159 protein-coding genes and 1 riboswitch are annotated in these 194381 nt (G+C 39.8%); of the genes, 103 read left to right on the top strand and 56 right to left on the bottom strand.

Annotated features, from left to right (window positions below; genetic code table 11):
- Positions 1 to 652: 652 nt before the first annotated feature.
- The 3 genes from PaeCFBP13512_RS16475 (at position 653) to PaeCFBP13512_RS16465 (ending at position 2772) form a co-directional block, all read left to right on the top strand.
- Complete coding sequence (locus tag PaeCFBP13512_RS16475) at positions 653 to 1159, top strand: hypothetical protein (RefSeq protein WP_137224637.1); 507 nt, start codon at positions 653 to 655, stop codon at positions 1157 to 1159.
- A 108-nt stretch (positions 1160 to 1267) separates the two neighbouring features.
- Positions 1268 to 1498: a hypothetical protein gene (locus PaeCFBP13512_RS16470; protein ID WP_137224636.1), complete on the top strand. Its 231-nt coding sequence runs from the start codon at positions 1268 to 1270 to the stop codon at positions 1496 to 1498.
- Between the two features lie 137 nt (positions 1499 to 1635).
- Positions 1636 to 2772 (top strand): threonine aldolase family protein, encoded by a 1137-nt coding sequence (locus tag PaeCFBP13512_RS16465; protein ID WP_137224633.1) that lies wholly within the window; start codon positions 1636 to 1638, stop codon positions 2770 to 2772.
- Positions 2773 to 3130: 358 nt separating this feature from the next.
- Here the strand turns inward: PaeCFBP13512_RS16465 and PaeCFBP13512_RS16460 are convergent, their stop codons facing one another.
- A complete protein-coding gene (locus PaeCFBP13512_RS16460) occupies positions 3131 to 4636 on the bottom strand; it encodes an FAD-dependent oxidoreductase (protein ID WP_241669412.1) in 1506 nt (501 codons plus the stop codon).
- A 148-nt stretch (positions 4637 to 4784) separates the two neighbouring features.
- Here PaeCFBP13512_RS16460 and PaeCFBP13512_RS16455 point away from each other — a divergent pair, with 148 nt between their 5' ends.
- The 6 genes from PaeCFBP13512_RS16455 (at position 4785) to PaeCFBP13512_RS16430 (ending at position 12055) form a co-directional block, all read left to right on the top strand.
- Positions 4785 to 5447 (top strand): peptide-methionine (S)-S-oxide reductase MsrA, encoded by a 663-nt coding sequence (locus PaeCFBP13512_RS16455; RefSeq protein ID WP_137224630.1) that lies wholly within the window; start codon positions 4785 to 4787, stop codon positions 5445 to 5447.
- Between the two features lie 718 nt (positions 5448 to 6165).
- Complete coding sequence (locus PaeCFBP13512_RS16450) at positions 6166 to 7164, top strand: LacI family DNA-binding transcriptional regulator (RefSeq protein ID WP_069329734.1); 999 nt, start codon at positions 6166 to 6168, stop codon at positions 7162 to 7164.
- 12 nt (positions 7165 to 7176) lie between these two features.
- Positions 7177 to 8178 carry an N-acetylglucosamine kinase gene (locus tag PaeCFBP13512_RS16445; RefSeq protein WP_137224627.1) on the top strand — a complete coding sequence of 334 codons (1002 nt, stop codon included), beginning with the start codon at positions 7177 to 7179 and terminating at the stop codon, positions 8176 to 8178.
- A gap of 66 nt (positions 8179 to 8244) precedes the next feature.
- On the top strand, positions 8245 to 9576 hold the full coding sequence (locus PaeCFBP13512_RS16440; protein ID WP_137224625.1) for a 6-phospho-beta-glucosidase: 1332 nt from the start codon (positions 8245 to 8247) through the stop codon (positions 9574 to 9576).
- 164 nt (positions 9577 to 9740) lie between these two features.
- Entirely contained in the window at positions 9741 to 10949 is a 1209-nt protein-coding gene (locus PaeCFBP13512_RS16435; protein ID WP_241669414.1) for a glycosyl hydrolase family 8, read from the top strand.
- A gap of 263 nt (positions 10950 to 11212) precedes the next feature.
- Positions 11213 to 12055, top strand: coding sequence for an endonuclease/exonuclease/phosphatase family protein (locus PaeCFBP13512_RS16430; protein WP_137224621.1), 843 nt, complete (start codon positions 11213 to 11215; stop codon positions 12053 to 12055).
- 88 nt (positions 12056 to 12143) lie between these two features.
- Here PaeCFBP13512_RS16430 and PaeCFBP13512_RS16425 read toward each other — a convergent pair whose 3' ends face one another.
- The 6 genes from PaeCFBP13512_RS16425 to PaeCFBP13512_RS16400 all read right to left on the bottom strand — a co-directional run bounded on the left by PaeCFBP13512_RS16425 (position 12144) and on the right by PaeCFBP13512_RS16400 (position 19400).
- Positions 12144 to 12701 (bottom strand): type II toxin-antitoxin system RelE family toxin, encoded by a 558-nt coding sequence (locus PaeCFBP13512_RS16425; protein ID WP_137224618.1) that lies wholly within the window; start codon positions 12699 to 12701, stop codon positions 12144 to 12146.
- A 3-nt stretch (positions 12702 to 12704) separates the two neighbouring features.
- Positions 12705 to 13022, bottom strand: coding sequence for a type II toxin-antitoxin system Phd/YefM family antitoxin (locus PaeCFBP13512_RS16420; RefSeq protein ID WP_137224616.1), 318 nt, complete (start codon positions 13020 to 13022; stop codon positions 12705 to 12707).
- A 73-nt stretch (positions 13023 to 13095) separates the two neighbouring features.
- Positions 13096 to 16119 carry a DEAD/DEAH box helicase gene (locus PaeCFBP13512_RS16415; protein ID WP_137224614.1) on the bottom strand — a complete coding sequence of 1008 codons (3024 nt, stop codon included), beginning with the start codon at positions 16117 to 16119 and terminating at the stop codon, positions 13096 to 13098.
- Positions 16116 to 17372, bottom strand: a complete 1257-nt coding sequence (locus tag PaeCFBP13512_RS16410) for a hypothetical protein (protein WP_137224611.1) — start codon at positions 17370 to 17372, stop codon at positions 16116 to 16118. Before PaeCFBP13512_RS16410 ends, PaeCFBP13512_RS16415 begins: the two co-directional genes overlap by 4 nt.
- A 177-nt stretch (positions 17373 to 17549) precedes the next feature.
- Positions 17550 to 18683, bottom strand: coding sequence for an MFS transporter (locus tag PaeCFBP13512_RS16405; RefSeq protein ID WP_137224608.1), 1134 nt, complete (start codon positions 18681 to 18683; stop codon positions 17550 to 17552).
- Positions 18684 to 18851: 168 nt separating this feature from the next.
- The gene (locus PaeCFBP13512_RS16400) at positions 18852 to 19400 is read right to left on the bottom strand and encodes a TetR/AcrR family transcriptional regulator (RefSeq protein ID WP_441343336.1); all 549 of its coding nucleotides are present in this window, start codon (positions 19398 to 19400) and stop codon (positions 18852 to 18854) included.
- A gap of 150 nt (positions 19401 to 19550) precedes the next feature.
- Between PaeCFBP13512_RS16400 and PaeCFBP13512_RS16395 the strand changes: the two genes are divergently transcribed.
- The 10 genes from PaeCFBP13512_RS16395 to PaeCFBP13512_RS16350 all read left to right on the top strand — a co-directional run bounded on the left by PaeCFBP13512_RS16395 (position 19551) and on the right by PaeCFBP13512_RS16350 (position 36760).
- On the top strand, positions 19551 to 20189 hold the full coding sequence (locus PaeCFBP13512_RS16395) for a LysE family translocator (protein WP_137224602.1): 639 nt from the start codon (positions 19551 to 19553) through the stop codon (positions 20187 to 20189).
- A gap of 287 nt (positions 20190 to 20476) precedes the next feature.
- Positions 20477 to 22054, top strand: a complete 1578-nt coding sequence (locus tag PaeCFBP13512_RS16390; RefSeq protein ID WP_137224599.1) for a response regulator transcription factor — start codon at positions 20477 to 20479, stop codon at positions 22052 to 22054.
- A 182-nt stretch (positions 22055 to 22236) separates the two neighbouring features.
- Entirely contained in the window at positions 22237 to 24027 is a 1791-nt protein-coding gene (locus PaeCFBP13512_RS16385; RefSeq protein ID WP_069329720.1) for a cache domain-containing sensor histidine kinase, read from the top strand.
- A gap of 553 nt (positions 24028 to 24580) precedes the next feature.
- Positions 24581 to 25864 (top strand): ABC transporter substrate-binding protein, encoded by a 1284-nt coding sequence (locus PaeCFBP13512_RS16380; protein WP_069329719.1) that lies wholly within the window; start codon positions 24581 to 24583, stop codon positions 25862 to 25864.
- Between the two features lie 191 nt (positions 25865 to 26055).
- On the top strand, positions 26056 to 26958 hold the full coding sequence (locus PaeCFBP13512_RS16375) for a carbohydrate ABC transporter permease (protein ID WP_069329718.1): 903 nt from the start codon (positions 26056 to 26058) through the stop codon (positions 26956 to 26958).
- Positions 26951 to 27775 (top strand): carbohydrate ABC transporter permease, encoded by an 825-nt coding sequence (locus PaeCFBP13512_RS16370; protein WP_069329717.1) that lies wholly within the window; start codon positions 26951 to 26953, stop codon positions 27773 to 27775. The genes PaeCFBP13512_RS16375 and PaeCFBP13512_RS16370 overlap by 8 nt, the downstream gene beginning before the upstream one ends.
- A 799-nt stretch (positions 27776 to 28574) precedes the next feature.
- On the top strand, positions 28575 to 31658 hold the full coding sequence (locus PaeCFBP13512_RS16365; protein WP_137224596.1) for a glycoside hydrolase family 2 TIM barrel-domain containing protein: 3084 nt from the start codon (positions 28575 to 28577) through the stop codon (positions 31656 to 31658).
- A gap of 218 nt (positions 31659 to 31876) precedes the next feature.
- A complete protein-coding gene (locus tag PaeCFBP13512_RS16360) occupies positions 31877 to 32497 on the top strand; it encodes a VC0807 family protein (protein ID WP_241669411.1) in 621 nt (206 codons plus the stop codon).
- A 125-nt stretch (positions 32498 to 32622) separates the two neighbouring features.
- A complete protein-coding gene (locus tag PaeCFBP13512_RS16355; protein WP_137224593.1) occupies positions 32623 to 33171 on the top strand; it encodes an MOSC domain-containing protein in 549 nt (182 codons plus the stop codon).
- Between the two features lie 136 nt (positions 33172 to 33307).
- Complete coding sequence (locus tag PaeCFBP13512_RS16350; protein WP_137224590.1) at positions 33308 to 36760, top strand: DEAD/DEAH box helicase; 3453 nt, start codon at positions 33308 to 33310, stop codon at positions 36758 to 36760.
- 50 nt (positions 36761 to 36810) lie between these two features.
- Here the strand turns inward: PaeCFBP13512_RS16350 and PaeCFBP13512_RS16345 are convergent, their stop codons facing one another.
- Positions 36811 to 37875, bottom strand: coding sequence for an HD-GYP domain-containing protein (locus PaeCFBP13512_RS16345; RefSeq protein ID WP_083243678.1), 1065 nt, complete (start codon positions 37873 to 37875; stop codon positions 36811 to 36813).
- A 486-nt stretch (positions 37876 to 38361) separates the two neighbouring features.
- Here PaeCFBP13512_RS16345 and PaeCFBP13512_RS16340 point away from each other — a divergent pair, with 486 nt between their 5' ends.
- Positions 38362 to 39150, top strand: coding sequence for an SDR family oxidoreductase (locus PaeCFBP13512_RS16340; RefSeq protein WP_137224587.1), 789 nt, complete (start codon positions 38362 to 38364; stop codon positions 39148 to 39150).
- Between the two features lie 19 nt (positions 39151 to 39169).
- Here the strand turns inward: PaeCFBP13512_RS16340 and PaeCFBP13512_RS16335 are convergent, their stop codons facing one another.
- Positions 39170 to 39493, bottom strand: coding sequence for an MGMT family protein (locus tag PaeCFBP13512_RS16335; protein ID WP_137224584.1), 324 nt, complete (start codon positions 39491 to 39493; stop codon positions 39170 to 39172).
- A gap of 304 nt (positions 39494 to 39797) precedes the next feature.
- Here PaeCFBP13512_RS16335 and PaeCFBP13512_RS16330 point away from each other — a divergent pair, with 304 nt between their 5' ends.
- Complete coding sequence (locus PaeCFBP13512_RS16330) at positions 39798 to 41309, top strand: methyl-accepting chemotaxis protein (protein WP_441343338.1); 1512 nt, start codon at positions 39798 to 39800, stop codon at positions 41307 to 41309.
- A 186-nt stretch (positions 41310 to 41495) separates the two neighbouring features.
- Here the strand turns inward: PaeCFBP13512_RS16330 and pyk are convergent, their stop codons facing one another.
- Positions 41496 to 42911 carry a pyruvate kinase gene (gene pyk, locus PaeCFBP13512_RS16325; RefSeq protein WP_069329703.1) on the bottom strand — a complete coding sequence of 472 codons (1416 nt, stop codon included), beginning with the start codon at positions 42909 to 42911 and terminating at the stop codon, positions 41496 to 41498.
- A gap of 291 nt (positions 42912 to 43202) precedes the next feature.
- Here pyk and PaeCFBP13512_RS16320 point away from each other — a divergent pair, with 291 nt between their 5' ends.
- Positions 43203 to 43985, top strand: a complete 783-nt coding sequence (locus tag PaeCFBP13512_RS16320; protein ID WP_137224579.1) for a helix-turn-helix transcriptional regulator — start codon at positions 43203 to 43205, stop codon at positions 43983 to 43985.
- A 14-nt stretch (positions 43986 to 43999) separates the two neighbouring features.
- On the opposite strand, the gene PaeCFBP13512_RS16315 is transcribed toward PaeCFBP13512_RS16320, so the two are convergent.
- On the bottom strand, positions 44000 to 44863 hold the full coding sequence (locus tag PaeCFBP13512_RS16315; RefSeq protein ID WP_241669410.1) for an AraC family transcriptional regulator: 864 nt from the start codon (positions 44861 to 44863) through the stop codon (positions 44000 to 44002).
- A 175-nt stretch (positions 44864 to 45038) separates the two neighbouring features.
- Between PaeCFBP13512_RS16315 and PaeCFBP13512_RS16310 the strand changes: the two genes are divergently transcribed.
- The 5 genes from PaeCFBP13512_RS16310 (at position 45039) to PaeCFBP13512_RS16290 (ending at position 51581) form a co-directional block, all read left to right on the top strand.
- Positions 45039 to 46337: an alpha-glucosidase/alpha-galactosidase gene (locus PaeCFBP13512_RS16310; protein WP_069329700.1), complete on the top strand. Its 1299-nt coding sequence runs from the start codon at positions 45039 to 45041 to the stop codon at positions 46335 to 46337.
- A 101-nt stretch (positions 46338 to 46438) separates the two neighbouring features.
- On the top strand, positions 46439 to 47482 hold the full coding sequence (locus PaeCFBP13512_RS16305; RefSeq protein WP_137224578.1) for a C40 family peptidase: 1044 nt from the start codon (positions 46439 to 46441) through the stop codon (positions 47480 to 47482).
- Positions 47483 to 47705: 223 nt separating this feature from the next.
- Positions 47706 to 48272 (top strand): hypothetical protein, encoded by a 567-nt coding sequence (locus tag PaeCFBP13512_RS16300; protein WP_137224575.1) that lies wholly within the window; start codon positions 47706 to 47708, stop codon positions 48270 to 48272.
- Positions 48265 to 48900: a DUF4411 family protein gene (locus tag PaeCFBP13512_RS16295; protein WP_137224573.1), complete on the top strand. Its 636-nt coding sequence runs from the start codon at positions 48265 to 48267 to the stop codon at positions 48898 to 48900. Before PaeCFBP13512_RS16300 ends, PaeCFBP13512_RS16295 begins: the two co-directional genes overlap by 8 nt.
- A gap of 296 nt (positions 48901 to 49196) precedes the next feature.
- On the top strand, positions 49197 to 51581 hold the full coding sequence (locus PaeCFBP13512_RS16290) for a LamG-like jellyroll fold domain-containing protein (RefSeq protein ID WP_137224570.1): 2385 nt from the start codon (positions 49197 to 49199) through the stop codon (positions 51579 to 51581).
- A gap of 208 nt (positions 51582 to 51789) precedes the next feature.
- On the opposite strand, the gene PaeCFBP13512_RS16285 is transcribed toward PaeCFBP13512_RS16290, so the two are convergent.
- Positions 51790 to 53418 carry a tetratricopeptide repeat protein gene (locus PaeCFBP13512_RS16285; RefSeq protein ID WP_161594290.1) on the bottom strand — a complete coding sequence of 543 codons (1629 nt, stop codon included), beginning with the start codon at positions 53416 to 53418 and terminating at the stop codon, positions 51790 to 51792.
- 200 nt (positions 53419 to 53618) lie between these two features.
- Here PaeCFBP13512_RS16285 and PaeCFBP13512_RS16280 point away from each other — a divergent pair, with 200 nt between their 5' ends.
- The 4 genes from PaeCFBP13512_RS16280 to PaeCFBP13512_RS16265 all read left to right on the top strand — a co-directional run bounded on the left by PaeCFBP13512_RS16280 (position 53619) and on the right by PaeCFBP13512_RS16265 (position 59469).
- Entirely contained in the window at positions 53619 to 54287 is a 669-nt protein-coding gene (locus tag PaeCFBP13512_RS16280; protein WP_161594289.1) for a TetR/AcrR family transcriptional regulator, read from the top strand.
- A gap of 31 nt (positions 54288 to 54318) precedes the next feature.
- A complete protein-coding gene (locus PaeCFBP13512_RS16275; RefSeq protein WP_083243675.1) occupies positions 54319 to 55794 on the top strand; it encodes an efflux RND transporter periplasmic adaptor subunit in 1476 nt (491 codons plus the stop codon).
- Position 55795: 1 nt separating this feature from the next.
- Positions 55796 to 58891, top strand: a complete 3096-nt coding sequence (locus PaeCFBP13512_RS16270; RefSeq protein ID WP_069329696.1) for an efflux RND transporter permease subunit — start codon at positions 55796 to 55798, stop codon at positions 58889 to 58891.
- Positions 58892 to 59133: 242 nt separating this feature from the next.
- Positions 59134 to 59469: a DUF4870 domain-containing protein gene (locus PaeCFBP13512_RS16265; protein WP_069329695.1), complete on the top strand. Its 336-nt coding sequence runs from the start codon at positions 59134 to 59136 to the stop codon at positions 59467 to 59469.
- A 141-nt stretch (positions 59470 to 59610) separates the two neighbouring features.
- Here PaeCFBP13512_RS16265 and PaeCFBP13512_RS16260 read toward each other — a convergent pair whose 3' ends face one another.
- Positions 59611 to 60054: a DUF6376 family protein gene (locus PaeCFBP13512_RS16260; protein WP_069329694.1), complete on the bottom strand. Its 444-nt coding sequence runs from the start codon at positions 60052 to 60054 to the stop codon at positions 59611 to 59613.
- 138 nt (positions 60055 to 60192) lie between these two features.
- Here PaeCFBP13512_RS16260 and PaeCFBP13512_RS16255 point away from each other — a divergent pair, with 138 nt between their 5' ends.
- From PaeCFBP13512_RS16255 to PaeCFBP13512_RS16250, 3 genes are all read left to right on the top strand, one after another.
- On the top strand, positions 60193 to 60438 hold the full coding sequence (locus tag PaeCFBP13512_RS16255; RefSeq protein ID WP_069329693.1) for a DUF6953 family protein: 246 nt from the start codon (positions 60193 to 60195) through the stop codon (positions 60436 to 60438).
- A 198-nt stretch (positions 60439 to 60636) separates the two neighbouring features.
- A complete protein-coding gene (locus PaeCFBP13512_RS23255) occupies positions 60637 to 60810 on the top strand; it encodes a hypothetical protein (RefSeq protein ID WP_161594288.1) in 174 nt (57 codons plus the stop codon).
- Positions 60811 to 61065: 255 nt separating this feature from the next.
- Entirely contained in the window at positions 61066 to 61419 is a 354-nt protein-coding gene (locus PaeCFBP13512_RS16250; RefSeq protein WP_083243674.1) for a hypothetical protein, read from the top strand.
- A gap of 145 nt (positions 61420 to 61564) precedes the next feature.
- Here the strand turns inward: PaeCFBP13512_RS16250 and PaeCFBP13512_RS16245 are convergent, their stop codons facing one another.
- A complete protein-coding gene (locus PaeCFBP13512_RS16245; protein ID WP_069329692.1) occupies positions 61565 to 61789 on the bottom strand; it encodes a hypothetical protein in 225 nt (74 codons plus the stop codon).
- Positions 61790 to 61959: 170 nt separating this feature from the next.
- On the bottom strand, positions 61960 to 64011 hold the full coding sequence (gene pbp4, locus PaeCFBP13512_RS16240) for a penicillin-binding protein PBP4(5) (protein WP_137224564.1): 2052 nt from the start codon (positions 64009 to 64011) through the stop codon (positions 61960 to 61962).
- Between the two features lie 193 nt (positions 64012 to 64204).
- Between pbp4 and PaeCFBP13512_RS16235 the strand changes: the two genes are divergently transcribed.
- The 3 genes from PaeCFBP13512_RS16235 to PaeCFBP13512_RS16225 are packed head-to-tail and all read left to right on the top strand — an operon-like array spanning position 64205 to position 68530.
- The gene (locus PaeCFBP13512_RS16235; RefSeq protein ID WP_069329690.1) at positions 64205 to 64906 is read left to right on the top strand and encodes an FHA domain-containing protein; all 702 of its coding nucleotides are present in this window, start codon (positions 64205 to 64207) and stop codon (positions 64904 to 64906) included.
- Positions 64903 to 66681 carry an ABC transporter ATP-binding protein gene (locus PaeCFBP13512_RS16230; protein WP_137224562.1) on the top strand — a complete coding sequence of 593 codons (1779 nt, stop codon included), beginning with the start codon at positions 64903 to 64905 and terminating at the stop codon, positions 66679 to 66681. Before PaeCFBP13512_RS16235 ends, PaeCFBP13512_RS16230 begins: the two co-directional genes overlap by 4 nt.
- Before the next feature lie 28 nt (positions 66682 to 66709).
- Positions 66710 to 68530, top strand: coding sequence for an ABC transporter ATP-binding protein (locus PaeCFBP13512_RS16225; RefSeq protein WP_441343337.1), 1821 nt, complete (start codon positions 66710 to 66712; stop codon positions 68528 to 68530).
- A 27-nt stretch (positions 68531 to 68557) separates the two neighbouring features.
- Here the strand turns inward: PaeCFBP13512_RS16225 and PaeCFBP13512_RS16220 are convergent, their stop codons facing one another.
- The 4 genes from PaeCFBP13512_RS16220 to PaeCFBP13512_RS16205 form a co-directional block, all read right to left on the bottom strand.
- Positions 68558 to 68920 (bottom strand): DUF1304 domain-containing protein, encoded by a 363-nt coding sequence (locus tag PaeCFBP13512_RS16220; RefSeq protein ID WP_069329687.1) that lies wholly within the window; start codon positions 68918 to 68920, stop codon positions 68558 to 68560.
- A 146-nt stretch (positions 68921 to 69066) separates the two neighbouring features.
- On the bottom strand, positions 69067 to 69552 hold the full coding sequence (locus tag PaeCFBP13512_RS16215; protein WP_241669409.1) for an NINE protein: 486 nt from the start codon (positions 69550 to 69552) through the stop codon (positions 69067 to 69069).
- 1 nt (position 69553) lies between these two features.
- On the bottom strand, positions 69554 to 69898 hold the full coding sequence (locus PaeCFBP13512_RS16210) for a TM2 domain-containing protein (RefSeq protein ID WP_069329767.1): 345 nt from the start codon (positions 69896 to 69898) through the stop codon (positions 69554 to 69556).
- A gap of 191 nt (positions 69899 to 70089) precedes the next feature.
- Complete coding sequence (locus PaeCFBP13512_RS16205; protein WP_069329683.1) at positions 70090 to 70593, bottom strand: antibiotic biosynthesis monooxygenase family protein; 504 nt, start codon at positions 70591 to 70593, stop codon at positions 70090 to 70092.
- Positions 70594 to 70780: 187 nt separating this feature from the next.
- Here PaeCFBP13512_RS16205 and PaeCFBP13512_RS16200 point away from each other — a divergent pair, with 187 nt between their 5' ends.
- Positions 70781 to 70972 carry a PspC domain-containing protein gene (locus PaeCFBP13512_RS16200; protein WP_069329672.1) on the top strand — a complete coding sequence of 64 codons (192 nt, stop codon included), beginning with the start codon at positions 70781 to 70783 and terminating at the stop codon, positions 70970 to 70972.
- A gap of 254 nt (positions 70973 to 71226) precedes the next feature.
- On the top strand, positions 71227 to 72468 hold the full coding sequence (locus PaeCFBP13512_RS16195; RefSeq protein WP_137224554.1) for a DUF445 domain-containing protein: 1242 nt from the start codon (positions 71227 to 71229) through the stop codon (positions 72466 to 72468).
- Between the two features lie 91 nt (positions 72469 to 72559).
- Here PaeCFBP13512_RS16195 and PaeCFBP13512_RS16190 read toward each other — a convergent pair whose 3' ends face one another.
- The 4 genes from PaeCFBP13512_RS16190 to PaeCFBP13512_RS16175 all read right to left on the bottom strand — a co-directional run bounded on the left by PaeCFBP13512_RS16190 (position 72560) and on the right by PaeCFBP13512_RS16175 (position 78668).
- A complete protein-coding gene (locus tag PaeCFBP13512_RS16190; RefSeq protein ID WP_137224552.1) occupies positions 72560 to 74296 on the bottom strand; it encodes a glycoside hydrolase family 13 protein in 1737 nt (578 codons plus the stop codon).
- Positions 74297 to 74524: 228 nt separating this feature from the next.
- Complete coding sequence (locus PaeCFBP13512_RS16185; protein WP_137224549.1) at positions 74525 to 75970, bottom strand: family 43 glycosylhydrolase; 1446 nt, start codon at positions 75968 to 75970, stop codon at positions 74525 to 74527.
- Positions 75971 to 76205: 235 nt separating this feature from the next.
- On the bottom strand, positions 76206 to 76730 hold the full coding sequence (locus PaeCFBP13512_RS16180) for a GNAT family N-acetyltransferase (RefSeq protein ID WP_137224546.1): 525 nt from the start codon (positions 76728 to 76730) through the stop codon (positions 76206 to 76208).
- A gap of 120 nt (positions 76731 to 76850) precedes the next feature.
- A complete protein-coding gene (locus tag PaeCFBP13512_RS16175) occupies positions 76851 to 78668 on the bottom strand; it encodes an ABC transporter substrate-binding protein (protein ID WP_137224543.1) in 1818 nt (605 codons plus the stop codon).
- Between the two features lie 159 nt (positions 78669 to 78827).
- Here PaeCFBP13512_RS16175 and PaeCFBP13512_RS16170 point away from each other — a divergent pair, with 159 nt between their 5' ends.
- Positions 78828 to 79538, top strand: coding sequence for a hypothetical protein (locus PaeCFBP13512_RS16170; protein ID WP_137224541.1), 711 nt, complete (start codon positions 78828 to 78830; stop codon positions 79536 to 79538).
- A 78-nt stretch (positions 79539 to 79616) separates the two neighbouring features.
- Here the strand turns inward: PaeCFBP13512_RS16170 and PaeCFBP13512_RS16165 are convergent, their stop codons facing one another.
- On the bottom strand, positions 79617 to 81140 hold the full coding sequence (locus tag PaeCFBP13512_RS16165) for a peptide ABC transporter substrate-binding protein (RefSeq protein WP_161594287.1): 1524 nt from the start codon (positions 81138 to 81140) through the stop codon (positions 79617 to 79619).
- 280 nt (positions 81141 to 81420) lie between these two features.
- Between PaeCFBP13512_RS16165 and PaeCFBP13512_RS16160 the strand changes: the two genes are divergently transcribed.
- Positions 81421 to 82401 carry a magnesium transporter CorA family protein gene (locus PaeCFBP13512_RS16160; RefSeq protein ID WP_137224535.1) on the top strand — a complete coding sequence of 327 codons (981 nt, stop codon included), beginning with the start codon at positions 81421 to 81423 and terminating at the stop codon, positions 82399 to 82401.
- Between the two features lie 37 nt (positions 82402 to 82438).
- Positions 82439 to 82858, top strand: coding sequence for a universal stress protein (locus PaeCFBP13512_RS16155; protein WP_137224533.1), 420 nt, complete (start codon positions 82439 to 82441; stop codon positions 82856 to 82858).
- A gap of 153 nt (positions 82859 to 83011) precedes the next feature.
- On the opposite strand, the gene PaeCFBP13512_RS16150 is transcribed toward PaeCFBP13512_RS16155, so the two are convergent.
- The gene (locus tag PaeCFBP13512_RS16150; protein WP_069329662.1) at positions 83012 to 83566 is read right to left on the bottom strand and encodes a hypothetical protein; all 555 of its coding nucleotides are present in this window, start codon (positions 83564 to 83566) and stop codon (positions 83012 to 83014) included.
- Between the two features lie 365 nt (positions 83567 to 83931).
- Here PaeCFBP13512_RS16150 and PaeCFBP13512_RS16145 point away from each other — a divergent pair, with 365 nt between their 5' ends.
- The gene (locus tag PaeCFBP13512_RS16145; protein ID WP_137224531.1) at positions 83932 to 86652 is read left to right on the top strand and encodes a copper amine oxidase N-terminal domain-containing protein; all 2721 of its coding nucleotides are present in this window, start codon (positions 83932 to 83934) and stop codon (positions 86650 to 86652) included.
- Positions 86653 to 86861: 209 nt separating this feature from the next.
- Positions 86862 to 87839 (top strand): aldo/keto reductase, encoded by a 978-nt coding sequence (locus PaeCFBP13512_RS16140; protein ID WP_137224528.1) that lies wholly within the window; start codon positions 86862 to 86864, stop codon positions 87837 to 87839.
- A 74-nt stretch (positions 87840 to 87913) separates the two neighbouring features.
- Here PaeCFBP13512_RS16140 and PaeCFBP13512_RS16135 read toward each other — a convergent pair whose 3' ends face one another.
- Positions 87914 to 88996, bottom strand: coding sequence for a GGDEF domain-containing protein (locus PaeCFBP13512_RS16135; RefSeq protein WP_137224525.1), 1083 nt, complete (start codon positions 88994 to 88996; stop codon positions 87914 to 87916).
- Positions 88997 to 89137: 141 nt separating this feature from the next.
- Between PaeCFBP13512_RS16135 and PaeCFBP13512_RS16130 the strand changes: the two genes are divergently transcribed.
- The 8 genes from PaeCFBP13512_RS16130 to PaeCFBP13512_RS16095 all read left to right on the top strand — a co-directional run bounded on the left by PaeCFBP13512_RS16130 (position 89138) and on the right by PaeCFBP13512_RS16095 (position 96849).
- Positions 89138 to 89689 (top strand): DUF6985 domain-containing protein, encoded by a 552-nt coding sequence (locus PaeCFBP13512_RS16130; protein ID WP_137224522.1) that lies wholly within the window; start codon positions 89138 to 89140, stop codon positions 89687 to 89689.
- A 366-nt stretch (positions 89690 to 90055) separates the two neighbouring features.
- Positions 90056 to 90256, top strand: a complete 201-nt coding sequence (locus PaeCFBP13512_RS16125; RefSeq protein ID WP_069329657.1) for a cold-shock protein — start codon at positions 90056 to 90058, stop codon at positions 90254 to 90256.
- Between the two features lie 106 nt (positions 90257 to 90362).
- Complete coding sequence (locus PaeCFBP13512_RS16120) at positions 90363 to 90581, top strand: cold-shock protein (protein ID WP_069329656.1); 219 nt, start codon at positions 90363 to 90365, stop codon at positions 90579 to 90581.
- 240 nt (positions 90582 to 90821) lie between these two features.
- Positions 90822 to 92003: a GntR family transcriptional regulator gene (locus PaeCFBP13512_RS16115; RefSeq protein WP_137224520.1), complete on the top strand. Its 1182-nt coding sequence runs from the start codon at positions 90822 to 90824 to the stop codon at positions 92001 to 92003.
- 176 nt (positions 92004 to 92179) lie between these two features.
- Positions 92180 to 93496, top strand: a complete 1317-nt coding sequence (locus PaeCFBP13512_RS16110) for a glycoside hydrolase family 125 protein (RefSeq protein ID WP_137224517.1) — start codon at positions 92180 to 92182, stop codon at positions 93494 to 93496.
- A gap of 95 nt (positions 93497 to 93591) precedes the next feature.
- Complete coding sequence (locus PaeCFBP13512_RS16105) at positions 93592 to 94953, top strand: extracellular solute-binding protein (RefSeq protein WP_137224515.1); 1362 nt, start codon at positions 93592 to 93594, stop codon at positions 94951 to 94953.
- Between the two features lie 116 nt (positions 94954 to 95069).
- The gene (locus tag PaeCFBP13512_RS16100; RefSeq protein WP_069329652.1) at positions 95070 to 95978 is read left to right on the top strand and encodes a carbohydrate ABC transporter permease; all 909 of its coding nucleotides are present in this window, start codon (positions 95070 to 95072) and stop codon (positions 95976 to 95978) included.
- Positions 95979 to 95991: 13 nt separating this feature from the next.
- Positions 95992 to 96849: a carbohydrate ABC transporter permease gene (locus tag PaeCFBP13512_RS16095; RefSeq protein WP_371748122.1), complete on the top strand. Its 858-nt coding sequence runs from the start codon at positions 95992 to 95994 to the stop codon at positions 96847 to 96849.
- A gap of 62 nt (positions 96850 to 96911) precedes the next feature.
- On the opposite strand, the gene PaeCFBP13512_RS16090 is transcribed toward PaeCFBP13512_RS16095, so the two are convergent.
- Positions 96912 to 97535 (bottom strand): DJ-1/PfpI family protein, encoded by a 624-nt coding sequence (locus PaeCFBP13512_RS16090; RefSeq protein ID WP_137224512.1) that lies wholly within the window; start codon positions 97533 to 97535, stop codon positions 96912 to 96914.
- A 222-nt stretch (positions 97536 to 97757) separates the two neighbouring features.
- Between PaeCFBP13512_RS16090 and PaeCFBP13512_RS16085 the strand changes: the two genes are divergently transcribed.
- From PaeCFBP13512_RS16085 to PaeCFBP13512_RS16075, 3 genes are all read left to right on the top strand, one after another.
- A complete protein-coding gene (locus tag PaeCFBP13512_RS16085) occupies positions 97758 to 98786 on the top strand; it encodes an agmatine deiminase family protein (protein WP_137224509.1) in 1029 nt (342 codons plus the stop codon).
- Between the two features lie 45 nt (positions 98787 to 98831).
- Positions 98832 to 99707: an N-carbamoylputrescine amidase gene (gene aguB, locus PaeCFBP13512_RS16080; protein ID WP_069329649.1), complete on the top strand. Its 876-nt coding sequence runs from the start codon at positions 98832 to 98834 to the stop codon at positions 99705 to 99707.
- Between the two features lie 220 nt (positions 99708 to 99927).
- The gene (locus tag PaeCFBP13512_RS16075; protein WP_137224506.1) at positions 99928 to 100785 is read left to right on the top strand and encodes an aldo/keto reductase; all 858 of its coding nucleotides are present in this window, start codon (positions 99928 to 99930) and stop codon (positions 100783 to 100785) included.
- Here PaeCFBP13512_RS16075 and nadS read toward each other — a convergent pair.
- Complete coding sequence (gene nadS / locus PaeCFBP13512_RS16070; RefSeq protein WP_137224503.1) at positions 100778 to 101101, bottom strand: NadS family protein; 324 nt, start codon at positions 101099 to 101101, stop codon at positions 100778 to 100780. The genes PaeCFBP13512_RS16075 and nadS overlap by 8 nt on opposite strands.
- 23 nt (positions 101102 to 101124) lie before the next feature.
- The gene (locus tag PaeCFBP13512_RS16065; protein ID WP_137224501.1) at positions 101125 to 101460 is read right to left on the bottom strand and encodes a type II toxin-antitoxin system RelE/ParE family toxin; all 336 of its coding nucleotides are present in this window, start codon (positions 101458 to 101460) and stop codon (positions 101125 to 101127) included.
- Between the two features lie 132 nt (positions 101461 to 101592).
- Between PaeCFBP13512_RS16065 and PaeCFBP13512_RS16060 the strand changes: the two genes are divergently transcribed.
- The 10 genes from PaeCFBP13512_RS16060 (at position 101593) to PaeCFBP13512_RS16020 (ending at position 111096) form a co-directional block, all read left to right on the top strand.
- Entirely contained in the window at positions 101593 to 102090 is a 498-nt protein-coding gene (locus PaeCFBP13512_RS16060) for a hypothetical protein (protein WP_069329647.1), read from the top strand.
- Positions 102091 to 102125: 35 nt separating this feature from the next.
- Entirely contained in the window at positions 102126 to 102587 is a 462-nt protein-coding gene (locus PaeCFBP13512_RS16055) for a hypothetical protein (RefSeq protein ID WP_137224498.1), read from the top strand.
- Between the two features lie 241 nt (positions 102588 to 102828).
- The gene (locus tag PaeCFBP13512_RS23250; protein WP_161594286.1) at positions 102829 to 102996 is read left to right on the top strand and encodes a hypothetical protein; all 168 of its coding nucleotides are present in this window, start codon (positions 102829 to 102831) and stop codon (positions 102994 to 102996) included.
- 201 nt (positions 102997 to 103197) lie between these two features.
- The gene (locus tag PaeCFBP13512_RS16050; RefSeq protein WP_137224495.1) at positions 103198 to 103788 is read left to right on the top strand and encodes a TetR/AcrR family transcriptional regulator; all 591 of its coding nucleotides are present in this window, start codon (positions 103198 to 103200) and stop codon (positions 103786 to 103788) included.
- 14 nt (positions 103789 to 103802) lie between these two features.
- Positions 103803 to 104681, top strand: a complete 879-nt coding sequence (locus tag PaeCFBP13512_RS16045; protein WP_137224492.1) for a transporter substrate-binding domain-containing protein — start codon at positions 103803 to 103805, stop codon at positions 104679 to 104681.
- Between the two features lie 87 nt (positions 104682 to 104768).
- The gene (locus tag PaeCFBP13512_RS16040) at positions 104769 to 105413 is read left to right on the top strand and encodes an amino acid ABC transporter permease (RefSeq protein WP_137224489.1); all 645 of its coding nucleotides are present in this window, start codon (positions 104769 to 104771) and stop codon (positions 105411 to 105413) included.
- 21 nt (positions 105414 to 105434) lie between these two features.
- Complete coding sequence (locus PaeCFBP13512_RS16035; RefSeq protein ID WP_137224486.1) at positions 105435 to 106181, top strand: amino acid ABC transporter ATP-binding protein; 747 nt, start codon at positions 105435 to 105437, stop codon at positions 106179 to 106181.
- Positions 106182 to 106214: 33 nt separating this feature from the next.
- The gene (locus tag PaeCFBP13512_RS16030) at positions 106215 to 106640 is read left to right on the top strand and encodes an OsmC family protein (protein WP_069329641.1); all 426 of its coding nucleotides are present in this window, start codon (positions 106215 to 106217) and stop codon (positions 106638 to 106640) included.
- Between the two features lie 205 nt (positions 106641 to 106845).
- Positions 106846 to 110313 (top strand): PAS domain S-box protein, encoded by a 3468-nt coding sequence (locus tag PaeCFBP13512_RS16025; RefSeq protein ID WP_241669408.1) that lies wholly within the window; start codon positions 106846 to 106848, stop codon positions 110311 to 110313.
- 12 nt (positions 110314 to 110325) lie between these two features.
- Positions 110326 to 111096: an NAD-dependent epimerase/dehydratase family protein gene (locus PaeCFBP13512_RS16020; protein ID WP_137224483.1), complete on the top strand. Its 771-nt coding sequence runs from the start codon at positions 110326 to 110328 to the stop codon at positions 111094 to 111096.
- A gap of 104 nt (positions 111097 to 111200) precedes the next feature.
- Here the strand turns inward: PaeCFBP13512_RS16020 and PaeCFBP13512_RS16015 are convergent, their stop codons facing one another.
- Positions 111201 to 112787 carry a methyl-accepting chemotaxis protein gene (locus PaeCFBP13512_RS16015; RefSeq protein ID WP_137224481.1) on the bottom strand — a complete coding sequence of 529 codons (1587 nt, stop codon included), beginning with the start codon at positions 112785 to 112787 and terminating at the stop codon, positions 111201 to 111203.
- 253 nt (positions 112788 to 113040) lie between these two features.
- Here PaeCFBP13512_RS16015 and PaeCFBP13512_RS16010 point away from each other — a divergent pair, with 253 nt between their 5' ends.
- Positions 113041 to 113322: a GNAT family N-acetyltransferase gene (locus PaeCFBP13512_RS16010; RefSeq protein ID WP_137224477.1), complete on the top strand. Its 282-nt coding sequence runs from the start codon at positions 113041 to 113043 to the stop codon at positions 113320 to 113322.
- A gap of 109 nt (positions 113323 to 113431) precedes the next feature.
- Entirely contained in the window at positions 113432 to 113998 is a 567-nt protein-coding gene (locus PaeCFBP13512_RS16005; protein ID WP_137224475.1) for a DUF420 domain-containing protein, read from the top strand.
- Positions 113999 to 114088: 90 nt separating this feature from the next.
- Here PaeCFBP13512_RS16005 and PaeCFBP13512_RS16000 read toward each other — a convergent pair whose 3' ends face one another.
- Entirely contained in the window at positions 114089 to 114391 is a 303-nt protein-coding gene (locus PaeCFBP13512_RS16000; RefSeq protein ID WP_069329636.1) for a hypothetical protein, read from the bottom strand.
- A gap of 612 nt (positions 114392 to 115003) precedes the next feature.
- On the opposite strand from PaeCFBP13512_RS16000, the gene PaeCFBP13512_RS15995 reads away from it, so the two are divergent.
- Both PaeCFBP13512_RS15995 and PaeCFBP13512_RS15990 read left to right on the top strand, forming a co-directional pair.
- Positions 115004 to 115795: a formate/nitrite transporter family protein gene (locus PaeCFBP13512_RS15995; protein WP_069329635.1), complete on the top strand. Its 792-nt coding sequence runs from the start codon at positions 115004 to 115006 to the stop codon at positions 115793 to 115795.
- A 201-nt stretch (positions 115796 to 115996) separates the two neighbouring features.
- On the top strand, positions 115997 to 116542 hold the full coding sequence (locus PaeCFBP13512_RS15990; protein ID WP_069329634.1) for a glutathione peroxidase: 546 nt from the start codon (positions 115997 to 115999) through the stop codon (positions 116540 to 116542).
- 312 nt (positions 116543 to 116854) lie between these two features.
- Here PaeCFBP13512_RS15990 and PaeCFBP13512_RS23400 read toward each other — a convergent pair whose 3' ends face one another.
- Positions 116855 to 117013 carry a hypothetical protein gene (locus PaeCFBP13512_RS23400; protein ID WP_175425245.1) on the bottom strand — a complete coding sequence of 53 codons (159 nt, stop codon included), beginning with the start codon at positions 117011 to 117013 and terminating at the stop codon, positions 116855 to 116857.
- A 281-nt stretch (positions 117014 to 117294) separates the two neighbouring features.
- On the opposite strand from PaeCFBP13512_RS23400, the gene PaeCFBP13512_RS15985 reads away from it, so the two are divergent.
- The 5 genes from PaeCFBP13512_RS15985 to PaeCFBP13512_RS15965 all read left to right on the top strand — a co-directional run bounded on the left by PaeCFBP13512_RS15985 (position 117295) and on the right by PaeCFBP13512_RS15965 (position 122028).
- The gene (locus tag PaeCFBP13512_RS15985; protein ID WP_069329633.1) at positions 117295 to 118128 is read left to right on the top strand and encodes a sensor histidine kinase; all 834 of its coding nucleotides are present in this window, start codon (positions 117295 to 117297) and stop codon (positions 118126 to 118128) included.
- Positions 118121 to 118783 (top strand): response regulator, encoded by a 663-nt coding sequence (locus tag PaeCFBP13512_RS15980; protein WP_069329632.1) that lies wholly within the window; start codon positions 118121 to 118123, stop codon positions 118781 to 118783. The genes PaeCFBP13512_RS15985 and PaeCFBP13512_RS15980 overlap by 8 nt, the downstream gene beginning before the upstream one ends.
- A gap of 202 nt (positions 118784 to 118985) precedes the next feature.
- Positions 118986 to 120650, top strand: a complete 1665-nt coding sequence (locus PaeCFBP13512_RS15975) for a copper resistance CopC/CopD family protein (RefSeq protein ID WP_137224472.1) — start codon at positions 118986 to 118988, stop codon at positions 120648 to 120650.
- Between the two features lie 69 nt (positions 120651 to 120719).
- Entirely contained in the window at positions 120720 to 121484 is a 765-nt protein-coding gene (locus tag PaeCFBP13512_RS15970; protein ID WP_069329630.1) for a YcnI family copper-binding membrane protein, read from the top strand.
- Positions 121485 to 121680: 196 nt separating this feature from the next.
- Entirely contained in the window at positions 121681 to 122028 is a 348-nt protein-coding gene (locus PaeCFBP13512_RS15965) for a hypothetical protein (RefSeq protein WP_069329629.1), read from the top strand.
- 72 nt (positions 122029 to 122100) lie between these two features.
- Here PaeCFBP13512_RS15965 and PaeCFBP13512_RS15960 read toward each other — a convergent pair whose 3' ends face one another.
- Entirely contained in the window at positions 122101 to 123987 is a 1887-nt protein-coding gene (locus PaeCFBP13512_RS15960) for a hypothetical protein (protein ID WP_137224469.1), read from the bottom strand.
- On the bottom strand, positions 123984 to 124943 hold the full coding sequence (locus PaeCFBP13512_RS15955; protein WP_137224466.1) for a hypothetical protein: 960 nt from the start codon (positions 124941 to 124943) through the stop codon (positions 123984 to 123986). The genes PaeCFBP13512_RS15960 and PaeCFBP13512_RS15955 overlap by 4 nt, the downstream gene beginning before the upstream one ends.
- 665 nt (positions 124944 to 125608) lie before the next feature.
- Here PaeCFBP13512_RS15955 and PaeCFBP13512_RS15950 point away from each other — a divergent pair.
- From PaeCFBP13512_RS15950 to PaeCFBP13512_RS15885, 14 genes are all read left to right on the top strand, one after another.
- Positions 125609 to 127378 carry a vWA domain-containing protein gene (locus PaeCFBP13512_RS15950; protein ID WP_137224463.1) on the top strand — a complete coding sequence of 590 codons (1770 nt, stop codon included), beginning with the start codon at positions 125609 to 125611 and terminating at the stop codon, positions 127376 to 127378.
- A 489-nt stretch (positions 127379 to 127867) separates the two neighbouring features.
- A complete protein-coding gene (locus PaeCFBP13512_RS15945) occupies positions 127868 to 131257 on the top strand; it encodes a tubulin-like doman-containing protein (protein ID WP_069329625.1) in 3390 nt (1129 codons plus the stop codon).
- Between the two features lies 1 nt (position 131258).
- Positions 131259 to 133682 carry a transcription initiation factor TFIID gene (locus tag PaeCFBP13512_RS15940; protein ID WP_137224461.1) on the top strand — a complete coding sequence of 808 codons (2424 nt, stop codon included), beginning with the start codon at positions 131259 to 131261 and terminating at the stop codon, positions 133680 to 133682.
- Positions 133683 to 134200: 518 nt separating this feature from the next.
- Entirely contained in the window at positions 134201 to 135478 is a 1278-nt protein-coding gene (locus tag PaeCFBP13512_RS15935) for a vWA domain-containing protein (protein ID WP_137224458.1), read from the top strand.
- A 64-nt stretch (positions 135479 to 135542) separates the two neighbouring features.
- Positions 135543 to 136205 carry a beta-mannanase gene (locus PaeCFBP13512_RS15930; protein ID WP_137224456.1) on the top strand — a complete coding sequence of 221 codons (663 nt, stop codon included), beginning with the start codon at positions 135543 to 135545 and terminating at the stop codon, positions 136203 to 136205.
- Between the two features lie 16 nt (positions 136206 to 136221).
- A complete protein-coding gene (locus PaeCFBP13512_RS15925; protein ID WP_069329621.1) occupies positions 136222 to 137484 on the top strand; it encodes a TRAFAC clade GTPase domain-containing protein in 1263 nt (420 codons plus the stop codon).
- Entirely contained in the window at positions 137481 to 140714 is a 3234-nt protein-coding gene (locus tag PaeCFBP13512_RS15920; protein ID WP_137224454.1) for a GAP1-N2 domain-containing protein, read from the top strand. The genes PaeCFBP13512_RS15925 and PaeCFBP13512_RS15920 overlap by 4 nt, the downstream gene beginning before the upstream one ends.
- Positions 140715 to 140866: 152 nt before the next feature.
- Complete coding sequence (locus tag PaeCFBP13512_RS15915) at positions 140867 to 142552, top strand: FAD-dependent monooxygenase (RefSeq protein ID WP_137224451.1); 1686 nt, start codon at positions 140867 to 140869, stop codon at positions 142550 to 142552.
- Positions 142553 to 142711: 159 nt separating this feature from the next.
- Positions 142712 to 146350, top strand: coding sequence for a TerB N-terminal domain-containing protein (locus PaeCFBP13512_RS15910; protein ID WP_137224449.1), 3639 nt, complete (start codon positions 142712 to 142714; stop codon positions 146348 to 146350).
- A gap of 7 nt (positions 146351 to 146357) precedes the next feature.
- On the top strand, positions 146358 to 147773 hold the full coding sequence (locus PaeCFBP13512_RS15905; RefSeq protein WP_137224447.1) for an ATP-binding protein: 1416 nt from the start codon (positions 146358 to 146360) through the stop codon (positions 147771 to 147773).
- On the top strand, positions 147770 to 149977 hold the full coding sequence (locus tag PaeCFBP13512_RS15900; RefSeq protein WP_137224444.1) for a DEAD/DEAH box helicase: 2208 nt from the start codon (positions 147770 to 147772) through the stop codon (positions 149975 to 149977). Before PaeCFBP13512_RS15905 ends, PaeCFBP13512_RS15900 begins: the two co-directional genes overlap by 4 nt.
- Before the next feature lie 204 nt (positions 149978 to 150181).
- On the top strand, positions 150182 to 151291 hold the full coding sequence (locus PaeCFBP13512_RS15895; RefSeq protein ID WP_137224441.1) for an FAD-dependent monooxygenase: 1110 nt from the start codon (positions 150182 to 150184) through the stop codon (positions 151289 to 151291).
- Positions 151292 to 151369: 78 nt separating this feature from the next.
- Positions 151370 to 152116, top strand: a complete 747-nt coding sequence (locus tag PaeCFBP13512_RS15890) for a GTP cyclohydrolase II (protein ID WP_137224438.1) — start codon at positions 151370 to 151372, stop codon at positions 152114 to 152116.
- A 209-nt stretch (positions 152117 to 152325) separates the two neighbouring features.
- Positions 152326 to 152514, top strand: coding sequence for an aspartyl-phosphate phosphatase Spo0E family protein (locus tag PaeCFBP13512_RS15885; RefSeq protein ID WP_069329613.1), 189 nt, complete (start codon positions 152326 to 152328; stop codon positions 152512 to 152514).
- 143 nt (positions 152515 to 152657) lie between these two features.
- Here PaeCFBP13512_RS15885 and PaeCFBP13512_RS15880 read toward each other — a convergent pair whose 3' ends face one another.
- The 3 genes from PaeCFBP13512_RS15880 to PaeCFBP13512_RS15870 all read right to left on the bottom strand — a co-directional run bounded on the left by PaeCFBP13512_RS15880 (position 152658) and on the right by PaeCFBP13512_RS15870 (position 155571).
- Complete coding sequence (locus PaeCFBP13512_RS15880; protein WP_069329612.1) at positions 152658 to 153488, bottom strand: aldo/keto reductase; 831 nt, start codon at positions 153486 to 153488, stop codon at positions 152658 to 152660.
- Positions 153489 to 153565: 77 nt separating this feature from the next.
- Positions 153566 to 154801, bottom strand: coding sequence for a CynX/NimT family MFS transporter (locus PaeCFBP13512_RS15875; RefSeq protein WP_137224435.1), 1236 nt, complete (start codon positions 154799 to 154801; stop codon positions 153566 to 153568).
- Positions 154802 to 154869: 68 nt separating this feature from the next.
- A complete protein-coding gene (locus PaeCFBP13512_RS15870; protein WP_137224644.1) occupies positions 154870 to 155571 on the bottom strand; it encodes a FadR/GntR family transcriptional regulator in 702 nt (233 codons plus the stop codon).
- A 211-nt stretch (positions 155572 to 155782) separates the two neighbouring features.
- On the opposite strand from PaeCFBP13512_RS15870, the gene PaeCFBP13512_RS15865 reads away from it, so the two are divergent.
- The 3 genes from PaeCFBP13512_RS15865 to PaeCFBP13512_RS15855 all read left to right on the top strand — a co-directional run bounded on the left by PaeCFBP13512_RS15865 (position 155783) and on the right by PaeCFBP13512_RS15855 (position 159804).
- The gene (locus tag PaeCFBP13512_RS15865; protein WP_137224434.1) at positions 155783 to 156853 is read left to right on the top strand and encodes a GGDEF domain-containing protein; all 1071 of its coding nucleotides are present in this window, start codon (positions 155783 to 155785) and stop codon (positions 156851 to 156853) included.
- Between the two features lie 112 nt (positions 156854 to 156965).
- On the top strand, positions 156966 to 158024 hold the full coding sequence (locus PaeCFBP13512_RS15860; RefSeq protein ID WP_161594285.1) for a GGDEF domain-containing protein: 1059 nt from the start codon (positions 156966 to 156968) through the stop codon (positions 158022 to 158024).
- A gap of 271 nt (positions 158025 to 158295) precedes the next feature.
- Positions 158296 to 159804, top strand: coding sequence for a DUF6359 domain-containing protein (locus tag PaeCFBP13512_RS15855; protein ID WP_371748235.1), 1509 nt, complete (start codon positions 158296 to 158298; stop codon positions 159802 to 159804).
- A gap of 94 nt (positions 159805 to 159898) precedes the next feature.
- On the opposite strand, the gene PaeCFBP13512_RS15850 is transcribed toward PaeCFBP13512_RS15855, so the two are convergent.
- The 4 genes from PaeCFBP13512_RS15850 to PaeCFBP13512_RS15835 are packed head-to-tail and all read right to left on the bottom strand — an operon-like array spanning position 159899 to position 162405.
- Complete coding sequence (locus PaeCFBP13512_RS15850; protein ID WP_069329606.1) at positions 159899 to 160303, bottom strand: DUF350 domain-containing protein; 405 nt, start codon at positions 160301 to 160303, stop codon at positions 159899 to 159901.
- Between the two features lie 32 nt (positions 160304 to 160335).
- Entirely contained in the window at positions 160336 to 161688 is a 1353-nt protein-coding gene (locus PaeCFBP13512_RS15845; RefSeq protein WP_137224425.1) for a glutathionylspermidine synthase family protein, read from the bottom strand.
- A 4-nt stretch (positions 161689 to 161692) separates the two neighbouring features.
- Positions 161693 to 161923 carry a hypothetical protein gene (locus PaeCFBP13512_RS15840; protein WP_069329604.1) on the bottom strand — a complete coding sequence of 77 codons (231 nt, stop codon included), beginning with the start codon at positions 161921 to 161923 and terminating at the stop codon, positions 161693 to 161695.
- Positions 161920 to 162405, bottom strand: coding sequence for a hypothetical protein (locus PaeCFBP13512_RS15835; protein ID WP_137224422.1), 486 nt, complete (start codon positions 162403 to 162405; stop codon positions 161920 to 161922). Before PaeCFBP13512_RS15835 ends, PaeCFBP13512_RS15840 begins: the two co-directional genes overlap by 4 nt.
- 298 nt (positions 162406 to 162703) lie before the next feature.
- Here PaeCFBP13512_RS15835 and PaeCFBP13512_RS15830 point away from each other — a divergent pair, with 298 nt between their 5' ends.
- Positions 162704 to 163975, top strand: coding sequence for a hypothetical protein (locus PaeCFBP13512_RS15830; RefSeq protein ID WP_137224420.1), 1272 nt, complete (start codon positions 162704 to 162706; stop codon positions 163973 to 163975).
- 61 nt (positions 163976 to 164036) lie between these two features.
- Entirely contained in the window at positions 164037 to 164546 is a 510-nt protein-coding gene (locus PaeCFBP13512_RS15825; RefSeq protein ID WP_137224417.1) for a GrpB family protein, read from the top strand.
- A 100-nt stretch (positions 164547 to 164646) separates the two neighbouring features.
- Here the strand turns inward: PaeCFBP13512_RS15825 and PaeCFBP13512_RS15820 are convergent, their stop codons facing one another.
- Both PaeCFBP13512_RS15820 and PaeCFBP13512_RS15815 read right to left on the bottom strand, forming a co-directional pair.
- The gene (locus PaeCFBP13512_RS15820) at positions 164647 to 165219 is read right to left on the bottom strand and encodes a thymidine kinase (RefSeq protein WP_069329602.1); all 573 of its coding nucleotides are present in this window, start codon (positions 165217 to 165219) and stop codon (positions 164647 to 164649) included.
- A 138-nt stretch (positions 165220 to 165357) separates the two neighbouring features.
- Positions 165358 to 165711 (bottom strand): Hpt domain-containing protein, encoded by a 354-nt coding sequence (locus tag PaeCFBP13512_RS15815; protein WP_069329601.1) that lies wholly within the window; start codon positions 165709 to 165711, stop codon positions 165358 to 165360.
- A gap of 46 nt (positions 165712 to 165757) precedes the next feature.
- Between PaeCFBP13512_RS15815 and PaeCFBP13512_RS15810 the strand changes: the two genes are divergently transcribed.
- The 5 genes from PaeCFBP13512_RS15810 to nfsA all read left to right on the top strand — a co-directional run bounded on the left by PaeCFBP13512_RS15810 (position 165758) and on the right by nfsA (position 170451).
- Entirely contained in the window at positions 165758 to 166141 is a 384-nt protein-coding gene (locus PaeCFBP13512_RS15810) for a response regulator (protein ID WP_069329600.1), read from the top strand.
- Between the two features lie 288 nt (positions 166142 to 166429).
- On the top strand, positions 166430 to 166786 hold the full coding sequence (locus tag PaeCFBP13512_RS15805) for a metal-sensitive transcriptional regulator (RefSeq protein ID WP_083243668.1): 357 nt from the start codon (positions 166430 to 166432) through the stop codon (positions 166784 to 166786).
- Positions 166787 to 166819: 33 nt separating this feature from the next.
- A complete protein-coding gene (locus PaeCFBP13512_RS15800) occupies positions 166820 to 167032 on the top strand; it encodes a copper ion binding protein (RefSeq protein WP_069329599.1) in 213 nt (70 codons plus the stop codon).
- Between the two features lie 153 nt (positions 167033 to 167185).
- Positions 167186 to 169621, top strand: a complete 2436-nt coding sequence (locus PaeCFBP13512_RS15795; protein ID WP_137224414.1) for a heavy metal translocating P-type ATPase — start codon at positions 167186 to 167188, stop codon at positions 169619 to 169621.
- 86 nt (positions 169622 to 169707) lie between these two features.
- Positions 169708 to 170451 (top strand): oxygen-insensitive NADPH nitroreductase, encoded by a 744-nt coding sequence (nfsA, locus tag PaeCFBP13512_RS15790; RefSeq protein WP_069329597.1) that lies wholly within the window; start codon positions 169708 to 169710, stop codon positions 170449 to 170451.
- Positions 170452 to 170540: 89 nt separating this feature from the next.
- Here nfsA and PaeCFBP13512_RS23395 read toward each other — a convergent pair whose 3' ends face one another.
- Together PaeCFBP13512_RS23395 and PaeCFBP13512_RS15785 are read right to left on the bottom strand one after the other, a co-directional pair.
- Positions 170541 to 170690, bottom strand: coding sequence for a hypothetical protein (locus PaeCFBP13512_RS23395; RefSeq protein ID WP_193555960.1), 150 nt, complete (start codon positions 170688 to 170690; stop codon positions 170541 to 170543).
- Positions 170691 to 170747: 57 nt separating this feature from the next.
- Positions 170748 to 172208: an MDR family MFS transporter gene (locus tag PaeCFBP13512_RS15785; RefSeq protein WP_275094492.1), complete on the bottom strand. Its 1461-nt coding sequence runs from the start codon at positions 172206 to 172208 to the stop codon at positions 170748 to 170750.
- A 259-nt stretch (positions 172209 to 172467) separates the two neighbouring features.
- Here PaeCFBP13512_RS15785 and PaeCFBP13512_RS15780 point away from each other — a divergent pair, with 259 nt between their 5' ends.
- Positions 172468 to 174789: an ATP-binding protein gene (locus PaeCFBP13512_RS15780; protein ID WP_137224410.1), complete on the top strand. Its 2322-nt coding sequence runs from the start codon at positions 172468 to 172470 to the stop codon at positions 174787 to 174789.
- A gap of 54 nt (positions 174790 to 174843) precedes the next feature.
- Here PaeCFBP13512_RS15780 and PaeCFBP13512_RS15775 read toward each other — a convergent pair whose 3' ends face one another.
- The 5 genes from PaeCFBP13512_RS15775 to PaeCFBP13512_RS15755 are packed head-to-tail and all read right to left on the bottom strand — an operon-like array spanning position 174844 to position 178603.
- Positions 174844 to 175644, bottom strand: a complete 801-nt coding sequence (locus tag PaeCFBP13512_RS15775; protein ID WP_137224407.1) for a TatD family hydrolase — start codon at positions 175642 to 175644, stop codon at positions 174844 to 174846.
- Positions 175641 to 176459 carry an ABC transporter ATP-binding protein gene (locus tag PaeCFBP13512_RS15770; RefSeq protein ID WP_137224404.1) on the bottom strand — a complete coding sequence of 273 codons (819 nt, stop codon included), beginning with the start codon at positions 176457 to 176459 and terminating at the stop codon, positions 175641 to 175643. Before PaeCFBP13512_RS15770 ends, PaeCFBP13512_RS15775 begins: the two co-directional genes overlap by 4 nt.
- On the bottom strand, positions 176446 to 177243 hold the full coding sequence (locus PaeCFBP13512_RS15765; RefSeq protein WP_069329760.1) for an ABC transporter permease: 798 nt from the start codon (positions 177241 to 177243) through the stop codon (positions 176446 to 176448). The genes PaeCFBP13512_RS15770 and PaeCFBP13512_RS15765 overlap by 14 nt, the downstream gene beginning before the upstream one ends.
- An 8-nt stretch (positions 177244 to 177251) precedes the next feature.
- On the bottom strand, positions 177252 to 177542 hold the full coding sequence (locus PaeCFBP13512_RS15760) for an MTH1187 family thiamine-binding protein (protein WP_069329593.1): 291 nt from the start codon (positions 177540 to 177542) through the stop codon (positions 177252 to 177254).
- A gap of 20 nt (positions 177543 to 177562) precedes the next feature.
- Positions 177563 to 178603, bottom strand: a complete 1041-nt coding sequence (locus PaeCFBP13512_RS15755; RefSeq protein ID WP_137224402.1) for an ABC transporter substrate-binding protein — start codon at positions 178601 to 178603, stop codon at positions 177563 to 177565.
- Positions 178604 to 178719: 116 nt separating this feature from the next.
- A riboswitch (TPP riboswitch) is annotated at positions 178720 to 178831 on the bottom strand.
- A 238-nt stretch (positions 178832 to 179069) separates the two neighbouring features.
- Here PaeCFBP13512_RS15755 and PaeCFBP13512_RS15750 point away from each other — a divergent pair.
- The 4 genes from PaeCFBP13512_RS15750 (at position 179070) to PaeCFBP13512_RS15735 (ending at position 183835) form a co-directional block, all read left to right on the top strand.
- Positions 179070 to 179486 (top strand): pyridoxamine 5'-phosphate oxidase family protein, encoded by a 417-nt coding sequence (locus tag PaeCFBP13512_RS15750; RefSeq protein ID WP_069329591.1) that lies wholly within the window; start codon positions 179070 to 179072, stop codon positions 179484 to 179486.
- A gap of 290 nt (positions 179487 to 179776) precedes the next feature.
- Positions 179777 to 179953 carry an aspartyl-phosphate phosphatase Spo0E family protein gene (locus PaeCFBP13512_RS15745; protein ID WP_069329590.1) on the top strand — a complete coding sequence of 59 codons (177 nt, stop codon included), beginning with the start codon at positions 179777 to 179779 and terminating at the stop codon, positions 179951 to 179953.
- 330 nt (positions 179954 to 180283) lie between these two features.
- Positions 180284 to 182563: a bifunctional 2',3'-cyclic-nucleotide 2'-phosphodiesterase/3'-nucleotidase gene (locus PaeCFBP13512_RS15740; RefSeq protein WP_137224399.1), complete on the top strand. Its 2280-nt coding sequence runs from the start codon at positions 180284 to 180286 to the stop codon at positions 182561 to 182563.
- A 243-nt stretch (positions 182564 to 182806) separates the two neighbouring features.
- Complete coding sequence (locus PaeCFBP13512_RS15735) at positions 182807 to 183835, top strand: EAL domain-containing protein (RefSeq protein ID WP_137224396.1); 1029 nt, start codon at positions 182807 to 182809, stop codon at positions 183833 to 183835.
- A 138-nt stretch (positions 183836 to 183973) separates the two neighbouring features.
- Here PaeCFBP13512_RS15735 and PaeCFBP13512_RS15730 read toward each other — a convergent pair whose 3' ends face one another.
- The 6 genes from PaeCFBP13512_RS15730 to PaeCFBP13512_RS15705 all read right to left on the bottom strand — a co-directional run bounded on the left by PaeCFBP13512_RS15730 (position 183974) and on the right by PaeCFBP13512_RS15705 (position 194086).
- Positions 183974 to 184372 carry a hypothetical protein gene (locus PaeCFBP13512_RS15730; RefSeq protein WP_137224394.1) on the bottom strand — a complete coding sequence of 133 codons (399 nt, stop codon included), beginning with the start codon at positions 184370 to 184372 and terminating at the stop codon, positions 183974 to 183976.
- Positions 184373 to 184505: 133 nt separating this feature from the next.
- On the bottom strand, positions 184506 to 185660 hold the full coding sequence (locus PaeCFBP13512_RS15725) for a mannitol-1-phosphate 5-dehydrogenase (protein ID WP_137224391.1): 1155 nt from the start codon (positions 185658 to 185660) through the stop codon (positions 184506 to 184508).
- 149 nt (positions 185661 to 185809) lie between these two features.
- Positions 185810 to 187780, bottom strand: coding sequence for a PTS mannitol transporter subunit IICBA (locus PaeCFBP13512_RS15720; protein WP_137224388.1), 1971 nt, complete (start codon positions 187778 to 187780; stop codon positions 185810 to 185812).
- The gene (locus PaeCFBP13512_RS15715) at positions 187777 to 189903 is read right to left on the bottom strand and encodes a BglG family transcription antiterminator (RefSeq protein ID WP_069329585.1); all 2127 of its coding nucleotides are present in this window, start codon (positions 189901 to 189903) and stop codon (positions 187777 to 187779) included. The genes PaeCFBP13512_RS15720 and PaeCFBP13512_RS15715 overlap by 4 nt, the downstream gene beginning before the upstream one ends.
- A gap of 627 nt (positions 189904 to 190530) precedes the next feature.
- Positions 190531 to 192276 (bottom strand): alpha-glycosidase, encoded by a 1746-nt coding sequence (locus PaeCFBP13512_RS15710; RefSeq protein ID WP_137224385.1) that lies wholly within the window; start codon positions 192274 to 192276, stop codon positions 190531 to 190533.
- Positions 192277 to 192562: 286 nt separating this feature from the next.
- Positions 192563 to 194086 (bottom strand): CoA transferase, encoded by a 1524-nt coding sequence (locus tag PaeCFBP13512_RS15705; protein WP_241669407.1) that lies wholly within the window; start codon positions 194084 to 194086, stop codon positions 192563 to 192565.
- Positions 194087 to 194381 lie beyond the last annotated feature (295 nt).

Genomic DNA, 194381 nt, shown 5'->3' with positions numbered 1-194381 from the left:
ATATTCAAACATTTGAACTTATTTTATACGAAATGCCTGATGTAACAATATTAAACGAAAAAGTGAAGCAACTATCTCAGGAATTAGAATTTAAGAAGGAGAATAATAAATTGAAATTAATGATATCTGGAAAGGTTCTAATTATTTCTAACTGATTAAAATAATAAAAGAAAGAGCCTATTTAAAATAGATAGGCTCTTTCTTTTATTCAATTCTAAAAATGTAAATATCTTATAGAGTCTCAAAAAATCGTCGATATAAAATAATGAGGTGAGTACTCTTGTTATTATCTAATTTAAGAAAAAAATATAGAGTCTTATGTTCTAAATGCCATCAAGAACTTTACGGAGTAGGATTTGGAAGCGAGTCAGATAAACTAAAATGTTTTAACTGTAACGTGTATTATGACTACAATTGGAAAAGCAAAATTTTAAAAGAGGATAATGATTATATTAAACTTTTAAAAAAATGGGATACAGGTAGTGGCGAATATCCTGGTATACTTACAAGCCAAATGTATAGTCCATGGTATTTGAAAATATATATTAGATAAATAAATGTAAAAAAATAGGTCGCTGGATATTTATCTATTTTATAATACTACATAGTATAGTTTTTACTGGTTTTTTAATATGAAAAAAGAGGAATTCAAATGTTTAATATGCAGCTAATTTTGAAAAACGTACCTTCTATAAATAGAGTATCAATAACGGATTCATCATTTGAAATGGAACTGGATGGTCCACTAGCCATTTTGATTGACATATGTGAAGTTTTTGAAATTTCAGAATCGATTGTATTTCTTGTTTCTGGTTTCGGACAAGAGCAATGGCCTGTCGATTGTAGAACTGATCTGTTAACAGTAATCGAACAAATTCCATTTATTTTAAAGAAAATAAGTAAAAAAGATTTCTCATTTCAATTGGATTTTTATGAACAAGGGATTGAACGATTGCTTATTTTTGAAGAAGAGAATAATCAGGTCAGAGTAACCTGTGTAAGTCATACCAATTGGACACCTGATGATGCTATTTATATAGAAAAAGACGAGCTTTTAATGATGTTTGAACATTTTTATGATCATTTTTTAGAATATAGTCAAATCTTATGCCCTAATCTAGCAGATCACATTTTACTAAATGATTGGAAAAAAGGGTGAGAACGAACACATCTTATATTGAAAAAAGATATAACAGTGTATGTTTGTATATTGATGCTATATTAGTAAAGATACATATCACACAATAAGAACTTAGGAGGAATGATCATGGATCAGCAAGAAATATTTATGCCAGCATATCTAGATAGAGATATTAAAATAACCTTTCTTGATAATTTGTTTGTAATCGGATTGTATGTTCATTATTACTATTTCAATGATGTTATTGCGATTTGTCCTGAAGAAGCTCACGATGATACAAGAATGCTTATTCCTATGACTGCTATCAAAAAAATAGAGCCTTGGTACTCTTCTGGAGATTATGAATTAGAAGATTAGAATATGCTACTGTGGATCATGAATAGATAATGATTTTTCGTATAATACATTACGCATTTATAGATAGATATGATAACGTTAACTCAAAGCTATAGTGAAAAACTCACTTCATCTGACATCCAAAGGAGCTTACATCCATGTACAATAATCCTGAATCGACTTCAGCCCAGCAACCTTCTTTAACATTACGAGAAGCGTTTGCGCAAACAAATTACATTTTAGCAGGGAATGGTGATCGGAATATACATGTGTTGCAACAAGCATTTGCAGATATCAATGGAGACCTTGCAAGTGATATGTATGGTCGGGGACCAGTGATCGAAGATTTCCAGAAACAGATGGCAGATGTGTTAGGCAAAGAAAGCGCAGTGTTTTTCCCAACAGGTACGATGGCACAACAGATTGCTTTACGTATCTGGTGTGATCGCAAGAATAACCGTAACGTTGCGTACCATCCTTTGTGCCATTTAGAAATTCATGAAGAAGACGGATTGAAAGAATTGCATCATATCCATTCGATTTTACTAGCGGATCAAGATCGCCTGATTACACTTGCAGATGTACAGCAAATGGATCAAAAGGTTGCTTGTCTGTTACTGGAACTACCTCAACGCGAAATTGGAGGACAATTACCAGCCTATAGTGAACTACAAGCCATTTCAACATATTGCCGGAAACAAGGAATTTTACTGCATTTAGATGGAGCTAGATTGTTTGAAATTTTACCGTATTACCAAAAAACAGCCGCTGAAGTATGCGAATTATTCGATAGTGTCTACATATCCTTTTACAAAGGTATCGGGGGTATTGCAGGGGCTATCCTAGCAGGGCCAAGCGACTTTACCGCAGAATCTAAAGTCTGGAAAAGAAGACACGGTGGCGATCTGATCAGCTTGTATCCTTATATCCTGAGCTCCAAATATTACTACGAACAACGTATTGGCAAAATGGAACAATACTACAAAGAAGCAGTGCAACTGGCTCATGAAATTAACCAGTGTACAGCGGTTCACACGCTACCAGAAGTGCCTGTCTCCAACATGTTCCATATCTATTTTGAACTACCCAAAGAACAAATCGAACCGATCTTGATCGAAATGTGTCAGGCTACTAATGTTGGATTAGCTCCTTATCTCACTGACAAAAAGGATGGAACACAGTGCTCTACCGAACTTAGCATCGGCGACCGCTATGGACAGATTCCTTTGGAGCACATCCAACAAGCTCTACACTGGCTAGATCAACGCTTGAAAGAAGTCTCAGCAAACCAATAGAAAGAGAGTGCCCCGCCAATTCCAGTTGAATGGAAGAGATAGAGTGATCTACATCATTTTAATAGAAAAACAAAAAAGCTAAGTCGTTGATCCTACACATCTTTCAACGACTTAGCTTTTTTAATGATGCCAATACTTCTCTAATCCTGTTCAAACTCACAAATTCTTTCCTCAAAAGCTTAACTCCACTACCAAAATAAAAAAAGAGAGCCACATTAGCAACGTTGCCAATGCCACCCTCTCTACAAGAACGGTTTTCAATATTGAGAATATTCTCTCCACACAGCGACGGCAAGAACAATATTTTTGCTGAAGCGGTTTCCCTCAGAACATTTTCCTTGTGTAAAACCAACCTAACTCAGTCTAATTTAATATTATAATCTTCGCTCAAATACTGATGAATCCGTTTGAAATCTTCTTCATTTAGATCACGTAATTTTTTCGTTTCATGCCCTAAAATAATGCCGATCGTCTCGGCTGCAAGTGCAGTGGTGGGTGTAATACGTGCGCTACCATAAGCTTTGATCGAAGCACCGATATTTTTACCAGCGACTAGAACGTTGTCGTAAGACTTTAACTCAAATGAACGCAGTGGAATCCCATAGAAATCAGGTTTACCGTATCCTTTACCGGTTGGGACAGAACGTGTGCCTTGAATGTCCATCGGATACCCACCAATACTGACATTATCCCAGAACATTTTACTAGCAACCACATCTTCGTAAGGCAATACATAATCTGTTTCAAATCGATTGTAGTCTCGAATATACAAGTAATCCGGGAACCCGTTTAACTCTGCATGTTCATATCCCGGAATATTTTCTTTGAGAAACGTTAATACACGTGGCGCTTCTGCTTTGCCTTTGGCTATAGCGGCTTGGACAGATTCTGGATTCGCAGGATCGACATCATAGATTAGTAGCGCATTGATAATGACATCACCATCTTTCTGATACGTCGAGTTGATGCCACGCAATTTGAGCTGTGGATCTAGTGATTTGAAGTTTTCTGTGATTTTGTTAAAGCCTGTTCCAAAATCATAATCGACATACGTATTGGTTCCATATTTCGCTTCTAGATTAGTCAAAGGATAATCTAACAATGTGGCACTATGCAGCTTCAGCCAATCGACCCCTTTGAACCGTAACATATAAGTCGCCGCCATATATTCAGGCTTATCGCCACCGAAAATAGATTCTACACCTGGAATACGAGTGACATGAAGCTTAGACGTTAATGCGTTATAATCGCTATTTTCGACCCAATATTTTGCTGCGATCGTATGAGATTGTTGATCTTTTGTTTTGTACGTTAATGAAGTGATCGCATAGTTAGCATCGGTATCGGTTTGCTGAATCTGATCAATTTGAATCCCACTTTCTAGCGGAATCCCTTGAATTAAGCTGTTATAATAGTCTGTAAATTGTTCTTCCGTACGGATATCGCCTGCATTATAAGCGTTGTACAGCTTTTTCATTTCGCCTTGTACCAGACTTTTCTTTTTGTTTGTATTGGGTTCATCCAGTACAAGCATTTGTCCTTGAATTAATTGTCCCCCTGGCTTTTCCCGTGGATCGATAATCAGCACCTTTTGACCTTCATCATGTGCAGCTTTTGCCATTAAGATTCCTTCGACTTCACTACCGATCACTACAAGATCGTATGTCTGGGAAATAGTAGGTGTAGCAGGTTGGGGTGTCGGTATATCTGCTGAATCATATGTAGAATCTGTTGTCGTTTCACCGGGTGGAGATGCTTGCTGAGTAGGATTAGATGCGGAGAATAGATTCATTCCTACAGGAATAAGTGCAATAATAACGATAAGTAATAGACCCCACAAAAGTAAATATTTCTGTCTTTTCACTGTTGATATAACCACCTTATGTATAATTTTCATTGTACGGATTAAGGCTTGAAGCAAAATGCCGTATCTATTCTAGTGTACTGTAAAAGAGAGCCAGCAAGGTTACAAAATATAAATATCTACCTATAGAGCAAAGGAGCACAGCATAATGAATCCAACATCAACAGATAATCTATCTTTATACTCTGAGCAATTAACGTTAGCAATGGGATGCTTTTGGAGCCCTGAAGCTTTGTTCGGACAATTCAACGGTGTGATCCAGACGGCAACCGGATATGCAGGAGGAACTACAACGCATCCAACATACCGTAATCTAGGAGACCATTCGGAAAGTATAGAGATTACATTTCATCCGCAACAGATATCTTTAGAACAATTACTTCATACTTTTTGGACTCATCATCGTCCTGAAGCGATCAATGGATATAAAGGAAGACAGTATATGTCGATTCTTTTTTATCGCAATATAGAGCAGTATGAAATAATGGTACATGTTCAACAACAATATGCACCCCAATCGCTTCATACAGAAATCTTAGCGTATACCGATTTCACACGAGCAGAAGAGCGTCACCAGAAATATTACTTGCAACGGAAACCAGAGCTATTGAAGCAAGGGGTAAAACATTTAGATTCACAAGAAAATCTTTTTCATTCAATGATAGGTGCACGATTAAATGCATGGGTTAAAGGATACTTATCTGAGGCAGAACTTATACAAGAAGTGAAAAAGAATGAATATAATCATATTACCAAAAGGCAACAACATGAAATATTAGAATCGATTCAGCAATATTCATCAAAACAATAATTACTGCTAAACTGTATATTAAATAACGATCGCTATGATATTACGGATAACTTTTTAACTCATAATAAGGTAAATATATAATAAAAAGGCAGAAATGAGCCTATTTTTAACCGATTTTGCTTATAAAGTGGTCAAAATAAGCTTGTAATCAGGTCTGAAATCATCTATGATAGTTCCAATATCAAAAGTTAAAGCGCTATAACTTATATAAAATCGTTTTGTTTCGTGGAAACATAGAAGTGGAGAAATACTATTTATCTCTTGAATACCTTCACAATCGTTATGCATAATTATGAATTTATATTCTTCGATGCAAAAAGTGATAGGAGAATGATATTAACTATAGGAGGTGAAAATAATACGATTTATTCCAGATATTAATCTAGCGTGTATTGTTTATTATTTCGAAAGTTAAAGCGTTATAACTTTTATTAAAGCAGAAAAGATAGACTCTCTTCAAAAGAAAGATAGCATCTACAGCCGTCTTCTGATCACAAGCATGATGCTCCTATTGTTGAAAAGAAATCTATATCTAGTCGTTCAGTGCAATATAATAAAAACGCTTATTCATACAAGAAATAACGATTTAGCGCATTACAGTGTAGTCCCTATCCTATATCATCCTGTATAATGAGCAAAAACAGGATGTTCGTTTTTTAAATAGTTGGTATATCTATGTCCTACTTTCGAAAAACGGCATCAATTAGGAGAATACAAAATGAAAGCCAGTATATTTGATGTTGCTAAAAGATCAGGATTATCAGTTGTTACCGTTTCACGTGTGCTTAATGGCGCAGGAACCGTGCGAGAAAATAATCGTCAAAAAGTAATGGATGCGATTAAAGAGTTAGATTACCGTCCAAGTGCTGCGGCTCGTTCACTCGCTCGTGGACGTACAGGAATTATCGGACTGATTGTTACCACGCTACAAGATTCATTTTTCGATGCTGTTGCTAAAGAGATCAATGATGCTTTAGCTCTGCAAGGTTATTTTTTAGCGGTATCCGTATCCCGTAGCTTTGGCAATCAAGAAAGTCATTATTTGATTCAAGAAGATCGGGTAGATGGATTGATTTTATTATCTCCCGTAGAAGAAGAACGTTTCGTATCGGAATTGAAAAAGCGTAATATTCCGTATGTGCTTATTGATAATCAGTTGTCTGAAAATAATGCTTCTGCGATCACTGTCGACAATTACAACGGTGGTTATGAAGCGACTCGTCATCTTCTGGAATTGGGGCATACAAAGATCGCTCATTTGTGTGGATTAGATGTATTTACGAGTACCAAAGAGCGCCGACAAGGATTTATCGATGCTCTACAAGAAGCAGAATTAGAACCGTTTGCGATTGTCGAAGGGGATTACAGTATGGATTTCGGTTATCAGACTGCAAAAAAATGGTTAGCAGAAAATAATCTGCCTACAGCTGTTTTTGCAGGGGATGATTATATTGCGATTGGTCTGATCAATGCCCTCATGGAAGAAGGTATTCGTATACCTGAGCAGATATCTGTAGTCGGATATGACGATCAAAATATCGCTTCGCAATTGCGTCCTTTTTTGACGACGATGAGACAACCGGCTGATCGGATTGGACTGGCGGCGGCGGATATGATTTTGCGTAAGATTAGTAATCAGAGTAAGCGTACGACAGGACTCAAATTAAAATCAGAATTGATTATAAGGCAATCTACAGCACAATGTAACCAGGATTAGAGGTGACTCATATTGGAGTATTACCTTGGTATAGATGCAGGGGGTAGTAAAACGCTTGCTTATATTACCAATGAACACGGACAGTTGCTTGGACAAGGACTTGCTGGCGGTGGGAATCATCAGACAGCAGGATTACTGGCTGGAGAACAGATTGGATCTGCGATTGAACAAGCATTACAACAAACGGGTATTCAGCGTGAACAATTAACATCCAGTTGTTTTGGCTTAGCAGGCGCCGATCGACCAGCCGATTATGCTATTTTACATCCGATGATTCGTAGCCTTGGATTTGCAAAGTATGATCTAGTTGGGGATACGCTGATAGGGCTTCGCGCTGGAACAACGCAACCATATGGTATTGCTGTGATCTGCGGTACAGGAACGAACAGTGCGGGTATTCATCCATCAGGCGAAAGGTATCAGTGTGGTGGGTTCGATTACAAGTATGGAGACTTCGGCGGTGGTGGCTCATTATGTATCGAAGTCTTTCGTTCTGTGATTCGAGCATGGGATGGAAGAGAGCATCCTACGGTGCTAACAGAATTGTTATTAGATATGTTGAATTATAGAGATGTAGAGACACTGTTTCACGATTATTTGGATCATGATTATGACGTGCCTTTACGTGCGGCAGAATTATTATTTACCGCTGCTGCATGGGGAGATGGAGTTGCTTTAGACATTTTAACCAAACAAGGACAGGAAATCGGAAAGTCGATCACAGCGATTATACATCGACTCGCTATGCACACGTTAACATTCGATGTGGTGATGGCTGGAAGTCTATTAACACGTGGAGATCGGGGTTGGATTCGCCCTCAGATCGAGCAAGCACTACAACAATCTGCTCCACATGCCTCATTAGTTAAGTTAGAAGTTGAACCTGTGATCGGAGCGATATTACGAGCTATGGAGCAAGCAGGACGTTATATTACACCACAAGTATATACGCAGTTGCATGATATTGGGCGCTTGAATACAGTGCCTGGAACAGAGCGATCGATCCAATCTTAATTACAACCATCATAGGATACCACACGTTAATGTCTACTATTTTATAAATACAGGATGTGATCATGAATGAGTAGAGGGTTAAAGGTAGCTGTAATCGGCGGGGGTTCTTCGTATACGCCAGAGTTGGTCGAAGGATTTATTCGCTATTATCATGATCTACCGATTCGTGAATTGTGGTTAGTCGATATTGAAGAAGGACTTCATAAGTTAAATATTGTTGGCGAACTGGCTAAACGCATGGTTACTGCTTCAGGATTGCCGATCACGATACATTTAACAACGAATCGAAGAGAAGCTATTAAAGATGCTGATTATGTAAGTACACAAATGCGAGTAGGTATGTTAGAAGCGAGAAGTGTAGATGAACGCATTCCGTTGCAATATGGAGTGATCGGACAGGAAACGACTGGCCCTGGTGGAATGATGAAAGCGCTACGAACGATTCCAGTATTGCTTGAGATTTGCCGTGATATCGAGGAGTTAGCGCCACAAGCATGGTTGCTGAATTTCACTAATCCAGCAGGTATGGTCACTGAGGCGATCCATAAGTATAGTAAAGTACGCAGTATTGGCTTATGTAATGCACCGATCGGTCTAATCAAATGGTTAACAGCACATTATCAAGTAGAAGCAGATCGGATCTATGCTGAATTTGTAGGACTGAATCATCTACACTGGGTGACCCGAATTGATGTCGATGGGCAACCGAAATTAACAGAATTATTAGAACAACGCGAACAATATGCAGCTGCTAATGTTCCACAGCAAGGTTGGGATGCTGATTTTCTTCTCTCTTTGCAAGCTTTACCTTCGTATTACCTCAAGTATTTCTATATGACACCTCAAATGCTTCAAGATCAATTGCTGTCTTTTGAAAATGAAGGATCACGCGCTCAAGTGGTACAGCAAGTCGAACAGGAATTATTCCAGCTGTATCGAGATCCTGAGTTGAAAGAAAAACCAAAACAATTGGAGCAACGTGGAGGTGCTTATTACTCGGAAGCGGCAGTCAATCTGATGCGCTCTCTGCACAATGGCACAGGCGATATACAGACACTGAATGTTCCTAATCGAGGAACGATAGATTTTTTACCACATGATGCTTGTATTGAAGTCAACTGTATCGTGACTCAAAATGGCCCGTTACCAATTCAATTGTCAACTGTACCCGAGCCTATTAAAGGCTTAATGCATGCCGTCAAAACCTATGAACAATTAACGATCCAAGCTGCGATGACAGGAGATCGTCAAGTCGCTTTGCAAGCAATGGTACATCATCCTTTGGTGCCTTCGATTGCGATTGCCAAAGACATGCTAGATGAAATGTTAGAAGCCAATCGAGCCTATCTACCTTTATTTTTTCAAAAAGAGAATATAGCTGTAGCAGAGACGATTTAAGGAAATTTCAAAATATCTAAATATCAAAAAAGTTAGATAGCTTTACCCAGTTCAGAATATGAAAGTCTACCCTATGATAAGGAGGAATTACTATCATGCGTACTCTATTGCCTGTATCTATTGCAACACGTTTAATAAGTCTTTCCCTTGTGGTTGTATTATTCATGATCTCGTTCTTGGGAATGTTTGGAGTATCCACTTCTGCTTATGCTGCAAATGAGAAGAAACCTTTTCCACAACAAATCAATTATACAGGGGTCATCAAGCCCAATCATGTGACCCAAGCCTCGATGAATCAATCGGTCGCTTCCTATTATAGTTACTGGAAATCTACGTATATCAAAAATAACTTGTCTTCTTTGCCGGGTGGTTATTATGTACAAGGTGATATTACAGGCGATGCAGAAGGGTTTGAACCGCTAGGAACATCAGAAGGTCAAGGATATGGCATGGTCATCACGGCTCTTATGGCAGGACAAGATACGAATGCACAAACCTTCTACAATGGACTATTCAAAACAGCTAGAGCATATAAAAGTTCAGGTAATCCTGCACTGATGGGCTGGGTGGTAGCAGATGATGTAGCTGCTCAAGGTCATTTTGGTTCAGCCACCGATGGAGATCTGGATATTGCGTACTCTTTATTACTAGCACATGATCAGTGGGGCTCTTCAGGAGCGATCAATTATTTAGCTGAAGCGAAAAAAATGATTGGTGCGATCAAGTCCAGTTATGTCACCTCTAACAATGGAATTAATCTAGGCGATTGGGATAGCAAAAATAGTTATGATACCCGCCCATCGGATTGGATGCTCAGTCATTTTCATGCTTTTTACGATGCGACAGGAGATCAGACCTGGTTAAATGTAATCAACAATCTGTATAGCAAATATACTCAGTTCAGTAGTGCATATTCTCCTAGTACAGGGTTGATTTCAGACTTTGTTGTCGGCAATCCAGCCAAGCCTGCACCACAGTGGTTTTTGGATGAATTTAAAGAAACCAACGAATACAATTACAACGCTTCTCGGGTACCGCTTCGGATCGTAATGGATTATGCGATGTATGGAGATACTCGCGGCAAAACAATAGCTAACAAAATGGCGGTCTGGATCAAAGGTAAAACAAGTGGCAAGCCTTCCAGTATCAAAGATGGATATCAGTTAAATGGTACAGCACGAGGTACGTATGCGACGGCTGTGTTTGTGGCTCCATTTATCGCAGCAGGGGTGACTGATAATGCTCATCAAGCATGGGTCAATACAGGATGGGATTGGATGAAGAATAGCAAAGAAAGTTACTTTAGTGATTCGTATAATCTACTCAGTATGTTATTTATTTCGGGTAACTGGTGGAAGCCAGCAGGAGTATGATCTTGGATCATAGTATTAGATGATAGCTCATCAAAGATGGGTTCAAGCGTAGATGCAAGTTAACGATTGATTGAGATAGGTTCATCATAAAAAACTTCAGTCCTTGCTAAATAAGCATCGGTTGGAGTTTTTTGCTGTATTTTGTATTTTTCTACATCATGACTTCTGTATCTCAGTAAGATGTCTATTTGGGATTATGGTATAGTGAGATAAAGTATTAACCGGAGCAATATAATGAAAATAGATGGAGCAGGTGACAATCATTGAAATGTTTAACACTGAACACACACTCATGGCATGAGACCAATCAATTAGAAAAAATCAGTCAATTAGCAGACTATATCAATCAACAACAGTTCGATATTATTGCATTACAAGAAGTCAATCAATCCATGAGTGAATCAGCTGTAGATGAAGTGACCTTAGAAGAATCACGTTATTACGCTACTGATGCTCATGTGATGATTCGGCAAAATAATTTCGCCTATGTCTTGTTACAACAATTATCGTCAGACTATCACTGGACATGGGTTCCCACTCATCAGACAAGACATACGTATGATGAAGGATTAGCGATATTAACCCGTACACCGATCGTACAAGCCAGTTATGATTTCGTTTCGCAACTACAAGATTATAACAATTACCGTACACGTCGTTTGTTAATGGTGCAGACGGAGATCAATGGACAGCCAGTATGGATAGCTGATGGACATTATGGATGGTGGCATGATGAAGAACATTTCAGAGGACAATGGGATCGTACAGAAGAGTTATTAGCGCCGTATCAAGATCAATTGATCTTCATGTTAGGTGATCTGAACAATGTAGCCGAGATTCGAGACGAAGGTTATGACTATGTAATGAGCAAAGGCTGGTTCGATACGTATACGTTAGCCAAAGTAAAAGACGATGGGCATACAGTTGTCAAAGCAATCGCTGGGTGGGAAAATAACGCGACCCATCTGCGGATCGATTACATTTTAACGAATCGCTCGTTGCCTGTTCATTCTTCTACGGTAGCATTGAATGGGGTAAACGGAGCTATTGTATCAGATCATTTGGGAGTGGCTGTAGAGTTAGACTTGGAGTCATTCTATGAGTAGGATAGAACATTCCCCAAAATATAGTTCATTCAGATAGTAAGAAAAAGAGACCTCAACTAGCAGGTCTCTTTTTTGATTGTTATAAAAGTTATTCTTTATTTAAATCTTGAACAGCTTCGTACCAAATTTGATATGCTGTTGCTACTTCACCATAAGAAAAATGATGTAAAATTTGATTTTTAATAGATTCTTCTAAATCATCAAAATGGTCATCAAATATCTTATCTATCATACTATCTTGTTCTAAATCTTGATTAGCAATTGTATCTGTCTTCCAAATGAAAGGTGAGTTTTTCTGAGGTAGTTCAATAGCATTTTTTGTTTCTTGATAACGAATTTCAGCTTCCATATACAGTTCTGTATCATTCTTTTTAAAATCAATCAGAAGAATGTTTACAATAGCGAGAATATCTACATATTGATCGGTAATTTGATAAATAATACGTACCCCAGAACGTCTTAATTTCTTTTCTTTAGTACCTTTTAGATGAATTTGTCTTTTATTGCCTAGTAGTTTCCCTACTTGATCTGCTCTTTGTTCTAACGATTCCAGAGCTGCATTGACTTCTTCTATAATTGATCCGTCTAAGGCTTCATATTCTTTAAGAGATTTTTTGGTGAATTGAACTAAGAATCGTTTTTCCATTGCTTATTCTTTAGAACTGCGTCGAACTGTCTGCCAGTCTACAGAAGATTCAGGTTTAGCCGTTGCTTCTTCTGCACGATAATCTAGAACTTCTTGCTCTAGCGATTGGATACGATTATACATTTCTTCGTACGCTTCGTAGCTCAAAAGTACAGAATCTACATTTCCATTGTCTGTGATAAACAAAGGTTTTACTTTAGCTAACAATTTAACTTTGCTGAATTGACGTGAAATCGTAGCGGTATTTACTAATTGATCTCGTCCAAAAAGAATCGGCTGTTCTAGAGATACACCTTTTTGAGGTTCTAATAATTTAGCCATCATTTTCCTCCTAACAAAAACACATGATTATACGTTTAATTATACGTACAATCATGTGTAATGTCATGCTTTATTATTCCGCCCATTCACGACGTAACGCAAATAAGTCTTTTAACGCATCGTTAGATAGTTCAGTGATCCAGCCTTCTGAATTGGAAATCACATTGTCGCTTAGCTGTTGCTTACTTTCCAGCATTTCATCGATTCGTTCTTCCAGTGTACCGAGTGAGATAAATTTGTGCACTTGGACATCGCGTGTCTGTCCCATACGATAAGCACGGTCAGTGGCTTGATTTTCGACCGCAGGATTCCACCAGCGATCCACATGGAACACATGATTGGCAGCTGTTAAATTTAGACCTACTCCACCAGCTTTGAGCGATAAAATAAACACAGATGGCTTGGTGGAATCGCCTTCTACCGCAGGTGCTTGGAACTGCTCGATCATCCGATCACGCGCTGTTTTGGATGTACTTCCATTTAGATATAATACATTTTCCTGTAACTCTTCTTCCAAAATCTTTTGCATCAGCTGACCCATCCCAATATATTGGGTGAAAATCAGACATTGTTCGCCTTCTTCACGTAATTCTTTGACCATCGCCAGCAATCGCTCTAATTTGGCAGACCGACTGACCCATGCTTCGGTATTGAATCGTTTGCCTTTTTCCGGTTCAGGCAACGCTTCTTTGGTCACAAGAATCGGATGGTCACACAGTTGTTTGAGCTGAGTGAGTGCAGACAGGATGGCACCTTTACGCTTAATGCCATCCAGATCGTTCATTTGTTGCATTAAGCTATTGACTGCTTGATCATACAGTACTCCTTGTTCAGCTGTAAGATGAATATAGGTTTTCATTTCATTTTTCTCAGGCAAATTCAATTGAATATTAGGATCTTTTTTGGTACGACGTAACATAAATGGCTTAACCAGACGCTGTAAATGTAATGTTCGTTCTTCATCATGATCTTTTTCAATCGCATTGCTAAACCGTTCTTGAAATCCTTTAGCGGTTCCTAGGTAACCTGGCGTAATAAAGTCATATATCGACCATAATTCAGCCAATCTATTTTCGATCGGTGTACCAGTTAGCGCAACCCGATGCATAGCGGATAGACTACGAACCGTTTGCGATTGCCTTGTTTGTGCATTTTTAATATTTTGCGCTTCATCCAGACAAATGGTTGCCCATGTATAACTTTGAAGCAGTTCTTGATCGAGTGATGCTGTTGCATATGACGTTAGAATAACATCAGCTTGATCGATCAACTGCTGGAACTCTTCTCCTGAACGGCGCTTACTGCCATAATGGAGCGCTACTGTAAGTGAAGGTGCAAAGCGACTGATTTCTTTTTGCCAGTTCCCCAGTACAGAAGTGGGACAGATGACAAGGGAAGTCGGGCTGAAAATGGTCTCTTGATGCATCTGTTGCATTTCTTCGGTCTGATGGAATTGTTCGGCTAGTTGATGAATAGCGATCTCTGCATGTTCTTTAATATGAAGTAAATACGTGATTAATTGCACCGTTTTACCGAGTCCCATATCATCAGCCAGACAAGCACCCAGACCGAATTTTCTTAGAAAAGATAACCATGAATATCCTTCATGCTGATAAGGACGCAATTGCGCCTGTAGTCCTGCTGGAATCGGAGTGAGTGGAAGATCCACTTGCTGATTGATCTTTTCGATTAAAGAAGTCAGATGTTCATTCAATTCGACTTCCAGTTCTACACGTGTACTTTCTTCCTCAACTGCTTCTTCGGCAACTTGAGCCGCACGATGCTGGCGCATCAGATGGAGTTGCAATACATCTTGAAAAGATAATCCACGTCGCTTATCGATCCCGTTCATCGCTCGCCGGATCTGTTCCAATAACTCAGGATCAAGCGCAATCCATTGTCCACGGAAAAGTACCAATCGTTCATTACGAGCCGCTAGTTCCAGAAACTCTTCTTCCGAAAGATCTGTATCTCCAATCGATACCCGCCAATCAAAGTCGATCAGTGCATCTAAGCCGAAAAAGGATTTGCCGTCCCGTTTTTCTTTATCTTCGCTAACTTTAGCACGCAATTTAGGCTTTTTGCGCCTTGCCGCTTCCCACCATGCAGGAAGTAACACTAACCAACCTGCTTGAAGCAGTCGATTACTTTCTGTAGTCAGAAAGCGCCATGCGGTTTCATTGTTCATCGGACGCTGTAAAATATCAGACGTTTCGGCGAATTGGGCTCGTGGTAAAGTGGCTCGTAGATGTTCGAGCCAGCCAGAAGCCCGATCTTGCACATGAATATTCCATGGCTCAGGCCATTTACCAGTCACATGTCCGTCAATTCCCAATTGTACAGGGACAAGAACCGTTTCATCGGCTTTGTCTTGTAGTACAAATTGGAGTCGCCAACCACTGTTTGAATCTTCCGGTTCCAGCAATTGAAGTGCCGGGCGAAAAGGAGCTGTATCGCTTTTCCAACCGATCGACACCAGCCATGTTTCTTCATCTAGCCCTGCTGTACTCTGATTGCGATCAAATAATTGCGGATATTCACGTCTTAGATCAGCGGCTTCTGCTTCGCTGTTATAATATTGGCGGAACACAGTAGCAGAGAATGCCGCTTGTAATCCTTGTACAAATTGGAGTTGAGACGCATTTTTGAGCAAAGATCGTATCTCACGTTCGGCCCCATCTTCTTGCGCCCACTCTAAGAGCACATCTTGATCCCAGCTCCATTGCAATTTCCCTTTCCGATATGAAGCTAGACTGGGAAGATATTTACGTTCTTCCAGACAACGTTCCAGATAGGGAGCCAACTTCCGAATCTGAGCGGTCTCGCCTTCCCAATTCCACTGCACATGATGAAGCAGAGGAGCTGATGCAAAATACGGAATCACCTGTTCAGCAGGGAGCACAATTAGTTCCACTTCGGGTGTTTCTTCTACTTCTAACTCTGTTCCGTAAAAAGAATCTTCATGCCATGCAAATAGTAGATGTTTGAGATAGGTTGCAGGCACGAATCCATAAGCTTCTTTGGAGCCATAGATTAGAGCATCGCCATACTCGCTGAGTCCCATTTGGACAGTGATGTGTTGAAGATAATGACTCATGGTATCAGCTTCCCTTTCCGCAATTCTTCTTGAAGCGCACGTAGACGACTATTTCGCTGAGCAAATTGCTCGATAAAGTCATTCCAACGTGGTTCTTGCTTTATTTTTTTGTACAATTTAGCTAGACGTTTGAGTAATTTGACAGCGGCTTTATAGCCCTGTCTGTTTTTGTGCGCCATATGTCGTTCCACCGCTTGATGGTAAAAAGGAAGTAGCATTTCTGGTGCATTATTTTCGAGTGGTTGCAGTTCGGTGACTTTATAATTGGCAGGATCATTACCCGCAGACAACTGATAATCCATCCATAATTGCCATTTCCCGTACGATAACAATTTTTGCTCGTAGATGCGTCCACCGACAGGTAATAATTTTTCCAGTGCTGTCCACATTTGAGGCTCAGCTTCTGGTAGTTGGGTGATCACTTGTTCCCAATAAAGTGCATAATCCTGTAAATTAGATTGTTGCTGGCGTAATACATCAGCAAGTTCAGTCAGCCAATACGCTAATCGTGTCCAGTTCGCTTGATCGCTTAGACGCTCCAAGTAATCAGGTAAACGATCTGGATAGAAATCCTGCTTGGTCGCAGCAGTACGAATAAGAGCAAGAGATGCTTCATCTTGCTCTGCTCCACGTTCAAACTGAATATAACTTTGCGCTAGCCACCATGCTTGCTTGAGCGCCGAATGGCCGGAACGTGGTTCTAATTGTTCGAGAAGCTTAACTTCAGCTTGTAGTGTTAGTTCGGTATCGTCTGCAACAGAATGAGTAAGCACTGGCAAAATCCAGTTGATCCATATCCGCATATAACTATTGAAAAAGGTAAAAGAATCGCGTGATTCACTAAGCATCTCGACACGAATATAAGACAGTGTACCGCTTAACCATTCACGTTGTTCTATAGAAGTAACAGATGTGAGAGGAAGAGGTTCTGCAAAAAGAGATTCGATAGATTTTTGCAATTCAGCTACTGCCAGATGAGTATGATACCCAAGTGAAGACATCGTGCGACTCAGTTTATTTTGAACAGGTTGGACAACAATCTGTAGCATATACAGATAGGTATTCAGCTTAAATAACGCCTGTTCTACTGGATCATTCGGCAACCCTTTTTGGAAAATAAGAGCGAGCGCTTCTGTCGTATATTGCACATTCCGAATCCCTTGCCCCAGCGGAGCGATATCTTCAGCAAACTGTTCATGCCACTGTTGTACGGAACGATCTATATCTTGCTTTATATTCAATATCAACGTCATATCCTCTATTCTCCTAAGCGTGGTTCTCTATTCACGAATCTCTTTATTATACCATGATCTAGAGAAAGCTAGACAGTCTAACTAGAACTTGCACAACAAAAAAAGACACTATTCAGTGTCTTTATATTATGCGTTGCTTCTATAGAAATAAAGTATTTACTCCTATAAAGAGATTGACTATGCAGTCGTATTTGTTTTGATTTTAATCAACAGTCCGACCAGTCCGAGTCCGGCAAAGATCACAAATCCTACCGAATATGAAAATAGATCAATCACATTCCCCGCAATCAAAGCACCTACAAATTGCCCTGCACCAATCATCAAAAAAGAAAGGCTGATCCCCATAGAAGGTTGCTTGGTATAGACACGAGTAGACCACACAATACAGATACAGCTTAAAAAGATAAACGAAATTCCGAATAAGATAGCTGAAGCAAAGTTAAATCCAACAGACGGGATAATAAGCACTATGATTCCAATACTCATCATAAACATACCCAGACGATATGAGGCAGAAAGTCCAAGCCGATTGATCCATTTTCCAGAACTACCGGCAATCATACCTGATATCCCCATCACAATCCAAAACCAGATCGCTGTCGTATAAGATAATCCTTGTTCTACCGTCAAAAAGCTACGTGAAAACGTCCAATATATTGCAGAACTGCTTCCAATAAGTAATGAACCTACACACAATGCTAGACTGTGTGGCTGAAATAATTGGAATTGGTGCTGATCTTTAGTCGTAGCAGATGCAATAGGATGCCGATGCGGTATATTTTTGCTATTCCAATATAGGGTGATCAGAGCAATGATAGCGAATAGTCCATAACTTAAGCGCCAGTATTCGGTAAATAATAAAGCGATGGGACCGGATAACACCATCCCAAAGCTTGTTCCGCTATTGATCCAAACATTGCCACGATCCCGATCGGCAACAGGAAGTTCAGTAGAAGCCGCATTGCCTAGAGCAGGCGATATCCAACCTGTACTTAATCCAGCAAAGAACAGACTGATCGTTAATATTAATGTATTTGGCGCCAAAGCCACACCGGCAATCCCAACCACTACACTGATTCCAGATAAGCGGATTACCTGATAATGTCCCCATTTGTGAATAAGAAAGGGTGCTGTTAATAATGCCAGACAATATGCAATATACATCACTGAACTGATCCAGCCTGCATCAGTAGTGGATAAAGAAAGAGAAGCAGAAATCTCAGGTAGAAATAGTCCAAAGCTGTATCTGCCTAATGTGTAGCAAACAGCGATCATCGCTATACCGGGAAATATAATTTTTTTAGCGTTCATAGGGTAACACTCCTTTATGTATTATAAATATATAGAACGATCATTATACTTTTGCTTAAATAAAAAGTGAGTATCTATATACTCACTGCGATCAGATATACTTTTGAACTGATAGAAATGATTGATCTTGGGTGCCAATAGTATGGCTATAACAGAATACTTACTTGTTTAAGCCGCACGTACAAATAGTTTTTCGGTCATATCAATTAATTGGGCGCATACGGTGGCTGTATCTTCTGTCTCAGCCAGAGCAGTAGATCCTTCTAACAACAGCGAAAATTGTAAAATTTGTTGCGAAGTCAGGGAGGAGTCCAATTGCTCGATAAATTTCATCACATTTTCTTTATGACGATTCACAGTCTGTACGACTGGATGCGTTGGATCACCAGCAAATTCTTCTTTTGCCCGTAAAAACATACATCCACGTGATTGAATATCCATTAAACGTTGCGCATGCCCTTTAGCCAAATTCAATAAAATAGCTTCATGATCATCCGTCAGAAAACGATGCAGATACTCCATATATTGTTGCTCACGTCGCTTCAACACTTCTACGATCAATTCATCTTTGGAAGCAAAATGGTTGTAGAGCGTCATAATCGCAATATCTGCTTCTGTAATAATCTGCTTCAGACCAATCGCATGAAATCCATGTTCATAAAAAAGCTTTTCAGCTACAATCAGTAACGTTTCTCTTTTTTTACTCAATTGATACACTCCTTTATATAGAACGATCATTATATTTATTGTGAAGGAAAAGAAGGATATTGTCAAACCACTTACATAAAGGTTAACGAATTGACTACAAAAGCGTATACTGTATAACAATCTTACATATGCAAAACTATAAAAAGGAGAGACGGACACATGATTAGTTTTGGAACGATGATTGCTTTTGCCGCTGTCGCTTTAGGGATGGTATGTGCGCCAGGACCGAATATGATCTATTTGATTTCGCGTTCGGTAACACAAGGAAAGTTAGCAGGCATGATTTCTTTGTTCGGCGTGATGCTCGCATTTGTCGTGTATATTGTAGCGACCATGATGGGATTATCTGCGTTATTTCTGACAGTTCCTATATTCTACAGTATGATTAAATGGGCAGGAGCAGTGTACTTGCTGTGGTTAGCGTGGAAAGCGATTCGTCCTGGAAGTGGAAGTGATCGTAATATACTGGAACCTCAATCATTAGCGATCGAATCGCCTAAAAAGCTATTTATAATGGGATTTATGACAAATTTACTTAACCCCAAAGCAGCTGTATTGTATGTATCGTTGTTACCACAATTTATAGATCCTGCACGGGGATCGGTATTGATGCAGAGTGCCACTCTAGGCCTGCTTCAGATTAGCATCAGCTTTATCGTTAATCTATTGATTATACTGGTAGCGAGTCAAGTGGTATCATGGTTCGGTAAACGTCCGATTTGGATGAGTATCCAGCGCTGGGTCATGGCAAGTGTGCTAACAGCACTTGCAGCAAGAATGGCATTCGATCGCAAATAAATAAGATGTAGCAGCATTGAAAAGAAATTCACATCATCCAATACAGAAATTCTCGAAACAGCCTAATGTGCATCCAACACGTTAGGCTGTTTTGATGATTTGGAAGAGGAGTTCTAAGATTTGCGATCATTATCTTCTTCAAATATTTTGTCCCATGATTCTCTATTCTGTGTTAGCATAAAAATACTAATAGATAAATAATAAACTATACGTTTGAAAACGCTACCATAAATGGTATTCTGTAAGATTCTTGTAGTCTTCAGTAGAGTTATATAGGGAGTGTCATAATGAAAGAACTGTGTAGAATTTTGATCGTAGATGATGAAATTCTGGTAAGACAAGGAATTAAACACTATATGGTCTGGGAACAATTTGGATTTCAGATTGTTGGTGAAGCATCTAATGGAAAAGAAGCGCTCGAACTGGTAGATCAATTGCAACCTCATATTGTGATTACCGATATCGTCATGCCAATTATGGATGGCGAAGAATTCACACGAATTGTGAAGCAAAGATATCCTCATATTGAAGTCATTGTACTGAGCAGCTATGGTGAATTTAGCTATGTACGTTCCACTTTTCAAAGCGGGGTAGCTGATTATATTTTGAAGCCAAAGTTAGAAACGCAAGAGTTGTTGCAAGTTCTACAAAAGACAGCACGTCGTATTCCTTCTCTTCAATATAATGAAGATAATGATCAAGAGTTATTGTCGATTGATCATATTATAGAAAAAGTGATCTCCGGATATGAAGTGAATTATGGACAAGAACTGATCAAACAAGCTTTCCCGTATGAGCATTATTGTCTGATCGGCGTTCAGCCTTCCGGTTATATTGCGAACAACCATACGTCTGCGGCTGTACAAAGTCACTTATCTACTCTAGGAATGAGACTGGCAGAAGTGCTTGAATCGCTAGGAACATCGATTGTATTTCGACCTGCACCGGTCAGTGATTCCGGTCTAATTGTATTTCTGGTGAATCTGGAAGAGTCTCAATATTCAACGTTAGTGACCGTTATTCAGCAATTAGCCGATGATATTCATGCTCAGTCTCCACAAATCGGTTGGGTGATGAGTAGTCCTTTTCATACATTTGAGCAGATCGATCCGGTGTATCATCAACAGATTTTGAAATTGTTAGACTATCGCTTTTATTTCCCGGATCGCAGACTCATGTTAGAATCTGAACTTCCGCCACCGGTTGCAGTACAAGGTGCTTTCAACCTAAAGCAATTTGCTGAAGAGATGAAGCGAGAGCATTTTGAATTTGCTTTCCAAGAATTGCGCCAGTATGTCACAGCGATGTCGGCGAACTATGTCTCGACTCCGTTTGAGTTGAAATCATTTCTAGGTAATGTTGTATTCAATATTATTACACTGCTTGGTAATCTGGATTATGATGTTGAACAACTGGATGCTGAGAAATATAACTATTTCAAACAGATTAACGAAGCCGAGCACATTAATGAAGCAATCGATTTGCTAAATCGCTTTTTATTAGTAGTTGATCAGCAGATTGCAGCACGTACACAGCCGAACAGTAACTCGAATATGAAAAAGTTATTAGAGTATATCGATATTCATTTTGCAGAGTCGCTCAGTCTGACCGGGCTAGGCCAATATTTTCATTTTAACCCTTCTTATTTATCCAGCTATTTCACAACGCATAATAAAGAAGGATTTAGTGAGTATTTGAACAAAATCCGCGTCGAAAAGGCCGCCGCCATGTTAAAAGAAGACGAGTTCACGATTGCAGATATCAGTAGCAAAGTAGGCTATTCCGACCCTAGTTATTTCACCAAAGTATTCAAAAAACTAACCGGACTATCCCCAAGCCAATACCGACGTAAACACTTGCGTTAAGCGCTTGGCAATATAAGCGCGACCCAGTTCAATAAGAAAATGATTTTTGCGTAGCAAAATATCTTACATCAAGCGCTTGGCAATATAAGCGCGACCCAGTTCAATGAAAAAATGATTTTTGCGTAGCAAAATATCTTACTATTATAGTATGTAATGAATGGGTTAAAGAAAAGGGAATGAGTATGAAAAAAAGTATCGACAATTTCAAACAGCAAGGTCTGTTTTTTAAATTGTTTATTGTTATGGTGGTCAGTATCATTGCTGTTTGTTTGTTGACTTCGCTCGTAACGATTCGAATGTCAGAGCGATTATTTGCCGAGACATTCAGTATCACCAACTCGAAAGTGTTGAATCAGATTAAAACAAGCTTTGAGTCGTTTAACGATTCGATTGTAAATGCAGTTAGCCATGCCTCTCAGACGGCTACCGTCAAAAGCTTTTTAACGAGCGGTGAAGGCGATTCGATCGCTACAGGTAGTTCTTATTTCAGTATGGGTCAACAGATGAAGCAGATTAAATCAAATGTAGACGCTTATGAAGTAGGCGTAACGGTCATAGGAGTGAATGGCAGAAGTTATGCTTCCGATTATGGATACTGGCCTATTCCAATGCATACGTTGTCTGAAAGTATGATTACCAAGAATACGATCGCTGAACCGAGACGGCTGATGTATCAGTATGATGAAGAATCAACAGCTATCGATCAGCCGGCAGAGCATTATATTATTGCTTCCAAAGCTTTGATGGAGCGTACAAGTAACTTTCTGTATGGAACCATCTATATAGCCATTCAAGAGCGAGAATTCAAACGTTTTTATAGTAATTTTACCAGTACAGGCAACGATGTTCTGATTCTGAATGCGAGTGGACAGATTGTATCGAGTAATCGAGATGATCTGATTGGTTCTTTTTCACCGGAGCTCCTCAATTATGCGACCCAGATTAACAAAAAACATCTGGATTATATGGATGCTGATGTCATGGGTAAAGATCATATTATTTTATCGAATTATGTACCTGAATATGATTTTTATCTGGTTAATTTGGTTGATCGGGAATTTGCCGTTGGACAGATTATCAATGTGCGTTCGGTGGCACTGATCTGTATTGCGATTGTCAGCGGAGCGTTGTTGATTGTATTTTTAATTTCACGTCGATTGACCCAATCATTGACTCGTCTGGTGAAGCAGATGTCTACGATTACGGAGAAAAATTTTGATAATTATATTCAAGTGAGTGGAAGTTATGAAGTTCAGGAATTGGGTCGAGCGTATAACTATATGCTGGATGAACTGAATGATTATATCGAACGTCTTATTCAGACGCAAAAAGATCAACGGAATGCAGAATTAGCTGCATTACAACGACAGATCAATCCGCATTTCCTGTATAATACGCTTGCTTCGATCAAAATCCTAGTGCAAAAAGGAAACAAAGAAACGGCTGCGGAGACGATCAATGCACTGATTTCATTATTGCAAAATACAATCAGTAATGTCAGTGAAACGATCACGATTGAACAAGAGCTGGGTAATATGAAAAACTACGTATTTATCAACCATGTGCGGTATGGACAACGCGTACAAGTAAATTATTTCGTTTCTCCAGATTGTCTGGAATACCATGTACCCAAGTTAATTATTCAACCGTTTATCGAAAATGCGTTTTTCCATGCGTTTAATGAAAAACAAAACGGTATCATCTATATTATGGTGTCTCAATCCGATGGTGTGCTGACCTGTGAAGTGGTCGACAACGGAGACGGTATGGACGGTCTATCTGAAGTAGGCGAACATAACCCGCTCCCCAATCCGAAAAGCAAACGCCAACTATTCACCGGCATCGGTATCCAAAACGTCCACAACCGCATCACACTGCTCTACGGCGAACAGTATGGAGTAACTATTTCCAGCACCAAAGGCGAAGGCACCAAAGTCAAAATCACCATGCCGTTAATTTTAGAACAACAATAACCTATAAAAAATACAAAAGACATCTACCATATCCCGTGTTCTAAACGGTATAAGAGATGTCTTTTGTAAATAGAAGAAAGGTAGACACTTAGAAATAAGCGCCTACCTTTCTTCTATTTATAATGAAACAATCTATAAATATTCCTATTTTAAAAACACCAAGTATTTAATCCATAAACTTAACTCGATCTTTCTATATATAGTAGGCACAAATTCAAGATAGCTATATATTCACCAAGCCACTCCAATCTATTCTAATCCTCATTCTTTCCTGCTCCCCGCTCCCCAACATTCAAATTGGTGCTCTAAATAAGCTATCCCCCGAAGCGGTCTCCCTAAATTCCGCTCATACTCACTAATCCCACTCTATTTTAATCTACATTTTATACCATTATCCAAATATATTACTAATGATAACGCTATCAAAAAATTTAAATATAAGAAAATCACAAATCCTTACAAAGATAGTCATACCGTCTTCAAATCAAGAGGTGTTAAGATAAATATACCAAATGGTAAACGCTTTCAAAAAAAGAACAGGGGTTGAACAAAAATGAAAAAAATGATGTTTCTTTTACTAGCAACCGTTTTCATGTTGTCTGCATGTTCCGGTAATGCTGGTAGCGGTGCAAGTTCTGATCCAGCTAAAAAAGAAATCACAGTATGGGCATGGGACGCTAAATTTAACATAGCAGCATTGAATTTAGCTAAAGAGAGATATATGGCTAAGCATCCTGATGTTACGATTAACATCATTGAAAACGCTCAAGCGGATATTGTACAAAAATTAAACACAGGTTTGAATTCTGGTACAACTAAAGGTCTTCCAAACATTGTGTTGATCGAAGATTACCGTTCACAAAACTTCTTGCAAGCGTATCCAGATTCATTCCGTGATATGTCTGATTCGATTAAATCAGCAGACTTTGCAGATTACAAAGCAGGTCCTACTAACTACAACGGCAAACAATATGGTGTTCCATTTGATTCCGGCGTAACTGGTATGTATGTAAGAACGGATTATCTTAAAGAAGCAGGTTACACACCTGAAGATATGCAAGATATCGACTGGGATAAATTTATCGAAATCGGTAAAGCAGTAAAAGCTAAAACTGGTAAAGATATGTTAACTCAAGATCCAAATGACTTGGGATTGATTCGTGCAATGATCCAATCTGCAGGTACTTGGTATCTTAAAGAAGACGGTAAAACACCTAACATTGCAGGAAACGCAGCTTTGAAAGAAGCTATGGAAGATTACAAAGCAATGTTTGATGCAAATATCGTAAAAACGAACTCTGACTGGAGTCAATTCTTGGCTGCATTCAACAGTGGTGCTGTAGCATCTGTTCCTACGGGTAACTGGATCACACCTTCTGTTAAAGCAGAAGCTTCTCAATCTGGTAAATGGGCTGTTGTTCCATTCCCAACATTGAAAAACACACCAAACTCTGTTCACGCATCTAACATTGGTGGTAGCTCATGGTATGTCATGAACGTAGACGGACAAGATACTGCTGCTGATTTCATGAAAGAAACATTCGGTTCTGATAAAGAATTGTACCAAGATATGTTGAACAAAATTGGTATCATCGGTACGTTCAAAGCAGCTTCTACAGGTTCAGCTTATGACAAAGCAGACGATTTCTTTGGCGGACAAAAAATCTATGCTGACTTTGCAAAATGGACTACAGAAGTTCCTAACGTAAACTACGGTCTACACACGTATGCTATCGAAGATATCATGGCTGTAGAAGTACAGAACTACCTTGCTGGTAAAGACATTGACTCTGTATTGAACGATGTTCAAGCTCAAGCAGAAGCTCAACTGAAATAAAACATTTTGATTCATTAAAAAATCATACTGTACCCGATCTGCTCAAAAAGTGGATAGAGAAAGCTTGCTGGGCGTAAGGCAATAGAAACAGCAATGAAACCTTGGGCTTTGCCGTTCAAGGTTTTATTGCTGTATCTAAGCCATAAATAAAAAATAAAACGACCACAAGCGATATAAAGGAGATGAAAGAAATGAAAGCAGCTCAACCTCAATCCAAGTTCGGCCCTCGTTTCAAAGCTGGCTTAACAGGATGGTTATTTATTGCATTAGCCGTTTTGATGATATGTGCATTTTACTTTTATCCAATGATTCAAGCACTTATTCTTTCGTTCCAAACGGGAACAGGCTCGAATCTATCATTTAATGGTATTGATAACTATGCTCGTCTGTTTACAGATGATATGTTCCTTACAGCAGTAAAAAACACATTTATTTATTTGATTTTCCAAGTACCTTTAATGGTTGTGCTTGCTTTGTTCATCTCTGTATTATTGAACAATCCTCGTTTGAAATTTAAAGGATTTTTCCGTACAGCTATTTTCTTACCTTGTATTACATCTCTAGTTGCTTATTCTGTTGTATTTAAATACCTTTTCTCTTCGGATGGTTTGGTTAATGCGTTATTGCTTAAAGTGCATTTGATTGGTGCTCCGATTGAGTGGATTGCTGATCCGTTCTGGGCAAAAGTAACGATTATTCTCGCTATTACATGGCGCTGGACAGGTTACAACATGATTTTCTATCTATCTGGACTACAAAATATCGACAACTCTATTTATGAAGCAGCACGTATTGATGGTGCTTCCGCTATTCGTCAATTTTTCAGTATTACTATTCCTATGCTAAAACCTATTATTTTGTTTACATCGATCACGTCGACAATTGGTACATTGCAACTGTTTGATGAAGTCGTCAATATTACCAAAGGTGGACCCGGTAATGCGACAACATCCATTTCGCAGTATATCTACAATCTGTCGTTCAAATATTCAGCAGACTTTGGTTATGCAGCAACCGTATCGTATTCTATCGTAATTATGATCATCATATTAGCATTTATCCAGTTCAGAGTGGCAGGTGATCGCAATGAATAAATCCAAAACGTTTTTCACTTATATTTTCTTGAGTATCGCTGCATTTATTTCGATTTTCCCGTTTTTCTGGATGCTCGTCAGCGCAACTAACCTTTCGGTAGACGTTACACAGGGTCGATTGCTTCCCGGTTCTCATTTGATCGAAAACTTCCAAAAATTAACGAGTTCTGTAGATATTATAGGCGCATTAGGCAACTCTGCTAAAATTTCGATCAGTACAACGATTTTGGCATTGTTAATCGCTTCGCTTGCAGGTTATGGATTTGAAGTCTATCGCAGTAAAGCCAAAGATATCGTATTTAACATTTTACTATTGTCGATGATGATTCCTTTTGCAGCGATGATGGTTCCGTTATATCGTATGTTCGGTAAAATCAGTAATGTGGTACCAGTGATTGGGATCGATACATTAGCATCGGTTGTGATTCCAACCGTTACTACAGCATTCCTTATTTTCTTCTTCCGTCAAAGTACCAAAATGTTCCCGAAAGACTTGCTTGAAGCAGGTCGTATGGATGGACTAACCGAATTGGGATTGTTCTTCCGTGTATACATGCCAACGATGAAAACAAGTTATGCAGCAGCAGCAATTATTACATTTATGTCGAGCTGGAATAACTACCTATGGCCTTTGGTTGTTTTACAATCGCCAGAAAATCAAACGATTCCGTTGCTTATTTCTAACATGGGATCCAGTTATGCACCAGATTTCGGTATGATCATGATCGCTATCGTGTTCTCTACATTACCTACAGCTATCGTCTTCTTCGTTATGCAGAAGCACTTCGTAGCAGGAATGGTTGGATCGGTAAAATAAATCTCCGAGTTGTGGAGAGTGGCTGTGGTTGTTGATGGGGACCGCTTCGTCTAAGGAATTGTCCTTGCCGCCGCTGGTGAAGATAAATGCTTTGAATGACTGCCAAGCAGTCGCATTTATCTTTAAAGGCGACGTTTAGGATAATTTCCTTAGACTCCGCTCTGCCGCATCACAGCCACTTTGCCATGTCCACAAAAAAGAGATTTAGTTTTACTTTGAGTAGGTGGGCAGGGTAGGAATAAGAGATTTGAATTTTTAGGTTTGAGAATTTAGGACTTATAATTTTGATTTAAAATCTAGAGTTTAGAATTTAGAATGTAGGGATTTTAAAAATTAGGGTTTGATAAGATTTTAAGGTTCCAATTTAGTAGCGCTTTAAGCTTATTCGATTTTGGAAGTAGCTTGAAATGAACTAGTTTGAGATCAAAGGCATTGTGATATCGATGCTAAAGCGAATAACAATGCTAGAGCGAGACTAAATATCATTATTTATGTAATGAAGAAACCATATAGCCAAAACGCATACGAGATCAAAATTCCAAAGCGACAATGTACTTCAAAATGATAATGTAATCTAAAGGATGATGTAAGGTGTAATCTTTCTGCGGAGACTCATTCAAATGGAGTAGCAGTTACCTCTAGCGGAGGGGAATGGTTATTCTGAAAGTCGCTGGTAAGACAAGGATATCGACCACTCAGTGGTCCAATCAAGATATCCCAGTCTTACCAGCGACGGCAAGAATAACCCTTCCCCGCAGCGCTAGTCACTCTAAAACAAAGAAAAGTCGGGGGTATGGACATGAACCAACAAAAGCCTAGTTTAGACTGGTTAACAGATGTCAGTGTATTTGCTGTAAATCGCTTGAGAGCGTACTCAGATCATAAATATTATGCAACGTTAGAAGAAGCACAGAAACGTGGCGAAATGAAGCTTCGCTCTTCTTTAAATGGAAATTGGAAATTCAACTATGCAACGAATCCAAGTACTCGTCCACAAGGATTTCAAGAAACAGACTTTGCTTGTGACGGTTGGGGAGATATTACAGTTCCCGGTCATATCCAGTTACAAGGGTATGGACAAATGCAATATGTAAATACGATGTACCCGTGGGATGGTCACGAAGATCTGCGTCCATTATTCACGTCTGAGACGGCTACAGTTGAAAATAGCCTTTCCACACAGTCCAATCCTGTAGGCAGTTATGTGAAGTACTTTACAGTACCTCAACATTTGCTAGAGCGCTCCTCAGGAGACAAGTCACCTGTTTATATTTCATTTCAAGGTGTTGAGTCTGCATTTTACGTGTGGTTAAATGGACAATTTGTTGGATATAGCGAAGATAGTTTTACGCCAGCAGATTTTGATCTTACACCTTATCTACAAGCGGGTGAAAATAAATTAGCAGTAGAAGTCTACCAACGCAGTACTGGTTCTTGGTTAGAAGATCAGGATTTCTGGCGCTTCTCCGGTATTTTCCGTGATGTGTATTTGTATACTGTACCTTCTGTACATGTACGTGATCTGCATGTGAATGCTGGATTAGATGATGCTTATACGCAAGGTCAGTTGTCGGTACAATTAACGTTAGAACAGACCGTTGGAGCGAAAGCGATTATTGAAGTGCAAGATGCTACCGGTACAAATGTAACTTCACTTGAAGCGCAATTTGTAGATGGCAAAGCCAACATTACAACAACGATCGATAGTGTACATACATGGAGTGCAGAACATCCTTATCTGTATACGTTATTGATTTCTATCTATGATGAAGCAGGTAACTTGGTAGAAGTGATCCCGCAAAAATCAGGCTTCCGCCGCTTTGAAATGATCAACAAAGTCATGTGCTTAAATGGTAAGCGTATTGTGTTCAAAGGTGTAAATCGTCATGAATTCAATGCTCGTACAGGACGTGCGATTACAGCAGAAGATATGTTGTGGGATGTGCGCACGATCAAGCAAAATAATATGAATGCTGTACGTACTTCACATTACCCGAACCAGACGCTCTGGTATGAGCTATGTGATGAGTATGGTCTGTATGTGATCGACGAGATGAATCTAGAAAGTCATGGTTCATGGCAGAAGATGGGTGCTGTTGAGCCGTCTTGGAATGTTCCTGGTAATTTGCCAGAGTGGCAAGATATCGTAATGGATCGTGCGATCTCGATGGTGGAACGCGATAAAAACCACCCTTCGATTCTGATCTGGTCTTGTGGTAACGAAGCCTATGCAGGAGAAGTCATTTTGAATGTATCTAATTACTTCCGTGAAACAGATCCTACACGTCTTGTTCATTATGAAGGTGTATTCCACAACCGTGATTATGATGCAACCAGTGATATGGAAAGCCGGATGTATGCTAAAGTAGCCGATGTTGAAGAATACTTGAATGACAATCCACAAAAGCCGTATATCAGTTGCGAGTATATGCACGCTATGGGTAACTCGGTCGGTGGCATGTCTAAATATACGGATTTGGAACAGAAATACGAAATGTATCAAGGTGGATTCATTTGGGATTATATCGATCAAGCGGTGATGAAAGAAGATCGCTATGGTAAAGAATATTTAGCATTTGGTGGCGATTATGATGATCGTGCTACAGACTATAACTTCTGCACCGATGGTATTGTCTACGCAGATCGTAAAGTTTCACCTAAAATGCAAGAAGTTAAATTCCTTTACCAAAATATCAAGCTTTTACCTGATCCAAGTGCGATTACAATTGTGAACGAAAATGTATTTGTAGGTACAGATGCGTATAACCTTGTCTACAGCTTGCACCATGAAGGTGTAGAAGTGTACAGCCATACAATGCCAGTTCAAGTGGATGCTCAATCCCAAGCACGTATTGAATGGGTATTGCCAGATACGCATACAGCTTCAGGCGAATATGTGATTCATGCATCTCTTGTATTGAAAGAAGCTGAATTATGGGCAGATGCTGGGTATGAAATCGCATTTGGACAACATATTTTCCACGTGGAACCACAAGAAGTAGCCGTCTTGCCTACAGGTACATTACGAGTAGCACATGGTGATGTGAATATCGGTGTACACGGTACAGGATTTAGCGTGATGTTTTCTAAAGGAGCAGGTAGCTTAACTTCTCTACGTTACGGTCAACGTGAAATGATCTCTACACCACCAGCACCGTTGTTCTGGCGTGCAACAACAGATAACGATAAAGGAACAGCTAGAGGATTCCATGCAGGCAACTGGTTCGCAGCTAGTCTTGCTCGCCAATGCGTAGGTATTGATGTGAATGAGCAAGCCGATCATGTGACGGTAACTTTCCATTATGGATTCAGTATTCATGCGGATTTGAAAGTAACGACAACATACACCGTATATGGAGATGGAAGTGTTAAAGTACAATCCACATACAATGGTGCTACAGGACTTGCGAATCTACCGATCTTTGCATTATCGTTTAAAGTACCGGCAGATTATGATCAATTAGACTGGTATGCTATGGGACCGGATGAGAATTACAGTGACCGTGCTTTTGGAGCTCGCTTAACTCGTTTCCAGAATCAAGCATCAGATAATGTATCCGGTTATGTTGTTCCACAAGAATCGGGTAACCGTACGGGTGTACGTCGTGTAGATATTACCGATCAACGCAAACAAGGTATTCGAATTACAGCGCCATCAACTGCACCGGTAGAATGTAATATTTCACCGTATACGGCGTTTGAATTAGAAAGTGCATACCATCAATATGAATTGCCAAATGTGTATTACACAGTCGTTACAGTCGCTGGTAAGCAAATGGGTGTAGGTGGCGATGATAGCTGGGGTGCTCCTGTATTAGATGAGTATCAGATTCCTGCGGATCAACCGTTAGCCTTTGAATTTACAATTCATCCACTGGTATAAATGAATAGAGTATAATCGCAAGACTTTCCTATCCGAACGCACATGTTCTGGATCAGGAAAGTCTTTTTTGTCTATCTAGAGGTATACGTCAAAACTAACCTTGCGATAGAGTTTATTTTTTGGCAATCATGCTAAGATTTAATGAAGAGATGAAGCGTAGAACAGACCGGAATATCATCTGTACAACTCAACATCATATGATCAGAGGAGTGGTAATCATGCTTAATATGTCATCGCGCAGTTATATTATATTCACACTTGTTATTAACGGTCTAATTCCGTGGGGCGTATATGTGTGGCTTTCCCCGTATGTAGGAGGTTTGGCTGCTTTGTCGATTGCGACCTTGATTCCTTTAGTGGATAATATCTTTCATTTTGCCAAGCACCGAACACTCGATGTGTTTGGAGGTTTAATGTTAATGACCTTTATTCTTTCCTTTGTGATGATCTTGTTGGGTGGCAGTGAGAAGATTCTTCTTTTGCGAGAGTCGATGATTACAGGTGTGGTAGGTATCGTCTTTCTAGGTTCATTATGTGCAGGCAAACCGCTTATTTATTATATCGCTAGTCGTTTTGCGACTATTACTCATTTCGAACAAAAATGGGAATATGCTTATTTTCGCAAAGTCATTCGAAATATAACGTTGATCTGGGGAGTTCTTCTGGTGCTAGAAGCTTGTACTAAAATAGTCATGGTCAACGAACTCAGTGTCATGCAGGTGCTTGCCTTATCCAGTATCGTATCTTATAGCTTTATTGGTGTAGCGATTGGAGCAACGATACTTTATCGCCGTAGATCAGCAGTTCATATGAAGCATCTACAACAATCGATGTCTTAAATGATCCCTATAAAGAAGTCCTTCATCGTTGAAGGGCTTCTTTTTTAGGTGTATTTCCTCTATGATATTCACATTGTATATACAACAAAGATCGCATGACATGATCTACTTAAAGGAGAACGACTATGACCGAGCAGATTATCACAGTACAACAAGTCTTAATAGCAAATACGCCTAAAAGCTTTATCACTAGAGAATTACCTTCGATCGCTGTTGAACTGGCAGGTATTCCGGGAGATCGCCATTATGGATTGTTACGTCCTGCCGATTCCAGACAGAAAATATATAAAAAAGGCACAATGATTGCTAATCGTAGACAGATTAGTATTGTATCTTATGAAGATTGTGAACAGATTGCGATACGTATGAAATTACCAGAAATAAAACCCGAGTGGTTAGGAGCCAATCTGATGATCCGTGGCTTCGATCAGTTGACTCATTTGCCAGCAGGAGCACGATTAATTTTTCCTGATGGTACAGGTCTAATCTGTGAAGGGGAGAATCTACCATGTATTTTTCCGGGTAAAGTGATTGAAGAGGTATATGATATTCCCAAGTTACGTTCCAAATTTGTACCTGCTGCCCGCAAAGCAAGAGGTATTGTCTGTTCGGTAGAACGAGAAGGTAGGATTGCTCAAGGCGATACTGTGCAGATTATTACTGCTCATTTATAAAAAAACATAACTGATTGTGCTATGTAAAAATGACTTTTGATTGGACAGGAGCGCTCTTATACTACCAAGCGCTTACGGTATACTATAGAAATAACAAAGATAGACCTGAACTACTTTCAGCAAGGAGGATGCCAACGTGAGTACCGAACTTCATTTGCCAACTATCGAATTATGGTGTGGAAAAACTGCTTTTGCTAAAGGGAAATCGTATTACCGTAATGGTAAAGTATCCTTTATTCAGTATGATCAATCATCTTCTGTGTACCAAGCCATTGTACATATTCGAGCGAAACTGACAGAGCAGGTTTCTTTAAATATAGATGAAGAAGGGGAAGTGTATGCTCAGTGTACTTGTCCTTCTTTGTCCTCTTACGATCATTATTGTCAGCATATAGCGGCTGTATTGATCCATATCTATTATGCGCATCAGCAAGGGATTGTGCCGATCTTAATAGAGTCAGCGGTGAAGCCACAAGGGTTATCGATCGAACTACAACAAGAGATAGACCATCAGCAGGAAGCAGAACAGCTTATACAGCAACAGCACGCGGATGCCGCGCAATTAACACAGCATTTGCTATCTTTATTTGCTGACAAAAAACAGCGTCCTAGTGGCAGTCGAGCCTACTTTGAGACGCGAACGACTCTTCAAGTGGAATGGATCTGTAAGCCAATTGCTTATGGTAATCGACAATATCGTATTGGAATAGAGATGAAAATAGGACCCAAGCGTCTGTATATTGTGCAACAGGTTATCGAATTTTTGGAACATGTGAAGCGCCGGGAAAGTTATTATTTTTCCAAAGCATTTACGTATGATCCTGAATTGCATAGCTTTACCCGTACCGATGACCGTCTTATTCAGCATCTACTGGATATTATGCAAGAAGAACAGCAATATGGAAGCTGGGAATCACAGGGTGTTGTAGCAAGGCAAAATCCTCGTCTGTTATTAATTCCTGCATCACACTGGCAGGAAATCTTGCAAGAATTGTCTCAAGCTTCTTCTACCGTATTGGAACATACAGGTCAGCAATGGGGAGCGGTCGTATCCAGTGAAGAAGCATTGCCGATTCAATTTGAACTGGATCGTCATGAACCATTATCAGCAGATCCAATCAACCCTTTGCAGTCGTTAAGTGCACCACCTCGTTATGAACTGCATGTAGAAGGTCTAGAACACCTTATCGTCATGGAATGGTATGAAACGGTAATCTCTTATAGTCAGATTATTCATGTGCCTGAAAACGAGTGTCAGCGTCTGAGTGAACTTCAATCGGTATTGCAAGCTTCACCACAATATCGAACACACCAGACAATGACGATCCCTGAAGAACAATTAGAACCTTTTATCGAGCAAGTGATTCCCGGGTTAATGACATTAGGTCAAGTTCATATGACCCGTGCAGTCTCCGAATATATTGTACGCACACCGCTTCAAGCACGATTGTATCTAGATCGTGTACGTGATCGTTTATTAGCAGGCTTAGAATTCCAATACGGACAAGTCACCATCAATCCACTGGATATGCAAGGAACGCAATTACCTGAAGGGCAGATTTTGTTACGAGATGGGAAGCAAGAAGAAGAGATTATGATGTTGCTAGATGAAGGTTCTTTTGTACAGACAGAAGGCGGGTACTTTTTGACCGATGAAGACGCTGAATATGAGTTTCTTTATCATCTGTTGCCCCGTTTAGAAAAGTGGGTCGAAGTCTATGCTACATCAGCTGTCAAAGCCAAATTATACAATCCTTTGTCTGCACCCAAATTAAAAGTAAATACCGATCCACGTCATGATTGGCTAGAACTGACTCTAGAGTTAGATGGGATAGCAGAATCTCAGATTATTGAAGTGTTGAACTCCTTAAAAGAACAACGACGCTACCATCGATTACCTAATGGTTCATTATTACCTTTGGAACAACAAGAGTTTCGCAAAATTATCGCTTTTATTCAGCAAACGGGTATGGCGAAGTCGATGCCACTGGATCAGTATCTGATCGACCTTGAGTCCAGTGAAGAACAGACCGGACAGTTGAAGATGCGTATGCCACTGATGCAAGGTTTAGCAGGGTTGGATCAAGAATCGCAAGACGAAAGTGTGCAATTTGGCAAGTCTTTACGATTATTATTGGAAAATATGCGTAATCCAGATCTACGGGAAGAAGCTGTACCAGAGCATTTAGCTCCTATTTTGCGAGATTATCAGCAGTATGGTTATCAATGGATGAGAACACTGGCTCATTATGGATTCGGTGGTATTCTGGCGGATGATATGGGGCTTGGGAAGACGTTACAAAGTATTACTTTTCTAGCTTCAGTCTTATCGGATATTCGGCAAAGTGGCAAGCCTGCATTGATTGTCACTCCGGCTTCGCTGATGTACAACTGGCAACATGAGATTCGGCGGTTTGCGCCCGAAATGAATATTTGTCTGATCGATGGTACCAAAACGGAACGTAATCGGCGGTGGTATCAATCGCTAAACCCTCAGACCAGTGATCAACCTGTAGTTGATGTGATTATCACATCGTATCCATTACTACGTCGTGATCTAGAACAAGCGCACCATTCTTCTTTTCACACGTTGATCCTGGATGAAGCGCAGACATTCAAAAATGATCTTACGCAAGTGGCGCGAGCAGTGAAGCAGATTCAAGCTCAGTATCGCTTTGCATTAACAGGCACACCGATTGAAAATTCGATCTACGAATTATGGGCGATTATGCATGTGGTATTCCCGCAGTTGTTAGGCGATAAAAAGTCATTTGCTGATCTCTCCAAAGAAGTAGTTGCGAAGCGCATCCGTCCTTTTGTATTGCGACGATTGAAAAAAGATGTGCTGAAAGAATTACCGGATAAGCAGGAGCATATGCTGGTGTCTGAACTTTTACCAGAACAGAAAAAACTATATGCCGCCTATCTAGCTAGGCTACAACAAGATGCACTGAAACATCTAAATGACAAAGCAGTTCCGCAAAATAAAATCAAAATTCTAGCCGGACTTACCCGTCTACGTCAGTTGTGTTGTCATCCGGCGCTATTTATCCAACAGTATCAAGGTGGGTCAGCCAAGCTGGAACAGCTGTTAGAGATTGTGGAAGAAAGTCTGGATGCAGGTAAGCGATTATTGATCTTTTCTCAGTTTACCGAGATGTTGGGGATTATTGGTCGAGAGCTTCAGCAAGCTCAAGTCCCTTATTTTAATCTGGACGGAAGTACACCTGTAGCGGAACGTGTAGAACTCTGCAATCGGTACAATGAAGGAGAGCGAGATATCTTTTTGATTTCGCTCAAAGCAGGAGGCACAGGGCTGAATCTGACAGGAGCCGATACGGTGATTCTATATGATCTATGGTGGAATCCTGCGGTAGAAGAGCAAGCCGCCGATCGTGCCCACCGAATGGGTCAGCAAAATACAGTGCAGGTCATTCGCTTAATCGCGCAAGGCACTGTCGAAGATAAGATGTATGAATTACAGCAGACCAAAAAGCATTTAATCGACGAAGTGATCCAAGCTGGCAATGATCAACCAGCCTTAACAGCGTTAACCGAAAAAGAGATTCGCCAGATCTTAATGATCTGACGAATCTCTTTTTATAGTTAAGTGTGTATAACTTTAGTTATAAGCAATCATTACGTATGCATGTGCGTGTTCAGACCTTCTACACCTGCAATCACAATCGAATGATGAGCCAGTAGATCCAGATCATACGGAGAAGCTAACCGCTCGCCTGCTTCGTTATAAAGAATCCGAATAATAGGACGCTGAGTAATCGACTTATGAATATGAACAACAACACCTTTAAGACCATTGCTCAAAACCACCGTAAGACCGATCGGATAGATCGCAACACGACTTTTGAAAATTTCCATCATGTACTTATCATACATTGTTCCATAGCCTGCATATAAGACTTCCAATGCTTGATGAGGCAGTAGAGCAGAGCGATACACACGACTTGTCGTCAATGCATCATAAGAGTCTGCAATAGCGATCCATTTCGCATAGTCATGAATATCCGGTTCTGTAATTCCGCGCGGATATCCGCTTCCGTTCAATCGTTCATGATGCTGATAAGCACAATGTGCAGCAAGAAGAGGAATGCCAGGTTCGTCTTTTAACATTTTGAATCCGTATTCCGTATGAAGCTTAATTTCTTCATATTCCAGATCGGTGAGTCGTTCAGGCTTGGACAAAATAGAGCTAGGTATTCTGATTTTGCCAATATCATGTAACAGTGAACCAATACCGAGAACATGCAATTCTTCTGTGGAGTATCCGTGAACTTTGCCAAGTAAAAGGGTATAAATACATACATTTAATGAATGATGATACAAATATTGATCTTTGACATGAATATTCATTAACATGATCATCACTTCAGGATCGGTACTGATATCATTAAGGATAGAATCGACCACTCCTGAGAACGATCGTCCAATTAAAGGATAATTCTTTTTCTGAGCTTGAGGATCAATCAGACTGCGAAATCCAACCTGAATTTCTTGTAAAGCTTTGCGGCGTGTCTCTGAAGTAATAATATCTTCAACCACGATATCATCAGTGTCAGCATCTTGAATATAGACATAATCTAGACCATGATTATGTAGTTTACGAATAATTCCGTTGGTTAATTCAGCATCTACAGAAAGGAGTACGACTCCTTCATCATTGTATATTTTTTTGGCTAATCGCATTCCCGGCTGTAGGGAGGTAACAGGTATCAACCTCAATAGTAGTCACTTCCATCTATAATAGTTTAAGGTAACAATTCCACTTAGCTTATTAAGCGTAGAGTTTATAGGAGCGTCTTATTGAATCGTTCGACAATCATAATAAACAAGGTTAAAAAAACCTCGAACCAGCCGGATGGGTAAGTTTTCTTATGTTATTTCGGTTCGTGTCTATACGATGGAAGTATAATTTCAATAAGTGATACGTAATATACCAAATATGATAAAAGAAAATCACATTGGATTCCGCACAAAATGGGTATACTCATTATATCGACACTTCACACTTATTTAATAAATTATGTAAGCAAATTTGTGAGAAATTATAAAAAATAGTTCAAATTACAATTAAAAAAGTTTTTCACGAAGCTACATGAATTATATAGGGATTTTTTAAAATGAACCAGAGAGATTATGGAAATCAATCACACAATTTTAGGAGGTTTTCACATGGATTTAGGATTGCAGGGGAAATCTGTATTTGTTGCGGCGGCTAGTAAAGGATTAGGCAGAGCCAGCGCACTAGAATTTGCCAGAGAAGGAGCAGAAGTGACGATTGCTAGTCGTGATCTTGAACAGTTGCAACAAGCGAAAGAAGAGATCGTTTCAGCAACAGGCGCAACAGTAGATATTGTACAAATGGATATAAATGATGCTACACAAATCAAAGAAGCCATTGAACAGACGATTACACGCAAAGGTCGCTTAGACGTATTAGTGACCAATGCAGGAGGACCTCCTGGAGGAACATTTGCAGATATGGAAGATGAGCAATGGCAACAAGCTTTTGAGCAAAATCTGCTGAGTACTATTCGCTTGATCCGTGCCGCTTTACCTGCACTACAAGCAAATACAGGTGGACGAATCGTAAATATTGCTTCTTCCTCTGTCAAACAACCGATCGACGGCTTGATTTTATCGAATGTATTTCGTGCCGGTATTCAAGCATTGACCAAAACACTTTCTTCAGAATACGGGTCAAAAGGGATTCTAATCAATACCGTCGCACCCGGACGTATCGCTACAGACCGTATTATCGAACTAGATAGCAAACGTGCCCAATCTCAGCAGATATCTGTTGAAGAACTACAAACGCAAACTAATGCACAGATTCCACTTGGTCGAATGGGTACACCGGAAGAGTTCGCACGAATGGTTGTCTTTTATGGTTCTTTTGCAAATACGTATGTCACTGGACAATCCTTAATTGTAGATGGAGGAACCATCAAAGCTATATAAATAGAATATAAAATATGGATCAGATATCCTTAGATTCTTTATATTCGTAACGATACAGGGAGAGATCGACTATCGGATGGAGACCAAATGAAATTCCTTCTTCTTCCAGTAACATCTGCTGAAGAAAGCGAGATTCATCGTCTGCGATAGCGATCTCTCCTTTAATATTCACCACTCTATGCCACGGAAGATGATGCTTCTCGCTCATCGAATGTAAAATGCGTACTACTTGTCTAGCTCCGCGTGGACTTCCTGCTTCTGCCGCAATCTGCCCATAGGTCATCACTTTTCCATAAGGAATAGCTTGAATAATATGAATAACACGTTCAGTAAATGGTTGCATATAATCCTCCTATATCATTCTCTTGTATATAGTTATTAAATAAGTAAATTCCTCAGGTCTAAATACAGACACCAAAAGTCGTTTTTGTCTACAAAATATGTCGAAAATTGTAATAAATACACTTTTTTTATAATAAAAAGATTGATTTTTAGATATAATGGGTATAAAGTCTTATACAATAAGAGAGTCAAAGGTACGAAATAAAGAATATAAGATATAAGAAAAAAGTCGTGTTTTTGCTGATATTTATCATTGTTCATCAAATTATATATATATGTAATCTAAAGGAGACCGGAAAATGTCTATTTTCTCACCGAAAAAATCAAGTCTTTCACTTCATTCCCTTGTTGAAGAAAGCCAAAAAATTCTAACCCAAATTGATCAGCAAAAAGAATTACCACAGTTAAAAGTAACTGACGCTTCACCTGAAGTACAAGCATTGGTTACCCATATGAATCAAGCGTTAGAAACACTATACAATCAGAAAAAAGATATTTCACTACGTCTGGATCTAGTGACTGAAGCGATTCAAGTTGGATTATGGGATATGAACGTCGTTGCTGGTGATCCAGTGAACCCAAGTAACAAATTTACATGGACAGATGAATTCCGTCATATGATCGGCTACCGTGATGAAAATGATTTCCCGAATGTATTAGATAGCTGGGCATCTCTACTTCATCCTGAAGAACAACAATTTGTACTAGATGCTTTTGCAGCGCATTTACTAGATCACTCCGGTCGTACTCCTTATGATATCGAATATCGTCTGAAATTGAAAAATGGACAATACCGTTGGTTCCAAGCTACAGGTACAACGATTCGTGATCGTCAAGGTGTGCCTTTACGTGTGGCTGGAGCTCTATTCGATATTCATGACAAAAAGTTAAAAGAACAAGAGTTACAAGCGCTTGTTACTCGTTATGATCTGATTAATAAAGCATTGATCGAAGCACCGTGGGATATGGAAGTGATTGCAGGCGATCCAGTGAATCCCAATAATGCATTCTGGTGGTCCCCACAATTTCGTTCAACACTGGGCTTCCAAGATGAGAAAGATTTCCCTAACGTATTAAGCAGTTGGAGTGATCGTCTACATCCTGAAGATAAAGAGTATTCTTTGAATGCTTTTGCAGCCCATTTGAATGATCATACAGGACGCACACCGTTCGATATAGATTACCGTTTACAGTTGAAAAATGGAGAATACCGTTGGTACCATGCAGGTGGCGCAACGATTCGAGATAGCAAAGGATTACCGGTACGTGTAGCAGGAACGATTCGCGATATTACGTTTGAAAAAAATAAAGATATCGTTGTGGAAGGCATGAATAACCGTATGCAACAATTGTCTCAATCGATCAGCGAAATGACAACAGCGATGGCATCCGTATCCGAACAAGCGCAAGAAGTAGCTTCTGCTCAAGAGAAATCGACTGAAGCCGCCAATGAAGCGAAAAACAGTGCAGACGAAACCAAAAACATTTCTACCTTTATTCGTGAAATTGCGAACCAAACGAATTTGTTAGGACTGAATGCAGCGATCGAAGCCGCACGTGCTGGCGAATTGGGTATGGGATTTGCAGTAGTCGCCGATGAAGTTCGTAAGTTAGCTGTAAATAGTGCTTCTGCTACCGAAAATATCGAAACCAGCTTAAGCGATATGAAAGAATTGATCGAACAGATTCTAGAGCATATCGGTAATATGACGACGATGACACAGACCCAAGCCGCGTTAACTCAACAGGTAAATGCTTCTATGGATGAGATTAATCATATGGCAGAGTCTCTTGTTGATTTTGCGAAACAAATTTAAGTGTAGATGAAGAGAGTTTTACGTTAGTCTATGTATATAGCATAAACTAACAGAAGAGTACTCTTTTTATTTCTATAGATGTTCAAAAGATACTCAAAACAAAAAGACCTGTACACCGACCACTTTTCACAAAGTATCGGATACAGGTCTTTTTGATATTTATTCAAATCATACTAAATGATGAAATTATACTTGTTGTACTTTGAGCAAGTTGGTATTACCAGATTGCCCAATTGGCACACCAGCAGATAATACGATAACATCGCCTTTGTTGATGTAACCTGTGTTGATGGCATTACGTGTAGCAGATTCGAACATCTCATCAGTAGTGCTTACAGCGTCGCCTTTAACCGGGATCACACCCGACAATAGACATACTTTAGCCATTACTGAATCATGTTGAGTGACTGCAAAGATAGGTGCTTGTGGACGGTATTTGGAGATCATACGAGCGGTAAATCCACTCTCTGTTGAAATAATGATCGCTTTAGCCGCTAGTTCAAGCGAAGCACTTACCGCACTCTGGCTGATCACTTCTGTGATGTTGGTAGAGTGTGCTGCTCTTTTTTTAGAAAATTGCTCGTAGTAGTCGATCATCGTCTCTGCACGTTGTGCAACAGCTGCCATCGTTTGAACCGATTGTACAGGATACTTACCTGCTGCGGATTCACCAGACAACATGACTACGTCTGCGCCTTGCAATACTGCATTCGCTACGTCACTGACTTCTGAGCGAGTTGGACGCGGGTTCACTTGCATAGATTCCAACATATGTGTAGCAACGATAACAGGTTTACCTGCTAAGTTACATTTATCGATCATTTCTTTTTGCATCATCGGTACGTCTTGAATCGGAACTTCAACCCCAAGATCACCACGAGCAACCATAATACCGTCAGAAGCAACGATAATATCATTCAAGTTAGTCATACCTTCTTGGTTTTCGATTTTAGAGTAGATTTGAACATGTTCTGCATTGTTTTCAGCTAAGATTCCACGAATTTCACGAATATCGTCGCCTTTACGAACGAAAGAAGCAGCGATCATTTCGATGTTTTGCTCTAATCCGAAGTGAATATGCATAACATCACGTTCTGTTACCCCTGGCAAAGTTGTGTGAATACCCGGTAAGTTTACACCTTTACGAGGTTTGAGTGTACCACCGCTAATAATATCGCAGTAGATATCGTTTCCTCTGATTTCACGTACATTCAGATCCACCAGACCGTCATCAATAAGAATACGATCTCCTGCTTTAACAACTTCATTTAATTCAGAATAGTTTACACCGATACGTTCAGCATCGCCCAAAATTTCATCTGTTGTCAAAATCAATTGCCCGCCTGCACGTAATTCGCAGGAAGCTTCTCTTAATTTACCGATACGGACTTCAGGTCCTTTGATATCCATCATAATTGGAACAAATGTATTCAGTTCAGAAGCAGCTTGACGTACATTCTGGATACGCATCACATGATCTTCTAATTCACCATGAGCCATATTCAGACGAGCTACCGTCATACCTGCTTTAATCATTTCTTTTAACATTTCTACAGAATCACAAGCAGGTCCCATCGTACAGATAATTTTAGTTCTAAGCATTGGTTATCCTCCTAGAAGCGATTTTATTTAGTATACACTTGAATGATTTTCGCACAATCAAATCGATTCATATTTCTTTCAATAAACTTGATTGTACGAAAATCATAATCAATTTCGTGATTATTCTATATGCGATAAAACACTTTTCATAAATTATTGTACCTGTAATAAACACAGTATGCTATGAACTATAGTACAATTAGTAGACTATAGTACGCTAAAATAGAAAAAGTGATGTCGGAAATGCTCATATTATAGGATTGAACTTGCGATAAAGGAGAAAAGATGCACATGTTGGAGATTGTTGATATACAGGAGCATGACAAGGTAGATTGGTATGAGAAAGAGCCATGTAGAGGACAGATCTATTGCCTTAGTCTGGTGACTTATGGAAAATGTGTATATTGGGTGAATGAGCAAAAGCAGATTATTGAAAAGGGAGAAATGCTACTTATTCCTGCTCATCTTGCATACTATGGCAAAAGTATTCCTACTATGATGCACACTAAATTAGTCATTTATTTCCGTGTGCAACAAGCAGATTTGGAATTATCGATTTTGCATCAAGCCGAGCCGTTAAGACTCAAACTAGGCTGTTATGATCTTATTCATGAAAAGCTAAAAGTGATTATTTTGCAATGGACAGAGCATACACCGTATTACGAATTGATGACACAGACGTTGTTAATGCAGTTATTAATTGAAGTCAGTCGTGAATACGATCAGAAGTTAATCAGTGCAGACAAACATCAATTAGTCGATATGATGAAGCACTATATTCAGCGTAATTACAACCATCGTATCACCAAAGAACAATTAGGTGAAGTGATTGAGCGAACACCGAATTATGCCGCTAATCTGTTCAAAAGTGTTACCAATCAGACGATCAGTGACTATGTCCATCATCAGCGGATGAAGCGTGCGGTGTATATGTTGACAGAATCTCAATTAACGATTGCAGAGATTGCTGAATTTTTGGGCTATCGTGATTTGTCTTACTTTTATCGTGTATTCAAGCGCATGATGGGGACTGTTCCTTCTGAATTGATGCAAGATCGTCCACCGATTTTATAACTAAAATATACGCACTACAATCGCTCACGAGTCTGTTTTGGCGAATGACCGATTACTTTTTTGAACATTTTAGAAAATAAAAATGGATCTGTGTACCCGACTGAACGTGAAATATCGCTGATTGATAATTGACTATGATGAAGTAACTCTAACGCTCGTTTCATTCGGTATTCGATCATAAATTGCTGAAGCGATACACCAAGTTCCGCTTTGAACAGACCGGATAAATAGGTGCGATCCAGACCGACAGAAGCAGCGATATCCAGTACACTAATCTTCTGGCTGTAGCTATTTTCAATATATTCAATCGCTTGTTGCAAATAACGTTCTCTTGAAGGAGCTACCCGTAATGGAGTAGTTGATGCAGGAGCACAAGCTATTAATTCATAGATTAACTGATACAACATACCTTGCGCATAGACATCTTCGCCCGGTTCATTATAAGCGGCTAACAATTGATCATAAAAATGCTCAAACCATGACCGTCCCTGACTATCATACACAGGATGATCGAGTGTCAGATGCGCCCGCTGCATTAATGATTTGGCGTTGATCCCTTTAAATCCAATCCACGTATAGACCCACGGATCATCTGCATCTGCTTCATAATTCATAATCACATCTGGAAAAATCAGAAACCCTTGCCCTGCGGTAAGATGATATTCTCGCTCTTGAACTCGTAGAACACCTGATCCTTGATGAATATAGTGAAGAATATACGAATCTCTAACACCGGGGCCCCATGCGTGATTAGCCGTACATTGTTCAGTTCCAAAAAATAATAGGTTCAAATCCATAGGTGGGTAAGATACCGAATGAGTGTAATGCGTATACGGTAAATGGTTAAGCAACATCGTATCGATTCCTTTCCAAAGCACAATCGCTATCTATATATCTTTAGTATATCGTACATATTGACTTCATAAATAAAAAGATAAAATGGGATTATACCATGTTTATGATACTTTACTCTATGTTCTTATAAAGCGCTTACCTCTATAGTTAATTGTATTGAAGGCGCTTCATCAGATCTACATATGGAGGGAAATAATCATGAATAAAATTACTTTTATCGGCGCAGGTAGTACTGTATTTGTCAAAAATGTTTTAGGTGATGTGATGTTAACAGAAGCTTTGCAAGGCTTTGAACTTGCTCTATATGATATCGATCTCAACCGTCTGCAAGAATCAGAAAATCTATTAAATAGTATTAAAAACACCGTAGGCAGTACATGTGAAATTGTGACGTATCAAGACCGTAAAGAAGCGCTACGTGGCGCTAAATATGTGATTAATGCGATTCAAGTCGGCGGATATGATCCATGTACGATCACTGATTTTGAAATTCCTAAAAAATACGGATTACGTCAAACGATTGCAGATACGTTAGGCATAGGCGGGATCTTCCGTAATTTGCGTACGATTCCAGTGATGCTTGAATTTGCGAAAGATATGCGTGAAGTCTGTCCGAATGCTTTATTTTTAAATTATACCAATCCGATGGCGGTACTGACCAATGTGATGAATACCTATGGCGGGATTCAGACAGTGGGATTATGCCATAGTGTACAACAATGTATTCCGAACTTATTTGAAGCGCTCGGTATCGACCAGACGGGCATTCAGGCGAAAATCGCAGGTATTAATCATATGGCATGGTTACTTGAAGTGACACGAGATGGTGTCGATCTCTATCCTGAAATTAAACGTCTTGCCGCTGAAAAGCAAAAAACCAAACACGATGATATGGTACGTTTTGAGTTGATGTTAAGATTCGGCTACTATGTGACCGAGTCATCTGAGCATAATGCAGAATATCATCCGTATTTTATCAAGCGTCAGTATCCTGAATTGATCGAGAAGTTCAATATTCCATTAGACGAATACCCACGTCGTTGTGTAGAGCAGATCAAAGGATGGAATGAAATGAAAGAACAGTTATTTGCGAGTGAGCATATCCAGCATACACGTAGTATGGAATACGCTTCTTATATTTTAGAAGCAATCGAAACAAATACACCGTACAAAATCGGAGCCAATGTGATGAATACTGGTCTGATTCCGAATTTGCCAACAGAAGCTTGTGTCGAAGTGCCTTGTCTGGTCGATGCTTCAGGTGTAACGCCAACGTATGCAGGCAATCTACCTCCACAATTAGCGGCGTTGAATCGCACAAGTATCAATACTCAATTGTTGACGATTGAAGCGGCGATCACAGGCAAAAAAGAACATATTTATCATGCGGCTATGCTTGATCCTCATACTGCTGCCGAGTTATCAATTGACGATATCGTGGCACTGTGTGATGAATTAATCGAAGCACATGGAGATTGGTTGCCTAAATATATCTAAAAAGCTAGCGAGAAATATAGCCGAAATGGTACTCCTATGCTCCACAGGCATGTTATGATAAAGTCTAACATCACTTTGAAGAACATAGGAGAATATGCTAAATGATGAGTAAAAAATCATGGTCTTTGTCATTACTGAGCGTCTTATTACTATATATAGGATTCATGCCAACGATGTATGGCGCAAGTTCTACATCGACTTCAAGCACAGATATCTGCTCGACCAATACTAAAGTACGCAAACATTATATTAATGTCTCTGTAGCGACTTTATGGAAGCAACCCGGATTAGAACGTAAACTAGATGCCCCTTCGTTATCAAGTCCAGTCGATATGAAAAAGTGGACGTCATCGATGTCTTCCACTACACAGCGTAGATGGTTAACTGGCAAAACAGAAACACAAGCTTTGTATGGACAAGAAGTACGCTTGTTACAAGTCAAAGGGGATTGGGCACAAGTTGCTGTTGTGGGACAATCGACACCCAAAAGCAAATATGGTTATCCAGGTTGGTTGCCTAAAGTGCAAGTTAGCACATTAAGTACTATCAATTATAGCCAGTGCCCTGTAGCGATAGTGAGTGCTAAGAAAGCTCCTGTATACAATGCCGATCAGACCACCAAACGTATTGAAGTTAGTTTTAATACACGTTTTCCTGTGATTGCTCAAGAAGGGAACTGGGTGCAAGTCTGGACACCGGATGAAAGTAAGTCATGGATAAAGCAATCAGACGTGGCGGTATATGAATCATTGAAGGATATTCCTAAGCCAACAGGTGCTGATCTGGTAGCAACAGGTAAGCAATTTCTAGGATTGCCTTACTTGTGGGCAGGTATCTCAGCCTATGGATTCGATTGTTCTGGATTTACATCGACGGTGTACGGTTATCATGGTATAGCCCTACCTCGTGATGCTTCAGCTCAGATCAAAGAAGGTACAGCGGTCAGCTGGAATGATTTACAACCGGGAGATCTGATGTTCTTTGCAACTAAAAACGGCAAAGGTAGTGTGCACCATGTCTCCATGTATATTGGGAATGGACAAATGATGCATTCACCAAAAGCAGGTAAAACGGTAGAAATCATTTCAATCAACACAAGCGCTTATGCTAAAGAATTTGCAGGTGCTAGAAGATATCTTGATTAAAATGATGCTCAAAATCAAAGATTAATCAGAACTCTATGCCTTGAAAAGGGTATAGAGTTTTTTATTTGAATTTTTTTAATTGAGTATTGATATTTTCAAAAGAATATTTCCAACTAAATATAGATGAATTTGCTTTATAAAATGTTCTAAAGGTTCCAAATGTTCTTTATGTTCTTTATATTTTATAGTATATTGAACATATCAAACCAAAGGAGCTGATGCTATGAGTACTCTAAAAGAGCGTCAACATGATCGAACGCTTTTGGAAAAAATGATAGCAAACGAAATGCAAGTAGATCCTGAATTGGCACATGAATTACTAAAAGATTATATTTTGCAACAACAGATAAAACGTAATCAAGAGCGATTAAAAGCAAGAAAATTGTCTAATCAGAAGATACAGGAATTTAATAAGAAAATGGAACAGAAAGCAATGCAGGAAAATATTGAGCGGATTATAGAATACAGTGATGAAGAATATAAAGAAGAATTACTTTTGAATTATCCTAAATATTTCAACGTGCGTGAAGTTTCATTATATAAAGGGATTACTCCACAGCAAGTACGCCGAAATTGTATAAATGGAAAATATCAAGCCGAGCAAGTAGCAGGGGAAAACTCATCTTGGAGAATCCTAACAGATCAATTTAAAGAAGAAAATGATTTTTTCGATTTTATACAACAAAGAGCTGAGAAGTTTAAAAAGGTATCTAGGGCTTCTCAAATGGCTGTAGAATTATGGACAGAATCTCAAAATGGTATACAAATAGAGCATAAAAATAATGAGTAATCATCCTCTACTTTCAACAACATATGTACTAGATACTAATCTATTTAGATACCATACGGATAAAAGAAATGATGTTAATGTTAAAAAACATCGAAAAGCAGCTATTGATTTTTGGAATAAAATAATAGAGGAGTCGACTAATCAAGAAGCCGATGTTCTTATCCCTCTAGAGGTTAAGAATGAGTTACTTGTGCAAAGAAATCAGTTGAAAGATTCAGTGAATCAAAAGATTGATGAATTACTAAATCACTTTGATATGGATCATTATGTATTACCGTCAGCTATAGAATTAGAACTACGCTTGTTAAGTAGTTATGTAATAGGTAATTATCGCGATGTTATTCAACCTGTTGAAATAAATGGAAACGAGCCTTATAAAGTTACTTACTTGCAAGCTTCTGACGCTCGCATTTTGGCTTCTGCTTACATGAATGAAGGTGTATTAGTAACTCGAAATATTAAAGATTTTATTATTTATCTTTTTCTATGTCCATCGGGATCTAAGTGTTTATATGATTTTGTTGAAAAGCAATACATTACTATTCCACAAGAAGCTATGGATAAAGTATTACAAGATGTGAAATTTCAAGAAATGAAACGTAGTATCGAATCTGCTTTGTTATTGTAAAGTATGAATGAAATTCTAAATAATCGAATAAATAAAGATCATCAGAACATGCGAAGTGAATATTAACTTTGCATGTTTTTATTGATTTCTTTTTTAAATCAAATAATTCATATAAACATTAATTAATTTACATATAAATAAATAATTAGCTTGAAATAATCCGATAAACGCTATATATTATGTTTGTAAGCGTTTTTATAAATAAAAATACTTCAAATTGCTAGATAAAAAAATATTCTAAAAGATAATAAATATATTAACGATTAAATATCTTGTATCCAAAAGGAGACTCATTAATGACAAAACACATGTGGACCAAAACAAGTCTGCTGGCATTAACAGCTGCATTACTTTTACCGGTAGGGCCAGCATGGGCAAGTGATAATGGCAATACATTATCAGCGCCTGAATCTGTATCTACAAGCAATCAAGCCCCTACATATCAGGAAGCTTCTGTGCATGATCCGTCTGTGATTCGTGTCGGCGATGAATTTTATATTTTTGGTTCTCATTTAGCATCTGCCAAGTCTAGTGATCTCATGAACTGGCAAATGATCTCTTCGGGTGTCGCCAATGGTAATCCGTTGATTCCAAATGTGAAAGAAGAGCTTAAAGAAACATTCGATTGGGCACAGTCAGATACCCTTTGGGCAGCAGATGTGATCCAGTTAGCAGATGGCAAATTTTATATGTACTACAACGCTTGTAAAGGAGATTCTCCTCGTTCGGCATTAGGAGTAGCGGTCTCTGATAATATCGAAGGGCCTTATAAAGATCAAGGTATTTTCCTCAAATCAGGGATGTGGGGCGAAGTTGGAGAAGGAGGTACGATCTATGATGCTACCAAAGATCCAAATGCGGTTGATCCCGATACCTTTTTCGATAAAGAAGGCAAGTTATGGATGGTGTACGGATCTTACTCTGGCGGTATCTTTATTCTGCAATTAGACCCTGTGAGTGGTAAGCCTCTTCCAGATCAAGGTTATGGTAAAAAGTTAATCGGTGGCAATCACAGTCGTATTGAAGGGCCTTATATGCTATATAGCCCTGAAACGGATTATTACTACCTGTTCTTATCTTTCGGTGGACTGGATTCATTCGGGGGATACAATGTGCGTATAGCTCGGTCGCACAATCCGGATGGGCCTTTCTATGATGCACAAGGTAACGATATGACCAATGTCCAAGCCGATCCAGCCAAACCACTATTCGATGATGCTTCGATTGCTCCATATGGTGTGAAAATTATGGGGAATTACAATTTTGAACGTGCGATTGGTGATCCGGGTGAAGGTATCGGAGCTAATGCGGTATCACCCGGGCATAATTCGGCTTACTATGATGAGCAAACAGGCAAGTATTTTCTGATTTTCCATTCACGGTTTGTCGATCGTGGGGAAGAGCATGAAGTACGTGTACATGAAATGTTTATGAATGATCAGGGATGGCCGGTTGTGGCTCCTTATCGTTATGCAGGAGAAGCTGATCCTACTTCAACCGTTCAATCCCAAGATATCGCGGGTGAGTACCAGTGGATCACGCAGGATAAAGAAATCAGTGCGAATGTCCATTCATCAGTGACTGTGCAACTGCAAGCCGATGGTCAGATTACAGGAGCTGTACAAGGCACATGGACATTACAGGGCGATCATGATGTACAGATTAAGATAGGTAATGTGCAATATGATGGTGTCTTCTTACATGAGACGAACCCACAATCAGGTGAGACTACGCTAACCCTAACAGCGCTATCGGAAAGTGGTGTAGGTGTGTGGGGTAGCCAGATGCAACCCAGAAAAGACAAGCAATTCGTATCTGCTGTGGATAAAGATCTTGATCTGGGCGATATTAGCAGTGTGTTCTATAACCTTGATCTACCTGCTAAAGGTACGCATGACACGCAAATCACATGGAAATCATCCAAGCCAAACATCATCTCCGACAAAGGAGTCGTGACACGTCCTGAAGCAGGAACAGGTAATGCCAAAGTCACGATGATTGCAACGATCACCAAAGGCGATGCCAAAAAGAATAAAAATTTTAAAGTGACTGTGTTAGAACAAGGACGTGGCCCACTATTAGGTGAATATCACTTTGATCAGACGTCCGGTACAACCGTACAAGATAATACGTACAATCATTATGACGGTACACTTCATGGAGCGACTTGGACAACAGCAGGTAAGCAAGGTGGAGCAGTAGCGCTGAATGGTGCTGACGGTTATGTGCAATTGCCAGGAACCGTTACCGATGGACAAGACTTTACATTTGCCGGTTGGGTGAAATGGCAAGGTGGAGCACCATGGCAACGTATTTTAGACTTTGGGGATGGGATGAATAGCTTTATGTTTTTGACGCCTTCTCAAGGAACAGGGATGCAGTTTACGATCCATCAGCAAAACACGGATCAAAATCTAATCACTTCAACACCGCTTCCTTTAAATGAATGGGTACATGTAGCAGTCACTATTGAAGGAAACACAGGCAAATTGTATGTGAATGGGAAGTTATCTGCAACCAATGAAAAGATGACTTTTAATCCGAGTGATCTCATGACTCGTGAAGCATATTTAGGCAAAAGTCGCTTTGCAGCGGATGCGTATTTTAAAGGTGCCCTAGATACAGTACAAATTTATAACAAAGCGTTAAGCGAAGCAGAAGTTCAAGCGTTAGCAAAATAAATGACTCGTGAATCACAAATAGAATGACAGACTAATCATGTACCAATCCAAAGGTAGTCATAAAAATCAAATAGCAAAAAAGCGTCGCCTGCTGTATAGGCTCGACGCTTTTTGCTGTTCTCACAGAAACAGTATCTACATTTGTAAAGTGTATTACATCATAGGTCTTCCGTAATACAGGATACAGAGAAATTGCAATCAACTGAGATCAGACCAAATGCAAATGCTGTTCAATCTGATCAGCCATATCCCAATCTTGTTTGGCTTTTTCAGTTTCTCCTAAAAAGTCGTAGATATAAAAACGATTACGATAATACAATGCACTTGTCGTAGGATCACATTCTATTGCTTTGCTGTAATCCGCTAGAGCCGCTTCATAATCTTTGAGCCTTTGATAAGCAAAACCGCGGTTATTGTACGATAAAGCATGGGTGGGATCAATAGAGATTGCTTGATCTAAGTACTGAATAGTTAATTCGTAATCTTTATTGTCTAGACAATACCAACTGCACTCAAAATAAATCCAGACTGCATCAGGTTCAATCTCCATTAAGCGATGATAATCATGAATCACCCATGAACGGTATCCTTTGGCTTTGTACAGCGCAATTCGATTAATATAAGCTTGCTTATTGTGTTCATCTAGTTCTATCGCTCTCGCATAATCGTGTAAAGCCAGCTCGTCTTCTTGCTTGCATTGATAAGCCCAGCCACGACTTACATAATATTTAGATGTATTAGGATAGAACGTAATAGCCATATTATAATCTTGAATCGCTAAATCATATTGTTGACGATGAAGATAGATCAATCCTCTATTGTTGTAAGCTCGTGCTTGATTTGGTTGTAGCTCTATAGAGCGTGTGTAATCTTCAAAAGCCAGATCAGCACGATCATACACTTCATTATGAATCCAACCTCGATTGTAGTACGCATCACCATAACCGCTTTCTAAAGCAATATACGTATTCAAATCTTCCAGTGCCAGCGCATACTCTTCCAAATCGATGTACAATAGTGCCCGATTGTAGTGCATATCAATATTATAATCGCCACATTCGCTTGCTAATTGGTAATATTCTAAGGCTCGCTGGGTATCCTCTATTTTGCCATAGTAGATTCCTAGATTCACATAAGCATTCGCATAATTGGCATCCAATTCGATTGCCTGTTCATAGTCAGCAACTGCTTGCGTATAGTTATCCACTCGGGCATAGGCGACACCGCGATTATAATACGCATTGGCATCGGGTTGAAGCTCAACAATCGCATTCGCATATTCAAGTGAGCGATAAAGGTCTTTCTGTACAAAATAAATCTGACAACAATGATAATACGCATCGATATGCTTAGGATAACGATCGATCGCTTGATGGTAACTACGTAAAGCCAGATCTAAGCGTTGATCTTGTTCATATAACAATGCGCGTCCAAAATACGGAATATCATTTTCAGGATGATACTGAATCGCTTGTTGATAATCTTTAATCGCCAAAGCAGGTTGCTTCATATTCTCATAGACTTCTGCGCGCAAAATATGTATTCTCGCCAACAGCAAATCATCCGCAGTCTGAGCGATTAACATATTCAAGCGTACTAATTGATCATAATTATGTTCTGACTTACGAATATGATCCAATTGTTGCTGTACTTCTCGATGTAAGCTGAGATTGTGGCTCGCTTGTAATTGTACCTGTATCAAACGATACAGCTTTCGCAGACCTCTAACTGCATAGACCCCTATAGTAATCAATGCAAAAACAATACCAATTCCAATAACGATCCATATCGGATTCCATAGATCAGGCGTACTCCATACCAGAAGATAATGATTCATCAGCAACATCCCTTAATATTCTCAAATGTAGGAAATAGAATAAGTACATTATAAAGTTTTCCATATCATATATGAAAAAAAGATTAGGAACAATAAAAAAATGTCGAAAAAACACATATTTCTATTTGACATTCATTTAAATTCGTAATATGATTTGACCAGAAAACTAAATTGGTTTTTTGGTCATGGAGGTAGAGCGAATGAATGATATACTAAACCAGAACCACCATTTGGAAGAAGAGTCTTCTTTAGAACAAATGTTGACGCTATTCATTTTTGGATCACTGGAGGATATCATGATGGAAGAAATATATGTAGACGAACGACGTTTGAAAATTTTAAATGCAGCTAAACAGGTGTTTTCTTTGTTTGGTTATAAAGGAACGACTGTGGAGCATATTGCTAAAACAGCAGGCATTAGCAAAGGTGCAATCTACCTCTTTTTTGAGACCAAAGAAGATATTTTAAAAGCGATCATTCATAATGTGAATGATGATCTGGCTCAAACGATTGATGACAATATGGCTATAGAAGGAACGATTCATGAAAAGCTTCATCATACAATACAGGGGTGTATGCAGTTCCGTAAAGATCATGAATTATTAAATAAACTCGAGCAAGAAGCTGTTGAATATTCGACAGAAGCTTCTAAGAACGCACTGGCAGAGATCAATTGTGAGACCGTTCATTTTATCGCCAGTCGCTTGGAAAAAGCGGAACAAGAGAATTTGATTCAAGTACCGGATAAATTATTAACTGCTTTCCTATTGTGCCGTATGTATGAAGCATTGGTATTTGAATGGGAAAAGTTTGGTGATCCGTTGTCAGCAGATGAAGTGTTGGAACAGATTAAACGATTTATTTTATAACTATTTTTGGAATGATAAGGAGCAGATTAGAATGAAAATACGCAGTTTATCTGCTTTGTGCATCGTCTTAATGATGACTATTTTGAGCGCTTGTTCTACAGCAGATAGTCAAGCGCAAAGTGCCGAGCAAGCAAATGTGGAGTTAACCACTGTCAAAAAAGTAGCTTTAGATACTACCTATGATCTATCAGGAACATTAGCAGCATCAGATGAATATCCAGTGTCTTTTGAAATTAATGGAACGGTAGAAGACGTTCGTGGCAGTGTAGGGGATACCGTGAAGCAAGGAGAGTTACTTGCTAATCTAGATCCTGCTGATCTTCAATTAAAAATAAGCGATGCAGCGCAAGCCGCTCAGCAAGCACAAGCCGGTATCTCTAGTGCACAAGCAACATTGAAAAGTGCTCAAGGTGGGCTAAGCAAAGCACAGGCTTCGAAGCAATCGGCAGCAGCAGGTGTAGCCGCTGCAAATGCTAAAGTAGAAAGTGCTCGTGCAGCAGAGCGTGGAGTCACCGATGGTGCACGTTCACAACAAAAGAATCAAGCTATTAATGCTGTTAACAAGGCACAGACGACATATAATCAAAACAAAATTGAAGCGGATCGAGCTTCTACTTTGTATCAAAATGGGCTATTAACTAAGCAAGAGTATGAGCAAGCACAGACAGCGGTAGAAGTCGCTGAGCAAAGTCTGAATGATGCGAAGCAACAACTATCTCTTTTACAAGAAGGAGCAAGTGCATCTGACCGTGCAAGTGCAGCATCAGCAGTTAAAGAAGCTCAAGCTGGCGTGCAATCTGCTGAAACAGGTATACAACAAGCAAATGCAGAAGTGGAGCAAGCACAAGCCGCGATTGCGCAAGCACAAGCAGGTGTAGAACAAGCACAAGCAAGCTATCAACAAGCGATTGTCGCTCAAAAAGAAGCAGCGCTTAGTTTATCCAGAACGACATTGAAATCTTCTGTAAGTGGTGTGATTTTGGAGAAAGATATCTCAAGCGGACAGACTATCTCAGCAGGAACTCCTGTATTTACAATCGGTAAAGTGAATCAGCTTAAAGTATTGCTACCGATTGCAGATCAAGAATTGAAAAACTGGAAAGTCGGTCAAAAGATCAGTATCAATCTGTATGATCAAGTTCGTACAGGAACAGTCAAAAAATTATATCCAGCTACCAACAAAAATACCGGTTCAATCAATGCAGAAGTGGTCATTGCTAATCCACAGCAAGATTGGAAACCCGGGCAAGTGGTTAAAGCTTCACAGCAAGCTACAGGACGAACAGGCATTGCTGTACCTGCTTCGGCTGTGATCAGTACCTCGAACAATCCTTATGTATTTGTGAATCAAAAAGGAAAAGCAGTTAAAAAGACCGTTCAAATTGGTGAATTATACAATAATCAGTATGAGATCAAGTCTGGTCTACAAGTGGGTGATCAGATTGTCAGCAGCGGTGCCGATCGTCTAATGAATGGCGATGTGTTGCAAGTACAGAAGGGGCAATAACATGATTAATTATATCGTCAAAAAGCGCAAAATCACGCTGTTGTTTTTTATTGTCCTTATTATTGTAGGTGTAGCTAGTGGACTTCAATTACCAAAGCAATTAATGCCAGACGTTGTAGTCAAACAAGCGATGGTGACGACAGTCTATGCGGGTGCTAATCCAGATCGAGTCGAGCAGACAGTCACCAAGATTTTAGAGCAAAAAATCAAAGAAGTGCCTAATCTCAAAACCGTTACATCTACATCCAGCGCAGGGGTATCGTCGATCTTAATCGAAGCACAACCCGATGCGGATGCAGAGACAGTCTGGAATGATTTGCGCAAAAAAATTCAAGATGTAGAAGCCGATTTACCAGATGATGCAGATAAGCCGATTGTAAATGATAATTTAACCAAATCGTTTGTTCAATCTTTTGCATTATATGGTAAGTCTACTGATGATATTTGGGCATTGAATGACTTGATGCACACATGGGAAGATCAATTGCGTTCGGTTGAAGGTGTAACAGATGTGGTGATTGATGGTATTCCGGAGCAACAAGTACGCATCGATGCCGATATGAATAAATTACAGCAGTACGGAATCGCTTGGGAAAGTATTTTGCAAGCGATCCAGTCTTCTAATGATCGAGTACCAACAGGAACGATTGATAATGGTACACGTAGTTATGAATTGAATGTACCGCTTAGTTACGATGTAAATAAACTCAAAAAAATCGTGGTATATCGTTCAGATACCAAAGTGCCTGTGTATCTGGAAGATGTAGCGAATGTGCAGATGAGCCATGCCAAAGCAGAATACCTTTCTTATTATAATGGTGTTCCTTCGATTGCGATTAAGATTAGCAGCGAAGTAGGTTCTGATGTACCTACAATGTATGAACGTGTAAATACTAAAATGACAGAACTTCAAAAAACATTACCTGCTAATGTAAAAGTGACTTCATTATTTGCACAAAAAGATGAAACCGATCGTATTTTCCATGCTTTAACGGAAGAGACTTTAATTGCGATTGCTGTAGTTGTTGTGATCTGTATGCTTGGCTTAAATATGCTGACTTCGTTATTTGTGGCTTTGGCGATTCCCGTATCAATAGCGATAGCCATGATCTTACTGCCTTCGATGGGGATTACGCTCAATCAGATGACGGTTGTAGGTTTGATCATTGTACTCGGTATACTGGTCGATGACGCTGTAGTAGTCAACGATAATATCGAACGGCGATTAAGTCATGGAGAAAGCCCGAGCGAAGCAGCAGTCAATGGAACCAAAGAAGTGGCGATCTCTATTCTGACCGCTACCTTAGCGACAATTGCTGCATTTGCTCCATTATTATTACTTACAGGTGATATTGGAGAATTTATTCGTCCGATTCCCGTGATTATTTCATTAGCGATGTTGGCTTCCATGGTGATGTCATTAACGATTATTCCTATTTTCCGTGAATGGTATGAGACCCGTCAATTGAAAAAAGGCAAAGCGACACGTAGTAATAAGCCATCTGGTTTACTAGGCAAACAGATTCAAGGTGCCACCGATGTCTATGCGCATCGAGTGATGCCTAACATTTTGAAACGTCCTGTGTTCGTCGCTATCTTGGGACTTTTATTTAGTACCTTAGCGTATGTATTGGTGTTATTCACGCCTGTAGAATTGTTCCCTAAATCAGACAATGCAGAGCTTACAATCAGTGTACAGATGCCTTCAGGAACATCGATCGAAGAAACGAATGATACCGTACAGAAAATGGCGGCATGGGTTAAAAAACAGCCGGGTGTAACAAAAGTGTCTTCTTCGGCTGGAGGAACAGCGGCGCCACTATTTTCTAATATTACAAGTGTAGATAGTTATGGAACCAATCAAGGAGCTGTCGTATTAACAGGAGACAAAGACAAGTTAAATGTAGCTACAGCGTCTACACAATGGGCAACAGCATTGAAGAAAGACTTCCCGGCAGTCACGACTTCTGTCAGTATGACAGAGCTTGGTATCCCTGTAGGTAAGCCGGTATCGATTCGTATTTCAGGGAATGACTTGGCTGAAATTCGTAAACTTACCGATCAGGTAAAAGGTATCGTGGCTTCAACCAATGGGGCTACCAATGTGAGTGATACGATGGGCATCGAAAGCTATTCGCTGGATTTTGTAGTGAATCAAGCAGCAATGGATCAATATCAAGTCACATACAAAAACTTAACCCAAACCTTATTAATGATGGGTACAGGGGTAAAAGTAGGCGACTTTGATACAGGTAAAGAGTTAATAGATATGAAGATCTATATGAAAGACTCTACCAAGCTCAATGCAGAAACATTATTCCGTCAAGCCAATGTAACCAATGAAGCAGGTGTACAGGTTCCCCTTTCTCAGATCGGAGAGATGAAGCCTTCCTTCTCAATTAAGCAAATCAATCATTACAATCTGGAGCGCGTGAATACGATTGAAGCAGATGTATCTGGTCGTACCGCTACAGAAGTGATGGGCGATGTGCAGACTAAAATGGCAGGTGTATCGTTCCCTGATGGCTACAAATGGGAAACGGGCGGAGAAACATCCAAACAAAGTGATATCTTTGTCGATCTTGGTAAATTATTTATCGTCGTGATTATGTTGATTATTATTCTGATTACAATGCAATTCTACTCCCTCTGGATTCCTGTGATTATTATGACAACAGTGTATCTAGCGGCGGCAGGAGGAGTACTGGGATTATTTATTACCCGAACACCGATCGGATTTATGTCGATGATGGGTGTGATCTCCTTAGCAGGGATCGTTGTACGGAATGGTATCGTATTGATTGAATTTATCGAAGATGCGCGTAAGGAAGGCAAAGAATTGAAAGAAGCGATTATTTTAGCGGCTTCGGCAAGATTCCGCCCGATTCTTTTGACTTCACTTGCAGCGATTGTCGCTTTGATTCCAATGGCGACGGTAGGAGAGCTATTGTTCCGCCCGCTTGCGATAGCGATTATTTTCGGCTTATTATTCTCTACGGTATTAACTCTTTTAGTGGTACCTTCACTCTATATGGTACTGATTCGTTCACAAGAGAAAAGAAAACAACGCAAGTTGGCAAAAGAAGCAAAAGTATAAATAGAATCGATCAACAGATAATAAGGCGCTCTCAGGAGCGTCTTTTTGTTTATCATTTAACAAATCGCACAAAATAAAAGTAACGATAAGTCATTTTTTACCTACTCAAGTGAACACAGTAATGTTATAATTTGGGTGATTTTCAATATGAGGCAAAGAATACATATCATATGCACTAACCAACTTCCAGACTGCCGCTAATCGGGAATTGCCACTTACATGATAAGAAAAGGGGTTAATCAATGTCCGACTTTCAACCACCACCGTATCCTCAAAACGATTCTAAAGATGTGCAAGACAATAAAGTGATGGCTATTTTAGCGTATATCATCTTCTTTATTCCTTTGCTTGCTGCTCGTAATTCACCATTTGCCATGTATCATGCGAATCAAGGATTAACGTTATTTTTAGTCGCTGTTGCGGCAAATTTAGTATTCTCCATTATTCCATTTTTAGGATTGTTACTTCCTTTTGTGAGCTTAGCTATTTTCGCATTTATGATTATCGGTATTGTTAATGCTTCTAAAGGCGAACGCAAACCGTTGCCATTGATGGGTAATGTTCAATTGCTTAAATAAAAAATAACTTCACAGTTCAATAGGTATACAAAAATCACAAAAAAACCTTTACTGCTCTATTATGCAGTAAAGGTTTTTTTGCGATAGCCAAATATCTTAAGCGTTTGATTTATACAGATTTAACTCAAAATCGTATTTAAATTACTGCCCTAACTGCTGGAACTGATTCATCAGCCCATTAATCTGATCGATTGTCTGAAAAATCTGCGAGTTATTTACTTTTTCTAGTGTAATCTGTCCAGCTTGAACTTGATCGATCAGTCCGTTGATCTCTGTACCTAATGTTTCGTTATAACCAACAAGCTTCTGATGCAGATCTTGAGCAAAACCAGGGGCTTCAAGATTGGCGAATTGATTGATCTGAGTCTGCATTTGCTGTAACTCTTGCACCAGTTGAGTTCGTGCTTCTGTATCGACCACAGCTTGTTGTGTCATTTCAGGAAGTTGGCTAGAAAATTGAGAAGCTTGATCGATATAAGATGTTGCTTCACTCACATAATTGACGGATTGATTGACTTGATCGAGTGCAGAACAACCCGATAGCAAGCTTATACTCAAAATAAGTAACAATAATCCTTTTTTCATGGTAGGTCACTCCTTTGACAGATATCGAAATCTTTTTGCAAAGTATCGTTATTAACGTATACTACTCTGAGAGGAACACAATGGTTTCATAAATATACAAGCCAATCTTAGAGCGACCAGATAAAGGGGACAAAACAAATGACAGATTCAACAACGATCGAACAGCATATCGCTGAATGGATGGTAGAACAGATCAAAAACAACGGTACATTAAAGCAAGAAGATGCGATTGCTTATGTACGTGCAGAGCATGGAGAAGAGTATATATTTACAAGTGAAAGTGGAAATGTCTCATTGTCCAAAGAAATCAAAAAAGCTTTTCGCAAGCACCATGCAGGTAGAGTCGCATGGGATCGAGACGGATTTTTCTGGGCATGGACATAATAACAACGACAATCGTATCTAGCTGTTAAAAGCAGGATCATGGCGTAATTGTATGGACACAGTAGATGAGAAAGCGTTCATCCAAGCTCAGTCCATATCACACTTATTCTGGCGTGCTAAGCCAAGTTTCCATCTGTTGGCATATTCGATATACTTTACTCTAGTTGAAATGATCACTATCCATTGGAGGGAAATACATTGAACTCAACAGTAGTATTAGAACGCCAAAATGAGATTTTACGACGCAATATTGAAACGATGACGATTAAAAACAACAAAAATGGTCTAAGCCGTCAAGAAAGTAGCTTTTATCATACGATGGTAAAAGAATGGCATCAAAACCAGCGCGAGATCAATCATAAGCGTGATTAGATCATCAGGTACAACGAAGTAATATCGTCTGTACTGCTCTTACATAGGAGTATGTGAATCATGATAGAGTAGTCATAAAATAAAGCATAAATTAGAAGTGTCTGCCACAGGTAGATGCTTTTTTTGTATGTTATGGAATGAATGGATAGTACGAATATTAAAAATAAGCAAAAAAATTTCAAAAAATGATCTTTAACTATTGCAAAGCCGTATATTCCGAGTATAATACTTGGTATATAGAAAAGGATGAAGGTGATGGTAACTGTGAATCGTATTCAAGCAATGATTTCCGAACGTAATGATGATTATTTGGATCTATTGAATTACGCGATCCAATTGGATGATGGACAGTGGCAAGAGGAGATTTTGGAATCGATGCGCAAGTTGAACGCTTCAGAAGAAACGCAACAGGAATGGGCAACAACCGAAGACCTGTGGAGACAATTTGATAAGATCAATTCCAGACTTACCGAAATCTATTATTCGATCCGAGCCAGTAAAGATGATGCAGATAAGCAGCGCTTATTGGAACAAATGTGGGAGCTTAAAATGCAACGCATTGATGTATCTCGTCAAATTAAATCCGAAACTTCTAATATAGAATGTTAATACTTTACACTGTATGTATACAAAAAAGTGCCAGATCATTTCGCACATGATCTGACACAAGTAATAATAGATGAAATAAGTAATTGGATTTCGTAGATCTGATTAAACACAACAAGCTAGCTGTATTTCACATGGATATTGTGAATTACATGCTAGCTTGTTTCATGTCGCGCATCATTGTCATCATAGAAGTCATCATTTCGTCGCACTCTTGCAATTTACTCATCATCATATCCATATCCATGCCCATATCTTTCATGTTCATGTCCATGTTTTTACATTGTGTCATCATCATGTTCATGTTAGTCATTTTGCTCATCATATCTTCCATAGACATACCCATCATCATTTGCATACACATTTTATCCATTGGCTCATCTCCTCAAAGTATAGTGTCTTGCCCCTTGACTATACTATATCGCTCAGACAGTTACAATATAATTGGAAGATATGTTTCTTTATGCCAAAACGAATAAAAGATTAGACAAAAAAATGCTGTCTAGAACGATTGATTCTAGACAACATCTATGATGATTATGCTTAACGATACTGTTGCAAAAATGGATGAAGCTTGTTCACGACATAATGACTGCCACCCCGGCCGTTCACCTTTTCAATCACCGCAGCCAGTACAAAGGAAGACTTAGTATCAAACGTAATCACAAATCCATTCTCCTGACCCTGTTCACCTTTGGCTAATTTTAATTCGGCTGTACCAGTTTTGGCGGCAACTTGATAAGGAAGATCAGCTAGAGCATGAGCCGTTCCGCCTGAATTGCTAACGACTTGTAGCAAAGCGTTTTTGACTGTATCAGCTACTTCTGGCGTAATAATACGTTTATTCGCAGGTGTAGCACTGTTTAATGCTTGATTTTCAAATAAAATAGGGCTGATTAATGTGCCTTCTGTAATAAAAGGTGTGAATGAAGCCGCTAAATGAATCGGAGACATTAACATCTCGCCTTGTCCATAAGCCGTATCAGCTAAAAGAACTTCTGAATCCAATGCTAAATGATCTTTATTCGCATACTGACTTGGCTTCAGATATAGAGCATCTAATCCAAACTGAGTATCAAAGCCGAACTTCTGAATGCCTTCGATAAATTTGGCTTTACCCATTTCGACTGCTTCTTGAGCAAAATAAATATTATCTGAATACATCAGTGCATCATTCATATTGACGTGTAGCACATCTTTGACACGAGTGACGTAATAGCCACCCCAACTATTATCTTTGCGCCATTGTAATCCTTGAATCGTATGCACTTTATCAGGTGTAGTGACTTTTTCGGTTAAGCCTGCTGCCGCTGTAATGGCTTTGAATACCGAGCCAGGAGCATAACGATTGGTGAAGCGATTGGTAAAAGGTAAATTTGGATCATTCGAATAGGCATCCCACTCTGCTTGAGATAAGCCAGTTACCATTTGGTTGGGATCGTAAGCAGGAGTGCTCACGAGAGCAAGCAACTTGCCGTTGGTTGGATTCATTAATACAGCTGAACCGGCGTCTTGATCACTAGCCATCGTGGTATAAAGTTCTCGTTGTGCAGAGGAGCTGATCGTTAACGTTATATTTTCACCATTGACCTCTTTTTCTTCGGCAATCACCGATTTGCTTTTACCGGCTTCATTTACAATTTCTATGCGTCCACCTTTGGTTCCACGCAATTGCTTTTCCATTGATTGCTCAAGCCCTGCTTTGCCGATCCAATCTTGCGCACTATAATAGCCTTCGGTATCTTTTTCCAAATCTTCAGCTGTCGTCTGACGGACATAACCAATCAGATGAGCCGCCGCAGTACCCAGAGGGTAAGTACGTACTTCTTTGGTCTGCATAGAGACACCATGTAATTCAGTCGGAATATCCGGTTTTGTAGTCGTACCTATAGGCACAAAATAATCGTCTTTAACCCATGATTGCCCTAATGCTTTTTCAATCGTAGCTTCAGGAACGTTGTAATACTCACTGATTGCTGTCATAGAAGCCGCTTTAGTCGTATCATCTGTACCTAATTTGCCAGGAACGATTCCCCATTCAAAGATTGTGCCTTTGGTGGCTAAAGGATATCCATCTTTGTCGAGAATTTCTCCACGTTCGGGATGAAGAATCTGTACTTTCACTTTATCGCCTTTTTCCATTTCAGGTAAAATGAGTGACGGTTGCCACTGGATACGCCATGTTTTGCCATGATCACTATCTTGCTGGACCAGCTTCAGTTGATATTTTGGATCAATATTACCGAGAAATGTATTCATTTGAGCTGAATAATTCAATGTGTACTGATGCTTATCGTCAGGCACAGGAACGGGTGCGTCAGCATTTACTTCAATCGTAGAAACTTTCATACCGTCGAAGATTAATTTATATTTCTGTACAAATTGTTCTTTGGTCATACCGGATTGTTGTAATGATTCTGGTGTCATTAAGTTATAAAGCTCGTCATAATTTTGAGTCTGTAGCGTATTGATATATTTCTGAATTGTTGTATCTGGTTGTTCTTGAAAGCGACTTTGCATATATACATATAGACCAAGCCCGCTTGCAATCAGAAAAGAGAGCAACCCGTAAATGATAATATGTTTGGTTTTCAATCGAGACACCTCATTTATATTGATCTTATTCAGAATAAATCTGATGATCAGTAGGATTTGTTGAAATCACTTTAGTATAATAAGATAAGGCGATACCAGCGCCTGTTTACACTATAAAAGGATGTACGTTAGCAAACAATAGAACAAATCTGATGAAATTATCATTGTTTACGTATAGAAGGAGAGAGATTCCATGCCGGACGTTATCAAAATCGTAATCCACACTGCCGGTCAAGAAGGCGATGGTTCTTTTGTATATATCCAAAGAGGACAAAGCATTCAAATCGGTAGACATATCGGAACAGGACAGATGGATCTACCTATCTACAATCAATTAGTCTCCAAGCAACACTGCACGATCCACCGTGTAGGCGATCAACTATATATTGAAGACCTCGGTAGTAAAAATGGGACAGAGCTGAACGGGCAACGATTGGTTCCATATCAGCGTTATGCGTTAACCGCTCAAGATCAATTAACGTTGGTCAATGGATTAGTAGGGTTGCAAGTAGAACAAGGTAACTTGTTAGAAGAAACACGTGAGTATGTATTAAGCGATCTGGTCGATCATAGTATTCAATTAAATGACTTTTTCCAACGCATCGAAGTAAGTGGCGAAAGTATAACGTTATCGAAAAAAGAATATCAGTTGTTCCGGTTATTGTATGGATGTCTGGATCATTTTGTAACTCGTGAGCAGATTATTGAAGAAGTATGGTCAGAACGCTATAGCGAAAATGTCGATCTAGTAGGAATAGATGAAGTCAATTCGTTGATCTATCGCACAAATAAAAAACTAAATAAACACTTTATGATCAAGTCAGTCTACAAAAAAGGGGTATATATGAAGAGAAGTATACATCAGGAAGTCAATCACAAAGGGGACTACATATGACAGTACTTTTTTCTTTTTTGAAAAAATATCGGGTTGCGGCATTTTTAGCGCTAGGTATGATGCTGGTCGAATTGGCGCTTGAATTGTTACAGCCTTTTTTGATCTCCAAAATTATTGATGATGGTGTAACGCAAAAAGATATTTCGACTGTATTATTATGGGGCGGTATTCTAACAGGTGGAACGATTATTGCTTTTTTTGCAGGGATATTTGGTTCCTTTTATGCTGCTCATGCCAGTCAGGGTCTAGGTTATGATTTACGGGAAGCAGTCTATAACAAAGTGCAATCCTTTTCGTATGCGTTATTTAACCGTTTCTCTTCCTCCTCTTTAATCACACGATTGACCAATGATATTACCCAATTGCAAGATATGGTCTTTATGGGATTACGATTTATGTTACGGATGCCATTGTTAGTTGTCGGTAGTAGTGTGATGGCTCTACTTGTGAATGTGAAGTTAGGATTATTGTTAGTTGTGGGTATTCCGATTCTTTTATTCTTTGTCATTATTATTATGCGTAAGGCTTCAGGATTGTTCCAACAAGTACAGCGTCGCTTGGATACAGTAAATAGTGTGATGCAAGAGAATCTCACAGGAATGCGCTTGATTCGGGTGTTTGTCCGTAAAAATCACGAACGTCAGCGATTTGAAGAACGTAGTAGCAATCTTATGCAAGGTACTGTGTCTGCTTTACGTTTAACTGAAACGACAATGCCTTTTATTTTGTTAATTACGAATGCCAGTATTATTGCAGTGCTCTGGTATGGTCATCTTGATATTATTATTGGTCAAGCTTCCGTAGGTGAAGTGGTAGCGATTATTAACTATGCAATGCGTACGATGGGCGCTTTATCTGCATTTTCGATGATTGTAGCTTCGTTCTCTCGTGCTAAAGCTTCAGCAGAACGGATTCAAGAAGTGATGTTTACAGTGGAAGATGAACGTCCACTAGATAATCAAGATCAATATGTTGCAGGATCGTCTGCTGTAAGCGCATCACAATCATCAGATGTTTATGAAGTGGGTGTGGCTTTCCGTCAGGTGAGTTTCCATTATCCCGGTACAGAAGCTCAAGTGCTCAAAAATATAGATTTTAAAGCTCGTGCAGGCGTAACTACAGCAATTATGGGTTCTACCGGTTCAGGAAAGTCTTCACTCGTACAATTGATTTTGCGATTATACGATAGTGATCAAGGAGAGATCGATGTATTGGATCGACGTATCCAAGAGCTAGATGATCATCAATTACGTGGTCTGATCGGGTATGTACCGCAAGAGATTGTATTATTTACCGGCAGTATTCGTGAAAATATCGCATGGGGCTATGAACATGCCACTCTTGAAGAAATTCAAGAAGCCGCTCGCATTGCACAGATTCATGATACGATTATGAATTTGCCACATGGCTACGATACATTGCTCGGGCAACGGGGTGTTAATCTATCAGGCGGGCAGAAGCAACGGATCTCTATCGCTAGAGCATTAGTACGCCGTCCAGCAATTTTATTGTTGGATGATAGTACCAGTGCGCTAGATGTACGTACAGAATCATTGTTGCTTGATGCACTACGCGAATTGTCATGTACGACCTTATTGATTACACAAAAGATCAGTTCAACGATTCGAGCAGATCAAGTGTTATTGCTAAGTGATGGTCAGTTGATTGCACAGGGCGATCATACTCACTTGCTAGCGACCTCCGAGTTATATCAACAGATCTATGCCTCTCAATTTGGAAAGGAGGAACTAGAGCATGTGGAAAGCGTTAACTGATCCTTTACGGTATCCTAAGCCAGCGGTTATGACCGAAGCGATAGCGAACAAGTCTGCCAAAGTTGAACCTGTTCCTAGCAAAAAAAGGCGTGCTAAAGACTGGAAAGGTACGCTAGCACGAATCTGGGGCTACCTTGCAGAACGCAAACTCAAGTTAATGTTAGTTCTATTTATGGTACTGCTAACATCAGCGCTAACCTTGCTCGGACCTTATCTTATCGGGATAGCGATAGATGATTTTCTCGCTCGTGATGCAGGTCAGATGTGGGTATGGTTTCTTGTTGGATTAGCTGTTGTCTATATTCTGAACTCGGTAACTTCATGGCTTCAAAATATATGGATGATAGAGATTGCGCAAGAAACGGTCTACCGGATGCGAGTCGATTTATTTTCTCATTTGCATCAATTGCCTATTCCTTTTTTCGGGAAAAGACAGCAAGGGGAATTAATGAGCCGGGTTACCAATGATATTGAAAATGTTAGTTCTACGTTGAACAGTTCGGCAATCCAAATTTTCTCCAGTGTATTGACCTTGATCGGTACATTGGTCGTCATGTTGTGGCTTAGTCCATTGTTGACGTTAATTACTTTTCTCGTAGTGCCGTTGATGGCTTTAGGAATGCGCTGGATTACCAAGCGTACAGGGCCTTTATATCGAGAACGTCAGAAAAATTTGGGTGATCTGAATGGTTATATTGAAGAGACATTATCTGGTGAAAAGATTATCAAAGCTTTTGCTCAAGAACAACGAGTGATTGGTGAATTTGGAGAGCGTAATGATCGTATCCGTTTATCTGGATTTTGGGCGCAGACGATTTCGGGATTTATTCCCAAATTGATGAATGGATTGAATAATTTGAGCTTTGGTCTGATAGCAGGAGTAGGCGGTATCTTAGCAATCAAAGGCATGATTACTGTGGGTGTGATCGTGATTTTTGTTGAGTATGCGCGTCAATTTACCCGCCCGTTAAATGATCTTGCCAATCAGTGGAATACATTGCTATCAGCTATTGCCGGGGCAGAGCGTGTTTTTGAAATTTTGGATGAATCGGTAGAAGCAGAAGATGAACAGCATGCTGTCCATGTCGATCATATCGAGGGTGCTGTTGTGTTTGATGATGTATCATTTGCCTATGATACAGGAGATGGCGATAATACATTACAGCATATTTCATTTACCGCAGAGCCAGGTGAAATGATTGCACTAGTAGGACCTACAGGTGCTGGTAAAACAACATTAATTCAATTGATTTCACGCTTTTACGATGCCGATCAAGGAAAGATTACAATTGATGGGCGAGATATTCAGAGTATTAAGCGAGAAAGTCTACGTTCGCATACAGCTTTTGTTTTGCAAGATTCGTTTTTATTTGAAGGAACGGTTATGGATAATATTCGCTATGGAAGACTGGATGCCACAGATGCTGAAGTACAAGATGCCGCACGATTAGCGAATGCTCATTCCTTTATTGAACGTCTGCCAGAAGGATATAATCATCGTTTGAACCGGGATGGTGGAGGAATTAGTCAAGGACAGCGGCAATTGATTAATATTGCTCGCGCGTTGTTAGCCGATCCTTCGATTCTAGTATTAGACGAAGCGACCAGCAGTATAGATACTGTGACTGAGATTAAGATTCAAGAAGGATTACAGCGCTTGATGGAAGGTAGAACGAGCTTTGTCATTGCTCATCGACTGAATACGATTCGAGCAGCCGACCAGATTCTAGTGTTACGAGACGGTCAGATTTTGGAAAAAGGTTCTCATGATCAGTTGCTAGACACCGGCGGATTTTATAGCGACTTATTTTACAGTCAACTTCACTCGTCCGATGCCCGGCAAGCTTGATCTGAAAGCTACCGTTATCATCCAAACTTAGCTAAGCAGTAAAAAAAGTAACGCAAGCAAAGCAGGAGCACCTTGCATTAACCAGATTCTGCGACTAGAGGTTGCACCGCCATATAGAGCTGCGATCAAGACACAGATAATAAAGAATAATTGAATCTGGTAACCAAACTGCGCTGTCGGATGAACCAGTCCCCATATCAATCCTGCGGCAAGAAAGCCATTGTATAGTCCTTGATTGGCAGCAAGTGATTTGGAAGACTCGGCTAGTTCAGGGGTAAGATTGAACGTTTTTAGTGTACGTGGCTTGGTCCATAGAAACATTTCCATCACCATGATATACAGATGTTCAACTGCAACCAGTACAACAAAGATTATTGCCAGTAAATGCATACGTATTTCCTCTTTTCTTAAAAATAGTCATTTTTCTTGGAGAAGCAGTGTTAGCGTAACAGAATTGCTTCATATAATGAATAATAACACGAAAAAAGATGCCTTGTTCAAGGGCATCTTTTTTCGTGTTACAGTAGCAACATCTATTATTCGTTCTTATCCAATGAGATTGACGGTGGAATGACATTAGGATGAGGCGAAGCAGATGTCGTATCGTGAGCATGACGATCCGGTACAGGATGCTGACGTAAGTACTCGATCTGAGACAAAATATAAGCTTCTGTCTGATCATTCAATTCTTTGACCATTTTCGGGATCATAAATAAATCAATAACGATCCAGATAAATAAAGCTAATCCAAATAGAATCATAAATATCGTAAACACCATAGTACCTGTTTCACTTTCAACAATCGACATAAAAGCGAGCAAAAAATAAAAGATCATCGTAAACAAAAAAAGAACCAGTTGTACAATTCCGCTAGGGATACGTTTCAAATAAAATCGGTGTATACCTAAATGACCACCAAGTAGCATCACATAGGTTAAACCTAGCGACTTTTCTTTACCTCGCATTTCAGAATTCAATAGCATCATTTCTTGCGCAGATAATTCGTATCGAGATATAGCCATCTTAATAACTCGGTGGATCAATCGGTTTTTGAATAAGAATCTGATCAATAATATTACTTTCTACATAATCGTTACGATCTTTAACCCATGTGTGAAGCAAGAAGGCATCTACAATCCACCATATGCTGGTTACAATCGATCCGACTATAGTAAGCGTCAAGATTAATTGAGCAATAGCCGATCCTGTTTTCCCCATATAGAAGCGGTGTCCTCCAAATATGCCTAGAAAATACCACAAAATATAAGCAACCACCATGTTTTTACCGTACGTTTTGACTTCTGATTCCAGTAACATCAGCTCTCTTGTATCTAGTTGAGCTTTACGTTGCCAGTTGTTATAACTCATGCCCATATGCGTAACCCCTTTACTTTGATATCATCGTTCATTTCCATCAACACTGCCATTTTAACAAGATTATCCTATTTAATCTACTGTATTCTACGTTGTTAGACGAGGAAAGTAACTGATATGTAACACAATCTTTTAAAAAAAGAACCTCTCCATTTTAAAGAAGAGGTTCTTTTTTTTATGATTAATTACGCCATAACCGTGTAATTTTTAACAAAAGAAGGACGTGGGAAGATAGAGGGTTGTTGCGCAGTAATCCCTTCAGATGAATCCCGTTTGCGATGTGCGTGGCTATAGGCTTGTGATTCTTGCCATGCTGTGAAATATTCTTCTGATGCCCATAGCGTCATGATGACATATGTATCATCATCAAGTGGACGCATAACTCGAATGCCGACAAAGCCCGGTTCATCTTCTACTTTGCGCGCACGATTGCTAAATCGTTCTTCAAAAGTAGAGCGACCATCCGCAGTCACAGGAATATTGTTGAGTACGGCATAGCTACCACCAATCGTTCCACTGCTATCAAGTACTTCATATCGTGATGAATTTTCCGTATGGAAATCCAGCGGTTCATCAATCTCTAATACATAACGAGTCTCATCATCATGTTGCAACGTAACCGCTTGTGGCAATTCAGCCGCTTCTGGAAAATGTTCTTCAAGCAGGTGCGAGCTAATATAAATATACATCGTGATCCACCTTTCTTTTGAGCGAGATATTTATAATTTAACATGTTTGCAGATGGTATCCTAATTTCTATTTAACTAGGTTCATCCCCGACTAAAGTCCAAACCATAAAACCGTCCTTAGGCGGTTGGAAAGAAGGCTCTTATTTTCTATGATATAAGAAAGAGAATAAGAAAGAGGAGATCAATAATGAGAAAATTGTATCGTTCTAATCGGGATAAGTACGTTACTGGTTTAATTGGTGGACTGTCAGAAAGTTGGAATATCGATGCAAGTCTGTTACGGATTTTATTTGTAATTAGTGTATTTGCTACAAGTGGTGCTAGTTTGCTGGTTTATGTACTTGCTTTATTATTTGTACCGAAAGAATCAACGTATTGATGTATATGAATTGCATATGATTAAAAGTCGCATTTTCTTCTACATGTAGAAGAATGCGATTTTTGGTTTTTGTACTTATTATAATGTAAATAAGCTTATTCTAACTTTCTCCATGTTCTCTATTGATAAAGTAGCTATGTCATCTATGTATTTATCTGCCTGATAATTTAATATAGTACCAGCTCATATGCTATACTATGGAATGGAAATCCCCGGCAGATTCATGCGCTGTCACCATCAAGAGGAGGAAAGTTATGAAATCAAAATATTTGGCGGGTGGATCTTTAGCGATTATGGCGCTTGGATTTATAGCCACTCTGTTTTTTCCGAAAACAACGTTATTGTTGATTATTCAAGGCGGCTTTGAAGCCGGTCTTGTCGGAGGGATCGCGGACTGGTTTGCGGTGACTGCATTATTTCGTCATCCACTAGGTATTCCGATTCCGCATACATCACTTTTGACCCGTAATCGAGATAAAATTATTCGCTCTCTAATCTCAGCGATGGAGAATGAATTGCTCAACAAAGAAAGTATCGAAAATAAATTGCGTCAATTCCGTATTTTCCCGTTTGCACTGTCGATGTTAACTCGTCAATTGGGCAAAAAGAAAATGCGGCGTGAGCTGTTAAATATGATGATTCCACCGATTGAACGTTTGCCTCTTGAGCCTGTAGCTACATTTATTGGTAAAGGGTTGGCGAACTATACACAAAAAGCAGATTTACAGTCTGCGGCAACAACCGTATTAACGAATGCACTTAACGAGCGTTATGATGAGAAAGCATTAGATCATATTTTGAAAGAAGTACGCACATGGGCGGCTCGTCCACAAAGTCGTGATACGATGGGCAAAATTGCGCACGAGCAATTAGCTAACATTAACATGGGTGGATTGAAAGGTTTTGCTTTTCAAGCTTTCGCAGGCATGATGAATGAAGAAAGTCTAGGTAGCATTTTGCAAAATATGATCATTTCCGGTGTTGGCAAATTACAGGAAAAAGATAGTGAATACCGTGAAGCGATTATCCGTGAACTGCGTATCCAAATGTTCCAGGTAGTGGATGAAGAAGATAACTGGCTGAAAATCAAAGACTGGACCGCAGAGTTAATCCAGGGTGAATTTGCGAATGCATTCATGATGGAGCGTCTGGAAGAGTTACGTCGTCTATTGATCTCTATGCTAGAACAAGAGCGAGATGGTGGCGGTCGTCATGTATTTGCAATCTATCGCTCGATTATCCGCGATCTAGGTAAAGACCCGCAAAAAGTAGCTGTGTGGGAAGATCGTCTACTACAAGGGATTATTCGTACCGTTGAGAAAAATCATTATCGTATCGGAATTCTGGTTAAAGAAAATCTGGATCGGATGGACGATGCTGCATTGGTCTATATGTTAGAAGAAAAAGTAGGACAAGATTTGCAATGGATTCGTGTAAATGGTGCGGTCTGTGGTTTCTTAGTCGGTATTATTTTATCGCTTGTTCAATTAATCTAATGTCTCATAAGAAAAGGTATCTTCACTGTGATCTACAGCGAAAGATACCTTTTTGGTTATATACATATGCAGATGGTGCTAGATGATATATTTATTGATCTAAAATCGACAATCCTCGGAAAGCTAACGATTCATACGGATGTAATGTTGTTTGTTGACCTGATTTCAATGCTTGTACAACTTCTTCGGAGTGTTCTCCATGTGTACCTATCATCAGTTCAGATTGTTGAATACGCTCTACCAGTTGCTCGGGCAATTGCAGGTCTGTAGAAGATTTGGAGAAGTTCAGGATGATCAACCAGTGTTCGTCATTCCATTCACGAGTGTATGCAAAAATATACGGATCATCTGAAAGTTCGCAAGCATATTTACCATAGATCAGAGCCGAACTTTCTTTGCGAATCCCGATCATTTTACGATAGAAATGAAAAACAGAGTCTTTGTCTTCCAATTGCTGAGCTACATTGATCTCTGCTTTGTTGGAATGAGCAGGTATCCAAGGCGTTGCTGTAGAGAATCCAGCATGTTCGCTGTCATCCCATTGCATCGGGGTACGAGCATTGTCCCTAGCTTTAGCACGAATGCGCTCCATAATAACTTCAGGATCTTCTCCTTTTTCTTCCACCATTTGTTTGTAATATCCTTGAGCTTGTTGTTCTTTGACATCTTCGATCGTTTTCATATGTTCAGCATTGGTCATTCCGATCTCATCCCCTTGATAAATATAAGGGGTACCACGTAGTGTGAGTAAGAACATTGCTAGCATTTTGGCAGAATCTGTACGATACTCCCCTTCATGCCCTAGATAGGAAACAAGACGCGGGTGGTCATGGTTGCTGAGATAGATTCCCATCCAACCTTGTCCGTAAATATCTTCTTCCCATTTAGCGATGATTTCTTTGAGATCATGAAGCGACCAGTCTTTACTTTGCCACATATCATTATCTGCATCACAGACTTTGGATGCTTCAATCATCAAGACCATGCTCATTTCTTCACGATCTGGATTGGTGTATTTTTTAACATCGTCGATAGAGACGCTTGCTGCTTCGCCTGCGGTAAACATTTTATAATGAGAAAAAACATCGGTATATAATTCATGTAAATATTCGTGAATCCGTGGACCATTTTTATAAAATCCTTCAGCATTGGCTTGAAGTTTGTCAGATGGGGGTGCATCCGGGAAGCTGGTATCTTTGGAGATCATATTAACAGCATCAATCCGGTACCCATCAATGCCTAGATCTAGCCAGAAGCGCATCATTTCTTTCATATCATGACGGACTTTAGGATTCTCCCAATTGAGATCGGGTTGCTTTTCACTATAAGAATGTAAATAGTATTCATTAGAAGCTTCATCTAATTTCCACATAGAATCTCCCAAGTAAGAGATCCAATTGTTAGGTGCTGATCCATCTTCTTTGGGTGCTTGCCAGATATAGTAATCACGATAAGGATTGTCTGGAGAAGAGATCGCTTGTTGGAACCATTCATGTTGATCTGATGTATGATTCACCACTAGATCCATAATCAACTTCATTCCACGACGATGCACATCGTCAAGTAACTCTTTCCAATCATCCATCGTTCCATATTCGGGTTGAATATCATGGTGTTCTTTAATATCGTATCCATAATCAACATTAGGAGAAACATATACAGGAGTCAGCCACAAAATATCGACTCCCAATTGTTGTAAGTAGTCTAATTTCGAACGAATTCCCGGAATATCGCCGATGCCATCATTATTGCTATCTTTAAAACTACGAGGATAAATTTCGTAAACAACACTTTCTTTCCAGAATTCTGGCTTCATAATCGTCTTCATTTGTCAGTCTCCTGTTCTGATGTAACATATCTAGTTACTTACTAAGTATTACCCCTTCATACATGACAACAATCGCAGGACGTTCAAAAGAAATAGAAGGTTCACTCAGTAGCATTTTCAATCTGTTAATACTTCATTACTGTTAGGATAGTTAGGTCAAAGAAAGCAAAAGAACCTTACCCCACAGATGTTGTGGAAGTAAGGTTCTTTATCGTTAGGTTATTGCTATCAGTTGCCCATCAATCGGACTTCGTGCAAAGTTGGAGTATACCAGTTGTTGGGATTGTTATGGAGTACAGCATTTACCATATTAATACGTACATAACGAGCCGTAAATGACACTGCATCTGTTGTAAAGCCATAGGTGGTATTGGTTGTGCGATCAATCGTCGTATAATTTATGCCATCGGTGCTGTATTCAATTTTGTATTTATAATAAGCTTCAGAACCTTTGTACATAAACCATGAAATATCCACTTCACTAATCTTTTTCGCAGCGCCTAGATCGACTTGCCACCATGCCGGCCATGTTGCAGAAGCAGCCGCCCAAGAAGTCTGAGCATTACCATCATTGGCATTGGTTGTTGCAGAAGAAGAAGCGGTAGAAATGGCGGTTGCGGGTTTACCCAGAGCATGGTTGGTCAACGTTGGCAAGCTCACTGTACCTGTAGCGGCATCTATATTCCAACTGCTATACCAATTCAATGTAGCTGTGCTGTTGCTATCATTTAAGGTTAAAGGTAACCAGATAAACTTGTGGTCACTGAGGTTAAGCGGATTCCAGCGATCCCCCATATAAATATAACTGGTACCTGCACTACCTGTAATGGTAGCGATGGAATGGATCTGTGTCGCATAAGCAGAAGGATCGCCAAAAGGAGACAGTGCCGACCATGTACCTGTTATCGAAGAAGCTGTTGCATAACCGCCTTGATTCGGATACCAGCCAGAAGCTTGAGAAGTGAACAGATAATATTTACTTCCTTTTTTCACAACTGCAGGTGCTTCCCGATAAGCTCCTTCGAACACCCAGCCTACAAAAGAAGCCACTCCTGTATAATCATCGGTTAAGCGGAAGATGGCCATTGAGTTGTTGGCACCACCATTATTTTGACGAGAAGCTGTAATGAGATAAGCTTTATTATCTGTATCTACAAATACCGTCATATCACGGGATTCATAATCGAGCGGACGGAAGCTTCCTTTATACGTGAAATTACCATCGGGTGTATCACTAGTCGCTACAGCTACACGAGCTAGCGAATAATCACTACCATTTTCATAATGTGCCCATAGAATATACTTTTTCGTTGTTGCATTGTAGATCACTTTGGGACGTTCAATCTTACTGGAATTAAGTTCAGTAGCGGAATTTTTGGTGAGGATGCTGTTGCCAAATGTCCAGTTTTTAAGATCAGTGGAAGTATATACGTTAACTTTATCAAATTTACCGTTGGTTGCATGTTCACCGTACCAGTAGTATGTAGCCCCGACTTTGAGAATATTACCACTGTTGGCTTGGATCGGATTACCCGCGGTATCTGTCCAGTTGGTGCCATTGGTAATCGTAGCACTAGCCGCTTGAGCAGATTGCCCGTTAACACCTAAGCCAGTGATAACAAGCACCAGACTAAGCCATAGCATCAGCGTTTTACGTGAAAATTGCCAAGAGATTTGTAAAATAATAAAAACCTCCTTCGGTCACTCTAAGATAGTCTCTCTACAAAAGAAGGGAGACTTCAAATTAATCTTAAGTATTTTTGTAAGCGTTTACAATAAAATAATAACGAAATAATGACATAAAAATACAGTAGCTCAATTAGAAGTTCCAATCGGAAAACCTATTGTAAAAACCAAAGAGTGTGATCATTCCGTCTTATCAACGAATAATCACACTCTTTCTCTACCTTCATACCAAATTCTTATAATACAAGTTCGTAGCATCCAGACTACCTGTTCCAGACTTAGCATAGTTTGGAATTTGCCCAGCTTGGCTGTATCCTAGTGACTGATATAGTCGATTAGAAGAGTCGCCATCCCGGGTATCCAGCACGAGTAGAATTCGTTGTGCCAAGCGTGCTTGTTGTTCGACATGTTCCATTAACAGCCTTGCTATACCATGACGACGATAATCCAGATGCACCATTAATTTAGCAACTTCCGCTCTGTGATCGCCATTGGGCTTGGTACATAGATGCAATTGAATCGTTCCTGCAATCACACCATTAATCTTAGCAACGTATAAAAGAGTTGCAGGTTGCACCACCTGTTCCCAATAGGCTACAGCTTCTTTGTGATCCAGAGGCGGTAGGAATCCAATAGATGCACCCGCATCTACAATCTGTACGAGCATATCTGACATTTCATCCAGATAAGGTTCAATAGAGTTTACTTGTTCGATAATAACAGTCTGTAGCAAGATATCCACCTCCATGTATAAACTCTGTCGTGTTATACCTTTTATTCTATCGCTTGGCTGTAAGCATAAAAATAGCAAAATAAGCACGCATTATTTCCACTTTTAGTACGGAGTATACTCTATCGCTTTAATAAATTACGTTTGGTGGAACCAGAGCGTATCGAAATTGACCCATCCTTTGTGATTAACATTCACGCCACGCAAAGATGGGTGATGAATGGTACTGGCTGTGCGTACCACTAGAAATGCACTTGTGCATGTATCACTCAATAGCCGATTTACAGCAGTAGACCAATGTGAGAGCGCATGTTGATCTGTAGAAGCAAGCATAGGATAGGTGAGTTCATCCAATTGAGCAACTATGTCTAAAGGCAATGAATGTCTTATAAAATTACGATCCGACTGAATATATTCAAGCAGATGCAGCAGATTTTCACTAACCATAGCTTCGAATAAGATTAGATCTGCTTGTTCCATCATCGCCAGTTGAATCGTTTCTGACCATTCTACAATATGTACGTCAATCTTTATTCCATAATTTTGATACTGTTGTTGAAGCCAGTAGGCATCTTGCGCATGACGGTGAAAAGTATACAAATGTAGCACTTCTCCAGCATATGTAGTGTGTTGGAGTTGTTCTAGCAGTGATGTAGATAGAGAAATGGATTCTTCTGGCTCCGACACATGTTCTGTAGATGCTGTTGGTAGAGAGTTTGTATGGATCTGTAATCCTTGCGCAGGACATAGACGGGTTTCCCCTAATTCTTGTACCATATGCTGGCGATTGATAGCATTTACTAACACATTGCGAAATGTCTTATCTTGCAAAATGCCTTCTTTTCGCAGGTTAAAAGTAAGGGTGGATATCCCTGTGATTGTTTGTGTTAAAGGCATTTTCAAATCTTCTGGGATCGAGAACTCTCCTGTCACTACAGTCAGTACCCCGGGGCTAGTACCCAAACAAGCTTCTGCTTCATTTTCAGGTACAATAATAATCTCAATCCGATCGATCTGACCACGGTATCCAAAATACGATGGAAAGACTTCCAGTGTACATTTTCCAGCATGACGTGATACGACCTGATAAGGACCTGAACCGATAGGTAAAGAAAATTCATGATTCGAATCTCCCTCAGATGAAGGAAAGATCGATGCAGCACTATGACTCATATAAAAAAGAAATTGAGTATTCGGTCGGTGTAGTTGAATCTGGATTTGATACCTAGTGATCACTTGAATATGAGCGATATCTTGACCTAACCAGTGATGAACCACAGTCGGTGATTGTAGTTGTATCAGACTGGTATATACATCTTGTGCCGTCAGTTCTTGCCCGTTGTGAAATGAAATACCTTTGAGCAGATAAAATGTCCAGCAAGTAGCATCTGAATTACTTTCCCAGTGATGAGCGATGTCTTTGGTAAATGTACGCTGAACAGGATCGTAATGTACCAGTCTACTAAAGACCTGACCGATCAGATGCGTATCAAAAGCATACAGCGCATTAGCAGGCTCTAACGAGACAATCGGTCGATAAATGGGTAAACGTAGCGTTTCGATGATACGATCTTGCCCGATCTGCTGAGTCGTATATCCAAAATAACGAATAAGCCATTCCAAAAACTGTGGGCGTACCACAGCTAGTGCTTCATGTTGTTGTAGCCACTCAAAAGCAGACTGTACCTCTCCTTGTATCACCCGTTGCTTGGCTTCATCTAATAATACAGTCGTCACTGGCAACAAAAAGGTAAGCTCAGAAGTATGTCCACGACCTCGCCCAGAGCGAAATTGTATCCATTTTGCATCTACCATTTTGGTGATGATGATTTTGGCATTACGAGCTGTACAAAATAATGCCTGTGCTACTTCTTCCATTGCTATATGAAATGATTGCTGATCTGGATAATGGTGAAAAGCCAATCGAAGCTGTACATAATCTTCTGCTATTCGCAAATCTGACCGCTCCTTTCGATAATCTTCAAATGGATACTCTATAGATTCTAATGTACAACATCGTAGCAAAAAAAGAATTGTAAAGAAAAGTAAGTTATGATTAGAAAAATAGATATAATAGATAGATATCTGATATTGATTTCGAATGGAGACCCATACATGTGGATCGCATTACTCATCACAGCTATTGCTTATCTAAGCTATTGGATCTATCAGCAAATCAAGCCAAAGCCGTTGCAGCCACCAGTCAAAGTCATAATAGGATTAGATATTCCGCCACCTGCATTATTCTTTTGGCAAGACACAACAGAAGATACCGTTATCGATTTTGGTCACAAAGCTACATGGTTACGCGTTAAAAGTACAGACTCTATCGCCGTTCAATCTGAAATAGATATTATTTTAGCTCAAATAACTAACGTTTCTCCACCACAGCCACAGACTAGAGAACAATGGATTTTGACGACAGTAGAAGATTGGGTACTGGTTAGCAGTTATGATATTCCCTTTCCTGATGATGCCCAGACAGTGATGCAACTCAAGCAACTGGTACAAGAATTAAGTAGGGTATTTGGAGAAGTTCATTATTTCGGCAATCATCGGACAGTCCAGTATTACGCCTGGGTCAAAGCAGTATCAGGTACATTAATACGTGCATATGCATACATAGATCAAGTAGAAGAACCCCTTTGGGAAGAAGGAAAATTAACGTTAGAAGAAATACAGTTAGAATTGGATTTTAGAGATCTAGGACGAATGGTCGAATGGGAAGATGCTAGAGAAGAAGATAATGATCATGTTCCTGATGAACAATCTGTGAGAAGGATAGCTGCTGCATGGCGTGCAACCAGTGATAGACCATCTATTTAGCTCATAAGCCATATAGAATAATTAAAAAGCATAACTGCTATAGATAGCGCAGTTATGCTTTTTAGATTCAGACATATATTACTTTTTATACCCGTATACAAAATGGAGAGCACCCGAGTAATCGGTATACACATCGTGTACATTCGACTTTTGTAGAAAATACGTATTAAAATAGTAAAGTGGGATCGCAACCATCTGATCGGTCAATATTTTTTCGGCAGCACGATATTCTTTCATACGAGCTTTGGCATTGGTCAAACTGTACGCTTTCTTCATATGAGCATCATAGGCATTGTTTTTCCAACCGGATGTATTTTCATTGCTCCATGAGGTGAACAAATCTAGAAAAGCAGCAGGATCGTTATAATCCGCTGACCATCCACCACGTACAATCTGATAATTTTTCTTTTGTTTTTCTTCTAATAAAGTATAGAAATTTTCTTCTTTTACTTTAACGGTAACACCTAAATGTCTTTTCCACATATCCGTAATCTGATCCGCTACATAGCGATTACCATCACCATTCGTTAGTAATGTCATCGCAGGTAAAGAAGTGATTTTTTCTTCTTTCATCCCTTGTTGTAATAATTGACGAGCACGCTTAGAACTGATCTCAAAATTAGTCACTGGATACTCTTTGCGGAAAGTAGAGGTGGCTCCTTTGATCGCTGGAGGTACAAATCCATATGCAGATTTAGGACTAATCAGCAGTTTGCGCTCAATCGACATAGCAAAAGCTTTACGAATATTTACATTATTGAACGGCTTCTTCTTCACATTAAAAGCATAATAGTATAAGGATGCCGTATCTGGATAAACGATTTCTTTTTTCATCTGATCGGTCATTTTAAACGTAGGAATATTGCTTTCTGACAGACCTGACCGATCGATAGCGCCTGATTGGTACATGGTGTACTCTTTGTTAGGATCATTAATAAAGCGAATAAATACATGATCAAAATGAACTTTTTCAGCTTGCGCATATTGAGGATTACGAGCCAGTGTTATGGAATGACCTTTTGCCCAGGATTGAATAGTAAATGGACCATTGCTGATCATATCCTTAGCAGAGGTATTCTTATTCTGAATAGATGTATTGCTTGATGTATGTATAGGTGAATAAGCAGGATACGTTAATGTTTCTAGAAAATAAGGGAGTGGCTGTTGCAACACAACTTGTAATGTATGATCATCTAATGCTTGAAATCCTAGCTGGCTGGGATCAGTAAGCGTTCCTTTATAATAATCTTGAGCATGTGCGATAGGGAATAGCAACGAAGCAGATAGAGAACGGGTTGCAGGGGTAAGCACTCTTTTCCATGCATTTACAAAATCAGCAGCGACCAGTGGATCGCCATTACTCCAACGAGCATTCGAACGTAATGTGAAAGTGTACGTTTTGTTATCCGGTGAAAGGGTCCACGATTCAGCTACACCAGGTTCCACTTTGCCATTTGCATTGGTGCGAACAAGCCCTTCAAACATAGCCTCAATAATCGTACTGGTCGTTCCATCACTAGACAATGCAGGATCAAGAGTAACCGGTTCTAAATACAGATTAAAGCGGAACGTTTGCAATGGATCACTTTCGGCGTGTGACATTCTGGGAGTGATCGTACTGAACAATAGCACAAATGTAAGCACAATGAATATGCGCGTGATGTAGGTATTTCTCATAAATAGATAGTTCCTCCTTCAGAATAAGTACGTTCCTTCTAGTTATAACATACTATTCTACAACTTAGGTGATGAACTAAATAATATAAAATATCTTTTGATTGCTATTGATATCTATCCCTCTTTAGCAAAATGGTAAGTCACAGACGACTGAAATAGGGTAATACCATAATGATAGAAGTAAGAGTAAGGAGGTACTGATCCAATGGCGAAAGTAGAAGTGATGCAAGCCGAGCAAGACAAATGGACATGGTATCAAATGAGAGATGCTAAGCTATTGATGGAGCATCCTGATTTTGATGAACATTTACAAAAATGGGCACAGGAAAGCCTGATGTGTACGCATAATCAAATTACTTCTGTTTATTATAAAGAAAAGAATGAAAATTATATCAGCGGAACATTAGCAATCAATATGAACCCAGATCACTGGGAAGATGTTCATATTCTCCATTATTATATTGATGAGAAGCGATTGGTAACGATCGGAGATCCTACATGGCTCTTTCATAATATGGACAATCACGAATGGAATCAGTATATTCTGGGTTGTGATTATCCGGTAGATGGCTTTATGTTTGTCGTTAATGCGATTATTCGTGCTTTTTTCGGACGGATGGATGAGATTGAGATGCAACTGAAAGAGATCGAATTTCAAATGAAGGAAAATAATGGTGGGAAATTGCTACGTGAAATTGTAGATTTGCGCAATCAGATGACACGCTGGAATGTGCAGACGGTCGCTTTGAAAGAAATTCGGTTTGCGATTGAAGAAGTCTTTCCTGCTCTGGTCAAAGATGCTCAGACATTCCATACTTTAAAGGTCAGATTAGCACGGATTCAAATGCTTCAAACAGCATATGAACATGAAATTGATACATTGCTCAAAATTGATGATAATGTTGCTAATTACCGTTCAAATAATATTATGAAAACATTAACGGTATTTACAGTTCTACTGACACCAATGACAGCATTAGGCGCAATCTGGGGAATGAACTTTAAAAATATGCCTGAATTAGAGTGGAAATGGGGCTACCTCGCTTCACTTATCTTAATCTTTGGACTTACTGGCTTAACCTACTGGTGGCTCAAACGAAAAGGGCTGACTGGCGATATTTTGGATATGAATCTTGAACATACCTCTAAAAAAACACGTAAAAAGACTGTGCACCCTAGCGAATAGATATACATGATATCTCTTAGAGAAGGGACGTTGATTTATGTATCAGAACATATTGTTAGCGGTAGATGGTTCAGACAATTCATTGCGAGCAACAACAGAAGCGCTCAAATTAATGGAGTTACAACAATATGGTGAGATCGAAGTAGTGTTTGTCGCTGATTTTGGCAAAAGTCGTGATGAAGTCTTACGCTATGGCGATATTGATGAATTAGAACTTTCGAGACGACAAAAGCTTTTTCCCATCGAAGAACTTCTCAAAGAGCAACAAACGACATATACGATCAAAGTATTACATGGAGAACCCGGGCAAAGCTTGATCAGACATGCCAATGATCATGGATTCGATCTAGTGGTAATGGGAAGCAGAGGATTGGGTTCTTTTAAAGAAATGGTACTTGGAAGTGTCAGTCATAAAGTTGCTCGTGGTGTGAAATGCCCTGTCTTGATTGTGAAATAATACCAAAAACACGTATACATATGGAGTGTGTAAAGAATACTCCTATCCTGTATACGTGTTTTTAAGTTGTTTGGATAGCCTAATATTAAGCGATAAATGCTAACGATTGCCGTACATATCTCTGAATTGTCACTTTTCTATTGTAACCAGATATTATGACTTGGGAACAGATACAGGAACGTATTTGGCAACGTCTACAGCAACCTGCTCTAACTTCGCTTTACCTAATAAATGATAGGGTGAAGAAATCGTTACATACCGATCATCTAATTTGAATGTTAACATATCTACTTTATCGGGTTTGTACCATTTTGCTTTTACATTATTGGAATTAGGAAGAGTTACCGTTTTGCCTTTATAACTATATGAATAATCACGTGGAGAGACAGATACCGTCATATATTTAAAAAGAAAAGTTACACCGTCGCCCATGCCACTGACTTTGCGGAAAGCATCGCCTTCGATCATACGTGTAGGTACATAGGGAGTCTCAAACCCATCAAAATTTGCAAAAGCTTGTGTGATTTTTTTTAATTGAGCGGTAGAGTAATTCACATTGGTTACAGGGTATTGCTTACTCATTGTGGTAGAGCTAGATGTTGTTGCTTTGGGTGTTGTTGTAGAAGTTGTTGCCGCATGTGTAGTAGTAGCACCTGTTAATAATACTCCTGCGATCACGGAAGTAGCGATCCATTTACTATAGTTCATTATTGTACATCTCCTCTATAGGGTGGTTTGTTTGTCTTGCCTTTATCTTACCCGTTAAATGTATCTAACTTAAATGCCAATTGTATCCAACTTGTAAATAATGATCATAACTTCGATAATCATTAAAAAACTGTTGCTAATTTATGACGAAGATTTGGTTGTTCGGTAGAGGTAACGATGATAACTTACATATAGTCGATAGATATGCACACACAGATCCTACTTATCCATGTAAAAGGATTCCAAAATAAATAAACAAACATGGAAACTTTTCAGGAGCGGTGTGCGTCTAATAGACGGGGAATAAAAGACAAGCTTGGCAGATAGCGTTTGGCACTATTTCGGGGGAACGAGGATGAATACAAATGAAAAAGAAGATTTGTTCAGCAGTATTAGTTACAGCTTTGACGGTAAGCGGAGGTCTACATACACCATCCGTCAGCGCAGCAACACCTATTAAAATTACAATTGATGGAGTTCAGCTAACAACAGATCAGGCACCTGTAATGTCAGCGAATCGGACGATGGTACCATTAAGAGGTGTTTTTGAAGCGTTAGACGCGAAAGTACTTTGGAAGCAAAGTACCAAAACAGTCACTGCAATCAAAGATGGCACAACCATTGTATTACCGCTAGGATCTAGAACAGCAACGATCAATGGCAAAAAGGTTACGTTGGATGTACCTGCTAAGTCGATTAAAGGAAGAACGGTTGTACCGTTACGCTTTGTTAGTGAATCGTTAGGCGAGAAAGTAGGCTGGAACGCATCTACGAAGACTGTAAGTATTACGACTACGAATGCCAAACCGACCACACCCACTACACCAACCACTCCATCGACTTCTATCTCACCTGTACCTTATGTAAATGCCAAAGTTGTAGGACAACAAGGAAATGGAAATGATTTAGAAATTAGCTTTCCGGCTTCTGCTAGCACTAAAGGAATCAGTCAATATCGAATTTTAGTAGTCAAAGCAACTAATAGTAATACATTTAACGTCAATACAGCATTAACAGTGCCTGCGGCGAATTATACAGGCATTCCGCAAGGCAGTAGCAATTATACAATCACATTAATGCCTCAAGCCCGTGATACAGACGGCGCATTGATTCAGAAAAATGTAAATTACCGTGTCTATGTATTGGCAGTAGGCGCAAGTGGATATAACAGCTCGTTATCTGTAAGTTCACCGAACGTATCTTTGGGCGTTGTGGCTACAGCTTCTGCGATAGCTACAGATGTTAAAGCAAGTGATGTCTCTGACAATGGCGATGGACGAGATTTCTCAGTCAGTTTTACCAGAGCAAGCGATGAGAGTAAATTAAGCAATTACCGTGTGTTTGTTGTAAAAACAACAAGTGCAGGAAGCTTTAGCACAACAGAAGCAGCTAAAATAAGCAATTCTAACTATACAACGATTAACAAAACAGGCTCTAACCCGACTACACGCTTGACGAACACAACGCGTGATACATCTGGTGAGTTGATTACAACAGGAACAGCCTATACTGTATTTGTTATCTCGATCACAAGTGGTGGCGATAATATTGGAATATCCGCAGGTTCTAATTCATTAACATTAGGACGTACAGTAGAAGCACCTTCTATCACTAAAGTAGAAGATGTAAGTAATTTTGCCGACGGACGCGATATTCAAGTGACTTTTACCAAGTCTTCTGAAGAGTCCAAAATCAGTGGCTATCGTGTATTTGTCGTTCGAAGTAAAGTATCTGGAGATTTTGATATTGCGACTGCTAATGGTCTGGCATCTAGTCGATACATCGATGTATCCAAAACAGGTAGCGATCGCACTGTGACGCTAGCAACATCGCTTAAAGACAGTGGTGGAGACACGATTGTGAATGATGTACCTTATCGTATCTATGTGATGGCGCTTGGTTCAGGTTCTTATGCGAATAGCTTATCTTCCGCATCTTCTACACTGACACTAGAGACAGGTGATCGGACGGTAGGCAATGTGAGTGGCATCGCTGTTAGTGATATTAGCGATTATGGAGATGGACGCGATCTGCAAGTGACATTTAACAAAGCAAGTGATGAAGGATTAGTGAATAATTATCGTGTTATGGTCGTTAAATCGATCAATGCGAGCAAATTCAATCTTTCTACAGCAAATAGCGTATCTAGTTCTAACTATTTGCAAATCAGCAAAAATGGTTCGAATCATACGGTTGCGTTCAGTGCCGGATCAAAAGATGTAAATGGTGACCTCATTAAAAATGGTACCAATTACCAAGTGTTTGTCTTAACAACAGGTACAGGTAGTGCTTCTGGCAATAACTCATTATCTAGTGCATCTTCTGTTATTACATTAACATCAAATGGCGCAACATCGGCTGTAAATAGCGTAGCGACTACCAATAGCACTTCGACTAATACAGCATCCGATATTACATTTAGTTTTGTACCGGCTAATGATACAGGTATTTCGGAATATCGTGTCTATGTAGTACGTGCAGACCAAGCCGGTTCATTTAATCTCACTACAGCTAACAATACAGCCGCAGCCAATTATACACGTATTGCCAAAACAGCGACTAAAGTGACACAAGCTTTAACCACAAGTACGAAAGACTACAACGGAAATGCAATTGTGAAAGAGGTAGCTTATCGTGTCTATGTATTAAGCGTAGCAGATGGTTCGGTACGCTCGGTTAACACCTTATCTGGCGCATCTAATGACTTTACAATCAAGTCATCAACGGTTGCTTCAGTGACTAATATTAATGCTAGTGCAACTAATGGCGGAATCAAAGTGACATTCTCCAAACCAGCAGGTGAAAACGGTATTGCTAACTATGCTGTAATGCTAGTACCGTCTGCAAGCTCAAGTAATTTCTCATTGGCAGATGCGAATCGTGTGAGTGAACGCAATTATAAGACAGTAACGCAAGGGGTATATAGCGAGTGGACCTTTACAACCACAGATGTAGATGTAAATGGTGCTGCTATTCGCTCAGGAGTGACGTACAAAGCGTTTGTTCTATCGATTGCTGATGGACGTTCAGCCACAATCAATGCTCTCTCTGTAGCTTCTAGAGAAGCTCAAATGATCACTCAATAAAAGAAAAAAAGATTATTTTTTAAGCAAGCTTTTATCGGTATTCACCGAAAGAGCTTGCTTTTTTCCTATTTGCAGACTGGATAAAGATCGCTAGCGATATCAAAATAATGTGGCTCAATATGTCTATTTTTGGTTATGATAAGTAAGTAAACATCTATCTATTCGCTAGATCATGCAAACTTGCCTCAGGGCGGAAAAGAGGGACATTGATGCAATATGTAAAGTTAGGTCGTACCGGTCTCGATGTATCGCGAATTTGTTTGGGATGTATGAGTTATGGAATACCTGATCGTGGAGCACATCCATGGACCTTAGATGAGCAGAGCAGTCGTCCTTTTATCAAGCAAGCTTTGGAAGCAGGGATTAATTTTTTTGATACAGCCAATGTGTATTCAGATGGTACAAGTGAAGAGATCGTCGGAAAAGCGCTCAAAGAGTATGCAAACCGAGATGAGATCGTTATCGCTACCAAAGTCCATGGCAAAATGCGTCAGGGCGCTAATGGTGGAGGACTTTCTCGCAAAGTCATTATGGCGGAGATTGATCATAGTCTACAACGTCTGGGAACGGATTATGTAGATCTGTATCAGATTCATCGCTGGGACCCGAATACACCTATAGAAGAAACACTAGAAGCTCTTAATGATGTTGTCAAAGCAGGGAAAGCAAGATATATTGGTGCTTCATCTATGGCTTCATGGCAGTTTATGAAAGCTTTAGATATTTCCAAGCAAAATGGCTGGGCACGCTTTGTCTCGATGCAGAACTATGTGAACTTGCTCTATCGAGAAGAAGAACGTGAGATGCTTCCTTTATGCAAAGAAGAAGGCATCGGTGTTATTCCGTGGAGTCCATTGGCACGCGGTCGCTTAACCCGGGATTGGGAAGAAGAGACTTCACGTTCTGAAAGTGATAGCTTTGGCCAAAGTCTTTACAAGGCAAGTGCTGAAGCCGATCGCAAAGTGGTAGAACGGGTGGCAGAGATTGCGTCGGAACGTGATATTCCACGCGCACAAGTCGCTCTAGCATGGGTATTGCAAAAAGAGCCGATTACCGCACCAATTGTAGGAGCAACCAAATTACATCATTTACAAGATGCTGTGGCTGCTGTAGATATAGTATTAACAGAAGACGAGATCAACCGTCTGGAAGAATCATATATTCCGCATCCTGTCACAGGATTCTAATATAAATCAAAAAAACACTCCAACCCTTTTGTACAGAAGGATTGGAGTGTTTTTGTTTATTATACCTTGGTGACTTAACTTACTTCCGTATGAAGAGCAGTCACTGTTTTATTTTTACCTGTACGCTTTGCCTCATACAGATACGTATCGACTTGTTCAAAGAGTTGCTCTTTGGTCTTCTCAGAGCCATAACTTTGCAGTCCAATACTGACAGTAACGGACTTGCCATTCATTTCAAGATGTTGTAATTCGGCAACACTACTTCGTATACTTTCAACCAGTGCATACGCTTCTTCAAATGTCTGATCGAACAAAAGCAGTGCAAATTCTTCGCCACCATAGCGAGCTGCTATATCGCTAGAAGACATATGTTGTTGAATCACTTGAGAGACTTTACCAAGAATAGTATCTCCTGCTTGATGACCATACGTATCATTAATGACTTTGAAATCATCAATATCGATCAATGCTAGATGAAGCTTAGCACCTTTGGTCGCATAATCAAAAGCCGTATTATAATAATCTCGAAACGAAATCTGGTTATACAGATTAGTCAGACCATCTGTTTTGGAAAGCTTGCTCATAATAGCATTTTTGACAATTAGATCTTGCTTGGCAGACATGGTTAACTGCAAATCAGCTAGAATTTCTATACCGCTAGCTACAATAATATGAGCGATAAACGTACTTACAATAATAAAAGAAATGACGGCGATAACGTCAAAGGACGAGAGATAGTTGCGAAAATGTGAATCGGCTAGATACAATGAAGTGAATGCGATAAGCTGTAATACAGAAGGAATCCATAACAAGCGACGTCTGAAAAAGACAACAGCTGATAAGATCGGTAACAAACATAGTGCTGTAATAATACGAATATCATAGTTGAGATAAATAATCGTCCATGTGATTAGCGTACTTGCACTGAATAACACGTAAAAAGATAAATGATTCCAACGGATATATATCCATCTTGTAATCAAAGTGACTAAGCTCATCAAAAGAGTAGGCATAATTAGAATATAGATATAGAAATGATAGGCATCATCGTCATAATCTAAAAAGACAAAAGAACCCCACTGAGAGAAAAAGTGGACACCAATGACAATCCAGTATACTTTGAAAAACTGATGTATCCATTTGGACTGTTTATTCATAACATCACCATACAGCCTCAAGATTTAAGATGTGCAATCTTGCACATTCATGTAAAGACAAGTATAAATCATTATACGATCATAAGAAAAGACAAGCTTTACCAAAATAAAAAATATCATTGAAATAGGAGGTATTCATAGATGATCGATTCTACATGGTATTCACAACTCGTCCTAGAAGATTATGCATATGATGTAACAGAAGAGGTGACTTTTGAAGGCGAATATTCTTTGCATATAAAGAATCAACAGCTATCTATTCATGTTGAATTTATACAGAGTGTTGCGAATGAAGAGGAGATTGAGCATCTAACAGCTCCTTCTATAGTACAGCAACAGTTATGGGAGCATTATATAGAACATTGCGAATCTATTCAGGAGCCAGTATTACAAGCGATATTCAACCATTATCAACACATCGAAGAACAATATCGTCAAGCCTGGCAAATTGATCCGCAAGATCCTGCAACAATAGAAGAAAGAGATCAATCGATTCCGTATATCCAAAATGTTAATCAAATTGCAGATTATATTACACTGCAAGGCTTTTTGATCGGAGATTCACCATCTGGGGATACGTATTACCTTAATTTTCATTGTACATGGGACACAGAACATGGATTAGGAGTCAAAATGGTCAATCATCAACCTGTTCATGTGAGCAGTTTTTATACAGCCTACGATATAGATTAAAGACAATTTACTTTAAAAGTATACGCTTACATTTATTGCTTGAAAGCGATTCAGTTCTGTATGCTCTGGTATAAGTATAAAGTGAGCCTTATGACCTTAGCGATTGCTGACGAAAAATGTCACCATCTAAGATGAAAGATGCGGTTTAGTGAAATTACAAAAATTACCTGATAAAGACGTTGTATTTATTCGTGCAATCGGTTATAATAAGAGTAACGAAAACGTGACTGGTACTCACATATTGTAGAGGGTTGTTATATAGGAAGGCGAAGAGCCTTGTACAATATGTGATTATTCTATTTTATCGGATGTTAATCTTCTGAATAAAGAAGGTCATGTAAATTTAATTTCTTTGGAGGTACTACAATGCAAACAGGTACAGTAAAATGGTTTAATGCAGAAAAAGGATTTGGTTTTATCGAGGTTGAAGGCGGAAGCGACGTATTCGTTCACTTTTCTGCTATCACTGGCGACGGTTTCAAAACTTTGGACGAAGGTCAACGCGTTGAATTCAACGTTGTTGAAGGAAACCGTGGTCCACAAGCTGAGAACGTTGTAAAACTGTAATTCAGTTTATAAGACGCCCTTAACGTTAGTTAAGGGTGTTTTTTTATTCAAATATTTGCAACTTGTGCAAGAACAAATAGATATTACTACTGGGAGGGGACTACACATGTACTATTCACGGAAAAATCCATCGCAAGAGATTCCTACAGCAATGACCGATATATGGGAATGTACGAATCCAGATTGCAAAGGATGGATGAGAGATAACTTTGCACTTGCAGATGTACCGGTTTGTTCACAATGCAAGTCGCCCATGACCCGCGCTCAAAAAGAATTGCCGGTGTTGGATAATACAAGCTATAGTAGACCCAACAAAAAGCGTTAATTCTTATGGAACGTTTATGTAAGAATCATAAAAAAGCATTAGTTTACTGATGGATGATCATAATCCAGAGGTAGACTAATGCTTTTTTTAATAGACATTATGAATACTAAAGAGGATACTTTTACATAAACAACCAAAAATAATAATTAGATTCCAAATATTTAGTCTATCCCTCTTTGCATAAATGATATAACATAGTATACTAAATGATAATAGTAAATCTAAATTGAAGGTGATCGTATGGCAGATAGTTCAATATCGCTCAAACCTCGATATGAGCAGATGTATTTAACATTACGTGATCGTCTACATTCAGGCGAATATACAATAGGCGATAAGATTCCATCAGAGAAAGAATTAATGGAACAATTTGAAGTGAGTCGTATTACTTCCAAAAAAGCACTGGACATGTTAGTACAAGATGGATACATTGTACGGCAACCGGGTAGAGGTTCTTTTGTTATTCATAATGGCAATCATACAGAAGCTATTGAACCTGCTGAAGCTGGCAAACATGATTATAACACTAGATTACGTACAGCAAGTGATCAGATTGTTCTTGGATTGATTATGGAAGATTTCAGTGACAGTTATGGGAAAGAAATGTTGGTCGAAATGGAAAGAACCGCTCAGAAAATGGGTGTGTATTTGATGTTACGACTTTCCTTTTCACAGACTGATATTGAAGAAAATGCGATTCGGATGTTAAGAGATTATGGTGTCGATGGCTTGATTATTTATCCAACTCGCGGACAAATTTTTAATTCTGAAATTCTAAAATTAGTGATTGATCGTTTTCCACATGTACTGGTTGATCGTTATGTCAAAGGCATCGATTCGACGTCGATTAGTACCGATAATGTAGCAGCAGCAAGCTTCGGCACACATTACTTGTTGGATCAAGGACATCGTCATATTGCATTATTAACTTCCAAAGTGACTGATAATGTAGCGATTGAAGAACGAATAGAAGGATTTGTACAAGCTCATGCTGAACGTGGAGTTGTACTGGATCGCTCTTCATGGCTTACCGATATGTACTGGAATAGTAATCAAGAAGAAGATGAACAAGTATTGGTACAACACAATGTAGATATGATTCAACAAATGATTGAAGCTCATCCACAGATTACGGCTCTTTTTGCTATGCAGTATGAACTAGCATTATTTGCCAAAGAAGCGATAGAACATATGGGACTTCATATACCGCAAGATATCTCGATTATCTGCTTTGATAGTCCTCAAGCCAGTGCGGCGTTATATCCATTTACACATATGGAACAAGATCAACAATCGTTAGGTAGACTGGCGATCGAAAATGTACTCGCACTGATCGAAGGAGCAACATTACCGAGTAAAATTTCGTTACAAGCCAATCTGGTTCATGGTCATTCCGTGACCAAAGCGTCTGTTCGTTCATAAGTTATGGTTAGCAGATGTATCTTGCTTATACAGAGGATACATCTTTTTTGTATATCTATACATTTAGAGTTCTTAATATTTTTCTTTAATAACATAATATAATGTATTGACATGTTAATAGGCTGTGATCTATTATATAGCTATAAATGTAAGCGCTTAAAAAAGGGAGGATTGCAATGAATGATATAGGAGATGGAGTATTGCCATTATCTGTCCAGCAATTAATTACAGAGGTCGAAGAACATTTACAAGAACGTCCCAAGCTTGCACGAATGTTCAAAAATGGGATCAGTAATACATTGACGACGACGCTCAAGCCTTTAGAAGATGGAACCGTATTTGTGATTACAGGGGATATTCCAGCGATGTGGTTGCGGGATTCAGCAGCTCAGGTCAGACCTTATCTGATATTGGCGAATAAAGATAAAGCATTAAGCGAACTCGTTACTAATGTAGTCAAGCGACAGATACATTATATTCATCTTGATCCGTATGCTAATGCTTTTAACGAAGAAGCCAATAACAATGGACATCAAGAAGACAAGACACAGATGACTGCATGGATCTGGGAACGTAAATATGAGATTGATTCGCTTTGCTACCCGATTCAGTTAGCTTATCTACTCTGGCGCACGACAGGAAGAACCGATCATTTCGATGAACATTTTCAAAAAGCTTGTCATATTATTATGACATTATGGCATACAGAACAGAGGCATAGTGAACAGTCACCTTACACCTTTGAACGTGTAGATTGCCCTGAATCAGATACGCTTCCACATGAAGGTAAAGGTAATCCAGTAGGATTTACAGGTATGACATGGTCAGGTTTTCGTCCAAGTGATGATGCTTGTCAGTACGGATATTTGATTCCTTCGAATATGTTTGCTGTCGTGGTACTCGGTTATATGGAACAGATCGCAAGCGAAGTGTATCAAGATCAGGAATGGGTCGTCAAAGCCTCTTTGTTAAAAGCACAGATTGAAGCAGGTATCGAGCAATATGGGATTGTAGATCATCCAGAATTCGGACGGATGTATGCATATGAGACAGATGGTCTGGGCAATCACAATCTGATGGATGATGCGAATGTACCTAGCTTACTGTCACTTCCTTATCTAGGATATTGCACACTTGATGATCCACTGTATCAAAATACAAGAAAGTTTATACTCAGTCAGCACAATCCTTATTATTACAGCGGTACAGCTGCTCAAGGGATTGGTAGTCCTCACACTCCTCCTCATTATATATGGCATATTTCATTAGCGATGCAAGCTTTAACATCCCAAGATCAACAAGAAATTCTTTCTTTATTACACACGTTGGAACAGACAGATGCAGGTACTGATTTTTTACACGAAGGATTTCATATGGATCGACCGGAGGAATATACACGTGAATGGTTTTCATGGGCCAATTCGTTATTTAGCGAAGTGATCTTAACCTACTGCGGGTATACGGTGCCGAGCGGTAAAATTCAGTCATCCTAAATTAGATCAGCGATCAGTATCAAGCCATATTTCAAATTACACCTTAGATGTCACATGATGTTGTACCCAGAACCAACGATAAGGGAGCGATAACAATGGCAAAAGGCAAACGCAAATGGATAACAGGTTTATTGGTAAGTCTGACTGTTTTAACAGCAGCCTGTTCGAATAACAGTGCAGGAACGAGTGCTTCAGGTGGAGACTCTTCTAACAAAGTCGTCAAAGTCGCTTATGGAAAATGGAATGAAACGGATAACTGGGGCAAATGGTTAACCAGTGTGAAAACAGAATTTGAGAAAGCACATCCGGGTGTAACCGTTGAACTGCAACCGATTCAAGGAGCCCAATATGCGACTAAAATTCCTTTATTAATGTCTGATCCAAGTAGCGCTCCTGAAGTACTGGCTGAAGATTCTTTTATGATCAATGCAGATAGCGAAGCAGGATATTTGGAACCGCTTAAAGTAGATAGCTGGTCAGATTGGAGTAATTTTAACGAAGCGATCAAAGCCGCAGCGAAAGGAAAAGATGATAAAACGTATGGCGTGCCCTTTTCGACAGATGTACGTGGATTGTATTACAACAAAGAACTATTTAAAAAAGCAGGATTACCCGTACCGTGGGAACCTAAAAACTGGCAAGACATTTTGACAGCTTCCCAGACGATTCATGAGAAATTACCAGATATTATTCCGTTCTGGATGAACTCCGGTAAAGCTGGGCAAGAAGCTACAACGATGCAGACATTTGAAATGTTGTTATACGGTACAGCCAATCCATTATATGAAAATGGTAAATGGATCACACAAAGTCCGGGTATCTTAAGTTCACTTAACTTTATTAACAATATCTATTCCAATGGCTTTGGACCACCACTGTCTCAAGTACTGACTGCACAAGCAGGGCAAGTATTAGAAACGGATCTAATGCCAAATCAAAAAGTAGCTATCGCGCTAAATGGTAACTGGTTAACAGGAACATGGGCAGCTTCAGGAAGCAAACCATGGCCAGAAGCATTAGACGTCTATGATTTTGTAAAAATGCCAACCGAAAATGGACAAGCACCTGGATTCACTTCTATGTCCGGTGGATGGACACTTGCTGTAGGTGCCAAATCTGTTGAAAAAGAATTGGGTTGGGAATTTATCCAATTGGCGATCAATGAAAAGCATAATAAAGAATTTGCGATGTTAGACGGTGCTTTAACACCTCGCCTTGATGTAGCGAAAGACAAAGAGTATAGCGAGCAACCGGGCACATTGTATGCCAAAGCCGCAGATTTCATTACGTATACTCATGTTCGTCCAAGTACCGCTGATTATCCTGTTGTTTCTACAGCTATTCAAGAAATGGTTGAAAAAGTAGTTACCCAAGGAGCTAGCCCTCAAGACGCTATGACTCAATATGCGCAAAGTGTAGAACGTAGTGTAGGCGCAGATAAAACAGAGACCAAATAAAGTAATCTATCATTTCATCTATCCGCTGGCAGATCAGGTTGAGTAACGGCAGAGTATAGCCGATCAGCCTGATCTGCTCGTGAGGATAGAAGGCTGTGTTTAAAGGAGGAATCCAGATGGAAGCGTCACATCCGCGTGTGTCCAAACCCAAACGCAACGGAGGTGGTGAGCAGTGGCGGGCAGCTTTATTTTTATCGCCTAGCTGGTTGCTTTTGTTGCTGTTCTTTTTTGTACCGACGATTTTAACCTTTTATTTTGCATTTACGAATATGGCACTTACAGGTGCAACAGCAGCCAAAACGGAATTTATCGGGTTCGAGAACTTTAAATATATGTTTCAGGATGCTAACTTTCGGACTTCTGTGTGGAATACCCTTATTTTTCTAATCTTCTCCGCAGTGATCGGGCAACAGGTGATGGGCTTTATTATCGCTGTATTGATGAACGGTCGCAAACAGTGGTTCCGCAGTGTGATTGGTTCGATTGTTATTGCTGGTTGGGTTGCTCCCGAAGTGGTATGTGCGTTTGTATGGTTTGCTTTTTTGAACGATACAGGGACAGTCAATGCGGCAATTGAATCGCTAGGGATGAAGCCAGTTGCATGGTTGTATACATTTCCAATGGTATCGGTGATTGTCGCTAATATCTGGCATGGAACAGCCTTTTCTATGATGGTATTCCAAGCGGCATTAGGAGATGTACCTAAAGAAGTCGAAGAATCAGCTATGATCGATGGTGCTTCGGCATGGCAACGTATGATTCGTATTACGTTACCGATGATTATCGGATCAGTGACTACCAATATGGTACTGGTTACGCTACAGACACTCGGTTCATTTACATTAATCTATGCGTTGACCGGTGGTGGGCCCGGCATGGCGACCGAGACATTGCCAATCTATATGTATCATCAAGCTTTTGTAAATTATCAATTAGGTTATGGCACAGCAATCTCGCTAATGTTGCTAGTGATCGGAATTGTAGCTAGTCTACTGTACATGAGAATGTTGAAAGTGAAGTTATAAAGGAGGAGAGACCATGAGCAGTCTAAATCTTGGCAAACGGCGTAAAATGAATCGGTTTGTGATCGCGCGTACGTTGCCTTATATTATTCTCTCTCTAATTGGTTTGTTATTTCTATTACCATTATTATGGTTATTGTTTGCATCGCTTGATCAAAATGCAACATTAGCTCTCAAAATTCCAAGTGCATTGACGTTGGATAATTACGTTTCTACTGTTACTAATACCGATAATCAGAAATCATTTGGTAATGGATTAATACTGGCAGTAGGTCAAGCTTTGCTGGTTGTGGTGGTGGCTGGACTGGCTTCGTATCCATTGTCTCGCTATCAATTGAAGTACAAACGTTCATTTATGTATATTATTCTGTTCGCTACAGGTTTGCCGATTACAGCGGTAATGGTTCCTGTGTATCAATTTTTTATCTATTTTAGAATGCAGGATTCGCTCTTTTTTACCGTCTTATTTTTGACAGCATCGGCGCTTCCGTATTCGATCTGGATGATGAAGAATTTTATGGACTCTGTGCCTCTTGAACTGGAAGAAGCGGCATGGGTCGATGGAGCTTCAATCTGGACTACACTTCGGCTAGTTGTTGTACCGTTGATGTTACCCGGTATTTTTACCGTAGGTATTTTCGCTTTTGCGGGAAGCTGGGGAAATTTCCTTGTTCCGTTTATTTTATTGCAAAGTCCAGAGAAATTGCCTGCCGCAGTTACGATTTATCAATACTTCGGGCAAAATGGTCTGGTACAATATGGTACGCTTGCTTCGTTCTCGATCATTTATACGATTCCAGCCGTAGCTTTATACATTATTGGACAGCGTTATATGTCTCAAGGATTTAGCTTTGGTGGGGCGAATAAAGGTTGATTATACGCATACGAAAAGTAGACAAAACATCTTCTATTTAGAAATAGAAGATGTTTTTTTTATTAAGCTAATGTTTCCATCATAGTATAGAAATATTTATTGTCGCCTGTAGTGAAATAGGTATACCATGCTTCTAACGTTTCCTTTTTAAATACATCTAGCAAGGCAATCACTTCACGTGCTAACAAAATACCACCTGCGGCACTCGTAGTAATAAGATTACCATCTACAACGATTTTTTCGTCTCTATAATGGGCAGTTCCTCTATAATCAGGACAGAACATAGTCAAATACTCCAACCCGTTGCTTGTGTGTGCACGATCATCTAATAGACCTGAATCGGCAAGCGCTGTGGTCGCTCCACATATTGCAGCAACATTGCCACCTTTATCTAGCAATTGTTTTGCTTTTTCGATCATCGGTAAGTGTATGGGGTCTTTCCATGTATCTGCTCCAGGTAGAAGTAGTATGGCTGAAGTATCATGTGTGATATCTTCTACAAGTAGATCAGGAACAATAGTCATCCCTCCTTTTGTCTTGATCGAATGTTTGGAGGCTCCTACCAATTTAACAGGAATACGACTTCCTTTATCTTTAAAATATTGACCTGAGTTAAGTTCAGCTATCACATAACCAAGTTCCCAATCTGCCATCGAATCGAGTATATAAGCATAAGCGTATTTCATTTTTTCCTCCTAGTAATCTATGTTTTCTTAATTCATCATAGCTTTCTAATACTGACAACAGTATGTCAGTGATTTTTGTATGTATTCATTAGATTCTAAAAGATTGTTAGAGTGTTTACATAAAATTTACTGAAATCACTTGGTACAACAGGATCAGGTATTGTATGATGTAGGTTGTGAAATCATCCTAATACTTATGAATGGACAAGGTGAATAAATACAATGAAACCAATAGATTTGCAATATAAGATGCCTGCGGAATGGGAACAACATGAACGTACATTATTATCATGGCCGATTTTGGATTCGATGGTCTATCCTGATGATTATGCTACAGTCTGTGATGGATATGAAGAATTAGTCAGTGCTATCGCTGAATTTGAGCCTGTTACACTGGTTGTTAATCCAGATGATCTAGAAAAAGTAAGTCAACGTTTTGAAGGTCAAGCGGTAGACTTTTTGCCACTTGAACATAATGATGCTTGGTTACGTGATAATGGACCTACGATTGTAGTGAATGATAAAGGTGAACGTGCAGGGGTAAATTGGCACTTTAACGCTTGGGGTGGCAAATACGAGCCGTGGGATCTGGACGATGCAGTGGCTCCAGCGATTCTCAAACATCTTAATATTCGTCAATTCGATGCACCACTTGTGCTTGAAGGCGGTTCAATTCACGTCGATGGTGAAGGAACAATGTTAACGACAGAAGAATGTCTGTTAAATACGAACCGTAACCCTGATCTAACGCGCGCAGAAATTGAACAACATGTTAAAGATTTTACGAATGTGGAGCAAATCATCTGGCTTAATCGCGGACTTGCTGGAGATGAGACAGACGGACATGTAGATAATGTGGCTTGTTTTGCAGCTCCGGGTAAAGTGATTATTCAAGTGTGTCATGATCCTGCCGATGATAATTATGAGATTACGCAAGAAAATCTACGTATCTTAAATGATGCTGTCGATGCTCAAGGACGCAAATTAGAAATTATCGAAATTCAGCAACCACCAATGGTTATGCATGGTGAACAGCGTTTGACGCTAAGCTATTTGAATTTCTATTTCGTCAATGGTGGTATTATTCTACCAGTATTCGGGGGCACAGCAGAAGAAGCAGATCAGCATGCGATGAATGTATTACAAGCGACATTCCCGGATCGTAAGATTCGTGCGATTAATGGTATGGCTGTTATTCGTGAAGGCGGTAATGTTCACTGTACAACGCAACAAATTCCAGCTCAAGCTTAATAGCATAATCAATAACCTTATTATAGAAAGGATGACTACAATATCATGAGAAATGTAAAAGTAGCGGCTACTCAAATGAGCTGTACTTGGGATATCGATGACAACATCCGCAAAGCAGACAAATTGGTTCGTGAAGCGGCGGCACAAGGTGCACAGATTATTTTGCTACAAGAATTGTTCGAGACTCCATATTTCTGCCAGAAAGAAAAAGCAGAATATTATCAATACGCGACTGAACTTGAGCAAAACAAAGCGATCAACCATTTCCGTCTAGTTGCTAAAGAGTTAGATGTCGTTTTACCGATTAGCTTTTATGAAAAGAAAAATTATGCTCGTTATAATTCACTTGCTGTGATCGATGCAGATGGTGAGATTCTTGGTAAATATCGCAAAAGTCATATTCCAGATGGCCCAGGATATGAAGAGAAATTTTACTTCAACCCGGGAGATACTGGATTCCAAGTATGGGATACCAAATATGCCAAAATCGGCGTAGGTATTTGCTGGGATCAATGGTACCCTGAAGCGGCACGCTGTATGGCATTGATGGGTGCAGAATTATTATTTTACCCGACAGCTATCGGTTCTGAGCCACAAGATACATCGATCGATTCCAAAGATCACTGGCAAGCATGTATGCTAGGCCATGCAGGAGCGAACTTGATTCCTGTGATCGCATCGAACCGAATCGGTAAAGAAGAAGACGAAGATTCTTCAATCAACTTCTACGGTTCTTCCTTTATTGCAGGAGCACAAGGAAACAAAATTCAAGAAGCAGATCGTAACAGCGAAGGCGTATTGGTTGCTGAATTTGATCTGGATCAATTGGAAACACAACGTCTGGAATGGGGTATTTTCCGTGATCGTCGTCCTGAATTGTACGGTATTATCGGTACGTATGATGGCGAGAAAAAACTGTAATTCACTTGTAGATGTAATGATGTAAAGCAATTTAAAGTATTAGCTGATACTAGCACCTTGTGATCTTTGTAGATCACAAGGTGTTTTTTGTGCTATCCAGACTTTGATATGGGGTGTAACTCCTTTTATAATAGATGCCAAGTCAATGAATTGTTCTTAATATCTCAATAACGGTTAATAATAAATTAAAGGATGAACAGATTGCTAAGGAGGATTACAGATGACCCACAAACGACAAATTACACTTAAAGATGGAACCGTTCTACCTGCAATCGGACAAGGCACATGGAATATGGGCGATGATTCTTCTCGCAGACAAGAAGAGATCGATGCGTTGAAATATGGTGTAGAGTTAGGCATGACAGTGATCGACACCGCAGAAATGTATGGTGAAGGACGTTCCGAATTGTTAGTCGGTGAAGCGATTCAAGGGATAAGAGATCAAGTATTTCTAGTATCCAAAGTCTATCCTCACAATGCAGGGGGAGATTCTCTGATTCGTAGCTGTGAACAAAGCTTGAATCGACTGGGTACCGATGTTCTAGACTTGTATCTATTGCACTGGCGTGGACGTATTCCTCTGGAAGATACGATTCAAGGAATGGAAAAGCTAGTGCAAGATGGTAAGATTCGCCGTTGGGGTGTATCTAATCTAGACACGAAAGAAATGCAGGAAATGATCAAATTACCTAATGGAGATCACTGTGCTACCAATCAGGTATTGTATCATTTAGGATCACGAGGTATTGAAGTAGATTTGTTACCGTGGCAACAAGAGCAAGGAATGCCTGTTATGGCGTATTCTCCATTAGCTCAAGCAGGATCATTACGAAGTGAACTGACGACCGATGCTACGGTACAACAGATTGCAGAACAACATGGAGTTCACCCTTTCCAAGTGTTACTATCATGGTGTATTCGCGATGGCAATGTACTGGCGATTCCCAAAGCATCTAGTCGTAGTCATGTGGAAAGCAATGCTCAAGCAGCGGAGCTGATGTTAAGTGAAGATGAGATCAACCAGTTGAATCAAGCTTTCCCAGCTCCAGATCACAAAGTTTCTTTGGATATTATTTAAGAATATGCTCTTTAACTACGTCAGGTTTTTGATCCATCAGCTCCAATAATCTTGAAGCAGAACCATTAGGGCTATTGGTGCCTTTTTCCCAAGCTTCAATTGTTTTGACAGATACTCCAATAGTTTGAGCAAATGTTTTTTGAGTGAGTGTCATATTTAAGCGAATACGTTTGATATCTTCTTTACTATAAGATTCTAAAGGTTTAACACTAATGGTTTGTTGACGGGCTGATTTCGTATTCCCTTGTTCATATTCTATAGCTTGTTCCAAACCTAATTTAATTTCATCAAAAAATGAAAGATTTTGTTTAGTCATAATTACACCACCTTATAAATAGATTACAGATATATACTTTTTAGTTGAGCTACTAAAGATTTAAGTATGTTTTTTTCTTGTTGTGTAAGATTAGATTGTTCATTTTTACCAAATACAGCGATTAGAATGATTTTTGACTGGGAAGGCATATCTAAATAAAGAATACGAGCATCGCCACTTTTGCCTCTTCCTTCGCGAGCGTATCTTAATTTACGGAGTCCGCCAGTCCCCTGAATCACATCGCCTTTGGAGGGAGAAGTCAATAAATCATTTTGTAAAGCTTTAAGGTCTGTATCATATAGATCAAGACTTGCAAACTTTTTATCAAACTGAGCGGTCATTATAAATATTCTTTGCATAGAGGCCTCTCTTATATAGAGCGTGAATGATTAAACAAATTATAGAAAGTATAACTTTATAATACCCTATTGAATAGGGTTCTTCAATGGTATAAATAATATATTTCTTCTAAATATGATGGGAGATAACTTATGTACCACTATCGGTTCACCAGTAGCTGGAAGATGGAGACGCCAAGAGCAAAATTATGGGAACTTGTAGATCATTTCGAAGATATCGATTTCTGGCAAGGCGTCACTTTTGCTAAAGTAAAGCAAACCGATGATGCACAGGGAATAGGGGATGAGTACGAATGTACTTTTCGGACTAAAATGCTATTCAAGCTCAAAATTTTTCTGAAAGTCGTGGATAAAAGTAAACCAACTACGTTTAAATTAAGAGTTGAAGGCCCTCTGGCTGGAGAAGGTACCTGTTATTTGGAAGAATTGGATGATGGACGTGCGACATTGATTCGTTGTATCTGGGAAGTACGTCTGGATCATTCGATGTTACGCGTGACCAATCCTGTGATGCGCCCTGTCTATGTATGGAGTCATAATAAAGTAATGGATGAAGGAGTAGCAGGAGTAGGTCGCCATTTACAAGCCCATGTATCTGAAGCTTCTCATACAACCAAAATCTATCGTTGATCATGTAATCATTTTTGCACACAGGGGGCATCACTATGGGGAAATACCAATTTACAGAAAGCTGGTTATTGGAAGCGAGTAGACACGAAGTCTGGAATTTGATTAAAGACTTCGAACAACTTCGTTGCTGGCAAGGGGTCTCCTTTCAACGTTTACAAGAAGGCACAAGCAAAAATGGAATAGGCGATAAATACAGAATGAATATGAAAACCAAGCTATGGTATACCATTTCGCTTGATTTCGTTGTGACTGAAAAGCAAGAAGAGACACTGATTTGTCTGGAAGCATATGGCGATTTGAGCGGACAAGGCATATTTCGTTTGCAAGAAAGCGGAGCATACACTCGCTTACATTACGACTGGCAAGTGCACACCAACAAACCATGGATGCAACGTTGGGAACCGTTGTTGCGTCCTCTCTTTATCTGGAATCATAATCGTGTTATGGGGGAAGCTGTGCGCGGTATATCTAATCAATTGGGCGCACGTCTGGTATAAATAAAGTCTGTAAATCATTATATTTAGATTTGCAGATTGTACATATCTAAAAAGAAATTCTGTTATGTCAGTTGTTGAATAACTTTTTTAAGATAAATTCAACTTTAATTATTTATTCTTTAATCCTTGCTTATATAAGGTTTAACTTAGAAACAAGCGGGTAAGTTGTAGATAAGCAATACACACAAGGAATCAAATGAAATTAACGTATATATTGAATAGAATGAAGGAGGAAATGAAAATGACTGGAAGAAAAGCGTTATGGAGTGCAATCGGAATGGGTGCAGCGTATCTGATGCGTAATAAAAGTGCACGTGATAAAGTAATTTCTCAAGTGCGTCGTGTAGCAACATCAATGCGCGACAAAAAATCAGGTAATTCATCCAATACAACAAATAACAATTACTAAGATATCATTGAAATAAATAGAACTGAAACGCCGATGACGTATGCTACATACGAGGTTGGCGTTTTTTTATTGACAAATACCAAGTTATCGGATAGGATTTAAAAATAAACCGACTGACGAGTCAATCAAGGGGTTGATCGTATCGATAATACAACATTAAGTGCTCGTGAACAGGATGCTATCGAGAAGCGAGAAAAGTTAATGCAGATTGCGCTCAAGCAATTTGTAGAGTCTGGTTATCATGCTACAAAAGTTTCAGATATTGTAGCTGAAGCAGGCGTTGCGCAAGGAACGTTTTACTGGTATTTCAAAAGCAAAGAAAGTGTTGCGCTCGAAATTGTAGAGCAAGGTAGACAACAATTATTAGAAGTGATCGGTGTTGGTTATCGCACACATTCTGGTACAGCCGATGATATGGTACAAGCTTCTGAGAAATTACTATATCAATTATTTCAATTTGCCGAACAACATACTCATTTGATGCGGATGTTGTTAGATGGTACAGGATTTAGTGAAGCAGTACGTGAGCAGATTATGCTCACTCGTTCACAGATGGAGCAAGGATTTGTACACAATATTCAGCGGGCGGTAGAGTTAGAGATGTTACCAGCACAGACAGAACCTTCTGTCCGTGCAGCTTTTCTAATGAGTCTGATCGAAGGTGTTGTTGTCCGTTGGTTGTTTAGCACCGCTAATGGTTCATCTTCTGGTCTGGTGAATCATAGTGCTGAACAATTGGCCAAAGAAACAGCACGTTTTGAATTTTATGGTCTGCTAGGCAGAACCGATTAAAGGAGAATAATAGAATGAAATTATTGCGTCGTACGTCTACATCGATGGCTTTGGCTATGTTGCTTATGGTTGTACTGGTATTGAGTGCTTGTGGAAATGCCACTCCACGTTCAGCAGATACGAATACAGCAAGTAATACCACTTCAGAAAGCACAGCAACAACAGCTTCAGGAAATGAACTCGAAAATATTAAATCTGCCGGTGTACTTAAAGTCGGTCTGATGGGTACTTATGCACCTTATAACTTTTTGAATGCAAACAAAGAAGTGGACGGATTCGATGCAGACATCGCCAAAGAAGTTGCCAAACGTCTAGGGGTAAAAGCTGAATTTACAACACAAGCATTCTCCGGTCTAATTCCAAGTCTACAAGCAGGCAAATTCGATGCGATTATCAGTCAGGTTACAATTACAGATGAGCGTAAGCAACAACTGGATTTCTCTGATCCTTATATTACCAATCAGGTGAAAATCATCGTCAACGAAAATAATAACGAGATTACCAAGTTAGCCGATTTTAAAGATAAAAATATCGGTGTAGGTCTTGGAACGAATGATGAAACGTATCTTCGTACCGAAGTGTTGCCACAAGTCGGTAACTTCAATATCAAAACATACAATGATGTAATTACTTCATTACAAGATTTGAATGTAGGACGGATTGATGCCACAATCAACAATATTTATGCACTCCAACCGATCGTTGAAGAAAATGGATTCAAAATCAAAGCTGTCGGTGATGCGATCAAATCCGACCAAGCGGGTATAGCTATTCGTAAAGACAATCCTGAACTATTAGAAGCATTGAATAAAGCAGTAACTGATATGAAGGCAGACGGCACGTATGAGACTATTTTTGTCAAATGGTTTGGCGAAAAGCCTGCTGCTGAATAATAGTAAAGATGAAAGCTTGATCAGGACTGCGTTCACTACGGTGCGCAGTCTTCTGTTTTACCGTGATCAAGAAGGGAGATTATACGTATGCAATTAGTATGGGATAACCTACCTTTTCTTTTAAAAGGTGCAGGTTATACATTGTTGATTACGATCATATCTATGTTTTTTGGATTGATTATCGGTGTGATTGTCGCGATTGCACGTATGCAAGGCAATCGTCCGATTCGCTGGATTGCGAGATTCTATGTCTCTATTATTCGAGGGACGCCTGTTCTCGTTCAACTGGTTATCGTGTATTATGGACTGACCGATTATGGCATTACACTGGATGCTATTCCAGCGGCTTGTATCGCATTAAGTATTAATATTGGTGCATATTTATCAGAGACCTTTCGTGGAGCAATTTTGTCGATTCCCAAAGGTCAGACAGAAGCAGCCTATGCAACAGGGATGACTTCAGCGCAGACGATGTGGCGTATTGTGTTACCCCAAGCAGCACGTACCGCCATTCCACCGATGGGCAATACCTTTATCGGGATGCTTAAAGAAACATCGTTGGTATCTGTCATTACAGTAACCGATCTATTGCGATCGGCTGATTTGTTGATTGCTCAATATTATGTTTATATGCCTTTTTATATCGGAATTGCGATTATGTACTGGATCATGAGTACGATTTTTTCAACGATATTGGAACGTATCGAACGACGATTGGCTAAAGCATACTAAAACGAATGTGAGGGAAGTATTATGATCCAAACTCGTGGATTGTCCAAAACATTTGGCACACATACCGTATTACATGAGATTGATCTGAATATACAAGCAGGCGAGATTGTGGTGTTGCTAGGACCCAGCGGTTCAGGGAAAAGTACATTGTTACGTTGCTTGAACGGATTAGAAGATCTGAGTGCAGGTTCTATCGAAGTGAACAGTATCGAAGTAAAAAGCACCATGAAGCTGAAAGAACGTCAACAACGTATGCTTCAAATACGCAGACAGACGGGTATGGTTTTTCAACAATTTAATTTGTATCCGCACAAAACGGCTTTGGGTAATGTCACGGAATCGTTGCGTATGGTCAAAAAGTTAGAACGTACACATGCTCGTCATGTTGGCGAACGAATGCTGAGCCGTGTAGGGTTATTGGAGAAGAAAGATCAGTATCCTTCCCGTTTGTCTGGTGGACAACAGCAACGTGTAGGCATAGCACGTGCACTGGCAATGGAGCCTGAAATTATTTTATTTGACGAACCGACATCTGCACTTGATCCTGAATTGGTCGGTGAAGTGTTGGATGTGATGAAATCGCTGGCGCAAGAAGGGATGACGATGATTGTGGTCACCCATGAGATGAAATTTGCCCGTCAGGTGGCGAATAAAGTTATTTTTATGGATGAAGGACGTATTATAGAACAGTCTGATCCAGAATCCTTTTTTGAACGACCAGCGACAGAAAGAGCCCAACGTTTTCTTAGTAAAGTGATGGATTATTAATTTCAAATAAACGAATGAGAGCAGGTAGACATAATGAATGTAACAACAGTATGGAATGGTAAAAGAGCTTTTGAAGCTGTAGGGCCTTCGGGTTATCCGATCGGGATGGATGCTACGGCTGCGTATGGCGGAGATGGTAAAGGCGCAACACCAATGGAGTTACTACTTGCAGGTCTAGCAGGTTGTATCGGTATTGATATTACGATGATTTTGGATACATTTTTGCATAATATTCACAAGATTGAAATCGAGACAGAAGGAACGCGCAGAGAAGCTATGCCTAAAGGGTTCACAGCGATCGATCTTATTTTCAAAGTCGATGGTGATATTCCAGATTATCGTGTATGGAAAGCAATCCAGATGGGAAAAGAAAAATACTGTGCCGTATCCGATTCATTGAGTGCAGATATTCATTATCGACTCATTCTGAACGGCGAAGAAGTCATACAACCTGCTTAATTAGAAAGAGATATCTTGTTCATTAGACAAGATATCTCTTTTTTGATATCAACAGAATAATTTCAAAGGATTATACGTGAAAAATTATACATAATAAAGATCGCCAATGCCTATTCGTTAAACGTATTAAAGGGTAGTTTATAGATATAGAAGATTTCCAATTCGAAATCGTGAGAGTGTGTACGGCAACATGGAGGGGAATACAGTGATTAACCATTCAGAACAAAACCAAATTATTTACGAACATATATATCGTATGTCTCCTTTCGGGATTGCTGTGATTTCACCAAGCGATGGAGCATGGCTACAGGTGAATCCTGCTTTTTGCAACATGCTCGGGTACTCTGAAGAAGAAATGTGCCGCATGCGTGAAGAGAATATTACCCGTTTAGAAGATCAATTCCAAGCAGGATATCAAAGTATATATACACAAATGAAAGAAAGTTCATCGGAATTGTATCATACAGAACATCGTTATTTACATCATAAAGGTCATTTGATCTGGACATCTGTTGATGTGTCTTTGATTCGAGATGTGGATCAGCAACCTTTATATTATATTGCTCAATTCCAGGATATTACGTCCCAGAAAGAGCATGAAATGATTATTGCTGAGAATGAAGATTTGTATAATTTAATTACAGAGAATGCACGGGATTTAATTTCATATAGTACGCCAGAGGGAATATTACGCTATGTGTCGGATTCATTTTATACGGTACTCGGGTATCATCCTGAGGAAATGATCGGACAAGATCGGATGCAATATTACCATCCTGATGATGCATTACAAATGAAAAATAGCGGTAACACCTATCTGGAATGGGGTACAATGACCCGCCGCCTCAAGCATAAAAAAGGGCATTATTTATGGTTTGAGATTTTATTTCAAGTGGTGCGTAATGAGCAAGGTGAGATTGAGAAGGTATTAGGTGTTGGACGGGATGTACATGAACGCAAAAAGAATGAAGATCGCTTAGCTGAAGCCCAACGGATTGCTCATATTGGAGCATGGGATTGGGATATTATCAATAAGTCATTTAGCTTTGCTGAAGAGACCAGACGTTTATTCGGATATGTGTTTAAGGCTGAAGAGCCCTATAGTGAAGATGTTTTGAAAATGATTCATACAGAAGACCTGTCTGATTTCCGTAAAGCGATTCGCTATACGTTACTTACAGGTGAAGGCGGAGAGCATGTGTACCGGATCGTGCTAGCCGATGGGACGATGAAATATTTGCAATCGCATTGGAGTGCTGCTCTGGATGACCAAGGACAACCGATTCATCTGATCGGGATGACGCAAGATATTACAGAGCGTACACGTATGGAAGAGCGACTGAAAGATAGCGAGCGTAATTATCGCTTGATCTCTGAGCAGTCACTTGATTTTATTTCACGTAATTCTGTTGAAGATACGACCTATTTATATTGCTCACCTGCGTGTTATTCGATTCTAGGCTATCAACCGGAAGAGTTAGAAGGTACACCGGCAATTCATTATATTCATCCAGATGATGTTGATAACGTCAAAGAATATATGACTCTTAATTTGCAAGGGGAACAGCCTCAACCGATCACTTACCGCCAACGTCACAAATCAGGTAGCTATGTATGGATGGAGTTGTCCGGTCGTTATGTATACGATGATCAAGGTCATATTCAAGAAATGGTGTCGATTGCGCGTGATATTAATGAACGCAAACAAGCGGCTTTATTGATCGAAGAAAGTGAACAACGCTACAAGTCATTATTTCAATATAATCCAGCCGGTGTGTTTTCATTTGATGTTAACGGTAGGTATACCACAGTTAATTCCAATATGGAAAAATTGTTAGAACGTACAGAAGCCGAATTGATCGGCATGCCTTTTGAACCGCTAGTGGCTCCTGAAGATATCTATGATACCGCAGAACATTTTGAACTGGCTTTAAAAGGAAAACCACAGACGTATGAATCTCAAATTATTTTGAAAAATGGGGATCGGCGTGCAATTAGCCTTGTAAATGTACCCATCGTGGTCGACAAGCAAATTGTGGGTGTGTATGGGATTGCTACCGATATCACTGAAATGAGAAGATATATCGAACAGATTGAGAAATTAAGCAACGAGTATACGCTTATTTTGAATTCAGTATCAGAAGGTATTTTTGGACTGGATAATGAAGGAATTGCTACATTTATTAATCCGGCAGCGACTCGTATGTTAGGGTATCATGCACGTGAATTAATTGGTAAGCATTTATTGGATATGTTCCAGTTGGCTCATCCTGATGGCGGCCCTTATGTCGCTAAGGAGAACCCGATCTATGTAGCACTGCTAGAAGGCTGTTTTCACGAAGAACAGGAAGCTATTTTCTGGCGTAAAGATGGATCAAGCTTTCTGGTGTCTTATCGTATCACACCCATCTGGGATCGTGGCAAACGCAAAGGTGCTGTTATTGTTTTTAATGATATTACGAATGAAAAGCAAATTATTCGTGCCAAAGAACTTGCAGAACGTGCCGATCGTGCGAAATCAGAGTTTTTGGCGATTATGAGTCATGAGATTCGTACACCGATGAATGGGATTATCGGAATGGCTGGATTGCTTGCAGATACACCGCTTGATGAAGAACAACTTAGCTACACCGAAATTATCAAAGATAGCAGTGATGCCTTACTGCATATTCTAAATGAGATTCTCGATTTCAGTAAAATAGAAGCTGGTAAAATGGTACTTGATCATGAACCGATTGATCTGATTGTTCTAGTGGATAGTGTACTTGATCTCTTTACTTCACGGGCAGCCGAAAAAGATATACAGCTTACGTACCATGTGGATCATCGAGTCCCTTCTTCTGTTGTAGGCGATGCATCGAGATTGCGTCAGGTATTGGTTAACTTGATTAGTAATGCGATTAAATTTACTGATCAAGGAAGTGTACGTCTATCAATTTCGTTGTTAGATATACGACCTACAGGAGAAAGTATTTTGGAATTTGAGATCAAAGATACCGGAATCGGGATCTCTTCCGACAAACAGGATAAATTATTCCAATCGTTCTCTCAACTTCATCCTGCCATTAATCGTAAATATGGTGGTACAGGTCTAGGACTGGCTATTTGCAAAAAGTTGATCGAATTGATGGGTGGTTCTATTGATGTGGATAGTGAAGAAGGACAAGGGGCTACCTTCTGCTTTGTAGTTCCTTTTCAACCTTTTGAAGAATCTATGGATAGAGTGATCCAAATTGGAGCGAGTAGTCATTACAAAGATCACTATCTCACACCTGAATTCAAATATGGTCCTTTACGGATTCTTTTGGCAGAAGATCATCCGGTGAATCAGAGATTAATGGTAGAAATTTTGAAAAAAATCGGCTATCAAGCTGATGTCGCTAATAATGGACGGGAAGCATTATCGGCAGCGATTGCTCATCCGTATGATATTATTTTTATGGATATCCAAATGCCTGAAATGGATGGAATCGAAGCGACTCGTAATATTCGAGCACGTCTGACAGAACAAGAGCAACCTGTGATTATCGCAGTAACTGCTTTTGCTCGTATGGAAGATCGGCAGATGTGTCTGGATGCAGGGATGCAAGATTTTATCAGCAAGCCATTACGTTTCCCTGAGATTGATCGTGCACTACAACAATACGCTAAATATATTCAGTCATCCGAATAAAGGAGGGATCACATGAAGCGCAAACTATTAATAACAGGTGCGAGTGGTGTGATTGGGAGCAGTCTTTATCGAGGGTTACAACAAGAATATGATGTACTAGCAACAGATATTGAAGCCGATGCTGATCAAGGAATCGAATCGTTAGATATTACGAATGCACAGCAGATTAAAGAAAAAACAATCGGGATGGATACGATTCTGCATATCGCCTGGCAAAAAGATGAAGATGATTTTCTAGGAGTAGCTTTGCCTGTAAATGTAACCGGTGCTTATCACTTATTTGAAGCTGCCAAAGAAAATGGAGTACAACGGATCATTTTCGCAAGTTCAAATCATTCCACAGGCTTCTACAAAGTAGGAGAAGATATTGATGTGAATGATCCTTATCGTCCGGATAGCATTTATGGATTAAGTAAGTGTTATATTGAATTGTTAGGTCGATTGTATAGTGATCAACATCAACTGTCTTCATTTAATATTCGGATTGGTAACTTTCCGGGTGATGATCGTCCTCATTCTGAGCGTGCAACTCATATCTGGATCTCTGAACGTGATCTTGTTCAGTTGGTCAAATGCTGTATCGAAGCGCCAGCCGATCGCAAGTATATGAATCTGTATGGCACATCAGCCAATACAGATAATTATTATAATATTGATTATCTCGCCGAAGAGATCGGATATCGTCCTCAAGATAATGCCGCCGAAGTATTAGCGGCTGAGAATACCCACAAAGAACAGCTTCCTCAAGATGAGACTGCTTTTCAAGGCGGGCAACACGAATAATTTGAATCATCCATAAAAAGCCAGTTATCTCCGAATCCGATCTTAGATCAGAAGCGAAGATGACTGGCTTTTGTCTGGGTTAAAGCGTATCGAATAGAAGCTACTTATACTTTAAATACAGAAGCAGCGGTATTCAATTCTTCAGCAAGTTGTGCTAAAGAGTGTGAGGTTGCGGCTGTTTCTTCAGAAGCGGCAGCCGATTCTTGACTAGCCGCAGCGATGGATTCAACAGCAAACATTACTTCATTGGCTTGAGCGGCTTCTTCTTCACAAGCGGCAGCAATCTCATTAACTTTAATCGCCGAATCATTCACCACATGAACAATTTTTTGAAAAGCTTCTTCTGTCTGTACCGATTGGGTCACACTTTCAGTAACGGCTTTGACGCTCGTTTGTGTATTTTTTTGCATCACTTTGATAATCGTAGAAATTTGTTTGGTAGCATCTATACTACGTTCAGCCAGTTTGCGGACTTCATCAGCAACGACAGCGAATCCTTTACCTTGGTCGCCTGCACGAGCGGCTTCAATAGCTGCATTTAGCGCAAGAAGGTTAGTCTGATTCGCAATATCGTCAATAACGCTAATAATATCACCGATACGTTGAGAATCTTCTTCTAATTTGTTCATGGATTGACTGACTTCATGCATAGATGCTTTAGATTCACTTACAATCTGTCCACCTTGCTGTGCCATATCTACAGTCAGATTAGATAATTCAGCGGCTCCGCTTGCGCTAACGGCTACAGAATCAATCGCAGCAGATAGCTCTTTAAATAATTCAGTAATCATTGAAGCAGATTCTGCTTGTGTATTACTGGTATTTGCAATTTGTTCTGTACTTGCTGATATTTCTTGAGAAGAAGCAGCTACATTTTCAGAAGATACTGTAATGCGTGTGATCAACTGACGTAGGTTATCAGCCATGATATGAACCGATGTAGACAATTGTCCAACTTCGTCTTTGTTATGATTTTCTAAGCTCTGGCTAAGATCGCCTTTGGCATAGTTAGAGATCAGATCTGTAAGCTTACGTAGAGGAGACGAGATACTACGTGAGATAAGAGAACCTAGCAAAATACTAAATAATGTTACTAGAATAAGAGAAACGATAGTGATTTTGACACAAGCTGCATAACTTTGCTCAATTTCCTGACTGGCTTGTAGAGCAAGATTCGAGTTGTTATCAATCATACCAGAGATACTATCTGCCACCTGATCGCCAGCAGGCTTAAGGGTGTTGTCTTTATATTCGTTAAATGCAGCTAAGTTATTGGCTCTTGCCAAACGAGTAGCTTCTTCATACAGCGTTAAGTAATCGTTATACGCTTGATTAAATTGATCAAATTCTTGCTTTTCATTTGTGGTGGTGATGGAATTACCATACGTTTGAGCCAAAGTTTCCATATTTTTTTGAAAGTCTGTCATTTTAGTAAGTAATGTTTGTTCTTTTTCTGGAGTCTGTGCTGTACTCAAATCACGAACAGCTACCCGTAAGCGTTGATAATAAACTTCCACTTCGGATAAATCTTTAACCGCTATAAGATTATGGCTATACATATTTTTAGCCTTAGTATTCAGATCTTTTAGATTTTGCAAACTGTATAATCCGAAAGCAACAAAGATTAAGGTGATAATTAAAAAAGCAGAAATAATTTTGACTGATGTTCTCAAATTCCGAAACCACTGCATACCCAAACCTCCCAAGTGCATAATGTAAACATGATATATATTTCGACACTATTTGATAATTCTTAATAGAAAATTAAAACTTTTGTACCAAAATTTAAAAAAAATTAATATTTTGCAAATATTTAGTTAAAATATGCACGATATGGCGTTGATAGCAGACTTGTTTCTGGACTAGCAATAAAGGTGATAAAACAATAAGAGGAAGTAAATCCAAACACATTTGCAGATTCATGCAAAAAAGGAGATTGTACAGATGGAAAAAGTAATCGAGACAGAACAAGGGCTTGCTCTACAAATAGATGGAGAAACCAAAGCTGAAATCGGATTTAGTGATTATGATGAGCAATCAATGATTATTGATCATACTTTTGTATCAGAAGAGTTACGTGGTCAGAAAGTAGGGCAAGATCTGGTGAAGCGTGCTGTCGATGTCGCACGTGAACAAGGGAAAACAGTTGTGCCTGCTTGTTCCTATGCATTAGCCCTATTCAAACGCAATAAAGATTATCACGATATTTGGCGTAAAGACGTTTAAAATCCAAACAACTTTGAAATGTTCAAACTGTTGTCACCAAAGTGCTTACCCTCAACTCCAATATAAAACTATAATGAGAGTATGAACTTGAAAGATGGGGAGCGTTTGCATGGATAAAAATACACAACCTAATGTGGTAACACCAAAAACGAATAAAAACTTTGCCGGAACGATTATTACAGTATCGGTGATTGCTAACGTTATTATTCTGCTGTTATTTTTCTCACCAGCGATTGGTTACAAAGGGACAGTCGGTTTTGATATTACAATGTTGCCACGGATGAATGCCATTTTTAACAGTTTTACGTTTATTTTTCTAGTTGCAGCATTGATTGCTATTTTGAAAAAGAATATTAAAGTCCATCGTGGATTTATTTTAGCTGCTTTTTCATCGACGTTATTGTTTCTAGTGACGTATCTGACGTTTCACTATTTATCACCAGAAACAGCTAAATTTGGTGGTGTAGGTATTATTCGTCCTATTTATTTCTTTATTCTGATTACTCATAGTTTTTTGGCTGCTATTATTGTTCCACTTGCTCTTTTTGCTCTGGTGTGGGGATGGACAATGCAGATTGCCAAACACAAAAAGATTGTACGTTGGACGATGCCTATCTGGTTATATGTAAGTTCTACTGGTGTTATCGTATATCTAATGATGGCGCCGTATTATTGAACCATATAGAATACACAAAAAAACCGCAGCGATCCGGGCTGCGGTTTTTTTGATATGAAGCGATAATTAAGTTATCGTAAAAAGCGTATCTTATACGATTCCGTCTTTATAATTGTTCTGCCAGTGTTTGTCACCTTTATGAGTGAAGTCTTCTACTGTTCTTTCCAATGTTTCTACCAATTGTGCTTTGATCTCAGCGATCGTATCACGGTATACGCGTTCTTCGTTACCATTGATTCTGTCACCATAGATTGCAAGTGAAGCAGTATATTGGCGGTGTTTTTCAACCAATTCATCAATAGATTCTAATGCGTGCTCTACATACCGAGTAATAGATTGTTGGTCTTTTGGAAGCATATCACGAAGTTGTTGTACTTTACTTGTATTTGTCATTTTCGGTCACCTCTTATTATTAATTGTAAATTTACATTAACACTTTTTCACATTAATTACCTTAAATTCGGATTAAATTTTGACGAATTTATGAACAAACTATAACGACAGTCCAATAAAAGTGTTGATACATAAGGGAAAACTATATATATGATCAAGACCTTTGAATTAGATCTAAGGTCATTGTTTACTGAAAAATGATGTGTCCAATGTGTGTCTGTTAATGTCTATACTATCATTTCGGTAGAATTATTTTCAAATGTTATAGCAAATACGACTTTAGTCACAATTTGTCGATAAATAGGAATTATGTCCTACTTATATTCCTAGTCACAATAAGAAAGGTCATTTTCTAGTACTATTCTAGTATAAATTTTTATACACAGTATAAATTTACATATAAATCTATGATATACATTATAACCTCTTTTCCAAATAATCAACCTGTGATACAGTAACCGTCAGATTGTCTATACTTAAAAGCACATCGGAAAAGGGACAATCTCGTTAGTAGAATACATATTCAATATCCGAACAACGGTGTAAAGAAGATTATAATGTCTATGATCAACAGCACATCGAACACATCTTAATAACGAGGACGGTGAATGTATGGAAGTACAATCGCTACGACAGGTCGAAAAACTAGCACTCGAAAAAAATCGGATCTACAAACAAAGCAAGCTTCGTTATTTATCGCGTTCGATGCTTGCTAGTATGTTTATCGGGTTTGGCGTTATTGTTGCTTTTAAAACAGGGAACTTCTTTTATGCAGTAGAATCCCCAATGGCGTATCCAATGGCTGCGTTAACGTTCGGAGCGGCGATCATATTGATCTCTTACGGCGGTGGAGATCTATTTACAGGAGATACATTCTATTACTCCTATGCTGCGATACGGCGCAAGCTGAGGTGGTTAGATGTGATACGAATGTGGATTACCAGTTACTTCGGCAATATACTGGGGGCGTGTGCATTTGCGCTACTGATTTTCTTAACCGGCTTATATGCAGATCATTCGGTAAATGCTTTTCTGTTAAATGTCGTTCAGCATAAAATGGAAGCGCCTACGATGCAATTATTTTTTCGTGCGATATTGTGTAACTGGCTCGTCTGTCTCGCCTTCTTTATTCCGATGGGCTTGAAAGGCGACGGCGCCAAACTATTTGCGATGATGTTATTTGTATTCTGTTTCTTTATTTCTGGATATGAACATAGTATTGCTAATATGTGTACTTTTGCGATTGCGTTAGTGGTCGATCATCCAGCGAATATTAATTTTGCGGGTGTTATTCATAATCTTATTCCTGTTACGCTTGGGAATCTGATCGGTGGAGCAGTCTTTATGTCTACCATGTACTACTATGTCAACAAACCGTTTATGGATGAAGAACATGAAGCGTAAAAAGATCAATGTATCTTATAAAAAATAAGCAAAAAAACCAGCCCAATGATGACTATGGCTGGTTTTTTTGCTTGTCTAGGCTTAAAGAACTAAAAATATTTTTAAATTTTATATAAATGTGTGTTTATTCGACAAAATATTGGTTATAATTATATAGTAGTAAGACTTATTACATGTGTCCAACACAAAGGGAGAGCCAACATGAGTGTTTATCAATTTTCTGCAAAAGCTATGAGTGGTAGAGACGTTTCACTGGAACAATATAAAGATCAGGTAATTTTAGTCGTGAATACAGCCAGTCAATGTGGTTTCACTTTCCAATATGAAGATTTACAAAAGCTGTATGATCGTTATAAAGAAAAAGGTTTGGTGATCTTAGGCTTCCCTTGTAATCAATTTGCAGATCAAGAACCTGATGGTAATGACAAAGTAGAAGCATTCTGTATGTTAAATTATGGCGTATCGTTCCCAATGTTCCAAAAAGTAGATGTACGTGATCAAAATGCTCATCCACTATTTAAATATTTAGTAGAAGCGAAGTCATTTGAAGGATTTAATATGAATCACTCGGTATCTAAATTGATGGTACAATTGCTGAACGAGAAACATCCAGAGTATTTGCCAGGCGATTCAATCAAATGGAATTTTACCAAATTCTTGATCGATCGTAATGGAGAAGTGGTTAAACGTTTTGAATCGACAACAGATCCGTTGGATATGGAAGAAGATATCGAAGCATTGTTATAGAATATAGTCGTCGTCCTATGTATTGATAAAGTCATCCATTTATTGGAGTCGAATATAATAAAAAGCCTGTGAGGAGGTAGTCCTTACAGGCTTTTTGATGTTCTATAAAGATGTATGCTGATAAATTACTTCTAGATACATAAAAATCTATACACATAAAAAAACCGATATCTTCACCTTTGAAGTATCGGCCTTGAGGAACAGATCGTGGTCATAGATTCAACCATTCTAATCTTCCTTATATATAGTATAACAAGATCATCCATATGATCTTTATTCTCAGTAAAAGGGATATATTGTGGTTCTCAACAACTATGCGCGAGTTCTAGAAGGAGTCTGGCTATGTTTCATATATTCTAATTTACGAATAATTTCTTTTTGCCATTTTAGATCACCAATACGCACGGCAAGATTGAGAAGATCCAGATAATCGTCTGTTTGTAGTGAAGTTTTCTGTGTCATTACGTTCATCGAGATTCCGGCTCCTTTAAAGTCAAAATAGTATATTTTTCAAAAACATTTTTATATTATCACTTCATTATCAGTTGACTAGGAATGATAATCATTATCATAGTTTTATTGTAAACATTAACGCAGTCAATTGCAAATGAATTATTCAATTTTTCTTAAAAATAAGTATTTATTTCGATATGTTCACATGATGTCCATACGTGAGATATGTCATAATCCTCCACAAACACGTACAATAGTGATCGCAAAGAGCAATTTTTACGTAATTAAAGGAGAGTTATATGTCATATACCAAAATCAAATGGATCATTTTATTTTTACCAACAGTGACGATCGGGTTGTGGGAATATATTCGGCATCAATTTCTAATGCCTTATCTTTCAATGGAAGTGGGTAACTGGTTATCGCCAGTTATTATTTATGTGGTTAGTGTAACGTTACTACGCCAGCTATTTGATATGCTTGAAAATACACGAGCAGCGCTGGATCAAGAGCGTATTGTCAAAGGAAAATTAGAAGAACGTCAATTGTTAGCAGGAGAACTTCATGATGGAGTGGCGCAATCTTTATTTTTGTTAGGGGTAAAGTTAGATCGAGCGAAGCGAATGTATGATGATCCACAAGTCCAAGAAACGCTGAATGATATCAGTCGCACAGTGAGCGAAGCCAATCATGATGTAAGGCAGGCTATTGCTGATCTCAAACATGTTCCACGCAGCGGAGAGACAGAAGAAGTCTCGCTGGCTTATCGTGTCTGGGAAATGATTCCGCTAGCAGGTGTACAGACTCAATTGGATTGGAAGCTAGACGATCAATATATCCAGCCTGAAGAACAAGCAGAATTACTAGCCTGTATCCGAGAAGGATTATTAAATATTCACAAACATGCGCGTGCAAGTCAGGTATGGATACATAGCGAAGGAAATCCAACAGGGTGGCAGATTGTGATTGAAGATGATGGCGAAGGATTTCATGAACAGTCTTTGCAATTGCCCGGTCGATTTGGATTGAAAATAACAGCCGAACGTGCACAGTGGAGAGGATGGACATTTGCTTTGCAACGTGAACAAGAGCGAACTTTATTTATCATCAAAGGAGGTCAACATGATGAATAGTGTACGTGTCTTAATTGTTGATGATCATGCTCATGCACGCGAAGCGACGCGTGTTATTTTATCAGAAGATCCGATGTTTAATATTGTGGGTACGGCAATGAGTGGTCAAGAAGCGCTAGAGTTCACTGAACAATGGATGCCTGACCTGATTCTGATGGATATCTCGATGAAAGGGATGGATGGCTTAGAAACGACACGTCTCATTAAGCTAAGATTCCCGTATATCAAAATTATTATGATGACAGTATCTGATGATGCTGCCCATTTATTTGAAGCAATCAAGCAAGGCGCACAAGGCTATATTCTCAAAAGCTTACCGCCTTCGATGTGGTTGGAGTATTTGCGTAGTGTGGTGCTTGATGAAGCAGGGCTTAGCCAAGAAATTGCATTGCGTATTTTGCAACAATTTCCAGCAACCAAAGCGCATAACGATCCAGTTGCGAATACGCTAACACCACGCGAACGAGAAATTTTACACTGGGTATCTTCCGGGCTAACTAATCGAGATATCGCAGCAGAACTCAATATTTCAGAACAAACTGTCAAAAATCATCTCAAAAATCTGTTACACAAATTACAATTGGAAAATCGAGTACAATTAACAAGATATGCGATTGAGCATGGATTAGCGTCTGATCAGCTCCATCGTCCATAATTTTTTCAAATTTAAGCCATATTTAGAATAGATATAGCCCTATATAGTCATGTTCAGGATGAAGACACTTCTATAGTATAGAAATTGTGACTGCATACAACAGGCTTCATAGAAGGCATCTCACATAAAGTAGGTGGAGCGTATTTATAGTTATTCTCATTTTTTAATCAGAAAGCAGCGTTTTTTGTTACCAGTACTACTGATGATAGTGAGTATCTGTGGCGGATTATTTTTTCCACAAAGTACTTCTGCTCATTCGTATGTTCAAGAATCTTCTCCAGCTCAAAATGAAGTGTTAGACAAAGCACCTGATAAAATTACATTGTTATTCAATGAATCGATACAACCTGCTTATTATCAGATTATATTGATGGATTCCTCCGGTAAAAAAATTGATGGAGTCAAAGCTGTTATTGATAGTAAAAATGCGGCTCTGTTAGAAGCAGCTATTCCTGTGAAGCTTCCTGACGATATTTACAATATTTCATGGAAAGCGGTCTCAGGAGATGGACATCCCGTAGAAGGTGGGATTGTATTTCAAGTAGGAGACGGTGCTGGCAAAAAGATGTCTGATGCGGCAACTACAACACCGGATAGTAAATCGGTGAATCCGCTATTGATTCTGATGCGCTGGTTGCAATATACCGGTCAATCTTTGGTACTGGGATTACTTGCTTTATCATTATTTTTACTCCCTGCCAAATTACGTACATCTGAAGCGACAACATGGATGCGTCAACGTCGTTATACTCTATTTTTATGGATAGGTATGGCAGTCACTGTGATTGCATTGCTGATTCAATTGCCTTTGCGGATCGCCTGGAATGCAGATATACCGATCATGCAGACCACGACTGAATTCACTAATACATTCCGTGAAACGACTTTCGGACAGGTGTGGTTGATCCAGATTATTACCGCTGTACTAATGGTTATCGTATTAGCGTTATATGCTCATAGCAAACTGTCTTCCTCGGCGAAGCGAACTGTTGGTATCGTTGCTGTGGTGCTGATGATTGTACAGTTACTTGCCAAGTCGCTTGATGGACACGCTTATGCAGAACCGTATGCAGGTATAGCGATCGCAGCTGATTTTATTCACCTGGTCTCTGCTCTCGTCTGGAGTGGTGCACTAGTAGCGATGGCTGTGTTTATCCCGCGTATTGTGGCTCCGTTTGCAGGAGATGAACGCAAAGTCGTATATTGGAGTATTGTTCGCCGATTCTCATGGTGGGCGATTATATCAGTAGCGGCATTATTAGTAACAGGTATCTATGGAAGTATTATTTATTTGCCTAGTCTCAAAGCACTGTTCAATACCGCTTATGGCTTAACGCTATTATCTAAAATGTTGTTATTCTTGGTTATGGCAGCATTTGGCGCTATGAATTATGTGAAAGGGCGACAGCAAAAAGAAGAACTGGGCAAAGACTTGATGTGGGAAGTGTTGACTGGCTTTGTGATCTTGATGCTAGCGGCAGCACTGGTTCATTTATCCCCACAAGCAGGGCCGATCAGTAATGGAGCCACACCGAAGCAGACCGTACAGACACAAGAAGTGGATGGATATGAGATTAAGTTAGAAGTACCTAGCGCACAGATGGGTAGCAATAACTTTATCGTATCGGTCAAAAATAAAAATGAAGCCAAACCTGTAGATGTGGAACAGATCACGTTAACCATGAATCATATGGATATGGCGATGGCACCTACTGAAATCTTACTGACTGCAAGTGATGGAAAAGACGGCGTGTATCAGAAAGCAGGTATGGTGAGTATGAATGGGAACTGGAATGTGAAAGTTCATATTTTGACCAAATCTTTGGATACAATCGACACTGAGTTTACATTACGAGTAGGTTCATAATTTGTTCAAAAACAGGTAATTCACTATCTGCCTGTCTTTATATATTCATGACAAAGGGGCGTATACAGAATGAAAACAAATTCAGTATTTACCAAAATGATCACAATCGGTTCCGCAGTAATGGTAGCAGGATTCCTTACATTTAGCAGTATTGCTAGTGCTCATGTAACGGTTAAACCTGCTCAGTCCATGCCTTCCGCATGGGAGACGTATACGATCAAAGTACCTTCTGAAAAAGACTTGCCAACGACTAAAGTAACCTTAAAAGTACCGGAAAATTTATCGTTCAAACAATATCAACCTGTACCGGGTTGGAAAACAACGACTGAGAAAAATGATGCTGATGAGATTACATCGATCACTTGGGAAGCTGAAAGTGGCGGTATCGAAGCAGGTCAATTTCAACAGTTCGTATTTGTAGGTGAAAATCCAGCCAAAGATGGCGAATTGGCTTGGGATGCTTATCAATACTATAGTGATGGTAGCGTAGTGGAGTGGACAGGCAAAGAAGGCAGCGAACTTCCACACTCGATTACAACGATTACTGAAAATGCAGCTACAGCCACACCAGCAGCGCCAACAACAGATGGACATGATGCAGCCGCAACAGAAGATACTGCAACAGCGACAGATGAAGCGACAGGCACAGATACAACAGCAACAACTCCAGCGACAGGTACAACAACAGATACAGCACCATCGACTGATATGAATACTATGCCAATGGAACAACCAGCGAGCAGTAATGGTCTTCAAGTGACGACATTGATTATTGCTATTATTGCCTTGGTTCTTGGTGGAGTTGCTGTGATGAATTCACGTAAACGCAAATAAATAGTTTATGTATACGTACAATAGAAACGTATGAATCAAATAACGGCAAAAGACCAAGAACGTCATCTTGGTCTTTTGCCGTTTTGTCTGCTTTTGTTGTAGCATTGATCACTTGCTTCTTTTTCACATAGAACTTGATATAATTAGAAAATACGTGGACGAACGAGTATGGATTGAGAATAGAGGAGGAACAAGCTTGGACAAAAAGCTTATTTCATTTAGCAATGGGATCAAATTATATTATATTCTTGTAGCAGCTGTGTGGGTGTTCTTGATGATCCGCAAATCCAATCTGATGACACAAGGTGCCAGTACGGCTGATCAACAGTCTCTCTATATAGCTGTTGTTACAGTGGGAATACTTGCTATTGTTCCTGCGCTAATCTTGGCGTGGAGAGGGTTATATCGCTGGATAAGCAAAGCACCAGATGTGAGTGCTTCTATGCGCAATTTTCTTTTAGTAATTAGTATTCCCATGTTATTAGTGATTGGATATATGATCGAACTGGTATTAATTATGATTTTTGTTGGATTAGGCGGATAAATTCAGAAAAAGCTAGTGATGTAGCGGAGATATTGGCTCCTAATCACTAGCTTTTTTGATGTAGATTATTTTTTATTGTAGAGATTCGACTTCAAATACAGGAATCGTTACATTAGCATCCAGATTAGCAGGAGCGTCAGGTGTATCGACTCCATAATCAGGTTCTTGCATTAACCCTGTCTCATCGGTAGGCACTGTGTTTTCTTCTGTAGAAAAGTTATTTTCTGCTGAAGGATCAGTTTCATTGTTACCTGATGAAGATGTGAAAGGTTCAAATTCTCCTCGGAACACACCGGATACGAGGAACGTGCCTGTTGCCCAATTGAGCGCACCACGAAGGCGAATATATTGCTCACCTACTAATGCTATCGCACCCTGATCATCAACCGATACGATATTGGCTTCAAATGAAACAGGTTCATTGAGATAGCTAGTTAATGTAGCTCCATCAATCGAAGTATATTCATTCTGTGTCTCTGTACGTGTATACTCTCCGTCTTCATTACGTGTATAGATCGCTGTCTGTCCTTTAGGAAGATCAGATGGATTTTGCACCTGAATCGTTTGGTCATCACCGATGGTATATCCGTCAGCTTCTACTGAAAGCAGTGCACGAAAACCACTATTTTCTACAGCATAAAAAGAATAAAGAGCTGTACGATCTCCACTCGGCTCCGATTGAATCTCAATAACAGGTTGATCGGGTGTTCCTAATGTATTCACAATAGCCAGCGTACGAATCTGACCAGCATTCTGTGCAATTTCTCCAGATAGAATACTGGTTGCTCCATCAGCAGTCATGCGACCAATATAGAGATGATTAGCAGAATCGGTTGCCAGTGCATATACATCTGCATTCAGCCCATTGGTGCCTCCGACCACATGTTGATACGTCACTGAAGGATTGGAACTTTGTAAAACATAGAGTGGATCACTAGAAGCCCATGCTAACTTGGTCTGCCCGATCAGCGTAGTCATATCTTGCACAGGTTGTAAGGCTTGATAAATATCAAGAGCTTGCTGATATTGGCCGGCTGTAACCAACGTATTTGCTTCACGAATTAACGAAGCAATCTCATTATTGATCGTTGTGGTTACAGGAGACGAACTTAAGTTCACAGTCGTTACCCATTGATTGAAGCGTTGAGCATGAGTCACAAAGTTACTGATCTGCTGACTTGTAATATCTTTATTAAGAATCGTCGCTGCATTATTTTGAGCAATAGTCAGTACCCATGTTGCGCTCCAATTATGCTGGTGATACCCTTCCCAAGTGATCCGTGCTTGCTCTAGAAAAGCAGTAAAATCGCCAGCAGAAGCCAATCGTGTTAATTTGGTCTGATCATATGTTTTGAACAGTGTATTCAAGTAAGCTTGACGTGTACCTTTGACCGCTAAATATTTCTCTGGAATCATTAATAGATTCCATTTGTCGGATTCATCGGTATAATCGCGCTTTTGTATATTATGTTGCAGACCGGCTTCAAACAGTTCACGGAATGCTTGGAAATCAGTCTTGAGTTGCTCATTGATCTTCGATTCATTGGTAATCTGTTTATACTGTACGGTGTATCTTTGATCTGCTTGTTGTTGCTCACTTATCCGCTGTTGCCATAATTTATAACCAGTCATATAAGATTGAAATTGCTGGGTGCTAGCGGCAGATTGAAGCTGTTGTTGACTGGAACTTACGGTCTGTTTCCAATCGGTAATAGGTAATAATTGAAGTAACCGATTCGCAATATGTTCATTTTGATAGTGAATCGATGTGTTGGTGTTGGCTTTTTGATAAAAGGTTTCCGCTTCGACCCATTGTTGCTGTGCATAATAACGATCAGCTTCTTGCACCGCATGAATCTTTTGCGAAATCTGAATGCCTTTATAGATCGCTAGTCCAGCTGCAATAGCGCAGGCTACAATTAACAGATTGCGTAATGCAAATAAACGAATAATACTCATGAGATGCCTATTCCGGGAACAGCAGGCTCAAAATCTGAATCACCTTTGTACAATTCCTGGCGGATATTCTCTAGATCGACAGCCATCGTACTGTCTTTTTGTGCAGGATCATTTTGGATCATCCGGTATAGACGAAGAAAGCGATCTTTTGGCAAAAAGCGTGCATAACGGCGAATAAATCCTGGATACATCGTGACATAGCGCTTCATTCGTACCGCTGAAGACGTGACACTGACCAAAATGTTCATGCCATTTTCCATTTTTAAAATTTGCGGTTCATTGGCAATCACATAGCGGATTGCGCGATCTTTCACCATTTCACGCTTAATCTTAGCGATTTCACCGATATATTCGGCTAATAACGGATCAAAATCATGTACGATCAATGAATCGAGATCTAGATCCATATCACTGCGTAACCGAAAATTTTGTAACAGGGATAATTGAGCTAATCGTAGTCGATCATTATGCACTACAACAGCTGCTTGGCGTAACATATGATATCCTTCTACATCTTCACCAATACGTACAACCGCTACTGCTGTCGATTGATCACGTACAGTACCTTCATAGATCGTTTTGCCTTCTGTTTTGAATAGTCGGGCTAACTGCCTTAATGTTTCTTTGGATAACATGCGACGTTGTACCAGAATTAAGGCGACGATCAATATGACACCTGTAATCACAGAGATTATGATTTCGGTCATCTCTTTAGATACAACAACCGCTATAATAGTAAGAAGAAGAGCAAACAGAATTTCATTGAGCATTTTGCGCTTGGCACGTAGGCTGGCTTGTCGTATCACAGGAACAAGAGCTTGTTTGCCACAATCTGGACAGGCGTCGCCCGGTAAAATAGTAAAGTTTCGACATTTAAGACATATCCGTAAAGGATCATACACCCGCCGGGTGCGATGAAGCACAGGTAATTGAATCGATTTTTTGGTGGTTGTCATGGATTAAGATCACTCGCTATACATCGTATTTATAAATAACGTCAGGAGTCAGATAACAAGGAATTGGGCAAATCTGCGCATCCGTTAGCTTCTTTGGTTAATAGTAGATAGTAATTGCTTTTCTAATTCGTCTTCTGTCGGGACACGTTTGCGTTTAAATGCGTACATAGACAATCTTATGATAACAAAAAGAAACAAAACCGCGAGACATACGTATGCAAACATATGACATTCCTTTCTTAATCAGATTTATCGAGTTTAACTTTAATCTAAGGGAGGATCGTGATTGCTCGTTGAATTATAAAATGTTCAACAACCTCACTATACCTATATTTTAGCGCATAATCTATTACAGAATAGCGAAAATGGTGAGCAATATTCAACTTTTAGCCTATAGTCCAGTGGCTTCCCCCGTCTTAAGGTGGGGAAAATATTTGGGAATATGCGTTATAATGGTATCCGGCTTGTTATGATCAAAAGCTCATATGGGTTTGTGATTTATTATCCAAAATGGAGTAAAATGGATATTGTAATTAGAATAGTATCAAATTTTTCACTTTATGATTTTTAAGGCATGTTAAGGTGAAATTAACCAGCGCTTAATGAAAATGTCGTAAGATGGTGTATCGTAGAGCCATCTATCTATCCAGTGAAGGAGTAGACTTATGTCCCGAAGAAATACAAGTTTTATGTATATCCTGCTGGCTTTGGTTCTGTGCCTGACACAGCTGCCTAGCACGATGTTCGCTGCCTCAGCGACAACGAGCCCCAATAATTCGACTACATCTGTTGATGCCGTATTGGTACTGGATGCAAGTAATTCAATGAAATCCAGTGATCCACAACAGCTTGGTAGTGAGGCGATGAAACTATTTATAGATATGCTACCATCGCAAGGCGATCGCATAGGAATAGTATCGTATACAGACCGCATTGAACGCGAGAAAGCATTGACTGCTATTCAGTCTGCTGATGATAAAACAGAACTGAAATCGTTTATAGATGGACTTACCCGAGGAGCGTATACCGATATTTCGGTAGGGATGAAAGAAGCCGTTACTATTTTACAAGATAATGCTCAACAAGGGCATGAACCGATGATTGTATTGTTCGCGGATGGTAACAATCAGTTGAATAGTAATTCCGGGCGTAGCAATAGCCAAGCCGATACGGATCTGAATACAGCGGTAGAACAAGCGAAGAAAGATGGCTATCCAGTCTATACAATTGGTCTAAATGCAGACGGTAAGCTGAATCAAGAAGCTTTGAAAAAAATTGCTGATGATACAGGTGGTAAATCTTTTGTAACAACTTCAGCAGAAGAATTGCCAGAGATTTTAAGTGAAATTTTTGCAGCTCATCAAGAAGTGAATGTTGTACCTGTCGATTCGATTACAGGTAATGGACAATTTCAAGACGTGAAAATTCATATTCCAAATGCCAACGTAAAAGAAGCGAACATCTCGATTATGTCTTCAGAAGCGGTTGAAGTGAAATTAGTCGATCCATCTGGAAATGCAGTAACTGTACCATCAGACAAAGTAAGCATGTCTACTTCCAAAAGTTATTCGCTAGTCAAATTACTATCTCCAGAGCAAGGAGATTGGACATTACAGGTTAAGGGTGTCGATCAAGATAAGATTGATATTAATCTGGTGTTCAATTATAACCTGGAATTAGCACTAGATCCTATTCCGACCAAAGCGTACAGTAAAGGCGATAAGATCGATATCGTTTCTTATTTAACAAGCGGTGGTCAGAAATTAACAGATAATTCGCAAGCCAGTAGTATGAAAGCTGTACTCAATGTGACGGATGTGGATACAGGAACCACCAGTCAAGTTCCTTTAACCACAGATGGTAGTGAATTTAAAGGTACCTTTGAAGTACCAGACAATCATGTCTATCAACTGGTTGCTCGTGCAGAAGAACAAAGCTTTTACCGTGAAACAGCGCCTGTAACGATTGACGCTAAAGGTGGAGTATCAGGTAGTGGTGAACAAGCAGGCTTAGGTCTGATGACATGGATCACTATTGCAGTCGTAGCATTATTGGTACTTGCAGGATTGTGGTTCTTACTGAGTTTCTTGAAAAAAAGAAATCGTGGATTTGTCGGACAAATGGTCATCGAGATTCGTGATGAAAATACCGGCGAACGCTCATACCCACAATACAAAAAACTGACTACATTCCGTGGCAAGTTCAACCTGCACCAATTAGTCCAACTTGCACCTGAACTTAAAGAAACGGAAAATATCGTATTCACACCAAGCAGTAACGACCGCATTATGATTCGGAACAATGCCGATAATGTGATTGAAAAATCTGCTCGTGCGATCGATGCTTCTAAAGGCTTTGAACTCAAAAGCGGTGACCGTATCACGATTGGATTGCGTCAGGTCGATAAAACGATTTTGCTTGAATATCTAACATAATAGTGTACACAAACTATTCATATGACTGATGTATACTAAAAAATTATATAATTGCTTATTCGTCATCTAGTTCTTCTTTCCAAAATCTCATAATCATTCAGTACAATAGATTATTGAAACCAAAACCCGTACTTTAAAGTATGTATCTCATGACATATATCTTTATATAATCTATTCATCTTCTCATTTCCATAACATTTCAAACTTTTAGAGAATGTTTAAACGACAACCCAGCACCGGATTGCAAATCCAAGCGCTTCAATCTTTCTTCTTCCTACTCAAACGCTCCAAAGTGGAAGGATGCACAAGCGAAGGGATGGAATAGTTCTGAAAGTCGCCTTTAAGACTCGGATATCGACCACTCCGTGGTCAAATCAAGATATCCGATCTTACCAGCGACGGCAAGAACTATCCACCCCATAGCGCTTGTCCTCACAACCACCCACCAACCAAACAAAGAAAATTTAATTCGCCCAAGGGGGATCATTCATGAAACCAATCGTTAGAGAACACATTCAACAACTGGACGTATCACTTGGCGGTGGTATTGTCAGTGATAAAATACGCGTCGACACGATCGACAACCCGATTTTGATTATTGGACTTGGGGGTACTGGTATTGATGCACTATTGCGTCTGAAATACCAGATCAACCGTCGCTTTAAGCTTCCAGAAGATCCAATGACTAAGAAAAAGCAAGACAAACCGGATAATGTCGAATTTCTTGCTTTTGAAACCAACGAACAAGATCGCAATAAAAAATATAAAGGTATCGGACTTGATCCAATCAATGAGTTTGTATTGTTATCCAATGCAGAGATTGGTGGATTACTTCAAAACCGTAGCCTATTAGAACCGTATATCACGGAATGGTTATCTCCAGAACTAGGGATTACTGATGGTATGAACGGCGCGGCTGGTGTACGCCAAGCAGGACGATTGCTGTTATTTACAAAGATTAATCAAGTCGTACAAAGTATAGATAAAAAAATCAAAACGTTATCTGTCGGTACAAACAAAAAATTAATGGTCTTTCTACTGACAGGGCTATCGGGCGGTACAGGTAGTGGTTGTTTCTTAGATATTTCGTACATTGTGCGTGGTATTGTAGAACGTGATTATGGCGCAGCAGGAGTAGACCGTCTGAATATGCTAGGTTATCTATTTACACCAGACGTCAACTTATCTAATAAAAGCTTAAGCGAGCATACACGCGAATATATTCGAAAAAATGGATATGCTGCTCTGAAAGAGCTCGATTACTGGATGAATGTAGACAGTCGTGGGGAACGTTTTAAACAGCAATACGGCAGTATACTGAATGTCAATTCGCCACTGGCTCCATTTAATCTATGTCATTTGATCTCAGCGACGAATACTGAAGGTAAATTGCTTGAAAATGCATACGATTATTGTATGAATGTAACTGCTGAGAATATTACCAACTTTATGGCGAGTGAAGAAAAAGCATCTGGTGAAGAGTTTGCGATCCATGATTATATCAGTAATATTCGTACCAATATTGCACAGATGAACCGTGCGTATCCTGCGAACTATGAATATAACATTATTGGTGCATCTTCTGCGGTCTTGCCGATCGAAGAAATGACCACTTATCTTGCTTATCGTCTGTTCCAGAAAATGGACAAAATGTTCGATCAAGCGCCAGATCAAGAAGCGGTAGAGAACTTCGCTCGCAAACTAGGTGTAGATGTCGAGACAATGACCAAAACATTCGAATCTCGTGTTCCAGAACCATTGCCTGGATTTGAAAATAGTGAACGTCTCAGCTTCAACAATGTGGTCAAAATGCAAGCTGTGAATATGGATACGGAACTTGAGCAAACATTCTTGATTCGTGCTCGTGAAGAATACATCAAAGCGAAGCAACAATTGCCAGGCGAGATTGTTGGACAATTTTCGGATCAGATTCGCCGTATGTTCTTGCATCCAGAACAAGGTCCTTTCTATGTATCACGTCTGTTGTACTCAGAAAAAGGATTCTCATTACTGAAAATGCTACTATCGTATATCGAAACCTTGCGTGAAAGCCAGACTCGTATTCCACGTGATATCGAATCAGCGGCTGATTATGCCAATGAACGTCTAGGCGATGCGAAAAGTGCTTTTGTATCCAAAGACAAAAAGAAAAATGTATATATTGAAGCTAAAATTGATGAATACTGGTTGCGTGCTGATGTAGAACGTACTCAACAAATGATCGAATTTTATGAAGATTTGTATGAAATGTTGAATCGTGAAAATAATCGTATTTATGGTGTATTTACCGAAGTACTGAATGCATTAAGCTCTATTTTCGAGAAAAATGGTGAGTTGTTGACCAATGCGAATGAGCAAGAAGATCATCGTGGTAACAAAACGTACTATTGGAATCTAGTCAGCGTACCGGATATCTCTAAAGCAGTGAGCGATATTATGGATAGCAAAGATGGCGATGATCTAATTCGTGATTTCTCTGCACAATTGCTAGAGCATTCCGATCAATGGGTGAAAGAGCAAGAGGTTGATATTGTACGTTCGATCTCTGATTTCTTAAGCGACAAATTTGGTGATCTGATCACACGTTCGATGGAAGATTTCTTAGTGATGAAGTACGGTCAAGATGAGCCGATCGAGAAATTTGTAGAACGTACCATTGCTAGTAAATTGGATGATGAAGCTGTACCGGTGTTCCATTTGAGCAATAGTGCAGGTAATCTTCATTTCCCTTCATGGGGATTTGTGTCTGTTCCTGTTCAAGCGCCGAGTATTTTGCGTGGTATTCGTAACTTCCAGAATAATGCACTGGGTAAATCCCACTTTACGATTAAAGAAAGTAAAGTGAAAAACCGTATATTCTGGTTGAATACTCGTAACGGTGTGCCATTGTTCGTTTATACCCCACTGAAAGTGTATGAAGAGAACTATGAGCGTACGATTCTTGACCGTGAAGGTATTGGCCGACATTTGGTACAGACGGAGAAAGAAAACTGGACGTACTTGCCTTCACCGATCCCTGAACAATCATGGGGTGAAACGTACACTAATGCTCGTGTACAAAGTTACAATGCTCGTGTGCGTGCAGATTATGCTCGTGCGAAGCAACTAGGCATTATCGTTGAAAAAGATGCAGATCAAAACACCAGCAGTCGTTTTGCGGTTCATTTCACACAATCATTCGATCTACTTGCTGCATTGGCTAGTTATGATATGCGTCTGGATGCAGCTCGTCCGAATCTGGGTGAGGTTAAGCGCGCGCTAGCTGAATTGAGACGCTTAATGACAGAAGGATTGCCACATGAATCGACGAAAGATATTTTCGGTAGCTTTAACGAAGATCTAGCACGTGAAAACTTGATTCGTTCACCAAAAATGATCGAACGTGTACGTGCAGAACTGGCGAAGTATGAAAGTATTCAAGCTAAAATTGCCGAATTAGAAGGTATGTTAAGTCGTTATGAAGGTGAAGAAAAACTGACTGATCAGTTCTTACAAGCCCTTTATACCGATACAATTACCAAAAAAGGTGCATTGTACGTATATGATCGTGATCCAGAAGAAGAAGCATGGGATGCTTTTGCAAATCTGATGAAGAGCCGTAATTTTGTGGAATTTGAAGTGTTTGAACATTTCCGCAATCTTGATCAGAAAAATCGTGCGACATTGATGCGTAAAGCCGATCGCCGAGATAACGAGATGACTTCATCCGAAGATATCGCACCACTTCTTAACAAATTGGATGAATTGTATGAAGCGTATCTAGAAGCTAGAGATCGTCTAGAATACGAACGTGTTGAATTGGCTAATGGTGATGAAGCTTACCAATTCTACAAACAAATGGTTACGAAATTAAGCGATATTCGCCGGAAGTTGAAATAAGATGGACGTTCGGCTGAAACAATTCGCAGATGCATATGCTGCTGACGAGGAGAAAACAGCCGGGCAGGGAGATGGGCGGAGCAGTATTCACTACCCCGCCGTTTTCCTGTTTATCGGGGATCTGATTCAAGATGCTGTACGTCCTGTTATGCAGATTAATGCTCAGAAGTGGGATAATAGTGCTGGTGTCATGTATGTCGAAATTGCTCCTGAACCGACAGGAGAAGAGCAACAAGCTAGACGTGCTAAAGAAGCTCGTTATGAGCAGGAGCATATTGCTTCTATGCGTACAGGTCAGACTACAGATGCTTTAGAAGCGCAAAAAATTACGACTTTTTTATCCCGTCCTACTGTTAATGATCATCACAAAAAAACGCAACGCCCTGATTGGCATCACCATTTTCAAAAAGATGGCAAGCATCTGCTGGAACTGAATCGTACGTTCCGGCAGGCGGCTCGCCGTTTAGCTGAGTTCGGACGTATGTATTCTTCGTTTGATCGATTGCATGTTTCTGTGATTACACGTGTCGATGATCCGATGAATATCCTAGTTCCTGAGATATCATTGTTAGCTCGTTCGATTCTAGGACAGTCTTTCAAGTCTGTACAAATGGATATGTATGCGCTCATATATGAAGGTGATCAAGAAGAACAGTTTGGTTATTCCAGTTCAGCAGGTGTTGCTTTTCTAAAAGAATTGGAACATATACAATCAGCAGATTATACACTGACTGCGCCGTTACAACGTACTGAAGACGGATTGGCCGTTATGGTACAACATGCGCCTTCTCCATTATTCGAACTGGCTTATGTATTATCTGATCGTAATGAGCGAGGTATCTCAGTCAATGGTGGCATGGAAAGTAGCTACGATATTATTTGTCGGATCAGTCTGCTCAAAAACCGTCAGCGTCTGGAAACGGGTGGCGAATCTTCTGTTTATGGATCAGATTACAATAATAATGCGTTCAAAAATAATGTGCGTAATGGAGACGGCAATCAAGGCTTAGTGTCTGCTGGATTTGCTAGAGTCAGACGACCTGATCGAGCGATTGCTTTGACTGTGTTAGAGCAATTCTTTTACGGCATTATGAAGCGGATGAAGCATTCAACGATTGTGGGTAGCCGCGAGAAGTTCGAATTATTAGGTCTCGATGAACAGCGTATGGATGATCGAATAGATCATTTTGTACCTAATAGCAGTCGTCTGGAAGATATGAATGGTCTTATGACACGAGCGACAAGCTTTAATCAGCTCAAATCAATGAGTCTTCGTGAAGCAGAACATGCTCTGTTCGAATATGGTGGCGAAAGCTTTTTCCGTGATAATTATGAGCAAGAAATGATTAAGCGGATCGAACAATGGGATGCTGGACGTGAACTGCAATCGAGTATCACAGAGATGCTTCGTCAACATCCTCATATCCATTTCTATCAGTTAGCAGAATGGACCGATGAATCAGGAGAACATAGCATCTGGCAGGATTATCATGCACGTACTCGTGATCTAATGAACACCTTAGAAAATGCACAAGCCGAACTGGATGAATGGTACAACAGTCGTGCAGACGATTTATCATTCCAGCGATTACCTTTTATGGAAAAGCATAATATTCGCGGACTTACCCGTGCATTGATTGATACGATTTATCCACGTAAATTGCATATTTTGCGTTTGCAAACTAGATTGCGTTTGTATCGCCGTTTTGAAGAGCATCTGGCTACTGTTCATCGTGACAGTATGCAACAGGTGAAAAGTATGGATACGCTCGGTTCTAATTTACAAGTAGCTGCAACAGATAGTATTCGTACAGCAGATGATTATATCGGGCAAAATATCCATGATTACTACAGTCGTCTAACTGCTGAAGTTATGGATGAAATTGAAGAAAAACGTGGAGATGGTGCCTTTTTCGAAGAGCGAAGTGTAGGCGACGTAACGTTATGGTTACAGCAAGGAGCTTCTACTCTATTGGAACGTCTGATGGACGTGTGCCGTAAAGAATTATTAGCATCCCGAGCATTTACACAGACCTTTGAACAGGAATTATTAAATCGTGCTAATGTTACGATCGCATACGAGAATAAACAAGCGTTATCGCAAGAAGATTTGTTCAAAGAGTTGTATCGTACGCTTGAAGACCGAGCCGTTATTCATATTCGTCTGCTGGATTATACGCACAAACATCGTTATGAAGAAAAATATATGTTTGGTAATGCAAATGGTGAATTTGTACGGTATGCCGCAGGTGTCGATAATACGACTCGTATTTACAAAACAGGATTTGTCCATGAAGATCGCACCAGTGGTGTAGAAAAGCTGAATCTAATGGGTGGATTTACGATTGAAGACTTGATTTACTATCGTAATGGTAAAACATATTATGATACGTATATTGCAAATGGGTATGATTTTCATGTATAGCTTGTACGTTGGTTTGACCGCTTTGGGAAAAGAATCACTCTTGTCGTCGCTGTTCCAAATCGATACCTTGAATAACCGCTTTGCGGTCGGTATCGATTTGAAAATGCGATCGCTTCGCTCTTTCAGAGTGATTCTTTTCCCTCCGCTCAGAGCGGGGAGTACATGCTAAAAATTCAATATAGTAGCATTTGCCTGGCAGGGTGGGGTAAGAAGAAAGAAAAGAACAAGTTACTTGAAAGTTTGGTTTCTTGTTTTATTTAAGACACCATGTGATGATTAAAAAATAAGGGATTTCTAAGCTTTTATATTTTTTAAAACTATGTAGCCACTTACCACGTAACGAAGAGGAAAAGGATCATCTTTTCCTCGAAGTGGTCAAACTTACATCCACTCTCTACATAGCTTTTTTATATCACCACCGCACTTTATTTAAGGTTGAAGTTTAATTCAGAAACTCTAACTACTCAAAGTCTATAAACGAAACTTCACCTACTCCAATGAAAGGGGAGATGCCACATATGCAACGCAAAGTGAATTGGCTTATGCTATTATTCAGTCTGATTGGAGGCGCGATTGGTTTTATTTTGGGAGAATGGTTGATCCATTCTTATTTTGATCGGATGCCGCGTGTGATTCTAATTGGATTATATTTCGGAATAATTAGTTTGTTTATTGGTGGGTTCTGTTTGTTAGCTGAAACGATTTCACCGAAATTAAGTGGGGCTTCATGGCGTCAACGTTATGCAGGGCTTTCTTGGAAACTATTTGTACCTGCTACATTGGTTCTTATGTTTCTTGGAGGTCTTGGAGGCGAAGCGATTTACCAGATCGGATTTAATGGAGTAAAGTCGATTCGTGATGTTGTCGTGGTAATTGATAATTCTGGTAGTATGCTAGAAACAGATGCAAAAAATCAACGTTTTCAAGCGGTTAAAAATATGGTCAATTCCATGGATGATGATAAACGTGTAGGTATTATCGGATTCAGTGATCAAGCAAGTGTAGTTTTGCCATTGACCGAAATCAATGATGCATCCAAACAGCAGATTACAACTACAATGGATGCAATGGCAACAACTACAGGAGGCACTAATTTTACAGGTGCTTTAGAAACAGCGATGCAACAAATTACAGCTCAAAATGATGATACTCGTGGTACTGTGGTAATCATGTTGTCTGATGGATATAGTGCATTGGATTCTTCAGCACTGGCTCCTTATCAAGCTAAAGGAATCTCGATTAATACAGTAGGATTGAATTTGACAGATGCAGGTGGAACAAATCTACTGACAGATATTGCTAGTCAGACAGGCGGTAACTATTATAATGTATCTGATGCTTCTCAATTACCACAGACGTTCCAACAAATCTACGATACATTAGATAAACGTACACTGGTCACAGAACGTAGTGAACCGTTTTACAGCAATCTCTACTATGTTATTCTACACGTGATCCTTGTTATGTTGTTGGGAGCATTAATGGGTGTCGGTATGGGATTAATGTTTGATAACCGTTTTCTGGCACGTAGCTTTGGAATTGGTGGTGGAGTCGCCGGTCTACTGGCAGGATGGTTACTAGAATGGGGTATCGGCAAAACAGATTGGACGGATGGAGTCGTACGCTTTTTAGCAGTGATGATTCTAGCGTTTATTATCGCTATATTTACACTGGTGGTACCTATTGGTGAAAATAGCAAACGAATGATCAAACGCAGTTCTACACCAACGCCAACTACACCTTCTGAAGGCCCACGTCGTCGCCGAGGAACAAGTAGTGGTACATTCCAACGTTAATTCTAACTTTTTAAAATATAATCCAAGCTATAGATAGATGCAGACCAGGAAAGGGGATCTTTACATGCTGTATACCGAACTGAAAACCAATCAAGGGATTCATGGATTGACCGGACAAGCGCAAGATGGATTATGTACATTGCGCTGGTTATGGCCACGTGATGCTGAAGCTGTCTATATCGAAAAAGTAACGCAGATGTCCGCAGTTGGCGAAGAAGGGTATAGTCATTCGGATCAGCCAGATTCTGCTCCTGCCAGTCTGCGTCTATACACTAAAGAAGAATATAAAGCGAATAATGGCTCTTATACAGAACGAGTCGATCATTTTGGCAGAATGACGTATACCGTCTATCTCACGTATGAAGAACAAGGAGAAACGGTACTGGTGCGTCAACCCGATGGTCAAAATACGATAGAACTCAGTGCAGGGAAAGCTAAAATTTACTATTCGATCAAACAACAAGGAACATGGTTTGGTAAACGTAAAACAGTTCGGATCGAAGTTCATGCAGAAGTTCCTATTCCCAAAGAAGTATTATGTTATGTGAAAAAAGAAGGCGGCTATGCTACAAACAAAGATGATGGCATTATTTATCCTTTTGCAGCTCCTTTTCAAGCAGGACGTAACGAATTGCCAGCGATTGAAGTAGGCAAAAATGAATATGTAAGACTCTTTTTTACCGATGGACGTACATATGGACAGATGTACGAATTGATTTTGGAGTAGGGGGAAGATAGTTGATATGAATATCTTCGATTGGTTCAAAAAGAAACCGGAAGCCGCACCTAGACCGTTATTTTATGATATCGTATGCCCGTTTTGTTTTAACAAATTTTCACCGGAAGATGTAGAGTTCCGTGCTTCGCATCACCGTGAAGATGATGAAGATTATGGACTCGGTGAAGATGCGAAGTTAAACAAGTACCGCTCTCGCTTCGGACTTGATACTGTGCATGATATGGAAGCTGTATTGCTTCCGACGGATGTCCCTGAAGAGCAACGTATTTATTCGGATCATGTATTGGTTGGGCTAAATGATCGTTATGGTGAAGTTACACGTCGTCGTCTGTGTCCTCATTGTCATAATGAATTACCTGTTACTTCAGGCAAAGTACCAAGTAATATTATTTCTATCGTTGGAGCTTCACAGGTAGGAAAATCCGTTTATATGACAGCGCTGATCCATACCTTGCAAAATACAACAGCAGAGAACTTTGATGCCGCTTGTATGCCACTGACAACAGAGATTAGCCGCAAGTTCCGTATCAATTATGAAGAACCTTTATTTGAACGTGGGGATCTACTCGGTTCCACGCAAAAAGAACGGATGCAAGAACCGTTTATTTTCCAATTCGTATTCAAAGATGAATCTAAGCCACCTTTAACGCTGGTGTTTTTTGATGTGGCTGGTGAAGGTATGGTCGATCAAGATTATCTAGGTCTACACGGTCAGCATATTAAAAATTCTGCGGGTATTTTATTTATGGTGGATCCGCTACAGATTCGCTCGATTCGTGACCGTATTCGGATTAAGCTGGGTGATGATAAAGGCGAATGGGTATCCCGTTATGATGAACCTCGTGATGTGGTCTTAACCTTATTTAGCGACTTTATTGCTCATCAAGAAGATAGCAAAACCGATATTCCAACAGCTGTGGTACTTACGAAAAGCGATATGCTAGAGTCATTACGTGGAGATGAAGGCGAGTATATCAAATCCAACAGTAATGTGTTCCATAATGTTATTCATCGTGATTATTTTGATTTGAACGAATTTGAAAATATAGATGGTGAAATCCGCCGCTTTATCGAACGTGTGGATCGTCCATTTAAAGGAACGATGGATGTGTATTTCAAAGATACTGCTTATTTTGCAGTCTCTGCATTAGGAAGTAATCCGATTGATCAGAAGCTACAAAGTGTAGTTAGCCCTATTCGTGTAGATGAGCCATTTATCTGGCTATTGTACAAACTGAATTATATCGAGGGGAGAGGGAAAGCTTGACTTTATTCTCGAATGCCCTGATCGATCAACAGATGTATACACGGGAGAAAAGTGGTATTTTCCGCTCCACTGAAGGTTATGATACGATCGCTAAATCTTCTGGATTGGATAACTCTTTTATTAAAAAGTATATTCATCCATTATGTGTATACGATGCGCCAGCAGAATTGTTAGCTAAAGGTGAAAAAGAAGATGCATTATTCCCGTCTGCCTTACAACTGGTACGACTGGAAACAGGCGATATGGTACTGGGAAATAGTCATTATGTAAATGCCGATTTTACAGGATTAAGAAGTACATTCTTTTCGCATAATTACATTATTCCAGCAGTACGTGCTGAAGAATGGGTGCATCAATATCATACATGGTTACAAGCCGATTTTCAGGAGCAATACAATGTCGATCAAGGACAAGACTTGCCACAATTACAAGATATCCCTTCGACTTCTGCTGCATTCAATCGGATAGCATTGTTAGAGCAATTGGGAATAGATGGTGCTGCTTTCCGTCAGTTAATCGGAGCAGTGATGTCTGCAATTCATAAGCGGCGTAAAGTGTATATTTCGCTCAATGTACCGATCAGTGAATTATCGATCTATGCGAAGCAATTAACAGCAGTGATTACCGAAGCACTTCCATATGCTTTCCGTCGTCGACTAGGGTTTACTACGTATGCCAAAGAGCCGGAAAGTCGTAAAGGGATGCAACTGATGTTTGTCGAAAGTGGATCGATTCGTGCAGGTGATCGCAATATTGAACGCGATTATCATTTTGATTGGAGTACAGGTCGTATTCATCCTGCTCAACCGGAAAAAGCAGGTCAAGTGTATACCGAATGGGTCTGGGAACATTTAGCACAACCGGATCAGTTACGTGCATTGCAAGAATTTGCGGATAGCGGACAAGCTGGACGGGATGCTTCTACGGAAGAATTGCCTGATCCTGCTCAATATGATGAGTGGACCACGCTATTTCGTGTCGAAGCGGGAGACGAGCAATTGTACAGCGAACACCCTGCTTCCATCTTGCAGTCTTTGCTCAAACATCTACGTCCAGCAGGTGCATTAGATTCAGCGATACGTGTAAATGATTTATTTTTATCTCGTTTTGATCGTGAATTTGATGAAGTGCGAACAGGCGCTGTACCTGATATTGGGATTGCCGAATGTTTTGCCGAATATTACGGTATTGATGAAGTACATACCGGACGCAAAATCGTAGAGTATTTTATCTGGGCGACTCGTAATGCGGTAGCAGCAGGACAGACCGCAGCAAGTCAGGCTTTGTATATGATGATGGAGAAACACCCTGCTTTGAATGAGGCTTTTATCCATATGGCAGGAAGTCAGCCTACACTGGCTGTGATGTTATTGAACCCTTTAATAGAGCGCAAATTCCATCAAGCACAAACGGTTGAAGAAGTAATTCATCTGGCTGTCGAATGGGGCACAACCTATCCACAGTTATTAGAGATGGACGATTATTGTAATCGTGCAGGTCAGTCCTTTATGGAAGCATTACGTCATAGTGCAGACTTGATGATTGCGACAGGAACAGTATTTACATTATTAGACGAAGTAGATACAGGTTCGTTAAACGGAAAAACGATTCAACCGGAGGCTTGGATACAATCAGGTCTAGGTGATGATATGCGAGCTTCTGCTGAACGATTATTATTGAATGACTTGGAATGGTCTTCGTTGACACGTGAAAAGTTATTAACCGCAGACTTCTTATCGCTTCCTTTACCAAGTGATGAATATCCTGAACGTGCGGAACGTCGTTTGAATGCGAAAAAGTTAGCTTTGCAGCTGCTATATATCTGGTTTACCGAAAAAGAATTATCCGCAGAGTTAATGAATTTACTACATCAATTGCAACCGAATGAAAAAGATCAGGTTCAACAGTTAGGTCGGTTGTGGTTAGCTGAAGATATTCGAAAAGGTCAATTTGGTCGATTGGCAGCGGCGTTTAGCTATAGTGCTGAACCCAATGATTTGGATTATTCTGCAATGGTCGAAGCTGTTCGTCAGCATGCCTCTAGTCCTGAACAAATTTATCCATTTTTCCATTGGTCTGAAGGACGAGTAGAATTTATGCGACCAGATCTTCATCATTCGCAACCATCTACGTCTGATAACAGATTGACCAACGATAGAGCGAAGACAACAGACACGAACAAAAAAACGTCCAGTCGTCAGTCACAGCATCCCCAATTTGTACCTGCGTATGAGACAGCTATTTTGGCTTATTTTCGTCGACACGATCCAGAAGCATTCCGTAAAGGAACACTTGCTGCTCAAGCCAAAGCTGATTTTGCAAATGAAGGGCCTGCTTTACGGTCAGTATATGTTAAAGCGAGAGATGAACTAGCGACACCACTTTCCAAATGGTTTAAACGTAATCGAAAACGTATGCCCTTATTAGCGCTGCTAGCAGTGGTATTACTAGTAGCGATCGGTGGACTATCGCTTTATGGACTGAAAGTGTTTGGTGTGATTACAGTGGATCAGACGACACCTGTGGTAGAACCAGCCCCAGAAGTAATAGAACCACCAACAGAAACGGTTCAACTGCCTAAAGTAGTAGTTACCTTACAGACTCCAAATGCTTCTACAAGTACAACGTCAACAACAAGTACAGATAGCAATGCGACAGGATTAGCTTTCCATTTTGCTGATCGTGCGACTTGCGAAGCTTTTGCGCCTACCAAAGCTACTTTAATGATGGGAAATGGGCAAAAAGTAGACTATACTCAGTTAAATGCGAAGTCGATCTGTAAAGCACCAACAAGTAGTGGTAGTGATACCTCGTCAGAACCATCGACTAACGATTCTACAGCAACGAGTGATGACGATACAGCAAGTACAGTTGATGGTAATGATAGCTCTACTGTAACGATGGTATCTACAACGACTAATAATACAAATAATGATGCAAAAACATCTGAATCCACATCAGGTTCAGATACAACCGATCCAACGGACAGTACAGATACTGATGCAACAACAGAAACAGGAACAACAGATTCTTCGACATCAAGTACCACACCAATAGAAGAAGCCGAACCTGTATCTCAAGCACAACTATCTGAAAGTAATCCCTATACCGTAACGATCGATTTGCCTGCCAAAACAGATAGCCATAATATCAACAAAATCAAAATTGATAGTACCGAGTATGTTATCACATCTATCATGGATGATTCCGCAACAACAGAGACACCTTAATAGGTAGTACAATAAGCACGACTCGATAGACCATTTGATATGTAAAAGCTCGCTTTTCTGTTTCTAAGAAAGCGAGCTTTTACTATATACAGTACGATACAATCATTGAAATAAAGAGTACCTTTATGTTGTAGATCAAAGGAGGTGTAGCTATGACGATTCATTCTAATGGTTATCGGGATATTCATCATTGTGATGTATTGATTGTAGGAGCAGGACCTACAGGGCTGACGCTTGCGATTGAACTGGCGAGACGCGGCATCTCATATCGTATTATCGACAAATGTGCTCATCCTTCGATCTATTCCAAAGCGCTAGGTGTGATGGCACGGACATTAGAATTATTACATCAAGCAGAGGTAGCAGATACATTAATCGCTCAAGGACATCAAGTCACCGGAATGCAAGCATCAAGCTATACCAAAGTACTCGCACAGGTCGAGTTCCCTTCATTGATCCAGAGCCCTTATCCTTATGTGCTGATGGTTCCACAAAATATCACCGAACAGGTACTTATTGATCGCTTAACAGCACTAGGTGGCACTGTAGAACGGCAAACTGAATTAATATCATTACATCAGGGAGATCAAGAACATTCTCAGGTACATGCTATCGTGCAACATATGGCAGGTGACGCTCAGTTAGAAGAAGAGATATCTGCACGCTGGATAGTAGGTTGTGATGGCGCTCATAGTACGGTTCGTCATCTGAGCGGGATTCCATTTGAAGGCGAAGCGTTAGCTCAATCGTTTGCTTTGGCAGATGTACAGATCGATTGGAAGCAAGATCATAACAAACTGCATGTGTATCTTAATAAAGGCTATCTGACTGCCTTTTTCCCGATGTTAAATCATCGACATCGAGTCATTATCGGGATGCCACCTGAATATGTGATTTCTTCTTCCAAAGATCAATCGATATCATTAGCCGATATTCAAGCAGTACTGGATATTTGTCTGCCGATCAAAGTAAATATGTCTAATCCGATCTGGTTGGCAAAATTCGCTGTTCATCAGCGTAAAGTGAAAAACTATCGCACAGGATCTATTTTTCTAGCAGGGGATGCCGCTCATATTCATTCACCGATTGGTGGACAAGGGATGAATACCGGGATACAAGATGCTTTTAATCTAGGGTGGAAATTAGCGCTAGTGTGTCAGGGGTATGCTGCGGAGAGTCTATTGGATAGTTATCATGCTGAACGTGAACCGATTGGACAGCAGTTGTTACGAGGTACATCATTATTCACCAAGCTAGCGACTACACGTCATTCTGTACCGATCGCTATTCGCAATACAGTCGCTCCGTTACTCTCTTCACGTAAAGTAATTCAAAAACGCTTATTCCGCTTACTTTCAGAAACAGGTATAGCATATGACCGTAGTCCAATCGTACAACAAGGCAAAGGCTGGCATCGCCCGATGCTTCATGCAGGAGAACGAGTACCTGATGGAGGATACGGACAATCGCCTCGACATACGCTACTTTTATTTGCAGGAGAACATCCTGTGATTCCAAGTCCTAAGCCACCAACACTCGAAGATGATATCGACGAACCGGATCACCGTTCTTTACTGACTCAAGTGGCTGTGAAATGGAAAGATATTATTGACGTGCATATTTTGTTACCGGATCATCCGTTAATGACTTCTTTACCGTTACCTTCTCATATTCATGTGGACGCAGACCATGATCTTCATCAGCGCTATGGCATGGGCAAAGCGGGATATGTACTGATTCGCCCGGATGGATATATCAGTTATATCGGTGGTCTGAGTGATGAAATGGATCTGATCGGTTGGGTACATCGTTCTTTTCAGATTCCAGCCAGATTATAAATTTGTAAGAAATTGTAGAAAAACTGTAGAAAATAAAAAGAAATAAACGAAAATATGTTCGTAACCTATACCATTCTCCCATCGGGTTCATGTATAATGGGATATTATGTTTACCAAACGGATTATCAATATTATTGAAGGAAAGGCAAGGAGTCTATTATGCATTCACCATCGCCAATATCCTATACAGATAGAACCTATACGGCATTATTAAGCTTCGAAGAAGATCGAGGCTTTTTCCTGCATATTTCGCGTGCAGATGGAGTCGTGGAAGAGGAACAAGCTGAGGAAGTACAGCAGATGGTTATGGGTAAAACACTTCGTAATACTGATCACAGATGGCAACATTCTTCTTACGGGCATAGTGAATGTCTGCTCAAGCCAGAAGAAGCGCATAAATTATACACTCGATTAGCACGATTAGTTCCGGGTACATTAGAGTTGTTTGACGGTACCCCTATTGATGCTAGTTATGATGGAAGTGCAGAAGCCGTCTTATCAGGAGGAAGCGAGCCTACCACAACGATAGCGATCTCGACTTCAGCTGAATCCAGTTATGCTGTCGATGATCTTGATCATTATTTAGAGGATACGGTGGATGAAGAAATCATCTATGGTATTGATCCTGCTTATGCACAAGATCAGAATTTTCAAGTGGCTGACGACTATATTCCTTATGCGGCTCCGGAAGAATTTACCGATGGGGTACATGTAGAAGCCAAATGGGTGTTAGAAGGTAGACGAGATGCCAAAAATGGTGTCGGACAAGTGACAGCAGTGCCGATGATCGAGATTAGTGGGATTCGTTATCCTGCGGTAGAATTGTCTCGTCGTCTTGGCGCATCTGGAACCTATGTGGGTCTTCATGAGCATGGACAGATTGAAGCCGATGTTCTAAGAGAATTAGGGCTAGGACCGATGGGGAGAATGGCTGACGGAACATCGCTTGATAAAAATAGTAAATTAACATCGCAAGAGATTATTCAGCGTGGTTCTGAACGACTGAGCGGACCGTGGGAACAATTGTTGATTCCAGATTTGGTATTGCCAACAGAGCGTGATCTAGAACAGCATTTTGAGTTTTTGACACACTGGGGAATTTCAGGCGGCATCTTAGGTGGCGTGATGAGACACAGCGAGTCTTTACAGCATTTTCTGGAAGAATATATTCGTAAATTTCCAGCATGTAAGATTGCCATTATTGGGAAAAAGCCTCTACTGACTGGATTGCAAAAATTGTGGCAACCCACACTTGGTTCGTACTGGCAAGAAGCGTCTGAACTATCGAGCAAGACGAGTACTGCCAAAAACAAATCGACATTACCACTTATAGCTGTGCCTGCAAGTCTTTTGACTGGAAGAGCCGCCATTTTACCAGGTGGCGTCGATATTGCTATTTATTTAGAACCTGATGAATTAACAGATAGTGTGACAAGCAAAGTCTATAAAGCGATGAATAAGTTAACCACTCGCTTACGTTTAGCGATCTATGCAGAAGGTCAACAGTTAGATGAACCTCATATGCGAACGGCTCAGACCAGTCTGCTCAAATTATTTCATTCGGTTGTGCGTGAATATGCGATTGTTGATCCTGACCATCCTTTGACTGAATTACCACCTGCTTTTCCAATGATGGTGAAGCGTGCACTTCAATCTGGATTGCCACAAGTGAGCGAACGTAAAGGTGGATTTGCTGAATTTGAGTGGGGAACTGAAGAACGTGGATTGCGTATCCCTGAGCGTCCAGCTGATATTTCTATAGATACTACAGACACCACATTAGACGAAGATTGGAAAAAAGATCATATTATCTATGACCATCAAGGCTGGCTACAGTCTTTTCAATATAAAAAAGAAGATACTCCTTCTGTAAACCTCTCACCAGAGTCGATCTCAGAGCGACCTTCACGTGATCGTGATCCGGATGAGATCAGTGGTTATGAAATGGAGCTTCAACAACCAGCTACGTATAAAGTAGTGAATTCCAAGCAGCAGGCATCTTATATTCCTGTAGATTGTGCATCGATGTCTTCATGGAAAATTCCACCTATAGATGATGCTGAACATCAAGTGGTACATTCACAAGATGCTGTAGAGAACCCTGTAGCAGAAATAAATCTTGAGCTTCCCGATCATCGTATTCAACACGATCACGAAGAAGCTGCTACGATGAATACAGATCTAGCACCGGTATATGTTTCTTATGCTGAATCGTCCAATTCTACCTTAGTAGAAACCGATGAAGAACTACGTTCCAAGTCAGCGATTCAGACCGCAGAACACATTTTTGCGAAGCGTGCTCATGAAATGATTGAACATCGGGAAGAAGCAGCTGAATTTGTACCCTTTATGAGCTACTGGCCGACTTACGAAAGTATGACCTGGCGACAGAAAAGGTGGTATTTCTACTGGCGACAAGAAGTGCGTGAAGGTCGATATCCTGCAACCGATTTGTCTTATATTTTCTTAATGTGTTATGAGATTATTAATGGAGCAGGCTGGCAACAACCTTTAGAAGGACATCAATATTTAATGAATTTATGGCGTCAATATCGTAAAAAATTTATTAAATTAGATCGATATATTCCACAGTGGGTATTGGACTTTGGGCAAGTACATGGACTGAATGAATCGTTAAGCGAATTGATGATTGCAGCGCCAGACCATTTACCAACCGAACTGGATGATCTGGAATGGGAGCGTATCTGGTCATCACAGCCTGTACAGATTCCATTTGAACTATTACATCGTTTACTGGATTACGATATTGAACGTAGTCGCTTTTATGTTGAAAAGGGTAGCGAATGGATTCAAGAATATGTGCCCAAAGTATTAGCAGCTGTCGATGCTTTTCTGGAAAAACAGCAGGGCGCACGTCTAATTCAAATTTTCCGTCCAACCGTCTATCGGGAAACAGAGCGCTATCTGTTCCGCAGTGCTGTCTATGACTCAACCATCTATGGTCGAACAGCTACTGTCAGACGATTACCTTTGTGCGAACATAAGCCTTTACGAGATTTTCTAACCAGTATCGTCAAATTAACTGAAAATGAACTACGTCGTCATCTCGAATTTAGTGGTCGACTGCGTATTAATCCACCAATTGAGCCTGAGATTGCTCGCTTGATTGAACGGTATATCAAGCGTATATTTACAGTGCAAGAAGAAGTGCCTGCACCAAGACAAGTGCAGATCGATACATCCGTATTAGAGCAATTACAAGCCGATTCGGATGTAGTTCGCCAAATGCTGACTTTACGGGAAGAAGAAAAGATCAGTAGTGAAGAAGAATGGACAACATGGATCGCTGAACATGCTGTAGCTGTTGATGCTCCTGTGTTCGAAGCGAAAGAACAATTAGAGCAAACTCAACAATCTGCACCAGAACCAACTATACAACAAGCAGAGCAAGTACAGGGAATCGAGCAATTACAGTCAACAGCACAAGTGGAAAACGAGCAACAACTTCCAGTGGCTTCACCGTCCTTGTCTAATATACAACCAACCGATTTATCGACAATCACTATTCTGTCTCCTTTGCCTGCTGAATGGGATGAAGCGTGGCAAGATTGGATCGATGGTCTACAACCGCATCATATTCAATTTTTGGCGGGATTATTGGATGAAGTTAGCGATTCTGTTTTACGTGATATTGCTAGTAAAGGTGGCACGATGCCAGCACTGCTAGTTGATGAAATTAATGATCTGGCGATGGATACAATCGGTGACCTTTTACTTGAAGAAGGTACGATTATGGAAGAATATAGAACAGTGCTTGATGCAATCATCATGAGGTGAAAAGAAAATGAATGAAGTGAAAATACCCAAACGTATCACCACCGCATTAGTGAATTCTTTTGCGGCAGGGGTTGTTCCCCGTATCGGTCTGGAACATGTAGCGGTTGGTCGTAAATATGAAGTGGAATCGATTCTACGTGAGCTGGATAATGTGGCCGATGGTGGAGCAGCGTTCAAATTGATTACAGGTCGTTATGGTAGTGGTAAAAGCTTTTTACTACAAATGATCCGCAATTATGCAATGGATCGTGGGTTTGTGGTAGCCGATGCCGATCTATCTCCGGAACGTCGTCTTACAGGATCGAAAGGTCAAGGACTTGGAACATACCGTGAACTGATGACCAATCTATCGACACGTACCCGTCCAGATGGCGGAGCTCTTGAGTCGATGTTACAGAAATGGATATCCACACTACAACAACAAGTAATGGAAGAAAATAATGTATCTGCCGATGATCCTTCGATCGGGATTGAAGTGCAACGTCGTATCCATTCGGTAACATCAGAAATGGAAGGCTGGGTACACGGATTTGATTTTGCCAAAGTGTTGTCGGCATACTGGCAAGGGATTCGCTTAGGGGAAGATACGCTCAAGCAATCGGCACTACGCTGGTTACGTGGCGAATATCCAACCCGTACTGAAGCCAGACGTGAACTGAATGTAGGCGTCATTATTGATGATGATGGCTGGTACGATTATATGAAATTATGGGCAGAATTTGCCGCTCGTATCGGTTATCAGGGGTTGCTATTATTTGTCGATGAAGGCGTGAATTTATACAAAATTTCCAATAGCGTCTCCCGTCAAAGTAATTATGAAAAGCTACTCACGATCTTCAATGATACGATGCAGGGTAAAGCAGGGCATCTGGGTGTATTTGTCGGTGGAACACCTCAATTTGTAGAAGACCCTCGTCGTGGATTATATAGCTATGAAGCCTTACGTTCCCGTTTATCTGAAAGTCGGTTCGGTAGCAGTGGAACCAAAAATTTTGCCGGTCCTGTGATTCGCTTGGAAATGTTATCTCATGAAGAAATATTGTTAATGCTACAAAAGCTACGTGATATTCATAGTCAGCATCACAAATACCAATCGACATTAGAGCAACATCAACTGGTCGCTTTTATGCAAATTGCGGTTTCCCGGATGGGTGCAGAAGAATTGCTGACACCTCGTGAAGTAGTGCGTGATTTTGTAGATTTGCTGAATACTCTTCATTTCAATGAAGAATTATCATTCGATGAATTGTTAGGGCAGTTAGCGACAGCACCAACAAATTCACATGGTGGAGGATATGGTGCAGATCCTGATGTAGTGCCTAATTCATCATCGAATCAACGTGCAACATCAAGCGGGACAGCTCCTCAACCGTCTGCACCTAAAGATGAAGTGGATGATTTTCTAGCGGAGTTTGATTTATGAGTAGAAATCATCCCTTTTACCGACTGGCTCCGTTTATACAAGAATACATGTATCGCAGTGGATGGAAAGAAATGCGTGAAGCACAGGTGGAAGCTTGTCGCGTCCTTCTGGACACACCTCATCATCTGCTTATCGCTTCAGGGACAGCTTCTGGTAAAACAGAGGCTGCTTTTTTTCCAGCATTAACGGCTTTACATGAGCATCCGTCCAAATCGGTAGGCATTTTATATATAGGGCCGCTCAAAGCTTTAATTAATGATCAATTTGAACGGCTCAAAGGCGTATTGCGAGATTCAGATATTCCAGTCTGGCACTGGCATGGAGATGTCCCTCAGTCACAGAAGACCAAGCTGATGAAAAATCCTTCAGGTATTTTACAGATTACACCGGAATCACTGGAAGGATTGTTAATGAATCGTCCCAATTCGATTCCGGCATTATTTGGTGATCTACGGTATATCGTTGTTGATGAAGTCCATGCTTTTATGGGAGCCGATCGTGGCATTCAAGTATTATCTCAATTATCCCGTATTGAGCGTATGGGTGGTTGTCGTCCGCAACGGATCGGATTATCTGCGACACTAAGCGATTATGAAAGTGCGACGCAGTGGTTAGCCGCAGGCACAGGGCAACCGGTTGAGATCGTATCGCCTGAAGGCAATCGCAAATTGCGCCTCAGTATCGAACACTTTTCATTTCCCAATGCTCGTAATGAAGAACAAGCGCAACAATTAGAATATGCTCAACAGGCGTATCATAACTTTATTTACGATCAGACTCATCATAAAAAAGCATTGATCTTCACTAATAGTCGCTCAGATGCTGAATACATTACACTGGAAATGAGAGCTGTCGCGGCTAATCGCCATGAACCTGATATTTTTCATGTGCATCATGGCAGTATCTCGGCATTGTTACGCGAAGAAGCCGAAGCCGCTTTACGTGAAGGATATGGGCCTGCTGTTGCCGCCGCTACGTTAACGCTTGAACTCGGGATCGATCTAGGAGAACTTGAACGTGTGATCCAGTTAGGAGCACCTTATTCATGCTCCAGCTTTGTACAGCGCTTAGGACGTTCAGGAAGGCGTGAAGGTTCGGTCTCAGAAATGATCTTCGTCTGTCCGGAAGAAGAAGATGAAGAAGCACAATTACCTGCACGTATGCCGTGGATTATGTTGCGTGCGATTGCAGTCATCGAATTGTATGTGAAGCAGAAATGGGTGGAGCCTTTCAGTGCACGCAAATTACCGATCGGGATTCTGTATCACCAGACGATGAGTATTCTCAAAAGTATGGGCGAAGCTGAGCCTGCTGAATTAGCACGTGCTATTCTAACGTTACCGCCTTTTAGACATTTTAGTGCAGAGCAATATCAGTCTTTTCTACAATATCTACTGCAACTGGATCATCTTCAATATACCGAAGAAGGAACATTGATTATCGGTCTAGCAGGTGAAAAGATCGTAAACAATTTCCGCTTCTATGCAGTATTCAAAGACGATGAAGAACATGCTGTCTACAATGGATCTGAAGAAATTGGTTCGATTACTACTGTTCCGCCACCGGGGTACTGCTTTTCATTAGCAGGTAAGCTCTGGAAAGTAGAAGAGATTGATAGTCGTCACCGTGCTGTCTATGTGAAGTCATCCAAAGGTAAAGTCGATACGCTCTGGCTTGGTGCTGGCGGTGATATGGATACGATGATTATGCAGAAGATTCGTGAGATTCTGGCATCGAACGATCATTATCCGTATCTAGCTCCACAAGCTAAAGCACGATTAGAACGAGCCCGTCGATTAGCGAGAGAAACCGATTTGCTCAAAAAAATCGTGTTACCTGCTGGAGGTGATTCCTGCTTTATTTTGCCATGGATTGGAAGCAAACCTTTCCGTACACTGGAGCGTTTGCTCAAAAACAATCTATCTGAGCGTCTAGGGCTGCGATCAGTGACACCGCTAGAACCTTATTACTTCGTGGTATCCGGTCAAGCTGATGCCGCCGAGATTGCTGCTGAGATTATTGCAGAGTGTGAACGGATTGAGAATCCAGAGCAATTACTAGCAGAAGAAGAAGCTCCGTATCTAGGCAAATACGATGAATTTATTCAACCGATGCTTGTTCGGCAAGCCTTTGCTACAGATGGATTAGATATAGAAGGTCTTAAAAGTGGATTACATTCCCAGAAACCTCAAATTAATTTGTGATCTGCAACCGATAAAGAAGCTAGAGCGTAATGATGCTCTGGCTTTTTCGGTTACGCAAACAGGTTGTTGATTGCAGTCTATGCAAAAGTTGACAAGGATTAGTATCTTAAAATATAATTAACTTATTAAAAGTAAGTAATAAAAATTACTATTTGAACTATTATAAATAAAGCTACTGAAAAGCAAGGTAAGGAGAACAATCTGATGGAAAAGGTTGCAGATGTATGTATAGTTGGAGCAGGGCCTGGCGGTGCATTGTTAGGTTATTTACTGGCTGCACAAGGAGTATCTGTTATTTTGTTAGAACGTCATGGTCATATTGATAAAGAGTTCCGTGGTGAACATTTGAATACACAGGGTGAGCAGATTCTGAAGCAATACGGGCTTTATGAAAAAGTTCGTGAAGCAGGGCTATTGCTGATGGAACGTGTAGAATATTTTCAGCATGGTCAAATCATCAAAACGATTCAACCTGCACCTGGAGAACAACATACCGGTATTCATGTACCGCAAAAACATCTGCTACAGGTTCTATTAGATCAATCTTTGCCGTATTCTAATTATGAATTGATGATGAATACCACGGTGATTGACCTGATACGAGATCCACAGTATGGGTCTGTTAACGGTGTTAAAGTAAGACATGAAGGACAAGAATTAATTATTCGTAGCCAGATTGTAGTAGGTACAGATGGTCGATATTCTTCGGTACGTAAGCTGGCGGGGATTCATGCGGATATTGTAAAGCATGGATTCGATCTATTATGGGCACGTATTCCTGCGCCTGCACAGTGGCCTGCAACGGTACGAATGGCTCTGGCACAAGATGCGCAGTTATCGGTTTTCAGTCAAGAAGGCGGGTATCTTCAAATCGGTTGGAATATTCCGCAAGATACGTATCCTCAATTACGCAAGACTCCTTTTGAATCTTTTGTGCGCTCACTGACTGAAGCCTTTCCTGAATTAACACCTATTGTCGATCAGCATATCCGTTCATGGGAAGATTTCGTATTGCTCAAAGTGCAGAGCTGTGTCTGTGATACATGGGTGCAAGATGGATTAGTCATTATGGGAGATGCGGCACATACATTTAGCCCCACCGGAGCTATTGGTGTAAATAGCGCAATGAAGGATGCTCATGTATTGGCTCCGATTCTGATTGATGCGCTGTCTACTCATCAGTTTAGCGCAAGCCGATTAAAAGAATTTGAACATGCCCGTCGTCCTGAGACTGCGGCTGAACTGGATAGCCAACTGGTCAAAGAAGCTGCTTTTCGCGCACAATTTGCATCTTTCCAGCATGAAGGCATATAATCCATATCACTTCATATAACGTATCTACAATCATATACAGGATAGAACATGAACATATGGACTCTGGAGGTAATAATAATGATTAATCCTAAAATTACAGCGGCTTTGCAAGATCATATTCAAATCGTACCGAGTGCAGATAAATCAATCTACTTAGTAGGGCCGATTCGTTTACCTGTCAATTTGGACAATGAGACTGTTGTATTCCAGTGGTATTGCTGGTTGCGATGCGATAGTATTCCGGGGAATTTGTGCGGTGAAGGTGATTATGATCAAGCGGCTATTATTGAAATGTTATCTTCATCTAACTTAGCAGAAGCGCAACAATCGAGTGTACTTGTATATGGTGATTTCAAACAATCTCCAGATGCTTTAATTCGGATGCATAGTATTTGTCATACAGGTGATATCTTTGGAAGTAAGCGTTGTGACTGTGGATTCCAATTGAAGCAGTCGATGAAAATGATTGCAGCTCACGGATCAGGTGCGTTATTTTATCTGGCAAATCATGAAGGACGTGGTATTGGTCTATTCAGCAAAGCGATGGCTTATGTCTTGCAAGAACAAGGAATGGATACGGTAGAAGCGAATCTAGAACTTGGATTTGAAGATGATATGCGTAATTATGATGACGCGATAAATGTGTTGAATCATCTACGTACATTGCCGGTAACATTGATTACAAATAATCCGCGCAAATTAGAAGCATTACAACGTTCAGGAGCCGAAGTGAAAGAACGTGTACCATTATGGGGCGATATCTCTGAATTTAATGAAAAATATTTAAAAACAAAAGTAGCTCGTTCAGGGCATTTTGATATATAATTAAAGGTTGACGGTATCATTCACTTTAGAATATAAAGTACGTGTAAATCTGATATGGTAGAATTAGGAATCGTTTGGTAAAATTCTTAGAAAGTACTCTATTTACATGTTGTACTGTTTGATGAAGACTAGGCTTGTAGAAGATTGTATAGAAAAGAATAGTTTTCATGATAATGCTTGATAAGATACTGCGGTAGGAGGTGAGTTTCTTGGAACATCTAAAAGAGATTGAGGAATCGATAGAACTAGAGCGCCGGGAACTTAATGAAATGGTGCAGTTTTATGACCTTCACGATCGCCGCGTATTGGACCAGTCTAGAAGAGTAGATTCCATACTTAATCAATACAACCATCTCAAACAAGCTTTACTAGGCAATCGTAGTTCAATTGTAGGTTGATCGCTTATAACGAAAAATAATTCAAATAGCGAATAGCGCTTGAGTTATTATTATGCTTCCGGCAGATGTCGGGAGCTTTTTTGTATCAAAAAAAGCTTGAATGCACTCTGTTATAGCAGTACATTCAAGCTTTTATTTTGGATTTAGAAATCGAAGTTGTCTGGATCTGGACCGGTACGCTCATTTTTGTTGAGTGCACTGATACGATCAATTTCTTCAACCGTTAATTTGAAATCAAAGATTTCAGCGTTAGAAGCGATACGTTTTTCTTTAACCGAACGCGTGATCACAACGACACCTTTATCGAGTACCCAGCGTAAGATCACTTGAGCAGGCTCTTTACCATATTTATCAGCGATCTCTTTGATCACTTCGTTGTCGAATAATTTACCACGAGCTAATGGAGACCATGCTTCCAATTGAATTCCTTTTTCTTCACTGTACGCAAGCAATTCGGTTTGCGTTAATAGCGGATGGAATTCCACTTGGTTGACCGCAGGAACCACTTCAGCATCAGCTAACAAATCATCTAAATGATGTGTTTGGAAATTACTTACGCCGATCGCACGAATACGTCCGTCTTTGTATAGTTTTTCCATAGCACGCCATGTGTCTTTATATTTACCAGCAACAGGCCAGTGAATCAGATAGAGATCCAATACGTCTAGATCTAATTTCTTCATCGTTTCTTCAAAAGCAGCAAGAGTCGATTCATACCCTTGATCTTTATTCCATACTTTTGATGTAATGAATAGTTCGTCACGAGCAATCCCTGATTCTTTGATTGCTTTGCCGACACTTTCTTCATTACCATAAGCAGCAGCTGTATCTATTGCACGATAACCGCTTTTAAGTGCAGCTTTTACCGAATCAATCGCTTCGTTACCATCTTCAACTTGCCATACACCCAGACCAAACCAGGGCATATTTACACCATTGTTCAACTTCTTAACTGAAATTAAATCAGTAGTCATTATTTAGCTCCTCCTTTAAATCTGATCTCTTATAAAACATACCCGATTTTAAGGGTATTCACACATACTTGATTGAATTAGCTAGCAGAAGCTGTTTTTTCTTCAGGATGAATAAAGCCTTTACCACCTGCCATCATTCCAGTATAAAGAATCACGAAAGTAGCGATTACCAGTATACTGAGCGGTAATTTCCAGTTGCCTGTGACATCATGCAGTATCCCGAAAAGGGTAGGACCACATGCAGCAAGCAAGTAACCAATGGATTGCGACATTCCAGATAGATCAGCCGCTTGATTAGCAGTATGTGTACGCAGACTGAAAAACATCATGGAAAGACTGAATGAAGAAGCGCCTGCAATCCCTAATAAAATCAGACAAGTGGCTGTCCACCATAAGTAGCCATCTACAAAGATAATGCCCAGCAGTGAAATCAGGTACAACATTACGGTGAATAATACTAGTGGACGCTGTGTTTTGAGCTTCGCTGCTAGAATAGGAATAATAAAGTTAAATGGCAACATCGAAAATTGCATTAAAGATAACATGTAACCGGATTGAATATTAGTCAGTCCTTGTTCTTGCAAAATATCAGGCAACCATGCGATCGATACATAGAAAATCATAGATTGCATACCCATAAAAATTGTAATTTTCCAAGCCAAAGGAGAACGCCATACACTGCGAGTGGCTTTGACACTGTGTTTCATTAACTTGGCAGGTTGATTGTAACGTTGTTGAGGAATCCATAAGATCAGTGCGACCATCGCAAGCACCGTCCAGATCAAAATCGAACCTTTCCAACCGAGTCCCGTATTAGCTAAAGGTAGACTTACTGCTGAAGCGGTAGCGGCGAATACATTCATACAGATCGAATAAATACTGGTCATAATCCCAACACGAAAAGGAAATTCGCGCTTGATCATACCCGGCAAAATTACATTGACGATTGCAATCGCCAGACCTGTTAAAAATGTACCGATTAACAGCATAGGCAGTCCGCCAAAAGGACGTAACCAACCACCGATGGTTAAGACCATCAGCGAGATAATAATAATACGTTCCATGCCGTACTTTCCAGCTAGCTTAGCGACAAAAGGAGAAAGAATCGCAAAAGCAACCAAAGGAATAGTGGTCAAAAATCCAGCCATCGTATTAGAAACTGGGAAATCGTGACGGATCAAATCCAGTAACGGACTGATCGCCGTAATAGGGCTACGCATATTAATAGCGGTAAACAAAATACAAATCAATACAAAAAGCGGATTCCTCAGGGATAATCCTGATTCCGCATCGTTCAAAGAAGTACGGTTCATTTCTTAGTCCTTTCTATAACGCTTGATCGTTCAAGCGTTGATACCCTAATAAGTAACACATGGATAGATCATCCTTGGGCTTCAGGCGATGGAGAGTGATCCAAGGACTGAAGTCGATCCGTAAAATAAGTAATATAGTCATCTACAATCAACATCGCTTGTTCACTTTGTTGTTCACGAATCGCTTGAATCAAATTACGATGTCCTGTGCAATACGAATCACTCAGTTCAGTTGTACTGGTAATCGACATCTGAATCTGTTCAAACAGGTGAGCATAGAGATCAATCAGTAATTGATTGTAAGAAGCGGCTGTAATGGCTTGATGTAGCTTAAAGTCAGCTTCTACAAATTCAGCGATCTGCCCTGCATCGATATGTTGCTGGCACAAATCAGCATAATGATCCATCTGTTGTAGATCCTCATCGGTGCGTCTAAGGCAAGCGAGTGCAACGGCTTCGCGATCGAGTGCATGCCGCACTTCAAGAACTTCAACAACGGTGGAATTTTGTACCCGCTTTTGCAAAACAGAATGCAGTTCACTGTTAGCGATCACGAATGTTCCGTCCCCTTGTCTGGTCGATAACAGACCGACATGAACAAGCGCACGGACAGCTTCACGTAATGTATTACGACTGACACCGAACTGTTCCATTAATTCAGCTTCTTTGGGAATACGCATACCAATTGCCCAGCTGTTATTTTTGATTCGTTGTTCAATCTGTGAATAGACTTGATCTACCAACGATTGTTTTTCTAGTTTATGAAAAATAATATTCACTCCTAAAGGTAGGATGATTGGTCTATTGGACATTTTATCGAACTGTACCCAAATTGTAAAGTGAAAAAGACAATTTTGAAGTGATTTCCATGTTAGATTACATTATGCTTAGACGAATCTATATTGCTATCAGACCTTTTGCTCTGAACAATAGATAAGGTATAGATAGAAAGCGATTTAGAGTAAAAGGGGTACTTTATTTATGATCATAAAAGATATGTTTATTAATTTTTGTATCATCTCTACTTTTTTATTTTTTGGGAATATCGTTTTTCGTAATTGGCGTAGCAACCCGCGCATTAGTCCATTTGTTTTAAGCTGTTTAACAGGGGCTTTTTTGGGTTTATTTGGTATTATTCAGATGCACTTTACATTCAAATTAGATAACGGAACATTACTGGATCTGCGCCAAATTCCTATTATTGTAGCAACAGTGCTCGGTGGAGGCATCTCAGGAACGATTACCACCCTTATTATCTCAATTGCACGCTTATGGCTGTCTGCTCCGATCAGTATCGTTTCTTTTTTAGGGATAGCCAATGCCTGCATGACACTTCTAATCACCTATCTTGTTTTTCGAACCCGGCAATCGTTTAGTCGTAAATGGATAATAACTTCATTGATTTCGACATTGAACTCATTATTCTTTTTCCTAATCTGGTCAGGGTTTACCAAGGAAACGACGCTGATTCTGTTTATCCTTATTTTATTTTCATCATTTATTTTTACATATTTATTAATTGAGCGGTTAAGACGGTATAACCAACTGTATGATGCTATGAGTCAAGAAGTACAGTTGGATTTTCTCACAGGGCTATACAACTATCGTGGATTTGAAATGAAGTACAATCAGTTAAGTCAGGAAAAGCATATCCCGTTTGCATTGTTTCTGTTAGATATTGATCATTTTAAAATGATTAATGATCAGTACGGTCATTCTGCTGGAGATGCTGTGCTAGTTCAATTTGCAGAGGTGTTACGTCGTAGTGTGCGTGTCTGTGATCATTGTTCTCGTAAAGGAGGAGAAGAGTTCTCTCTGATCTTAGAACATGTAGAACAGCAAGCGGAGGCGATAGAATGGGCAGAGAACATTCGCAAAAATATAGAGAAACATACCTTTGTGATTCCTGATGGACGACAAGTGTCGCTTACCGTATCTATTGGTATTGGGTTTTATCCATTGCACCCGTGTGACGAATTATTAGATAAAACAGATGATGCATTGTATCAAGCGAAAAAAGCAGGTAGAAACCAGTTTTGTATCGCCCTCTAAAATAATAAATAAGGACTATTGAATAAAATCGTTAGACTGACGATGTATATAGATATACTTATTATTTTCGCAGTCAAAGGGACGTGAACAAATGTTGTTCAAAGACTTATTTATGAATTTTTGTATTCTAGCAACATTTTCTTTTTTTGGAAGTATGTTATTGAATTATTTGAATGCCCATTTCAAAACAAGTACCTATATAAAGCGTCAATGGATCGGACTTTTTTTCGGTTGCTTGGGAGCGACATTGATGCAATTCACCTTTCCAGTTGGAGATAATGTTTTGCTGGATTTACGCCAGATATCGATTGTACTTTCGATCAGTATGGGTGGCAGTGTAGCTGGGATTATCACCACAATTATGATTATGATCACCCGTATTATATTGAGTCCGACGATAGGGTTAAGTGCAATATTAGGATTAATCAATGCGGCGACGCTGTGTATTGTCGCTTCATGGATTTTTTCGCGAAGTATCACTTTTTATAAAAAATGGTTATATTCAGGCATTGCACTGACGATTATTGCTACGGCTTCTTTATGTATCGTATTAGGAAGAAATGAAATTGATAAAGTATTGGTTTTTATTGTCGTGGAATCAGCGGCGACTTTATTTATTTTTATGCTTACTCGATCCCTGCGCAAAAATAACGAATTGTTTGAAAAAGTCAGCAAAGAAGCTCAATTCGACTTTTTGACCGGATTGCATAATCCAAGAGCTTTTGAGAAGAAGTTTGAGCAATTGCAACATCAGGAAACCGATATGGCACATTCGCTACTGTTTATTGATATTGATCATTTTAAAAAAGTGAATGATGTGTATGGTCATCCTGCGGGGGATGCTGTACTTTTTCAGCTTGCTAATGTAATTCAACAAAGTATTCGCAGTACCGATTATGGTGCTCGCAAAGGTGGAGAAGAATTTGCAGTCTGGCTGGAATATTGTCAATTAACCGAAGCCAAAATGATTGCAGAGACGTTACGTACCAATGTGGAGAAGAAGAAATTTATATTACCTGATGGCAAAATGATTCATATCACCATCTCGATCGGTATTGGGATGTATCCTGCACTGATGTGGGATGAATTGTTAGAAAAGACCGATCAAGCGTTGTATCAAGCCAAACAGCAAGGGCGCAATCGTTCCTGTCTGGCACAGTCTTCACTTTAATAATCTAGCCAGTCCTATAGTATTCAAAATAGATATACGATCTCTTATTGTTGATGAGATCGTATTTTTAGTATGTTTACACTGTTCTGGATGTTTAAATTTACTTTTAATTAAAAATTTACATAAAAGAGGAATTAGATAGACAAAATAGAATTATGATAATAAGAGAATCAGAATGACTCATTCTGTCTCTACCTATCAAAGGAGGAATTGTTATATGCATAAGGTGGTAACGAAGCAGTTAACAATAGTGCTTTTGACAGCATTATTGATGTTCATTTCTTTATTGGGTGGATATCGTCCGGTAGCAGAAGCAGCAACAACATTAACTGTTGCTCAAGCGATTCAGGCTCAAAGTGGCGGGTCTACAATTACAGTTAAAGGGATTGTTGTTGGACATGCTTCAGGAGCTTCTACAGGCGATTTTACAAGCCCATTTGCAAATGATTTCAATGTATTAATCGCAGACAGTAGCAGCGAACGTACAACAAGCAAGCTGTTAGATGTACAATTGAGTACTGCTTTTCGTTCACAGTTCGGTTTACAGAGCAATCCAAGTCTAATTGGCAAAACGATTGTCGTTACAGGTACAGCCGGTGCATATAATAATTTTGCAGGTGTGAAAAGCCCATCATCTGTTACTTTAGATGGCGGTACAACTACACCTCCTACAGAACCAGGGACAGATACACCTCTTCCTAATGGTACAGGTAAAAAAGTATTGTTTGATAACACGCATGCTCAAACAGCGGGTGCAGCAGATTGGGTAATCGATGGTGGATTCTCTGACTTTGCAAATGGACTCAAAGCAGACGGATTTACAGTAGATGCACTTACTCGTCCAGTACCCTATACATTTGGAGAGCAAGCGATCACTTATGATAAGATCAAAGGATACGATGTATTCGTTATCGCTGAGCCTAACGTTCCTTTCAAAGCAACAGAACAAGCAGCAATGCTTCAATATGTAAAAGGTGGCGGTAGTATTTTCTTTATTGCCGATCATTATAATGCAGACCGTAACAAAAACCGTTGGGATGGATCTGAAGCGATCAATGGCTACCGTCGTGGTGCTTACAGTAACCCAACTAAAGGCATGACAGCCGAAGAAGCGGCTTCTCCAGCAATGCAAGGTGTAAGCGGTTCGGACTGGTTAGGGTCGAACTTTGGTATTCGTTTCCGTTACAATGCGCTAGGTGATGTGAATGCCAATGATATCGTAGCTTCTTCCCAAGCATTCGGAATCACATCAGGCGTGAGTTCAGTAGCGATGCATGCGGGTTCTACACTAGCTATTTTAGATCCAACCAAAGCTAAAGGAATTGTATATTTACCGTCTTCTGTATCTAAATGGAACAATGCAGTCGATCAAGGGGTATACAATGGCGGTGGACGTGCAGAAGGTCCTTACGCAGCAATCTCTAAAGTAGGAGCAGGTAAAGCAGCATTTATCGGTGATTCTTCACCAGTCGAAGATGCTTCTCCAAAATATCTACGTGAAGAAACAGGCGCTAAAAAAACAACCTATGATGGATACAAAGAAGTGAATGATGCGAAGTTGTTGGTACAGACTGTAAGATGGTTGGCTGTGAAAGAAAGCTATACGAGCTTAAGCCAAGTATCGGGTCTAACTTTAGATAGCCCAACATCATTGTTGCCGATCGAGACACCTTCTACTTCTACAGAACCACAAGCAGAACCATGGGCAACACCAGCGGCAGGATACAAATGGTATGATCCTACGACATTCAAAAGCGGTTCCTATGGAGCAGCTTCTTAATTTAAGTAATAAACGTATAAGTAATGAAAAAAAACAGCTTTCGGTCTGAGGATATTCTTCAGATGCGAAAGCTGTTTTTTTATAATGAATGGATCTACATAACAAACGTTCCAATTACAAAAGAAATTCCGATAATTAATGAACGTAACAGTTGAGCAATAGCCATATTTCCTTTTTCGATCTGTTCACAGACTTTAGTGCGTGGTGTAACCCAATCGAACACCAGATACACCAGACAAAGAATCACAATACCGATCCCTGACCAGATTAATACATCGAGCCATGCGTCAGAGTTAATCGAGACTAACCCTACAATAATACATAATCCTAACAGCTTACTCCCCATATACATGCCTGCCGCTTGGTTGCCTTCAGCGATTTGCTGGTTATCATTGTAGCGTGTCAATAAGCTGAAGATATAATACCCGACAAACAGAATCGCAAATAAAATCACTAATCCTATTCCGATATGCAATAAATCGGTTCCAAAGTTTTTCACTGTACTTCCTCCTTCAAAGTTAAATGTAGAATTTAGTGTGATCGATCTGATATAGATGGATCAACAGCCGCTGCACAGTAGCAAGCCAGATTATCGGTGACTTTGCCTCCAATACGAGGAAGTAATCCTGCAAACTGACCACCGATAACAAAAGCACCTGTTAACAAATAACCATCAAATGTTCCCTCAGTCGTTGTGACAGATACAGGTTCCATAGGGTGCAATTGTTGATAGATTTTGGGTTGATCTTCATAATAAGCGGCAATCTCTTCGGCTTCTGTAGGTATAGCATTAGAATCAATAATAGGGGATTCAGATACAGCTACCGAATGTTGTTCGGGTTGTTCGATCAGATGTGTACCTAACCCTTCACGTCCAAAAAAACCTTTGACCACATAGGGAATCTGTTGTTCTACAAAGACTTGATCTGTAAAATACGTCGGTAATAAATAATGCTCAATCCATTTACATTCTTGGGCTGTAAATAAAGTGAATCCCGTATATTCTGCCATCTGTGCATTCCGTTCATATAACGACCAGATCGTAGCCATAAATCCTTTACTTTGCGTTAAAATATGTTGCGTTGGATTGAGTAGACCTAGCTTCCCGGTGTTCACCAATTGCAATAAATCTTCACCCACCAGCCGACCTGAATCAGCTTCCCGATCTTCGACGAGATACTCTAATGGATACAAGCGATATAGAATAGAAATACGTTCTACATCATGATACAGCCCTTCACCAGGGACAATCTTCAATTGTTCCAAAGGGATATACTTCGCTTCAATACCTAGCGCTAGACACTGCTCCATCATATATAACGTATTTGCACGATCTTCATCATGCCAGTCGTAACTGGTGAAATGGATGATTCTCCCCAAGCCCTGCTGTTCATAATAATCAACCGCTTGCTTGAACATTTGACGAATACAATCATTCATCTGCCTTGAAGCAGGTTGTAGATCAGGTGCATAACGCAACAATTCCTGTTCTAAAAAAGCGACTTCAGGTATACCGCTTGGGGTATCTGTATTATTTTCGATACATTTCAGCTTACCTTGAGGGCTAATAATCCAATCTAAGCGAGTAAATCCATTGATAGGAATAGCTTGTCTTGCGCTTTCGATCAATGCAGGATGAATGCCTAATTGTTGCAATAGATATTCATCTGGCAAATGTGCTTGTACAAACTGTAATGTTTTGCGATACAGATGATCTACATTTTCAGAACCGACTCGTAATTGTTCTAATTCATAATCTTTATACAGAGTGAGCGCTGTTAAGCAGTAAGGCTTCTCATACATCATATGATACGGCACCTGTTGTTCAATCCGAGTGGTAAATAATTGTGCTCGTGTATAGGGAAGAGCGCGTGTCTGTCGCATCTACTTAACCTCCAGAAAAGAAACCACTAACTCCACCACTGCCGAAGCCACTATGGGAGCTACTTTTTTTCGAATAGGACGAGCCACCGTAATAGCTACTGTGGGTATTACAGTTATACGCATTGCCGTTCTGATCATACTGACAATCGTCGTCGTAATCATTGCCACAACCAGAAAGGGTTGCAGGAACAGCTAGCATTAACGAGAAAGCGATCATTTTGGTACGATTATTCATGATTCGTTCACCTCACTTAAAAAAATCATCACTTTCTGCCGATCTGCATCCAGTACGGTGTACAAAATATCGTAAGTGATATCTTGCTGTACCAAATAGTGATCCAATAAGCGAAGAGCAAGATCAAGCGGAGCGACATAGGAATCTATCGCATGACGACGTTGAAAGGCTTTGCCATCCCAAAGCCAGTATTCAGGTGACAGACCGCTTGGATAATCTTTTTGCCCACTGATCGTGGTCGCCAGACTGCGCTGATACGTAGACGGTAATTCTTCTGCAAATGGACGTAGATAGATCGTATGCTTCTCGTGATCGACAGACTCATGAGAAACATGAACCCATATGCGATCATTTAACTTTATGGCATCTACTAATTTATGTACGAATAATTCTTCTTGTGACAACGAATGGATGTGATGCACTTCGCCGATTTCAGCTTGTTTGGCCTCTGACCATTCGATATATCGCAGAGGATAATACATAGCGTTCACTCCCTTTTGAATAATGTATCACTAGACTATTCCTTTTTACGTCGTAATTTGTAAAAAGATGCACATTTTCCAGTATACCGATTTCTTTGCAAATAGGAACAAATATTTCGTGTAATCGGCTCTGTATCAAGCAAAGTCAAGAATATGAATAACAAATTCGCAAACCGCAAAGGCTTGCTTGTATAATGAGCCTAACAACGTTTGTGAATAAGGTAGAGACGATCCATATGACCTTATTTTTTTGGAACAACGTCTGCCACTTTTGTAACGATACAAGGAGGTATGACTGATGACAGATCGACTCTATAGACACACTCGTAAGCAACAACGTCTGTCCATGTCTCTATGTATAGAATGGCTGTTATTTTTGCTATTACTGTCAGTAGGACTAGGGTTAAGGTTATGGCTAGGAAGCCATTATGCTGGATTTATGAGTGATCAGAATTTATTTGTACAATGGATGAATGCCTTACGACAATATGGGCTGGGTACAGTCTATATACATGATCCCAATATTAACTACCCACCACTATTTTTGTTATTTATGCAGGGTTATGCTGCTTTTTTGCATGGATTTGGAATCACGATCCAAGCGGGTCAATTGTCTTTCAAATCATTATTAATTGTACTGGATCTGGTTGCAGGAATAGCTGTATTTGGCTGGTCGCTAGGGAAAGAAAAGGCGATTGTTCGTTGGGGGCTACTGTGTCTGTTTGTCCTGAATCCAGCACTGATTGTGAATAGCTCGATCTGGGGACAAGTGGATATTTTGAATGGGATGTTGATGGCTGGAGCCTTATTAACCTTTCTAGCGTCGCCTATTTTAGCAGGAATACTCTTTGCTTTAGCATTATTAACCAAATTGCAGGCGATTGTGATTGCACCTGTGTTTGGATGTTATCTATTGAAATGTCTGTGGCAACGTAATATTAAGCCTTTGATCCATATGACGATAGGTGCCGTCATTCCTGTAATAGGGGTCGCTATTTATTTTGCTTCTTATGGCGGATTACAAGCGATGTTCAAAAGCGCGTATATGAGTGCAGTAGGCTTGTACACTCAAGTGACATTGAATGCACTCAATATCTGGTTTTATGTCGTAGGTACGGTTCCAACAACAAGCGATACAGCAAAGCTCTGGAACATCATTTCATTACGTAATCTAGGATTTATATTGTTGCTATTAGCTGTGATCTATACAGGTATCTACCTCTGGAAATGCCGTACGATTACAACAGCTATTTTACTCAAAGCCGGTGCATGGATATCCTTTGCCTTTTTTATGCTACCTACGGAAATTCACGAACGCTACAGTATTCCTGCGTTAATCTTGATCTTGCTGGTGACAATGCTGGATCGTAAATGGATTGCGATCGCATGTGTATTGAGTGTAACCATTACGTATAATCTGTGGGGTGTACTCACAAGCAACCTTCCGCAACTTTCTGGCATAGTGGTTGTGTGGATTCATATTTTTATTTTGCTATGGATCGGATGGTTAATGTATCGGGATATGCGAAGTACGAGTAGAGGGATAGTGTGGGTAGATACAAATAACTGATGCTTAAATAATTCTTCTACTTATTGATAAGAAATCTAATCCATGTAGAGGAGGTTATATAATGGATGTGAGATTAACTGAATTTGATGAAAAATGGGCTATACAGTTTGCAGAAGAAGCCGAGTTTCTTACACATATATTTACAGAACAAATCATAGATATTCAACACTTTGGAAGTACATCGGTTCCTTTTTTAAAAGCAAAACCTGTTATTGATATGTTAGTGATTGTAAAAGATATCGAAAAGATAGACGATCGGAATAGCGATATGCGTAATTTGGGATACGATGTAGCTGGCGAATGGGGAATTGAAGGCAGACGATTGTTCCGCAAAGGTGGAGATCAGCGCACGCATCATATCCATTTTTATCAAAAAAATAATCCTCATATTCATCGACATCTTGTTGTGCGCGATTATTTACGTGCCCACTCTCAAGAAGTTAGTCAGTATAGTCAATTTAAAGAGGAGCTTGCACAGAAATTTACAACGACTAACAAATACAGTCCAGCTAAAAAAGAATTTGTTACTCAATTAGAAAAGCGTGCTTTACAGTGGTTTGCTTCTCAATAAATCAAAAAACGCCTACAAACATCATGTCTGTGGGCGTTTATCAACTTGCTGGAAGCTTACATACTAAATTCAGATTCTCTAATAACCAATCCGTAGCGATCTATTCAATCGGAGGATTATTGTAGCATTTGCGACACACCGGATAATAACTTTCGTTACCACCAATTTGAATTTGCTCGCCTGTATACACAGGTTTACCATCTTTGACCCGCAGATTCATAATGGCTTTACGTTCACAGAACCAGCAGATCGTTTTCATTTCTTCGATTTTATCCGCATACAGTAGCATATACTGGCTACCTTCAAACAGATTATTTTGAAAATCGTTTTTGAGACCGAAACCCATCACAGGAATACTTAATTCATCCACGATGCGTACCAGTTGCAAAATCGCTTCTTTTTTCATAAATTGGCATTCATCAATTAATACACATGAAGGCTTAGGGGAATAATTTTTGACAATACTGTAGATATCCGTATCATCGTGAATAGCAATCGCTTGACGACGTACACCAATGCGAGAAGAGACATAACCGGTCTCATCGCGATTATCTAGCGCAGATGTAAAAATCAGAACATGTTTATCCTGTTCCTCATAATTGTGGGCCACTTTAAGAATCTCAATAGACTTCCCACTGTTCATTGCACCATGCTTAAAAAATAACTGTGCCAATGGTCATAATACCCCTTTCTGTAGATCGTTCTTTCTGTCAGCGTGATCTATTGTAGCAGGAATTAGAGGGAGAGACCAATTTAAAATCCAACGAAAAAACAACAAATCCAAGAACGAGTATGAGCCACTAGACTATTCTTATGCTTGCGTAGAAGAAGCTTCTGTTAATAATCCATCGAGCGTAGTTACCATTTGGCGTAAATACTGGATATCTTCTGCTGTCCATACATGATCTGGTTGGTATAGAATGAAGTTAAGGATTTCTTCACAGATATGATCGATACCTTCGTACGAGAGCGTAAGTGCCAATCCTTTGATAGCATGGGCATGACGATGAATCGCATCAGGTAGTGTACGATGATCTGCTGACAATCGCCCGTGATCATAATCTTCGAAGCGATGTTGTAAATCTTGCATTTTGAGAGAAGCATCCGCCAAAAATCGAATTCTAGTTTGCTGAATGATCTGTTGATACCGATCTGCTTTTGACATGAATCTTTCCCTCCCTATTTTTCTGCAAAGGACGTGTAACCGTTTCATGAAAAAAATAGTTATTATTGATGATAGCGCTCCATTTACATTGTTGATTAAGCAATTGTTGGAAACAGAAGATGTAATCGTAGAATCATATGAGGATGCTGGTGACTTTTTGAAAATCCCTTCGCGTATTACAGGGTATGATTTGATTATTTTAGATATTCATCTACCGGATGTAGACGGACTGCATGTACTAGAAAATCTTAAAAACAAACCAGCTACCAAAGATATCCCTGTGTTACTGTTGTCAGGTGATTCTCGTTCTGAAATGGTCATTCGTGGTATGCGTATGGGGGCAATTGATTTCATGACAAAACCAATCGATCCTGCACAATTGATCGAGCGAGTATTGGATCATTTAGACAGAGGAATAGATCAATCATAAAAACGCTTTTACAGGGTACATTTTAGCATAAATTTAAAGGAAATAGACAGGATGTTTTGTATCGTTTGGATCAGGATACTTTATAAAAGAACTGTCTGAACCATTTTAAAATGAAGACTATAGTAAAAAAAGATGGAGAAGCAGCAGCCTATTTATTTTTAGTAGGCTGTTTTGTTTGTCCAATAAAATAAATATATATACCTAAAAAAATAAAATATCAATTAATACTTGAATACCCTATGGGGGTATGCTAGGATAGAATTATAAATGATTACAGGGGGCTACTTTATGGAGAAGATGGATCATCTGAATATCGAAGGTTCACCTCAGGAACATCGTGAATCTTGCGACCATAGCCCGGGAGAGGTTCGGCACAGTCACCATTCAGATGAGATGAAAAGTAATATGATTCGCCGTCTTAATCGTGTGGAAGGACAGATTCGCGGGATCAAAGGCATGATCGAGAAAGATACGTATTGTGATGATGTACTGAATCAGATTGCAGCTGCCCAATCCGCATTGAATTCGGTGGGTAGATTGTTGTTAGAAGGGCATATGAAGAGCTGTGTAGTAGAGCGAATCGAAGCCGGCGAGAATGAAGTGATTGACGAGCTATTGATAACGATTAATAAATTATTGAAATAATATAATCATAACTTTCTGAAGGAGGAAATAATCATGGCAACGATCAAATTAGAAGTAGAAGGTATGTCTTGTAATCACTGTGTTCAAGCGGTAGAAGGAGCACTGCAAGAAATTGGTGCTAAAGGCAAAGTGAATTTGGAAGCGAAGTCTGTAGATATTGAATACGATGCAGATCAAGTGGATATTATGAAATTGACCGATGCGATTGAAGAACAAGGATATGACGTTATCTCCACAGGCGGTTAATAGAACGATAGAGCTGTATACTGATTTATGTATGTTGAAATGAAGTGAATGTGTTGCCCTTAGTGATCCTTCGGGCAACTTTTTTTGGAAATATAAATACCCTATAGGGGTATATGAAAATAAAGAATCATATCGAAAAAGGAGGTTATTAGCATGAACGCATCATCAGAAGATCAGACCAAGCAATTAACATTACAAATTGGTGGCATGACTTGCGCTGCTTGTGCAACACGAATCGAAAAAGGATTGGGTCGTCTTGACGGGGTAGAAGAAGTGAATGTGAATCTAGCTCTTGAACGAGCTTCTGTCACTTATACCCCATCTACAGTAAATAAAGAACAAGTGGAACAGAAAATCGAACAATTGGGTTATCAATCACTGAAAGAAACTGTCGATCTAGATATTGCAGGTATGACCTGTGCAGCGTGTGCTACAAGAATTGAAAAAGGAATCAAGCGGATGGAAGGCGTCTCATCAGTCAATGTAAATCTGGCGCTGGAAACCGCTAGAGTTCAATATACGCCGGGTAGTCTAGAAACAACCGATATTATACGCAAAGTGGAAAAGCTAGGCTATACCGCATCTCCCAAAAAAGAAGAAGGTCTTCAACAACGACGAGCACATGAAGCCACTGTGCGAAAGTGGAAATTAATCGCTTCGGCGATCTTATCACTGCCTTTACTGTGGGCGATGTTCGGTCATTTTAGCGTGACATCATGGATTGGTGTACCGATGTTTTTAATGAATCCATGGGTACAATTAATACTTGCTACACCGGTTCAATTTATTATTGGAGGAGCCTTCTATGTGGGTGCTTACAAAGCATTGCGTAGCGGAAGCGCCAATATGGATGTACTGGTAGCACTGGGAACATCGGCTGCTTACTTTTATAGTTTATTTCTCATTATCCGTTCGTTGGTGGTACCGGGAACGACGGTAGAATTGTATTTTGAAGTGAGTTCAATCTTGATTACATTGATTTTACTAGGCAAATGGTTTGAACATCGTGCCAAAGGACGTTCTTCGGATGCGATACGTAGCTTGATGGGCTTACGAGCTGTAACTGCTCGTATTGATCGCGATGGAGAAGAAGTAGAGATTCCAGTCGATGATGTGCAAGTTGGCCATATTATTATTGTCAAACCGGGTGAAAAAATTCCGGTCGATGGTGAAGTGGTCGAAGGGCATTCTTCTATTGATGAATCGATGTTAACCGGAGAAAGTCTACCTGTTGAAAAAATGGTCGGTGATCAGGTGATCGGAGCCACTATTAATCAGAATGGACGACTTAAGTTCCGGGCTGTTCATATTGGCAAAGAAACTGCGCTGTCTCAGATTATTCGTGTTGTAGAAGAAGCTCAAGTCTCCAAAGCACCGATTCAGCGTCTAGCTGATGTGATTTCAGGTATTTTTGTACCGATTGTAGTCGGTATTGCGTTATTAACCTTTGCAATCTGGTTCTGGGGTGTAACGCCCGGTGATTTTAGCGGAGCACTTGAAAAAGCAATTGCGGTATTGGTTATCGCTTGTCCATGTGCACTAGGGCTAGCCACACCGACTTCGATTATGGCAGGTTCAGGTAGAGCTGCTGAATACGGTATTTTGTTCAAAGGTGGAGAGCATTTAGAAGCGGCGCACAAAGTAGATACAGTTGTATTAGACAAAACAGGAACGATTACACGTGGCGAGCCTATTTTAACAGACCTTCGATTTGCTAATCATCACGAACAGATTTCAGAAGATCAATGGTTAACATGGGTAGCGGGAGCGGAATCAGCTTCTGAACATCCATTAGCTAGAGCCATTGTACAAGGGATCAAAGATCGTGGATTAACACCTGTTCATGTAGATACCTTTGAAGCGATACCAGGCAAGGGTATACATGCAACGACAGGGCAACAATCGCTATGGATCGGAACTCGTCAATTGTTGCAATCTCAGCAGATTGATGTAGATTATCTTGAAGCAGAGATTCAAGAAGTTGAACAGCAGGGTAAAACAGTGATGTTAACTGCTATTAACGGTCAGTACGCAGGCTGGATTGCTGTAGCGGATACGGTTAAAGAAACATCACAAGCAGCAATAGCTCGTCTCAAACAAATGGGCTTACGTGTGATTATGATTACAGGCGACAATGAACGTACCGCTCAAGCGATTGCTAGCCAAACAGGCGTCGATCACGTATTGGCAGGTGTACTGCCTGAAGGTAAAGCTGCCGAGATTAGCCGTTTGCAACAAGAAGGTCGTATTGTAGCGATGGTAGGAGATGGGATCAATGATGCTCCTGCTTTGGCAACAGCCAATACAGGGATTGCGATTGGTACAGGAGCCGATGTAGCGATGGAAGCGGCAGATATTACCTTAATGCGTGGAGATCTGAACGGGATTGCCGATGCGATTATGCTCAGTCGCCGGACGATTCGTAATATTCGCCAAAATCTATTCTGGGCGCTTGCTTATAATGTTATTGGGATTCCTATTGCTGCCCTAGGTTTGTTAGCTCCATGGTTAGCCGGCGCAGCAATGGCTTTTAGTTCCGTATCGGTGGTATTAAATGCGTTACGTTTACAACGAATCAAATTATTATAAACTTGCATTTAGTACTAATTAATATGATAATAGTTATATATAATTAGTTAGTTATAAATGATTAGTAGACAGGAGTGTTCCTATTTATGAATGATACCATTTCTTTATTAATGAAGCATCGTTCGATTCGTAGCTATAAATCTGATCCCGTTACCGAAGAACAATTAGAAGCGATTGTTGCTGCTGGGCAAATGGCATCTAGTTCTAGTAATGTGCAAGCTTATAGTGTGATTGCTATTACAGATCCAGAGCGTAAGTCCAAGCTATCTGTGCTTGCAGGGAACCAACCGTATATTGAGCAATGCCCTGTATTTCTAGTATGGTGTGCAGATATGTATCGCTTGGAAAATGCGGTTCAACAGCATATGCCTGAAGCTGAATCTTATGGTGATGCCGCAGAAAACTTTATCGTGGCTACCGTAGATGTTACTTTAGCTGCACAGAATGCCGCAATAGCCGCAGAGTCTTTAGGACTTGGTGTAGTCTATATTGGTGGGATTCGTAACCATATCGAAGAAGTGTCTGATTTCTTAGACTTACCGGATCATGTGTACCCTATCTATGGCATGTGTCTAGGCTATCCGAATCAAGAGCCGGGTATTCGTCCACGCTTACCACAGAAAGCAATCTTGCATCGTGAATCCTATCAAGCAGATACAACTTTAGAAGCAATGAAAGAGTACGATGATACAATGGTTCGTTATTTGTCTGAACGTACAGGTGGAGCCAAAAGTGCCCCATGGTCAGCTTTGATGGCTGAGAAAATGACGGCTCCTTCACGGATGCAATTAAAATCATTTTTAGAACGCAAAGGATTCAATAAACGTTAATTGTAATATCGTGATTTTACATCATAATATAGTGAAAAACCGTTATCGATTGTTCTCACGAAGAGTCCACGATAACGGTTTTTTATGTTTTATTCAGCTAATATTTTGATCCAACCTAATATAGAAATGATAAGCGTCGTGAAAAGAAGAGCAGATAACCGTACAATGCGAGGTATAGCCAGCCAATACTTTAGCAATTTCCACTGTAGTTCTTTCCATTTTTCCCAATCAATGATCATGGAGCAGACACTCCTCTATTAAAGTCGTGTAGAACTTGTTCAATTGTATCGAGTTTATTAAGAACGTTCCAGTGCTGGCTTAGCATTGGACTGATTGGGAGTCGGATGAACAGTAGGTGCTTCATGCTCTCGAATCGCCTGAAATAATTGTTTACTAGAAGGTAAGAACAGAGCGACAATCAGATTCAATATCGATACAGCAAACATCAATATAAATACATAATGAATTCCAGATGCTAATTGAGAGGGTGTACCTGTCGTCACAATTGCATTAAATACCATACCGAATACAGCTACACTAATCGTCTGTCCAAGCGAGTTCATTAACGTATTGGTAGACGTCGCCACACTACGCATTTGGAAGCCGACAGCGCCCTGAATAATAACCAGTGATGGGGTCACAATAAAGCCCATACCCAGTCCAATCAGAATCAATGAACCTACGATCACACCGTAAGAAGATTGAGCATGCATAACAGCTAACCATAGACTACCGCCTACTACCAATGCTGATCCAAGTACAATCAGTAATTTGGCGCCTACTTTGTACATCCAGCGTCCGGCTAACGTAGAAGCGACAGGCCAGGCAATCGACATCGGCATTAGAGCCAGTCCGGCACTTGTAGCACTATAGCCGAATACATCTTGTATCCAGAGTGCACAATACACCGTTACACCCATGACCATCCATCGTGTAGAGAAACCAAGCACATAAGGAATAGATAAAATACGTGAGTGAAACAGCGATAATGGTAACATCGGTTCAGCTGCACGCTGTTCAATCCGTAGGAACAAAGCCATAAAAATAACAGTCACCGCAAATAAACCTATAATCATCGGTGAACTCCAAGCATATTCTTCTCCACCTGTTAAAAGGGCTAACAACAAAGCGGTCATTCCGATCGTAAACGTAATGGCTCCTGCATAATCGATCGACTTCTGCTTTTTCTCAAAAGATTCGTGGAAATAAATAAAGATAAACAAAATAGCGATAATACCTACAGGTAAATTGATAAAGAAAATCCAGCGCCAGGAGATATAATCGACGAAATAACCACCAACTAATGGACCAAACAGCCCAGCTACAGACCATACCGATGAGAATAATCCCTGTACTTTGGCACGTTCTTTACCCGGGTACAGATCGCCTACGATGGTAAAGGTTACCGGAGTAAGTGCTCCTGCGCCAATCCCTTGAATCGCACGATACCAGATCAATTCAGTCATCGAGTTAGCAAATCCACACATGATCGAACCCAGCACGAATACTCCAAGTCCTATCGCAAAAATAGATTTCCGACCAAATAAATCACCCAGCTTACCAAAGATAGGCGTGGCGATACATGTGGTTAATGTATAAATAGAGAAGATCCAACTAATAAGGTTCAGTCCACCGAGTGAAGAAATAATGCGCGGTGATGCTGTACTGACTACTGTAGAATCTAGGGCACCAATAAACAGGGCTGCAAGCAGACCTATAGTAACCATAGACCGATTGGTTGCTTTGGACATGTACATTGTTCCTTCTTCCTGAATCAAGATGTTTATTATTAACGAAAAGAGAGTTATTTGAAGCACTGCACATCGTATATCAGAATAAAAGGAACGTCAAGACATTTGAAGCATACGAACACTTGTAGTGAGTCAACCAATTTTTACAAAAAAGATTGTATTAAATCGAGACAATTGCTGGAATTTAGCGTATTCTTGATAGAGTATGAATATCTTTCTATACAAACATTAAGATGGCATAACAGAGAGGAAGATTGTCTAGCGAATGAATTACAAAAACCAACAAATCTTTGGATTTAGTATTGTTTTAACAATAGCTATTATATTCATGGTTATTGAATTTATTATATTTCAGAGTGGCTCATTTACAGGCACAGGAATGGTCGTTGCTCTACTATCTATTCTTCTTATTGTAGCTGGAGTGGGAATCGCATTTTGGACGATCAGAAGAACGACCCGTCAGTTAAAACAAGTCACGACAGTGATGGAACAGATCGATTTTGATACGTCTGAACCTTTGCCACGTCTACATGTTACAACTAGCGGTGAAATTGGTAATATTGCTACAGCTTTTAATAAAATGTCTGAAGCGTTAGAAGTGCATACTCATCAAGCAAGTGAATTTAATAAGCATATCGAAGAAAGCAATTGGATCCAGACTCAATTGGCTCATATTGGAAATGTCTATCGCAATGTAAATGCAATCGATGATCTAGCAGATCGATTAATTCATGAATTAACACCTGCTGTAGAATCAGCATATGGTATTTTTTATTTTTGCGAAGAAGAAAATGGAATTGAATTATTAAAAAGAAAAGCGTCTTATGCTACCTACAGTGATGTGCCTGATCTAGTTCATGCATTTAAATTTGGTGAAGGTATTATTGGACAAACGGCCCTCGAAAAACAGACTCATATCATGAAAGCTCCATCGGATCACCCGATACGTATTCAGACAGGTGCAACCGTTATTCCTATTCAAGAAATTATGATTGTACCCATCTTATTTGAAAATCGTACAGTCGTTGTCATTGAGTTAGGAACAATTCACGGATTTTCACAAAGACAGCAACAACTGGTTGAACGTATCGCTAATACTTTTGGCGTGGTTGTGAACAATATTGATAATCGGATGCAAGTGGATCGGTTATTACGTGAGTCTCAGACACTAACAGAAGAACTGCAATCACAACAAGAAGAACTACAAGTCCAACAAGAAGAACTGCAAGCTACCAATGAACAGCTTCGTGAACGTAATCACTATGCTGAGATCAAAACGGAAGAATTGCAGATCACGCAAAAAGAACTTCAATTGTATTCAGAAGAATTGAGCCGTAGTTCTCGGTACAAATCGGAGTTTTTAGCGAATATGTCCCATGAATTACGTACACCACTCAATAGTATTTTAATTCTGTCTCAATTGATTAGTGAAAAAGAAAAACAGCATGAAGAAGATGATGTTCCACATTTTGGAGAAGTGATCAATCGATCCGGGCAAGATTTGTTAACCCTAATCGACGATATTTTGGATTTGTCTAAAGTAGAAGCAGGGATGGTTGAAGTACAACGTGATTCGGTAGCGGTCTATGATCTACCTGAAGTCATGGGATATAGCTTTGACAAAATTGCAGAGCAAAAAGGTATTGAATTCCATTCTCATATTGATGAAAATGTGCCAGATGTCTTCTATACCGATGAGAAAAGATTACAACAAATCATGAAAAATCTACTTTCTAATGCATTCAAATTTACAAGTAAAGGTTCTGTAACAATTAGTATTTCATTGGCAGATGAGTCGATTGTGGCTAAAGGATATAGTATTCCTGAGCAGATGGATTATATGTTAGCGATCTCGGTAACGGATACTGGAATAGGAATCAAAGAAGATAAGCAAAGTTTAATCTTTGAAGCTTTTCAGCAAGAAGATGGTACTACAGAGCGTCAGTATGGAGGCACAGGGTTAGGATTATCTATTTGTCGTGAGTTCTCCAAATTGCTAGGGGGCTATGTAACGGTTCAAAGTGAATTGGGTAAAGGCAGTACATTTACCTTATACCTTCCTTCACTTGCTATCAATGAAGAAGGACAGCCTGTGACCAAGCCTGTATCTCCAACATGGATGGACAAAGAAGAACAAGAAGATTCGTTGGCTCGATTACAAGGCAAATCTGTGCTTGTGGTTGATGATGATTTGCGTAATATTTTTGCACTAGAAGGCGTGCTCAAGCTCAAAGGGATGCATGTTCGTAGTGCACAAAATGGGGAAGAAGCGATTGCACTTCTACATGCCGAATCTACAGATATTGTATTGATGGATATGATGATGCCGATTATGGATGGATATGAAGCGATGCGCTGGATTCGCTTAGAGGAAAAGTGGAAAGACTTGCCTATTATTGCGTTAACTGCAAAAGCGATGAAAGATGATCGTGAATTATGTATTGAAGCAGGAGCATCTGATTACATCAGCAAACCGATGAATGTAGAACAGTTGTTATCTGTTATTTTGGTATGGCTTTCCGATTGGGAGCAGCCTGATCAAGTCAGCTCACCTGAACAAGAGCAGACTCAAGAACAAAATAAATAATTTACATTAAAATAATAAGGCACATCGTCCGCATAATGGACAGTGTGCCTTATTTTATGTGTAAAAAGATAGTGTGTTTTGATACAGTATCTGACGTGCTTCTTTCTCCGTTAGGCCTTGAATCTTCGCCCATTCACGGCATACATCAGCAGTCATCATAGGATGAGTCATCTGTTCTGCAAAAGAACCTTCAAATGGCCACGGCCCATCGGTTTCAACCATAACGAGATGAGCAGGATATACGGCTGCTAATTGCTGAATCTCCTGCTCATATTGGATATCCGGTGTAAATGAAATGGAGTAACCGTTATGGATCATACGCTGAATCGTTTCAGGATATCCTTTGAACCAATGAAAATGTGCTTTGGTAATGCCATATTGCTCTAGCAAATCACAAGCGATTGCAGCATCTTCATAGACTGCATGTAAGATCACAGGCTTGTCATAACGAGCAGTCAATTGGAGCAACGCAGACAGCACATCTTGATATCCTTGCTCGTCCAATAACTCGCCACGTTCTATCGCTTCAAGCCGACGATAATAAGGTAATCCAATCTCTCCAATAGCAATCAGTTGATCCATACGCTGTTCGATCCACAACAATAACGTCTGAAGCTCTTGAGCGTCAGGTAAAGGCTGTTCTGGATGATAACCATACGCAGGTTGAACAATAGACGGGTAGCGCTGAGCAAGCTGTTCTGTGCGCTGACAGGAAGACAGATTCATTGCGACGCTGATTAAAGATTGAATATTCAGATCAGCTAATGACCGAATCATCTGTTCAATCTTCGGATCATCATATTGATCCAGATGAATATGACTATCTATCAATGGAGCATAGACCTTATTCATCATAGATCACCTTCGTCTGTATGACGCATCGCATTCATCAGTTGTCTACGTAAAGCAATAAATGCTGGATCATCGGTAATCTCTTCTCGTCTTGGGCGCGGGAAAGGTACAACAATATTGTGTAGAACGGTCGCTGGACGACGAGACAGTACATAGATGCGATCGGACAACAGCAAAGCTTCTTCAATATGATGTGTAACGAAAATAACCGATCGTCTATTCTCTTCCCAAATATTTAACAACCACGATTGCATCTCACTGCGTGTAAAAGCATCCAAAGCACTAAATGGCTCATCCAGACAAAGTAAGTCACGAGGACCTAGCAATGCTCTAAGAAAAGCGACTCGTTGCTGCATACCGCCAGATAAGGTATGAGGATAAGCAGAAGCAAAATCACCCAATCCCACTTTGTCCAACCAGTGACGTGCTAAGTCTAGTGATTCTTTACGTGGTAAGCCTGCAACCTCGCGCGCTAGAATTACATTATCCTGAATCGTTCGCCATGGCATCAGTGCCGGTTGTTGGGGCATATAGCCACTTAATCCTTTACGTCCTGTTATATTTTGACCATCCAACAGAATATCACCTTGATCGGGAAGAACCACACCGCCGATCATCTGTAACAGTGTGCTTTTACCTGAACCGGAAGGGCCGATAATCGAGACAAATTCTCCTTGATCAACATGTAAAGAAATGTCTTGTAGCACATGTAAAGATTGCTTGCCTTGTGCAAAAGATTTACTGATCTGTTGTAATGCTAACAGTGGCGTAGAAGTGTTCGTGATGATAGGTGAAGATTGAGATTTATTGATCGACATCTTTGGAACCTCCTTTGCCAGAACGCATCGATGCAGGATGATGCCAACGAATAGACCATTTTTCAATAAGATTGATAATCATAAATAACAAAAGACTGATAGCGACAACGACTAGAATCGCTAAAAACATATGATCAGTACGGAATGCTGATTTCTGTAACATCATATAGTAGCCTATTCCTTCACTACTGCTGATCCATTCTGCGATAATTGCACCCATCACACTATAGGTTGCTGCAATTTTTACGCCAGAGAAGATCGAAGGTAAGCTAAAAGGCAATTCTAATTTCCAAAAGATTTGGCTTTTGGAAGCACCAATCATTTGCATATAATTGAGCATTGTTCGATCGGTTGTAGCCAGTCCGCTGAGTGCCGCAATCGTGACCGGGAAAAAGCAGACGAGAATAATCACGATTAATTTGGATAAAATACCAAATCCGAACCAGATGACAAGTAGCGGTCCCAGTGCAATCGTCGGAATATTTTGACTCAAAATCAATAACGGATATAGCGCTGAACGTAGAAACGGAGTGTAATGAAGTACTCCTGCTACCAGTAGACCTACAGCGACCCCGATACTAAAACCGGATAATGTTAACTTTAAAGTTGCCCATGTATGCAGACCCAGTCGATCTTTTTCACTCCAAGCTTCATGTCCAATTAACGCAGGACTTGGCAGAATCCATGCTTCAATATGGAATAGACTGGTTGCCAATTGCCAGATGACCAATAATAAAACAACCGCCCCCAGGGGCGGCCATATGCTTTTCCACCATGATCTCATAGCAGACATTAGCGGTACTTCTCGGTCAATCCATCCATACTGATACCGGATGGACTATGTGCAATCTTGATCTGAGAAATGATACTAGGACTACCTTTCTCCACCAAAGCTTCATGCATTTGACGAACCACTTCTAGCAATTCGCTAAGTTCGCCTTCCATAGTAGTCTCAAGTGGATGAACTTCATATTTCACGCCGGATGCTTGAATCACTTCAATCGCCCGATCTACATAATCATAAGAGTTCTCGCCTGCTTGTGTTTTGGGAATTACTTGAATACTGAGTAACGTATGTGCCATTCTATCCATCTCCTTATTCTCTATTTAGTCGTTGCCGCAGGTAAATAATCATTGGTATAGGCTTTAGTTGCATCTAATGGACTATCGAGCAATTTTTGCTTGAACATCCAGTTGGCATATCCTTCCCAGACGGATTGTTTTTGTTCACCCCAGCGTGGTGCATCATCTTGATAACGTGGAGATAACCATTCTTGACTGGCTTTTACTAATTTAGGATCAAGATCAGGAACAGCTTTGAGCAAGATATCCGCAGATTCGTCTGGATGCGCAATCGCATATTCATACCCTTTACTGGTTGCCGCCATAAATGATTTGACCAATTCAGGATCGGTAGAGATCTGCTTCTCATTGGTTACGATAACAGGGGTATAGTAATCCAGTTGGTCAGAATAATCTTTAACATATAACATATCTAACGGCTGACCACGAAGTTCAGCTTCTATGCCTGTCCATGCGTAGAATATCCAGGCAAAGTCGATTCCTTTTTGTACTGCTGTAAAATAATCGGCATTCCCGATATTCACACTTTTAACTTTGCTAACATCGCCGCCGTCCGTGTCCATAATCGATTTCATGACAGCTTCTTCAACAGGAGAGCCCCAAGCGCCATAGGATTTGCCTTCCATATCTTTAGGCGTCTTGATCCCGCGATCTGTAGGTGCCGCGAAGCCAGAAGTATTATGTTGAATAACAGCAGCAAGCGAGACGAGTGGAACACCTTGAACTCTAGCTTGTGTGACACTTTCTTGGTAGCTGATTCCAAAAGGCACTTCACCAGAAGCGACCATCGTATCTGCTCCGCCTTGTCCGGGCGCTATAATTTCGACATTCAATCCTGCTTCTTTATAAAAGCCCTGTGCTTGGGCTACATATAAGCCGGTATGATTTGTATTAGGTGTCCAGTCTAGAACGACTTTGACATCTTTAAGTGCAGATGTATTGCCCGCTTCATCTGTTGTATTGGTTGTACTTGCTGCTGAACCACATGCAGTTGTGATCCATAATAAACCTACCATTAACCATGGTAAGCCTTTCCGCCACCCTTTTTTATTTCCAATCATCCTAACCCTTCTTTCTGTTCAATCAAATAGTAGAATCGGTCTTCACTTGATAAAAGGCATAAAAAAAACGCCCCCATCGGGACGACATAGGTGCAATTATAAGCTCAACATACAGCATATAACGACTTGTTACTTTCCTACGCTGGCATTATCCAGATCAGGTATAAGGGTCTGTATTTATCACAATACACTCTCAGCCAGTTGCAACTAGCTCCCCTGTACGTATGCGGTTTTTTTACATTGTAATTATAGACCAGAGGGTATCAACTGTCCAGTACAGAGAATGCGTTGTCATCAGCAATAGACAATCTATTTCGGTTCAGGAACTCTGTCTAAGGGTATTTACATATACGGAAGTTTGTAACTAATAAAGTTCCATTCAATCTTTTTCTATCATATCTATTTGATATACATAGACTAAGAAATTGAATACACCCATACGTTTATATACAGGAGGAGATTGATCATGAGTAAAACAGCTGAAGAACAAGCAATTTTGACTGCATTAGAAGGTAACCCATTTTGTGCACTAGGTACTGTAGAAAATGACAAACCTAAAGTACGTTATATGGCGCTATATAATGAAGGCTTAAATATTCATCTCGCGACGAACCGCAAAACACATAAAGTCGAAGAGTTAGAAAAAAATCCGAACTGTTATGTATTGTTGGGTTATGAAAAAGGCGGCACAAGTCAAGTCGTTGAAATTGAAGGCGTAAGTTCTGTATCTACAGACGACGAACTCAAAAAACGTGTCTGGAAAGAAGAATTTAAAGAATGGTTCTCCGGTCCAGAAGATCCTGATTATGTGATCCTAGATATCAAACCACAAACGATTGAATATACAGATAAAGATGGCAACAAACAAACTTGGACTGCATAATATTCTTTTTCAAAAGAATTAAATAGGCAGTAATAGTATAAAAAACTCGGGATTTGAATTTGCGAAACAAGTAAAATGAATGCAAAATTCAAATTCCGAGTTTTTTCGTCTTTTTATTTCCAGAAAAAGGATAAAATAGGTACTTGAGGAACTTGATAAGGTATGCCCAAATAAGGTATAAAAAGATAAGTAGAATTATTTTAGATCATAACATGTAAAATGCCGATGGTGGGATAAACTGAAAGTTCTTATTGTAGAACTGTAAAGGAACTATACTGGAGGTGGTTTCCTTGAATTTAAAACAGATTGAACAGCAGATCGAACAGGAACGCCGCATACTGAACCAGATGGCAGAAGAACACGGAGTACGTGATTATCGTGTGTTGGATCAGTCCGAGCAATTAGATCGAATTTTAGATATGTATTTTCAATATAAAGATCAAGATGCCGATTTTTTAATACCTTAATGTATAGATTTTATGAAAAGAAACATGACACAATCATGTAAAATATAGAATTTTTCGTAAAATAAATATCATTTTCATAAAAAATAGAACTAATAACCCTTCAAATATATCAGCTGATAGTATACAATTCTATCATGCGTTTCTTTTGGTAGCCTTTTCTTCTTTATCTTGCCTATTCTATAAATAGATTACAATATATAATGTAATCGTTTTAAAACAGCATGAATTATGGTTAAGCGAGTTATTCATGCTGATAATACATATCGGGCGCAGAGATAAAGTCGTAAAAGGTCAAGCAAATGCGAATATATTTGGGAGGGGTTTTTTATTTTGAACTTAGGAAACAAAACATTTAAAAAAGCAATTACTGTCATCGCAGCGCTGCAATTGTTTGCAGTGTCGGCAGTTCCTGCTTTTGCAGCAGAAACCACTTCTTCTGAATCTACAGTGAAATTGCGTTTGTTGGAGACAACAGATATTCATGTTAACGTAATGAACTATGATTACTACTCAGATGCAACTACAGATCAATACGGTTACGCTAAAACAGCGACATTGATCAAAAATGCTCGTGCAGAAGCAACCAATAGTGTATTGATTGATAACGGTGATCTATTGCAGGGTAATCCGTTAGGCGATTATGTAGCTAAAGTCGATCCTTTAAAAACAGGCGAAGTTCATCCTGTCTACAAAGCCATGAACCAATTGGGCTACGATGCTGGAAATATCGGTAACCATGAATTTAACTATGGCCTTGATTTCTTGGGCAATGCGTTAAAAGGTGCTAATTTCCCTTATGTAAATGCTAATATTTATACAGATGATGGTACAGGTAAAGGCGAGAAGAACTACTTTACACCTTACCTTATTCTAGATAAAGAAGTAACTGACGAAAGTGGAGCTAAGCATACAATTAAAGTAGGCGTTATTGGCTTCGTACCACCTCAAGTCATGCAATGGGATAGCGCAAACTTGTCGGGGAAAGTGGTTGCTAAAGATATTATCGAAACAGCGAACAAATTTATTCCACAAATGAAAGCAGAAGGCGCAGACATCATTATTGCTGTTCCGCATTCTGGGTTTGAAGATATTCCACAGACCGAATTGATAGAAAATTCTGTGTTGTACTTGAGCAAAGTGCCAGGTATTGATGCGATTATGTTCGGACATGCACACAAAGTATTCCCTAGTGCTGATTTTGCTGGGAAAACAGGCGTTGATCTTGAAAAAGGTACAATCAATGGTGTTCCTTCTGTAGAGCCAGGATTCTGGGGCGATCACTTGGGTATTATTGACCTTGAATTGAAACAACAAGGCGACAAATGGACAGTAAGCGATTCTAAAGTAGAAGCTCGTCCAATCTATGATACAGCAACCAAAAAAGCATTGGTTCAAGCAGATCAAGGTGTCGTCGATTCTGTATATCATGAGCATGAAGAAACACTAGGTTATATTCGTGGACCTGTAGGTGAATCTACAGCTCGTATTACAAGTTACTTTGCACTGGTAGAAGATGATCCTTCGATCCAGATCGTAACGAATGCTCAGAAATGGTATCTGGAGAAACAACTTCAAGGTACAGAATATGAGAACTTGCCAATCCTTTCTGCTGGAGCTCCATTCAAAGCAGGTGGACGTTCAGGAGCAAGTTACTACACAGATATTCCAGCAGGTACAATAGCGATCAAAAACGTATCTGACCTTTATGTATACCCAAATACAGTTCACGCTGTGCTTGTCAATGGCGCTGAAGTGAAAAACTGGTTGGAATGGTCTGCAGGACAATTCAATCAGATCGATCCAGCTAAATCAGGTGAGCAAGCGTTAATCAATATGGACTTCCCAACGTATAACTTTGATGTTATCGATGGCGTAACATACCAAATTGATGTTACACAACCACCTAAATACGATGCAAAAGGAACAGTTCTAAACGCATCTTCTAACCGTATTGTGAATTTACAATTTAACGGTAAAGCGATTGATCCCGAACAAAAATTTGTTGTAGCTACAAACAACTATCGTGCATCTGCTTCTAAATTGGCGAATCCAGATGGTAAACGTATTATCCTAGCTGCACCAGACGAGAACCGTCAAGTGATTATCGATTATATCCGTGAAAACAAAACAATCGATCCAGCTGCTGATGGTAACTGGTCACTTGCACCAATCAAAGGCAATCCAACGGTGACATTCAATACTTCTCCAAAAGCAAAAGATGCACTAGCTAGTGCTAAAGCGGTAGCAGGAGCAGATCCAATTGCTTATGTAGGCGAAGCAGCAGATGGTTTTGCTAAATATTCTATTAATCTTTCGAATACAGCAGCAGGTAGCCAGCCAGCGGTGACACCAGCCAAACCGGTGAAACCAGTAACACCAGCGAAACCTGCTAAACCAACAACGAAGCCAGCTCCAAAACCAACCAAACCAGCTGTAGACAAGCCAGTGAAACCTACAGATGAGCAAACGTATATCATCAAAAAAGGTGATAATCTGTACCGTATTAGTCTGAAATATGGCGTAACATGGGAAGAACTTGCTAAATACAATAAAATTACAGATCCAACGAAACTTCAAGTTGGAGATGCTATCGAGATTCCAGCTAGCTAATAGCGAGGAATATGAATCCAAAATAGGATCGAATCATACACCAAAGACTGCAATAGAAAATAGATTGCAGTCTTTGGTGTATTCAAAATCAACATTTAAACCGATAATAGACAGAGTGTCTAATGTTATCTGCGTTTAAGGATGATATAATTAATAAGATTAAAAGTAGAAGTAACTTGTCTGTAAATCATTATATTTTGACGTTCATCTTATGTTTTTGCTTTATTATTAAGGAGGATTGCTATGAATTGTAGCGGTTGTAGTTATGTTCAACCTATAGAAGACCAAGGAACAGTGTCCTTGCGACCGCTTTCTCCTTCTCTTGAAACTCTAATCCGACAACAATCTTATGATACGTATATCATGGAAGATATTTGTTCTATTTCATATCAGTCAAGAGGACAGATGCTTGATATTATGCAGTGGGTACGAAGTTTACCTGAAGACATTACATCATGTGTATCTGTAGGTTTGTTGGGTTCAGACGATATTGGTGGAGAGCCTGTGTGGCTTTCATTGTCCGTATTTGTCACCCGTTTGCAACATGATGATGTTGTAGAGATTATTCGGAAAAAGCAGTTTACCAGCCATATGCAACCTATTGTGGATCAACATGAGCAAGTGATCGCATATGAATTTCTTCTGCGTCCGATTCAAAATGGCCCTACTTTTCAGCCGTATCGGTTATTCGATATCGCACGTAAAACAGGATTACACTCTTTTCTAGATCGTGCGGCTCGCATCTCAGCGATTGAGGTCAGTGCTGAGCATTTACAACCGGGAATTAAACGGTTTATTAACTTTTTACCATCCTCTATTTATAACCCACAATATTGCTTGAGCCATACGTTTGAAGCAATAGAACGCCTTGATCTCAATCCAAAAGATTTTGTGTTTGAAGTGGTGGAGACAGAGAATATTATCGAAATGCCTAAATTGCAAAATATTTTTGACGTGTATCGTAGCAACGGGATATCGGTAGCACTGGATGATGTTGGTTCAGGTTATTCAAAGCCTGAATTAATCGATTATCTTCAACCGGATTATGTCAAAATAGATCGCAGTTTGATTGATCATTGTGATACTCATCCTGAGCAACAGCAAAAGATTATTCATATTCTTGAACGTTCACAAAAGCACGGTTCAACTGTATTAGCAGAAGGCATCGAACGCCGTGAAGAATACGAATTTTGCCGTAGTATCGGTATTGAGCTAGCACAGGGATACTTGTTTGGGAAACCATCTGATTCTCCTAATCTTCAATTAGGTTAATAGTAGTATGTAAAATTTATTGAATAAGTTTAACTACTAATAATAGTTTGGAAGAAAATGAAGCTATATTAAAATCTCTTTATATACTAGTTTAACTTAGTATATAAAGAGATCATTAGTTAAGTATTTAAAATAAAATTATTTTACAGGTGTGAACGTTGTTACTTGGGAATATGAAGTATGATAATCAGCATAATCAGTGGTTACTGCTTTGACTCTCATATTATTATCAGCCGCATATATAACTTCTGCTCTTGAATTAGCATTTGCTGCTAAACTTGCTGCCATAATAACAACTGATGCATAAGGAACTTTAGATAAAAGACCACCTAAAGCAGTTGCGGATATAATAGCAGGTGCACCAGTAGAAGTGCGCATGAAACTAGCCATAGCTTTAACTTGAGAAACACTTAAATATTGAGTCGAAATTACTACGCGTGCGGGTTCAGCTGATACACTGCTTGTCAAAGGTGCCATAGACGTTAGGCCTAAAGTAATTGCAGAGGCGATGATTAATTTTTTTGAAATATTTTTCATAAATTACAACTCCTTTTATACTAATATTTAATTAAGTGGCTATTATATAGTGATTTAAACATAAAAGTCAAATTTTACTTAATAAGTAAAGTGGAATAAAGGAAGGGATACCTTTAGGTATCCCTTCCTTTATTTAGCCTTTTAAAGACTTCAATTCTTCGTAAGCGGCAATGACTTTATTGTAGTCTTCGCTGTCTTTGGCAAATCCAGTAACGTCGCTTACCACAGGGCCGAAGCCTTCAGCTTGGATACGTCCTTGTAGTTCAGCAGATTGAGGATCAGCTGTGTTGTCATAATGGAATGCCGCGGCAATTCCTTTAAGCAAATGATCACGACTAAGATCGAATTCAGTCGCCATTTTTACAGGGCCTACAAGACGATCGGCTTGTCCTAATTTACGTAAAGGTTCACGTCCAACACGAATCACTTCATCACGGATATATGGATTTTTGAAACGAGTTTCAATTTTATCGATATATTTCGCATGTTCATCCGCATCAAAGCCATGTTTTTGCACAAGAGCCGCGCCGCTTTCTTCCATCGCAGGGCGTACAATCCCGCGTACACTTTCATCTTGAATACTTTGATCGATCGTTTCTAGACCTTTCAAGAATCCAATATAAGCGGTAATTGCATGACCTGTATTGAGTGTAAACAATTTACGTTGTACATAAGCAACCAGATTGTCTGTCAATTTCATGCCTGCAATTTCAGGTGTACCGCCTTTAAGTTTAGGCTCTTCCACAATCCACTCATGGAATGCTTCTACACCTACATCTAGAATACTGTCACCCTGGAAAGGAGGAACGATACGGTCAACAGAACAGTTAGCAAATCCTACATGTTCCTCAGCATACGCTTTGCCTTCTTCTGAAAGGTGAGTCAACACTTGCTCTTGTAGATGGCTTGTTGCGCCTACCATGTTTTCACAAGCGATAATATTCAGCGAACCGCCACCAGCATTACGTCTAGCTTCGATCCCTTGTGCAATCGTGGGTGCGATAAATTTCAGTACGTTAGGACCTACCGCCGTAGTGATAATATCTGCACTTGCGATTTCATCAACAATATCTGTACCGTTAGACAAACAACCGGATACATTGGTAATCGTTTCAACACTTTTTTCCAGATCTAGAATATGAATTTGGTAACTTTTTTTCTCATTCAATTCGTTGATCATCTGTTCGTTAATATCTGCAAACACCACATGGTAGCCTGCATTTGATAATAAAGCACCAATAAATCCACGTCCGATATTTCCTGCACCAAATTGAATAGCTTTTTTCATAATATTGCACCTCCGTAAGTATTTGTAGGTAATCGTTCTATCCAAAACAGAACAATGCCTTCAGATGTAGCTTATATAAGCAAAAGTAGATATAAACAGGTTAAATCAGCAACGAAATCGCTGCTGATTCAACCGGAATAACTATAGGATTAGATAGAGAATGTGCGATAGATTTCTTCAGCATCTGTTACTTTAGCTAAATGTTGTACAGTCGCTTCATCTTCAATCGTTTCTGCAATTTTAGTGAGGATTTGAAGATGTTCTCCACCTGCACCTGCAATACCGATGACAAGATAAGCAGTACCGCCTTCAAATTCCACACCATTTGGATATTGAAGAACAACAATACCGGATGTTTGAATTTGTTTTTTCGCTTCACCGACACCATGAGGGATCGCTACACCGTTACCGATATAAGTGGAAGCTACTTTTTCACGCTCATGCATCGCTGCAATATAGTCATGTTTGACATAACCAGCGGCAGCCAGCATTTCGCCTGCTTTGTTAATCGCATCTTCTTTAGAAGTGCTGGTAAGACCTAGAACAATATTCTCTTTACGCAAAATACTAGAGCCTGCATTAGAAGTTGTTGTTGTATCTTGTACCACATGTGGAGCATTGTGACTCAATACATTACTGACTTCTTCTTTCACACCCGCAGCATTATCTGGAATCGAAGAATCTGCATTGCCTGCTGTAGCTGCTTTGAGACGTTCAATCATATCATCATAGATCGGATTGTTAATAAAGTTATCAATCGATACATGCTGTGCATTTGGCGCTTTGCCTTTCGCACGGCTGGTTAGATTTTGCTGTGTAACAACGATATCTGCATCAGAAGGGATCGCATCGATCGCTGTGTTAGTTACGTTAATAGGCAAGCCGGCTTGTTGTACTTTTTTACGGAAAGAAGAAGCACCCATAGCACTTGAACCCATGCCTGCATCACAAGCAAATACGATTTTGCGAACTTCACCTGTTTGAAGATCATTAGCCGATGTCAAAGCAGGACCACCAGCGTTACCGCCAGACTTCATGTTTTTAGAAGCGGCTTGCGCTTTTTCCAAATCTTCATCGCTTGGTGCTTTGCGTAAGAAGATCGCTGAAAATAAGAACGATACAATTGTTGCAGCTGCAATCCCAGCTAAAACATGAATATAATCTCCTTTAGGAGCCATACTCATAATTGCGATAATACTACCTGGAGAAGCTGCACTACGTAGACCAGAACCTAATAACACATTTGTAAATACGCCAGCCATACCACCAAGAATAACTGATACAAATAAAATTGGACGCATCAATACATAAGGGAAGTAAATTTCATGAATACCCCCAATAAATTGAATAAGGATAGCACCTGGTGCAGAAGCTCTAATAGTACCTCTACCAAAGATCCAGTAAGCTAATAACACACCTAAACCAGGGCCTGGATTAGCTTCAAGCAAGAAGAAAATAGATTTACCTTGTTCTAATGCTTGTTGTGTACCTAATGGTGTAAAGATACCATGGTTAATCGCATTATTTAAGAATAGAATTTTACCTGGTTCTACAAAGATAGAAACCAATGGTAATAGATCATGAGCAACCAGGAAGTTAACACCTATATTTAAAATGTGTGTGAAGACTTCTACAAGAGGTCCTACACCTGCATAACCAAGTAAAGCGAGCAACATACCAAAAATACCAGCAGAAAAGTTATTGATTAACATTTCGAAACCAGGCTTAATTTTACCTTCAATAGATTTATCAAATATTTTGATTACCCATCCGCCCAGTGGACCCATAATCATTGCACCGATCAACATTGTAATATCAGAACCTGCTATTGCTCCCATTGCTGCAATAGCACCAATAACACCGCCTCGATGATCGGCAACTATTTTACCGCCACTATATGCAATCAGTATAGGTAGTAAATAAGTAATCATTGGCCCTACAATTTTATTGAAATCTGCATTAGGCCAGTAACCATCTGGAATAAATAGTGCTGTCAGTAGACCCCAAGCGATAAATGCACCGATATTCGGCATAATCATAGCACTTAGAAAACGTCCGAACCCTTGAACGCGATCGCGAGCACTTTTTCTTTCTTTTGTAGCTGTCTGCACAGAACTCATAATTGTTCGACCTCCATCATATATTGTTCAATTTTGCGAGTGTATAAATCTTTCATTAGGCTAGAAATTTCAGCTGTTAATTCGACCGCACTACCCGATACAACTCTAGTGACAAAGCCAGGGCGATCAATCAGTGATTTACTGACTTCGTTGACTGCTTCCAAATAGGACTTACTGCTGTCTTTAGGAGCAAGCAGTACAATTGCCGCATACAGATCAACCGATTGTGAAGCAGCTGATATCGGATGTGCAAATCGCATCACGCCTAAAAATAGTTTGGGTACGACAGAGGAACGACAATGTAATAAAATCAATCCATCTTGTGAAAGTACCGTTTCACCTAATCGTTCACGTTCATGTAATTCTTGTTCTAATACGTCTGCTCGTTCAGCAGAAGCTGTAAAAGTGGTGGCTATCTGATGAATCAAGTCAGTCACAGAAGTAGCACTGTATCCATCTCTTATCGCTAATCCTTGCGTAAGGTCTAAGATGCCTGTCAGTGTTTCTTTGTGTGTACTTAGCGTTTCGGTTAAGCGCACACTCGGATGGATCGATTGTTGTAATTCATGCTGTGTATGATGAGAAGTATCTAGCTTGGATAAAGCTGTTCGAATATCGATAATGTCTTCTGATGAAAGTAAAGGCGATACACGTACCGTTGGAATCACACTATCTACTTCTACGGTCGAGATAATAATGTCAGCCCGCTTTTCTAAGCGAACCGCTTCAGAAGAAGAGACCACATCAATAATTTGCAGTGTTGGGAACTCACGCTTGACTCGAACAGATAACAGACTGGACGTCCCCATACCACTTGCACAAGCGATTAAGGCTTTAAATGGTTTTTTCTGAGCGGCGGCATATTCAGACATAGCTCCGATATGCATTGCCATATAGCCAATCTCTGCTTCCGGTACTTCTTTACCTGTAAATTGAGCAAGTAATGTAGAACACTTACGTGCCACTTCAAAGGTAGGACCATATTGTTCTTTGATCTGAGCAAGTAGAGGATTACGAATATCTAAACCCAATCGTAGACGTTCTACCGCAGGCCCCAGATGATTGATAAATCCGGCAAATAACTTGCTGTTTCCTTTGAGCTCGAAGCCAGTTTCACTTTCCGCCATTTTCAGAACATCCCGGGCAAGCTTGACCAGTTCAAAGCTGACATGCTCATAATAGGGATCAGATTCGACACTTAGTCTGGTTTCGGCGCCTTTCAAATGCATGGTGATATAACCCATCTCATCTTCAGGAATCATAATATCGAAAGACTGTTCTAACTTGATCGCAAGTGTACGTGCTGTTTCAAATTCACTTAGTTGCTTAAGCTCATCCAGTATGCGTGGAGCAATTGTGATACGTTGCCCTCTGCGAATACGTTCAATCGCCAGTGCTAAATGAACAGCAAGCCCGATATACGCGCTATCGGTTAATTTCATATGCATTTCACGTTCCAGATCACTCAAGTACTGCTGAAGCTGGTTCATCATTCCATCATCAACCAGGTTCAGCAGGCGGTTGCGGATATGGAATTGTACGCGTCCCGGTTGTTCTTCGGTAGGGAAACGGTCACGTACCAGATGATTCAACTGATATTCATCTACACTTTCATATAGCAGATGTACCAGTGCAGAACGGATACTACTTTCGGTTCCTTCAATATAGACACCTAAGCCCGGTCTGCGAATCAATGTAATCTCAAAAGCTTGAAGCCATTGTTCTATTCGATCGAGATCGTTACTGAGTGTGCCTTCTGTGACTTTGAACTGTGAAGCAAAGGTGTATAACTTAATCGGTTCTTTGGAAAGTAAAAGTTCACTAATAATGAAGTAATGCCTTTCTTCACGGGTGTAGTCTTTCTTCGGTGTCTGTTCTTCCAGTTCTTGCTGTACAATAGCCAGATGTTCTGGACTACCTTCCAGTGCAAGTCCTGTACCCGGTTTGCGAATCAGGGTTAGCTGTCTTTGATGCAACCAGTCTTCAACGCTCGGCAATTCACGCTTGACCGTTTTCTCACTCACATCTAGATGATCGGACAAGTCCCTGATTGTAATATAGTCACCATGAGAGGCAACCAGAAACTGTAGCATCATTGTGAGGCGAGCGGTCAGCTTCTCCAAAATCGATATCCTCCTTTCCAAAGTCCGATTGAAAACGATATCATAAACATAGGGCTAAGAAATAAGAACTAGTAGTGAATACTTCAAAGTTTAAGGTTTTAAGATGAAGATATCAATTGAAAGATGATACGATTTGTCCTTTGTGTATAAGGGACAAAGGTAAAGAGGGAGCGAATAAGCAGCGAAAAGCGAATGACGAAAAAGGATAAATTGAGATCTCTTTTTCAAAAAAAGGGTGTAAAAAGTCGCATAAATCTGTAAAAGATATTCGACAAAAAATGATAAAAATTGAATTGAAATACTAAACAATGTATAACATAAACCTAAATAATACTTGTTGAAACACTTGAATAAAATGTAAAAAAAGCTTATCTATTTGAATATCGGAACCTTGTTCTCAATACTTAATATAAAATTTAATACTCTATATGTTATTGCAAAAAAGGGGATCCTTCTATCTAAAGATGAAGCGAATAAATACTTTAAAATGATAAATGATATGCATAATAAGAGATCGTCTACCGCTGATTACATATGGAATAGATTATAAAAAAAACTATAAAAAAGCCTACTTTCTATAAAGAAAGCAGGCTTTTAACATATAGGTAGTTCCTATATCTATCGAGTTTAGGATTGAACAGCTTTTAAAATAACAAATGCAAAAGCAGGTAGCTGCTCTTCTAAACGTCCATTTTCAACTTGAAGTGTGGTGTGATCCAACATATTTTCCCACTGTGTCGTCTTCACATCAATACTTACTGTTACAGGTTCAGAGGAGCTATTCATTGCGATGACAAATGTATCTTTATCATCAGAACGCTCATAGATGAGTCCATTATTACCTTCTTTGGCATGCAAGAACTTAAACGTACCTTGACGTAGAGCCGGATATTGCTTGCGTAGCGCAATTAATTGTTGGTAAAAAGCAAATAACTCTAAATCTTGATCTTTTTCATCCCAGATCATACAACGACGGCAATCTGGATCATTATCGCCTTCCATTCCAAACTCATCTCCATAATAGATACAAGGAGTACCACTATACGTCATCTGGAAAGTTACCGCTAATTTGAGACGATCTTTATTGCCTTTAGCGAGTGTGAGCGCGCGAGCGGTATCATGGCTATCTAGTAGATTGAACGATACCTCGGTTACTTGACGAGGGTAGCGTGACATCTGTGTCCCAATCGCATGAGCAAAAGTTAATGCATCGGTAGTATCTTCAACAAAGAAATCTGTTACCGCATTTTTGAACGGATAATTCATTACAGCATCGAATTGATCGCCTTGTAACCATGGAGAAGATTCATGCCAGATTTCGCCCAAAATATAGACGTCTGGATTGATACTTTTCACCGTTTGACGGAATTCACGCCAGAAATGATGATCCACTTCGTCCGCAACATCTAAGCGCCAACCATCGATTCCAAATTCTTCGACCCAGTATTTCGCTACATTGAGTAGATACTCTTTAACTTCTGGATTTTCGGTATTCAGCTTCGGCATCAATGGCTCAAAATCAAATGTATCATACGTTGGAATACCGTCTTCTACAGCTAACGGGAATTTACGTACATGGAACCAATCTTTATATTTGGATTGTTCGCCTTTTTCCTGTACATCGACAAATGGAGCAAATGTTTTACCCGAATGATTAAATACCGCATCAAACATCACTCGAATCCCTTTATCATGGCAAGTGGTAATTAATTTCTTCAATGTTTCTTTATCCCCGAAATGAGGATCAAGTTCCATATAATCTTCTGTATCGTATTTGTGATTAGTCGTTGCTTTGAAAATAGGAGTCATATAAATCGCATTGATGCCAAGATCCGTTAAATGATCTAAATGATCGATAATCCCTTGTAGATCACCACCGAAAAAGTTAAACCATTCTGGCTTTTCGCCCCATGGTAAGGTGTCTTTAGGGTTGATGGATGGATCTCCATTAGCGAATCGTTCCGGGAAAATCTGATAAAAGACAGCATCTTTTACCCATGCTGGTGGTGTGAATACATCGACTGGATTGATAAATGGAATATCGAATAAACGATCCATTTTCGGCTCTTCTTTGCCAAATTTATCTTCATCCATCCAAATTTCTTCGTCATCATTTTTAAGAAGAAATCCGTATTTGATACGGCGGAAAGGAGGAACAACTTCACATTCCCAATAATCGAACCAATCATCTGTTGCAAAAACATGCATTTGTACACGTTCTTTGGACTTTTCCCACATGTATTTGTCTCCAGCCAGAGCCCAGACTTCTTTGACATCCTGCTTTTTGGTACGTAGACGCAAATGAATCGTTTTGAGATCATAAGGATAGCCCCAATTCAGCTTGGGACGATGATAGACAGCTTCGATTAACATAGATGTTCCTCCTATTAAAATATGTATGATAGTGCTTTTGCTCTATCGATTTATACCCGAAAAAGAATTGATGGAACCAATTAGTTAAGCTCTACATCGGCGCAGGTCTGTAGCTTATCTATTAGAAGAAATAGAAGAATAAAAAAGGTTACGATAACAAGCCATATCTAAGCTTATTATCGTAACCAAATTGCTGAAGATCAGAAATTATTTATAAGCAGTCATCACTACTCATAAAAGATACTTGTATATGATCTGTATTGAATATATAAATGAAAGGTTAACTTTACACATCTTTCGGCAACCATTCAGGGCGATTAGATCCTCTAGGGACAAGTACAGTGTTGTAATGCCCGGGTGTCTCAGACATTTGAACTTGATCGGCTACACCTTGATAGTCTCCACAGACCGTTTCTGCTGTAAATAAGTCAGGATCAAGATACAGATGTTCGTCCGAAGAACCTGCTATAGTATAAGCGTAATCTTTATCAAAAATACCCATCGACATCAACCATAACGATACACGACTAAGCGAAATGTGTACTTTATAACTGCCACCTTCTTGTGTTCTTCTGGCTAATGCCGCCATTGCGCCAGCAGCAGCGAGCCATGAGATAATATAATCGTTAACCACCAAAATAGCGGGTAATTGTGGTTTCTCTGGTGTTCCTTCAAGACACATCACACCTGTCACTGTTCCAGCCGTCTGATCGAATCCTACCCGATCTGCCCAGACACCGTCTTCACCATGAAGGGAAACCGATACATGAATAATACCTGGTCGAATAGCAGCAGCTTGCTGAGGATCTAGTTCAAATCGATTCAGATATGAAGGTCTACGATTCGCAAAAAAGATATCCGCATCTTGAAGTAATGTTTGCATTTTGGCATGACCTTGAGGTTCGCCAATCTCTAAAGTAGAAGAACGCATACCTACACTAGAGGTGTAATAAGTGGTATCTACTTCCCAATCGGATGGTCGCCAGATATTAAGTACATCTGCACCTTGAAGAGCCAGTGCACGTCCTATACCTGCACCTGCAATCACATGCCCCATTCCCAAAGCACGTATACCTTCAAGTGGAGAAGATACACCTTGAGACAACGGTTCAGGCTCACTTTCACCGATTTTTTCAATTTGAATAAGCGGTAATTTGGCAACATCTGCAAATGTAGGCTCTTCGATAAATTCTTCTAATGTACGTGCCATTGGCATCACTATGCCTACTTTAGCAGCAGCATCTTCCAAATCTTTGGCATTCCATGTGGAGATGGCTTTGGCTACAGCTTCCGGTGTATCAGCACAATCTAATAATTTTAACGTATTGATTTTGAGCTTAGGATAAGGTTCAAGTGGCATCACCCAGCGATGATCTTTCGTTTCATAAAAGCCAAATTTGAGTGCTTGACTAGGATCGGAAGGGCTAGCAGGTGAATATCCATTTAATTTCTCCCATTTACGATCATAAAAAGGGGATAGGCGATGTAGAATTTTACGCAAATCCAGTGAAATATCTTGTCCTTTACCCCCACGAAGTCGCCAGAGATGAGCTGCCGCTACAGACTTGGCAACCATTCCGATTCCAGCAGAACTAGCTAAACGCAGTACGCTAGGGACAATCGGATCTTTCCCTGTAAATGAAATTTCTCCGCCACTATCTGCGGAAGATAAGCCGATATCTTGTAATACTTTTTCCAATTCTGCGTGAATATCAAAGTCCGTATGAGTAAGACGATTATGCTGAGCATCCAAAATACGTTGTTTCATATGATCAATCGTATTCATTTCTATATTTGTGGTATCGTTCATGATTGTCACTCCATCCATAAGTAAATGTATACATATAATTATAAACTTACCCAAAGTGACACTCAATAACCAGTGTGATAAGAAATGAGGACAAAGCCACAGGTAATCAGTAAATGTGCATAAAGTATAATATTAAATCTTTAATTTAGTTGTAACTTTTATTGAATATTTAACTTTTATCTTTAGATTACGTCTATAAATTTGTAAACATAAATTAAGAATAGAGGTGTAAGAAACTAAAATTGAAATTCTATAAAACTGGTAAAGGATTGAATGACATTGAATTTTTTAAATA

Origin of the sequence: Paenibacillus sp. CFBP13512, from assembly GCF_005233705.1 — a bacterium.
GTDB classification, from domain to species: domain Bacteria; phylum Bacillota; class Bacilli; order Paenibacillales; family Paenibacillaceae; genus Saccharibacillus; species Saccharibacillus nuruki.
This window is presented reverse-complemented; position numbering and strand designations above follow the sequence as displayed.

Coding starts and splice junctions, on each gene's coding strand:
- PaeCFBP13512_RS16050 (WP_137224495.1), top strand. CDS start 103,198: ATGCAGATTGCGCTCAAGCAATTTGTAGAGTCTGGTTATCATGCTACA.
- PaeCFBP13512_RS15835 (WP_137224422.1), bottom strand. CDS start 162,405: ATGTATTATCCTCTGCGATATATCGAATGGTCAGAGGCCAAACAAGCT.
- PaeCFBP13512_RS16110 (WP_137224517.1), top strand. CDS start 92,180: ATGAATGATATAGGAGATGGAGTATTGCCATTATCTGTCCAGCAATTA.
- PaeCFBP13512_RS15950 (WP_137224463.1), top strand. CDS start 125,609: ATGTCCCGAAGAAATACAAGTTTTATGTATATCCTGCTGGCTTTGGTT.
- PaeCFBP13512_RS16360 (WP_241669411.1), top strand. CDS start 31,877: ATGCTTAATATGTCATCGCGCAGTTATATTATATTCACACTTGTTATT.
- PaeCFBP13512_RS16035 (WP_137224486.1), top strand. CDS start 105,435: ATGATCCAAACTCGTGGATTGTCCAAAACATTTGGCACACATACCGTA.
- PaeCFBP13512_RS15810 (WP_069329600.1), top strand. CDS start 165,758: ATGAAAAAAATAGTTATTATTGATGATAGCGCTCCATTTACATTGTTG.
- nfsA (WP_069329597.1), top strand. CDS start 169,708: ATGAATGATACCATTTCTTTATTAATGAAGCATCGTTCGATTCGTAGC.
- PaeCFBP13512_RS15975 (WP_137224472.1), top strand. CDS start 118,986: ATGATAGTGAGTATCTGTGGCGGATTATTTTTTCCACAAAGTACTTCT.
- PaeCFBP13512_RS16335 (WP_137224584.1), bottom strand. CDS start 39,493: ATGCAACCATTTACTGAACGTGTTATTCATATTATTCAAGCTATTCCT.
- PaeCFBP13512_RS16030 (WP_069329641.1), top strand. CDS start 106,215: ATGAATGTAACAACAGTATGGAATGGTAAAAGAGCTTTTGAAGCTGTA.
- PaeCFBP13512_RS16320 (WP_137224579.1), top strand. CDS start 43,203: ATGTTGGAGATTGTTGATATACAGGAGCATGACAAGGTAGATTGGTAT.
- PaeCFBP13512_RS16470 (WP_137224636.1), top strand. CDS start 1,268: ATGGATCAGCAAGAAATATTTATGCCAGCATATCTAGATAGAGATATT.
- PaeCFBP13512_RS16145 (WP_137224531.1), top strand. CDS start 83,932: ATGAAAAAGAAGATTTGTTCAGCAGTATTAGTTACAGCTTTGACGGTA.
- PaeCFBP13512_RS16005 (WP_137224475.1), top strand. CDS start 113,432: ATGGATAAAAATACACAACCTAATGTGGTAACACCAAAAACGAATAAA.
- PaeCFBP13512_RS16225 (WP_441343337.1), top strand. CDS start 66,710: ATGACCGAAGCGATAGCGAACAAGTCTGCCAAAGTTGAACCTGTTCCT.
- PaeCFBP13512_RS16220 (WP_069329687.1), bottom strand. CDS start 68,920: ATGCATTTACTGGCAATAATCTTTGTTGTACTGGTTGCAGTTGAACAT.
- PaeCFBP13512_RS15775 (WP_137224407.1), bottom strand. CDS start 175,644: ATGATGAATAAGGTCTATGCTCCATTGATAGATAGTCATATTCATCTG.
- PaeCFBP13512_RS15795 (WP_137224414.1), top strand. CDS start 167,186: ATGAACGCATCATCAGAAGATCAGACCAAGCAATTAACATTACAAATT.
- PaeCFBP13512_RS15925 (WP_069329621.1), top strand. CDS start 136,222: ATGAATATCTTCGATTGGTTCAAAAAGAAACCGGAAGCCGCACCTAGA.
- PaeCFBP13512_RS15855 (WP_371748235.1), top strand. CDS start 158,296: ATGTTCATTTCTTTATTGGGTGGATATCGTCCGGTAGCAGAAGCAGCA.
- PaeCFBP13512_RS16250 (WP_083243674.1), top strand. CDS start 61,066: ATGGTAACTGTGAATCGTATTCAAGCAATGATTTCCGAACGTAATGAT.
- PaeCFBP13512_RS15780 (WP_137224410.1), top strand. CDS start 172,468: ATGAATTACAAAAACCAACAAATCTTTGGATTTAGTATTGTTTTAACA.
- PaeCFBP13512_RS15910 (WP_137224449.1), top strand. CDS start 142,712: ATGCATTCACCATCGCCAATATCCTATACAGATAGAACCTATACGGCA.
- PaeCFBP13512_RS16465 (WP_137224633.1), top strand. CDS start 1,636: ATGTACAATAATCCTGAATCGACTTCAGCCCAGCAACCTTCTTTAACA.
- PaeCFBP13512_RS15815 (WP_069329601.1), bottom strand. CDS start 165,711: ATGTCAAAAGCAGATCGGTATCAACAGATCATTCAGCAAACTAGAATT.
- PaeCFBP13512_RS16195 (WP_137224554.1), top strand. CDS start 71,227: ATGAAATCAAAATATTTGGCGGGTGGATCTTTAGCGATTATGGCGCTT.
- PaeCFBP13512_RS16260 (WP_069329694.1), bottom strand. CDS start 60,054: ATGAAAAAAGGATTATTGTTACTTATTTTGAGTATAAGCTTGCTATCG.
- PaeCFBP13512_RS16090 (WP_137224512.1), bottom strand. CDS start 97,535: ATGAAATACGCTTATGCTTATATACTCGATTCGATGGCAGATTGGGAA.
- PaeCFBP13512_RS15785 (WP_275094492.1), bottom strand. CDS start 172,208: ATGTACATGTCCAAAGCAACCAATCGGTCTATGGTTACTATAGGTCTG.
- PaeCFBP13512_RS16060 (WP_069329647.1), top strand. CDS start 101,593: ATGTACCACTATCGGTTCACCAGTAGCTGGAAGATGGAGACGCCAAGA.
- PaeCFBP13512_RS16135 (WP_137224525.1), bottom strand. CDS start 88,996: ATGAATAAACAGTCCAAATGGATACATCAGTTTTTCAAAGTATACTGG.
- PaeCFBP13512_RS23395 (WP_193555960.1), bottom strand. CDS start 170,690: ATGATCATTGATTGGGAAAAATGGAAAGAACTACAGTGGAAATTGCTA.
- PaeCFBP13512_RS15800 (WP_069329599.1), top strand. CDS start 166,820: ATGGCAACGATCAAATTAGAAGTAGAAGGTATGTCTTGTAATCACTGT.
- PaeCFBP13512_RS16370 (WP_069329717.1), top strand. CDS start 26,951: ATGAATAAATCCAAAACGTTTTTCACTTATATTTTCTTGAGTATCGCT.
- PaeCFBP13512_RS16375 (WP_069329718.1), top strand. CDS start 26,056: ATGAAAGCAGCTCAACCTCAATCCAAGTTCGGCCCTCGTTTCAAAGCT.
- PaeCFBP13512_RS15840 (WP_069329604.1), bottom strand. CDS start 161,923: ATGAATAATCGTACCAAAATGATCGCTTTCTCGTTAATGCTAGCTGTT.
- PaeCFBP13512_RS16140 (WP_137224528.1), top strand. CDS start 86,862: ATGCAATATGTAAAGTTAGGTCGTACCGGTCTCGATGTATCGCGAATT.
- PaeCFBP13512_RS16395 (WP_137224602.1), top strand. CDS start 19,551: ATGATTAGTTTTGGAACGATGATTGCTTTTGCCGCTGTCGCTTTAGGG.
- PaeCFBP13512_RS15750 (WP_069329591.1), top strand. CDS start 179,070: ATGAGTAAAACAGCTGAAGAACAAGCAATTTTGACTGCATTAGAAGGT.
- PaeCFBP13512_RS16265 (WP_069329695.1), top strand. CDS start 59,134: ATGTCCGACTTTCAACCACCACCGTATCCTCAAAACGATTCTAAAGAT.
- PaeCFBP13512_RS16345 (WP_083243678.1), bottom strand. CDS start 37,875: ATGCGATTAGCCAAAAAAATATACAATGATGAAGGAGTCGTACTCCTT.
- PaeCFBP13512_RS15930 (WP_137224456.1), top strand. CDS start 135,543: ATGCTGTATACCGAACTGAAAACCAATCAAGGGATTCATGGATTGACC.
- PaeCFBP13512_RS16435 (WP_241669414.1), top strand. CDS start 9,741: ATGATCTCGTTCTTGGGAATGTTTGGAGTATCCACTTCTGCTTATGCT.
- PaeCFBP13512_RS15985 (WP_069329633.1), top strand. CDS start 117,295: ATGTCATATACCAAAATCAAATGGATCATTTTATTTTTACCAACAGTG.
- PaeCFBP13512_RS16120 (WP_069329656.1), top strand. CDS start 90,363: ATGTACTATTCACGGAAAAATCCATCGCAAGAGATTCCTACAGCAATG.
- PaeCFBP13512_RS16270 (WP_069329696.1), top strand. CDS start 55,796: ATGATTAATTATATCGTCAAAAAGCGCAAAATCACGCTGTTGTTTTTT.
- PaeCFBP13512_RS16075 (WP_137224506.1), top strand. CDS start 99,928: ATGACCCACAAACGACAAATTACACTTAAAGATGGAACCGTTCTACCT.
- PaeCFBP13512_RS16385 (WP_069329720.1), top strand. CDS start 22,237: ATGAAAAAAAGTATCGACAATTTCAAACAGCAAGGTCTGTTTTTTAAA.
- PaeCFBP13512_RS16235 (WP_069329690.1), top strand. CDS start 64,205: ATGCCGGACGTTATCAAAATCGTAATCCACACTGCCGGTCAAGAAGGC.
- PaeCFBP13512_RS16415 (WP_137224614.1), bottom strand. CDS start 16,119: ATGAGTCATTATCTTCAACACATCACTGTCCAAATGGGACTCAGCGAG.
- pyk (WP_069329703.1), bottom strand. CDS start 42,911: ATGCTTAGAACTAAAATTATCTGTACGATGGGACCTGCTTGTGATTCT.
- PaeCFBP13512_RS16100 (WP_069329652.1), top strand. CDS start 95,070: ATGGAAGCGTCACATCCGCGTGTGTCCAAACCCAAACGCAACGGAGGT.
- PaeCFBP13512_RS16125 (WP_069329657.1), top strand. CDS start 90,056: ATGCAAACAGGTACAGTAAAATGGTTTAATGCAGAAAAAGGATTTGGT.
- PaeCFBP13512_RS16230 (WP_137224562.1), top strand. CDS start 64,903: ATGACAGTACTTTTTTCTTTTTTGAAAAAATATCGGGTTGCGGCATTT.
- PaeCFBP13512_RS15995 (WP_069329635.1), top strand. CDS start 115,004: ATGGAAGTACAATCGCTACGACAGGTCGAAAAACTAGCACTCGAAAAA.
- PaeCFBP13512_RS16455 (WP_137224630.1), top strand. CDS start 4,785: ATGAATCCAACATCAACAGATAATCTATCTTTATACTCTGAGCAATTA.
- PaeCFBP13512_RS16295 (WP_137224573.1), top strand. CDS start 48,265: ATGAGTAATCATCCTCTACTTTCAACAACATATGTACTAGATACTAAT.
- PaeCFBP13512_RS15890 (WP_137224438.1), top strand. CDS start 151,370: ATGATTAATCCTAAAATTACAGCGGCTTTGCAAGATCATATTCAAATC.
- PaeCFBP13512_RS16440 (WP_137224625.1), top strand. CDS start 8,245: ATGAGTAGAGGGTTAAAGGTAGCTGTAATCGGCGGGGGTTCTTCGTAT.
- PaeCFBP13512_RS15970 (WP_069329630.1), top strand. CDS start 120,720: ATGAAAACAAATTCAGTATTTACCAAAATGATCACAATCGGTTCCGCA.
- PaeCFBP13512_RS15880 (WP_069329612.1), bottom strand. CDS start 153,488: ATGACTACTGATTTAATTTCAGTTAAGAAGTTGAACAATGGTGTAAAT.
- PaeCFBP13512_RS16450 (WP_069329734.1), top strand. CDS start 6,166: ATGAAAGCCAGTATATTTGATGTTGCTAAAAGATCAGGATTATCAGTT.
- PaeCFBP13512_RS16065 (WP_137224501.1), bottom strand. CDS start 101,460: ATGCAAAGAATATTTATAATGACCGCTCAGTTTGATAAAAAGTTTGCA.
- PaeCFBP13512_RS16210 (WP_069329767.1), bottom strand. CDS start 69,898: ATGAGTTATAACAACTGGCAACGTAAAGCTCAACTAGATACAAGAGAG.
- PaeCFBP13512_RS15765 (WP_069329760.1), bottom strand. CDS start 177,243: ATGAGATCATGGTGGAAAAGCATATGGCCGCCCCTGGGGGCGGTTGTT.
- PaeCFBP13512_RS15865 (WP_137224434.1), top strand. CDS start 155,783: ATGATCATAAAAGATATGTTTATTAATTTTTGTATCATCTCTACTTTT.
- PaeCFBP13512_RS15725 (WP_137224391.1), bottom strand. CDS start 185,660: ATGAAAAAAGCTATTCAATTTGGTGCAGGAAATATCGGACGTGGATTT.
- PaeCFBP13512_RS23400 (WP_175425245.1), bottom strand. CDS start 117,013: ATGAACGTAATGACACAGAAAACTTCACTACAAACAGACGATTATCTG.
- PaeCFBP13512_RS16390 (WP_137224599.1), top strand. CDS start 20,477: ATGAAAGAACTGTGTAGAATTTTGATCGTAGATGATGAAATTCTGGTA.
- PaeCFBP13512_RS16420 (WP_137224616.1), bottom strand. CDS start 13,022: ATGGCTAAATTATTAGAACCTCAAAAAGGTGTATCTCTAGAACAGCCG.
- PaeCFBP13512_RS16405 (WP_137224608.1), bottom strand. CDS start 18,683: ATGAACGCTAAAAAAATTATATTTCCCGGTATAGCGATGATCGCTGTT.
- PaeCFBP13512_RS16045 (WP_137224492.1), top strand. CDS start 103,803: ATGAAATTATTGCGTCGTACGTCTACATCGATGGCTTTGGCTATGTTG.
- PaeCFBP13512_RS15825 (WP_137224417.1), top strand. CDS start 164,037: ATGGATGTGAGATTAACTGAATTTGATGAAAAATGGGCTATACAGTTT.
- PaeCFBP13512_RS15945 (WP_069329625.1), top strand. CDS start 127,868: ATGAAACCAATCGTTAGAGAACACATTCAACAACTGGACGTATCACTT.
- PaeCFBP13512_RS16165 (WP_161594287.1), bottom strand. CDS start 81,140: ATGTCACACGCCGAAAGTGATCCATTGCAAACGTTCCGCTTTAATCTG.
- PaeCFBP13512_RS16280 (WP_161594289.1), top strand. CDS start 53,619: ATGAATGATATACTAAACCAGAACCACCATTTGGAAGAAGAGTCTTCT.
- PaeCFBP13512_RS16475 (WP_137224637.1), top strand. CDS start 653: ATGTTTAATATGCAGCTAATTTTGAAAAACGTACCTTCTATAAATAGA.
- PaeCFBP13512_RS15860 (WP_161594285.1), top strand. CDS start 156,966: ATGAATTTTTGTATTCTAGCAACATTTTCTTTTTTTGGAAGTATGTTA.
- PaeCFBP13512_RS23250 (WP_161594286.1), top strand. CDS start 102,829: ATGACTGGAAGAAAAGCGTTATGGAGTGCAATCGGAATGGGTGCAGCG.
- PaeCFBP13512_RS16155 (WP_137224533.1), top strand. CDS start 82,439: ATGTATCAGAACATATTGTTAGCGGTAGATGGTTCAGACAATTCATTG.
- PaeCFBP13512_RS16015 (WP_137224481.1), bottom strand. CDS start 112,787: ATGCAGTGGTTTCGGAATTTGAGAACATCAGTCAAAATTATTTCTGCT.
- PaeCFBP13512_RS15710 (WP_137224385.1), bottom strand. CDS start 192,276: ATGTTAATCGAAGCTGTCTATCATCGTCCCAAGCTGAATTGGGGCTAT.
- aguB (WP_069329649.1), top strand. CDS start 98,832: ATGAGAAATGTAAAAGTAGCGGCTACTCAAATGAGCTGTACTTGGGAT.
- PaeCFBP13512_RS15735 (WP_137224396.1), top strand. CDS start 182,807: ATGAATTGTAGCGGTTGTAGTTATGTTCAACCTATAGAAGACCAAGGA.
- PaeCFBP13512_RS15935 (WP_137224458.1), top strand. CDS start 134,201: ATGCAACGCAAAGTGAATTGGCTTATGCTATTATTCAGTCTGATTGGA.
- PaeCFBP13512_RS16200 (WP_069329672.1), top strand. CDS start 70,781: ATGAGAAAATTGTATCGTTCTAATCGGGATAAGTACGTTACTGGTTTA.
- PaeCFBP13512_RS16170 (WP_137224541.1), top strand. CDS start 78,828: ATGTGGATCGCATTACTCATCACAGCTATTGCTTATCTAAGCTATTGG.
- PaeCFBP13512_RS16160 (WP_137224535.1), top strand. CDS start 81,421: ATGGCGAAAGTAGAAGTGATGCAAGCCGAGCAAGACAAATGGACATGG.
- PaeCFBP13512_RS16205 (WP_069329683.1), bottom strand. CDS start 70,593: ATGTATATTTATATTAGCTCGCACCTGCTTGAAGAACATTTTCCAGAA.
- PaeCFBP13512_RS16000 (WP_069329636.1), bottom strand. CDS start 114,391: ATGACAAATACAAGTAAAGTACAACAACTTCGTGATATGCTTCCAAAA.
- PaeCFBP13512_RS16180 (WP_137224546.1), bottom strand. CDS start 76,730: ATGGAGGTGGATATCTTGCTACAGACTGTTATTATCGAACAAGTAAAC.
- PaeCFBP13512_RS16365 (WP_137224596.1), top strand. CDS start 28,575: ATGAACCAACAAAAGCCTAGTTTAGACTGGTTAACAGATGTCAGTGTA.
- nadS (WP_137224503.1), bottom strand. CDS start 101,101: ATGACTAAACAAAATCTTTCATTTTTTGATGAAATTAAATTAGGTTTG.
- PaeCFBP13512_RS16190 (WP_137224552.1), bottom strand. CDS start 74,296: ATGAAGACGATTATGAAGCCAGAATTCTGGAAAGAAAGTGTTGTTTAC.
- PaeCFBP13512_RS15990 (WP_069329634.1), top strand. CDS start 115,997: ATGAGTGTTTATCAATTTTCTGCAAAAGCTATGAGTGGTAGAGACGTT.
- PaeCFBP13512_RS16410 (WP_137224611.1), bottom strand. CDS start 17,372: ATGACGTTGATATTGAATATAAAGCAAGATATAGATCGTTCCGTACAA.
- PaeCFBP13512_RS15755 (WP_137224402.1), bottom strand. CDS start 178,603: ATGATTGGAAATAAAAAAGGGTGGCGGAAAGGCTTACCATGGTTAATG.
- PaeCFBP13512_RS16115 (WP_137224520.1), top strand. CDS start 90,822: ATGGCAGATAGTTCAATATCGCTCAAACCTCGATATGAGCAGATGTAT.
- PaeCFBP13512_RS15895 (WP_137224441.1), top strand. CDS start 150,182: ATGGAAAAGGTTGCAGATGTATGTATAGTTGGAGCAGGGCCTGGCGGT.
- PaeCFBP13512_RS15875 (WP_137224435.1), bottom strand. CDS start 154,801: ATGAACCGTACTTCTTTGAACGATGCGGAATCAGGATTATCCCTGAGG.
- PaeCFBP13512_RS16380 (WP_069329719.1), top strand. CDS start 24,581: ATGAAAAAAATGATGTTTCTTTTACTAGCAACCGTTTTCATGTTGTCT.
- PaeCFBP13512_RS16290 (WP_137224570.1), top strand. CDS start 49,197: ATGACAAAACACATGTGGACCAAAACAAGTCTGCTGGCATTAACAGCT.
- PaeCFBP13512_RS16105 (WP_137224515.1), top strand. CDS start 93,592: ATGGCAAAAGGCAAACGCAAATGGATAACAGGTTTATTGGTAAGTCTG.
- PaeCFBP13512_RS16020 (WP_137224483.1), top strand. CDS start 110,326: ATGAAGCGCAAACTATTAATAACAGGTGCGAGTGGTGTGATTGGGAGC.
- PaeCFBP13512_RS16275 (WP_083243675.1), top strand. CDS start 54,319: ATGAAAATACGCAGTTTATCTGCTTTGTGCATCGTCTTAATGATGACT.
- PaeCFBP13512_RS15770 (WP_137224404.1), bottom strand. CDS start 176,459: ATGTCGATCAATAAATCTCAATCTTCACCTATCATCACGAACACTTCT.
- PaeCFBP13512_RS15900 (WP_137224444.1), top strand. CDS start 147,770: ATGAGTAGAAATCATCCCTTTTACCGACTGGCTCCGTTTATACAAGAA.
- PaeCFBP13512_RS16310 (WP_069329700.1), top strand. CDS start 45,039: ATGAATAAAATTACTTTTATCGGCGCAGGTAGTACTGTATTTGTCAAA.
- PaeCFBP13512_RS16255 (WP_069329693.1), top strand. CDS start 60,193: ATGACAGATTCAACAACGATCGAACAGCATATCGCTGAATGGATGGTA.
- PaeCFBP13512_RS16130 (WP_137224522.1), top strand. CDS start 89,138: ATGATCGATTCTACATGGTATTCACAACTCGTCCTAGAAGATTATGCA.
- PaeCFBP13512_RS16215 (WP_241669409.1), bottom strand. CDS start 69,552: ATGGCTATATCTCGATACGAATTATCTGCGCAAGAAATGATGCTATTG.
- PaeCFBP13512_RS15730 (WP_137224394.1), bottom strand. CDS start 184,372: ATGAAAAATATTTCAAAAAAATTAATCATCGCCTCTGCAATTACTTTA.
- PaeCFBP13512_RS15905 (WP_137224447.1), top strand. CDS start 146,358: ATGAATGAAGTGAAAATACCCAAACGTATCACCACCGCATTAGTGAAT.
- PaeCFBP13512_RS15705 (WP_241669407.1), bottom strand. CDS start 194,086: ATGAACGATACCACAAATATAGAAATGAATACGATTGATCATATGAAA.
- PaeCFBP13512_RS16425 (WP_137224618.1), bottom strand. CDS start 12,701: ATGGAAAAACGATTCTTAGTTCAATTCACCAAAAAATCTCTTAAAGAA.
- PaeCFBP13512_RS15760 (WP_069329593.1), bottom strand. CDS start 177,542: ATGGCACATACGTTACTCAGTATTCAAGTAATTCCCAAAACACAAGCA.
- PaeCFBP13512_RS15805 (WP_083243668.1), top strand. CDS start 166,430: ATGGAGAAGATGGATCATCTGAATATCGAAGGTTCACCTCAGGAACAT.
- PaeCFBP13512_RS16040 (WP_137224489.1), top strand. CDS start 104,769: ATGCAATTAGTATGGGATAACCTACCTTTTCTTTTAAAAGGTGCAGGT.
- PaeCFBP13512_RS16055 (WP_137224498.1), top strand. CDS start 102,126: ATGGGGAAATACCAATTTACAGAAAGCTGGTTATTGGAAGCGAGTAGA.
- PaeCFBP13512_RS16285 (WP_161594290.1), bottom strand. CDS start 53,418: ATGAATCATTATCTTCTGGTATGGAGTACGCCTGATCTATGGAATCCG.
- PaeCFBP13512_RS16340 (WP_137224587.1), top strand. CDS start 38,362: ATGGATTTAGGATTGCAGGGGAAATCTGTATTTGTTGCGGCGGCTAGT.
- PaeCFBP13512_RS15955 (WP_137224466.1), bottom strand. CDS start 124,943: ATGACAACCACCAAAAAATCGATTCAATTACCTGTGCTTCATCGCACC.
- PaeCFBP13512_RS16245 (WP_069329692.1), bottom strand. CDS start 61,789: ATGGATAAAATGTGTATGCAAATGATGATGGGTATGTCTATGGAAGAT.
- PaeCFBP13512_RS15845 (WP_137224425.1), bottom strand. CDS start 161,688: ATGCGACAGACACGCGCTCTTCCCTATACACGAGCACAATTATTTACC.
- PaeCFBP13512_RS16095 (WP_371748122.1), top strand. CDS start 95,992: ATGAGCAGTCTAAATCTTGGCAAACGGCGTAAAATGAATCGGTTTGTG.
- PaeCFBP13512_RS16010 (WP_137224477.1), top strand. CDS start 113,041: ATGGAAAAAGTAATCGAGACAGAACAAGGGCTTGCTCTACAAATAGAT.
- PaeCFBP13512_RS16150 (WP_069329662.1), bottom strand. CDS start 83,566: ATGAACTATAGTAAATGGATCGCTACTTCCGTGATCGCAGGAGTATTA.
- PaeCFBP13512_RS15915 (WP_137224451.1), top strand. CDS start 140,867: ATGACGATTCATTCTAATGGTTATCGGGATATTCATCATTGTGATGTA.
- PaeCFBP13512_RS16355 (WP_137224593.1), top strand. CDS start 32,623: ATGACCGAGCAGATTATCACAGTACAACAAGTCTTAATAGCAAATACG.
- PaeCFBP13512_RS16305 (WP_137224578.1), top strand. CDS start 46,439: ATGATGAGTAAAAAATCATGGTCTTTGTCATTACTGAGCGTCTTATTA.
- PaeCFBP13512_RS15830 (WP_137224420.1), top strand. CDS start 162,704: ATGACAGATCGACTCTATAGACACACTCGTAAGCAACAACGTCTGTCC.
- PaeCFBP13512_RS15940 (WP_137224461.1), top strand. CDS start 131,259: ATGGACGTTCGGCTGAAACAATTCGCAGATGCATATGCTGCTGACGAG.
- PaeCFBP13512_RS16085 (WP_137224509.1), top strand. CDS start 97,758: ATGAAACCAATAGATTTGCAATATAAGATGCCTGCGGAATGGGAACAA.
- PaeCFBP13512_RS16300 (WP_137224575.1), top strand. CDS start 47,706: ATGAGTACTCTAAAAGAGCGTCAACATGATCGAACGCTTTTGGAAAAA.
- PaeCFBP13512_RS15960 (WP_137224469.1), bottom strand. CDS start 123,987: ATGAGTATTATTCGTTTATTTGCATTACGCAATCTGTTAATTGTAGCC.
- PaeCFBP13512_RS15720 (WP_137224388.1), bottom strand. CDS start 187,780: ATGAGTTCTGTGCAGACAGCTACAAAAGAAAGAAAAAGTGCTCGCGAT.
- PaeCFBP13512_RS15980 (WP_069329632.1), top strand. CDS start 118,121: ATGAATAGTGTACGTGTCTTAATTGTTGATGATCATGCTCATGCACGC.